Annotated in this window: 215 protein-coding genes, 3 tRNA genes and 1 pseudogene (1 of these 219 running past the window's edge); 93 read left to right on the top strand and 126 right to left on the bottom strand. The window is 71.2% G+C overall.

Annotated elements, in window-relative coordinates:
- The 3 genes in view from AB0I79_RS25560 to AB0I79_RS25550 are tightly spaced (at most 48 nt apart) and all read right to left on the bottom strand, a layout consistent with a single transcriptional unit that may run on beyond the window.
- Positions 1–1,745, bottom strand: the 5' portion of a protein-coding gene (locus tag AB0I79_RS25560) for an ABC transporter ATP-binding protein (RefSeq protein WP_357877105.1). Its footprint begins 28 nt before the window's first position; 1,745 of the gene's 1,773 nt are visible here — the first part of the coding sequence; the start codon lies at positions 1,743–1,745; its stop codon lies off the left edge, out of view.
- A 37-nt stretch (positions 1,746–1,782) separates the two neighbouring features.
- Positions 1,783–3,471 (bottom strand): ABC transporter ATP-binding protein, encoded by a 1,689-nt coding sequence (locus AB0I79_RS25555; protein ID WP_357877102.1) that lies wholly within the window; start codon positions 3,469–3,471, stop codon positions 1,783–1,785.
- A gap of 48 nt (positions 3,472–3,519) precedes the next feature.
- Entirely contained in the window at positions 3,520–4,701 is a 1,182-nt protein-coding gene (locus tag AB0I79_RS25550) for an MFS transporter (protein ID WP_357877098.1), read from the bottom strand.
- Between the two features lie 45 nt (positions 4,702–4,746).
- Here AB0I79_RS25550 and AB0I79_RS25545 point away from each other — a divergent pair, with 45 nt between their 5' ends.
- The 5 genes from AB0I79_RS25545 to AB0I79_RS25525 are packed head-to-tail and all read left to right on the top strand — an operon-like array spanning position 4,747 to position 11,740.
- Positions 4,747–8,214: a nitrate reductase subunit alpha gene (locus tag AB0I79_RS25545; protein WP_357877095.1), complete on the top strand. Its 3,468-nt coding sequence runs from the start codon at positions 4,747–4,749 to the stop codon at positions 8,212–8,214.
- Positions 8,214–9,797 carry a nitrate reductase subunit beta gene (gene narH, locus AB0I79_RS25540; protein WP_357877092.1) on the top strand — a complete coding sequence of 528 codons (1,584 nt, stop codon included), beginning with the start codon at positions 8,214–8,216 and terminating at the stop codon, positions 9,795–9,797. The genes AB0I79_RS25545 and narH overlap by 1 nt, the downstream gene beginning before the upstream one ends.
- A gap of 43 nt (positions 9,798–9,840) precedes the next feature.
- Positions 9,841–10,395, top strand: a complete 555-nt coding sequence (narJ, locus tag AB0I79_RS25535; protein ID WP_357877089.1) for a nitrate reductase molybdenum cofactor assembly chaperone — start codon at positions 9,841–9,843, stop codon at positions 10,393–10,395.
- Positions 10,392–11,123 (top strand): respiratory nitrate reductase subunit gamma, encoded by a 732-nt coding sequence (narI, locus tag AB0I79_RS25530; RefSeq protein WP_357877086.1) that lies wholly within the window; start codon positions 10,392–10,394, stop codon positions 11,121–11,123. The genes narJ and narI overlap by 4 nt, the downstream gene beginning before the upstream one ends.
- Entirely contained in the window at positions 11,120–11,740 is a 621-nt protein-coding gene (locus AB0I79_RS25525; RefSeq protein WP_357877083.1) for a phosphotransferase, read from the top strand. Before narI ends, AB0I79_RS25525 begins: the two co-directional genes overlap by 4 nt.
- A gap of 66 nt (positions 11,741–11,806) precedes the next feature.
- Here AB0I79_RS25525 and AB0I79_RS25520 read toward each other — a convergent pair whose 3' ends face one another.
- Positions 11,807–12,751: a YafY family protein gene (locus AB0I79_RS25520; protein WP_357877080.1), complete on the bottom strand. Its 945-nt coding sequence runs from the start codon at positions 12,749–12,751 to the stop codon at positions 11,807–11,809.
- Positions 12,752–12,843: 92 nt separating this feature from the next.
- On the opposite strand from AB0I79_RS25520, the gene AB0I79_RS25515 reads away from it, so the two are divergent.
- Together AB0I79_RS25515 and AB0I79_RS25510 are read left to right on the top strand one after the other, a co-directional pair.
- The gene (locus tag AB0I79_RS25515) at positions 12,844–13,308 is read left to right on the top strand and encodes a VOC family protein (protein ID WP_357877077.1); all 465 of its coding nucleotides are present in this window, start codon (positions 12,844–12,846) and stop codon (positions 13,306–13,308) included.
- Between the two features lie 53 nt (positions 13,309–13,361).
- Positions 13,362–14,168, top strand: coding sequence for an NAD(P)H-binding protein (locus tag AB0I79_RS25510; protein ID WP_357877074.1), 807 nt, complete (start codon positions 13,362–13,364; stop codon positions 14,166–14,168).
- A 61-nt stretch (positions 14,169–14,229) separates the two neighbouring features.
- Here the strand turns inward: AB0I79_RS25510 and AB0I79_RS25505 are convergent, their stop codons facing one another.
- The 4 genes from AB0I79_RS25505 to AB0I79_RS25490 all read right to left on the bottom strand — a co-directional run bounded on the left by AB0I79_RS25505 (position 14,230) and on the right by AB0I79_RS25490 (position 18,195).
- Positions 14,230–14,913, bottom strand: a complete 684-nt coding sequence (locus AB0I79_RS25505; RefSeq protein ID WP_357877071.1) for a phosphotransferase — start codon at positions 14,911–14,913, stop codon at positions 14,230–14,232.
- Positions 14,914–14,922: 9 nt separating this feature from the next.
- Positions 14,923–15,354, bottom strand: a complete 432-nt coding sequence (locus AB0I79_RS25500; RefSeq protein ID WP_357877068.1) for a DUF305 domain-containing protein — start codon at positions 15,352–15,354, stop codon at positions 14,923–14,925.
- Positions 15,355–15,634: 280 nt separating this feature from the next.
- Positions 15,635–16,471 (bottom strand): DUF1996 domain-containing protein, encoded by an 837-nt coding sequence (locus AB0I79_RS25495; RefSeq protein WP_357877065.1) that lies wholly within the window; start codon positions 16,469–16,471, stop codon positions 15,635–15,637.
- Between the two features lie 20 nt (positions 16,472–16,491).
- Entirely contained in the window at positions 16,492–18,195 is a 1,704-nt protein-coding gene (locus AB0I79_RS25490) for a discoidin domain-containing protein (protein WP_357877062.1), read from the bottom strand.
- A gap of 473 nt (positions 18,196–18,668) precedes the next feature.
- Between AB0I79_RS25490 and AB0I79_RS25485 the strand changes: the two genes are divergently transcribed.
- The gene (locus AB0I79_RS25485) at positions 18,669–19,157 is read left to right on the top strand and encodes a cupin domain-containing protein (protein ID WP_357877059.1); all 489 of its coding nucleotides are present in this window, start codon (positions 18,669–18,671) and stop codon (positions 19,155–19,157) included.
- Between the two features lie 63 nt (positions 19,158–19,220).
- Here AB0I79_RS25485 and AB0I79_RS25480 read toward each other — a convergent pair whose 3' ends face one another.
- From AB0I79_RS25480 to AB0I79_RS25470, 3 genes are all read right to left on the bottom strand, one after another.
- Positions 19,221–20,408, bottom strand: a complete 1,188-nt coding sequence (locus AB0I79_RS25480; protein ID WP_357877056.1) for an RtcB family protein — start codon at positions 20,406–20,408, stop codon at positions 19,221–19,223.
- A gap of 80 nt (positions 20,409–20,488) precedes the next feature.
- A complete protein-coding gene (locus AB0I79_RS25475; RefSeq protein WP_357877053.1) occupies positions 20,489–21,298 on the bottom strand; it encodes an SDR family NAD(P)-dependent oxidoreductase in 810 nt (269 codons plus the stop codon).
- Positions 21,295–22,686, bottom strand: a complete 1,392-nt coding sequence (locus AB0I79_RS25470) for a DHA2 family efflux MFS transporter permease subunit (protein ID WP_357877050.1) — start codon at positions 22,684–22,686, stop codon at positions 21,295–21,297. The genes AB0I79_RS25475 and AB0I79_RS25470 overlap by 4 nt, the downstream gene beginning before the upstream one ends.
- Positions 22,687–22,765: 79 nt before the next feature.
- On the opposite strand from AB0I79_RS25470, the gene AB0I79_RS25465 reads away from it, so the two are divergent.
- From AB0I79_RS25465 to AB0I79_RS25455, 3 genes are all read left to right on the top strand, one after another.
- Complete coding sequence (locus tag AB0I79_RS25465; RefSeq protein ID WP_357877047.1) at positions 22,766–23,386, top strand: TetR/AcrR family transcriptional regulator; 621 nt, start codon at positions 22,766–22,768, stop codon at positions 23,384–23,386.
- A gap of 72 nt (positions 23,387–23,458) precedes the next feature.
- Positions 23,459–23,704: a hypothetical protein gene (locus AB0I79_RS25460; protein WP_357877044.1), complete on the top strand. Its 246-nt coding sequence runs from the start codon at positions 23,459–23,461 to the stop codon at positions 23,702–23,704.
- Between the two features lie 11 nt (positions 23,705–23,715).
- Positions 23,716–24,123 (top strand): hypothetical protein, encoded by a 408-nt coding sequence (locus tag AB0I79_RS25455; protein ID WP_185100881.1) that lies wholly within the window; start codon positions 23,716–23,718, stop codon positions 24,121–24,123.
- Between the two features lie 34 nt (positions 24,124–24,157).
- On the opposite strand, the gene AB0I79_RS25450 is transcribed toward AB0I79_RS25455, so the two are convergent.
- The 3 genes from AB0I79_RS25450 to AB0I79_RS25440 form a co-directional block, all read right to left on the bottom strand.
- Positions 24,158–25,378, bottom strand: a complete 1,221-nt coding sequence (locus tag AB0I79_RS25450; protein WP_357877041.1) for a CU044_5270 family protein — start codon at positions 25,376–25,378, stop codon at positions 24,158–24,160.
- Positions 25,375–25,914, bottom strand: a complete 540-nt coding sequence (locus AB0I79_RS25445) for an RNA polymerase sigma factor (protein ID WP_357877038.1) — start codon at positions 25,912–25,914, stop codon at positions 25,375–25,377. The genes AB0I79_RS25450 and AB0I79_RS25445 overlap by 4 nt, the downstream gene beginning before the upstream one ends.
- A gap of 254 nt (positions 25,915–26,168) precedes the next feature.
- Complete coding sequence (locus AB0I79_RS25440; protein ID WP_357877035.1) at positions 26,169–26,450, bottom strand: glutaredoxin domain-containing protein; 282 nt, start codon at positions 26,448–26,450, stop codon at positions 26,169–26,171.
- A gap of 120 nt (positions 26,451–26,570) precedes the next feature.
- Here AB0I79_RS25440 and AB0I79_RS25435 point away from each other — a divergent pair.
- The 4 genes from AB0I79_RS25435 to AB0I79_RS25420 all read left to right on the top strand — a co-directional run bounded on the left by AB0I79_RS25435 (position 26,571) and on the right by AB0I79_RS25420 (position 30,083).
- Positions 26,571–26,647, top strand: a tRNA-Pro gene (locus AB0I79_RS25435).
- 294 nt (positions 26,648–26,941) lie between these two features.
- Positions 26,942–27,550, top strand: coding sequence for a PadR family transcriptional regulator (locus AB0I79_RS25430; protein ID WP_357877032.1), 609 nt, complete (start codon positions 26,942–26,944; stop codon positions 27,548–27,550).
- Entirely contained in the window at positions 27,547–28,287 is a 741-nt protein-coding gene (locus AB0I79_RS25425) for an ABC transporter ATP-binding protein (RefSeq protein ID WP_357877029.1), read from the top strand. Before AB0I79_RS25430 ends, AB0I79_RS25425 begins: the two co-directional genes overlap by 4 nt.
- Before the next feature lie 5 nt (positions 28,288–28,292).
- On the top strand, positions 28,293–30,083 hold the full coding sequence (locus AB0I79_RS25420) for an FtsX-like permease family protein (RefSeq protein ID WP_357877026.1): 1,791 nt from the start codon (positions 28,293–28,295) through the stop codon (positions 30,081–30,083).
- Between the two features lie 87 nt (positions 30,084–30,170).
- Here the strand turns inward: AB0I79_RS25420 and AB0I79_RS25415 are convergent, their stop codons facing one another.
- The 5 genes from AB0I79_RS25415 to AB0I79_RS25395 all read right to left on the bottom strand — a co-directional run bounded on the left by AB0I79_RS25415 (position 30,171) and on the right by AB0I79_RS25395 (position 34,770).
- Positions 30,171–30,842 (bottom strand): hypothetical protein, encoded by a 672-nt coding sequence (locus AB0I79_RS25415; protein WP_357877023.1) that lies wholly within the window; start codon positions 30,840–30,842, stop codon positions 30,171–30,173.
- Positions 30,839–31,138, bottom strand: coding sequence for a hypothetical protein (locus AB0I79_RS25410; RefSeq protein ID WP_357877020.1), 300 nt, complete (start codon positions 31,136–31,138; stop codon positions 30,839–30,841). Before AB0I79_RS25410 ends, AB0I79_RS25415 begins: the two co-directional genes overlap by 4 nt.
- 220 nt (positions 31,139–31,358) lie before the next feature.
- Entirely contained in the window at positions 31,359–32,099 is a 741-nt protein-coding gene (locus AB0I79_RS25405) for a succinate dehydrogenase/fumarate reductase iron-sulfur subunit (protein WP_357877017.1), read from the bottom strand.
- Positions 32,096–34,018: a fumarate reductase/succinate dehydrogenase flavoprotein subunit gene (locus AB0I79_RS25400; protein WP_357877014.1), complete on the bottom strand. Its 1,923-nt coding sequence runs from the start codon at positions 34,016–34,018 to the stop codon at positions 32,096–32,098. The genes AB0I79_RS25405 and AB0I79_RS25400 overlap by 4 nt, the downstream gene beginning before the upstream one ends.
- Complete coding sequence (locus tag AB0I79_RS25395) at positions 34,015–34,770, bottom strand: succinate dehydrogenase cytochrome b subunit (RefSeq protein WP_357877011.1); 756 nt, start codon at positions 34,768–34,770, stop codon at positions 34,015–34,017. The genes AB0I79_RS25400 and AB0I79_RS25395 overlap by 4 nt, the downstream gene beginning before the upstream one ends.
- Positions 34,771–34,902: 132 nt before the next feature.
- Here AB0I79_RS25395 and AB0I79_RS25390 point away from each other — a divergent pair, with 132 nt between their 5' ends.
- The 7 genes from AB0I79_RS25390 (at position 34,903) to AB0I79_RS25360 (ending at position 42,223) form a co-directional block, all read left to right on the top strand.
- Positions 34,903–35,832, top strand: a complete 930-nt coding sequence (locus AB0I79_RS25390) for a LysR substrate-binding domain-containing protein (RefSeq protein WP_357877008.1) — start codon at positions 34,903–34,905, stop codon at positions 35,830–35,832.
- 34 nt (positions 35,833–35,866) lie between these two features.
- Positions 35,867–37,003, top strand: coding sequence for a fused response regulator/phosphatase (locus AB0I79_RS25385; protein WP_357877005.1), 1,137 nt, complete (start codon positions 35,867–35,869; stop codon positions 37,001–37,003).
- Positions 37,000–38,139, top strand: coding sequence for an ATP-binding protein (locus tag AB0I79_RS25380; protein WP_357877003.1), 1,140 nt, complete (start codon positions 37,000–37,002; stop codon positions 38,137–38,139). Before AB0I79_RS25385 ends, AB0I79_RS25380 begins: the two co-directional genes overlap by 4 nt.
- Complete coding sequence (locus tag AB0I79_RS25375; protein WP_357877000.1) at positions 38,136–38,576, top strand: response regulator; 441 nt, start codon at positions 38,136–38,138, stop codon at positions 38,574–38,576. The genes AB0I79_RS25380 and AB0I79_RS25375 overlap by 4 nt, the downstream gene beginning before the upstream one ends.
- 202 nt (positions 38,577–38,778) lie before the next feature.
- A complete protein-coding gene (locus AB0I79_RS25370; RefSeq protein ID WP_357876997.1) occupies positions 38,779–39,564 on the top strand; it encodes a hypothetical protein in 786 nt (261 codons plus the stop codon).
- Positions 39,565–39,575: 11 nt separating this feature from the next.
- Positions 39,576–41,477, top strand: a complete 1,902-nt coding sequence (locus AB0I79_RS25365; protein WP_357876994.1) for a fumarate reductase/succinate dehydrogenase flavoprotein subunit — start codon at positions 39,576–39,578, stop codon at positions 41,475–41,477.
- Complete coding sequence (locus AB0I79_RS25360; RefSeq protein WP_357876991.1) at positions 41,474–42,223, top strand: succinate dehydrogenase/fumarate reductase iron-sulfur subunit; 750 nt, start codon at positions 41,474–41,476, stop codon at positions 42,221–42,223. Before AB0I79_RS25365 ends, AB0I79_RS25360 begins: the two co-directional genes overlap by 4 nt.
- A gap of 58 nt (positions 42,224–42,281) precedes the next feature.
- On the opposite strand, the gene AB0I79_RS25355 is transcribed toward AB0I79_RS25360, so the two are convergent.
- From AB0I79_RS25355 to AB0I79_RS25295, 13 genes are all read right to left on the bottom strand, one after another.
- Positions 42,282–43,613: a hypothetical protein gene (locus tag AB0I79_RS25355; RefSeq protein ID WP_357876988.1), complete on the bottom strand. Its 1,332-nt coding sequence runs from the start codon at positions 43,611–43,613 to the stop codon at positions 42,282–42,284.
- 98 nt (positions 43,614–43,711) lie between these two features.
- Entirely contained in the window at positions 43,712–45,160 is a 1,449-nt protein-coding gene (locus AB0I79_RS25350; RefSeq protein ID WP_357876985.1) for a hypothetical protein, read from the bottom strand.
- Positions 45,161–45,225: 65 nt separating this feature from the next.
- Positions 45,226–45,618, bottom strand: coding sequence for a (deoxy)nucleoside triphosphate pyrophosphohydrolase (locus tag AB0I79_RS25345; protein ID WP_357876982.1), 393 nt, complete (start codon positions 45,616–45,618; stop codon positions 45,226–45,228).
- The gene (locus AB0I79_RS25340) at positions 45,615–46,709 is read right to left on the bottom strand and encodes a bifunctional lytic transglycosylase/C40 family peptidase (protein WP_357876979.1); all 1,095 of its coding nucleotides are present in this window, start codon (positions 46,707–46,709) and stop codon (positions 45,615–45,617) included. Before AB0I79_RS25340 ends, AB0I79_RS25345 begins: the two co-directional genes overlap by 4 nt.
- The gene (locus AB0I79_RS25335; protein ID WP_357876976.1) at positions 46,706–47,326 is read right to left on the bottom strand and encodes a hypothetical protein; all 621 of its coding nucleotides are present in this window, start codon (positions 47,324–47,326) and stop codon (positions 46,706–46,708) included. The genes AB0I79_RS25340 and AB0I79_RS25335 overlap by 4 nt, the downstream gene beginning before the upstream one ends.
- A gap of 3 nt (positions 47,327–47,329) precedes the next feature.
- Positions 47,330–49,753 carry a type IV secretion system protein gene (locus tag AB0I79_RS25330; RefSeq protein ID WP_357876973.1) on the bottom strand — a complete coding sequence of 808 codons (2,424 nt, stop codon included), beginning with the start codon at positions 49,751–49,753 and terminating at the stop codon, positions 47,330–47,332.
- On the bottom strand, positions 49,750–52,227 hold the full coding sequence (locus AB0I79_RS25325) for an ATP-binding protein (protein ID WP_357876970.1): 2,478 nt from the start codon (positions 52,225–52,227) through the stop codon (positions 49,750–49,752). The genes AB0I79_RS25330 and AB0I79_RS25325 overlap by 4 nt, the downstream gene beginning before the upstream one ends.
- 47 nt (positions 52,228–52,274) lie before the next feature.
- Positions 52,275–55,430 (bottom strand): TcpE family conjugal transfer membrane protein, encoded by a 3,156-nt coding sequence (locus AB0I79_RS25320; RefSeq protein ID WP_357876967.1) that lies wholly within the window; start codon positions 55,428–55,430, stop codon positions 52,275–52,277.
- A gap of 54 nt (positions 55,431–55,484) precedes the next feature.
- Positions 55,485–55,736: a hypothetical protein gene (locus AB0I79_RS25315; RefSeq protein ID WP_225276234.1), complete on the bottom strand. Its 252-nt coding sequence runs from the start codon at positions 55,734–55,736 to the stop codon at positions 55,485–55,487.
- An 81-nt stretch (positions 55,737–55,817) separates the two neighbouring features.
- Positions 55,818–56,579: a conjugal transfer protein gene (locus AB0I79_RS25310; RefSeq protein ID WP_357876964.1), complete on the bottom strand. Its 762-nt coding sequence runs from the start codon at positions 56,577–56,579 to the stop codon at positions 55,818–55,820.
- A gap of 585 nt (positions 56,580–57,164) precedes the next feature.
- On the bottom strand, positions 57,165–57,464 hold the full coding sequence (locus AB0I79_RS25305) for a hypothetical protein (RefSeq protein WP_357876961.1): 300 nt from the start codon (positions 57,462–57,464) through the stop codon (positions 57,165–57,167).
- Between the two features lie 201 nt (positions 57,465–57,665).
- On the bottom strand, positions 57,666–58,742 hold the full coding sequence (gene ychF, locus AB0I79_RS25300) for a redox-regulated ATPase YchF (RefSeq protein ID WP_357876958.1): 1,077 nt from the start codon (positions 58,740–58,742) through the stop codon (positions 57,666–57,668).
- An 11-nt stretch (positions 58,743–58,753) separates the two neighbouring features.
- Positions 58,754–59,479, bottom strand: coding sequence for a hypothetical protein (locus AB0I79_RS25295; protein ID WP_357876955.1), 726 nt, complete (start codon positions 59,477–59,479; stop codon positions 58,754–58,756).
- Positions 59,480–59,574: 95 nt separating this feature from the next.
- On the opposite strand from AB0I79_RS25295, the gene rmuC reads away from it, so the two are divergent.
- Positions 59,575–60,831, top strand: a complete 1,257-nt coding sequence (gene rmuC, locus AB0I79_RS25290; RefSeq protein ID WP_357876952.1) for a DNA recombination protein RmuC — start codon at positions 59,575–59,577, stop codon at positions 60,829–60,831.
- 14 nt (positions 60,832–60,845) lie between these two features.
- Positions 60,846–61,358, top strand: coding sequence for a DUF6542 domain-containing protein (locus AB0I79_RS25285; RefSeq protein ID WP_357876949.1), 513 nt, complete (start codon positions 60,846–60,848; stop codon positions 61,356–61,358).
- 10 nt (positions 61,359–61,368) lie between these two features.
- On the opposite strand, the gene AB0I79_RS25280 is transcribed toward AB0I79_RS25285, so the two are convergent.
- Entirely contained in the window at positions 61,369–62,334 is a 966-nt protein-coding gene (locus AB0I79_RS25280; RefSeq protein ID WP_357876946.1) for a 4-hydroxy-3-methylbut-2-enyl diphosphate reductase, read from the bottom strand.
- A gap of 101 nt (positions 62,335–62,435) precedes the next feature.
- On the opposite strand from AB0I79_RS25280, the gene AB0I79_RS25275 reads away from it, so the two are divergent.
- Together AB0I79_RS25275 and xseA are read left to right on the top strand one after the other, a co-directional pair.
- Positions 62,436–63,530, top strand: a complete 1,095-nt coding sequence (locus AB0I79_RS25275) for a hypothetical protein (RefSeq protein ID WP_357876943.1) — start codon at positions 62,436–62,438, stop codon at positions 63,528–63,530.
- A gap of 17 nt (positions 63,531–63,547) precedes the next feature.
- Complete coding sequence (xseA, locus tag AB0I79_RS25270) at positions 63,548–64,759, top strand: exodeoxyribonuclease VII large subunit (protein WP_357876940.1); 1,212 nt, start codon at positions 63,548–63,550, stop codon at positions 64,757–64,759.
- 52 nt (positions 64,760–64,811) lie between these two features.
- Here the strand turns inward: xseA and AB0I79_RS25265 are convergent, their stop codons facing one another.
- On the bottom strand, positions 64,812–65,420 hold the full coding sequence (locus tag AB0I79_RS25265) for a TetR/AcrR family transcriptional regulator (RefSeq protein WP_357876938.1): 609 nt from the start codon (positions 65,418–65,420) through the stop codon (positions 64,812–64,814).
- Positions 65,421–65,504: 84 nt separating this feature from the next.
- On the opposite strand from AB0I79_RS25265, the gene AB0I79_RS25260 reads away from it, so the two are divergent.
- On the top strand, positions 65,505–65,918 hold the full coding sequence (locus AB0I79_RS25260) for a nitroreductase family deazaflavin-dependent oxidoreductase (protein ID WP_357876935.1): 414 nt from the start codon (positions 65,505–65,507) through the stop codon (positions 65,916–65,918).
- A 190-nt stretch (positions 65,919–66,108) separates the two neighbouring features.
- On the opposite strand, the gene AB0I79_RS25255 is transcribed toward AB0I79_RS25260, so the two are convergent.
- From AB0I79_RS25255 to AB0I79_RS25240, 4 genes are all read right to left on the bottom strand, one after another.
- Entirely contained in the window at positions 66,109–66,354 is a 246-nt protein-coding gene (locus AB0I79_RS25255) for an exodeoxyribonuclease VII small subunit (RefSeq protein WP_357876932.1), read from the bottom strand.
- Between the two features lie 32 nt (positions 66,355–66,386).
- Positions 66,387–66,917, bottom strand: coding sequence for a DUF4245 domain-containing protein (locus tag AB0I79_RS25250; RefSeq protein ID WP_357876930.1), 531 nt, complete (start codon positions 66,915–66,917; stop codon positions 66,387–66,389).
- 11 nt (positions 66,918–66,928) lie between these two features.
- The gene (locus AB0I79_RS25245; protein WP_357876927.1) at positions 66,929–67,540 is read right to left on the bottom strand and encodes a TetR/AcrR family transcriptional regulator; all 612 of its coding nucleotides are present in this window, start codon (positions 67,538–67,540) and stop codon (positions 66,929–66,931) included.
- 127 nt (positions 67,541–67,667) lie between these two features.
- Positions 67,668–68,708 (bottom strand): zinc ribbon domain-containing protein, encoded by a 1,041-nt coding sequence (locus tag AB0I79_RS25240; protein ID WP_357876924.1) that lies wholly within the window; start codon positions 68,706–68,708, stop codon positions 67,668–67,670.
- A 241-nt stretch (positions 68,709–68,949) separates the two neighbouring features.
- Between AB0I79_RS25240 and glpX the strand changes: the two genes are divergently transcribed.
- The gene (glpX, locus tag AB0I79_RS25235; RefSeq protein WP_357876922.1) at positions 68,950–69,984 is read left to right on the top strand and encodes a class II fructose-bisphosphatase; all 1,035 of its coding nucleotides are present in this window, start codon (positions 68,950–68,952) and stop codon (positions 69,982–69,984) included.
- A gap of 109 nt (positions 69,985–70,093) precedes the next feature.
- Here the strand turns inward: glpX and AB0I79_RS25230 are convergent, their stop codons facing one another.
- A complete protein-coding gene (locus tag AB0I79_RS25230; RefSeq protein ID WP_357876919.1) occupies positions 70,094–70,744 on the bottom strand; it encodes a DUF1707 domain-containing protein in 651 nt (216 codons plus the stop codon).
- A gap of 54 nt (positions 70,745–70,798) precedes the next feature.
- Complete coding sequence (locus tag AB0I79_RS25225) at positions 70,799–71,131, bottom strand: TetR/AcrR family transcriptional regulator C-terminal ligand-binding domain-containing protein (RefSeq protein WP_357876916.1); 333 nt, start codon at positions 71,129–71,131, stop codon at positions 70,799–70,801.
- A 59-nt stretch (positions 71,132–71,190) separates the two neighbouring features.
- On the opposite strand from AB0I79_RS25225, the gene AB0I79_RS25220 reads away from it, so the two are divergent.
- Positions 71,191–71,865, top strand: a complete 675-nt coding sequence (locus tag AB0I79_RS25220; RefSeq protein ID WP_357876913.1) for a DUF998 domain-containing protein — start codon at positions 71,191–71,193, stop codon at positions 71,863–71,865.
- Here AB0I79_RS25220 and AB0I79_RS25215 read toward each other — a convergent pair.
- Complete coding sequence (locus AB0I79_RS25215) at positions 71,829–72,419, bottom strand: TetR/AcrR family transcriptional regulator (protein ID WP_357876910.1); 591 nt, start codon at positions 72,417–72,419, stop codon at positions 71,829–71,831. The genes AB0I79_RS25220 and AB0I79_RS25215 overlap by 37 nt on opposite strands.
- A 94-nt stretch (positions 72,420–72,513) precedes the next feature.
- On the opposite strand from AB0I79_RS25215, the gene AB0I79_RS25210 reads away from it, so the two are divergent.
- The gene (locus AB0I79_RS25210; protein WP_357876907.1) at positions 72,514–73,674 is read left to right on the top strand and encodes an MFS transporter; all 1,161 of its coding nucleotides are present in this window, start codon (positions 72,514–72,516) and stop codon (positions 73,672–73,674) included.
- Between the two features lie 80 nt (positions 73,675–73,754).
- On the opposite strand, the gene AB0I79_RS25205 is transcribed toward AB0I79_RS25210, so the two are convergent.
- On the bottom strand, positions 73,755–74,693 hold the full coding sequence (locus AB0I79_RS25205) for a Gfo/Idh/MocA family oxidoreductase (protein WP_357876904.1): 939 nt from the start codon (positions 74,691–74,693) through the stop codon (positions 73,755–73,757).
- 51 nt (positions 74,694–74,744) lie between these two features.
- Positions 74,745–76,157: a PLP-dependent aminotransferase family protein gene (locus AB0I79_RS25200; RefSeq protein WP_357876901.1), complete on the bottom strand. Its 1,413-nt coding sequence runs from the start codon at positions 76,155–76,157 to the stop codon at positions 74,745–74,747.
- 68 nt (positions 76,158–76,225) lie between these two features.
- Here AB0I79_RS25200 and AB0I79_RS25195 point away from each other — a divergent pair, with 68 nt between their 5' ends.
- Together AB0I79_RS25195 and AB0I79_RS25190 are read left to right on the top strand one after the other, a co-directional pair.
- Positions 76,226–77,125, top strand: a complete 900-nt coding sequence (locus AB0I79_RS25195; protein WP_357876898.1) for a DMT family transporter — start codon at positions 76,226–76,228, stop codon at positions 77,123–77,125.
- 55 nt (positions 77,126–77,180) lie between these two features.
- A complete protein-coding gene (locus AB0I79_RS25190; protein WP_357876895.1) occupies positions 77,181–78,833 on the top strand; it encodes a fumarate hydratase in 1,653 nt (550 codons plus the stop codon).
- 132 nt (positions 78,834–78,965) lie between these two features.
- Here the strand turns inward: AB0I79_RS25190 and AB0I79_RS25185 are convergent, their stop codons facing one another.
- Both AB0I79_RS25185 and AB0I79_RS25180 read right to left on the bottom strand, forming a co-directional pair.
- A complete protein-coding gene (locus AB0I79_RS25185; protein ID WP_357876892.1) occupies positions 78,966–79,154 on the bottom strand; it encodes a DUF5999 family protein in 189 nt (62 codons plus the stop codon).
- Between the two features lie 566 nt (positions 79,155–79,720).
- A complete protein-coding gene (locus tag AB0I79_RS25180; protein WP_357877460.1) occupies positions 79,721–79,843 on the bottom strand; it encodes a hypothetical protein in 123 nt (40 codons plus the stop codon).
- Here AB0I79_RS25180 and AB0I79_RS25175 point away from each other — a divergent pair.
- From AB0I79_RS25175 to AB0I79_RS25160, 4 genes are all read left to right on the top strand, one after another.
- Entirely contained in the window at positions 79,817–79,960 is a 144-nt protein-coding gene (locus AB0I79_RS25175) for a Fe-Mn family superoxide dismutase (protein ID WP_357877436.1), read from the top strand. The genes AB0I79_RS25180 and AB0I79_RS25175 overlap by 27 nt on opposite strands.
- Before the next feature lie 70 nt (positions 79,961–80,030).
- Complete coding sequence (locus AB0I79_RS25170) at positions 80,031–81,146, top strand: serine/threonine-protein kinase (RefSeq protein ID WP_357876889.1); 1,116 nt, start codon at positions 80,031–80,033, stop codon at positions 81,144–81,146.
- A gap of 35 nt (positions 81,147–81,181) precedes the next feature.
- Positions 81,182–83,221 (top strand): protein kinase, encoded by a 2,040-nt coding sequence (locus tag AB0I79_RS25165; protein WP_357876886.1) that lies wholly within the window; start codon positions 81,182–81,184, stop codon positions 83,219–83,221.
- Between the two features lie 56 nt (positions 83,222–83,277).
- Complete coding sequence (locus AB0I79_RS25160) at positions 83,278–84,663, top strand: class II fumarate hydratase (RefSeq protein WP_357876883.1); 1,386 nt, start codon at positions 83,278–83,280, stop codon at positions 84,661–84,663.
- Here the strand turns inward: AB0I79_RS25160 and trpD are convergent.
- Positions 84,653–85,711, bottom strand: a complete 1,059-nt coding sequence (gene trpD / locus AB0I79_RS25155; RefSeq protein WP_357876880.1) for an anthranilate phosphoribosyltransferase — start codon at positions 85,709–85,711, stop codon at positions 84,653–84,655. The two genes, AB0I79_RS25160 and trpD, sit on opposite strands and share 11 nt — an antisense overlap.
- 241 nt (positions 85,712–85,952) lie before the next feature.
- Here trpD and AB0I79_RS25150 point away from each other — a divergent pair, with 241 nt between their 5' ends.
- The 5 genes from AB0I79_RS25150 to AB0I79_RS25130 are packed head-to-tail and all read left to right on the top strand — an operon-like array spanning position 85,953 to position 92,023.
- Positions 85,953–86,705: a 3-hydroxybutyrate dehydrogenase gene (locus AB0I79_RS25150; RefSeq protein WP_357876877.1), complete on the top strand. Its 753-nt coding sequence runs from the start codon at positions 85,953–85,955 to the stop codon at positions 86,703–86,705.
- A complete protein-coding gene (locus AB0I79_RS25145) occupies positions 86,705–88,573 on the top strand; it encodes a GAF domain-containing protein (protein WP_357876874.1) in 1,869 nt (622 codons plus the stop codon). The genes AB0I79_RS25150 and AB0I79_RS25145 overlap by 1 nt, the downstream gene beginning before the upstream one ends.
- A gap of 31 nt (positions 88,574–88,604) precedes the next feature.
- A complete protein-coding gene (locus AB0I79_RS25140) occupies positions 88,605–89,879 on the top strand; it encodes an MFS transporter (protein ID WP_357876871.1) in 1,275 nt (424 codons plus the stop codon).
- Positions 89,876–90,877, top strand: a complete 1,002-nt coding sequence (locus tag AB0I79_RS25135; protein ID WP_357876868.1) for an alpha/beta hydrolase — start codon at positions 89,876–89,878, stop codon at positions 90,875–90,877. Before AB0I79_RS25140 ends, AB0I79_RS25135 begins: the two co-directional genes overlap by 4 nt.
- A complete protein-coding gene (locus tag AB0I79_RS25130) occupies positions 90,878–92,023 on the top strand; it encodes a tannase/feruloyl esterase family alpha/beta hydrolase (protein WP_357876865.1) in 1,146 nt (381 codons plus the stop codon).
- Here the strand turns inward: AB0I79_RS25130 and AB0I79_RS25125 are convergent.
- Together AB0I79_RS25125 and AB0I79_RS25120 are read right to left on the bottom strand one after the other, a co-directional pair.
- The gene (locus AB0I79_RS25125; RefSeq protein WP_357876862.1) at positions 92,013–94,010 is read right to left on the bottom strand and encodes a glycosyltransferase; all 1,998 of its coding nucleotides are present in this window, start codon (positions 94,008–94,010) and stop codon (positions 92,013–92,015) included. The genes AB0I79_RS25130 and AB0I79_RS25125 overlap by 11 nt on opposite strands.
- Before the next feature lie 78 nt (positions 94,011–94,088).
- A complete protein-coding gene (locus AB0I79_RS25120; RefSeq protein WP_357877433.1) occupies positions 94,089–94,694 on the bottom strand; it encodes a lytic transglycosylase domain-containing protein in 606 nt (201 codons plus the stop codon).
- Positions 94,695–95,069: 375 nt separating this feature from the next.
- Here AB0I79_RS25120 and AB0I79_RS25115 point away from each other — a divergent pair, with 375 nt between their 5' ends.
- From AB0I79_RS25115 to AB0I79_RS25105, 3 genes are read left to right on the top strand one after another with little or no spacing between them, the layout of a single operon-like run.
- The gene (locus tag AB0I79_RS25115) at positions 95,070–95,744 is read left to right on the top strand and encodes a response regulator transcription factor (protein ID WP_185100819.1); all 675 of its coding nucleotides are present in this window, start codon (positions 95,070–95,072) and stop codon (positions 95,742–95,744) included.
- Positions 95,745–95,764: 20 nt separating this feature from the next.
- Positions 95,765–97,177 carry a HAMP domain-containing sensor histidine kinase gene (locus AB0I79_RS25110; RefSeq protein ID WP_357876859.1) on the top strand — a complete coding sequence of 471 codons (1,413 nt, stop codon included), beginning with the start codon at positions 95,765–95,767 and terminating at the stop codon, positions 97,175–97,177.
- The gene (locus AB0I79_RS25105; protein ID WP_357876856.1) at positions 97,174–97,677 is read left to right on the top strand and encodes a hypothetical protein; all 504 of its coding nucleotides are present in this window, start codon (positions 97,174–97,176) and stop codon (positions 97,675–97,677) included. Before AB0I79_RS25110 ends, AB0I79_RS25105 begins: the two co-directional genes overlap by 4 nt.
- Positions 97,678–97,680: 3 nt before the next feature.
- Here AB0I79_RS25105 and AB0I79_RS25100 read toward each other — a convergent pair whose 3' ends face one another.
- The 13 genes from AB0I79_RS25100 to AB0I79_RS25040 form a co-directional block, all read right to left on the bottom strand.
- Positions 97,681–98,949 (bottom strand): PhoH family protein, encoded by a 1,269-nt coding sequence (locus tag AB0I79_RS25100; RefSeq protein ID WP_357877430.1) that lies wholly within the window; start codon positions 98,947–98,949, stop codon positions 97,681–97,683.
- 258 nt (positions 98,950–99,207) lie between these two features.
- Positions 99,208–99,969 (bottom strand): isoprenyl transferase, encoded by a 762-nt coding sequence (locus tag AB0I79_RS25095; RefSeq protein ID WP_357876853.1) that lies wholly within the window; start codon positions 99,967–99,969, stop codon positions 99,208–99,210.
- Positions 99,970–100,079: 110 nt separating this feature from the next.
- Positions 100,080–100,535, bottom strand: a complete 456-nt coding sequence (locus tag AB0I79_RS25090; RefSeq protein ID WP_357876850.1) for a hypothetical protein — start codon at positions 100,533–100,535, stop codon at positions 100,080–100,082.
- Positions 100,536–100,584: 49 nt separating this feature from the next.
- Positions 100,585–101,484: a hypothetical protein gene (locus AB0I79_RS25085; RefSeq protein WP_357876847.1), complete on the bottom strand. Its 900-nt coding sequence runs from the start codon at positions 101,482–101,484 to the stop codon at positions 100,585–100,587.
- A gap of 65 nt (positions 101,485–101,549) precedes the next feature.
- Entirely contained in the window at positions 101,550–102,005 is a 456-nt protein-coding gene (locus tag AB0I79_RS25080) for a hypothetical protein (protein WP_357876844.1), read from the bottom strand.
- Positions 102,002–102,817 carry a DUF692 domain-containing protein gene (locus AB0I79_RS25075; protein WP_357876841.1) on the bottom strand — a complete coding sequence of 272 codons (816 nt, stop codon included), beginning with the start codon at positions 102,815–102,817 and terminating at the stop codon, positions 102,002–102,004. Before AB0I79_RS25075 ends, AB0I79_RS25080 begins: the two co-directional genes overlap by 4 nt.
- A 2-nt stretch (positions 102,818–102,819) precedes the next feature.
- Complete coding sequence (locus AB0I79_RS25070) at positions 102,820–103,746, bottom strand: TIGR04222 domain-containing membrane protein (protein ID WP_357876838.1); 927 nt, start codon at positions 103,744–103,746, stop codon at positions 102,820–102,822.
- Positions 103,747–103,844: 98 nt separating this feature from the next.
- Positions 103,845–104,819 carry a TIGR04222 domain-containing membrane protein gene (locus AB0I79_RS25065; RefSeq protein WP_357876835.1) on the bottom strand — a complete coding sequence of 325 codons (975 nt, stop codon included), beginning with the start codon at positions 104,817–104,819 and terminating at the stop codon, positions 103,845–103,847.
- A 214-nt stretch (positions 104,820–105,033) separates the two neighbouring features.
- Positions 105,034–106,827: a phosphoenolpyruvate carboxykinase (GTP) gene (locus AB0I79_RS25060; RefSeq protein WP_357876832.1), complete on the bottom strand. Its 1,794-nt coding sequence runs from the start codon at positions 106,825–106,827 to the stop codon at positions 105,034–105,036.
- Between the two features lie 260 nt (positions 106,828–107,087).
- The gene (locus tag AB0I79_RS25055) at positions 107,088–107,609 is read right to left on the bottom strand and encodes a hypothetical protein (RefSeq protein WP_357876829.1); all 522 of its coding nucleotides are present in this window, start codon (positions 107,607–107,609) and stop codon (positions 107,088–107,090) included.
- A 70-nt stretch (positions 107,610–107,679) separates the two neighbouring features.
- A complete protein-coding gene (locus AB0I79_RS25050; RefSeq protein ID WP_357876826.1) occupies positions 107,680–108,834 on the bottom strand; it encodes a C40 family peptidase in 1,155 nt (384 codons plus the stop codon).
- A 122-nt stretch (positions 108,835–108,956) separates the two neighbouring features.
- Entirely contained in the window at positions 108,957–109,457 is a 501-nt protein-coding gene (gene greA / locus AB0I79_RS25045; RefSeq protein WP_043628806.1) for a transcription elongation factor GreA, read from the bottom strand.
- A gap of 108 nt (positions 109,458–109,565) precedes the next feature.
- Positions 109,566–109,985, bottom strand: coding sequence for a DUF4307 domain-containing protein (locus AB0I79_RS25040; protein WP_357876823.1), 420 nt, complete (start codon positions 109,983–109,985; stop codon positions 109,566–109,568).
- Between the two features lie 134 nt (positions 109,986–110,119).
- Between AB0I79_RS25040 and mca the strand changes: the two genes are divergently transcribed.
- The 3 genes from mca to AB0I79_RS25025 are packed head-to-tail and all read left to right on the top strand — an operon-like array spanning position 110,120 to position 111,500.
- Positions 110,120–111,004, top strand: a complete 885-nt coding sequence (gene mca, locus AB0I79_RS25035; RefSeq protein ID WP_357876820.1) for a mycothiol conjugate amidase Mca — start codon at positions 110,120–110,122, stop codon at positions 111,002–111,004.
- Positions 111,005–111,062: 58 nt separating this feature from the next.
- A complete protein-coding gene (locus AB0I79_RS25030) occupies positions 111,063–111,221 on the top strand; it encodes a hypothetical protein (RefSeq protein WP_357876817.1) in 159 nt (52 codons plus the stop codon).
- On the top strand, positions 111,222–111,500 hold the full coding sequence (locus tag AB0I79_RS25025) for a GNAT family N-acetyltransferase (protein WP_357876814.1): 279 nt from the start codon (positions 111,222–111,224) through the stop codon (positions 111,498–111,500). It begins immediately after the preceding gene.
- Positions 111,501–111,548: 48 nt separating this feature from the next.
- Here AB0I79_RS25025 and AB0I79_RS25020 read toward each other — a convergent pair whose 3' ends face one another.
- On the bottom strand, positions 111,549–112,697 hold the full coding sequence (locus AB0I79_RS25020) for a hypothetical protein (protein ID WP_357877427.1): 1,149 nt from the start codon (positions 112,695–112,697) through the stop codon (positions 111,549–111,551).
- Between the two features lie 98 nt (positions 112,698–112,795).
- Between AB0I79_RS25020 and AB0I79_RS25015 the strand changes: the two genes are divergently transcribed.
- A complete protein-coding gene (locus tag AB0I79_RS25015) occupies positions 112,796–114,805 on the top strand; it encodes a thioredoxin domain-containing protein (protein WP_357876811.1) in 2,010 nt (669 codons plus the stop codon).
- Here the strand turns inward: AB0I79_RS25015 and AB0I79_RS25010 are convergent.
- A complete protein-coding gene (locus AB0I79_RS25010) occupies positions 114,802–116,838 on the bottom strand; it encodes a transglycosylase domain-containing protein (protein WP_357876808.1) in 2,037 nt (678 codons plus the stop codon). The genes AB0I79_RS25015 and AB0I79_RS25010 overlap by 4 nt on opposite strands.
- A gap of 217 nt (positions 116,839–117,055) precedes the next feature.
- The gene (locus AB0I79_RS25005; RefSeq protein WP_357876805.1) at positions 117,056–117,538 is read right to left on the bottom strand and encodes an Lrp/AsnC family transcriptional regulator; all 483 of its coding nucleotides are present in this window, start codon (positions 117,536–117,538) and stop codon (positions 117,056–117,058) included.
- 103 nt (positions 117,539–117,641) lie between these two features.
- Between AB0I79_RS25005 and hppD the strand changes: the two genes are divergently transcribed.
- The 5 genes from hppD to AB0I79_RS24980 all read left to right on the top strand — a co-directional run bounded on the left by hppD (position 117,642) and on the right by AB0I79_RS24980 (position 121,976).
- A complete protein-coding gene (gene hppD, locus AB0I79_RS25000) occupies positions 117,642–118,751 on the top strand; it encodes a 4-hydroxyphenylpyruvate dioxygenase (protein WP_357876802.1) in 1,110 nt (369 codons plus the stop codon).
- Between the two features lie 34 nt (positions 118,752–118,785).
- The gene (locus tag AB0I79_RS24995) at positions 118,786–119,229 is read left to right on the top strand and encodes an RDD family protein (RefSeq protein WP_357876799.1); all 444 of its coding nucleotides are present in this window, start codon (positions 118,786–118,788) and stop codon (positions 119,227–119,229) included.
- 46 nt (positions 119,230–119,275) lie between these two features.
- Positions 119,276–120,688, top strand: a complete 1,413-nt coding sequence (locus tag AB0I79_RS24990) for a M1 family metallopeptidase (protein ID WP_357876796.1) — start codon at positions 119,276–119,278, stop codon at positions 120,686–120,688.
- Between the two features lie 74 nt (positions 120,689–120,762).
- A complete protein-coding gene (locus AB0I79_RS24985) occupies positions 120,763–121,308 on the top strand; it encodes an RNA polymerase sigma factor (RefSeq protein WP_357876793.1) in 546 nt (181 codons plus the stop codon).
- A gap of 68 nt (positions 121,309–121,376) precedes the next feature.
- The gene (locus AB0I79_RS24980; RefSeq protein WP_357876790.1) at positions 121,377–121,976 is read left to right on the top strand and encodes a hypothetical protein; all 600 of its coding nucleotides are present in this window, start codon (positions 121,377–121,379) and stop codon (positions 121,974–121,976) included.
- Between the two features lie 188 nt (positions 121,977–122,164).
- On the opposite strand, the gene AB0I79_RS24975 is transcribed toward AB0I79_RS24980, so the two are convergent.
- Together AB0I79_RS24975 and AB0I79_RS24970 are read right to left on the bottom strand one after the other, a co-directional pair.
- Positions 122,165–123,268, bottom strand: coding sequence for an ROK family protein (locus AB0I79_RS24975; RefSeq protein WP_357876788.1), 1,104 nt, complete (start codon positions 123,266–123,268; stop codon positions 122,165–122,167).
- A 79-nt stretch (positions 123,269–123,347) separates the two neighbouring features.
- A complete protein-coding gene (locus AB0I79_RS24970) occupies positions 123,348–124,523 on the bottom strand; it encodes an FIST N-terminal domain-containing protein (RefSeq protein ID WP_357877424.1) in 1,176 nt (391 codons plus the stop codon).
- A gap of 198 nt (positions 124,524–124,721) precedes the next feature.
- Here AB0I79_RS24970 and AB0I79_RS24965 point away from each other — a divergent pair, with 198 nt between their 5' ends.
- The 4 genes from AB0I79_RS24965 (at position 124,722) to AB0I79_RS24950 (ending at position 129,827) form a co-directional block, all read left to right on the top strand.
- Positions 124,722–126,086: a sigma 54-interacting transcriptional regulator gene (locus tag AB0I79_RS24965; protein WP_357876785.1), complete on the top strand. Its 1,365-nt coding sequence runs from the start codon at positions 124,722–124,724 to the stop codon at positions 126,084–126,086.
- Positions 126,087–126,149: 63 nt separating this feature from the next.
- On the top strand, positions 126,150–126,908 hold the full coding sequence (locus tag AB0I79_RS24960) for a hypothetical protein (protein WP_357876782.1): 759 nt from the start codon (positions 126,150–126,152) through the stop codon (positions 126,906–126,908).
- A 42-nt stretch (positions 126,909–126,950) separates the two neighbouring features.
- Positions 126,951–128,909: a hypothetical protein gene (locus tag AB0I79_RS24955; RefSeq protein ID WP_357876780.1), complete on the top strand. Its 1,959-nt coding sequence runs from the start codon at positions 126,951–126,953 to the stop codon at positions 128,907–128,909.
- 66 nt (positions 128,910–128,975) lie between these two features.
- A complete protein-coding gene (locus AB0I79_RS24950) occupies positions 128,976–129,827 on the top strand; it encodes a GNAT family N-acetyltransferase (RefSeq protein ID WP_357876778.1) in 852 nt (283 codons plus the stop codon).
- Positions 129,828–129,863: 36 nt separating this feature from the next.
- Here AB0I79_RS24950 and AB0I79_RS24945 read toward each other — a convergent pair whose 3' ends face one another.
- Together AB0I79_RS24945 and AB0I79_RS24940 are read right to left on the bottom strand one after the other, a co-directional pair.
- On the bottom strand, positions 129,864–130,823 hold the full coding sequence (locus tag AB0I79_RS24945) for a zinc-binding dehydrogenase (protein WP_357876776.1): 960 nt from the start codon (positions 130,821–130,823) through the stop codon (positions 129,864–129,866).
- A 44-nt stretch (positions 130,824–130,867) separates the two neighbouring features.
- Positions 130,868–131,698 (bottom strand): helix-turn-helix transcriptional regulator, encoded by an 831-nt coding sequence (locus AB0I79_RS24940; protein ID WP_357876774.1) that lies wholly within the window; start codon positions 131,696–131,698, stop codon positions 130,868–130,870.
- 131 nt (positions 131,699–131,829) lie between these two features.
- Between AB0I79_RS24940 and AB0I79_RS24935 the strand changes: the two genes are divergently transcribed.
- A complete protein-coding gene (locus AB0I79_RS24935; RefSeq protein WP_357876772.1) occupies positions 131,830–133,137 on the top strand; it encodes an aspartate aminotransferase family protein in 1,308 nt (435 codons plus the stop codon).
- Positions 133,138–133,178: 41 nt separating this feature from the next.
- Here AB0I79_RS24935 and AB0I79_RS24930 read toward each other — a convergent pair whose 3' ends face one another.
- Positions 133,179–133,592 carry a DUF6292 family protein gene (locus tag AB0I79_RS24930; protein WP_357876770.1) on the bottom strand — a complete coding sequence of 138 codons (414 nt, stop codon included), beginning with the start codon at positions 133,590–133,592 and terminating at the stop codon, positions 133,179–133,181.
- A gap of 139 nt (positions 133,593–133,731) precedes the next feature.
- On the opposite strand from AB0I79_RS24930, the gene AB0I79_RS24925 reads away from it, so the two are divergent.
- Positions 133,732–133,857 carry a hypothetical protein gene (locus tag AB0I79_RS24925; protein WP_357876768.1) on the top strand — a complete coding sequence of 42 codons (126 nt, stop codon included), beginning with the start codon at positions 133,732–133,734 and terminating at the stop codon, positions 133,855–133,857.
- Between the two features lie 10 nt (positions 133,858–133,867).
- Positions 133,868–134,299, top strand: coding sequence for a hypothetical protein (locus tag AB0I79_RS24920; protein WP_357876766.1), 432 nt, complete (start codon positions 133,868–133,870; stop codon positions 134,297–134,299).
- 4 nt (positions 134,300–134,303) lie between these two features.
- On the opposite strand, the gene AB0I79_RS24915 is transcribed toward AB0I79_RS24920, so the two are convergent.
- Positions 134,304–135,443, bottom strand: a complete 1,140-nt coding sequence (locus tag AB0I79_RS24915) for a cystathionine gamma-synthase (RefSeq protein WP_357876764.1) — start codon at positions 135,441–135,443, stop codon at positions 134,304–134,306.
- Between the two features lie 138 nt (positions 135,444–135,581).
- Entirely contained in the window at positions 135,582–135,812 is a 231-nt protein-coding gene (locus AB0I79_RS24910) for a hypothetical protein (RefSeq protein WP_357876762.1), read from the bottom strand.
- A 137-nt stretch (positions 135,813–135,949) separates the two neighbouring features.
- Between AB0I79_RS24910 and AB0I79_RS24905 the strand changes: the two genes are divergently transcribed.
- On the top strand, positions 135,950–137,092 hold the full coding sequence (locus AB0I79_RS24905; RefSeq protein WP_357876760.1) for a histidine kinase: 1,143 nt from the start codon (positions 135,950–135,952) through the stop codon (positions 137,090–137,092).
- Positions 137,093–137,095: 3 nt separating this feature from the next.
- Here AB0I79_RS24905 and AB0I79_RS24900 read toward each other — a convergent pair whose 3' ends face one another.
- Entirely contained in the window at positions 137,096–138,466 is a 1,371-nt protein-coding gene (locus AB0I79_RS24900; RefSeq protein ID WP_357876758.1) for a cystathionine beta-synthase, read from the bottom strand.
- A gap of 127 nt (positions 138,467–138,593) precedes the next feature.
- On the opposite strand from AB0I79_RS24900, the gene AB0I79_RS24895 reads away from it, so the two are divergent.
- The 3 genes from AB0I79_RS24895 (at position 138,594) to AB0I79_RS24885 (ending at position 142,296) form a co-directional block, all read left to right on the top strand.
- A complete protein-coding gene (locus AB0I79_RS24895) occupies positions 138,594–139,577 on the top strand; it encodes an SGNH/GDSL hydrolase family protein (protein ID WP_357876756.1) in 984 nt (327 codons plus the stop codon).
- A 75-nt stretch (positions 139,578–139,652) separates the two neighbouring features.
- Complete coding sequence (locus AB0I79_RS24890) at positions 139,653–140,996, top strand: PQQ-binding-like beta-propeller repeat protein (RefSeq protein ID WP_357876754.1); 1,344 nt, start codon at positions 139,653–139,655, stop codon at positions 140,994–140,996.
- 82 nt (positions 140,997–141,078) lie between these two features.
- Complete coding sequence (locus AB0I79_RS24885; protein WP_357876752.1) at positions 141,079–142,296, top strand: acetyl-CoA C-acetyltransferase; 1,218 nt, start codon at positions 141,079–141,081, stop codon at positions 142,294–142,296.
- A gap of 69 nt (positions 142,297–142,365) precedes the next feature.
- Here the strand turns inward: AB0I79_RS24885 and AB0I79_RS24880 are convergent, their stop codons facing one another.
- From AB0I79_RS24880 to AB0I79_RS24790, 19 genes are all read right to left on the bottom strand, one after another.
- Positions 142,366–142,773, bottom strand: a complete 408-nt coding sequence (locus AB0I79_RS24880; protein ID WP_357876750.1) for a PPOX class F420-dependent oxidoreductase — start codon at positions 142,771–142,773, stop codon at positions 142,366–142,368.
- A 53-nt stretch (positions 142,774–142,826) separates the two neighbouring features.
- Entirely contained in the window at positions 142,827–143,060 is a 234-nt protein-coding gene (locus tag AB0I79_RS24875; RefSeq protein WP_148437132.1) for a DUF4287 domain-containing protein, read from the bottom strand.
- A 168-nt stretch (positions 143,061–143,228) separates the two neighbouring features.
- Positions 143,229–144,023 carry a Bax inhibitor-1/YccA family protein gene (locus tag AB0I79_RS24870; RefSeq protein ID WP_357876748.1) on the bottom strand — a complete coding sequence of 265 codons (795 nt, stop codon included), beginning with the start codon at positions 144,021–144,023 and terminating at the stop codon, positions 143,229–143,231.
- A gap of 544 nt (positions 144,024–144,567) precedes the next feature.
- A tRNA-Leu gene (locus AB0I79_RS24865) sits at positions 144,568–144,640 on the bottom strand.
- 49 nt (positions 144,641–144,689) lie between these two features.
- Positions 144,690–145,184 (bottom strand): peptide deformylase, encoded by a 495-nt coding sequence (locus tag AB0I79_RS24860; protein ID WP_357876746.1) that lies wholly within the window; start codon positions 145,182–145,184, stop codon positions 144,690–144,692.
- A gap of 26 nt (positions 145,185–145,210) precedes the next feature.
- Positions 145,211–145,723, bottom strand: a complete 513-nt coding sequence (locus tag AB0I79_RS24855; RefSeq protein WP_357876744.1) for an ACT domain-containing protein — start codon at positions 145,721–145,723, stop codon at positions 145,211–145,213.
- 80 nt (positions 145,724–145,803) lie between these two features.
- On the bottom strand, positions 145,804–147,120 hold the full coding sequence (locus AB0I79_RS24850; protein WP_357876742.1) for an NAD(P)/FAD-dependent oxidoreductase: 1,317 nt from the start codon (positions 147,118–147,120) through the stop codon (positions 145,804–145,806).
- A gap of 95 nt (positions 147,121–147,215) precedes the next feature.
- A complete protein-coding gene (locus AB0I79_RS24845; RefSeq protein WP_357876740.1) occupies positions 147,216–148,010 on the bottom strand; it encodes a uracil-DNA glycosylase in 795 nt (264 codons plus the stop codon).
- A gap of 18 nt (positions 148,011–148,028) precedes the next feature.
- Entirely contained in the window at positions 148,029–148,928 is a 900-nt protein-coding gene (locus tag AB0I79_RS24840; RefSeq protein ID WP_357876738.1) for a hypothetical protein, read from the bottom strand.
- On the bottom strand, positions 148,925–149,251 hold the full coding sequence (locus AB0I79_RS24835; RefSeq protein WP_357876736.1) for a PadR family transcriptional regulator: 327 nt from the start codon (positions 149,249–149,251) through the stop codon (positions 148,925–148,927). Before AB0I79_RS24835 ends, AB0I79_RS24840 begins: the two co-directional genes overlap by 4 nt.
- Positions 149,252–149,368: 117 nt before the next feature.
- Positions 149,369–150,472 (bottom strand): hypothetical protein, encoded by a 1,104-nt coding sequence (locus AB0I79_RS24830; RefSeq protein ID WP_357876734.1) that lies wholly within the window; start codon positions 150,470–150,472, stop codon positions 149,369–149,371.
- 172 nt (positions 150,473–150,644) lie between these two features.
- Positions 150,645–151,637, bottom strand: a complete 993-nt coding sequence (locus AB0I79_RS24825) for a Ppx/GppA phosphatase family protein (RefSeq protein WP_357876732.1) — start codon at positions 151,635–151,637, stop codon at positions 150,645–150,647.
- Positions 151,628–152,116, bottom strand: coding sequence for a DUF501 domain-containing protein (locus tag AB0I79_RS24820; RefSeq protein ID WP_357877422.1), 489 nt, complete (start codon positions 152,114–152,116; stop codon positions 151,628–151,630). Before AB0I79_RS24820 ends, AB0I79_RS24825 begins: the two co-directional genes overlap by 10 nt.
- Positions 152,106–152,522, bottom strand: a complete 417-nt coding sequence (locus tag AB0I79_RS24815; protein ID WP_357876730.1) for a septum formation initiator family protein — start codon at positions 152,520–152,522, stop codon at positions 152,106–152,108. Before AB0I79_RS24815 ends, AB0I79_RS24820 begins: the two co-directional genes overlap by 11 nt.
- 65 nt (positions 152,523–152,587) lie before the next feature.
- Entirely contained in the window at positions 152,588–153,865 is a 1,278-nt protein-coding gene (gene eno, locus AB0I79_RS24810; protein WP_357876728.1) for a phosphopyruvate hydratase, read from the bottom strand.
- 211 nt (positions 153,866–154,076) lie between these two features.
- Positions 154,077–155,012, bottom strand: a complete 936-nt coding sequence (locus AB0I79_RS24805; protein ID WP_357876726.1) for a MazG family protein — start codon at positions 155,010–155,012, stop codon at positions 154,077–154,079.
- A gap of 2 nt (positions 155,013–155,014) precedes the next feature.
- The gene (locus tag AB0I79_RS24800; RefSeq protein WP_357876724.1) at positions 155,015–155,614 is read right to left on the bottom strand and encodes a SurA N-terminal domain-containing protein; all 600 of its coding nucleotides are present in this window, start codon (positions 155,612–155,614) and stop codon (positions 155,015–155,017) included.
- A 30-nt stretch (positions 155,615–155,644) separates the two neighbouring features.
- Positions 155,645–159,133, bottom strand: coding sequence for a transcription-repair coupling factor (gene mfd, locus AB0I79_RS24795; RefSeq protein WP_357876722.1), 3,489 nt, complete (start codon positions 159,131–159,133; stop codon positions 155,645–155,647).
- A gap of 92 nt (positions 159,134–159,225) precedes the next feature.
- Positions 159,226–159,588 carry a signal peptidase I gene (locus AB0I79_RS24790; protein ID WP_357876720.1) on the bottom strand — a complete coding sequence of 121 codons (363 nt, stop codon included), beginning with the start codon at positions 159,586–159,588 and terminating at the stop codon, positions 159,226–159,228.
- A 62-nt stretch (positions 159,589–159,650) separates the two neighbouring features.
- Between AB0I79_RS24790 and AB0I79_RS24785 the strand changes: the two genes are divergently transcribed.
- The 3 genes from AB0I79_RS24785 (at position 159,651) to AB0I79_RS24775 (ending at position 162,571) form a co-directional block, all read left to right on the top strand.
- Positions 159,651–160,370 carry a class I SAM-dependent methyltransferase gene (locus tag AB0I79_RS24785; RefSeq protein WP_357876719.1) on the top strand — a complete coding sequence of 240 codons (720 nt, stop codon included), beginning with the start codon at positions 159,651–159,653 and terminating at the stop codon, positions 160,368–160,370.
- A gap of 108 nt (positions 160,371–160,478) precedes the next feature.
- Positions 160,479–161,693 (top strand): adenylyl-sulfate kinase, encoded by a 1,215-nt coding sequence (gene cysC, locus AB0I79_RS24780; protein ID WP_357876717.1) that lies wholly within the window; start codon positions 160,479–160,481, stop codon positions 161,691–161,693.
- A complete protein-coding gene (locus AB0I79_RS24775) occupies positions 161,681–162,571 on the top strand; it encodes a sulfite exporter TauE/SafE family protein (RefSeq protein WP_357876715.1) in 891 nt (296 codons plus the stop codon). Before cysC ends, AB0I79_RS24775 begins: the two co-directional genes overlap by 13 nt.
- Here AB0I79_RS24775 and AB0I79_RS24770 read toward each other — a convergent pair.
- The gene (locus AB0I79_RS24770; protein ID WP_357876713.1) at positions 162,516–163,544 is read right to left on the bottom strand and encodes a glycosyl hydrolase; all 1,029 of its coding nucleotides are present in this window, start codon (positions 163,542–163,544) and stop codon (positions 162,516–162,518) included. The genes AB0I79_RS24775 and AB0I79_RS24770 overlap by 56 nt on opposite strands.
- Before the next feature lie 280 nt (positions 163,545–163,824).
- Here AB0I79_RS24770 and AB0I79_RS24765 point away from each other — a divergent pair, with 280 nt between their 5' ends.
- From AB0I79_RS24765 to AB0I79_RS24740, 6 genes are read left to right on the top strand one after another with little or no spacing between them, the layout of a single operon-like run.
- A complete protein-coding gene (locus AB0I79_RS24765) occupies positions 163,825–165,120 on the top strand; it encodes a Wzz/FepE/Etk N-terminal domain-containing protein (protein ID WP_357876711.1) in 1,296 nt (431 codons plus the stop codon).
- 24 nt (positions 165,121–165,144) lie between these two features.
- Positions 165,145–166,410: a hypothetical protein gene (locus AB0I79_RS24760; RefSeq protein ID WP_357876709.1), complete on the top strand. Its 1,266-nt coding sequence runs from the start codon at positions 165,145–165,147 to the stop codon at positions 166,408–166,410.
- A complete protein-coding gene (locus tag AB0I79_RS24755) occupies positions 166,407–167,315 on the top strand; it encodes a hypothetical protein (protein ID WP_357876707.1) in 909 nt (302 codons plus the stop codon). Before AB0I79_RS24760 ends, AB0I79_RS24755 begins: the two co-directional genes overlap by 4 nt.
- Entirely contained in the window at positions 167,312–168,166 is an 855-nt protein-coding gene (locus tag AB0I79_RS24750; RefSeq protein WP_357876705.1) for a sulfotransferase, read from the top strand. The genes AB0I79_RS24755 and AB0I79_RS24750 overlap by 4 nt, the downstream gene beginning before the upstream one ends.
- A complete protein-coding gene (locus AB0I79_RS24745; protein ID WP_357876704.1) occupies positions 168,154–169,401 on the top strand; it encodes a lipopolysaccharide biosynthesis protein in 1,248 nt (415 codons plus the stop codon). The genes AB0I79_RS24750 and AB0I79_RS24745 overlap by 13 nt, the downstream gene beginning before the upstream one ends.
- Positions 169,398–170,399: a sulfotransferase gene (locus AB0I79_RS24740; protein ID WP_357876702.1), complete on the top strand. Its 1,002-nt coding sequence runs from the start codon at positions 169,398–169,400 to the stop codon at positions 170,397–170,399. The genes AB0I79_RS24745 and AB0I79_RS24740 overlap by 4 nt, the downstream gene beginning before the upstream one ends.
- On the opposite strand, the gene AB0I79_RS24735 is transcribed toward AB0I79_RS24740, so the two are convergent.
- The 12 genes from AB0I79_RS24735 to AB0I79_RS24680 all read right to left on the bottom strand — a co-directional run bounded on the left by AB0I79_RS24735 (position 170,353) and on the right by AB0I79_RS24680 (position 181,719).
- Positions 170,353–171,141, bottom strand: a complete 789-nt coding sequence (locus AB0I79_RS24735) for a WecB/TagA/CpsF family glycosyltransferase (protein WP_357876700.1) — start codon at positions 171,139–171,141, stop codon at positions 170,353–170,355. The genes AB0I79_RS24740 and AB0I79_RS24735 overlap by 47 nt on opposite strands.
- 140 nt (positions 171,142–171,281) lie before the next feature.
- Positions 171,282–172,166, bottom strand: a complete 885-nt coding sequence (locus AB0I79_RS24730; RefSeq protein WP_357876698.1) for a glycosyltransferase family A protein — start codon at positions 172,164–172,166, stop codon at positions 171,282–171,284.
- Complete coding sequence (locus AB0I79_RS24725) at positions 172,163–173,059, bottom strand: sulfotransferase (protein ID WP_357876696.1); 897 nt, start codon at positions 173,057–173,059, stop codon at positions 172,163–172,165. Before AB0I79_RS24725 ends, AB0I79_RS24730 begins: the two co-directional genes overlap by 4 nt.
- A gap of 86 nt (positions 173,060–173,145) precedes the next feature.
- Positions 173,146–174,408: a sulfate adenylyltransferase subunit CysN gene (gene cysN, locus AB0I79_RS24720; protein WP_357876694.1), complete on the bottom strand. Its 1,263-nt coding sequence runs from the start codon at positions 174,406–174,408 to the stop codon at positions 173,146–173,148.
- A gap of 2 nt (positions 174,409–174,410) precedes the next feature.
- Positions 174,411–175,325, bottom strand: a complete 915-nt coding sequence (cysD, locus tag AB0I79_RS24715; protein WP_357876692.1) for a sulfate adenylyltransferase subunit CysD — start codon at positions 175,323–175,325, stop codon at positions 174,411–174,413.
- Between the two features lie 20 nt (positions 175,326–175,345).
- Positions 175,346–176,110: a 3'(2'),5'-bisphosphate nucleotidase CysQ gene (locus AB0I79_RS24710; protein ID WP_357876690.1), complete on the bottom strand. Its 765-nt coding sequence runs from the start codon at positions 176,108–176,110 to the stop codon at positions 175,346–175,348.
- Complete coding sequence (locus tag AB0I79_RS24705; RefSeq protein WP_357876688.1) at positions 176,110–177,567, bottom strand: sugar transferase; 1,458 nt, start codon at positions 177,565–177,567, stop codon at positions 176,110–176,112. Before AB0I79_RS24705 ends, AB0I79_RS24710 begins: the two co-directional genes overlap by 1 nt.
- A 107-nt stretch (positions 177,568–177,674) precedes the next feature.
- Positions 177,675–178,259, bottom strand: coding sequence for an aminoacyl-tRNA hydrolase (gene pth, locus AB0I79_RS24700; protein WP_357876686.1), 585 nt, complete (start codon positions 178,257–178,259; stop codon positions 177,675–177,677).
- 86 nt (positions 178,260–178,345) lie between these two features.
- Positions 178,346–178,978, bottom strand: coding sequence for a 50S ribosomal protein L25/general stress protein Ctc (locus AB0I79_RS24695; RefSeq protein ID WP_357876684.1), 633 nt, complete (start codon positions 178,976–178,978; stop codon positions 178,346–178,348).
- Positions 178,979–179,077: 99 nt separating this feature from the next.
- Positions 179,078–180,055, bottom strand: coding sequence for a ribose-phosphate diphosphokinase (locus tag AB0I79_RS24690; protein WP_357876682.1), 978 nt, complete (start codon positions 180,053–180,055; stop codon positions 179,078–179,080).
- The gene (gene glmU / locus AB0I79_RS24685; RefSeq protein ID WP_357876680.1) at positions 180,052–181,500 is read right to left on the bottom strand and encodes a bifunctional UDP-N-acetylglucosamine diphosphorylase/glucosamine-1-phosphate N-acetyltransferase GlmU; all 1,449 of its coding nucleotides are present in this window, start codon (positions 181,498–181,500) and stop codon (positions 180,052–180,054) included. The genes AB0I79_RS24690 and glmU overlap by 4 nt, the downstream gene beginning before the upstream one ends.
- A 147-nt stretch (positions 181,501–181,647) precedes the next feature.
- A tRNA-Gln gene (locus AB0I79_RS24680) sits at positions 181,648–181,719 on the bottom strand.
- Positions 181,720–181,984: 265 nt separating this feature from the next.
- Between AB0I79_RS24680 and AB0I79_RS24675 the strand changes: the two genes are divergently transcribed.
- From AB0I79_RS24675 to AB0I79_RS24660, 4 genes are all read left to right on the top strand, one after another.
- A complete protein-coding gene (locus tag AB0I79_RS24675) occupies positions 181,985–182,923 on the top strand; it encodes an acyl-CoA desaturase (RefSeq protein ID WP_357876678.1) in 939 nt (312 codons plus the stop codon).
- Positions 182,924–183,029: 106 nt separating this feature from the next.
- Positions 183,030–183,935, top strand: a complete 906-nt coding sequence (locus tag AB0I79_RS24670) for a TetR family transcriptional regulator (protein WP_357876676.1) — start codon at positions 183,030–183,032, stop codon at positions 183,933–183,935.
- Between the two features lie 118 nt (positions 183,936–184,053).
- Entirely contained in the window at positions 184,054–186,114 is a 2,061-nt protein-coding gene (locus AB0I79_RS24665; protein ID WP_357876674.1) for an RNA degradosome polyphosphate kinase, read from the top strand.
- Positions 186,107–186,949, top strand: coding sequence for an NUDIX hydrolase (locus AB0I79_RS24660; protein WP_357876672.1), 843 nt, complete (start codon positions 186,107–186,109; stop codon positions 186,947–186,949). Before AB0I79_RS24665 ends, AB0I79_RS24660 begins: the two co-directional genes overlap by 8 nt.
- A gap of 3 nt (positions 186,950–186,952) precedes the next feature.
- Here the strand turns inward: AB0I79_RS24660 and AB0I79_RS24655 are convergent, their stop codons facing one another.
- Genes AB0I79_RS24655 through AB0I79_RS24640 form a run of 4 tightly spaced genes read right to left on the bottom strand, consistent with a single transcriptional unit; the run spans position 186,953 to position 190,770 of the window.
- Complete coding sequence (locus AB0I79_RS24655) at positions 186,953–188,125, bottom strand: cytochrome P450 (RefSeq protein WP_357876670.1); 1,173 nt, start codon at positions 188,123–188,125, stop codon at positions 186,953–186,955.
- Positions 188,122–189,600 (bottom strand): CYTH and CHAD domain-containing protein, encoded by a 1,479-nt coding sequence (locus tag AB0I79_RS24650; RefSeq protein ID WP_357876668.1) that lies wholly within the window; start codon positions 189,598–189,600, stop codon positions 188,122–188,124. Before AB0I79_RS24650 ends, AB0I79_RS24655 begins: the two co-directional genes overlap by 4 nt.
- A 52-nt stretch (positions 189,601–189,652) precedes the next feature.
- Positions 189,653–190,003: a glyoxalase gene (locus tag AB0I79_RS24645; RefSeq protein ID WP_357876666.1), complete on the bottom strand. Its 351-nt coding sequence runs from the start codon at positions 190,001–190,003 to the stop codon at positions 189,653–189,655.
- On the bottom strand, positions 190,000–190,770 hold the full coding sequence (locus tag AB0I79_RS24640) for a trans-aconitate 2-methyltransferase (protein ID WP_357876664.1): 771 nt from the start codon (positions 190,768–190,770) through the stop codon (positions 190,000–190,002). Before AB0I79_RS24640 ends, AB0I79_RS24645 begins: the two co-directional genes overlap by 4 nt.
- Before the next feature lie 57 nt (positions 190,771–190,827).
- On the opposite strand from AB0I79_RS24640, the gene AB0I79_RS24635 reads away from it, so the two are divergent.
- On the top strand, positions 190,828–191,334 hold the full coding sequence (locus tag AB0I79_RS24635; RefSeq protein ID WP_357876662.1) for a MarR family transcriptional regulator: 507 nt from the start codon (positions 190,828–190,830) through the stop codon (positions 191,332–191,334).
- A 59-nt stretch (positions 191,335–191,393) separates the two neighbouring features.
- Here AB0I79_RS24635 and AB0I79_RS24630 read toward each other — a convergent pair whose 3' ends face one another.
- The 3 genes from AB0I79_RS24630 to AB0I79_RS24620 form a co-directional block, all read right to left on the bottom strand.
- On the bottom strand, positions 191,394–193,214 hold the full coding sequence (locus AB0I79_RS24630; protein ID WP_357876660.1) for an ABC-F family ATP-binding cassette domain-containing protein: 1,821 nt from the start codon (positions 193,212–193,214) through the stop codon (positions 191,394–191,396).
- Between the two features lie 78 nt (positions 193,215–193,292).
- Complete coding sequence (locus AB0I79_RS24625) at positions 193,293–194,195, bottom strand: 4-(cytidine 5'-diphospho)-2-C-methyl-D-erythritol kinase (protein WP_357876658.1); 903 nt, start codon at positions 194,193–194,195, stop codon at positions 193,293–193,295.
- Between the two features lie 156 nt (positions 194,196–194,351).
- Positions 194,352–194,957: a helix-turn-helix domain-containing protein gene (locus AB0I79_RS24620; RefSeq protein ID WP_357876656.1), complete on the bottom strand. Its 606-nt coding sequence runs from the start codon at positions 194,955–194,957 to the stop codon at positions 194,352–194,354.
- A 100-nt stretch (positions 194,958–195,057) separates the two neighbouring features.
- Here AB0I79_RS24620 and AB0I79_RS24615 point away from each other — a divergent pair, with 100 nt between their 5' ends.
- On the top strand, positions 195,058–195,789 hold the full coding sequence (locus AB0I79_RS24615; protein ID WP_357876655.1) for an SDR family NAD(P)-dependent oxidoreductase: 732 nt from the start codon (positions 195,058–195,060) through the stop codon (positions 195,787–195,789).
- A 223-nt stretch (positions 195,790–196,012) separates the two neighbouring features.
- Here the strand turns inward: AB0I79_RS24615 and rsmA are convergent, their stop codons facing one another.
- The gene (gene rsmA / locus AB0I79_RS24610; protein ID WP_357876653.1) at positions 196,013–196,873 is read right to left on the bottom strand and encodes a 16S rRNA (adenine(1518)-N(6)/adenine(1519)-N(6))-dimethyltransferase RsmA; all 861 of its coding nucleotides are present in this window, start codon (positions 196,871–196,873) and stop codon (positions 196,013–196,015) included.
- Positions 196,874–196,943: 70 nt separating this feature from the next.
- On the opposite strand from rsmA, the gene AB0I79_RS24605 reads away from it, so the two are divergent.
- A complete protein-coding gene (locus AB0I79_RS24605) occupies positions 196,944–199,058 on the top strand; it encodes a protein kinase (protein ID WP_357877419.1) in 2,115 nt (704 codons plus the stop codon).
- A complete protein-coding gene (locus AB0I79_RS24600) occupies positions 199,055–200,305 on the top strand; it encodes an FG-GAP-like repeat-containing protein (protein WP_357876651.1) in 1,251 nt (416 codons plus the stop codon). The genes AB0I79_RS24605 and AB0I79_RS24600 overlap by 4 nt, the downstream gene beginning before the upstream one ends.
- A gap of 206 nt (positions 200,306–200,511) precedes the next feature.
- Here AB0I79_RS24600 and AB0I79_RS24595 read toward each other — a convergent pair whose 3' ends face one another.
- The 4 genes from AB0I79_RS24595 to AB0I79_RS24580 form a co-directional block, all read right to left on the bottom strand.
- Positions 200,512–201,381, bottom strand: a complete 870-nt coding sequence (locus AB0I79_RS24595; RefSeq protein WP_357876649.1) for a ubiquitin-like domain-containing protein — start codon at positions 201,379–201,381, stop codon at positions 200,512–200,514.
- A 144-nt stretch (positions 201,382–201,525) separates the two neighbouring features.
- Positions 201,526–202,380, bottom strand: coding sequence for a TatD family hydrolase (locus AB0I79_RS24590; protein WP_357876647.1), 855 nt, complete (start codon positions 202,378–202,380; stop codon positions 201,526–201,528).
- 99 nt (positions 202,381–202,479) lie between these two features.
- Positions 202,480–204,264, bottom strand: coding sequence for a methionine--tRNA ligase (gene metG, locus AB0I79_RS24585; RefSeq protein WP_357876645.1), 1,785 nt, complete (start codon positions 204,262–204,264; stop codon positions 202,480–202,482).
- 290 nt (positions 204,265–204,554) lie between these two features.
- Positions 204,555–205,796 (bottom strand): glycosyltransferase family 2 protein, encoded by a 1,242-nt coding sequence (locus AB0I79_RS24580; protein WP_357876643.1) that lies wholly within the window; start codon positions 205,794–205,796, stop codon positions 204,555–204,557.
- A gap of 99 nt (positions 205,797–205,895) precedes the next feature.
- Here AB0I79_RS24580 and AB0I79_RS24575 point away from each other — a divergent pair, with 99 nt between their 5' ends.
- The gene (locus AB0I79_RS24575; protein WP_357876641.1) at positions 205,896–207,443 is read left to right on the top strand and encodes a hypothetical protein; all 1,548 of its coding nucleotides are present in this window, start codon (positions 205,896–205,898) and stop codon (positions 207,441–207,443) included.
- On the opposite strand, the gene AB0I79_RS24570 is transcribed toward AB0I79_RS24575, so the two are convergent.
- Together AB0I79_RS24570 and rsmI are read right to left on the bottom strand one after the other, a co-directional pair.
- Complete coding sequence (locus AB0I79_RS24570) at positions 207,379–208,965, bottom strand: phospholipid carrier-dependent glycosyltransferase (RefSeq protein ID WP_357876639.1); 1,587 nt, start codon at positions 208,963–208,965, stop codon at positions 207,379–207,381. The genes AB0I79_RS24575 and AB0I79_RS24570 overlap by 65 nt on opposite strands.
- 10 nt (positions 208,966–208,975) lie before the next feature.
- Positions 208,976–209,824 carry a 16S rRNA (cytidine(1402)-2'-O)-methyltransferase gene (gene rsmI / locus AB0I79_RS24565; RefSeq protein ID WP_357876637.1) on the bottom strand — a complete coding sequence of 283 codons (849 nt, stop codon included), beginning with the start codon at positions 209,822–209,824 and terminating at the stop codon, positions 208,976–208,978.
- 78 nt (positions 209,825–209,902) lie between these two features.
- Here rsmI and AB0I79_RS24560 point away from each other — a divergent pair, with 78 nt between their 5' ends.
- Positions 209,903–211,537: a phospholipid carrier-dependent glycosyltransferase gene (locus tag AB0I79_RS24560; protein WP_357876635.1), complete on the top strand. Its 1,635-nt coding sequence runs from the start codon at positions 209,903–209,905 to the stop codon at positions 211,535–211,537.
- A 112-nt stretch (positions 211,538–211,649) separates the two neighbouring features.
- Positions 211,650–212,864: a hypothetical protein gene (locus AB0I79_RS24555; protein ID WP_357876633.1), complete on the top strand. Its 1,215-nt coding sequence runs from the start codon at positions 211,650–211,652 to the stop codon at positions 212,862–212,864.
- A 60-nt stretch (positions 212,865–212,924) separates the two neighbouring features.
- Here AB0I79_RS24555 and AB0I79_RS24550 read toward each other — a convergent pair whose 3' ends face one another.
- Positions 212,925–213,323, bottom strand: a complete 399-nt coding sequence (locus tag AB0I79_RS24550) for a MerR family transcriptional regulator (RefSeq protein ID WP_312903332.1) — start codon at positions 213,321–213,323, stop codon at positions 212,925–212,927.
- A gap of 48 nt (positions 213,324–213,371) precedes the next feature.
- Here AB0I79_RS24550 and AB0I79_RS24545 point away from each other — a divergent pair, with 48 nt between their 5' ends.
- Positions 213,372–214,166, top strand: coding sequence for an MBL fold metallo-hydrolase (locus AB0I79_RS24545; RefSeq protein WP_357876631.1), 795 nt, complete (start codon positions 213,372–213,374; stop codon positions 214,164–214,166).
- A gap of 41 nt (positions 214,167–214,207) precedes the next feature.
- Positions 214,208–215,143, top strand: a complete 936-nt coding sequence (locus AB0I79_RS24540; RefSeq protein WP_357876629.1) for a DUF5996 family protein — start codon at positions 214,208–214,210, stop codon at positions 215,141–215,143.
- Positions 215,144–215,339: 196 nt separating this feature from the next.
- Here AB0I79_RS24540 and AB0I79_RS24535 read toward each other — a convergent pair whose 3' ends face one another.
- Complete coding sequence (locus AB0I79_RS24535; protein ID WP_357876627.1) at positions 215,340–215,840, bottom strand: MerR family transcriptional regulator; 501 nt, start codon at positions 215,838–215,840, stop codon at positions 215,340–215,342.
- 70 nt (positions 215,841–215,910) lie between these two features.
- Here AB0I79_RS24535 and AB0I79_RS24530 point away from each other — a divergent pair, with 70 nt between their 5' ends.
- On the top strand, positions 215,911–216,510 hold the full coding sequence (locus AB0I79_RS24530) for an AAA family ATPase (RefSeq protein WP_357876625.1): 600 nt from the start codon (positions 215,911–215,913) through the stop codon (positions 216,508–216,510).
- Here the strand turns inward: AB0I79_RS24530 and AB0I79_RS24525 are convergent.
- On the bottom strand, positions 216,457–217,725 hold the full coding sequence (locus AB0I79_RS24525; protein ID WP_357877416.1) for a DUF6596 domain-containing protein: 1,269 nt from the start codon (positions 217,723–217,725) through the stop codon (positions 216,457–216,459). The genes AB0I79_RS24530 and AB0I79_RS24525 overlap by 54 nt on opposite strands.
- The gene (locus tag AB0I79_RS24520) at positions 217,725–218,141 is read right to left on the bottom strand and encodes a YciI family protein (protein WP_357876623.1); all 417 of its coding nucleotides are present in this window, start codon (positions 218,139–218,141) and stop codon (positions 217,725–217,727) included. The genes AB0I79_RS24525 and AB0I79_RS24520 overlap by 1 nt, the downstream gene beginning before the upstream one ends.
- 81 nt (positions 218,142–218,222) lie before the next feature.
- On the opposite strand from AB0I79_RS24520, the gene AB0I79_RS24515 reads away from it, so the two are divergent.
- Complete coding sequence (locus AB0I79_RS24515; RefSeq protein WP_357876621.1) at positions 218,223–218,999, top strand: alpha/beta fold hydrolase; 777 nt, start codon at positions 218,223–218,225, stop codon at positions 218,997–218,999.
- Between the two features lie 4 nt (positions 219,000–219,003).
- On the opposite strand, the gene AB0I79_RS24510 is transcribed toward AB0I79_RS24515, so the two are convergent.
- Positions 219,004–219,654, bottom strand: coding sequence for a haloacid dehalogenase type II (locus AB0I79_RS24510; RefSeq protein ID WP_357876619.1), 651 nt, complete (start codon positions 219,652–219,654; stop codon positions 219,004–219,006).
- A gap of 283 nt (positions 219,655–219,937) precedes the next feature.
- Between AB0I79_RS24510 and AB0I79_RS24505 the strand changes: the two genes are divergently transcribed.
- From AB0I79_RS24505 to AB0I79_RS24490, 4 genes are read left to right on the top strand one after another with little or no spacing between them, the layout of a single operon-like run.
- On the top strand, positions 219,938–221,191 hold the full coding sequence (locus AB0I79_RS24505; protein ID WP_357876617.1) for a Cmx/CmrA family chloramphenicol efflux MFS transporter: 1,254 nt from the start codon (positions 219,938–219,940) through the stop codon (positions 221,189–221,191).
- A gap of 4 nt (positions 221,192–221,195) precedes the next feature.
- Positions 221,196–221,987, top strand: a complete 792-nt coding sequence (locus AB0I79_RS24500; RefSeq protein ID WP_357876615.1) for a maleylpyruvate isomerase family mycothiol-dependent enzyme — start codon at positions 221,196–221,198, stop codon at positions 221,985–221,987.
- A gap of 15 nt (positions 221,988–222,002) precedes the next feature.
- Positions 222,003–222,983, top strand: a complete 981-nt coding sequence (locus AB0I79_RS24495; protein ID WP_357876613.1) for an AraC family transcriptional regulator — start codon at positions 222,003–222,005, stop codon at positions 222,981–222,983.
- A 38-nt stretch (positions 222,984–223,021) separates the two neighbouring features.
- On the top strand, positions 223,022–223,696 hold the full coding sequence (locus tag AB0I79_RS24490; RefSeq protein ID WP_357876611.1) for a LysE family transporter: 675 nt from the start codon (positions 223,022–223,024) through the stop codon (positions 223,694–223,696).
- A gap of 97 nt (positions 223,697–223,793) precedes the next feature.
- Here AB0I79_RS24490 and AB0I79_RS24485 read toward each other — a convergent pair whose 3' ends face one another.
- Positions 223,794–224,246, bottom strand: a complete 453-nt coding sequence (locus AB0I79_RS24485) for a DUF2000 domain-containing protein (RefSeq protein WP_357876609.1) — start codon at positions 224,244–224,246, stop codon at positions 223,794–223,796.
- A 114-nt stretch (positions 224,247–224,360) separates the two neighbouring features.
- Between AB0I79_RS24485 and AB0I79_RS24480 the strand changes: the two genes are divergently transcribed.
- Positions 224,361–224,855: an Lrp/AsnC family transcriptional regulator gene (locus AB0I79_RS24480; RefSeq protein WP_253756801.1), complete on the top strand. Its 495-nt coding sequence runs from the start codon at positions 224,361–224,363 to the stop codon at positions 224,853–224,855.
- A gap of 205 nt (positions 224,856–225,060) precedes the next feature.
- On the opposite strand, the gene AB0I79_RS24475 is transcribed toward AB0I79_RS24480, so the two are convergent.
- Both AB0I79_RS24475 and AB0I79_RS24470 read right to left on the bottom strand, forming a co-directional pair.
- Positions 225,061–225,240, bottom strand: a complete 180-nt coding sequence (locus tag AB0I79_RS24475; RefSeq protein WP_357876607.1) for a hypothetical protein — start codon at positions 225,238–225,240, stop codon at positions 225,061–225,063.
- A pseudogene (locus tag AB0I79_RS24470) lies at positions 225,237–225,707 on the bottom strand (prolyl aminopeptidase); the annotation flags it as partial. The pseudogene AB0I79_RS24470 and the gene AB0I79_RS24475, both read right to left, overlap by 4 nt.

The following is a 225,707-nucleotide window of genomic DNA, read 5'->3' as shown; positions in this document are numbered from 1 at the left end:
GGGGCCGGGCTGCCGTGCCAGCTGCTCCAGAGCGCCGCGTACGAGCCCCCCGCCGCCACCAGCTCCTCGTGCGACCCCAGCTCGCTGATCCGCCCCTCCTCCACCACGGCCACCCGATCGGCGTCGTGCGCCGTGTAGAGCCGGTGCGCGATGGCGATCACGGTCCGCCCCTCCAGCACCGCGGCCAGCGACCGTTCCAGGTGCCTGGCGGCACGCGGGTCGATCAGAGAGGTGGCCTCGTCGAGCACCAGCGTGTGGGGGTCGGCGAGGACCAGCCGGGCGAGGGCGAGCTGCTGCGCCTGCGCCGGCGGCACCGCGAGCCCGCCCGACCCCACCTCGGTGTCGAGCCCGGACGGCAGCCCCCGCACCCAGTCCAGCGCGTCCACCGCCTCCAGGGCCTTCAGCACGGCGGTGTCGGAGGCGTCGGGGCGGGCGATGAGCAGGTTGTCGCGCAGCGTGCCCTTGAACACGTGGTGCTCCTGGGTGACGAGCGCGACGTGCCCGCGCAGCTCGTCCAGCGGCAGTTCCACCAGCGGCACGCCGCCCACGGTGACGGACCCCGTGCGCGGCCCGTGGATGCCGGCCAGCAGCCGCCCCAGGGTTGACTTGCCCGCCCCCGACGGCCCCACCATGGCCAGCCGCTCGCCGGGCCGGACGGTGAGCGACACGTCGTGCAGCACGTCGCGCCCCTCCCGGTAGGCGTACCGGACGCCGGACGCCTCCAGCAGCTCCCCGGAGGGCCGCACCGCGGCGGGCGCCCGGTCGTCGGACACGTTGGCCACCCCCAGCAGCCGTGCCATCGACGCCCCGCCCACCTGCAGCTCGTCCACCCACATCAGGAACCGGTCGAGCGGGTCGATGAGCTGCTGCGCGTACAGGATGGCGGCGACGACCTGGTTCAGCGTCACCCACGAGCTGCTGTAGAACAGGCCGCCGACCAGCAGGGCGCCCACCACGGGGATGACGTAACCCAGCTCGACGGCGGGATACCAGGTGGTGCGCAGGCCCAGCGTGTACCGCTCGGCCGCGTACGAGCGGGCGATGTCGCCGTCGGTACGCGCCCGCCGCCGCTCCCGCAGCCCCAGCGCCTCCACGGCCCTGGCGCCCTCGACGGTCTCGGCCAGCCCCTCGGTGACGTCGGCGTAGGCGGCGTTCTCGCGCAGGTAGCCGTCGCGGGCGCGCCGCAGGTACCACCGGGTGGCGATCCACAGCACCGGCCCGGCCGTCAGCATCGGCAGCATGAGCAGCGGGCTGACCAGCACCAGCGCGCCGACGGTGATCACGAACGTGACCATCGCGATCAGCGTCTCGGGCACGGCGTGCCGCACGGTGCGCGACAGGGCGTCCACGTCGCGGGAGGTACGGGTGATGAGGTCGCCGGACCCGGCCCGCTCCACGGTGGACAGCGGCAGGCCGAGCACCCGGTCCACGAACTCCTCGCGCAGCTCGGCCAGCACCTTCTCGCCGAGCCTGGCGGAGGCCAGCACCGCGTACCGGACGAGGACGCCCTGCAGCAGCAGGAAGGCGCCGATGGCGGCGGCCACGACGGCGACGTCGACCTCGACGCCGTACTGGATCTTCTCCACCAGGGCGCCGAGCTGCCACGGGACGACCAGCCCGGCGACGGCGGCCAGGCCGTGCAGGACGAGGGCCAGCGCGAGCCGGCGCGGGTACTTCAGCGTCAGCCGCCTGGCGTAGGCGCGCACGTGTTTGCGATCGGCGATCGGCAGGATCTCGCGAGCCATCAGTCCTCCGCCGGCCGTTCCGACAGCGCCATATGCGTCAGTCCTCCCCGCGGGTCACGGTCGCGGCGTATGCGGGGGTGCCGTCCAGGAGCTGGCGGTGCGTCCCCTCGGCCAGCACGCGGCCGTTCTCGACGTAGATCACGTGCTCGGCCCGGTCGAGCACGAGCGGGCTGGTGGTGCAGATCATGGTGGTACGCCCGGAGCGGGCCTTGGCCAGGCGTTCGGCGATGCGGGCCTCGCTGTGGGCGTCCACGGCGCTGGTGGGCTCGACCAGGATCAGCACCTCGGGGTCGGTCAGCAACGCCCTGGCCAGCCGCAGCCGCTGCTGCTGCCCGCCGGAGAACTCCCGCCCGGCCTCGGCCACCCGCGCGTCGAGCCCGTCGGGCAGGGCCTCGACGATGTCGGTGGCGCAGGCGGCGCCCAGAGCCTCGCGGATCTGCGCGTCGGTGGCGGTGCCGCGTACGTCGAGCTCGTCGCGGAGCCGGCCGTTGAACAGCCTGGCGCCGTTGTCGGCGACCAGGATCCGGGAGCGGACCTGCTCCAGCGGCAGCGTGCGCAGCTCCGCCGCGCCGAACGTGACGTCGCCCTCGACGTAGCGGCCGAGCCGGTCGGCGATGGCGATGGCGTCGTCGGGATCGGCGGCTGCGACGGCGGTGAGCGTGCCGGGTTGGAGCGTGACACCGCTGTACGAGTCGCGCAGCACGCCGCCCTCGCTCGCGCCGCTGCCCCCGCTGACCTCGGGCTCGATGGACAGGATCCTGATCACCCGCCCGGCGGCGACGTGCCCCTTGGTGAGCTTGTCGGCGGCCTCGGTGAGCGTGCGCGTGGGCCCGATGAGGAACACGGCGTACAGGTAGAACGCGACGAGCTGCCCGGTGGGGATGTCCCCGGCGACGGCGAACGAGGCGCCGACGCCGGTGACGATCGCGATGAGCAGCCCCGGCAGCACGGTCTGGGCGCCTTCGAGCACCGACTCGACCCCGGCGACGCGTACCCCGGCGTGCCGCACGCGCTGGGACTCGGCGCGGTAGCGGGCGGCGAACACCTGCTCCCCGCCGATGCCGCGCAGCACGCGCAGCCCGGCCACGATGTCGGCGGCGCGGGTGGACAGCTCGCCCGACAGCTCCCGCTGCGCCTGCTGCCGCCTGTGCAGCGGCCGCAGCAGCGGCCCGACGGCGAAGGCCATGAGGGGCACGCCGAACAGCACGAGCAGCCCGAGCGGCAGCGAGGTGGAGATGAGGATCACGGTGACGGTGACGATGGCCAGGATGGAACCGACGCCGCGCAGCAGGATGTCCATGGAGCTGCCGATGTGGGCGATGTCGGAGTTGCCGACGCTGACGACCTCGCCGGTCGACAGCCGCTTCGGCAGCGTGGCGCCGAGCCTGGCGGCCTGCCTGGAGGTGAGCTGCACGGTGCGGTACGCGGCGGCCAGCCAGTTGTAGACGGCCATCCGGTGCCGCATGATCCCGGTGAACGCCTGCAGCAGCCCGAGCCCGAGCAGGATCGCCGACCACGCCAGCAGCGAGCCGGTGTCCTTGGCGGTGACGGACTCGATGCCCTTCCCGAGCACGAACGGCATGAGCGCCTGCACCAGCCACCACAGGCTGGCGTAGCCGATGCCCCCCAGCAACGGGACCGTCTGCCGCCGCGCGTTCCACCACAGGAAACGCAGCGGGCTGCGGATGTCGGGCACGCCGGGATCGGCCTCAGGAAGGGAGCGCATAGCCTGACAACCCTGACAGCCGCCCCCGCACGCGGCAAACCATTTTCGTCATCGCGAGAACGCCCGCAAGGTGTACACCAGCGCCGCCACCGCCGTGACGGCCAGCAGGACGTAACCCACGGTGTACGCGCCGGTGGCGGCGTAGACGACCCCCATGACGAGCGGCGGGAAGTACCCGCCCAGCCCTCCGGCCGCGCCGACCAGCCCGGTCACGGTCCCCACCCTGGACGCCTCCACCACCTGGGCCACCAGCGCGAACACCCCGCCGGTCCCCAGCCCGAGGAAGAACGCCATGAGCACGAAGCTGAGCCCGGCAGGCACCTCGACGGGCGGCTCCAGCGTCAGCACGAGCGCCATCAGCGCGGTTCCCGCGAACGAGATCGCCAGCACCTTGACGGGCCCGATCCGGTCGGCGGCCGTCCCGCCGAGCGGCCTGGACAGCACGGCGGCGATCGAGAACCCGGCGGTACGCAGCCCGGCGTCGGTCTGCGCGAAGTCGTAGACGTTCTGCAGCAACGTCGGCAGGTAGGTGGAGAACGCCACGAACCCGCCGAAGGCCACCGCGTACAGGAACGCGCACTGCCAGGTCGCCTTGATCTTCAGCGCCTCCCGCATGCGTGGCAGCGCGGAGCCGGTGGCGGGCGACCAGCGGGGTGAGTCGCGGCTGCCGCCCAGCATGACGATGCCCATCAGCACCAGCACCACCGCCATGAGCAGGTGCGCCTGGGCCCGGCCGAACTCCTCGACCAGGCGCGGGGTGAAGAACGCCGACAGCGCCGTGCCGCCCATGCCCGCCCCGAACACGCCGGTCGCGTATCCGCGCCGCTCCGGCTCGTACCAGGCGTTCACGAACGGGATCCCGATCGCGAACGACGTGCCGGGAACGCCGAGCAGGAACCCCCAGAACAGCAGCCATCCGTACGAGTCGGACCAGCCCACGAACAGCACGGGCACGATCGACACGAAGCAGATGATCGCGAACATGCGCCGCCCGCCGAGCCGGTCGGCCAGCATCCCGATCGGGATCCGCCCCAGCGAGCCGACCAGCACGGGGATCGCCACGAGCAGCGAGGTCTGCGTCGGCGACAGGTGCAACATCCTGCTGTAGCTCCCGGACAGCGGCCCGATGAGGTTCCACGCCCAGAACGTCACCGCGAACGCCACCGTGGCCAGAGCCAGGTTCCGCACCTGACCTTTACCCAGCTCAGAACCTTTACGAAGCTCAGACATACACCCTGTGTAACAGAGGGTCACCTTCTGTGATGAAGTGGGGGTATGACCGCCGAGGACCTCCTGCTGAAGACCGGCCGCTTCCTACGCCGGTCGACCACCAGCGGCGACCTGCACACCCTCTTCCTGAAAGGCGGCACGGAGGGCGACGCCTTCTACCGCGACCGCTGGAGCCACGACAAGGTGGTCAGGTCCACCCACGGCGTGAACTGCACGGGCTCGTGCTCGTGGAAGGTGTACGTCAAGGACGGCATCATCACGTGGGAGACGCAGGAGACCGACTACCCGAGCGTCGGCCCCGACCGGCCCGAGTACGAGCCGCGCGGCTGCCCGCGCGGCGCCGCCTTCTCCTGGTACACCTACTCGCCGACCCGGGTCCGCTTCCCGTACGCCAGGGGTGTCCTGGTCGAGATGTACGCCGAGGCGAGGCAGCGGCTGGGCGACCCGGTGGCCGCCTGGGCCGAAATCACGACAAATCCGGAAAAGCGGGAAAAATACCAAAGCGCCCGGGGTTGTGGCGGCCTCGTGCGCGTCTCGTGGGAGCTCGCCACGGAGCTGATCGCCGCCGCCCACGTCCACACCATCAAGGCGTACGGCCCCGACCGGATTGCCGGGTTCTCCCCCATCCCGGCCATGTCCATGGTCTCCCACGCCACCGGCGCCCGCTTCGTGTCGCTGATCGGCGGCGCCATGCTCTCCTTCTACGACTGGTACGCCGACCTCCCGGTGGCCTCTCCGCAGGTGTTCGGCGACCAGACCGACGTCCCGGAGTCGGCGGACTGGTGGGACGCCGCGTACCTGGTGATGTGGGGCTCCAACGTGCCCGTCACCCGCACCCCTGACGCCCACTGGATGGCCGAGGCCCGCTACCGGGGCCAGAAGGTCGTGGTGGTCTCCCCCGACTACAGCGACGCGGCCAAGTTCGCCGACGAGTTCCTCCCGGTGCGGCCCGGCACGGACGGGGCCCTGGCCATGGCGATGGGGCACGTGCTGCTGAAGGAGTTCTTCGTCGACCGCGAGACGCCGTACTTCACGGACTACGTCAAGCGCTTCACCGACCTGCCGTTCCTCGTCACGCTGGAGGAGCGCGGCGACGCGCACGTGCCCGGCAGGTTCCTCACGGCGCAGGACCTCGGCTCCCAGGAGGAGGCGGCCGGGTGGAAGACCGTGCTGCTGTCGGAGGAGACCGGCGAGCCGGTGGTCCCGAACGGCTCGGCCGGCTTCCGCTGGACCGACTCCGGCATGGGCCACTGGAACCTGAACCTGGACACGTCCCCGAAGCTCACCCTGCGCGGTGGCGAGGAGGCGGAGGTCCTGCTCCCCCGCTTCGACGGCGGCCACTCCCTGCTCAGGCGCGTGCCCACCGCCCAGGTGGCCGGCAGGACGGTCACCACGGTCTTCGACCTCCTCCTGGCCCAGTACGGCGTGGGCAGCGACTACGACGACCCCGCCCAGCCCTGCACCCCGGCCTGGCAGGAGCCCATCACCGGCGTCCCGGCCGCCCGCGCGATCAAGATCGCCAGGGAGTTCGCCAGGACGGCGGAGACCACCCGGGGCCGCTGCATGATCATCCTGGGCGCGGGCACCACCCAGTGGTTCCACGGCGACACGATCTACCGCGCGTTCCTGTCGCTCCTGCTCCTGACCGGCTGCCAGGGCCGCAACGGCGGCGGCTGGGCGCACTACGTCGGCCAGGAGAAGTGCCGCCCCCTGGCCGGCTGGCAGCTCATGGCCGGCGCCCTCGACTGGGCCAGACCGCCCAGGCAGGTCCCCGGCACCCCGTTCTGGTACCTGCACACCGACCAGTGGCGCTACGACCGCTTCGACGCCGGCGCGCTGGCCAGCCCGCTGGCCAGGGGCAACTTCACCGGCAAGCACACCGCCGACCTCGTGACGGAGTCGGTGCGCAACGGCTGGATGCCGATGGCCCCCGCCTTCGACCGCAACCCGCTCGACCTGGGCGACGCCGACGACCCCGTCGCGTACACCAGGGCCGAGCTCGAAGCGGGCAGGCTCAAGCTCGCCGCCGAGAACCCGGACGACCCGCGCAACTGGCCCCGCGTGCTCACCCTCTGGCGCTCCAACCTCCTCGGCTCCTCCGCCAAGGGCAACGAGTACTTCCTGCACCACCTCCTCGGCGCCCGCTCCAACCTGGAGAGCCCCGACCCGGACGCCCCGAAGGGCAAGCTGGACCTCCTCGTCACCCTGGACTTCAGGATGACCAGCTCCACGGTCTTCTCCGACGTCGTGCTCCCCGCCGCCACCTGGTACGAGAAGTACGACCTGTCCTCCACGGACATGCACCCGTTCGTGCACGCCTTCAACCCGGCCATCAACCCGCCCTGGGAGACCAGGACCGACTTCGCCACCTTCCACGCCATCGCCCGCGCCTTCAGCGACCTGGCCAGGGACCACCTGGGCGTGCGCAGGGACGTCGTCGCGGTGGCGCACCAGCACGACACCCCCACCGAGCTCGCCGGCCGCACGGGCTTCGGCCTGAAGGTGGTGGAGCGCGACTACGGCGCCACGGCCGAGAAGCTGGCCGCCCTGGGGCCGCTCACGGAGAAGCTCGGCATCCCGGTCAAGGGCGTGACGTTCCTGCCCGACGAGGAGGTGGTCTGGCTGGGCCAGCGGTGCGGCCTGGTGCCGCGCGGCGCGGCCAAGGGCAGGCCGGAACTGGACACCGCGGCCAAGGCGTGCGAGACGATCCTCGCCCTGTCAGGCGTGAGCAACGGCAGGCTGGCCGCCCAGGGCTTCCGCCAGCTCGCCCAGCGTACGGGGGCGAGCTTCGACGGCCTGACCCACGAGGGCCACCGCATCGTCTTCGGCGACACCCAGGCCAGGCCGGTGCACGTCGCCGCCAGCCCCGAGTGGTCGGGCAAGGAGGCGCACGACCGCCGCTACTCCCCCTTCACGATCAACGTCGAGCACGGCAAGCCCTGGCACACGCTGACCGGCCGCATGCACTTCTTCCTCGACCACGACTGGATGCACGAGTACGGCGAGGCCCTGCCGATCTACCGGCCCCCGCTGGACCTGGCCGCGCTGTACGGCGAGAGCGGCGCCCTGCGCTACCTCACCCCGCACAGCAAGTGGTCCATCCACTCCGAGTACCAGGACAACCTGCTGATGCTCTCGCTCTCCCGGGGCGGCCCCACGATCTGGATCTCCGTCGAGGACGCCGCCGACCTCGGCATCGCCGACAACGACTGGGTCGAGGCGGTCAACCGCAACGGCGTCGTCGTGGCCCGCGCCATCGTCTCCCACCGCATGCCGAAGGGCACCGTGTACATGTACCACGCCCAGGACCGCCTGATCGACGTGCCGAAGTCGGAGGCCACGGGCCGGCGCGGCGGCATCCACAACGCGCTGACCAGGGTCCTCATCAAACCCACGCACCTGATCGGCGGCCACGCCCAGCTCTCGTACGCCTTCAACTACCTGGGCCCCACCGGCAACCAGCGCGACGAGATCACCGCCATCCGGCGCAGGTCACAACAAGTGAGGTACTGATGAGGCCGATGGCTCAGATCGCCATGGTGATGAACCTGGACAAGTGCATCGGCTGTCACACCTGTTCGGTCACCTGCAAGCAGACCTGGACGAACAGGCCGGGGGTCGAGTACGTCTGGTTCAACAACGTCGAGACCCGCCCCGGCCAGGGCTACCCCAGACGCTACGAGGACCAGGAGCGCTGGCAGGGCGGCTGGGAGCTGACCCGCGGGGGCAGGCTCAAGCCGCGCGCCGGAGGCCGCCTGCGCAAGCTGCTGACCATCTTCGCCAACCCCCTCATGCCCTCCATCCAGGACTACTACGAGCCCTGGACCTACGACTACGAGAACCTCACCAACGCCCCGCTCTCCGATGACGTCCCCGTCGCGCCGCCCAGGTCCCTGATCAGCGGCGAGCCGGTGAAGATCGGCTGGAGCGCGAACTGGGACGACAACCTCGGCGGCGACCCCGGCCCCGACCCCGTGCTGGCGAAGGTGTCGGAGCAGGTCAAGCTGTCGTTCGAGCAGGCGTACATGTTCTACCTGCCGCGCATCTGCGAGCACTGCCTGAACCCGTCGTGCGTGGCCTCCTGCCCGTCCGGCGCCCTGTACAAGCGGGCCGAGGACGGCATCGTGCTGGTGGACCAGGACCGGTGCAGGGGCTGGCGCATGTGCGTGACCGGCTGCCCGTACAAGAAGGTGTACTTCAACCACAAGACCGGCAAGGCCGAGAAGTGCACGTTCTGCTACCCGCGGGTGGAGGTGGGGCTGCCGACGGTCTGCTCGGAGACGTGCGTGGGCCGCCTGCGCTACCTCGGCGTGCTGCTGTACGACGCCGACCGCGTCACGGAGGCGGCCTCGGTGACGGACGAGCGCGACCTGTACGAGGCGCAGCTCGACCTGTTCATCGACCCGGACAGCCCGGACGCCGAGGCCGCCGGGCTGCCGTCGGACTGGCTGGAGGCGGCCCGCAGGTCGCCCGTCTACGACCTGATCAAGAGGTATCGCATCGCGCTGCCCCTGCATCCGGAGTACCGCACCCTGCCCATGGTCTGGTACGTCCCGCCGCTCTCCCCCGTCGTGGACGCCCTGTCCACCACCGGCCACGACGGCGAGGACGCGGACAACCTGTTCGCGGCCATCGAGGCGCTGCGCATCCCCATCGGCTACCTGGCCGAGCTGTTCACCGCGGGGGACCCGGCGCCGGTGACGTTCGCGCTGCGCCGGCTGGCGGAGATGCGGTCGTACATGCGGGCGGTCAACCTGGGCGAACGGCCGCCGGAGGACCCGGAACTGGAGGCCATGTACCGGCTGCTCGCGCTGGCCAAGTACGAGGACCGGTACGTGATCCCGACCGCGTACGGCAACGTGCCCGGCGTCGTGGAGGAGGGCGGCTGCAGCCTCGACTACGACGGCGGGCCCGGCATGCAGCAGCCGTTCGGCGAGGCGTCGGGCCGTCCCGTGCCGGTCGCGATCGAGAACTTCCACGGCCTCAAGGAGCGCCAGACGAGCAGCGAGATCACCCACGACCGGGTGAACCTGCTCAACTGGGACGGCCGCGGCACCCCCGCGGGCCTCTTCCCACCGAAGCGGAGGAGCCCATGAAGCGCACCGCGAGCCGGCAGGCGCCCCCGAAGCGGGAGGTCCCATGACCCGGCCGGTGATCTGGCAGGCCGCAGCCCACCTGCTCGCCTACCCCGACGAACGGTTCTGGCGCCGCCTCCCGCTGATCAAGGAGGCCGCCGAGCCGCACTTCACGACCTTCCTCTCCCTGGTCGCGGAGCTCGGCCCCGGCGAGCTGGCCGCGCACTACGTGGAGACGTTCGACCTGCAGCGGCGCTGCTGCCTCTACCTGACGTACTACACCGACGGCGACACCCGCCGCCGCGGCGAGTCGCTGGCGGCGCTGAAGCAGCGCTACCGCGCGGCGGGCTGGGAGCTGATGGACGACGAGCTGCCCGACTTCCTGCCCGTCATGCTGGAGTTCGCCGCGTGCGACCCCTCCGGCGCCGCGCTGCTGCAAGAGCACCGGGCCGGGCTGGAGCTCCTGCTCTCCGCCCTGACCGAGCGCGACTCGCCGTACCGGCACGTGATCGGCACGGTCTGCGCCGCGCTGCCCCCGATCACCCCCGCCGACCGGGCCAGGGCGGCCCGCCTGGCCGCGGGCGGGCCGCCGGCCGAGAGCGTGGGGGGTTACCGGTGAACTGGGCGGAGAGCATGCTCTGGGTCGTCGCGCCGTACGTCACCCTGGTGATCTTCATCGGCGGGCTGATCTGGCGCTACAGGTACGACAAGTTCGGCTGGACCACCCGCTCCTCCCAGCTCTACGAGAGCCCGCTGCTGCGCGTGGCCAGCCCGCTGTTCCACTACGGGCTGCTGGTCGTGATCGTCGGCCACGTGACCGGCCTGCTGATCCCGCTGTCGTGGACCAACGCCATCGGCCTGTCCAACGAGGCGTACCACGCCAACGCGCTCGTCTGGGGCGGCCTGGCGGGCGTGGCCACACTGGTGGCGCTGGCCCTGCTGATCTACCGCCGCCGCACCAACGGCCCGGTGTTCCTGGCGACCACGGTCAACGACAAGGTGATGTACGCGGTGCTCGCGGCCTCGATCGTCGCGGGCGTGGTGACGACGGTGGCGGGGTTCGTGCCGAGCGAGGTGAGCTACCGGACCACGGTCGCGCCCTGGTTCCGCGGCATCTTCGTGCTGCGGCCCGACGCGGAGGCGATGGGGCACGCGAGCGGTCTTTACAAGGTGCACACGCTGATCGGGATGGTGCTGTTCGTACTTTTCCCGTTCAGCCGCTTGGTGCACGCACTTTCCGCCCCGTTGGGGTATTTGTTCCGCCCTTACATCGTGTATCGGAGCCGCGCGGATGGCGTGCCGAGGCACGCGGCAGGGGTGCGGATGCGTCAGAATCGTCCCTTGTGAAGCACGGGTACACCAACAGCACGTTCGGCGACGGCGCCCTGGTCGTGAAGTGCTACGAGGGGCCCGAGGCGGCGTTCAGGCTGAGCACGGAGAGCAGATACCTGCGGCGCCTGCGTGGCCGCCTCCCGGTCCCCCGGGTCCATCAGGTCACCGCCACGAGCCTGACCACCCGCTTCGTCGACGGCTCCCACGGCCAGGACCTCCTCGACGACGGCCGGGCGGTGGAGGTGTTCACCGAGTGCGGGCGGATGCTGGCGCGCATCCACCGGCTCGGCATCGTGCACGGCGACTACGGGCCGCAGAACATGCTGTTCCACCCCGACACGTTCGAGACCGCCGCGATCCTCGACTGGGAGTGGGCCCACCCGGGGCGGCCGGTGGAGGACCTGGCCTGGGTGGAGTGGATCGTGCGCAGCCACCATCCCGAGCACGTACCGCTGCTGTCGCACTTCTTCACCGCGTACGGCGACCCCGTCCCGTCCTGGGCCGAACGGCACGCGTTCATGATCGAGCGCTGCCGCGGCCTGCTCGACTTCTGCACCCGGTGGGAGCCGGGCGGGGGCGGGGAGAAGCTGTGGCGCGAACGCATCGACGCCACGGCGGCCTGGACGGAGTAACCGCCCCGGCCCGCCATCAGGGCATGGACGCACGCTCCCGATCGGCGGGCTGCGGGACGCCTTCGGCTAGCGGCCTCCAGCGGCACGGGTGAGCCGGGCGGCCAGCCGGCGCAGGTGCGCGGTGAGCTCGGCCGGTTCGTGCACCTCGAACTCGCAGTCCAGCGTCGTCAGCCGGAAGGCCAGCCAGTCGAGGGTGTCGGCGTGCATGCGCAGGCGGCAGAGCCCCGCCCCGATCGGGGTGACCTCGCCCAGGCTCCTGAGCGGCTCCGTCGCGGGTGCGTGCACCGTGACGACGGCCTCGTAGGTGGGCGCCGACGAGTACAGCTTGTCCGCCACGTAGGCGGCGGCGTCGCCGGCCGGCGGCTCGCGCGGAGTGATCCTGCCTCCCGTGGGGTGCAGCTCGTCGATGCGATCGATGCGGAAGATTCGCCAGTCGTCGCGGTCGAGGTCGTGGCCCAGGAGGTACCAGCGCCGCCCGGCCGCCACCAGCCGATGCGGATCCACCAGCCGCCTGCTCGTGGCGCCGTCGTTCGTCCGATAGGTGAACCGCACCCGCTCCTTGCCCGTCACGGCCACCGCCAGGGCGGTCAGCCTGCCGGGATCCACCTGCGGCCCGTCGAGCGCGGGCATGGGCACGGTGGCGCCGCCCAGGGACCTGACCCGATGACGCAGCCGCGCGGGCAGGACCTGTTCCAGCTTCGCCAGGGCCCGCACCGACGCCTCCTCGATGCCCTGTACCGGATGCCGGGCGGCCGTGGACAGGCCCACGGTGATGGCCACCGCCTCCTCGTCGTCCAGCAGCAGCGGAGGCATGGCAGCGCCCGCGACCAGCCGGTACCCGCCCGCGGCCCCCATGGTGGCCTCGACCGGGTAGCCGAGGTCGCGCAGCCGCTCCACGTCACGCCTGACGGTGCGGCGGCTGACGCCCAGCCGCTCCGACAGCTCGCTGCCCGGCCACTCGCGCGGGGTCTGGAGCAGCGACAACAGGGCCAGGAGGCGGGACTCGCTCATGAATTCCACAATGCCCGACAAGTGGGACAAGTCCTGACCTATTCGCGTCCTACCGTCGGTGGCACGCATCCGCACTTCTTCTTGGAGGAACCGTGTCGATTCCCGAGGGCTACACCACCGTCACGCCGTGGATCATCAACGCCGACACGGCCGGCGTCATCCGCTACCTCGAGACCGCGTTCGACGCCGTCGAGCTGGGCCGCGTGACGGACGAGAAGGGCCGCATCGGACACGCCGAGGTGCGGATCGGGGACGCGATCGTGATGCTCTTCGACTCCGCGCCCGGCTGGCCGGCCACCCCCGCCTTCCTGCGCCTGTACGTCCCCGACGCCGACGCCACCCACCGCCGCGCCGTCGAGGCGGGCGGCACGTCGATCACGGACGTCACCCACCTGTACTGGGGCGACCGGGTGGGCCGCGTGCGCGACCCGTTCGGCAACCTGTGGTGGATCCAGACCCGGGTCGAGGACGTCTCGGAGGAGGAGATGGCCCGCCGCATGAGCGACCCGGCGTTCGTCAAGGCCATGGAGTACGTCCAGAGCGCCCGCTTCTTCTGAGCCCCGGGGCGCCATTGACGCGTTCTGTCGGTGCCCTTTGCTTGCCTGGGGGCATGACAGGCGATGTGATGATCCTCGTCCTCGGTGCCACTGGCTCCACGGGCCGTCGTGTCGCGGAGCAGCTGCGCGCCGCCGGCCACACCGTACGGGGCGCTTCCAGGAGCGGCCAGGCCACGTTCGACTGGTCCGAGCCCGGCACGTGGGAGCCGGCCCTGTCGGGCGCGTCGGCCCTCTACCTGATGGCGCCCGACGGCGTCCCGGTCGATCCCGCGTTCGTGTCACTGGCGGTGGAGCGGGGCGTCGAGCGCATCGTGCTGCTGTCGAGCGGCGCCATCGAGGCCATGGGCGACGAGCGCCTGCTGGCGGCCGAGCGCACGGTGCGCGGCAGCGGCGCCGAGTGGACGATCCTTCGGCCGAGCTGGTTCAACCAGAACTTCGACGAGGGCTTCTTCCGGCCCGCGATCATGGCGGGAGAGGTCCTGATCCCGCTCGGCGACGTGCGCCAGGCCTTCGTCGACGCCGACGACATCGCCGCCGTCGCCGCCGCGGCCCTCACGCGGAACGGTCACGCGGGGCGCGCCTACGACCTCACGGGGCCCGGCTCGCTGGCGTTCGGGGAGGCCGTGGAGATCATCGGCCGGGCCATCGGCCGCGAGGTGCGCTACCTGGGCGGCGACGAGGACTACATCGCGGCCAACGGCTTCTCCGGCGAGTCGATCCACGCGGCCAAGGCGTTCGGCTCCCTACGCGCCCTCGGCGACCAGCCTGTCGCCGACACGGTGAGCGAGGTGACGGGCCGCCCTCCGAAGTCCTTCGAGACCTTCGCCGGGGAAGCGGCCGCCAAGGGCGCCTGGCGCTGACACCTGAGGGCACCGGTGCCGCCACCACCCGTGGGTTCATGGGCGCCGCCGGCGCGACGGCTCACCTGACCCCAGGGGCAGCCAGCCGTCTGATCAGCGCCACCGCCTCGTCCAGCAGGCTCACCTCGTGCGTGGTGAGCCCCCGGTCGGCGGCGCGCCGGGCCTTGGCGTCGTCGAGCGGGCCGCCCGCGTCCAGGTCCTCGCCCAGCTCCCCGACCAGGACGGCGACCGCCGCCCGCGCCGCCGGCGCCAGCTCGCTCTCACCGTCCACGGCCGCCTGGGCGAGGATCACTGCCGACAGGGCACAGTCCAGCGCGGGCCGCCCGTCCCCGGCGTTGCACCAGTCGATCACCACGGGCCCGTCCGGCGTCAGCATCACGTTGTCGGGATGCAGGTCCAGGTGCAGGATCCGGTCGCGGGGATCGCGGGACACCCGGGCCGGGATCCGGTGCAGCCGTCGCAGCAGCCAGGCGAGGGTCCGGCCCGCCTCCTCGATCCCGATCTTCCCGTCCAGCAGGGCCTGCAGCATCGTCGGCCCGGACACCCGTCCCATCACCAGGTCGGTGGCGCTGCTCTCGCCGGGAAAGACCTCAGGAACGGGAAACCCGTGCGCGGCCACATGCGCCATGATCTCCAGCTCACGGCCGGCGTCGGCGTCGACCCGGTAACGGCGCAGCACCCGCCCGTCACCGAGGGCGTACACGTCGGCGCTCCGCCCCGCACCCACCAGCTCCCCGATCTCCATGCCCTCAACCTACGCGGCGACGGCCCGATCCAGCTCGGCGAGATCATCCTTGTGCTCGCGCGCCATCCTCTCCGCCAGCTCCCGCGCCGCCGCCGCACCGCCCGAGTCCCGCTCGCCGTTCGCGACCAGCACGAGCTGCCTCAGATGCGCTCGCAGCAACGCGGCGAAACGCCGGTCGAAGGCCTTACCACGCAGCCCCGCCAGGGTCTTCAGCTCCTCCGCCGTGGGCATGCCGGGCATGTCGTGCCGGGTGTGCGGGTTCTCACCGGTGACCCCGGCCTCGGCGAGCAGGGCCCGCAACCGGCCGCGTCCCGCCTCGTGCGCCTTGCCGAGCCGTACGGCCAGGCCGGCCAGCGATCGGCTGGCCGCACGCTGCGGTGCCAGCTCCAGCAGGGGCAGGGCCCGCGCGTGCAGGGCATCGGTGAGCTGCAACCACGCCACGTCGGTGGTGGTGAATTCCGGAGCAGGGACCCCGCCGGACGCCGTGACGTCTCCGGGAGCGGGGACGCCGGGCCGCGTCGTGGCGCCTGCAGGAACGGGGACAACGTCCCGTTCAGCAGGTGAGCACCCCACCGACACAGCCACCAGCAACACCGAGCACACCAACCGCCGCGACACCGCCACGACCGCCCTCCTGAGCGAACGACTCCGAGCGGGACACCCGCCCGGGAACGAGACAGGCCCGGGGCGGGCACGCACCCGCCCCGGACGTGCTCGGCACCTACGAAGGACGCCCGTCGGCGCCGCACTTGATGATCGGCCGGATGCAGTCACGCACCCGCCGCTCCATCTCGGCCACCGGCCACGCGTTGAAGAAGTCGCCGTGCATCGTGAACCCGCCGCCCGACGACAGCCGGAATCGGGACGGATCCCCGCTCACCGGGTACCGGATCACCTGCCGCAGCTTCGGCACCGGCACCGGATGCGTGCTCGGGCACGCCCCCGCCACCGGGTAGGCCATGTGGCTCTTGTGGTCGGCGGAGTCCAGGTCCCGCCCGTTCCAGCACTGCGGGAAGTCCAGGTACGACTCCAGCATGGTGCCCGACGGGCAGTTCACGAAGTCCTTGGAGGCCCCCACGTGCCCGGCGTGCAGGCACGACCACCGGGAGATGGTCGTGCTGTCGGGCCCGGTCGCCTTGGCGTTGCCCGCCACGATCCGCAACCCCAGCGGCAGCGGCTGGATCCTGGCGATGATGTCGTCCCGAACTCCTTCCCCGAGGTAGTAGAACGTGACGATGGCCGGCTCCACCGGGACGCCGTCCCGGTAGAGGGTCGGCACCCAGTACGACGACGTGTCCACGGCCGGGTTGCAGTTGGTGGCGCCGTTCTGCAGGTCGGAGAGCTGGGTGTGGGCGTTGGTGACACGGCTGCCGAAGAAGCTGTGCATGTGCGAGGCGCCCGGCAGGCCGGGGAAGACGATCGGGTCGTCGGGCAGCCGGTGGCTGAACGGGCAGTCGGCGAGGAACTCCGCCACCCGTACGGGCTCTGCCACGGCAGGCGGCGGGGCGGCCACCACGAACGTGCCGAGCAGCAGTGACAACAGGGCTAAGATCCGCATGGCGGCTCCCTTGACGCGGGTCACCGGTAGACCCGCACGTAGTCGACGAACATCCGTGACGGGAAGGGCGTGGCGGCGTTCGGCGGCCCCGGCCAGTCGCCGCCCACGGCGAGGTTGAGGATGATGTAGAAGGGGTGGTCGAAGATCCAGGGGCCGCGCGTCTGCTCCACCTGGTCCTTGCTGATCGTGAACACCGTCCGTCCGTCGAGCGTGTAGACGATGCCCTTGCTGTCCCAGTGGGCGGCCCAGACGTGGAAGTCGCCGGAGTAGTCGGCGCCGTCCGGCAGCGTGTACGGCGACCCGACCCCGCCACCCCCGTTGTACGCGGGCGCGTGCACGGTCGAGTAGGACGTCTTCACGTCCTTGCCGAGCACCTCCATGATGTCGATCTCGCCGTTGTACGGCCACGGCCGCCCGGTCAGGAAGTCGGCCCCCATCATCCAGAACGCCGGCCAGAGGCCGTTGCCCTTGGGCACCTTGATCCGGGCCTCGACGCGGCCGTAGGTGAAGTGGAACTTCGTCCCGGTGTTCATCCGGGCGGAGGTGTACTGGCAGGTGGTGCTGCCGGTGAGCGGGTCGGCCGGGCAGGTGGAGCCCGGCGTGGCCTGCTTGCGGGCCTCCAGGACCAGGTGCCCCTGGCCGTCCATGGAGGCGTTGTCGTGGTCGGTGTAGTACTCCAGTTCGTTGTTCGGGCCGGTGCCGGGATCGGCCCGCCACTTGGCGGCGTCGGGCTTGGTGCCGGCGGCGCCGTTGAACTCGTCGCTCCACACCAGGGCGGGCGGGTCGGCGGGGTCCTGGGGCGGGGCGGGCGGGTCGGTGGGGGCGCCACCGGTGCCGTACACCTGGAACTCCCACAGGCTGTAGCCGTAGGCGCCGGCCCGCTGGGTGCCGTACATGCGGACGTAGCGGCCGGTGCCGCTGACGTTCAGCGTCTGCTTGAAGCCGGTGCCGGTGGTCGTGCTGTAGATCGTGGTCCAGGTGCTCGCGTCAGGGGAGGTCTGGATCTGGAACGACCTGGCGTAGGCGGGGTCCCACTGCAGCACGACCTTGCTGATCCGGGCGGTCGCGCCCAGGTCCACGTGGATCCAGCCCGGGTCCGACCAGGCCGCCGTGGCCCACCGGCTGGCGGGGTCGAGGTCGAACGCCCTGGCCGGGGTGCACTCCCAGCAGTTCCCGTCGTGCTGCGAGCTGGAGGCGACGCCGGGCTTGTTGTACGACAGCAGCCGCTCGCCGCCGGAGCCGCCGCCCCCGGTCCCGTACACCTTGAACTCCCAGAGGCTGTAGCCCCACTGGGTGGCGCGCTGGGTGCCGTGGACGCGGACGTACCGGCCGCTGCCGGACACGGACAGGGTCTGGTTCCCGCCGGTGCCGGCGGCGGTGGAGTAGAGGTTGCTCCAGGTGGCGCCGTCGGTGGACACCTGCACCTGGAAGGCGGTGGCGTGCGCGGCCTCCCAGCTCAGCTCGACCTGGCTGACGGTGGCGGTCGCGCCGAGGTCCACCTGAATCCACTGCGGGTCGGAGAACGCGCTGGACCAGCGGGTGGCGGGGTTGCCGTCCACGGCGGCGGAGGCGGGGAAGGCGGCGGCGCTCTCGGTGGAGGAGGCGGTGACGGGCTTGCCCTGGGACAGCAGCGGGTCGGCGGCGTGGGCGGGCGGCACCGACAGCAGCGACACGGTGACGACGAGGGCGACGGACGCCGCGAGACGGCGTAAGAGTGGGGTCACAACGTCTCCGTCAAACTGGGGGTTCGATTCGAGGGAGCGCTCCCTGAGAAGGAGAGTGCTCGCGCAGCCGACTTCTGTCAAGGTGTGAGTTAACTTTCCAGAAACCTCCGTGACCCGCTGCAGAGCACGCCCCCACCCCGCGTCGGAAGCCTTTTCTGCCCTGCTACCAGCAAGTATCAGAGTTCCGCACTCCGGCCATCCGAGTGCCCGCCTGGCACCCCGAGCAACCTCGACCCACTCTCACCTTGACTGTCCGCCCGCCCCGCACCCTCCCTTCTCGGGGAGCGCTCTCTCAGCGATCCGCGCCATCGGGATGTCACCTGGCGATGGCAGGCGACGACTCGTGCAGGGAAAAGGTGCCGCTGGAGCGGACCTGCCGGTTCGCGCCGCCCGCCGCCTCCGGGCGGCTGGGTCGCAGCGGCGTCCCACGCGTGTGCGAGGCTGGGCCGGCACCGCACCGACGAGGAGGACGAATGTCATATCCGGCCGCGCTCTACCTGGGCGACAAGGGCGAGACCACCGGCAGGTTCCACCTTGCGGACGCCGCACCTGACCTGCTGATCGGCGAGCGTACGAGAGTGCACTATCTGGCCACCGGCGCGAACACCGGCGGCCACTACGGGCTCTACCGCTGGGAGATGGGCGCCGCGCCGTCAGGCGGAGGAGCGCACTTCCACAGGACCTTCTCCGAGTCCTTCTTCATCCTGAACGGAACGGTGAGCCTGTACGACGGCGAAGCCTGGACCGACCACTCCCCCGGCGACTTCTTCCACGTCCCCCCGGGCGGGATCCACGCCTTCCGCAACTCGCACGGACCGGCCACGATGCTGGTGCTGTTCGCCCCCGGTGCTCCTCGCGAGGGCTACTTCGAGGAGCTGGCCGACATCGTGGGCAGCGGGCGGCAACTCAGTGAGGAGGAGTGGACCGACCTCTACCGCCGCCACGACCAGTACATGGTCTGATCGCGGCCCCCGCACGACCTCGGACGGGGCCGGCGAGCGTCGATCCGCTCGGCCGGCCGCCGCTCAGCCCTTGATGCAGATGAGCTGCCGCAGGTGCGCGACCACCTGCACCAGATCCGTCTGCGCCGCCATCACGGACTCCAGATCCTTGTACGCACCCGGAATCTCGTCGAGCACCCCGGAGTCCTTACGGCACTCCACCCCCGCCGTCTGCTCCTCCAGGTCCCTGACGGTGAACGTCTTCTTCGCCTTGGTACGGCTCATCTTCCGCCCCGCCCCGTGCGAGGCCGAGTTGAACGCCGCCGCGTTGCCCAGGCCCTTGACGATGTACGTCCCGGTGGCCATCGAGCCCGGGATGATCCCCAGCTCCCCGGAACCGGCCCGGATCGCGCCCTTCCTGGTGACGAGCACGTCCACCCCGTCGTACCGTTCCTCCGCCACGTAGTTGTGGTGGCAGGAGATCGGCTGGTCGAACGCGATGTCCGGCAGGTGCCGCCGCAGCACGTCGCACACCAGCCCCATCATCAGCGCCCGGTTGCGCCGCGCGTAGTCCTGCGCCCAGAACAGGTCGCGCCGGTAGGCGTCCATCTCCGGCGTGCGGCCGAGGAAGACCGCCAGGTCCCGGTCGACCAGCCCCTGGTTGTGCGACAGCCCGCGAGCCACCCCGATGTGGTGCTCCGCCAGCTCCTTGCCGATGTTGCGCGACCCGGAGTGCAGCACGACCCAGACCCAGCCCTCGTCGTCCGCGCACACCTCGAGGAAGTGGTTGCCGCCGCCGAGCGTGCCCATCTGCACCTCGGCCCGCTCGCGCCGCGCCTTCACGGCCGGCGCCAGGTCGTCGAAGCCCTTCCAGAACTCCGCCCACCCGGCCGGCTTCATCCCGTGCACCTGGCCCGGGTCGACCGGCCGCTTGTGGTGCCCGAACCCGACCGGGACCGCCTGCTCGAGCTTCCCGCGCAGGTAGGCCAGGTTGTCGGGCAGCCGAGCAGCCTGGTACGACGTCTTCACGGCCGTCATACCGCACCCGATGTCCACGCCGACGGCCGCAGGCGAGACAGCGTCCCGCATCGCGATGACCGAGCCCACCGTCGCGCCCTTGCCGTGGTGCACGTCCGGCATGACGGCGACACCGTGAACCCACTCGAGGTTCGCCACGTTGCGAAGCTGCTGCATCGCCTGCGGCTCGACCGTCTCCGGCTCCGCCCACATCCGCAGCGGACGCCGCGTTCCCGTCACCTCGTTGTACGCCATCCCGTATCGCCTCCTCCCGGTCACACTCCGAACGCGATCTATCTGGCCAGACTTCTCATACCCCCGCAACCGATTTAGCGTCAGTTGCCGTACTGCTCGGTCTCCGGCTTCTCCCGACCGCCTTCCGGATCGATCAGCTCCAGGGTCCGCGCGTGCAGCCGCTCCGCCGCCCCCGGATCGAAGGACGGCAGGTCCAGGCCGATCGGGCGGTGGCGCATGAAGGCGGTCAGCGGCGCGGCCGGCGGGTCGTCGATGCGGGCCACGATGGGCTTGATGCCCTCCTCGACCGGGAGGCCGTGCCGTTTGAGCGCCTCCACGTGCGCGGCGGTCGCGGCGTCGTACTCGCCGGCGACGCTCGTCGAGACCCCGCCCGGATGGATCAAGACATACCGGGTACGCGCCCCGTGCCGCGCGGCGAACGCGACACCCAGCAGGTCGTTCGCCTTCCCCGCCTGGAACTGCGCCGTCACGCCGTCGTACGAGCGCTCCAGCATCAGGTCGTCCCAGTGGATGCGCCCGTCCGGCTGCCCGGGCCCCGAGACGTTCACGATCATCCGGGGGGCGGTGAGGCCGTGGCTGAGCAGGAAGCGGCTCAGGTAGTCCAGCGCGAACGTGCCCTCCAGCCCCTCCCGCGTCACGAACCGGTGCGTACGGAAGTACCGCGCGCACAGCACCAGCGCGTCCACGGCCGGGAACCTGGCGTTGACCTCCTCGATCACCCGCCGGTTCTCGCTGACCAGGCTCAGGTCCGCCTGGATGAACACCGCTCCGGGCACTGCCTTGGCCGCGTCCCTGCCCACGACGGCGACCGTGTCGCCGCGCTCCAGGTACGTGCGGGCGAGCGCCCTGCCCATCCCGTCGGTCCCGCCGGTGATCACCAGGGTCTTCACGCGTGCGCTCCTTCTCGTACGGGCTCCGGCGCGCGGACCTTGCCGGGCAGGAACGGGATGAGGGCCAGGACGACCAGGTTGGAGCCCACGGCCAGCCAGAAGACGCCGCGCAACCCCGCGATCGTGCTGTCGGCGGTCTGGACGACGAGCGTCACCAGGGCGACGCCGAGCGCGGCGCCGAGCTGGTTGAGCATGTAGAGCACCGAGCTGCCCTGCGCCACCATGGGGCCGGGCAGCGTCCGGTAGAGCGAGCCCATCGTCGGGGCGCTGAAGCACCCGCTGCCCAGCCCGAACGTGAACGCCGCCAGCGCCGGCCACACCTCCGGCGTGTCGGGGCCGATACGGGTGAGCGCGAGCACGCTCGCCACGGCCACCACCCCGCCGCCGGCGGCCAGCCCGCGCGCGCCGAGCCGGTCCGACAGCCGCCCGGCCAGCGGCATCGCGATGGAGCCGCCGAGCCCGAGCGGGGCCATGAGCAGCCCGGCCGCCAGCACGTCGTGCCCGTGGGCCTGCTGGTAGTACAGGGGCAGCGCGAACAGCCCGGCGAACAGGCCCATGCCGCCGAGCCCCATGATCGTGACGCTGGCGCTGAAGCTCCGGCTGCGGAACAGGCGCAGGTCGATCAGCGGGCCGGGGTGGCGGGCGTGCGCTCCGTACCCGATCAGCAGCACCACCCCAAGGCCCAGCGGCGCCAGCACCTGCCACACCCCGAAGGCCCCCTGCTCGGCCGTCTGCGACAGCGCGAGCACCACGGCGGCGAACCCGGGACCGAGCAGCGCCAGCCCCACCACGTCCAGCCGCGACGGGCCCGCCTCCCGGGACGGCGCCGGCTCGTCGGCGGGGATCACGCGCAGCGCCAGCACCAGCGCCACGACCCCGACGGCCACGCTGATCAGGAACATCGCCCGCCACGTCAGCGCGCCGAGTATCGCCCCGCCCGCGATCGGCCCGAGCACCGGCCCGAGCGACAGCACCACGCCCATCAGCCCCATCACCCGCCCGGCCTGCCGCGGCCCCGCGGCCCTGGCCAGCAGGATCAGGACGAGCGGATCGAGCAGCCCCGCCCCGACGCCCTGCACCACCCGGAACGCGATCAGGCTGCCCACGTTCCAGGCCAGGCCGGCGGCCAGCGAGCCCGCCAGGAACAGCACCAGCCCCGCCACCCACAGCCGCTTGCCTCCGTACCGGTCGACCGCCCAGGTCGTGAACGGGATCGTGGCCGTCACCGCCAGCAGGAACCCGGTGGACGCCCAGCCGATCGTGCTCAGCGAGGTGTCGAAGGCGGCGGCCAGGGTGCCGGTGGCGACCGCGGCCATCGTGCTGTTGAGGATGCCCAGCAGCCCGCCGAGCAGGATCACGGCGATCGTCCACCGCAGTTTTGAACTCATGGGTTCAACATAATTACCTCAATCGTCCGCATGCAACCGTTACGTCCATGAAGCTGAACCCATGAGTACAATCGAGGACATGACCACCACGCGGGGCCGCATCGACAAGCGGCAGGCGATCCTGGAGGGCGCGTTCACGGTGTTCGCCCGGGAGGGTTACGCGCAGGCCTGCGTGCAGTCGATCGCCCGCGAGGCCGGCGTCGCCAAGCCGACGGTCTACAACCACATGACCGACAAGGCGACGCTGTTCAGACATGCCTTGGAGGCCGCCGCCCGCGGCATCCTGGAGCAGCGGATCGCCGCCCTGGAGCCGCTCGCGGCCACCGGCGACGACCTGCGCGGCACGCTGGAGGAGGTCGCCCACACCCTGCTCCGCCTGCACACCGACGGCCGCTCATGCGCGCTGCGCCGGTTGCTCTACTCGGAGGTCACCCACTTCCCCGACATCCTGGACATCGTCCGGGAAAGCGGCCCCGACCGGCTCAACCAGGCGCTCGCCGACCGCCTGGCCCGCCTCGCCCTGGCCGGCCGCCTGCGGGCCGCGGATCCGGACCTGGCGGCCGAGCAGTTCCTGGCCCTGCTCCTCGGCCCGCTGGAGGCCCGCACCCAGCTCGGCACCCGCCAGCTGGAGGACGTGGAGCTGCGGACGATGGCCGTCGCCGCCGTGGACGCGTTCGTCCGAGCCTGGGGCGGCCAGTAACCAACACGCATGGCGAAATCATGCCGACAAGACCCATTGTCGCTGGTAGCCAAGGGATATAGTCTGCCGCGTGTGGTAGAACGAGACGACTACGCGGCCATCCGCGATCGGATCATCGGGCTCTCCCGCCACCACGGCCTGCGCTGCGACTGGGCCGAGACGACCAGGCGGCAGCGGTTCCTGCTGCTGTGGGACGCCGAGGGCCGGGTCGCCGCCCGCGCGATCGTCCCGCTCTACCCCGGGGAGACACCGCACCTGGTGGACTCCCTCGAACGAGGGCTGGCACACCTGTTCGGCGAGGGCTGGCTGAAGGACTGACTGGAGCACCCATGACCGCAGACCGCGTCGACGTCCACGTCACCATGGCCGGCAACCTCTGGCTGGCCCAGGTGGACGGCGTGGCCGGCGGCATGTCCGCGCGCACGCTCAGGGAGCTGCACGCGGACGTGGCCGAGGGGCTCCCGTTCCTGTTCGGCGACCGGGACCGGCCTCCGTCGCCGGTCTTCCACTACACGCTGCCCGGCCTGTCCGAGCAGGATCTCGACGACTTCGCCGCCCTCCAGCGCCAGGCGGCCGCGATCGCCGAGGACTACACGCGGACGCTGAAGAAGCGGGTCAAGCACATGCACGAGCTGGGGCTGTCCGACGGCGACATCGGCGAGCTGCTCGGGCTGACCAAGCAGCGCATCCAGCAGATCCGTACGAACGCCAACGACGAGGCCCGCCAGAGCGGCTGACAGGCCTCGTAGGGAGCCGGCGGTCCGGGAGGCGTCAGGAGGCGGGCTTGTCGTCCGTCCAGCCTGCCTCGATCAGCGCGTTGGAGCTCCAGACAGTGCCCGGCCCGAAGCCGGCTTGCAGCCCGCCCGGCTTCACCACCACGTACTCGCTGGCCAGGGCCCGCCCGGTCGCCTCGTCGAAGACCAGCCGGTTCTCCGAGATCCCGCCCGCCTCGTAGCGCTCCTCCACCGACACGGCCGTGCCCTGCCGCCCCTCGGCGTCGGTCACGTTCTCGGTGACCTTCACGTCGTCGAGCTCGGCCAGCATGCGGAACGCCGCCCCGCGCACCTCCGGCGTCACGGGCATGTCCATGATCAGCCCCACGCTGACCCTGAACAGCCACGCGTCCCCCGACATCTTCTCGCTGGTGGACTCGGTCCCGTGCCCCGCGTAGGAGGCCATCAGCCACTTCTTCAGCTCGCCCGGGTCGCTCGGCAGCCCGCGCAGCTCCTTCATGGTCACGTTCCTGCCGAGCCAGAACACCTTGTCGCCGTCCACCAGCGGGGTGTGGCTGGTCGTGGCCTTCCCCGCGGACGTGGACAGGGTCATCGGCCCGTACTTGCCCTTCCCTCTGCCCTTCCCCGGGACGACGACCTCGATCTCGGACGGCGACCCGGCCTGCTCCCAAGCCTGCCGATCCGCCTCGGTGGCGGGTTCGGCCCCGAGCTGCCGGCTGCGGGCCCACTGGTCGCCCCCGGTGGCCTCGGGTGTCCACCCCTCGCTGTGTGACCGGTCCATGACCAGGTAGCCGCCGTTCTTGGCCGCGTACAGGTGCCTGTTCACCGTCACGCTCCGCCACCAGTCGCCGCTGCCCTCGGCCTGCCGGTCGGCCTTCTCGGCCGCGGCCAGCAGCACGTCCCGCGCCGACAGCGTCACCCGCGGCGCGCTCGTCCCGCCCGTTCCCGCGCTCGTCCCCGCGCTCGTCCCCGCGCTCGCCGCCGCCTGCCCGCTGCCGGGCGTGCGCGGCGTCGTGGGCGCCGCGCCGCTCCCCGACATCACCACCGCCACCGCCGTCACCGCGGCGGCCGCCGCCCCCGCCAGCCCCAACCCCCACGCGGGCCGTACGACGGCCCTGCGCCGCCGCTTCTCCCCCGGCCCCGACCTGGGCCGCGACATGGCACGGGCCAGCTCCACGGCCCTCGTCCGCTCATCCACCACCGGCCGGTCGCCGAGGTGCGCGGGCCTGGCGGCCCGAAGCTCGTCGATGGGGTTCATGACCACTCCTCGCTGAGGTTCCGTACGTGAGACCTGGGCCGCTCGGGGACGCGCCCTTCCGGCTCGGCTTCCATCGCCTGCTTGAGCCGCTTGCGCGCCCGGTGCAGCCGTACGCGGTACGCCGCCGACGAGCAGCCGATGACCTTGGCGGCCTCCTTGGGCGTCAGCCCGTGCCAGGCGACGAGGACGAGGATCTCCCGATCGTCCTCCTGCAACGCGGCCAGCGCGCGCAGCACCCCCATCCGCTCGGTCACCTGGTCGGCCACGTCCCCCTCGGTCCAGGCCCGCAGCTCGGCGGCCATCGCCTCCCGCCGCAGCTCCGCACGCACGTTGTCACGCAGCACGTTCCTGGCGACCCCGAGCAGCCACGGCAGCGCCGGCTCGGGCACGTCGTCCAGCCGCCGCCAGGCGATGGCGAACGTCTCGCTCACCACCTCGTCCGCCACCTGCCGGCCCGCGCGGCTGACCACGTAGGCCCACACGCGTTGCCGGCATTCGTCGTACATGCCGGTGAACCGGTGCGCATCATCCGTCACCGCCCAGCCCCTTCGTTCGGGATGCGTCGTTCTTCTGACACCAGGAAGTGGTCCGAGCCCTCCCGTTGTTACGCCTCACCCGAGATTTCTTCACCAGGGCGCCCGCACGTCCGCCGCATCCTGCACTAGCATTTGTAGCGGCAATGTCACGCCGGGTGACGGCGGCCAGGGCCCCGTTCGATCTGTCAGGGCATCCTTCCACGGGCAACGACTCTGGCGTCTGGGTCACCTGAACGGAGCAGGCCCTGGCCGCCTTACTCGCCGGCGCCCTTCAAGAGGTGCGGCGCGTACGTCTTGACGGCGTCCAGGAGCTCGCGCCGAGAGGGATTCACCATCGGCCTGCCCGCCACCGTCACGGTCGGCACGGTCTCGAACCCGTTCGCCACCGAGCGCACGAACGCGGCCGCGTCAGGGTCCTTCCAGATGTTGACCTTGCGGTGGCGGAGGCGGGTGAAGAGCAGGCTGAAGCGTAGCTTCATGCAGTACGTGCACATCGGCCGCCAGTAGAGGACGACTTCTTCACCGTGGTCTTGCATCGTTCCCATCCCCTTCGTCGGGCGCCTGCGCCGCAGGGAGCGTACGCGACGAGTCCGGCTCCTCCTGTAAGGTGGTGGCCGGTCGGAACGTCCTTCTACACCGTAGGCGGCCGACATGACCGGGACGTAGCGCAGCTTGGTAGCGCACTTGACTGGGGGTCAAGGGGTCGCAGGTTCAAATCCTGTCGTCCCGACCAGATCGACGCTGGTCGAACAGGGTGTCACTCCGAGGGTGGCACCCCCGGCCCGGCCCCGCCGGGCGCGGCCATCGAAACCGGTGCTTCGTGGCACCCTGCCGGGCCGCCTCCTCGATGCGTTGCCTTCCAGCTCCCAGCCCTCATCGGTGGGATGGGCCGTGCGCGCAGCACGCCCTCACCTCTCCGCGCACCTGGCCCACCTCATCCTCCACGGGCTACGACCTCCGGCAGTACATCAAGTTGACAGCCCGCATGGCTAACCGCTAGCTCTTAGCTAACCGTTAGGGGGATGCCGTGCAAGACGCAGTGCTGGCGATGCTCGCCAAGGAGCCGTCGCATGGGTACGTCCTGCGCGCCCGGCTGCGCCAGAGCCTGGGCCCGCTGGGCGAGTCGATGAACCCCGGCCAGATCTACGTGACCCTGTCCCGGCTGGAGAAGGCCGGGCTGGTCGTCTGCGAGCGCGCTGACGGCCTGCCCGAGCGGCCGGACCGCAAGGTCTACGCGCTGACGCCGGCCGGGCAGCAGCGCGTTACGGCGTGGCTGACCGAGGTGGGCTGGCCCAAGCCGGACCAGGCGGAGTTCCATCTCAAGCTCGTCGCGGCGGCCGCGGCCCGGCTCGCCGACCCGGTCGAGCTCGTCGCGGCACAGCGCCGTGAGCTGCTGCGCCGCCTGCGCGAGGTGCAGCAGGCGATCCTGGCCGAGCCGGCGGGCTCGAAGGCCCTGCTCCTGCTGGAGGGGGTCGTGCTGCGGCTGCAGGCGGACCTGCGCTGGCTCGAAGCCTGCGAGCGAGCCTGGTCCGGGGCCGACGACCCGCGGGTTGACGACTCGCGGGTTGACGACTCGCGGGCAGACGACCTGCGGGCCAACGACCTGCGGGCCGACGACAGAGTTGAGGGTGCGTGAACGAGTCGAGTGCCGTGGTCCGGGTCCGTGGCCTGGTGAAGGAGCACGGTCAAGGGGAGAGCCGGGTCCGGGCGGTCGACGAGGTCGACCTGGAGGTCCCCGAGGGGCAGATGCTGGCGGTGATGGGGCCGAGCGGCTGCGGGAAGTCGACCCTGCTGCACCTGCTCGGCGGCCTGGAGCGGCCCACCCGCGGGGAGGTGTGGCTGGCCGGGCAGCGCATCGACACCTTGGGCGAGCGTGCTCTGGCGCGCATGCGGCGCCGGTCCGTGGGGTTCGTCTTCCAGGCCTTCCATCTGGTGGAGGAGCTGTCGGCGGCGGAGAACGTGGAGCTGCCCGCGCTGCTGGCCGGCCGTTCGCTGCGGGAGGCCAGGCGGCGCGCGGGCGTCCTGCTGGAACGGGTCGGGCTCGCCGGCCGCGCCCGGCACCTGCCTTCCGAGCTGTCCGGCGGGCAGCGCCAGCGAGTCGCCATCGCCCGCGCGCTGGCCAACCAGCCGCTGGTGGTCCTGGCCGACGAGCCGACCGGCAACCTCGACAGCGCGGCGACCCTCGACGTGCTGAGGATCTTCGAGGAGCTGCGTTCCGCAGGGCAGACCCTGGTCATCGTCACGCACGACGAGCGGGTCGCGGCCACGTCGGATCGGCTGGTCTCGATGCGTGACGGGATGTTCGTCGACGACACCAGGCTGGCCGGCTCCCACCCGCGCGGGCTCGGCGGGCTGATCGGGCTGGAGGGCTGAACGGCATGGGCTCCCTCGTGCTCGTCGTGCGCCTGGTGCTCGCCGACGTACGCCGGCACCGGGCACAGGCCGCGATGCTCCTGCTGGCGGTGACCATCGCCACGGCCACCCTGGCCCTGGGCCTGTCCCTGAGCGGGGCGAGCCGGACGCTGTACGAGCAGACCCGCGCGGCCACCGCCGGTCCGGACGTGGTGGCGCTCTCCGGCGACACGAGCCCCGCCGTGACCTCGGCCCTGTCCGAGCTGGCGGAGGCTCCCGAAGTGGCCGGCCACCACGGCCCCTACCGCATCGTCTACGCCGACCTCACCACGCGCGGCTCCGTGACGTCCCCCGTGGTGGTGCACGGCTTCGCCGAGAAGCCCGGCGCGCTCAACCGGCCGCTGGTGACCTCGGGCCAGTGGGTACGCTCCGGCGGCGCCGTTCTCGAACGCGGCTTCGCCACCGCGCTGGGCGTCGGCGTCGGCGACCAGGTCACCATCGCCGGCCGACCGTACCCTGTCGTCGGGATCGCCGTCACCGCGGCCACCTCCATCTACCCCTGGGCGGCCCAGATCGGCCCGGGCGGCGGCCCCAGCGACTACACCGGCCTGGCCTGGATGACCCGGCAGGACGCCCGCACGCTGGCGTCGTCCCAGGATCGCCCCGTGACGACGGCCGTGGACCTCAAGCTGCGCGACCCGGCCGCCACCGAGGCCTTCCGCGAGGCCCACCGCGACTCCGACGTCAGAATCAACTTCCATTCCTGGCAGCTCAACGCCGAGCAGGACACCGTCATCCTCAGGGGCACCCAGCCCATCCTGGTGCTCGGCAGCTGGCTGCTCAGCTTCCTTGCCGTCACCGGGGTGGCGGCACTGGCCGCGGGCCGCGCCGTCCAGCAGACCCGGCGGGCCGGGCTGCTCAAGGCCGTCGGCGCCACCCCCGGTCTGATCGGCGCCGTCCTGCTCACGGAGTACCTGGCCGTGGCGCTGCTGGCCGACGTGCTGGGGCTGGTGATCGCGCGCCTGACCGTACCCGTCGTCGCCAGCCCCACTGCCAGCAGGATCGGCGACATCGGCGGCCCGTCCGGCCCCGTCATCGCCGCGACGACGCTCCTGGCCGTGGCGGTGGCGGTGCTGTCGGCGCTTCGCCCCACGCTGCGAGCCCTGCGCACCGCGACCGTCACCGCGCTGGCCGACACCGCCCACCGGCCCCGGCGCCGCCCCTGGCTCGCCGCGCTGTCCGCGCTGCTGCCCACGCCGTTCCTGCTCGGGCTGCGGCTGACCGCCCGCCGTCCGGGCCGGGCCGCGTTGCAGGCGTGCTCCACCGCCACCACGCTGATCGCGCTCACCGGCCTGCTGTCCCTCTCCGCGCAGCCGTCGAGAGGCTACGGCCTGAACGGCTCCTCCGCCCTGCCGAACCTGCGGGACGAGAACGCCGGCCACCTGCTGATCGCGGTCTCCGCCCTGCTGATCGCGCTGGCCGTGGTGAACACCATCACGTTCACCTGGACCACGGCCATGGAAGCCCGGACGAGCATGGCCATCGCGCGTGCGCTCGGCGCCACCCCCGGACAGGTCTCCGCGGGGTTATCCATCGCCCAGCTCCTGCCCTGCCTGCCCGGCACCGTCATCGGCGTCCCCCTGGGCATCGGCGTGTTCTCCGCCTTCAGCGCCAGGAACGCGGTCCTCGCGCCGTTCTCCACGATGTTCATCGCCGCACTCGCGACCCTCCTGGTGACGGTGGCGCTCACCGCCCTGCCCGCCCGCCTGGCGGCCCGCCGGTCCGTGGCTCAGGCCCTCAGCGCCGAGGCCGCCTGAGCCCGGGCGCGCTCGCCGGCTCAGAGGGCGTGGCCGTGCAGGACCTTGATGACCTGGCCCCGGGGCTGGCGCTGAGACGTACGGGTCTCACACCCGTAGAACGGTGACCTGGCGTCCGGATGGCGTGGTCGCCTGCTCGAAGGCGCCGCGTTCCTTCCAAGGCGGGGCCTCGGGGCGCCGGTCGAAGATCACCAGAACGCCGGTGGGCAGAGTGAGCCGGTCCAGGTAGCGGTCGAGCTGGGCCATGCCTTCGGATGTCGGGTCGTCTGCGTTGGCTCGCCAGACCTTCAACTCCATGGCCTCGCGTTGCATCAGCCGCTTGCCGTCCGGGCCGGGGTAGGGCCAGCGGACCAGGACGTCCAGGCGTTTGGTGCCGGCGGCGTACTCGCGGTCGAGCTGGCCGCCGCCGTTGACCAGGCGGTGCAGGAAGGCCATGAGGATGATCTGGCAGGCGGCCTCGTGGTAGCCCTCCTGCTGGATGAGCACCTCGCCGTGCTCGCGCCAGAACACGACGAACTCCTGCAGCAGGCGCGGCAGGTCGAAGCGGCCGTCCGGCAGCACGAAGCTGTGCGGATGGGCCGTCACGAGCCGCTCCGTGCGAGCGCCGAGGACCCGCAGCAGGACCTCACGATAGATCGGGTTGGCGATCTCCAGCCTCCTGGTGTCCGGGATGAGGCCCAGATCGTGGACGTAGGAGACGTCGTCGTCGATGGTGGCGTCCATGCTCGGCGCCGTGCCGGCCACGATCGGTTCGATCACCCGTTTGACCCGGGGCTCGTGCAGCCGGATTCCAGCAGAATCTCCTCCGCGGCGGCGTAGTCGTCGCCGGCCGACTTGGCGCGCTCGCAGGAGAACATCAGGGCGGCGATGTCGCCCTCAGCGGTCAGCTCGGAGGCCAGGGCGTCCAGTGTGGTCGTCTTGCCGGTCTGCCGGGGCGCGTGCAGCACGAAGTAGCGATCCATCTCGATGAGCACCCGCGCCTCGGGAAGCCGTGGCGCGGGAGGCAACATGTAGTGGCGTCGCGGATCGCACGGACCGGTGGTATTGAACGACATCGCTGGGGGTTGTCGCACAATCACATTCTGTCACACTGTGAGCCGTGGCCCAGGACATGGATGGGCGAGGGCTGATCCGCTCCTCCGCATGGGGGGTCACCGAACGCGCCATCGAGCAGGGCCGCCCAGAGGGTCCAGGCGTCTCGTGTACCTGATGTCGCTGCGAGCTGCACCCGTACGCCGGAGGAGGCCTCTGCTGCCGCTTGCACACAGCTCCCTGCTACTTGGCGTTGGCCTTCAAGTAGTCGCTGTTCATCTGGGCGATCGTGTCCAGCGGGATGCCCTTCGGGCACACCGCCGTGCACTCGCCCGTGTTCGTGCAGCCGCCGAACCCCTCGGCGTCCATCTGGTCCACCATGGCCTTGGCGCGCGACAGCCGCTCCGGCTGGCCCTGCGGGAGCAGGCTGAGGTGGGTGATCTTGGCGGCGGTGAAGAGGGAGGCGGAGCCGTTCGGGCAGGCCGCGACGCAGGCGCCGCAGCCGATGCAGGTCGCCGCGTCGAAGGCGGAGTCCGCGTCCTCCTTGCGCACCGGGACGCTGTGGGCGTCCGGGGCGGAGCCGGCCGGGACGGAGACGAAGCCGCCCGCCTGGATGATGCGGTCGAACGCGCTGCGGTCCACCACCAGGTCCTTGACGACCGGGAAGGGGGCCGCGCGCCACGGCTCGATGGTGATCTCCGCGCCGTCCTCGAAGTGGCGCATGTGGAGCTGGCAGGTCGTCGTGGCGCGCTGCTCGCCGTGGGCGACGCCGTTGATGACCATGCCGCACATGCCGCAGATGCCCTCGCGGCAGTCGTGGTCGAAGGCGATCGGGTCGTCGCCCTCCAGGATGAGGCGCTCGTTGAGGACGTCCAGCATCTCCAGGAAGGACATGTCCGGGGAGACGTCCTCCACCTTGTACGTCACCATGCGGCCGGCGTCGTCCCGGCCGCTCTGACGCCAGACCTTCAGGGTCAGGTTCACTTGTAGCTCCGCTGGGTCATCTTGACGTACTCGTACTCGAGCGCTTCCTTGTGCAGCACCGGCCCCTCCGGGGAGTGCTCCCAGGCCGAGACGTGCGCGAAGTTCTCGTCGTCGCGCAGCGCCTCGCCGTCGGCGTCCTGGGACTCGGCGCGGAAGTGGCCGCCGCAGGACTCCGTACGGACCAGCGCGTCCAGGCACATGAGCTCGGCCAGGTCGAAGAAGTCGGCCACCCGGCCGGCCTTCTCCAGCACCTGGTTCAGCTCCTCGGCGGTGCCGGACACCTTGACGTTCTGCCAGAACTCCTCGCGCAGCTCGGGGATGCGCTCCAGCGCCTTGCGCAGCGACTCCTCGGTGCGCTCCATGCCGCAGTAGTCCCACATGAGCTTGCCGAGCTCGCGGTGGAAGGAGTCGGGCGTGCGGGTGCCGTTGACGGCGAGCAGCCGGTCGATCTTGTTGCGGACCTTGATCTCGGCCTCGGCCACGGCCTCCTCGTCCACGTCCCCGTACGGGCCGTTGGCGAGGTAGTCGCCGATGGTGGTGGGAAGCACGAAATATCCGTCGGCCAGGCCCTGCATCAGCGCGGACGCGCCGAGGCGGTTGGCGCCGTGGTCGGAGAAGTTGGCCTCGCCGATGACGAACAGGCCGGGGATCGTGGACTGGAGGTCGTAGTCCACCCACAGCCCGCCCATCGTGTAGTGGACGGCGGGGTAGATGCGCATCGGCACGTCGTACGGGTTCTCGCCGGTGATGCGCTCGTACATCTCGAAGAGGTTGCCGTACTTCTTCTCGACCGCGTCGCGGCCGAGGCGGTTGATCGCGTCGCGGAAGTCCAGGTACACGCCCAGGCCGCCGGGGCCGACGCCGCGGCCCTCGTCGCAGACGTTCTTGGCGGCGCGGGAGGCGATGTCGCGCGGCACCAGGTTGCCGAAGCTCGGGTAGATGCGCTCCAGGTAGTAGTCGCGCTCGTCCTCGGGGATGTCGCCGGGGGCGCGCTCGTCGTTCTTGCGCAGCGGCACCCAGACGCGGCCGTCGTTGCGCAGCGACTCCGACATGAGCGTCAGCTTGGACTGGTACTCGCCCGACACCGGGATGCAGGTCGGGTGGATCTGCGTGTAGCAGGGGTTGGCGAAGTACGCGCCGCGCTCGTGCGCCCGCCAGATGGCGGTGGTGTTGCAGCCCTTGGCGTTCGTGGACAGGAAGAACACGTTCCCGTAGCCGCCGGTGGCGAGCACCACGGCGTCGGCCAGGTGGCGCTCGATCTCGCCGGTGACCATGTCGCGCACGATGACGCCGCGCGCCCGCCCGTCGGAGACGATCAGGTCGAGCATCTCGTGCCGGGTGTGCATCTCCACGGTCCCGGCCGCGACCTGCCGCTCCAGCGCCTGGTACGCGCCGAGCAGGAGCTGCTGCCCCGTCTGGCCGCGGGCGTAGAAGGTGCGGGAGACCTGGGCGCCGCCGAACGAGCGGGTGTCGAGCAGGCCGCCGTACTCGCGGGCGAACGGCACGCCCTGGGCCACGGCCTGGTCGATGATGTTCACGGAGACCTGGGCGAGGCGGTAGACGTTCGACTCGCGGGCGCGGAAGTCGCCGCCCTTCACGGTGTCGTAGAACAGGCGGTAGATGGAGTCGCCGTCGCCACGGTAGTTCTTGGCGGCGTTGATGCCGCCCTGGGCGGCGATGGAGTGGGCGCGGCGCGGGGAGTCCTGGTAGCAGAAGGACTTGACGTTGTAGCCCAGCTCGCCCAGGGTCGCCGCGGCCGAGCCACCCGCCAGGCCGGTGCCGACGACGATCACGTTGAGCTTGCGCTTGTTGGCCGGGTTGACCAGCTTGGCGCTGAACTTGCGCTTCTCCCACCGCTCCTCGATGGGACCGGCGGGCGCCTTGGTGTCCCTGATCTCGGGGCCTTCGGTGTACTTCACTTGACAACTCCGAACGTGATCGCGAGGGGCGGGACCAGGAAGCCGATCACCAGGACGATGGAGAGCAGGCCGGCGGTGGCGCGCAGCGCCTTGTTGCGGTCCTTGTTGGCCCAGCCGAGCGTCTGGAAGGCGCTCCAGATGCCGTGGCGCAGGTGCATGCCGACCATGACGACGGCCACGAAGTAGATCAGCGTGACCCACCACCGGGACGGGTCGAAGCCGGAGATCATCCGGTCGGCGGGGGCGGAGTCGAAGCCCTTGGGGTTGACGACGCCGAAGGTCAGGTCGAGCAGGTGCCAGATCACGAAGAGCACGATGGTCACGCCGCCCCATCGCATGATGTGCGTGGCGTAGCCGTTCGCCTGCGACTTCTTGGCCACGTACTTGACGGGCCTGGCCTTGCCCGCGCGGCGGGACAGCGAGATCGCGGCCCACATGTGCAGCACGACCGCGACCACGAGGCCGATCTCCAGGATCGTCAGGACCGTGCGGTACGGCGCGAACGGCTCCAGCAGCGTGCGCAGCCAGTGGGCGTAGTCGTTGAAGGACTCGCGGCCGAAGAAGATCTTCAGGTTGCCCAGCATGTGGAGCACGAGGAAGCTCACCATCACGGCGCCCGTGACGGCCATGACGACTTTCTTGCCGTTGGACGAGCTCAGGAACCCGCCCGGCTTCTTCGGCGTTGGAGTCTTCTTGGAAGCAGGGGTGTTAACAGGCGCGGTGGCGGAGCCGCGCTCTATCGTGGCAGTCACGGTTGAACGCTAGGTATCCAGCGATGATCCGTCCAAGTCATGATGGGCTTGGTTTCGATAGCCCGAGGCTATGATGTGGGTAGGCGCGGCTTTTACAGGCCGCTTACGCCGCGCCGGTGCGAGGAAAATCACATGCAGTTCCAGCAGCTCGCGTACTTCGTGGCGGTGGCCGAGACCCGGCACTTCACCCAGGCGGCCGAGCGCATGCGGGTCGCCCAGCCGTCGCTCAGCAAGCAGATCAAGGCGCTGGAGGACGATCTCGGCGCGCGGCTGTTCTCGCGGGCGCGCGGCAACGTCACGCTGACCGCCGCCGGCGAGGCGCTGCTGCCGCTGGCCCGCCGCATCCTGGCCGACGCCGACACCGCCCGGCAGGAGGTGGCCCAGCTCGCCGGGCTGCGCCGGGGCCGGGTGCGGCTGGGCGCCACGCCGTCGCTCTGCGCGGGGCTGCTGGCCGACGCGCTGGCCCGCTTCCACCGCGCGTACCCGGGCATCGAGCTGCTGGTGGAGGAGGGCGGCTCTCGCGACCTCGTCCGGGCGCTGGCCAGGGGGCAGCTCGACCTGTCGTTGATCATCATGCCGCTGCAGAGCGACGACCCCGCGCTGGTGACCGAGGAGATCCTGCGCGAGAACCTCGTGGTCGTCTCGCCCTCCCACGAGCAGATCAAGGGCCCCTACCTGCACATCGAGGACCTGCGCGGCCGGCCGATGGTGATGTTCAGGCGCGGCTACGACCTGCGGGAGGCCACGCTGGCGGCGTGCCGGCAGGCGGGGTTCGAGCCCAGGTTCGCGGTGCAGGGCGGGGAGATGGACGCGGTGCTGCGGTTCGTGGAGGCCGGGCTGGGGGTGGCCGTGGTGCCGTCGATGGTGCTCGACGGGCGGCCGGGGCTGCTGGGCACGCCGCTGGCGCCGCCGGGGCTGAGCCGGACGATCGCGCTGGCCCACCGCAAGGACGTCGAGCCGACCAGGGCCGCGCAGGCGTTCAAGGAGACCCTGCTGGCGTTCGTGGTCGAGGCCGGTCACGAGGGCACGCTTCCACAAGGGGTGGCGCTCATCGCAGAATGAGCAACAAGAGGCCCCACTCCCAGAAGAAGGCGTTTTGACGGCAAATCTCTCGGAAACGCTGACGCTGCTCCTCATCGAGGACGACGACGGAGACGCCTTCCTCGTCGAGGAGCTGCTCAAGCAGGCCGTGGCGCCGCCCAGGATCTTCCGGGCGCGGAGCCTGCGGGAGGCCAAGGCGAAGCTGACCCCTCAGATCCAGTGCGTGCTCGTGGACCTGTCGCTCCCCGACGCCAGCCGCCTGGAGGCGCTCGACGAGGTCCTGGCGGTGGCATCGCCGCACACGGCCGTGCTCGTGCTCACCGGGCTGCGGGACGTGCACGTCGGCGTCTCGGCCGTGCAGTCGGGCGCGCAGGACTACCTGGTCAAGGGCGACGTGGACGCGCGGCTGCTGGCCCGCTCCATCAGGTACGCGATGGAGCGCAAGCGCGCCGACCTGGCCCAGCTCAAGCTCGTCCAGGCGGAGCTGACGGCCAAGGAGAACGCCCGGCTGGAGGGCGCCCTGCTGCCGGACCCGCTGCTGCGTACCGCGGCGATCGAGCACGTGACCCGCTACCTGCCGGGCAGCGGCGGCACGCTGGCCGGCGACTTCTTCGACACCGTGCAGACACCCGACGGCTCCGTGCACGTCGTGGTCGGCGACGTGTGCGGGCACGGCCCGGACGAGGCCGCGCTGGGGGTGGCGCTGCGCATCGCCTGGCGCACGCTGGTGCTGGCCGGGCAGACGGGCGACACGCTGCTGCGTACGCTCGACACGCTGCTGCGGGCCGAGCGCAAGGCCCCGGAGATCTTCACCACCCTGTGCATGGCCACGATCGGCCCCGACCTGTGCTCGGCCCGCATGCGGGTGGTCGGCCACCCGCCGCCCGTGCTGGTGCGCGACGGCGCCGTCGAGGTGGTGCAGGGCACGCCGTCGGGCCCGCCGCTGGGGATCTTCCCCGACGCGACGTGGTCGGTGCTGGACGTGCCACTCGGCGGGGAGTGGTCGATGATGCTCTACACCGACGGCCTGATCGAGGCCGCGGTCGGCGAGCCCAGCCACCTGCTGGGCGTGGACGGCCTGGTCGAGCTCGTACGCGAGCACGGCGCCATCGACCTCGACCGCCTCATCACCCATGTGGGCACGCTGAGCGACGACCTTGCGGTGGTCATGCTGCGGAGGAGAGAAGAATGAGCATTCACCCGCTGCCGCCGCCCAAGGCCCCGACGGGGCTCGGCAGGCTGCCGGTGGCCCGCTGGTTCGTGCTGATCGGGGTGCTGGCGGGCGTCACGTTCGCCGCCGGGGTCGTGATCGTCATGTCGATGAGCACCCAGGCCGAGGCGCTGCACCCGCCCCCCGAGCTGGCCGCCCAGCTCGACCGGCTCAACATGGCCCTCATCGTGGTGTTCGGCCTGTTGCTGGGGCTGGGCGTCGGGCTGGCGGCCGTGGTGCGGTACGCGGTGCTCAAGCCCATCGACCAGCTCACCGCGCAGGTCCGTACGGTCGCCGGCGGCGACTTCGACCACGACCTGCACGTCGACCGGCCGGCGGAGCTGGCCGAGCTGTCCAGCCACATCGACTCCATGCGCGCCCGCATCGTCTCGGCCTGGCGGGTGGCCAGCGACCAGGCCGAGGAGCTGCGCAGGTCGAACGGGGAGCTGGAGCAGTTCGCGTACGTGGCCAGTCACGACCTTCAGGAGCCGCTGCGCAAGGTGGCCAGCTTCACCCAGATGCTGGAGCAGCGTTACGGCCCGCAGCTCGACGAGCGGGCCAGGCAGTACATCCACTACGCGGTGGACGGCGCCAAGCGCATGCAACTGCTGATCAACGACCTGCTCGACTTCTCCAGGGTCGGCCGGGTCACCGGCGAGAAGAAGGAGATCGACTCCGGCGCGGCGCTGGACCGGGCGCTGGACAACCTCTCGGCCACCCTGGATGACGCCGGCGCCACCGTCACCCGCGACGAGCTGCCCCGCCTCAACGGCAACGAGCTGCAGCTCACCCAGCTCTTCCAGAACCTCATCGAGAACGCCGTCAAGTTCCGCTCCGAGGAGCCGCCGCGCGTGCACATCGGGGCCAGGAGGGACGGCGAGATGTGGGAGTTCAGCTGCTCCGACAACGGGATCGGGGTCGAGGCGAAGTACGCCGACCGTATCTTCCTCATCTTCCAGCGCCTCCACCCGCGCGACGTGTATCCAGGGACTGGCATCGGGCTGGCCCTGTGTCGGAAGATCGTCGAGTATCACGGCGGGCAGTTGTGGCTGGACGGGAACTCCGACGGGCACGGCGCCACGTTCCGCTGGACGATGCCCGCGGGAGGCGAACGATGAACGAATGGCGCCCGATCGAGGTGCTCCTGGTCGAGGACGACCAGGGGGACATCCTGCTCACCAGGGAGGCCTTCGACCTCAACAAGGTGCGCAACCGGCTCCACGTGGTCAACGACGGCGAGCAGGCGATGGCGTTCCTGCGCCAGGACGACGGCTTCGCCAAGGCGCCGCGGCCCGACCTGATCCTGCTCGACCTCAACCTGCCGAGGATGAGCGGGATGGAGGTGCTGCGGGAGGTGAAGGCGGACGTCCTGCTCCGTACGATCCCGGTGGTGATCCTGACGACGTCGGAGGCCGAGGAGGACATCCTGCACAGTTACCGGCTGCACGCCAACGCATATGTCTCGAAGCCGGTGGATTTTGAGCAATTTATCCGGGTTGTCCGGCAAATCGATGATTTTTTCGTCACTGTGGTGAAGTTGCCGGCGCAGGGGTAGCGGTCTGACGCGCGTACGTGACAGGAATCACAGTCAGTCATCGAAAAAGTGAGTGACCCCGCTCACAAATTTCGATCCTGTCGTCGTAACGTATCCCCCACCAATGCGCGCCCGAGCGGGAGACCGCCGTGTGAGCGCGCCCAGCGAAACGAACCACGGACCCCCTGCGCAGATGGGTCCGCGGGAGGTGGAGAGGTCCGCGATGACCCAGACGACGCCCGACGCTCCGGTCCGACGGCAGCGTGCGCAAGTCAAGGTGCGCACCTTGCGCACAGACAGATGGTGGCTGGTCCCGCTCCTGACATTCCTGGGGCTCAGCTCATTCCTGGTCTACGGTGTATGGGCGATCATCGATACGAGCTACTTCGTCGATCCGTACATCGCCCCCTTCTCATCACCCTGCCTGGCCACGTCGTGCCCGGAAGGGGCGCGGCTGTTCGGGTGGGCGCCGTTCGGCGACTGGTACGCCCTTCCGCCCGGGCTGCTGATCCTCGGCCTGCCCGGCGGCTTCCGGCTGACCTGCTACTACTACCGCAAGTCCTACTACCGCTCGTTCTGGTTGTCCCCGCCGGCGTGCGCGGTGCAGGAGCCGCACGGCAAGTACACCGGTGAGCGGCGCTTCCCGCTCATCCTCCAGAACGTCCACCGGTACTTCTTCTACGCGGCCATCGTGATCGGCCTCGTCCTGGCCTACGACGCCGTCCTGGCGCTCGTGCACAAGCCGCTGGGGCTGGGCACCTGGATCCTGGTCCTCAACGCCGTCCTGATCAACGCCTACACGCTGTCGTGCCACTCCTGCCGGCACATCACGGCGGGCAGGCTCAACCACTTCTCCCGCCACCCGCTGCGGTACCGGGCCTGGACGTTCGTCTCCAAGCTCAACGCCAAGCACCAACCCCTCGCGTGGGCCTCGATGTTCTCCGTCATGGGCGCCGACCTGTACGTCCGCCTGGTGGCCAAGGGCATCATCGCCTTCCCGTACGCGTAAGGACAGCTTCAGTGGAAAACACCTACAACACAGAGCGCCACGAGTACGACGTCGTCGTCATCGGCGCGGGCGGCGCCGGGCTGCGAGCCGCCATCGAGGCCCGCCAGCAGGGCAAGCGGACGGCGATCGTCTGCAAGTCGCTGTTCGGCAAGGCGCACACGGTCATGGCCGAGGGCGGCGCCGCCGCCGCGATGGGCAACGTCAACCCCGACGACAACTGGATGGTGCACTTCCGTGACACCATGCGGGGCGGCAAGTTCCTCAACAACTGGCGGATGGCCGAGCTGCACGCCAAGGAGGCCCCCGACCGGGTGTGGGAGCTGGAGGCCTGGGGCGCGCTGTTCGACCGCACCAAGGACGGCAAGATCAGCCAGCGGAACTTCGGCGGGCACGAGTACCCACGGCTCGCACACGTGGGCGACCGTACCGGGCTGGAGCTCATCCGCACCCTGCAGCAGCGCGTCGTCGCGCTCCAGCAGGAGGACTACGAGACGCACGGCGACTACGAGGCCTACATCAAGGTCTTCGCCGAGTGCACCGTAACCCGGCTGCTCAAGGACGGCGACGCGATCTCCGGCGCGTTCGGCTACTGGCGCGAGACCGGCAACTTCGTGCTCTTCGACGCCCCCGCCGTGGTGCTGGCCACCGGCGGCATCGGCAAGTCGTACGTGGTGACCTCCAACTCCTGGGAGTACACCGGCGACGGCCACGCCCTGGCCCTGCTCGCCGGCGCGAACCTGATCAACATGGAGTTCATCCAGTTCCACCCCACCGGGATGGTCTGGCCGCCCTCCGTGCGCGGCATCCTCGTCACCGAGTCCGTCCGCGGTGACGGCGGCGTGCTGCGCAACTCCGAGGGCAAGCGCTTCATGTTCGACTACATCCCCGAGGTGTTCAAGGACAAGTACGCCACCACCGAGGAGGAGGGCGACCGCTGGTACACCGACCAGGCCAACAACCGGCGCCCACCGGAGCTGCTGCCGCGTGACGAGGTGGCCCGCGCGATCAACGCCGAGGTGAAGGCCGGGCGCGGCTCGCCCCAGGGCGGCGTGTTCCTCGACGTCTCCACCCGGCTGCCCGCCGAGGAGATCAAGAAGCGGCTGCCGTCGATGCACCACCAGTTCAAGGAGCTGGCCGACGTCGACATCACCGCCGAGCCCATGCAGGTGGGCCCGACCTGCCACTACATCATGGGCGGCGTCGAGGTGGACGCCGACAGCGGCGCGGCGGCCGTGCCCGGGCTGTTCGCGGCGGGCGAGGTCTCCGGCGGCATGCACGGCTCCAACCGGCTGGGCGGCAACTCGCTGTCGGACCTGCTGGTGTTCGGGCGCCGGGCGGGCGCGGGCGCGGCCTCGTACGTGGACTCGCTCAAGGCCCGGCCCAAGGTGCTCCCCGAGCAGGTGGAGAGCGCCAGGGAGGAGGCGCTGGCGCCGCTGGGCCGCAGCGGCGAGAACCCGTACGAGGTGCACCACGAGCTCCAGCGCACCATGAACGACCTGGTCGGCATCATCCGCAAGGCCGAGGAGATCACCGAGGCCCTCGGCGTCGTGGAGAAGCTCAAGGAGCGCGTGCGCATGGTCGGCGCGGCCGGCTCGCGCATCTACAACCCCGGCTGGCACCTGGCGATCGACCTGCGCAACATGGTGCTGGTGTCGGAGTGCGTGGCCCGCGCCGCGCTCATGCGCGAGGAGAGCCGCGGCGGGCACACCCGCGACGACTTCCCCGGCATGAACCCCGACTGGCGCCGCAAGCTGCTCGTCTGCTCCACGCAGGACGGCAACGCCGTGAAGGTCGAGGAGAAGGTGCAGCCCTCGATGCGCGAGGACCTGATCAGCCTGTTCGACCGGGACGAGCTGAAGAAGTACCTCACCGACGAAGAGATGGCCGAGTTCGACGGGATAGCGAAGTCATGAGCTACAAGGCAAAGTTCAAGGTCTGGCGCGGTGAGGGCGGCGAGGGCAGGCTCGAGGACTTCACGGTGGAGGTGAACGAGGGCGAGGTCGTCCTCGACATCATCCACCGCCTCCAGGCCACGCAGGCCCCCGACCTCGCCGTGCGGTGGAACTGCAAGGCCGGCAAGTGCGGCTCGTGCAGCATGGAGATCAACGGCAAGCCCCGGCTCGGCTGCATGACCCGGATGTCCACCTTCGAGGAGGACGAGACCATCACGGTCACGCCGATGCGGACGTTCCCCGTCATCAAGGACCTCGTCACCGACGTCTCGTACAACTACCAGAAGGCCCGTGAGGTGCCCTCCTTCACGCCGCCGGAGGGGGTCCAGCCGGGCGAGTACCGGATGAAGCAGATCGACGTCGAGCGCTCGCAGGAGTTCCGCAAGTGCATCGAGTGCTTCATGTGCAACAACGTCTGCCACGTGATCCGCGACCACGAGGAGAACAAGGCCAACTTCTCCGGTCCCCGCTTCCTCATGCGGATCGCCGAGCTGGACATGCACCCGTACGACGTGGCGGACCGGCAGGAAGCGGCCCAGGAGGAGCACGGGCTCGGCTACTGCAACATCACCAAGTGCTGCACCGAGGTCTGCCCCGAGCACATCAAGATCACTGACAACGCGCTGATCCCGATGAAGGAGCGCGTGGTGGATCGCAAGTACGACCCGCTGGTGTGGCTGGGCAACAAGATCTTCAGGCGCAGGTAACAGCAGCCGCACGCGGAAGGCGGGGGCCGGTTCTCCGGCCCCCGCCTTCCGCGTGTCGCTACTTCTTCTTCCTGCCGAACCGCTTGCGCGTGGCGTCCGGCAGCTCCTTGGTCGGCTCCTGCCGCTGCTCGGACCCGGCCGCCGCCGGAGGCTGCGGCAACGGCTGCACGGCCGTCACGTCCTCGTCGGGGGGCAGGTAGGGCGGCGGCTCGTAGTCGCGTGCGGGCTGGAACAGCGAGCCCGGCTGCTCCTGCTCCCACGGCACCGAGTCGCCCGCCTCGGCGGCCGACGCCGGGCCGAGCGGCTGCTCGACGCCGCCTTCGTACGGATCGGCGCCGCCCGGCGGGATGTCCGCCGGCACGGGCGCGGGCGGGACCAGCGGCTCGAACATGTCGCGCTCGCGGGACCTGGGCGGCTCGCTGTAGGAGTCGAACTCGTCGGGGTGCAGCACCACGGGCTCGGGCTCCGTGGCAGGCGGCTCCTGCATGTAGCCCTGCGGCGGGTACGGGTGGTTCGGGTCCTGGTAGCCGTACTGGGGCGGGCCGCTCGGATAGGTCTGCACCGGCACGAAGCTGATGATCGGCGCGTACGCCGTGCCGCCCGGATAGGCCGGAGCAGGGGCGGGGAAGCCGCCCGTGGCGGCGGCGTAGCCGGGCCCCGCCGGGTAACCACCGGTGGGGTGCATCTCCGGCCCCATGGCCGGGCCGGGCATCGGCGAGGTCATCGGCGGGGGCCCCGCCTTCCGGACGGCCGCCGCGTGGGCCATCCTGCGCAGCCTGCCCTCGAAGATCAGGACCGCGAACAGCGCGAGCAGGACCAGCACCAGCGCCGGGATGCTCAGCTTGCGCGTCAGGTCGGTCTGGTCGAACTCCGGCGCGGCCCTGCGCAGCTCCAGCGGCACCTCCTCGGTGGAGGCGGCCTGCGTCTGGCTCGGCAGCGTGTTGGAGGGCGTGTCGGTCGGCGCGATGGCCGGCATCTCCACCGACTGCTCGGGCGTGGGCGTGGTCGGGATGACCGGCGGCACCTCGGCGCTCTGGGTGGGCAGGGGCTGCGGGTTCTGCGCCGGCGTGGTCGGCGTCTGCGTCGGCGTGGGGGCGGGCGCGGACGTGGTCTTGGTCGGGGTGGGCGACTTGGACGTCTTGGTGGGGGTCGCGGTGACGGTCTTGGTGACCGTCGTCTCCGGCGCCTCCTCCGGCCCCGTCGGGCTCGGCGAGCCTAACGTGGTGGTGACCGTGATGGTGGTCTCGGGCGTGATGTCGCCGCACAGCGTCACGTCGGGATCGCAGGGCTCCACGATCGGGTCGAACGCCACCGAGGCGCTCGCGCTCTGCACGATGAACGGCGTCGCACCGGCGCCCGTCAGTCCGAGCGCCAGGACGATTGCGGACACGGCTGTCGCTCGTGTGCGTGCCACCGGTGCCCTCCGCGTGGTCCCGGAACCATGGTCAAGGGAATACTAGCCGGGTAAAAGTAACAGTAAAGACGGAATTACAACACCTTTCTCCGTTTACGGCCTCGTTGCACCGTGACAACGGCCCACAGGCCCGCCATCAGTAGTCCGATACCCCCGACAACCATGGGCAACGCCTTCGGGCCGTCGATCGGACTGACCCATCGGACAGGCTCAACAGGCTTCGCGGACATGGCCATTCCCCACGGCAACGGCGCCTCCCCTCCAGCGGCCTCCGGCTGGAACGAGACAATCGCCCCTGACGGGCTGGGAATGGCTCCGGGCGCCGTGGCCAAGGGCTGCGGGAACGCACCGGCCGACGCCTGCGGGGCGCCGCCCGCGGGCGCCGGCCAGGCGCCGCTGGAGGGCGTTGGCAGGGCGGACGCCTGCGGAACGCCACTGGCGGGCGGCTGCGGAGCACCGCCGGCGCCGCCGGCGGAAGGCGCCGGCGCCACGCTCGCCACCGCGCCCGAGGTGACGCCCTGCGGCGCCACGCTCGGCACCGCACTCGGCACCACGCTGGGGATCGCGCTCGGGATGACGAGCGACCCGCCCGCCGGCGGCACCGTCGCAGCCCGCGCGCGCCGCGACGCGGCCCGCGCGCGTGCAGGCGTGGCCCGGGTGCGCGCGGGCGTGGCTTGCGCACGTGCAGGCGTGGCTCGGGTGCGCGCGGGCGTGGCCTGCGCACGTGCAGGCGTGGCTGATGGGGTGCCCGACCGGGCCCCCGTACCATCCGGCCGCACCGCGCCGGGCCGCTGCGGGTGGAGGCGGTGGGCGGGCCCCGCGAACGTCGCCGCGTCGCCCGTGATCACCTCGCCCGCGCGGACGGCGGCGGTCCTGCTCATGGTCGTCAGCCCGCCGCTCTCGGCGTCCCGCACCCTGGCCACGGCGGCCAGCACCACTTCCTCCGTATCCGCCGGCGCCTTGAGCGTGATGTCCACGGCCCGCTCGCCGGAGACCTTCCCCAGCGCGCACACCCGGGTCCCGGGCAGCGCCGTCCCCTTCACGCCCGCGCCGCCCACCACGGACAGCGCCCGCATGGTCAGCGTCGCCGCCACACCGGCGTGCGACGTCCCGGTGACCTTCGGAACCGCGCCGATGACGGAGGCCGTACCGACGCGAGAAGCCGTACCGGCACGTGACGCCGGCTGCGTGCCAGAGGCCGCGGCCGGCGGACCCGTTACGGCCGCTGTCCCAGGTGCGCCGCCCGCCTCGGGGCCGGACCGCGAGGCCCGCCCCGGCGCCGGCTCGCAGGCCACCTCCGTCAGCGCCTCCACAGGGCTGGCCGCCACCGCGACCCGGGCCCCCCGCCCCATCCCGTTGAGCCGCACCCGGAACCGCTGCGTGTCCCCGGTCCTGACCCACTTGCCGACCCCGTCGGCCCCGCCTACCCGCTCCAGCACCAGCGACACCCCAGCCGCCGCCACGGGCACGGAGGGCACCGCCACCAGGATCAGCACACCGGCGACGACCCAGCTCCTCCGCATCGCTCCCCACTCCCCCGCCGCGACAAATTACGCACAGTAATCATTGTGTCACAGAGAGGGATGTCCTAATCACGCAGGAGCAGATTCTCCACGGTCTTCATGATGGGCAGATCCGCTCCCAGCCACTCGACGTCGTAATACTCCCCCGGCCCGAGCCAGCGCAGCGCCAGATGCTCCTTCGCCTCGGGGCGGCCCGACAGCAGGGAGCAGAGCCAGACACGCATGACGTACCCATCGGCCAGCGGCCAGTCCCCGCCGACGCGCTCGCCCACGGCGACCTCCACGCCGAGCTCCTCCTGGCACTCCCGCACCAGCGCCGCGGTCTCGCTCTCCCCCGGATCCACCTTCCCCCCGGGGAACTCCCAGCCACCGGCCAGCGCGGCAGGCTCAGCACGCTGGGCGGCCAGCACCCGCCCACCCGGGCGGACGATCACCGCGGCAACGACCACAATGTTCATAGAGAAGGATTCTGCAGCTTCTTGATCTGCTCGACCACGTCGGGGTTCTGCAACGGACGGGTGAAGCCCACGCGGTTGTTCCGCGCCTGGTAGCTCGTCACCTTGATGGGCCCGCACAACCGGCACCGGGCCTCCAGCATCTTGCCCTTCGACACGACCAGCCCGACGTGGCCGGGGTTGTCGGGAGAGGTGCCCGGCCCCGCGTTGAAGAACACCAGGTCCCCCGGCTGCTCCTCACCCTCTAACACCTTCACGCCGAACGGCCACTGCGTGAACGTCGTACGCGGGATCGTCAGCCCCGCCGCCTTGTAGGCCGCGTAGATGACGCCCGAGCAGTCGAAGGAGTCGGGCCCCGTGCCGCCCCACAGGTACGGCTTGCCGCGCTGCGCCAGCGCGTACTGCAGGATCTTGGCCACGAGGTCGCTCGGCGCGGCCTCCACCAGCGGGTCGTCGCAGTCCTCCGACGCCTGCGGCGGCACCTTGACCACGCCGGACTTGGCGTACTGCCTGGCGATCTCCTCGACCTGGTCGACGTACCACCAGGCCCGGTTGTAGACGAACAGCGCCTGCCGGACGTTCTCGGGCGCGCCGTTGCGCTTGAGCATCTTGGCGGCCCCCAGGATGGCGTCCGCCGGGTTGTAGACGTCGGCCACGCCGTCGTCGTCACCGTCGGAGGCGTACCCGTTGAACTCGGACGACGTCGGGATCCTGGCCTTGCCGCCCCACGTGGAGATGAGGAACTGCATCGGCCCGGCCGCGCCCGCGGCGTTGGTGCCGCTGCTGACGCCCGGCAGGGTGGAGCGGCCGTGGTCGGTCTCGCGCTTGCCGACGGCCGCCAGGATGTTCCACTGGACGCCGATCTTCTTGCCGTGCTCCTTGTAGAGCTCCAGGTACTCGGCCGGGATGTCGGACGCGGCCGAGTCGGAGACCTCCTCCACCTGGGCGGTGTCCTCGCAGTCGACGGTGATGCCGCCGTCGGCCAGGAACGACGGCATCGACATCAGCAGCAGCGGCGAGATGAGGACCGCGACCAGGAGCAGCAGCCCCGCCGCGCCGATGATCAGGGCGAGCCGTGCTCTGGAGAGCTTCACTGGTCACCCTCCTGGCCTTCGGTGGACGGCAGGATGTCGTAGATGCGCCAGTCGGCGCCGAGCTGGCTGACCGTGACCGCGTACTCCTCCTGCGCCAGCCTGTTGCCGCTCTTGGCGGTGACCTGCCGGCTCGCGGTGATGACGAACACGACGGAGGACTTCTCGACCTGCCGGATCTCCTTCAGCCGGGCCGTGGCGGTGGAGACGGTCTGGTCGACGCGGTTCTGCTCGACGAAGCCGGCCGAGGTGACCGTCCTGGTCAGGGTGCCGGCGAGCTCCGGCGTCGTGTACACCTTCAGCCGCTCCGCGTACGCCGCCGGGTCCTCGTCGTAGCGGAAGGTGCCGTACGCGGCGGTGAACCGCTCGGCCAGGTCCGCCGCCGCGGCGAGCTGCTCCTTCTGCATCGGCAGGTACGCGTAGATGTCGAACGGCGCGGCGCTCGCGGTCGCCAGCGGCGTGCTCGACGCCACGGCGGAGCTGGTGGCGATGCTCGCCTCCGGCTCCGGCGTGGCCTGGTCGGACGAGTCCGGCCACATCGTCAGGTAGATGCCGACCGCGGCGATGACCACGACGACGGCGGCGAAGGCCACCCCTCGCCTGTCACCCGGCTGTGCCATGTTTCAGTCCTTGTCGGGGTTGCTCGGCTTGAGCCAGAAGGGCACGTCGGGGCTGTCACCGCCGGAGCCGCCGCCGTTGCGGCTGCTGCGCAGCCAGAGCGGGGGCGCCTCGGAGGCGCGGGACGACGGCTCGTCCGAGCCGAAGATCCGGGGGCCGGGCGAGGTGCCGCCGCCTGACCTGGACCCTCCGTTGCCCGACCCGCCACCGCCGAACAGGCCGCCACGCGAGCCGTTCGACCCGTTCGAGCCGCCGGACCTGCGCGAGCCTCCTCCGCCGAACAGACCGCCACCCGAAACACCCGAACCACCCGAGCCGCCCGAACCGCCGCCGCCGAACAGACCGCCGCCGCCCGAGCCGCCGCGCGAGCGTGTCCCGCCCGCGCGCGAGCCGCCGGAGCTCGCGGAGCCACCGGAGCCGCCGAAGCGCGAGGTGCGCGCGCCCGTGCTACGCGAGCCGCCCGCCGAACCGCCCCCGGATCCGCCCCCGGATCCGCCCGCGGAGCCGCCGCGCCGGGCCCAGCCGCCGCCGGACGCCCCGCCGAACCAGCCGCCGCCGGAGCCCGAGCCGCCGCCCGAGCCGCCGCCCGAGCCAGAACCGCCCGAGCCGCCGGAGCCGCCCGTCGTCGGCGAGGCCGCGCCCATCCTGGGGCCGCCCGCCGCCCCGCCGCGGGTGCGGGCCGGCGCGCCGTTCAGGTTGAGCGGGGGCGCGGTGCCCCTGCGCGGTTCGAGCGTGGCCCGGCCGGCCGCCTTGCCACCCTGCTGGTCGGTGTCGAGTGGCGCCGCCGTGGCCGGGATCCGGGTGCCGGAAGCGGCGCCCTCCCCTTCCTCGCCGCGCACGCGCATCTGCCCGGCCGCCGCCGAGGCCGCCGCGCCCGCCGGGTTGACCGCGCCCGCCGCCCTGATGAGCGGCTCGGCCTTGCGCAGCCCCCAGCGGCCGATCCTGGCCGAGGCGACCGGCGGCAGCGCGCCCGCCGACCGTTCGAGCACGGACGAACTCGCGGCCTCGCCGAGCATGCGGGTGGTGACCGTGTGGCCGCTCATCGAGGCGAACAGGTGCTGGAACGGCCGCCGGTAGAAGAACACCGCGATCGTCAGCAACGCCATGAACAGCACCTGCATGCCCCATGGCATGGCCGTCGAGATGATCAGCGCGTACCCGTACACGAGCACGCTGAGCACGACCGTCAGCACGGCCTGCCGCAGCAGCGTGCCGATGAGCATCTCCACCCAGCGCATGGCGACGATCCTCCCGCTGCCCGGATGCACGCCGATCAGCAGGAAGATCGGCCCGAGGATGAGCAACAGCAGGAAGCCCACCTTCAGCACCAGCAGCGAGACCGCCACGAGGAAGATGAGCAGCCCCGCGACGATGGCCGCGATGAACGCTCCGACGGCCACTCCGAGCCGGTTCGACCAGTCACGGCCGGAGAAGGTGGCGTAGCGAGGGTCGTTCCTGAGCTTGTCGGCCAGCGAGGCGTACTCCGACTGCCTGGCCCCCACGTCCGGGGCGGGCTGGCCGGCCTGTGGCGCCGGGACCGACTGCATCTCCAGCACCTTGCGGCCCCAGTCGCGGACGATCGGCTGCTGCGGGTCGGAGGTGCCGAACAGGCCCACCAGCCACGGCTTGCAGACCAGGGTGGACCACAGCGCGTCGGCGTTCTGGTCCACGCCGGGCGTGCCGCTCTGGGCGTACCCACCGGTCGTGACCTGCGGGTTGGCGTTGCCGGGCGGCGGCAGGCAGGACGCGCCGCCCGCGCCGGGCAGGCCGGAGAAGGCGGAGTTGACCACCTCGCCCGTCTTGTCCGTGACGACCTTGCCCAGGCCGGTGAAGTCGCCGGGACGGCTGAAGAACCAGACCGCCACGGTGACCGCCAGCACCATCCAGATGACGCCTTCCGCGGTCGTGGTGGCACGCTTGCGGATCAGCCCGTACCAGGCCAGCCAGATGGCGCCGAGGATGACGATCGGGCGGAGGTAGGGCCAGTACATGGCGTTGGACAGGCTCGTGACGATGTCGTCGACCACGTCCTTGATGGACTGGAGCGGCCCTTCGGTCGCCGCCGCCTGGTACGTGGTGATCGTCAGCCGGTCGACCGCCTTGGCCGCGGTGAAGATGCCGTTGGCCCACATGTTGCCGAGCACGGCCACGTAGTCGGAGCAGGTCAGATCGTGGGTGTGCCAGAACTGGCCGCTCATGCCGAACTGCGTGTAGTTGGTGGTCGCCGCCTGCGGGGGGCCCGCGGTGGCCGGCGGCTGGATCAGGCCGTCGACGCCGCTGCCGACCATCTCGGGCGAGAGCGGGCCCGACAGGTCGCAGGGAGCCGCGGCGGCCGGGGTGGTGGTGGCGCCCAGCACGAGCGGCACCACCAGAACGGCGCTGACGAGCGCGAGCACGAGCGCCAGTCGTCGGGATAGCCGGATCTTCATGACCGTACCTCCTGCGCCCTGCCCACGCCCCCTTGATGATCATCATGCCCGGCGGCGCCGGGTTTGTCGTGCGTCGGGTTCGTGTCGAGCCAGCGGAGAAGTTCCTCGGAGATCAGGTCTACTCCGATCCGGCCCGCCCTGCCATCCAGATCGCGGAATACGCATTCGCCGTTGCCCAGCGAGCGCAGCACGGCCTTGTGCTCCTCCGACGGCTCCACCCCGAGCAGGGACATGACGTGGTCCACTTCCACCCGTTCCGTGGACCTGAACGCGAAGACGGACGACAAGCAGTTGGTCACCTGCTCGTTGAGCAGGTCTCCCGCGTTCTGCGAGACCAGCACGAGAGCGGTGTTGCGGGAGCGGCCCATCCGGCTGACCTCGGGCACCAGCTTGGCGCCCTCGGGCGTGGAGGTGATCGCCCACGCCTCGTCCAGGAAGATCGCCTTGGGGGCGCGCCGGTCGAGGCCGTTCATCAGCCTGCGCGCGAACTGCGACACCAGGTAGAGCAGGGCCACCGACAGCCGCTGCTCGTAGGAGTAGTCCTCCCTGCCCGTGGCCACGTCGGGCAGCGTCAGGCCGCCCAGCGTGAACACGGTCGTCCACCCCTCGGAGTCGATCTGGTCGCCGCCCGACGGGTCGAAGCAGAGCCTGGCCAGGTGCATCTCGGACATCGAGCGCAGCACCGCGCCCAGGTTCTTCGAGGCGGGGTCGTCGGCGTGCTCCAGGAAGTCGACGACCTTGCCCAGCGAGGGGTCCTCGCCGTTGGAGACCGCCGCCACCGCCTGGATCATCGCCGACTCGCGCTCCTCCGACATGCGGGGCAGCAGCAGCCGCAGCGTCTCGGTCGCCATCGTCTTCTTCGCCGCGATGTCGTCGCCGAACGAGAACGGGTCCAGCAGCCCCGGCGCGGCCGAGCCCAGCGGGATCACCCGGGCCTTGCGGCCCCGCTTCTCCAGGAGCTGCACCAGCGACTCCGCGTCACCCTTCGGGTCGATCACCGCGACCGTCACGCCGCGCAGCGCCATCTGGTAGATCATCAGCAGCGCGAGCGTGGTCTTGCCGCCGCCCGGCTCGCCGGTGATCGCGATGGCGGTCGGCCGGTTGCGGGTGGCCGCCACCAGCGGGTCGAAGTGCACGATGCTGCGCGCCCTGCCGACGGTCTCGCCGATGTACGGGCCCAGCCAGCCCTCGCTGCCCTCATCCAGCCGGTCGCCCAGATCGACCGTGGCCGTGGCCATGCCGCCCGCGATCGTCCGCAGGGGCTGGCGCTGGGCGTAGGCGTTCAGGCGCACCTTCTCGCCCGGCAGCGACTCGCAGAACAGCGAGAACTGGTCGCCGGTCGAGTTCACCACGTCGATGCCCATGTCGCGGTAGTGCTCGACCACCGCCTCCACCCGCTGCACGCAGATGTCCTCGGTGGGGGCCGAGACGATCAGGCGGTGCCAGCCGTACACGAAGGGCAGCCGCTCCTTGGTGATGCCGTGCTCCAGCATGCGGGCCGCGTCGATCTGCTCGGCCAGCGCCAGCGGCGCCTCCGCGCCCGCCTCGCGGATGTGGTGGTCCATGTCGCGGGCGTGCGCGAGCTTGCGCGCCACGTCCTTGGACGCCTTGACCGGCGGGATCAGCCGCATCCGCGAGGAGACCTCCACCGGGAACGGCAACTGGTCGGCGAAGTGCAGCCACGGCTCGCCGTCGGGGAACGGCATCAGGTCGGGGAACCGCGCGAACGACAGGTAGGCCACGTACGAGTCGCCCTGGGGCTGCACGATCCGCAGCAGCGACCTGCCGTTGTGGATCTCGCCCTCCACCAGCGACTCGATCTCGCCCCTGCCCCAGCGCCTGCGCGGGCTCGCCGACGGCGCCGGATCGCCGACCGAGCCGGCGGCCGCGTGCTGGAACAACCACGCCACCTCGACCGAGGTGGCGTGACGGGCGTACAGCGCGCTCGACGCGAGCGCCCTGCCGAGCCGTTCGGCCTGCTCGGTCCACCGCCCGATCTCGCTGTCGGGCACCTGGTCGTCCTCCATGCCCAGCGTCTTCTCCGTCTTCTGGTAGAAGCCGAGGAGCTGGGACAGCACGCCGCTGCCGAGCTGCTTGCCGCGCGGGCCGAGCCGCACGCCCAGGTAGACCTCCTTGGTCCAGAAGTCCTTGGCCCAGACGTGCCGGTACATCTCCTCCAGGTAGTCGCGCCAGCCAGGCCCCTCGTCGGACGTGGCGTTCAGCGCCATGGCCCACTCCGCGGCGGGGTACGTGCGGTGCGCCACCCTCAGGTGGACCTCGGCGTCGGGCATCCTGATCGCCGCCAGCGCGATCGTGATGTTGGTGGCCAGCGCCTCGCGCTCTTCCGGCGTGACGAACTCGTAGCTGACCGTCGGGAGCCGGAAGTACGCCCATGCGCAGGTGTCCGTGAGCAGGATGCGGTCGTCGAAGTAGCGGACCGCGAGGCGCTGGTGCGCTCGGGACGCCCTGCTCATGCCGCCCCCTCGGCGCATGAACGGGCCAGACCTGCTCGCTTGTTCACTTATCGCTCACCGATTCTCGTGCCCGGGGGGTCACTCGCCAACTCCTCTTCGCTCGTCCGTACGGTCTGTGCCGCGAAGCCCGCGACCACCACACCGGCGAGGGCCAGATAGGCCCGCCGCCCGGCCGCGCGCAACTGCCCGGGATCGACGGTCTCGGCGCCGCCCGGCGCCAGATCGTCCTCCCAGGGGACCCTGACGATGGCCCTGCACCTGCCTCTGGCCACCGACTCCGCCTGCTCGACGTCGGTCATCGAGCGCCTGCTGACGCCGTTGACCACCATCACCGCCCGCCTGCGCAGCTCCGCGCAGCCGTGCCCGTCGAGCCACTCGTACGTCATCGCCACCGCCTCCGGCGCCTCCTCGCTCGCCGGAACCACCAGGACGAGCTGGTCCGCGTACGGCAGCAACCTGGCCGCCAGGGCGGCGGCCGGGTCGATGACGGCCAGCTTGTAGTGGCGGTCGAGCAGGCGCATGGATTCGCCGAGCCGGTGGTCGGAGAAGAAGGACCGGTCCGCGAGGCGCTGCTCGGCGCCCGCGTCGGTGTCCGCGCTGATCACCTCGAGCCCGGAGGCGGTCCGCGTGGTGTAACCCCGCATGGTGAGATAGCCGCTGACCCGGTCGAGCCCCGACAGCAGCGACGTCAGGGTCTCGGGGGTCTCCGGCTGGATCTTGCTGGTCAGCGTGCCGCCGCCGGTGTTGGCGTCGACGGCCACGACCCTGTCGTCGCGTACCTGGGCGAAGGTGTGGCCGAGCATGAGCGCCGTCGTGGTCTGCCCGGCTCCGCCGGTGCAGCCCAGCACGACGATCCGCCGGCCGCCCGGGAAGACGCCCCTGGCCCGCGCCTCGTCGATCTCCGAGCCGTCGGTACGGACCCCGCCGCCGCCCACGACGACCTGCGCGATGCGGCGCCAGCCGCCGGAGTCCCTGCCCACCACGGACTCGACCCTGCGCACCCGGCCCTCGCCCGGCCTGGGGACCGGCACGGGGGCCACGATCTCACCGGACCGCCCGCCCCGCACCCCGCCAGCACCACTCCGCTCCCCGGCCGCCTCCCGCGGCTCCTGAGCCGCGCCATTACCCGGCCGCTGCGCCGCGCCACTGCTCGGGTGCTGGACCGCGCCACTGCTCGGGTGCTGGGCCACGCCATTGCTCGGGTGCTGGGCCACGCCATTGCTCGGGTGCTGAGCCTCGCCCGTCGCGGAGGCCCTGCGATCGTCGGGCACCGCTGCCGGTTCCTCGGTCGCCGGCGTGCGGTCACCCGCCGCCTTGTCGACGGGCTCGCCCCCCACCGGCGCGACGCCGGCATCCGCCGTCGTGGCACCGCGGTCGCCTGTCTCCGCAGTGCTGCCGCCGCCACCTGCCGTCTCGTCACCGTCGCCCGCTGCCGACTCGCTACCGTCGCACGCTGCCGTCTCGTCACCGTCGCCTGTTGCCGTCTCGCTGCCGTCGCCGGTCACCGCGGCGCTCTCGCCGGCCGTCACCGGTTCCGGCCGCTCAGGCCCCTCAGCGACGCCACCGTCCTCGGCAACCGCCTGGACCTCGGCGGGCGCCTGTGGCGCGGCGTCCTGCGGCGCGGCGTCCTGCGGCCGGGCTTGCTGCTTGCCGTGTGCCCCGTCGCGCGCGCCCACCGCATCGGCCGCGATCGCATCACCCGAGCCCGTCACATCGCCAGTGCCTGGCACATCGCCGACGGCGGGCACATCGTCAGTGCCAGGCACAACGCTCGCGCCCGGCACGTCGCCCCCGGCCGGCTCCGCCGGAACGGGTCCCGGCGTGCGGTGGTCGCCGTGGTCCTGGCGGAGGTCCGCGGGAGTGTCCTCCCGGCCCTCCTGCGCCCCGCGGACAGCCGGGCGGGGAAGGGGCTTGGCGTTCGGGTTGATCGGGGGCCAGACCCGCTGGGTGCCGGGCAACTCCAGCCCGGTCCGGGCGAGCCGCGGCGGCTGGCCCTTCCTGTGCTGGTCCCTGGCGACCTCGTCCTCGCCCCGCTCCGACGACCCCCTGCGCGCCACCGTCTCGGCGCGTCCCGGAGCGTCGGCGGGGGCGTCGGCGCTGGCCGCGAGCCGCCGCAACCGCCGCAGCGCCTCGGTGTCGATGGGCTTGCCCGCCGCGGGCTTGCGGCTCTCCGCCGTCTTGATCGGCACGCTCGCCTCGCGCGCGGCCACCGCCTCGGCGCTCGTCTCCCCATGCGCGCCCAGAGGCTCCGCGTCGCGAGCCACCGCGGTTTCCCGTCCGGTGGCGGGGCCCTGCTCCGGCGCGCGGCGCGCGGCGCGCGCGTCGTCCGTGGCCTCGTCGTCATGTTCGCCGGCGGCTCCGCCGACAGCGACGGCCTCCTGACCGGCGGCGAGCTCACGGCGCGGGCCGCCCTCCGCCTGCCCGCCGGTGGTCTCGATCGCGGGAAGCTCGTCCTGTGCGGGTGGCATGTCCACGTGGTCGGGCCCGGCCGGCGCGTGCGCCGCGCCGACGGCCTCCTCCAGGAGCGACACCGGCCGCTCCGGACGCCGCCCAGAGCCGCCTGAGACCCCCTTCTCGCGCCACACCGGCCCGGCCGTGGCCCCGGGTGCCGGAGACGCGGCTCCCTGGCGTACCCGGCCCTTGAGGGCGGGCGCGGTGCCCCGGCGGCTGCCCCAGCCCGTACGGGAGGGCGGCTCGGCGACGGGAGCCTGGGAGGCGGCGGCAGCGGCGGCGGCGACCGCGGGGCGGACCTGGCGGGGCCCGGTGAGCCGCTGGCCCTCGCGCCTGCGCTGCGGCTGGCGGGCCTTGCGCGGCGCCTTCGACTTGGCGCGGGCGGGGCCGGTGCGCCAGACGCGGCCGGAGAACGTGACGGTCTCGGGCTCCGAGCTGGGCGCCATGCGGTACCACGCCTTCGGCTGGCCCAGGTAGCGGAGCTGGGACTCGAGCAGCTCGGTGAGCCGCTTGCCCTCGATGACCGGACGGGTGGACAACCACGTCACGATGCCCGGCGGCACCAGGAACAGCACGTGCCAAGGCATCTCCACCGGCACGCCCACCAGGACCAGCAGGAGCGACCACGGGACGAACACGCCGACGAACACGCCGATCCAGACGATGGGCAGCGGCATCGGCAGCCGCAGGTCGTACAGCTTGTACAGCCGCTTCTCTATCCGCCAGATGTTCGTATACGTGGGCAGGTCCACACGGTCCTCCTCTCCACCCGCTCGTTCATGACCGCCGCGAAGCGGTCTCAACCCTCATCTGATGCCCAGTGCGCCCGCGATGGCCCGCGCTGTCACCTCGATGATGTTGGGCACGTAGAAGATCACTCCGATGGCCACGGCCAGTATCAGGAACTGCACGAAACGCGTGATCTCACGGGTGAAGAGGAAGAAGAGCGCGACCACTGAGACGACGACCAGGAACAACGGGGCGAAGAACGCGCGCAGGAAGTTGGCGAGCCCTCCGGTGTCGATGCCGGTGGACACCGGGGTCGGTGTCGGCGACATCTCGATCAAGGTGAGCACTACGGTCTTCAAGGTCACTTCTTGTCCTCCCGGGGGGTACCGATCAGCGGCGCGGCCGTGCCTCTATCCAACGACGCGGCCGCCACCGCGGATGTCGGCGACGAACCACTTGTCGCCCTGCTTTTCCACGGTCAGGCGGTAGACCTGCTCCAGCGTGCCGCCGACCGCCGCCGGGTCGGTGGCGTTGGGAGTGGGCGGGGCGTCGCCGCTGGGCACCGCCCACACCACGACCGCCTGAATCTCTCGGGTGGCACCCCCCACAGGCACCACGACTTCCTTGAGCTGCGAGAAGGTGAACGCGCCGCCGAAGCTGGGCAGGCTCTTGCCGGCGGCGACGTAGCGCTGCAGCCCGGCCGCGTCGCCGGACGCGTACTCCTTGAAGAAGCCCTCCAGCTGGGGCTTGAGCTCGGCGGCCGCCGCGTCGTCGGTCTCCGGAGCGGCCACCTGGGGGAGGTCGGCCGGGGCCGGGGCGGGCAGGACCGCCGGGCGGCCCGCCACGACGAAGCGCCGTCCGGCGTCGTCGCCGGAGTAGTAGATCGGCACCGACAGCAGCATCCGGCGCGGGCCGCTCTGGAACGCCACGCTGACCACGGCGTTGTGGGCGTCGGTCGCCTCGATGTCGTACGGCTGGACGGCGACGGCCGCCAGCTTGCCGTAGCCGTCCCAGCCCATCTGCGGGTCCATGCCCTCGGCCAGGAACGCCGCGAGCTTGCTGGACCTGCTGGCCGCGTCTTCCGGGCTGAAATTCAGATAAACCCCAGCGAACTGGGCGGCGAACGCCATGCCGCCGTCGGTGGGGAATCCCTTGTCGACCTGCGCGGCCACATTGGACGAAGCAGGCTCTTGCTGGGTAAACCGCTCAAATGGGGCACGAATCCCATTCACCACGATAACCACGATAAGTGCCCAGAGAATGATGCGGCCGGTCCACACCAGCCATCGTCCGCCGCCACCCGACCAGCCGCCGCGCCGCGGCCTGCGGGGCGGCGGCGCCTCGAAGTCAGCCGTGTCCAGGGTTGCGGAAAGCCCGGGCCCGTCAGCGATCCGAGGATCGTGCTGGACGGTAGACCTACGAGCCATCACGCCTCCGCTCGCGCCGATCCCCCCGGCTGGCGCGGTGTCGTCCGTTGCCGATCCCCATCATCCGCGGTGAAGTAGTCACCCTATCCGGTCTCCGCCATTGTTCCGAGAAAGCCACGCCCATGCTGCGGCATGACCCTCCCCACCGGCAAACCGGGCCCGCAGGACAGGCCACAGTGCCGATTCCTGTCAGTTCCCGTTGCAATCGCCTTTTGACCAGGCCAGACGCCTAAAATCGCATAGCGCGGCAGCCACGGATTCCTGTCCAAAATAGGCATGGACCTGTCTCGACCTGCGGAATCGGCATGGGTCGGAATCAGCGACCGTCGGTCAGGCGGGCTCGGGATCCTGGCTCGTCCGCGCCTGACGCCGGCTGTGCAGGTCCACCACCGTCGGCCGCACCGAGCGCTCCAGCGACCCCCGGAGATCGGCCAGCATCTCGGCCGGCTCGCGCTCGCGCATGCGCGTGGCCATCTCGACGCGCTCGTCCACCTTCCTGCGGAGGTACGCCTCGCGGTTGACGCGCAGGCCGTACATGAGCTCGACCCTGATGAGGGCCAGCTCCTCCTCGAGGCTGATGCCCGCGAGCGTGGGCGCCGAGCGCCTCTTCCTGATGATGCGACGGAACATGAGGGCCTCCCGATTCAGCGTGAACGCCGTGACGATTCGACGCGCGGGGGCCCAAAGTGGTTGACGCATCAGTTATCCCTGGAACAAACGTCTGGTCGTTCCAGGGACACCAGACGCCTATGGGGGCTTCGCCGTCGGCCGCCGTCGGTAACCTACCGTAGCGAACGCTCGCCGTCCGTGAGCGCCGTGCCGTCGAAGACGTCAGACGTTGAAGCGGAACTCCACGACGTCGCCGTCGCGCATCACGTAGTCCTTGCCCTCGATGCGCGCCTTGCCCGCCGAACGGGCGTTGGCGATCGAGCCGGCCTCCACCAGGTCGTCGAAGGAGACGACCTCGGCCTTGATGAAGCCGCGCTGGAAGTCGGTGTGGATGACGCCCGCCGCCTCGGGCGCCGTGGCACCCTTGCGGATCGTCCAGGCCCTGGTCTCCTTCGGCCCGGCCGTCAGGTACGTCTGCAGGCCCAGCGTCTCGAAGCCGACCCTGGCGAGCTGGCGCAGGCCCGACTCCTCCTGGCCCACCGACTGCAGCAGCTCCAGCGCCTCCTCCTCGTCGAGCTCCACCAGCTCCGACTCGATCTTGGCGTCGAGGAACACGGCCTCGGCCGGGGCCACCAGCGTCGAGAGCTGCTCCCTGAGCGCGGTGTCGGTCAGCTCGTCGGCGTCGAGGTTGAACACGTACAGGAACGGCTTGGCGGTGAGCAGGTGCAGCTCGCGCAGCTCCTCACGGTCGAGGCCGCTCTCGAAGACGGTCTTGCCGGTCTCCAGGACGGCCAGGGCGGCCTCGGCGGCCTCCAGCGCGGCCTTCTTGTCCTTGTTGTTGCGCGCCTCCTTCTGCAGGCGCGGCACGGCCTTCTCGACCGTCTGCAGGTCGGCCATGATCAATTCGGTGTTGATCGTCTCGATGTCGCGCTTCGGCGAGATCTCGCCGTCGACGTGTGTCACGTCGGGGTCGCTGAAGACGCGGATGACCTGGCAGATCGCGTCGGTGTCGCGGATGTTGGCGAGGAACTGGTTGCCCCTGCCCTGACCCTCCGAGGCCCCCTTGACCAGGCCCGCGATGTCCACGAACTCGACCTTGGCGGGCAGGATGCGGGCCGAGGAGAAGATCTCGGCCAGCACGGGCAGCCGGTCGTCGGGCACGCCGACGATGCCCACGTTGGGCTCGATGGTGGCGAACGGGTAGTTCGCCGCGAGCGCGTTGCCGGTCTTGGTCAGCGCGTTGAAGAGCGTGGACTTACCGACGTTGGGCAGGCCGACGATGCCGATGGAGAGACTCACGAACGCAGAGTTTACTGGCTGAGCACGTACAGACAGGTCACCGGACGGTTGCCCTCGTCGGCGCGCAGGTAGCGCCGCGAGCTGGGCGGGCAGCGCGCGGGCGTGACCTCGAACGACAGCACCCTGGCCCAGGCGTGCGGGGAGTCGCAGGGCACCCGGGTGACGGCCGACCGGGCGATCACGTCGGTGGCGGGCTCGGCCACGCAGGCGCCGCGGTCGAGCACCTGGCCGCCCCGACCCAGGCAGATGACCTGGGAGTCCCCGTCGAGGGTGTCGAGGGTGTCGAGGGTGCCGTCGGGGCAGGCGGCGGGCTCGCCGGCGAGGGCGAGCGCCCTGCCGTACCAGCCGGGCCGCGCGCAGGCCCGCTCGCGGCCGTCCAGCGTGACGCAGTCGCCCGGCCTGAGCAGGCCGCCGCCTCCGCCGGGGGCGCCGGGATGCGGCTCCAGGAAGTTGCGTACGCACGCCGTACGGCCCGCGCCGACCCGCAGGACCTCGTCGGTGTCCACCGGGCACTCGCCGGGCGCCGGCGGGTCGGAGGCCATGGCCACCACCTCGGAGTCGCCACCGTTGCACGCCGTCAGCGCCAGCTCGCCGGTGACGCACGCGCCGGGCGTCCAGCGCAGCACCGGGCGGGGCTGCTTGGCCTCCCCCGAGCCCGCGATGACCGCGCCGCCCAGCGCGACCATGACCGCAGCCACGGCGACGCCCGCGGCGGCGAGCTTCGGTACCGTATCCATCCCCGTACTGTGCGTGACGGGTGATGAGGCGCACAAGCGGAACGCCCAAGCGTGTCGGGAAGATTCGCGCCCCGCATCCTGGGATCATCGCTGGGATGGACGTCGTGTCGCTTCTCATCGGTCTCGCCGTCGGTCTGCTCGTGGGGTTCCTGGTGGCCAGGACACGGGCGGCGGTGCGGGTGGCCGAGGCCGACGCGCGCGCCAAGTCGGCGGCCGAGAAGCTGGTCTACGTCGAGGAGCAGCTCGCCGAGCGGTTCCAGGCGCTGTCCACGCGCGCCCTCGACGTCAACAACATCCGCTTCCTGGAGCTGGCCGAGACCAGGCTCGCGGCCAGCCGCGCGGAGGCCACCGGCGACCTGGAGCAGCGCAAGCAGGCCGTCGAGCACCTGGTCGAGCCGCTGAAGGACGCGCTGGCCCGGGTCGAGTCGCAGCTGCGCGACACCGAGTCGGGGCAGCGGGCGGCACGGGCCGAGCTGGCCAAGCAGATGGAGTTCGTCCGCCAGAGCAACGAACAGCTGCGCTCCCAGACCACCGCCCTGGTCAGGGCGCTGCAGCGGCCCGAGGCCCGCGGCCGGTGGGGCGAGCTGCAACTGCGCAGGGTCGCGGAGATCGCCGGCATGCAGCGCCACTGCGACTTCGACGAGCAGGTCACCGAGGGCTCCATGCGGCCCGACATGGTCGTCAGGCTCGCCGGGGGCAAGAACATCGTGGTCGACTCCAAGGTCTCGCTGGCCGCCTACCTGGAGGCCGCCGAGGCCTCGGACGAATCGCTCGCCTCCGTCCGCCTGGACGCGCACGCCAGGCACGTGCGCGAGCACATCGACCGGCTGGCGGCCAAGGCGTACTGGCAGGGGTTCAACCCGTCGCCGGAGTTCGTGGTGCTGTTCATCCCCGGGGAGGCGTTCCTGGCGCCGGCGCTCGAACGCGACCCCGGGCTGCTGGAGTACGCGATGACGCGGCGCGTGCACATCGCCACCCCCACGACGCTGATCACGATGCTGCGCACCGCGCACTACGCCTGGCAGCAGGCCGCGCTGGGCGAGAACGCGCGGGCGGTGTTCGAGCTGGGCAAGGAGCTGTACGAGCGGCTGTCGTCCCTGGGCAGGAACGTGGAGTCGCTGGGCAAGGCGCTGACGCGGGCCGTGGAGGCGTACAACAAGTCGGTCGGATCGCTCGAAAGCCGCGTGCTGGTCACGGCGCGCAAGCTGCACGATCTCGGCGTCGTGGACGGCGAGCTCGACGCGCCCGAGATGCTCGAAGGGCTGCCCAGGCCGCTGGCCTCCCCAGAACTGCTCGAAACCTCATCTCTGATAACCCACGCGAACGGTAAGTTGGCAGGCGGGTCGCAGTAAATGGGGGTGGGCCAGTGGTGGGTGAGAAGGGCAGGCGCTCTGCGGTCAGGTTGACGGCTCGCGGCGCCATCGCGCTCGCCCTGGTGGCCACCCTGGCGGGCTACGTCCTGACGGCCGTGCTCGGCGTCGAGCAGATCGTGGGCGCGGCGTTCGTGCTGGCCAGCGTGCTCGGCGTGGTGCTGGTCAACCGGCGCGAGCTGCTGTCGCTGGTGGTGACGCCGCCGCTGGTGTTCTTCTGCGCCACGCTCTTCGTGGAGCTGGGGCGGGCGTTCGGCTCGGTGTCGATCGTGCAGTCGCTGGCGCTGGGCCTCTACACGTCGATGACGCAGGGGGCGCCGTGGCTGTTCGCGGGCTCGGCCCTGGTGCTGGGGATCGCGTGGCGGCGCGGGCTCCGCGACAACGTACGGGAGCTGCGGGAAGAGCTGAAGGCGGGCGCGGAGATGACGCGCCCGCGCCAGCCGTTCGTGCCGGAGCCCGAAGGGTACTTCGAGCCCAAGGTGTACGGGACCCCGCGCGGCGAGGACTGAGGCTGCGAGGCTAGGAGGCGCGCAGGTCCTTGCGCAGCTCGTGGGGCAGGGCGAAGCGCATGCTCTCCTGCACCGGCTCCACCTCCGTCACGTCGCCGAACCCGTGCCCGGCCAGCTTCGCCAGCACCTCCTCGACCAGCTCTTCCGGCACCGAGGCGCCGCTGGTGACGCCGACCGTGGTGACGCCGTCGAGCCACTCGTCGCGGATGAAGTCGGCGTTGTCGACCAGGTACGACTCCTGCGCGCCGTAGTCCTTGGCCACCTCGACCAGCCGCTTGGAGTTGGAGGAGTTCTCCGAGCCGACCACGATGACGAGCTGCGACTCGGCGGCGATCTCCTTGACCGCGATCTGGCGGTTCTGCGTGGCGTAGCAGATGTCGTCGCTGGGCGGGTCGATCAGCGTGGGGAAACGCTCCTTGAGCCGGGCCACGGTCTCGGTGGTCTCGTCGACCGAGAGCGTGGTCTGCGACAGCCACACCAGCCTGCTCGGGTCCTTGACCTGCACCTTGTCGACCGAGTCGAGCCCGTCGACGAGCTGGATGTGGTCGGGGGCCTCCCCGGAGGTGCCCTCGACCTCCTCGTGACCCTCGTGCCCGATCAGCAGGATGTCGTAGTCCTTGGCCGCGAACCGCTTGGCCTCGTTGTGCACCTTGGTCACCAGCGGGCAGGTGGCGTCGATGGTGCGCAGGTTGCGCTGCTTGGCCTCCTCGTGCACGGCCGGCGAGACGCCGTGGGCGGAGAAGACCACGATCTCCCCCTCGGGCACCTCCTCGGTCTCGTCGACGAAGATGGCGCCCCTGGCCTCGAGCGTCTTCACGACATGAGTGTTGTGGACGATCTGCTTGCGGACGTAGACGGGGGCGCCGTACTGCTCCAGAGCCTTCTCGACCGCTACCACGGCTCGATCGACTCCGGCGCAGTAACCCCGTGGCTTGGCTACGAGGACTCGGCGGGAAGAGGGGGTCTGGGGCTCCATACTTCTTATGCTACGTGGAGCGGCCATCTGGCCCGCGCGTGCGTGGTTGCCCACGGTTTGCCAGACTAGCCGTCCCATACTGACCTCCCAGGGAGACGTACATGTCCCTCAGCGACGTGATACGCAACATCGCAAGAACCGTCACCAACAAGGACGAGCTCAAGGAGAAGGCGAAGGACCTGCCGCTCATGGTCGTCCAGACCACGCTCAGCGCCGCCGGGCAGGCGCTGCTGCTCGTGGACCGGATGAAGAACTCCATCAAGGGGCTCGGTGGCAAGGAGGAGCGCGAGGAGGAGTACGACTCCCGCCCGTCCGCCGCCGAGCAGGTGGCCGCCGCCCCCGCCGAGTCCTCCGAGTCCTCCGAGGACAAGCCGGCGCGCAAGGAGCCTGTCATCTTCGCTCCCCGCTCCGGGGCGGCCGAGTCCAACGGCGTCGCCAAGGCCAAGCCGGACCCGGTCATCTTCACGCCCGCGGCCAAGACGGAGCCGACCGGCAAGGCGGAGCCCGCGACGGTCACCGAACCGGCGGACCAGGTGAAGCCCGCCACGGTCACCGAACCGGCGGACCAGGCGAAGCCCGCCACGGTCACCGAGCCGCAGGCCGACGCCGCCACCGCCGCGCCCGCCGCCGCCCCCACCGCGCCTCCCGCCGCGTCCGAGGCCGACTCCAAGGCCGCCGAGCCGCAGGCCGAAGCCGCACCCAAGGTCACCGAACCGCAGGCCGAGGCTGCATCCAAGCCCGCTGAGCCGCAGGCCGCGCCCAAGCCCGCTGAGGCTGCGGAGCAGGTCGCGCCCGCCGCCCCCAAGGCCGTGGCCGAGCCTGCCGTGGAGACCCCCGCTCCCAAGCCGAAGGCCGCCAGGAAGCCCAAGGCCGAGCCCAAGACCACCAAGGCCGCCGAGCCCGCCCCCGCGCCGGAGCCCGCCGCCGCCACCGCCGAGCCCGCCGCGGCCCCCGAGCCGGCCGCCGCCCCCGAGCCTGTCGCCGCCCCCGAGCCGGTCGCCGCCGCCGCCGTGAACCTGACCGAGCCCCTGCCCGGCTGGTCCGAGCTGACCGTGGCCTCCCTGCGCGCCAGGATGCGCGGCAAGACGGCCGAGCAGATCGGCGACTTCCTCGCCTACGAGCGGGGGACGACGGCGCGGCCCGAGGTCATCAAGATGTTCGAGAACCGCCTCGCCAAGCTCCAGGCCGGCGAATAGGTCACTAGTCTTCCCCCATGACCTCGAAGACCACGCCTGAGTCCCCCCTGCCGATCCGCACGGTCCTGCAGATGGTGGGCGGCTGGATCGGCAGGCTCGGCACGGTCTGGGTCGAAGGAGAGATCACCGACCTGAGCGCGCGTGGCGGCACGGTGTTCCTCACCCTGCGCGACCCGGTCGCCAACGTGTCGGCCAGGGTCACCGCCCCGCGCGGCGTCTATGAGGCGACGGTGCCCAGGCCGTCCAACGGCGCCAGGGTGGTGCTGCACGTCAAGCCCGACTTCTGGGTCAACAAGGGCTCGTTCGCGTTCACCGCGCTGGAGATGCGCCCGGTGGGCGTGGGCGAGATGCTGGTCAGGCTGGAGCGGCTCAGGCAGTTGCTGGCCGCCGAAGGGCTGTTCAACGCCGACAGGAAGCGGCGGCTGCCGTTCCTGCCGGGCACGATCGGGCTCATCTGCGGCCGCGAGTCGGCGGCCGAGCGCGACGTGCTGGAGAATTCGCGGCGCCGCTGGCCGGCCGTGCGGTTCAAGGTCGAGGAGGTGGCCGTCCAGGGGCCGTACGCGGTGACCGAGGTGACGGAGGCGCTGCGCAAGCTCGACGCCGACTCCTCGGTCGACGTGATCGTCGTCGCCCGCGGCGGCGGCTCCCTGGAGGACCTGCTGCCCTTCTCCGACGAGACACTCGTCCGCGCGGTGGCCGCCTGCCGGACGCCTGTGGTGAGCGCGATCGGCCACGAGCAGGACAGCCCGCTGCTCGACATGGTGGCCGACGTACGCGCCTCCACCCCCACCGACGCCGCCAAGAAGGTGGTGCCGGACGTCGGCGAGCAGCTCACGCTGGTGCGCCAGCTCCGCGACCGCGGCCGCAGGGTGGTGAGCGGCTGGCTCGACCGGGAGATGTCCTGGCTGACGTCCGTACGCTCGCGGCCCTCGCTGGCCGACCCCGTACGCGAGCTGGAGCGCCGGGCCGAGCAGGCCGAGGCGCTGCGCGACCGGGCCAGGCGCTCGCTGTCGGGCTCGCTCGACCGCGCCGCCGACGACCTCGCCCACCTGCGTGCCCGCCTCGTCTCCCTGTCCCCGGCGGCGACTCTGGAGCGCGGCTACGCCATCGTGCAGCACCCGTCGGGCGAGGTCGTACGCCTGGCCAAGGACGTCGCACCCGGCACGCTGCTGACCATCCGCCTGACCGACGACCGCGTCACCGTACGCGCGGAGGACCCGGACGCCTGACCGGTTCCGGGCATGGCCGCCTTCCGCGGCTCGGAGGGCAACCTGCTCAGCTTCATGACGTAGCGCGCGTGACCGCCTCGGCCAGCGCCTCCAGGCCGGACTTGATCTGCTCGACCGTCATGCCGCGCTCCTCCCGCTGGCGGGCGATCAGGTGCGCGTTGACCGGCGCGAGCAGCGCGTCGGCCAGGTACGCGGCGTCCGCGCCCGGGCACGCCCGCGCGAGCAGCGTGGCGAGGTGGATGTGGTGCACCCGGTACGGCCCGGTGAAGCGCTTGGCCGTGCCGCCCTTCTCCAGCAGCAGGAACAGCGCCTCGTCCGCCAGGATGCGATCGACCAGCGCGTGCAGGAACGCCACGATCCGCTCCCGGGCGGGCGCGCCGGGGCCGAGCGGCGGCGGCCCGGACAGGAACGCCGCCTGGAACCGCCGCTCCCGCTCGTCGATCAGCGCCAGCAGCAGCCCGGTACGGTCGCCGAACCGCCGGTAGACGGTGCCCACGCCGACGCACGCCTCGCGGGCGACCTCGTCGAGCGAGAGGTTGTCGGCGCCGCACTCGGTGACCATGCGCGCCGCCACCTCGATGATCTTCTGCCGGTTGCGGGCGGCGTCGGCACGCTCAGGCTGGGGCTGCCCGACGACAGGCAACGATCGACGTTCGCGCACGGGCGCAGCATACCGGTTGTAAACGGAGAGTCCTCCGATTAATCTGTCAACCGGAGAATTCTCCGATTATTTGAGGAGCCGAGGATGCCCAGCGATTTCAACCAGCAGATCATCGACGAGTTCCGGGCCAACGAGGGCCGGGTCGGCGGCATGTTCGAAGGCTCCCCCCTGGTGCTGCTCACCACCACGGGAGCGAAGAGCGGCAGGTCCGTCACCACTCCGGTCATGTACCTGGCGGACGGTGACCGCTACGTCATCATCGCCTCCAACGCCGGCGCCGATCACCACCCGGCCTGGTACCACAACCTGCGCGCCACGCCCGAGGCGACGGTGGAGGTCGGGACGGAGGAGTTCAAGGTGAAGGCGGAGTTCGTCGAGGGTGCGGAGCGCGACGAGCTCTACGCCCGGATGGTGGCCCTCGCTCCGGGCTTCGCCGAGTACGAGGCCAAGACCACCCGCCGCATCCCGGTAGTGGCCCTCCTCCGCACGGCCTCCTGACCGCAGGGACCGTCGGCCGGCGGGGACTCCGTCCTGGGGGATCATCGGCCGGCAAGGACCGCTGCTCGCGCCACGGTAAGGCGCCGAGCGGTCCGGCGAGCGCAGCGCGACGGTGCGGGGGCCCGGCGCGCTGGGCGCGAGCGAGCCCGCGAAGGCGCGGCCGAGCCGAACCCGAGAAAAGGCCCGCCCGCTAGAAGGGGGCGTCGTTCGAGTGGCCGGAGGCAGGGTCGGAGCGGCGGGCCATGGCGGCGGCGAGCTTGACGCGAGCCCCCTGGAGCCACTCCTCGCAGACGGCAGCCAGCTTCTCCCCCCGCTCCCACAGCTCGATCGACTGCTCCAGGGTGAGCCCTCCGGTCTCCAGCCGGCGCACCACCTCGGTCAGCTCCTCGCGGGCCTGCTCGTAGGACGGGGTCTTCTCGCCTGATTCCTCTGCCACGGCCACCACCCTAGACGCGCCGGCCGACAACCTCAGCCTTTGGGCCGCTGCTGGAGCTGCGCCGCCAGCTCACCCAGCTCCGCCCAGTCGGCCGTGCCGGTGATGACGAGCGTCACGTCGGGCAGCACGCGCACCAGCGAGCGCTGGTTCTTGTCCTCGCGGAAGCGCTGCTCCCACGCCACACCGCCGATCTGCTGCGTGCCCTCCGTCTTGTCGGTGTTGGACATGCGGTTGGCGAAGCCGGCCGCCGGCTGCTCGTTGCTCTGCGCGAACATCGCGTGCTCGCGCTTGGCGGTGGCGTAGCCGAGGTAGAGGACCTGCGCGCCGTTCTCGCCCTTGGCGATCCTGTTGCTGTTGGGCACCCAGCCGGCCGGGTCCTGCCGCGGGGCCCACACGCCGAAGGGCACCGAGTGGCCGAAGTTGGCGACGGTGATGGAGTACTCGAGCCGCGGGATGTGCTCCTCCCGGCTCTGCGGGGTGACCAGCAGGAACAGCCCGGCCCCCGCGAGGCACACGAAAAGGGCTACCGCGTAGCCGTACAGACCTTGGGTGAACCGTCGCACAGTTGGCGAGGTTACCCGCTGGAGGGCGTGGTCGCCGAAGCGGCCGGGCGGATCCGGCCGATGATGGCCAGCACCTCCTCCGCCAGCCCGCGATCGCCGGAGCGCACCACCTCGGACACGGCCGCCGCCAGCGCCCCGGTGACCACCACGACGAGGGCGGGCTCGTCCTCGAACAAGGCCGCGTTGCGCTGGGCCCACACCCGCAGCCGGTCGCGCATCACCACGTCGAAACCGGGCGGCCCGTCTCCGCGCAGGAACAGCGCGGCCAGCTCGCGCTCCTCCAGGCAGCCCTCCAGGTACGCGCGGGCGGCGCCGACGAACACGCGCATGGGATCGCTCTCGCCGTCGGCGCGGGCCGAACGGACCGCCCGCTTGGTCCGCTGCGTCTGCCTGGCCTGGAACTCCTCCCACAGCGTGAGGTACAGGTCGGCCTTGCCGGAGAAGTGGTGGTAGAGGCTGCCCACGCTGGCGTCGGCCCTGGCCACCACGTCCGTCACGCCCGCCTCGGCGAAGCCCTTCGAGACGAAGATCTCTCTGGCGGCGGCGAGCAGCGAGCTGCGCGTGGCGGCACCACGCTCGGACGTACGCGGCTGGGCGACCGCATTCTCCACATCAGGGCTCATACGGGATCTCCTCCACGGCGGGGGCGCCACGCTCCATGTTGGAGGCAAGATCCTTGGCGCGCACATGGTATGACGCAAAAACCGTTCTCGGTAAGCAGATTAACCGTTCACCGGCTTTCATGGATTGTCAGTGATTCGCCCATTGCTGGGCGAAGGTCCCCGTCTTGCCTGATTGTCCGGTGCGGGGTTGACGCTTCGGGGCCACCTGCCCCGCGCGGCGGGGTCTTACGATCGGCTCCACGTCCGTTTCCGTCTCCGGGCCACTCCCGGCGACGTCATGCACAAGGGATGCGAGGTTCAGTGCGGCGTTGCGGTCCCGATCGATGACCAGCCCGCACGCCTCGCAGCTGAAGGTGCGTGCCGACAGGGGCAGCTTGGCTTTCGCCACCCCGCACGCCGAGCACCTCTTCGAGGACGGGTACCAGCGATCGGCCACCACCAGCCGACCACCGTCCCAGACCGTCTTGTACGCCAGCTGGCGGCGGATTTCCGTGAACCCGGCGTCGGAAATGGCTCGGGCCAGGCGGCGATTCTTCACCATCCCGGCCACGGGGCGCGTCGGCGCCTTGCGGGGCCGGTCGATGCGGACGGAGAAGGAAACGAACCATCGGCCCGCCTCCCGGCGCACGGTGGCCGAGGCGATAGTGGCGACCCCGGCCGCGATGTGGCGGGCGAGTTTGCGGGTGGACTCGTGGGTCTTGATCCGGCCCAGCCGGGGCAGCACATGCATGCGCCCGTCCAGCCGGATCGCGCCGGTGGTGAACCGCACCGACAGGGCGGGGTTGCGCTTGGACCGGAACGACGGAAATCCCATCCTGCGGCCCTTGCGCTTACCCGCACGGGAGTCACTCCAGCTCTTCAGCGCGGCGGCCAGGCGCTCCAGCCCGCACGCGAACGCCTCCTTCGAACAATCCCGCCACCACGGCGCCACGGTGTCCTTGACCGCGTTCCACGCTTTGCGCAGGGCGTACATCGACCACGACACCGGCGGGGTGAGCCGACCGTCGGGGATGCCATAGGAACGTTCGGCGGCGCGCTGCCTGAGATTGGCCTTGATGACCGCCAGCCTCCAGTTGAACGCGAACCGCGCCGCCCCGCAATGCGCCGTCAGCGCACGAGCCTGAGTCGGGGTGGGATCAATGGCGAACCGGTATGCCTGAACACCCACATCACCACTTGAGGTGCTGCGTACTGTAGCAGGTGCAAGGCGAACACCAGTGTGAATCACGAGCCCCTCAGTGGCGCCCGACACCGCAGTTCAGCTTGCCGGCGCGCATCCGGTCGAGCCGAGGAACCCCAATGAGCGTTGACGAACGCCGATGCCAGCGAGCGGTTCAAGGCCCTCTCTTATCGGGAAGAGACCGGCAACTACGATCGAGGCAGTTGTCCCACGAGGAGGGCCAGTCATCATGTCCGACCAGACTTCCGTGCCACCGGCGCTCGCCACCAGCGAGCACGCCCCCGATCGCAACCTGGCGCTGGAGCTCGTCCGCGTCACGGAGGCCGCCGCGATGGCGGCCGCCCGCTGGGTCGGCAGGGGTGACAAGAACGGCGCGGACGGCGCGGCCGTGAACGCCATGCGCCAGCTCATCAACACCGTGTCGATGAACGGCGTGGTCGTGATCGGCGAGGGCGAGAAGGATCACGCCCCGATGTTGTTCAACGGCGAGCAGGTCGGCGACGGCAGCGGCCCCGACTGCGACGTGGCGGTGGACCCCATTGACGGCACGCGGCTGACGGCGCTGGGCATGCCCGACGCGGTGTCGGTGATCGCGGTCAGCGAGCGTGGCTCGATGTACGACCCGTCGGCCGTGTTCTACATGGAGAAGCTGGTCACCGGCCCCGAAGCGGCCGACGTGGTGGACATCGAGGCCCCCGTGGCCGACAACATCAACGCCGTGGCCAGGGCCAAGCACTGCTCGGCGTCCGACGTGACCGTGGTCGTGCTCGACCGGCCCAGGCACGAGCGGCTGGTCAAGGAGATCAGGGAGACGGGCGCGCGGATCAAGTTCATCACCGACGGCGACGTGGCCGGCGCGATCATGGCGGCCCGGACGGGCACCGGCATCGACCTGATGCTGGGCATCGGCGGCACGCCCGAGGGCATCGTGGCCGCGTGCGCGCTCAAGTGCCTGGGCGGGGTGATCCAGGGCAGGCTGTGGCCGCGCGACGACGCGGAGCGGGCCAGGGCCGTCGAGGCCGGGCACGACCTCGGTCAGGTGCTCACGACGAACGACCTGGTCAGGTCCGACGACGTGTTCTTCGCCGCGACCGGGATCACGCACGGCGAGCTCATGCAGGGCGTACGGTTCCGCGCCGGCTCCGCAGTGACGGAATCGCTGGTGATGCGCGGCCGGTCGGGCACCATCCGCAAGATCGAGAGCGAGCACCAGCTCTGGAAGCTGCGCGCGTACAGCGCGATCAACTTCGACACCGCGGGCTGAGGCACAGCACGCGGAGGCGGCACCGCGGGCTGGGGCGGCACCGCGGGCTGAGGCACCGCGGGCTGAGGCACCGCCGAATGAGGCAGCGCCGGAATGGCCCGGCTGGGCGTCAGCGGCGGCGCTTGCGGCGGGGTGGCTCCTTGACCTTGATCTCGCCCGCGAAGTTCGTCGTGCGCACCTCGACGACCGGTGCCCCCGGCTCGGTGGGCTGTTTGGTCAGGCGGACCGTCTTGTCCTTGGTGACCCTGATCACCTCGAGCCCCTCGGGGACGTGGATCTCCAGCCCGCCGAAGACGAGGGTGGCGTTGATGATGATCCGCCGGTTCTGCAGGATCGCGTCGCGGAAGTCGAGCTTCGTGGTGCCGAACATGGCCGTCACGCCCAGCTCGGCCGGCACCACCCAGCGCCCGCCCCGCTGCTCCCGCTTGAAGATGGCCGAGACCGGCCGGCCGTCGAGGTTGAGCGGCTGCTGGTCGGCGGGCAGCAGGTCGGTCGTGAGCGCGGCCAGCTCGCCGAGCGTACGCGCGGAGTAGAGCACGCCGAGCCGCTCCTCCAGCTCGTCCAGCGTGAGCCGGCCGTCGGCGTGGGCGTCCTGGAGCACCTGGGCGATGCGTTCGCGGTCGGCGTCGGACGCGCGCAGCTCGTGCGGCTGCGGCACGTCGTCGGGCGCCGGGGGACGGCGAGCGGACACCCATTCCTCGGCCAGCCGCTCGCCGACTTCCTGCAGCTTGGGCAACCACGATCCCGCGCGTTCGTTCACACTTCTGACGATATCCGGCTCTCGCCCAGTTCGCTCGTGCCGATTGACCCGGTGTCAGCGGATTCTGGCCAGGAGAGCGGCCATCTCCTCCGCCAGGTTCTCGTTCACTTCGGCGTGGCGGTTGAGCAGCCGGTACCGCATCGCGCCGAGCAGGAGATCGACGGCGAGCTCCAGGTAAACGTCGGCGGGCAGCGCACCGCCCGCCAGGACGGCGTGGAGCGCGGCGCGGGCCGATGACCCTGGTCCGCAACTCGGCGGAAGGTCGGGGTCGGACTGCGCGCGAGCGGGCCGGCGGCAGGACCCGAGGCATCGTGGCGGACCTGGCCGAGCTGCGTCAGGTGGAGCGGATGGCGGCGGGGGTGCTGGAGTCCGGCTCGGCTTTCTCATGAATTTCTTAGGAATCTACGCCCGCGCATCGCCGTTGTCCCGGCAAAAGGGAGGTGTGCGTGCATCAACCGGCGCGATGGGGTCTCGGCGCGGCAGGCGCGGGCAGCATGGTGATCCTGGGCCTCGATCTGACGAACCTCGACGAGACGAACCCGTTCAGAAGGACCATCAGCGAGCACGGCCTGGGCCCCGACGGTTGGATCTTCGGGCTCGGGGTGGGGCTGCTGGCGGCGGGCTCGCTGGCCATCGGCGTGTCGCTGGCGCGCAAGCGGCTGGCCGGGATCTTCGGCATCGTCGCCCTGCTGGGCTGGAGTGTCGGGCTGTTCCTGACGGCCTGGTTCGAGAAGCACGACTGGTCGGTCGGGCCGAGCCTGAGCGGCAGCATCCACCGGGTGGGCAGCTTCGTGGCCTTCCTCAGCCTGCCGCTGGCGGCCGTGATCATCGCCCGGCCGTGGCGGCACCGGGAGCGGTCGAGGGCCACGCTGGTGGCGTTCGGGCTCGGGATCTGCTCGGTGCTGTGGGTGGCCGGCATCGGCGCCGCGATGCTCATCGGGGCGGGCAACGGGCTGCCGTGGTATCGCGTCATGCCGCTGGGGCTGGTGGAGCGGGGGCTGGCCGTCACCGAGGTGGCGGCGCTGCTGGCGCTCGGCGTGTGGGCCGCCGCCAGGCGGCTGGACGACGCGCCTGAGCCCGCCGGTCAGGGGCGCAGGGTGGCGATGAGGTCGTCCACGTAGCCCTGGAAGACGGCCGCCATGTCCACCCGGTCCGGGTCGATCAGCCACTGCGTCTGCAGGCCGTCCATCATCGCGATCAGCCGGTCGGCGTGCGCCTCGGCGTCGAGGCCGGCTTTGAACTCGCCCCGCTCGACGCCCCTGCGCAGCGCCGTCGCCACCATCGCGCGCAGCCGGCGGTAGCGCCGCCTGGCCCAGTCGTGCCCGGGGTGGCCGGGCGTCACGGCCTCGCCGCTGATCACGGAGAAGAGCTGGACCAGGCCCGGCACCCGGGAGTTGTGCTCGACCACTCCGGCCAGGGCGCGCAGCGCGTCGATCCCACCGGACGGCTCGAGGTCGAAGGTGCGCACGTCCAGCTCGTCGCGGTAGTCCAGGACCGCCACGAGCAGCAGCTCCTTGTTCCTGAAGTGGTGCAGCAGCCCGGCCTGGGACAGCTCGGCGCGCTCGGCGATGCGGGCCAGCGACGCGCCGCGATAGCCGTGCTCGGCGAACTCCAGCAGCGCGGTGGCCAGGATGCGCTCCCTGCGCGCCGCACCGGTCGCGTAGCCCCGTCTCACTCGCGGCAGCCTATCTCGCCCTGGCGGAGGGCCTTGGGCAGCCGTTAACCTGACCGCGCCTCACGTTTGATTCCCCCCCGATCAGGAGGCCGCTGTGCCGTCCGCACGTGATCGCCAGGCCCGCGTCGCCACGTACGTCGTCTACGCCGTGCAGGGCCTGTCCTTCGCCTCGTTGCTCATCCAGGTCGCGAACCTCCAGGCCAAGCACCAGCTCGACGAGGGCTCGCTGACGATGTTGCTGCTGGTCGTGCCCGTGTTCGCGGGCGTCGGCAGCGTGGCGGCGGGCGCGTTCGCCGCCCGGTTCGGCAGCAAGCTGCTGCTGCGGATCGCCCAGCCGGTGGTGGCCGGCGCGGTGGTGCTGGCCGGGCTCGCGCCGAACGTGCCGCTGCTGCTGCCGGCGCTGCTGCTGTTCGGGGTGGCGGTGGGCGCGGTGGACGCGGGCATGAACATGCAGGGAGTGGCCGTCGAGCGCAGGTACGGCGTGGAGGTGCTGAACGGGTTCCACTGCGTGTGGAGCGTGTTCAGCCTGGCCGCGGCGCTGTGGGCGTCGGGAGCCGCCGGGCTGCCACTGCCGGTGATCATGGCCCTGCCCATGGTCCTCGCGGTGGCCGGCTCGCTCCACGCCGGGCGGGACCTGTGCACGCGCGAGGAGGAGAAGGTCGAGGCCGCGGGCGCGCCCGCCGGCGGCCGCTTCCCGTGGCGGCCGATCATCCCGCTCTGCCTGGCCATGGGCTTCCTGTACGTCGGCGACGCCGCCGTGTCCAACTTCAACACCGTCTTCATGAAGGACGTGCTCGGCGCGAGCCCCGCCGTGGTCCCGCTGGCGTACGCCGCCTACCAGGCGACCACCCTGGCCGTCAGGCTCGGCGGCGACTTCGCCGTCAGACGGTACGGCCCCGCCGCCATCGTCAGGATCGGCGGGGTGATCGCCACGGTCGGGTTCGTCGGCGTGGTGCTGGCCCCGACGCAGCCGCTGGGCATCGTCGCGTTCGGGCTCACGGGCGTGGGGCTGGCGGTGGTGGCGCCCCAGTCGTTCTCGGCGGCGGGCAAGCTGGACCCGGCGGGCACCGGCGTGGCCATCGCCCGCGTGAACCTCTTCAACTACGTCGGCTTCATCGTGGGCGCCGCCCTGGTGGGCGGTATCGCCGACGCCGCCGACATGCGGGTGGCGTTCGCCGCGCCGCTGGTGCTGGCCGCCGCGATCATCGCCCTGGCCCCGGGCTTCGAGCCGAAGCGCGCCCCCGCGACCAAGTAACCCCCCAGCCCGAGCCGCGCCCCCGCGACCAAGTGACCCCGAGCCGAAGCGCGCCCCCCGCGGCCAAGTGGCGCAGCCCGCTATCGCCGCACCTCGGTGACCTCGACGGGGCGGCCCTCGCGCAGCGACAGGTCGGCGGCCTCGGCCACGTAGAGCGCCTCCAGCGCGTCCTCGATCGGGCACGGGCTCCGGTCGCTGCGCAGGAAGGCGTCGAGCTCCGCGCGGTAGGCGGTCTCGAAGCGGGCCACGAAGTCCGGCCAGGGCTCCTCCGGGCCGGGCAGGCCCTCGGTGGTGTGCAGCGGGGCTCGCGGGCCGAGGCCGACGGCCTGCGTGCGCCTGGTGCCCGCCAGCTCCATGCGCACGTCGTACCCGCCGCCGTTGTACCGCGAGCCCTGCAGGGTGGCCAGCGTGCCGTCATCCAGCGTCAGCAGCGCGGCGCTGTTGTCCACGTCGCCTGCCTCGGCGAAGAACGCGGCGCCGCGGTTGGCCCCCTTGGCGTAGACCGACACCACCTCGCGGCCGGTCACCCAGCGCAGGATGTCGAAGTCGTGGATGTGGCAGTCGCGGAAGAGCCCGCCGGACAGCGGGATGTACGCGGCGGGCGGCGGCGCGGGATCGGCCGTGACCAGGTGCACGCGGTGCAGCTCCCCCAGCTCACCGGCCCTCAGCGCGCGCGCCGCCGCCACGTAACCGGGGTCGAACCTGCGCTGGAACCCGATCTGCACCCGGTTGCCCGCGGCGGCCTCCAGCACCTTGACGGTGTCGGCCACCGTGCCCGCCACCGGTTTCTCGCAGAAGGCCGGGATGCCCAGCCGGCACGCCTTCATGATCAGCTCCGCGTGGGTGCTGGTCGGGGTGGCGATGACGACGGCGTCCGCCTCGAACGGGTCGCCCGCCCTGCCGTGCGGTGACGTGCGTACGGGATCGCTCACGATCAGCTCGTCCACCAAAGGGTGCGCGGCCAGGGTCGCGGCGTGGAAGGCCCCGATCCGGCCCAGACCCAGCAGTCCCACACGCATGGCGCCTCCCGTTCGCACGTCAGGCTCTCTTTCTAGGCGAGCACTTCTCCCTCAGTCAACGGTTTGTCCTGACATGCGGACCTTCAACCCACGTACGACCTCGGCCGCCTTGTGCGCGGGCAGCCGCGCGAACCCCGCCACCACGGCCGCCGGCCCCGGCAGCTCCCGCATCGGCCCCACCGGCTCGGCGGACAGGCCGAGCTGCCGGGCGGCGAGCACGGTACGCGACTCGTCCCACCCCCGGGGCAGCTCCAGGTACACGTGCAGCCCGGCCTCGATGCCCCTGACCCGGATCTCCGGCAGCTCCTCGGCCAGCGCCTCGACCAGGGCGTCCCGGCGGCGCCGGTACTCCCTGCGCATCCGCCGCAGGTGCTTGTCGTAGCCCCCGGTACGCAGGAAGTGGGCCAGCGCGTACTGCTCGATCACCGGGGACCCCAGGTCGAGCTCGCCCCGCGCCCGCCGGATGGCCTCGGCCAGGTCGGGCGGCGCGGCCACCCAGCCGAGCCGCAGCCCGGGCGCGAGCGCCTTGCTCACACTGCCGGACAGGATCACCCGGTCGGGCGCCAGGCCCTGCAGGCAGCCGACGGGGTCGCGGTCGAAGCGGAACTCGGCGTCGTAGTCGTCCTCCAGGACGACCCGGTTCCCCGCGTACGCCCACTCCATCAGCGCCGCCCGGCGCGCCGGCGAGAGCACCACCCCGGTCGGGAACTGGTGGGCGGGCGTCACCAGCACGGCGTCCCCGCTCAGCCTGCGCACGTCGAGCCCCTGCTCGTCCACCGGCACCGGCACCAGGTGCGCGCCCGCCCGGCGCAGCAGCGGCACCTGCCGGTGGCTGGTCGGGTCCTCCACGGCGAGCCGCAGCGGGCGGTGCTGGGTCAGCACGTGCAGGGCCAGGCTGAGCCCCTGCGCCACGCCGCCGACGATGATCAGGTGCTCGGGGCGCACGTCGGCCGCCCTGACCCGCCTGAGGTAGGCGGACAGCTCTTCGCGCAGCTCGGGCACGCCGCCAGGGTCCCCGTAATCGAAGGCGTCCGAGGGTACGGTGGTCAGGACGTGCCTTACGGCCGCGAGCCAGCGTTCACGGGGGAAGTGGCCGAGGTCGGGGGAGGTGGGGCGATGACCGTAGTACGAGGGGAACGCCTGGGCGCTCGGTGCCCGGCGGCCCGGATCGGACCGGGCGGGGGCCGAGCCGCGCGGCTCGGGGGCGGCGCGGGTGGCGTTCTGGGGGGTGACCTGCGTGCCGACACCCACCCTGGAGACCAGGAAGCCCTCGGCGACCAGTTGCTCGTACGCCTCCACGACCACTCCCCTGGAGACCTGGAGGTCGGTGGCGAGGTCGCGGGTGGCGGGCAGGCGGGTGCCCGGCGTGAGCCGCCCGCCCCGGATGGATTCGCGCAGCTCAGCGGCGATCTGTCCGGCAATGCCTCCCTTCCCGCGATTTATCTGGATATGGAGGTCGGCCATATTGGTCCTGTCTCCCGGCGGGACATTGGACTGTTTCTGCGAACCATTGTCTCCCTAGCATCCTTCGCATGACAAACGGCATGAAAAACGGCACGAGAAACGGCATCGTGGGCGCCGCCGCGGCGATGTTCCTGGTCGGAACGCTGGCGGGGGTCTCCGGACTCGTGGGCGCATACCCCATATACGGCGGCCAGGCGGTTCGGTATCTCGTGGCTTCGGTCATCCTGCTTGTCATCACGAGAGTGCTCGGCCTGCGGTTCGTCCGCATGACGTGGCGCGAGACGCTCTGCCTGCTCGGGCTGACGCTGCTGGGCCTGGTGTTCTTCAACGTGGCCGTGGTGGAGTCCACCCGCGCCTCGGGGCCCGCGCTGGTGGGCACCGTGCTGGGCACCGTGCCGCTGGCCCTGGCGCTGGCCGGCGGGCGGCCCGCGCCCCGGCTGCTGCTCGGGGCCGGCGTGGTGGTGGCCGGCGCGACGCTGGCCACGGGGCTCGGCAGCGGCACCCAGGAGAGCCTGCTGTGGGCGTTGGGCGCGCTGGTGGGCGAGGTGAGCTTCTCCCTGCTGGCCATCCCCCTGCTGCCGAAGCTGGGGCCGATCCGGGTGTCGGCGTACTCGACGACGCTGGCCGTGCCCATGCTGGCCACGGTCGGGCTGCTCGACGCGGGGACGGACATGCTCAGGGTGCCGACGCTCGCCGAGGCGCTCGGGTTCGCCTACCTGGCGGTCGTGGTGACCGTGGTGGCGTTCTTCCTCTGGTACACCTCGCTGCCCAAGCTGGGGCCGGGACGGGCCGGGCTGTTCGCGGGGCTCATCCCGGTGGCGGCCATCGTCACGGGGGCCGTGCTCGGGGTGGCCATGCCCACCACGTACGACCTGCTGGGGGCGGGGCTCGTGGTCGCCGGCATCCTCATCGGCCTCAGCGCGGAACGCGCGGGCGCGAAGGCGGCCGTGCGGCCGTCCGAGGCCTGACGGCCGTCCCCTCCTTTCGGTGCGCGTAATCTCTTGAGCGACCGAAAGGATGGACATGGCCGAGTTCGACTACACCGACCTGCTGCCGCTTGGAGCCGACGAGACGGAATACCGGCTGATCACCTCGGAGGGGGTGCGGAAGGTCGAGGCGGCCGGGCGTACGTTCCTCGAAGTCGACCCCGAGGCGCTGCGCCTGCTCACCGAGACGGCCGTCCACGACATCTCCCACTTCCTGCGCACCTCGCACCTCGCCCAGCTCAGGAAGATCGTCGATGACCCCGAGTCCAGTGGCAACGACCGCTTCGTCGCTCTCGACCTGCTGAAGAACGCCTCCATCTCGGCCGGCGGCGTGCTGCCCATGTGCCAGGACACCGGCACCGCCATCGTCATGGGCAAGCGCGGCCGCCACGTGCTGACCGACGGCCGCGACGCCGAGCACGTCTCGCGCGGCGTGTACGACGCCTACACCAAGCTCAACCTGCGCTACTCGCAGATGGCCCCGCTGACCATGTGGGAGGAGAAGAACACGGGCAACAACCTCCCCGCCCAGGTCGAGCTGTACGCCGAGGACCCCCACGGGCACCCCGACGAGTACAAGCTGCTGTTCATGGCCAAGGGCGGCGGCTCGGCCAACAAGTCGTTCCTGTACCAGGAGACCAAGGCCGTGCTCAACGAGAAGCGCATGATGGCCTTCCTGGAGGAGAAGATCCGCTCGCTCGGCACGGCGGCCTGCCCGCCGTACCATCTGGCCGTCGTCGTGGGCGGCACCTCCGCCGAGTACGCGCTCAAGACCGCCAAGTACGCCAGCGCCCGCTACCTCGACTCGATCCCCACCGAGGGCTCGCCCTCCGGGCACGGGTTCAGGGACCTGGAGATGGAGGCCAAGGTCTTCGAGCTGACGCAGAAGCTGGGCATCGGGGCTCAGTTCGGCGGCAAGTACTTCTGCCACGACGTGCGCGTCATCCGCCTGCCCAGGCATGGCGCCTCCTGCCCGGTCGCCATCGCGGTGTCCTGCTCCGCCGACCGCCAGGCCCTCGCCAAGATCACGCCAGAGGGCGTGTTCCTGGAGAAGCTGGAGACCGACCCGGCCCGCTTCCTGCCCGAGACCACCGACGAGCACCTCTCGGACGACGTCGTCTCGATCGACCTCAACCGCCCGATGCCCGAGATCCTGGCCGAGCTCACCAAGTACCCCGTCAAGACCCGCCTGTCCCTCACGGGCCCGCTGGTGGTCGCCCGCGACATCGCGCACGCCAAGATCGCCGAGCTGCTGGACAACGGCGGCGAGATGCCCCAGTACCTCAAGGACCACGCCGTCTACTACGCCGGTCCGGCCAAGACCCCCGAGGGTTACGCCTCGGGCTCGTTCGGGCCGACGACGGCCGGGCGCATGGACTCGTACGTGGAGCGCTTCCAGGCGGCGGGCGGCTCGATGGTGATGCTGGCCAAGGGCAACCGGTCCAAGCAGGTCACCGAGGCCTGCCAGAAGTACGGCGGCTTCTACCTGGGCTCCATCGGCGGCCCCGCGGCGCGGCTGGCGCAGGACTGCATCAAGAAGGTGGAGGTGCTGGAGTACCCCGAGCTGGGGATGGAGGCGGTGTGGAAGATCGAGGTCGTCGACTTCCCCGCGTTCATCGTCGTGGACGACAAGGGCGACGACTTCTTCACCGACAGGACCGGCCCCGTCCTGTCCATCGGCCGCCGCTGACGCCGGCGCCGGGGAGTCAGGCGCCGGCGGGCGTCACGCAGGCGATCGTGCCGCCGCGCGCGTGTGCGGGAAGGGCGGCACGATCGGCCGCGGGGGTGAGCGAGGCGGCGGGCCCGGTGACCCGAGAGATGCTCAAGCGGCCACCGGGGCCCGGTGCGGCGCCACGACGGAGCCGTCGGGCAGCAGCAGACCCGTGTCGTCGAACAGCACGACGCCGTTGCAGAGAAGGCTCCAGCCCTGGTCGGGGTGGGCCGAGATGACGTGCGACCGCTCGCGGTCGAGGGAGTCGGCATTAGGGCAAACGGGGTTGTGACAGCACATGGCGCACCTCTCAGATTGCGCTCCGGGTTGCGGGTCTTCAAAAGGGCAACGTGCGCCCTGACGGCGTGCGGAGGTCCAGTGCGGCTCTGGTCGGCTTCTTCGGCCGGCGGCGAACCTGGGTCTGGCGCATCCTCATCACGTCCTTAGTGGTCTGGCTTCATCGGTGGGACCTCGGGCGTTCTGCTCTCAGTCTGACCTTCGACACCGACAGTTTCCTGGATGACGGTCAGCGAGAGAGCTCGCCTTCCTTCCTGGTCCTAACCATGCCCCCGTCTCCTTACGGCACCCTTACAAGTCGCTGACGGCGCCCCGTGGATCCCTGTCAGTCAGCCTGCCGTACGCCTGAATGTCCCCTACCAGGCATCATGCACAAATATTCGGCAAGTCGTTGTGCCGATGGGCACAAGCGCCCGGTGAGCTGCGCAAACGCGCTGAGAGTGGTCGCGGGTAAAACGCTCCCGCGGGCGGCGCGAACCCGCCCGCGCGGCGGGGCCGATCCGCCGTCACCGGCGAGATCCCGGAGCCACGCCACGCACCTGCCGCGCCCTGCCTTCCGGGAGAACCCGTCACCGGACGGCGGCGGCCGCCCCGCCGGGCCGCTCAGGGACGCGATCGACGAGCATTTCGGCCATCGCGGCGGCACCGGGACGAACACCACGCCACTGCTCGCGCTCGACGCGTGGGAGCACGCGTACTACCTTCGGTATCGCAACGTCCGTCCGGACCACGTCGAGAAACTGTGTGGCCCCATCAACTGGGAGGATGTGGCCAGGAGGTTTGCTGACGTGACGAGTCAGGCGGCATGACTTAAGTTCGCAACAAATTATCGGCCCCGCCTCTACTGGTCGGTTTACACAAATAGGTAAGCTGCCTGGCATGCGTGCGCCCTCCGGTTACCTACTCGCCGCGCGCTATCGGCTCGTGGAGCCGGTTGGTCGCGGCGGCATGGGCACCGTTTGGCGGGCACATGACGAGCTGCTCGACCGGGACGTGGCGGTCAAGGAAGTACGGCTGCCCACAATCCTCGACGAGGAGCTGCGTGCCGAGCTGTGCGCGCGCACCGAGCGCGAGGGCCGGGCGACCGCGATGGTCGCGCACCCCTCGGTGATCACCGTCTTCGACGTGGTCACCGAGGACGACCGGCCGTGGATCGTGATGGAGCTGCTGCGGGCCAAGTCCCTGGAGCAGCTCATCCAGGAGAACGGACCGCTCCACCCCCGCAAGGCCGCCGAGATCGGCCGGCAGATCCTGGGGGCGCTGCGCGCCGTGCACGCCAAGGGCATCCTGCACCGCGACGTGAAGCCGAGCAACGTGCTGGTGACGGAGGACCGCGCGGTGCTCACCGACTTCGGCCTGGCCGCGCTGGAAGGTGACGTTTCCATCACCCAGGCGGGCATCGTTCTCGGGTCCGCCGGATACATCGCTCCAGAGCGGGTGCTCGGCTCGAAGGCCAGCCCCGCCGCCGACCTGTGGTCGCTCGGCGCGACCCTCTACACCGCCGTCGAGGGCAGGGGCCTGCACGGCAGGCGTACGGCCGCCGCCGCGCTCGCGGCCCTGACCAGCGGCGAGCCGATCCCGATGACCAAGGCGGGCCCGCTGGCGCCCGTGCTCGACGCGCTGCTCAGGATCGACCCCGCGACCAGGCTCGACTCCGTACGGGCCTCGCTCATGCTGACCAGGGTCGCCGCGGGCGGCTCCGCGGAGGAGCCGCTGACGCCGCGCAAGCCCAGCCGTCCCACCTCGGCGATTCCCATCCCGCAGACCCCTTTCGTACGCAGGCCCGCGCACCGCGGGCTGCACCGGGCCGACCCGCCGGCGGGCACCGTGAACGTGCCCTCGCCACGGCAGGAACGCAAACCGGGTGAGGGCGTGCACAGGAAGCGCGTCGAACCACGTCCAGCGCCGTCGGCTTATGCCCGTTTCAAAGCGACGGTGATAAAGTTGTGCCTTCCTCGGCGGTTCTGGCCAAGAGAACTTCGCAAGCGAGGGTAAAGCACTTCCCAAGCGAGAATCGATATCTTCTTCTCATGCCGGAACAGCAGACACGCCTGCTCGCGGAGCGCTACGAGCTCGTCACCCCGCTCGGGCGGGGCACGATGGGCACAGTGTGGCGGGCCCGCGACCGCGCGCTCGGGCGCGAGGTGGCGGTCAAGGAAATCCGCCAGGACCCGGGTCTCACCGAGGAACAGCGGACCGAGCTGCGCGAACGTATGGTGCGCGAGGGCCGCATCGCCGCCCGGATCAGCCACCCGTCGGTGGCCTCCATCCACGACGTGCTGATCCAGGACAACAGCCCCTGGATCATCATGGAGCTCATCGAGGCCCGCTCGCTGGAGCAGGTCATCGAGCAGGAGGGGCCGCTGCCGCCGCGGCTGGTGGCCGAGATCGGCGTGGACCTGCTGGGGGCGCTGCGCGCGGCGCACGCCCAGGGCATCACCCACCGCGACGTCAAGCCCGGCAACGTGCTCATCACCGAGAGCGGGCGCGTGGTGCTGACCGACTTCGGCATCGCCAAGGCCGAGGGCGACTCCCGGCTGACGAAGACCGGCATGGTGATCGGCTCGCCCGGCTACACCGCCCCGGAACGTGCCAGGGGCGAGTACACCGGCCCCGAGTCCGACATCTGGTCGCTCGGCGCCACGCTCTACTTCGCCGTCGAGGGGCGGCCCGCGTACGAGCGCTCCACGATCGCGGAGACGCTGGCGGCGCTGCTCACCGAGAGCGCCGACCCGCCCACGCAGGCGGGGCAGCTCCGGCCCGTGCTGAACGGACTGCTGAACAAGGATTACCGGCAGCGGCTGAGCGCTGCCAAGGCGGAGACCCTGCTGCGCATGGTCGCCGACACCCCCACGAGCGAGATGCCGGTGCTGACGGCCGAGGCTCTTATGGCGCAGGAGGCCGCTTTGCCCGATCCGTTCGCCACCCCCGAGAACCCCGCCGGCGCCGCCCCTGGCGGTCGAGGGCCGGCCGGCCAGCCGCCTTACGGGCCTCCTGGCCAGGGGCCTGGCGCGCCTGGTCACACGCCGGGCGGCCCGCAGGTCCGTGGCCCGGTGCCCGCCGGTGCCGGGGGGCCTGGGGCGCAGGGCCCCGGCGGGCCGGGTGGCTCCGGTGTGGGTCACGCGATGCAGGGCATGAGCGGGCCTCAGGCGCCCACCGGGCCGAACGCCTTCAGCGGGCCTCCCGGCGCTCACACCCCGCCCGGGCAGCGGCCTGCGGGAGCACCGGGAGCCCAGGGCCCCGTGTCAGGGCCCGGCGCGCCGTCAGGGACACAGCCCACGCCAGGACCACGCGGCGCGGCAGGATCGGGGCAGGGCGGCCAGTCAGGGCCTGGCGGCGCGACAGGGCCTCGTGGCGCAGCAGGTCCGCAGCCCGCGTCAGGGCCGCAGCCCGCGCCAGGACGTGGCGTCCCGTCAGGGCCGCAGCCCGCGCCAGGGCGTGGCGGTCCCTCAGGGCCGCAGCCTGCCTCGGGACCCGGCGGCCCGTCCGGACCGCGTCCCGCCTCGGGGCCCGGTGCCCCGTCAGGACCGCACGCGGCGGGGCCGCAGGGCCCGGCGCAGGGCCCAGCGCAGGGCCCGAACACGCCCACCGTGCCACAGGGGCAGCAGCCCTTCGCCTCGCACGCCCCGAACGCGGGCCAGGCCACCGGGCCGGAAGGCGACTACGACCCCGAGCGGACGGTCAGCATCTCGCGCCCCAAGGGCCCGTTCCCCGCGGCGCAGGAGCAGGGCGGCCGGCCGCAGCGCCCCGCCGACGAGGGCTCCTTCGCCACGACCCGCATCCCGAAGGGCTCGCCGGGCCAGCAGGTCTACCCGGTGCCCGCTCCCCCGCCCGGCCAGCCCCAGCAGCAGTCCGGGCCCCCGCAGATGATGCCCCAGCAGCCCCAGCAGGGCCCCCAGGGGCAGCAGTTCGGCGGGCACGGCCTGGGCACGGACCTGTTCGCGATCGCGGGCCCGCCGGAGGAGAAGCGCCCCGCGGGCAACCGCAACGGCATGCTGGTGCTCATGGCGGTGGCCGCCGCGGCCGCCGTGGTGATCGCCGTGCTGATCGTGGCCCTGTTCTCGAGCTGAGCCCCGCGAGGGGTGGCTTCGGCCCGTTCGGAGCGCCGTGGGTCAGACTGGAAGTCATGAGTGAGTTCCGGATCGAACATGACTCGATGGGCGAGGTACGCGTGCCGGCAGGCGCCAAGTGGCGCGCGCAGACCCAGCGGGCAGTGGAGAATTTCCCGATCTCAGGCCGGCCCCTGGAGCCGTCGCACATCGCCGCGCTGGGCCTGATCAAGGCGGTGGCGGCCGAGGTCAACGGCGAGCTCGGCGTGATCGACAAGGACCTGGCCGAGGCGATCGCGCAGGCCGCCGCCGACGTGGCGGAGAACGAGCACGACGCCGACTTCCCGATCGACGTCTTCCAGACCGGCTCGGGCACCTCGTCCAACATGAACGCCAACGAGGTGATCGCGACGCTGGCCGAGGAGCGGCTGGGCCGTCCCGTGCACCCCAACGACCACGTGAACGCCTCGCAGTCGTCCAACGACGTGTTCCCCACCTCGATCCACGTGGCGGCGGCCACCGAGGTGACCTTCCACCTGCTGCCCTCGCTCAGGCACCTGGCGCAGGCGCTGAGGGAGAAGGCGATCGAGTTCGACGGGGTGGTGAAGTCGGGGCGTACGCACCTGATGGACGCGACGCCGGTGACCCTGGGGCAGGAGTTCGGCGGCTACGCCACGCAGGTCGAGCACGGCGTCGTACGCGTCTCCGCGGCCCTGGAGCACGTGCTGGAGCTGCCGCTGGGCGGCACGGCCGTCGGCACGGGCATCAACACGCCGCAGGGCTTCGCCCAGGAGGCCATCGCCAAGCTGCGCGAGGCGACCGGCATCCCGTTCCAGGAGGCCGCCGACCACTTCGAGGCCCAGGGCGCGCAGGACTCGATCGTGGAGCTGTCCGGGCAGCTCAAGGTGGTCGCGGTGTCGCTCACCAAGATCGCCAATGATCTGCGCTGGATGGGCTCGGGGCCGCGCGCGGGGCTCGGCGAGATCAACCTGCCGGACCTGCAGCCGGGCTCGTCGATCATGCCCGGCAAGGTCAACCCGGTGATCCCCGAGGCCACGGCCATGGTCGCGGCCCAGGTGATCGGGAACGACGCGGCGATCACGTTCGCCGGCGCGTCGGGCAACTTCGAGCTGAACGTGCAGCTCCCCCTCATCGCGCGCAACATCCTGGAGTCGATCAGGCTGCTGGCGAACGTCTCGCGCCTGCTCGCCGACCGCTGTGTCTCCGGCATCACGGCCAACGTCGAGCGCCTGCGCGAGTACGCCGAGTCGTCCCCGTCGATCGTCACCCCGCTGAACAAGTACGTCGGCTACGAGGAGGCGGCGAAGATCGCCAAGCAGGCCCTGGCGGAGCGCAGGACGATCAGGGAGGTCGTCATCGAGCGCGGCCACGTGGCCGCTGGGAAGCTCACGGAGGAGCAGCTCGACGCCGCGCTCGACGTGCTCTCCATGACTAGGCCCTGACCGTCCGGGCGGCGGCCTGCTGCGTGGCGTGGGCCCAGCGGGTGAGCAGGGAGAGCGCGGCGCCGGAGTCGACGGCGTCGGCGGCCCGCTTGTAACCGGCCGCCAGCGCGGGCGTGAGCTCGGCCGCCGGCGGGGTGCCGTCGGCGGCCACCAGGGCGGCGGCCGCGTTCAGCAGGACGATCTCGCGCACGGGCCCCTGCTCGCCGGAGAGCACGGCGCGCGCCACGCCGGCGTTGTGCCGCGCGTCGCCGCCGCGCAGGTCCTCGGCGCGGGCGCGCGGGATCGACAGGTCGAGCGGATCGAAGCCGATCTGGGTGACCCTGCCCCTGCGTACCAGCCAGATCGTCGAGGGGCCGCAGGTCGTCAGCTCGTCGAGCCCGTCGTCGCCCCTGAAGACGAGCGCGGAGCAGCCGCGCTCGGCCAGCACGCCCGCGATGGTCGGCGCCATGGTCGGGTGGAAGACCCCGACGGCCTGCGCGGAGGGCAGGGCGGGGTTGGTGAGCGGCCCCAGGAAGTTGAAGACCGTGGGCACGCCCAGCTCGCGGCGCGGCTGGGAGGTGCGTCTCAGCGCCGGGTTGAAGGCGGGCGCGAAGCAGAACGTGATGCCCACCTCGTCCGCCACCCGCACCACGGCGGCGGGCGGCAGCTCGATGGCCACGCCGAGCGCTTCGAGCACGTCGGCCGCGCCCGCCGTGGAGGAGGCGGCCCGGCCGCCGTGCTTGACCACCTTGGCCCCCGCGGCGGCGGTCACGATGGCGGCCATGGTGGAGATGTTCACGGTGTTGGCCCGGTCGCCGCCGGTGCCGACCAGGTCGACGGGGTCGCCGGGCACCCGGATCGCCGAGGCCTTGGCCAGCATGCCGTCGGCCAGCCCCGCCACTTCCGCCACGCTCTCGCCCTTGGCGCGCAGCGCGACCGCGAACGCGGCGATCTGGGCGTCGGTGGCCATGCCGGACATGATCTGGTCCATCGCCCAGGTGGCCTGGCGGGCGGTGAGCGAGGTGCCGTCGAGCAGCGTGGTGAGGATCCGTGGCCAGGTGGTGGTCATGAGTGCCCCTTCATGTCTGTGCTCGACGGGGGGGCACCCACTGCAACGGTGACGGCCGCCTCGTCGAGGCGGCCGTGTGCGTATCGCGCCGGTGGTCCGCCTAGGAGGCGGGCCACCACTGGGACGAGTACGCGATCATGCCCTCACCTTAGCAGACGCCCTTGATCCACATATGCGGTCATCCATCTATGTCGTCAGCACCCATGCGGTGCGGCGGGGCGAGAGCTTAGGGTGGCGAGGTATGGCGAAGGAGCTGACGGGGCGCACCGCGCTGGTGACGGGGGCCGGGGGCGGCATCGGGGCGGCGTGCGCGCGGCGGTTGGCCGCGGCGGGGGCCAGGGTACTGGTCGTGGACCTGCGGGCCGAGTCCGCCGAGAAGGTGGCCGCCGAGGTGGGCGGCGCCGCGGTGGTGGCCGATCTGAGCGAGCCCGGTTTCGTGGCGGCGCTGCCCGACGAGCCGGTGGACATCGTGGTGAACAACGCCGGGTTCCAGCACGTGGCGCCGATCGAGGAGTTCCCGCCCGAGGTGTTCGCCACGATGCTCAAGGTGATGGTCGAGGCGCCGTTCCTGATCGCGCGCCGGGTGCTGCCCGGCATGTACGCCAGGGGCTGGGGGCGGTTCGTGAACATCTCGTCGGTGCACGGGCTGCGGGCCTCGCCGTACAAGTCGGCGTACACGACGGCCAAGCACGCGCTGGAGGGGTTCTCCAAGGTCGTGGCGCTGGAAGGGGCCCCGCACGGGGTGACCTCGACCTGCGTCTGCCCGGCCTACGTGCGCACCGGGCTGGTGGAGGCGCAGATCGCCGGCCAGGCCAAGGTGCACGGCATCCCCGAGGACGAGGTCGTGCGCGACATCATGCTGGCCCCCGCGGCCATCAAGCGCCTGATCGAGCCCGAGGAGGTGGCCGAGCTGGTCGCCTACCTGTGCGGCCCGGCCGGGGCGTTCATCACCGGCGTGTCGCTGCCGGTGGACGGTGGCTGGACGGCCCACTAGTGAGCATCCGGTTCCTGGAGTTGCTGGCCAGGGAGGCGTCCGCGGTCGAGTTCGAGGGGCCGATCATCCAGGCCAGGGCCGCGGGCGCGGACGCGGCGACGATCGAGGAGCTGGAGCGGGCCAAGGTCGAGGCGCTCAAGGTGCGCGACCTGCTGAAGCGGCGGGCCAGGCGCGAGGCGGAGCTGTCGGCGCTGTACGACACGGCCGGCGACCTGGCGGCGCTGCGCGACCTCGACGCCGTGCTGGAGGCCATCGTGCACCGGGCCAGGCAGTTGCTGGCCACCGACGTCGCGTACATGACGCTGCACGACCCCGAGCGGGGCGACACCTACATGCGCGTCACGGACGGGTCGATCTCGGCCAAGTTCCGGGCGTTGCGGCTGGCCATGGGGGCGGGGCTGGGCGGGCTCGTGGCGCAGACGGCGGTGCCGTACGCGACGGCCGACTACTTCGCCGACGCCAGGTTCCGGCACAAGGAGCACATCGACGAGGCCGTCAAGGAGGAGGGCCTGGTCGCCATCCTCGGCGTGCCGCTGCGGCTGGGGCAGCGGGTGATCGGCGTGCTGATGGCGGCCAACCGCAGCGCCAGGCCGTTCCACCAGGAGGAGGTGTCGCTGCTGGCCAGCCTGGCCGCGCACGCCGCCGTCGCGATCGACAACGCCAGGCTGCTGCAGGAGACCAGGAACGCGCTGGAGGAGCTCTCCCACGCCCACCGGACCGCCAGGGAGCACGGCGAGGCCGTGGAGCGGGCCGCCATGGCGCACGACCGGATGACCTCGCTGGTGCTGCGCGGCGGCGGGATCGAGGACGTGGCGGCCGTGGTGACCGACGTGCTGGGCGGCTCGCTGGCCGTGCTGAACGACCTGGGGCGGCCCATCAGCGGTGACGTGGGCGAGCTGGACTCGGGCGTGTTCGAGGCGGCGCAGGCGTCCAGGGCGCTGGGGCGCACCGTACGCAGGGGCGATCTGCTGATCGCGTCCGTGGACGTGGGCGGGGAGCCGCTGTGCACGCTGATCCTGCGCAGCGACGACGCCGACGAGCGCATCCTGGAGCGGGCGGCGCTGGTGTGCGCGTTGCTGCTGCTGTTCCGCAGGAGCGTGGCCGAGGCCGAGGGGCGGGTCAGGGGCGAACTGCTCGACGACCTGATCTCCAGGCCGGGCTCGCCCGGCCTGGCCGACCGGGCGCGGCGGCTCGGCATGGACCTGGGCGCCCCGCACGTGGTGGTGGTCGCCAGGCACTCGGGACAGCGCGAGCGGGCGGCGTTCTGGGCCTCCTCGCAGGCGACGCTGCGGCACGGGCTGGCGGCGGGGCGGGGTGACGAGGTCGTGCTGCTGCTGCCCGGCGACGATGCCGGGGGGCTGGCGCAGCGCGTGGCCCGCGAGCTGACGTCGTCGCTGCAGAGCCCGGCGACGGCGGGCGCCTCACGCGCGGGCGAACCGGAGGACGTGGCCGCCGCCTACCAGGAGGCGCGCAGGTGCGCGGAGGCGCTGATCGCGCTCGGCCGGGCCGGTGACGGGGCGAGCGCGGCCGAGCTGGGCTTCGTGGGGCTGCTCGTCGGCGACGGCCGTGACGTGCCCGGCTTCGTCGGCAGGACGCTCGGCGCGGTCATCGACTACGACGCCCGCAGGGGCACCGCCCTGACCGGCACGCTGGCGGCCTACTTCGGTACCGGCGGCTCCCCCTCGCGCACGGCCGAGGCCATGCACATCCACGTCAACACCGTCACGCAGCGGCTCGACCGGATCGGCAAGCTGCTCGGCGAGGGCTGGCTGGAGCCGGAGCGGGCGCTGGAGATCCAGCTCGCCCTCCGCTTGCACCGGCTCGGCCACACAGACATGCCCGACACTATGGGTCCGAACGCTATATGAGTGACTCCGGTCACAACCTACGGTGACCGGCATGGCCACTTCCATCAAGAAGATCGTCGCCGCGAGCCTGATCGGCACCACCATCGAGTGGTACGACTTCTTCCTGTACGGCTCGGCAGCCGCCCTCGTGTTCAACAAGCTCTTCTTCCCCGAGTCCGACCCGCTGACCGGCACGCTGCTGTCGTTCCTCACCTACGCCGTCGGATTCGTCGCCCGCCCGCTCGGCGGCCTGGTCTTCGGCCACTTCGGCGACCGGATCGGCCGCAAGACGCTGCTGGTCGTCAGCCTGCTGATGATGGGCACGGCGACCTTCCTGATCGGCTGCCTGCCGACGTACGAGACGCTGGGCCCGGCGGCGGCGCTGGTGCTGACGGCGCTGCGGCTCGTCCAGGGCTTCGCGCTCGGCGGCGAGTGGGGCGGCGCGGTGCTGATCGTCTCCGAGCACGGCGACACGGCGCGGCGCGGCTTCTGGGCCTCCTGGCCGCAGGCCGGCGCCCCCGGCGGCAACCTGCTGGCCACCGGCGTGCTGGCGGCACTGGCCGCCTGGCAGTCGGACGAGGCGTTCCTGTCGTGGGGGTGGCGGGTGCCGTTCCTGCTGTCGGGCGTGCTGGTGCTGATCGGGCTCTGGATCCGGCTGTCGATCAGCGAGTCGCCGGTCTTCAAGGAGGCCCCGCCGGAGCCCAGGGCCCCGATCGTCGGGGTGCTGCGTCACCACTCCAAGGACGTGCTGGTCGCGATCGGCGCCCGCCTGGCGGAGAACATCTCGTTCTACCTGCTGACCGTCTTCGTCATCACCTACGCCAAGCAGACCGGCATCGACAACTCGACCGTGCTGAACGCGGTGCTGATCTCCTCGGGCATCCACTTCGTGACGATCCCGGTGTGGGGCGCGCTGTCCGACCGGGTCGGCCGCCGCCCGATCTACCTGGCGGGCGCCGCCGGCATCGGCGTGTGGATCTTCGCGTTCTTCCCGCTCGTGGACACCGGCAACTTCCTGGCCATCACCCTGGCCGTCACGGTCGGCCTGCTCTTCCACGGCATGATGTACGGCCCGCAGGCGGCCTTCTTCTCCGAGCTGTTCGGCACCAGGACCCGCTACACCGGCGTCTCCATCGGCGCGCAGCTCTCGGCGATCGTGGCGGGCGCGCTGGCCCCGATCATCGCGGTGGCCCTGCTCCAGCAGTTCGGCAGCAGCGTGCCCATCTCGGCCTACCTCGGGGTTGCGGCGCTGCTCACCCTGGTCTCGGTCTACGCCGCCCGGGAGACTCGGGGCACCGACCTGGCCGAGAGGATCTACGCGAAATGAAGGTCACCACGCCGAGGCTCACCCAGCACGTCCTGACCGTCGAGGGCAGGAACACCGGCGAGCCCGTGCTGTTCGTGCACGGGAACGTCTCCTCCGCCGCCTTCTGGCGCGACGCCATGGCCGCGCTGCCCGAGGGGTACCGTCCGCTGGCGGTGGACCTGCGCGGGTTCGGCGGCACCGACCCGGCGCCCGTGGACGCCACGAGGGGCCTGCGCGACTACTCGGACGATCTGATCGAGCTGGTCGACGCGCTGGGCCTGGAGCGGGTCCACCTGGTGGGCTGGAGCCTGGGCGGCGGCATCGTGCTGCAGTTGCTGCGCGACCGCCCGAGCGCCGTCAGGAGCGTCACGCTGGTCAACCCGATCTCCCCCTACGGCTTCGGCGGCACGGAGGGCCCGGAGGGGCGGCTCACGCACCCCGGCGGCGCGGGATCGGGCGCGGGCGCCGCGAACCCTGATTTCGTGACTCGGCTCCAGGCGGGCGACATGTCGGACGAATCTCCCACCTCTCCGCGCAACGTCTTCCGCTCCGCCTACGTCAACAACCGCCCCGTCCCCGACGAGGACTTCTACGTCCGCGCGATGCTCACCACCCGCGTCGGCGAGGCCCACTACCCCGGCGACGCCGCCACCTCCGACGCCTGGCCGGGCGTGGCACCGGGCAAGACCGGCGTGCTCAACGCCGCCGCGCCCACCCACTTCCGCCTCGACGACCTCCACAGGATCGACCCCAAGCCGCCGATCCTGTGGATCAGGGGCGCCGACGACGTGATCGTCTCGGACACCTCGCTGTTCGACCTGGCCCACCTGGGGGCGCTCGGCGTCGTGCCCGGCTCGCCCGGCACCCCCGCCCAGCCCATGGTGAGCCAGACCAGGGCCGTGCTGGAGCGGTACGGGAGATACCGCGAGTCCGTCCTGGACGACTGCGGCCACAGCCCGCACCTGGAGCACCCGGAAGAGTTCCAGCGCCTGCTGGCCGAGCACCTGAGGGAGGCGTAGATGCTGGTCGCGCTCACGCTCGTGGCGAGCTTACTGACGCCGGCGGGCCAGATCACGGTCCCGGGCGCCGAGCACGCGCGGATCGCCGCGCTCGACGACCTGACCACGGCCGGCACGGCGCGGACCGGCCACACCGACCCCGCGGACTGGGCCGGGCTGCACTCGGCCGCCACGGTCAACCCCACCGGCGTGCCCGGCCTCCAGATCGACGGCTACTTCCCCGACACCTCCACCGGCAACGCCACGCACGGCTGGAACCACGACTCCCAGTTCGTGATCAGACTGCCGAAGGAGTGGAACGGCGGCCTGGTCGTCTCCGGCACCCCCGGCAACAGGGAGCAGTACGCCAACGACTACACGATCTCCGACTGGGTCCTGTCGAAGGGGTACGCGTTCGCCTCCACCGACAAGGGCAACGTGGGCGTGAACTTCCACGAGGACGGCCGCCGCCCCGGCGACGCCATCGCCGAGTGGAACCACCGCGTCACCCAGCTCACGATGGCCGCCAAGGCCGTGGTCAGGCAGCGGTACGGCAGGCCGCCCGAGCGCACGTTCGCCGCGGGCATCTCCAACGGCGGCTACCTGGTGCGCTGGCAGCTGGAGAACCGCGGCTGGCTCTACGACGGCGGCGTGGACTGGGAGGGCACGCTCTGGCGGGTCAAGGGCGACAACCTGCTGAACTTCCTGCCGCCGGCGCTGAAGGCGTACCCGGACGAGGCCGGGGTGCGGGCGGCCGGGTTCGCGGCGGGCTCGGAGTTCCTGTGGCCGTTCCACCGGCAGTACTACTGGGAGCTCACCCAGCAGCTCTACCAGAAGGAGCTGGACCCGTCCTACCAGGGCGCCGCGGCGGACTACGACTACGACGAGCGCAAGCCGTACGCCGCGGTGGCCAGGATCGCGCTGACGGGCAGGATCACCAAGCCGCTGATCACCCTGCACGGTACGCTGGACACGCTGCTGCCGATCTCGCGCGACTCCGACGTGTACGCGAAGATGGTCGGCCCGCACCGCCCGTTCCGCTACCACCGGATCGAGGGCGGCAACCACCTCGACAGCCTGGTGGACCTCTACCCCGACCGGCTCAAGCCGATGCTCCCGGCCTTCAGAGGCGCCTTCGAGGAGCTGGAGGGCTGGGTCAGTCCATGAGGTAGCGGTGCCTGCCCGCGCGCGCCAGACGCACGATGTGCCGCGCGCCGGGCAGCCTGCGGCCGAGCCGGTGCAGCGCGGTGTCGCGGCCCATGGGCGAGCGGCGCTCGGGATCGGCGGCGGCGGCAGGGCGGGCCTCGATCCTGCCCCTGCGCATCTCCAGCGCGAACCGCAGCCCGACCTCCTCGTCGGGGGAGCGCAGCGTGCACAGCCAGCGTCCCGGCCCGAAGTGCTCGGCGCTGGGCAGCAGGCGCTTGACCGGCACCTTGGCCACGAGCTGGCCGGCGAGCCTGCCCGGCACCCCGGCCTCGACCAGGGCGGGCGCGCTCACCTCGCGGGCGCGCCTGCCGGTGCTGCGCATGACGAGCTCCAGCGGCGGGCCGCCGCTCGGCGGCACGTACGGCACCGGCAGCACGACGTACAGATGCCGCCCGAGGTGCTTGACCGTCACGCCCGGCGACACCAGCTTGATCGACTCGGAGAACGTGCGCGGCTCGATGGCCAGCCCCAGCTCGCCCGAGTCGCTCCAGCACGGCACGACCAGCCGCATCCTGGGCCGCTGGGCCAGCACGCCGAGGCAGTTGAGCGGGCCCTCGGGGTGGCTGACGCGGCTCCTGGCCTGGTTGGCCCCGCTGAACATGCGTACGTGCACCTCCCACACCCCCGGCCGCAGCGGCTCGCCCAGGGCCGCGGTGGTGATGTCCAGCCGGGTCTCGCCCTTGATGCGGACGCGGACCCTGCGGCGGCCCGCCGGGACGCGCTCGACGTGCTGGGTGAGCGGCAGGAAGTGCACGACGCCCGTCTCGGCGTGGCGCACGTAGAGCTCGATGCGGGCCCGCTCGACGTCGCTGGTGATGTCGGTGACGTCCGCGGGCAGCTTCCTGGTCTCCAGCGAGCGTGGCGGGATCCAGTGCAGGCTGTCGCCGTCCACCTGGTACTTGTCGGGCGTGCCGTCGCCGGCCAGCACCTCGGCGGTCAGCCCGAGCACGAGGACGTCGGCGTCCCAGCGCACCTCGGTGAGGTCGGCGCGCAGGCCCGCGCGCTTGGAGGAGTTCGACATGAGCACGATCTGGTCGAGGCGCCCCATGCGGACGTACGCGGCCACGACGCGGAGCTGGACCGGCAGGTGGCGGTCGAGGCGCTCGGGGAAGCGCTGCTCCATGAGCTCCTGCACGACGCGGAAGTGCATGCCCCGATCGACGGACGAGTCGGCGAACTTGCTGGTCAGCAGCGGGCGCAGGACGGCGTACCGCAGCCAGTACGCGTACATGCGGTCGCGCTGGCGCCCCTCGCCCACGTAGGTGTCGATGTCGTCGAGCAGCTTGTGCAACTCCTTGACGATGGCCCGCGGCTCCTCCTCGACGCCGGGGCGCTCCCCGAGGTGGCAGCAGACGTGATCGGCCAGCACCGCGATGACCTTGGCCTGCAGGTAGGCGCGCAGCACGAACGCCTGCTCCCCCATCCGGCTGCCCGGCACGGAGAAGCCCAGCTCGTGCTCCTCCAGGAACGCGCGCCGGTAGAGCTGCTGCGGGTGAAGCAGGGTGAGCAGCCGGTCGCGCAGGATGTCGGCCCGGCCGGTGCTGCGCGCGAAGGCGGTCATCGGCGGGCCGAAGTCGCGGACCAGGCGGCCGACCAGCACGTCCGCGTCGGCCTCCACGGCCCGGTCATGCATGCGCTCGACGGCGTCCCGCTCCAGGCGGTCGCCCGGCTCCAGGAAGTACACGTAGTCGCCGGCGGCGGCCGCCAGGCCGACGTTGCGGGCGCGCGAGGGTGAGCCCGTGTACGGCAGGTGCAGCGCCCGGACGTTCTCGCGAACGGTCGCGATGATGTCCAGGCGCTCGGCGGTCCCGTCCGTGGACCCGTCGTCCACGACGATCACTTCGTACTCGTCCGGGGGCATCGTCTGCTCCAGCGCGGAGCGGACGCACGCGTCGGCGGTGTCACCCGGATTGTGGACATTGATGATCACACTGACCTTCACACCCATGCGGCCAGCGTGCGCCCGTATACAGGATCGGGCGCGACGGCTTGCCGATTGGGGAAGGAAAGTTGACCCGCTCCCGACTTAATACCAACCGACGCGCTGCGAGTGGCCCCAGGCGGCGCAGGGCGTGCCGTAGCGGCCCTTGATGTAGCCCAGGCCCCACTTGATCTGGGTGGCGGCGTTGGTCTGCCAGTCGGCGCCGGCGCTGGCCATCTTGCTGCCGGGCAGCGACTGCGGGATGCCGTACGCACCGGAGTAGCGGTTCATGGCCCGCTCGTTCCAGCCGCTCTCCTTGTGCCAGAGCCGCTCCAGGCAGCCCCACTGGTCGGCGCCGAACCCGAACGAGGCCAGCATCGACTTCGCGGTGGCCTTGTTGGAGCCCGGCGAGGGGTCGCTGCCCGGCGGGAAGTTCTGGGCGGGGAAGCCGTCGCCGCCGGGGGCCTGCTCGGGCACCACCCAGTCGAGGCCCTTGCCGGCCGCGCCCGTGCGTCCCTTCTTGAGCTGGTCGGCCTTGTACGCCTGCTCGGCCTCGGCCTTGAGCAGGTCGGCCTCGGGGTCGGGCGCGTACAGGTCGCCGCTGGCGATCTTGCCGAGGTCGGTGAGCGACATCGGCGGCTTCGGCGGCTCGTTGGCGTTCTGCACGGCGCGGTAGGCGGTGTAGCCGCCGCCACCGAGGACGATCACCAGCGAGAGCACGGTGATGATGATGCGCTTGGGAGTGAAGCGCGAAGGCCGGCGCGCCGAGGGGAGGTCTTCCTTCGGGGGGCGCTCACTCAACTGCGGACCGGGGCTCACGAAGCATGAGCTTGCCCTGTCCTGGGGGGTGGTCCGCAACCGAAACGCGGGAATCGCTTGACGTAAATTTCACCAAGCAGCAGGTTAGCCCTGCGTTTCCGAAAAATTGTGACATTCGTCACATCATGGACGGCTCCCCTTCGGGCGCCCGTTCTCCGAAGGGAAGCCGCTTTCAGGGTCGCGGCCCTTCTTCCGGATCACATCTGGGCCGTGTCACAGTTTGGTGACACATACCGGGTATTCGAGACATGGAATAATAATGTGCGCGTGGCTGGCATCCTCCTCGTAGAAGACGACCCCTCGGTCCGTACGGCTCTAGAGCTGGCGCTGACCAGGCAGGGGCACTCCGTCACGTCGTACGCGACGGGTGAGGAGGCTCTCGACCACATCAGAGCCCGCCGCCCGGAGATCGCGATCCTCGACGTCATGCTCCCGGGTATCGACGGCGTCGAGGTGTGCCGCCGCGTCCGCAAGCTCGACCAGCTCCCCGTCATCCTGCTCACGGCCCGCGGCGACGACCTGGACGTGGTCGTCGGGCTGGAGGCCGGCGCCGACGACTACGTGGTCAAGCCGGTCGAGCCGCGCGTCCTGGACGCCCGCATCCGCGCCGTGCTGCGCCGCGCCGAGTCCGCCGCCTCCGACCGCATCACGTTCGGCGACCTCGTGATCGACCGGGGCGCGCTCAAGGTCACGCTGGCCGGCAAGGAGATCCACCTGACCCCGACGGAGCTGCGGCTGCTGCTGGAGCTCGTCCGGCACCCCGGCCAGGTGCTCAACCGCCGCTACCTGCTGCGCGCCGTCTGGGACCACACCCACATCGCGGACTCCCGCCTGGTGGACGCCTGCGTGCAGCGCATCCGCGCCAAGATCGAGCCCAAGCCGGCCGAGCCCGTCTTCATCCACACCGTGCGCGGCTTCGGCTACCGGTTCAGCCCTCCGTGATCCGCCCCGCGATCCTCCGGGTGATCCCCCGTCCCACAGGGCTGCGCGCCCGCCTGGTCATCACCTTCACCCTCGTCGCCGTCACCGCCTCCCTGCTGGTCGCCACCATCGGCTACGAGCTGGCCAAGACCGCGCTGCTCACCAGGACCGAGGCCGCCTCGCTGGACCTGGTGACCAAGGAGCTCGCCACCATCGACTTCCCGATCGGCAAGCTCAGGCCCGGCGAGGCCGCCCCCACCTCCAGGGAGCTCGACCGCGTGGCCCACGCGCTGGCAGGGCCCGGCCGCAGCGCGCTGGTCGAGTACGGCACCCTCGTCGCCACCGAGGGCCCCATGTCGCTCAGCGACGTGCCCAACGAGCTGCACGGCAGGGCCAAGCAGAGCGTCGTCACCCAACGCAAGATCATCGACAACGAGCTCTACCTCATCGTCGGCGCCGAGGTCTACCGCGACAACGCGGGCCGGCCCGAGTCCACCGGCCTACAGGCGTTCGTCTTCTTCCCCCTGCGCGACGACGAGCGCCAGCTCGACACGCTCAGGACGGCCCTGGCCCAGACCGGCCTCGTCATCGTGCTGAGCGCCCTGGGCGTGGCGCTGCTGTCGGCCCGTCAGGTGCTGCTGCCGGTGCGCCGGCTGAGCGCCGCGGCCCAGGCGCTCGGCCAGGGCAGGCTGGACACCCGGCTGCCCGTGCACGGCCACGACGAGCTGGCCGGGCTCACCGCCCGGTTCAACGACGCGGCGGCCGCGCTGGAGCTCAGCGTGTCGGAGCTGCGCTCGCTGGAGGCCATGTCGCGCAGGTTCGTGGCCGACGTCTCGCACGAGCTGCGCACGCCGCTGACCGCGATGACGGCCGTGGCCGACATGCTCTCCGACGAGGCCGACCACCTGCCGGAGGCGCCCGCGCAGGCCGTGCGGCTGGTGCTCAGGGAGATCGAGCGCCTGCGCGAGCTGGTCGAGCACCTCATCGAGATCAGCCGCTTCGACGCGGGCACGGCCACCCTCAACCTGGAGCCGGTGAACGTCGCCGACTCCATCCAGGACTGCCTGGAGGTACGCGGCTGGAGCGACCAGGTGACGGTCACCGCATCGCAGGGCCTGACCGCCAACCTCGACCCCAGCCGGTTCGACGTCATCGTGGCCAACCTGGTCGGCAACGCGCTCAAGCACGGCCTGCCCCCGGTCGTGGTCACGGCCAGGACCACGGAGAACGGACTGGAGGTGAAGGTGCGCGACCACGGCAAGGGCATCCCGCACGAGGCGCTGCCGCACGTCTTCGACCGCTTCTTCAAGGCCGGCGCGGGCCGGGCGCGCAGCCAGGGCAGCGGCCTGGGCCTGGCCATCGCCCGCGCCAACGTCCAGCTCCACGGGGGCACGATCTCCGTACGCCCCCAGCACCCGGGCACCCTCTTCACGGTCTGGCTCCCGCACATATGAAGGCCCTCACGAGCATCGCCGCCCTGCTGCTGCTGGCCACGACGGCCTGCGGCATCTCGCCCACCGACGTGCAGGACAGGGGCAGTGCTCCCACCGTCAAGATCCCGCCGCCGACCAAGACGATCTACCTGGTCAGGAACGGCAAGCTGGCGCGGGAGCCGGCCGACGTCGAGGACGACACCGTGGAGAGCGTGCTCGGCGCGCTCTTCGAGGCCTCCTCCCGCCCGCTCGGCGACCGGGACACCGCGTTGCGCGGGTTCACGTACCTGCGGACCAGGAACTCGATCAATCCGCCACAGCGCGACGAGATCCAGCTCCCCCGCACCTCGACGCTGACCGTCTACATCAGCGGCGACGGCACGCTGACCAAGCTCGGCATGGCGCAGATCGTCTGCACCGCGCAGCAGGACGCGGCGTACGAGGTGGTGCGGATCGTGCGGGAGCGGGCGGGCCGCCCCCCGAAGGACGAGGGGCGGCACACGTGCGGTGAGCTCAAGTGAGCGTCACATGGTGATGTCCTCGAGCATCTCCGTCACCAGCGCGGCGATCGGAGAGCGCTCGGACCTGGTGAGCGTGACGTGGGCGAACAGCGGATGACCCTTCAGCTTCTCCACCACCGCGACCACGCCGTCGTGCCGGCCGACGCGCAGGTTGTCACGCTGGGCCACGTCGTGGGTGAGCACCACCCGCGAGTTGGCGCCGATCCGGCTCAGCACGGTCAGCAGCACCCCGCGCTCCAGCGACTGGGCCTCGTCCACGATCACGAACGCGTCGTGCAGGGACCGGCCGCGGATGTGCGTCAGCGGGAGCACCTCCAGCATGCCCCGGTCGAGCACCTCCTCGATCACCTCGGGTGAGGTGATCGCGCCGAGCGTGTCATAGACCGCCTGGCCCCACGGGCCCATCTTCTCGCCCTCGGTGCCGGGCAGGTAGCCGAGCTCCTGCCCGCCGACGGCGTAGATGGGCCGGAAGACGATCACCTTGCGGTGCTGGCGGCGCTCCAGGACCGCCTCCAGGCCCGCGCACAGCGCCAGCGCCGACTTGCCGGTGCCGGCCCGGCCGCCGAGCGAGACGATGCCGATCTCCGGGTCCATCAGCAGGTCGAGCGCGATGCGCTGCTCGGCGGAGCGGCCGTGCAGGCCGAAGACCTCGCGGTCGCCGCGGACCAGGCGCACCGACTTGTCGGGCTGCACCCGGCCGAGCGCCGAGCCCTTGGCCGACAGCAGGCGCAGGCCCGTGTGCGCGGGCAGGTCCCTGGCCTCCTCCAGGTCGGCGGTGCCGGACTCGAAGAGCGTCTCGACGTCGTCCGTGGTGACCTGGATCTCGGCCATGCCTGTCCAGCCCGACTCGTGCACCAGCTCGGCGCGGTACTCCTCGGCCGCCAGGCCGATCGAGGCGGCCTTGACCCGCATCGGCAGGTCCTTGGAGACCAGGACGACGTCGCAGCCCTCGCTGGCCAGCGAACGGGCCACGGTCAGGATGCGCGTGTCGTTGTCGCCGAGGCGGAAGCCCACGGGCAGAATGGACGGATCGCTATGGTTGAGCTCTACCCTGATCGTGCCGTCCCCCGTCGGCATCGCCTCGTCCAGCCTGCCGTACTGGACCCGTAGGTCGTCCAGGTAGCGCAGGGCCTTGCGGGCGAAGTAACCGAGCTCCGGGTGGTGACGCTTGCCTTCCAGCTCCGTGATGACCACGATCGGAAGGACCACGTCGTGCTCGGCGAACCGGGTCATCGCCGCCGGGTCGGCGAGCAGGACCGAGGTGTCCAGCACGTACGTGCGCTTGGCCGACTGGTGAGTAGGGTTGCTCGAGGACACTGCCACACGTTCTCCCCCGGGTGCCCCTTGGTGCGGGCACCCTGCAGACGAGGTGGGAATCGGACCGGACCCGCGTCCCCGACCGCGAGCTGCCGTCGGCGCCGGAGTCCGGCCCCCCTCGGCAGTTGTTGGTGCAAAGGCGGGCCCTCTCCGAAATGTCCGACCTGTGACCGGACACTTCCAACGTTACGTCCTGGATACCCGATTGTCGTGTCAGGAACCGTAACGCCGGTGTCTCGCAGCGTAATCGCGCAGCGCCCGAAGGAAGTCCACCCTGCGGAAGTCCGGCCAGTAGGCCTCGTGGAAGTAGAACTCGGAGTGAGCACTCTGCCAGAGCATGAAGCCGGACAGACGCTGCTCGCCCGAGGTCCGGATGAGGAGGTCCGGGTCGGGCTGGCCGCGAGTGTAAAGATGCTCCGCGATGTGCTCGACATCGAGTACCTCGACCAGGTCCTCGATGCTCGCTCCCCTGCTCGCGTGCTCCTGGAGCAGTGAGCGCACCGCATCGGCAATCTCACGTCTTCCTCCATACCCAACTGCAACGTTCACAATCAGGCCTGGACGGTGTGATGACGCTTCTTTTGCATTTTTTAGGACATTAGCCGTCCGGTCGGGTAGCAGATCGAGCGCGCCGACCGGACTGATCCGCCACCCCTCCGCCACGAGCTCCTGCGTCACGTCCTCGATGATGCGCAGCAGCGGCTCCAGCTCTTCCCTCGGCCGGTTGAGGTTGTCGTTGGACAACATCCAGACCGTGACGACCTCGACGCCCAGCTCGCGACACCAGCCGAGCAGCTCGGAGATCTTGTCCGCCCCCTTGCGGTGCCCCGTGGACACGTCACGCATGCCCATGGCACGCGCCCAGCGGCGGTTGCCGTCGATGATGACCCCGACATGCCGGGGAATGCTGTCCTTCGACAGCTTGGCCTCCAGCCGGTGTTCGTACAGCCGGTAGACCAGATCGCGCAGGCCCACGGAGTGCCTCCCCAGCGGTGCTGATGCCCCATTGGTCGTTTGCTCCAACAGGCAATTATCACCGCGAATCGCCCGTGCCCGCTCCGTCTACGCCATTCCTCCGCAGACTCTCAACCTTTCAGACACCCTTCCGCCTCATCCACGAGCTGCCGGACGAACACCGACAGCTCCGCGGAGGTGAGCACCGCGCGCATGCCCACGCCGGTGGCACCCCAGGCCTCCACGTAAGCCCTCCTGGTCAGCCGCCACTCGCCGGGGCCCGGCTGCCACACGGGGATGGTGCGCAACTGGCAGCGCAGCTCGCCTCCGCCCAGCCCGGCCCTGGTGAGGTAACGGAAGGAGAACAGCTCGCTGTCGGGCTCGTCGCAGGGGAAGCGGTCGTCGGGATCCGTCCAGCGCCTGGCCGCGCCCCTGCCCTGGCGAGCCTCGTCGACGCCGCGCGCCAGGCGCGCCAGCAGGTGTCCGCAGCGCTCGCCCACGGTGCCGTACGGGGTGCCGTCGCGGTGCAGCTCCAGGGTGATCTCGTACGGCGCGCCGACACTGTCGGTGCACGCGACCGGCGTCACGGTCAGATAGGACCCGTCGACGCAGCGTAGACCCCCCACTCCCTCCCCGTTACCCCCCGCGTCCCCCCTGAACCCTCGGCCCCCAGGTGTGCTCCCGCCAGCCCGGCGGCTGGTGCCACTCCGTCCAGCCGTGCCCCGTGCGCCCGTCCTCGGTCTCGTACGCGCACAGCGCCCTCCGGAACTCCGCCACCACGCCCTCGGGCGAGGTGAGCGTCACCGGGGCGAACGCGATCGGGCGCACCGTCGTGGCGCAGCCGGGGAAGTCCAGCACGGTCCGCGCCGGCCGGTCACCGTCGAAGGCGGTGGCCGCCGAGAAGCCCTCGACGTGGGCCAGGCTCCCCTTGCTCGCCACGAACGCCGGCCAGGGCAGCTCCATGCCCAGGTTGGCGCGCATGCCGTGCAGGTACGTGCCGTCGTCCAGGCGGGCGCTGCTCCACAACCACGAGATCGACCACCAGTCACGCACGCCCCAGCTGTGGTCGCGCTCGCCGTGGCCGTGGAAGGGCACGCCGCCGATCGTGCCGGTGACCTCGCAGGGGATCTCGTAGCGCGGGGTGATCGCGTAGCCGTAGACGCCGGCCGCCGTGCGGAACTCCAGGTCCAGGGTGAGCTCGGCGGAGCTCAGACGGATCTCGGCTCGCTCGAAGGGGTCGGCGGTGCGGTGGGAGGCCGTGTAGCCGGGGCCCGACACCGCCAGGTCCGGGCCGGGCAGGGCCGCCTCGTGGTCGATCACCGCGACCCGGTCGCCGCCGGCAGTGACCAGGCAGGCCCAGTACCAGGCGCGGTCCCAGCCGGGGTAGAGGCCGAGGCGGACGTAGCCGCCCGTCCGGCCGTCCTCGGAGACGAAGTCGTAGTACCAGGACTCGTTCCACAGCGGCTCGCCGCCGGGGTCGTGCCGCCGCTCGTCCTCCTGGCCCAGGGGCCACTCGCCCATGTTGACGATCCGCATGCCGCCTCCCAAGCGCTTGCTGCGATCAGCGTATGCCAGGAAGGGTCGAGGTGATCGATGGCCGATCAGCGCATGCCGGGCAGGCGGGACCACCAGCGGCGCCTGGGGGCCGGGGCGTCGGGCATCCGGCCGCGCTCGCGCAGCCAGGCGGCGAAGTCGTCGGCGTCGGTGCGGTAGTCGGGCGGCGGCGTGGCGCGGGCCCTGGCGTACGCGGCGAACTCGGCGGCCAGATCGGGGCCGGCCGCCTGGGCGGTGTCCGGGCGGATCCTGGCCACGATGGCGCGGCGCTTGGAGATCAGGCTGATGCTCTGGGCCCGCATGCGCTCCGGGTCGAAGCCCTCGGGCACCTCCGCCCCGGCCACCAGGGCCGCCACGACGCGCCCCTGAGCCTCGGCCAGCCGCCTGCGCCGCTCCTCATCGAGCCCTCGCTCCTCGCCGAGCTGTTGTGGGGCGGCAGGCCGCGGCGGCTGCGCCGACGGCCCCTGTGCGTCGGCGAGCCGCCGCGCCTCCTCCGGGCTCATCCGGCCTCTCCGGCCACCGCCATCGCGGCCCTGATCCTGGACAGCTCGTTCGCCAGCACGGCGTCGCTCGGGTACTCGTCGTTCCACTCCAGCAGCACCCCGGGCGGGGTGACCCGGGAGCACAGCTCGGTGAGCAGGTCGAGCACGGGCTGGGGCGCCGCCATGGTGTGGGTGTCGTGCCAGATGCCGTGGTGCTCGTAGCCGCCGGCGACGTGCACGTACGCCAGGTGCTCCAGCGGCAGCGTGTCCAGCGCCGCCACCGCCGGCAGGCCCAGGTTGAACTGGTTGGTGTAGAGGTTGGCCACGTCGACTAGCAATCCCACGCCGGTGGCTTCCACCAGCTCGGCCAGGAACTGCGCCTCGGTCAGCTCGTCCTCGGGCCAGCCGAAGATCGCCGCGACGTTCTCCAGGGCCAGCGGGACGGGCAGCGCGTCCTGGGCCCGGCGCACGTTCTCGATGACGACCTTCAGCGACTCGCGCGTGCGTGGCACGGGCAGCAGGTGCCCGGCCTCGATACCGCCACCGCGTACGAACGCCAGGTGCTCGCTGACCAGCGGCGCCTCCAGCGCCTGCGCGCACGCGGCCAGGTGGGCCAGCCGGGCCGGGGAGGGCGGCTCCGCGCCGCCGACCCCGAGGGACACCCCGTGGGGGATCACCGGCAGGCCCCTGGCCCGCAGCACTCGCAGCGACTCCGGCAGGTGGGCGGGCTTGATGTTCTCGGCGACCACTTCGACGAAGTCGACGCCCGCCATGCGCTCGATGGTCAGGTCCAGCTCGGACCGCCAGCCGATGCCCACTCCCAGCCCCGCCATGGTCAGCTTCCTCCTCCGCAACCACCGCCGCCGCAGCCGCCGCCCCCGCCGCAGCCCGACGATCCGCTTCCGCAGCCGGCGGTGCCGTGGGAGCTGCCGTGCGAGACCCCGCCGCCGCAGCCCGCCGAGCCGTTCCCAGCGTAGGAGCCCCCGCGCCGCCGCTCCCGCCGGGGCTCCTGCTTGCCGAGCTCGGCCCGCAGATTCGGGTCGCGCAGCGACTCGACGCCGTAGAGCGCGAGCGGGACGGGCCCCTCGGCGACGCCCCGGGCGTACGCCTGCCTGGCCGAGTCCAGCGCCTCCCGGCCGGACCTCGTGAGCGTGGCCCGGACTCCGGACCGGTGGCCGCGGAGCACGACCTCCGCGCCGATCACCGTGCCGAGGAAGACCAGGGTGGCGACCAGGGCGTGCAGGTTCGGGGCCAGGGCGAGGGTCAGGCCCTCGATCACGAAGCCCGCGTACGCCGGCAGCGACAGCAGCCGCAGCCGCAGGCTCAGCCTCCGGACCTGGGTGAAGGCGCCGTCGGGCAGGAGCAGCCCCTGTGCCGTGAGGTGCTCCTTCATCCGCTGCATCGTCAGGCTCCTGACGACCTCGATCCTGAGCGACCTCAGCGGCAGGCCCGAGTCCTCGGCCACCCGGCCCAGGACCGTCTCCTCGACGGGCTCCGCCGCGAGGGTGCTCGTGATGACTCGGTGCACCCGTCCGCCGCGTGACACCCGGATGTCGCCGCGTTCGGCGAGGATGGCGATGGCCGTGTCGGCCACCCGGTCCGGGCCACCTTCCAGATAGGCCAGGTCGTAGTGGCCGAGATCCCCGAGACTGGTTCCCGCGGCGGCCGACCTGATCGCGGCGTGCGCGCGGGTGATGGCGGAGGTGGTGGCGGCGGCGTAAGCCGCGATGGCCACCGATACGATGAGCAGGAACAGGTCCATGTGCGGCCTCCCCTCGTGCGGCCGATCAGCCTGCGTGCCGGAAAGACACTTGTTCGCAAGGTAGAGGCCCGGCCCGCGCGGGCCCGGGTTTTGCTCGTTTAGCTCCCGCCGGATCCGCCCCCGCAGCTCGATCCGCCGCCACAACTGGATCCACCGCCACTGCTCGACCCTCCGCCACAGCTCGACGAGCCGCCGCCGGAGTCGAACCCGCCGTGGGAGTCGCTGCCGAAGGTCGCGCCGTCGCCGCCGTACGAGCCGCAGGAGCCGGCGCAGTCACCGCGCGGGTCCCCGGCCGACAGCCCGTCGCACAGGGTCTGGTCGCCGAGATCGTGCAGCCCGTACAGGGCGACGGGGATGCCGACGGCCAGGACCAGCGAGCTGTCGTCGCGCACGCCCCTGCGGTGGTAGGCGCGGGCCGAGACCAGGACGTCGCGGCCCTCGCGGGTGACGACGTTGCGCAGCCGCCGCTTCTGCCGGTGCAGCGCTGCGGCGCCGCTGATCACCGCGAACCCGGAGATCAGGAACGTCCCGACGACGTAGCTCTCCTGGCCCGCCACGCCGATCGCGGCCAGCACGGCCACCAGCACCAGGTATCCCACGGCCACGGCCACGGCGAGCTGGGCCCGGTCCCTGAGCCGCCACGCCGTCGCGAACGCCCCCTCCCGCACGATCAGCCCGCGGGCTTCCAGCCCGCCGGCCAGGGCGCGCAGCGCGGGATGCGACTCCAGCTCCCGCCGCAGATCGCTCGCCCGGCAGCCGCCCGGCCTGGCCGCCAGCGCGTCGAGCACGGCCTGCTCGATCGGCACCGCCGACGGCCGCGCCCCGTGCACCGGGGTGACCTGGGAGGACCGGGACACGCGAACGGCGCCGGCCGTCGCGAGGACGGCCAGCGCCGTGTTGATGGCCCGCCGCGGGCCACCGGAGAGATAGGCCAGCTCGTAGTGGTTGAGCTGGTGCCCCGTGCCGCTCGGCGTGGCCTCGCCGACGCGCCTGCGCTCCCGCTCGACGCGCTGCTCGGCGCTGCCGACCAGAAAGAACACCGCGAAGGCGGCGATGAGCAGGACGAGATCCACGGCGGCACTCCCGAGCAGCGGTACGGCGTCCGGCCAAGTTAGACGGCCGGGCCGCACCGCACAAGGGAGCGACGCTCAGACTCTCCGCGCCCCGCCGCACCGCGCAAGGAAGCGACGCTCAGACTCTCCGAGCCCCGCCGCACCGCGCAAGGGAGCGACGGCTCCTCGAGCCCCGCCGCCCCGCACCGCGCACGGGAGCTTCCTCGGCGCAGGCTCAGCCGAGGCGGTCGAGCAGCGCGTTGTACTCGTCCCACAGCTCCTTCGGCAGGTGGTCGCCGAACGTCTCGAAGTGGCCCGGGATCAGCGCCGCCTCCTCCCGCCAGACCTCCCGGTCGACGGTCAGCAGCATGCGCAGGTCGTCCTCCGACAGGTTGAGACCCTGGGTGTCGAGGTCGGCCGGCAGCAGGCCGATCGGCGTGGGCACGGCCTTGGCCTCGCCGTTGAGCCGCTCCACGATCCACTTGAGCACGCGGCTGTTCTCGCCGAAGCCGGGCCAGACGAACTTGCCCTCGTCGTTCTTCCTGAACCAGTTGACGTAGTAGATCCTCGGCAGCCGGGCGCCCTCGCGGCGGCCGATCTCCAGCCAGTGGCCGAAGTAGTCGCCCATGTTGTAGCCGCAGAACGGCAGCATGGCGAACGGGTCGTGGCGCAGCTCGCCGACCTTGCCCTCGGCGGCGGCGGTCTTCTCGGAGGCGACGTTGGCTCCGAGGAAGACGCCGTGCTGCCAGCTCAGCGACTCCGTGACCAGAGGCACGGCGGTGGCGCGGCGGCCGCCGAACAGGATCGCCGAGATGGGCACGCCCTTGGGGTCCTGCCATTCGGGCGCGATGGTCGGGCACTGCGCGGCAGGCGTGGTGAAGCGCGCGTTGGGGTGGGCGGCCGGCTCGTCGCTGTCGGGCGTCCAGGAGCGGCCCTTCCAGTCGGTGAGGTGCGCGGGCGGCTCCTCGGTGAGGCCCTCCCACCACACGTCGCCGTCGTCGGTGAGCGCGACGTTGGTGAAGATGCTGTTGCCCCAGAGCGTCTGGATGGCGTTGGCGTTGGTCACCTGGCCGGTGCCGGGGGCCACGCCGAAGAAGCCGGCCTCCGGGTTGATGGCGTAGAGGCGGCCGTCGTCGCCGAAGCGCATCCAGGCGATGTCGTCGCCGATCGTCTCGACCTTCCAGCCCGGGATCGTGGGCTTGAGCATGGCGAGGTTGGTCTTGCCGCAGGCGCTGGGGAAGGCGGCGGCGATGTAGCGGGTCTCGCCCGACGGCGGCGTGAGCTTGAGGATGAGCATGTGCTCGGCCAGCCAGCCCTCGTCGCGGGCCATCACGCTGGCGATGCGCAGCGCGTAGCACTTCTTGCCGAGCAGCGCGTTGCCGCCGTAGCCGGAGCCGTAGGACCAGATCTCGCGGGTCTCGGGGAAGTGGCTGATGTACTTCGTGGAGCTGCACGGCCAGGGCACGTCCACCTGGCCCGGCTCCAGCGGCGCCCCGACGGAGTGGACCGCCTTGACGAACTCGCCCCGCTCCTCGATCAGCCGCAGCGCCCGCTCCCCCATCCGGGTCATGACGCGCATGGAGACGGCGACGTACGCGGAGTCGGTGATCTCCACCCCGAGCTGGGAGATCTCGCCGCCCAGCGGCCCCATGCAGAACGGCACCACGTACATGGTGCGGCCGCGCATGCAGCCCTTGAACAGCTCGCCGAACGTCTGCCGCATCTCGCCGGGCGCGATCCAGTTGTTGGTGGGACCGGCGTCCTCGCGGCGCTCGGAGCAGATGTAGGTACGGTCCTCGACCCGCGCCACGTCGGTGGGGTCGGACTTGGCGTAGAAGCTGTTGGGCCTGGCGGCCAGGCGGGTGAGCGTGCCCTGCTCCACGAGGAGGTTGGTCAGCCGAGTCCACTCCTCCTCCGACCCGTCGCACCACTCGACCCGGTCCGGCTGGGTGAGGGCGGCGATCTCGTTCACCCACGCGACCAATTCGCGATTGCTGGTGGGCGCTTCTACTTCCACGGAAACGGACACGACTTGACTCCTCCACTCTCTCAGGGCCCAGTCATCATTAACGACGAGGCGCCCCGAAAGCCAATTGGCATAGACCTATTGACGGGTGCGTCGCCGCAGGCAGCGGCCCTGACGATTGGGGGAGCCTACCCAGGCGGAGAGGATTTAAAAGAGGAATTTTTCACACGCCCGGAGGCCAGTGGTCCAGTCCAATTACGCTGGTCTAAACCAATTCCGCAAGTGGTTTAGTCCTTTCCCGGAGCCGTTTCCGCTGGCCGCTCTCAGGAATTGACGTCGGGCCCCGCGGAGCGAACGCGGTCGACGTGCTGCAGGGCGTCGCGCAGCTCGGCGAGCCACTCGTCGGTGTTCTTGCCGACCAGGCGCACGCACCAGGCGAGCGCGTCGCTACGGCTCCTGGCCACACCGGCGGCCACGAGCGTGTCGAGGACCTGGCGCTCGGCCTGGCGCAGGCGGGTCATCACGGGCACGGAGAGTGTGGTGAACATCACAGTCTGACCACCGCAGACCACGCCCCAGGACACCTTCTGCCGGAACCTGTGCTCGGCCTCCCTGGCGATCTCGATCCGCCGCTCGCGCGTCTCCTCCCTGAACCTCCTGGCGAGCCCTTCGATCAGGGCCTGCCGCTCGGCTTCCGGCGTGTCGGCCGGCGGATCGGGCAGCGTGCCGAGCACCGCGATCTCCTCGCGGTCCCTGACGATCTCGGGCGCCCCGGTGAACCACTCCTCGGGCAGCCGCCCGGTGAACCAGCCGCGTACCTGCGCGGTCGCGTCGTCTGTAGACATGTAATCAACATTACATTCTTGCGCCCAGAATGCACGCGCAGGTAGGAGGTCCTGTCCATGAAGGGAAGGGTCAGCGGACCTTGGCCGCCGCGATGGGGCTCACCCGGACGACCCCGGCCAGGTTCCTGGTGCTCACAGGGACGATCTTGACCACGTCGCCGGTACGCGGCGCGTGCAACATCTTCCCGTCACCCCAGTAGATCGCCACATGCGAGATGTAGTCGGGGTTCGTCGGGTCGTTGCGCCAGAAGAGCAGGTCGCCGGGGTGCGCCTGCGAGTACGGCACCTGCGGCCCCGTCACCCACTGCTGGTGCGTCACCCGAGGCATCCGCACCCCCGCCTGCGCGAAGGCCCACTGGACCAGGCCGGAGCAGTCGAACGTGCTGGGCCCTTCCGCGCCCCACACGTACGGGCGGCCCAGCTTGGAGACGGCCGCCTTCAGCGCCACCGTGAGCTGCTCGCCGGTCATGAACGAGCCCGCCGGCCAGTTCTGCTGGGTCACCTTCTGCTGCGGCTGGGGCAGCACCGGGTTGACCATGGCCACCTGCGTGCCCTTGCCCAGCGCCCTGATGATCCTCTTGCGCAGCGTGTCGGAGTTCGCCTTGGGCGCGCTGACGATGAGCGCGTTGTCGCGGGGCAGCCCCAGCGAGCGGCCGACCTCCTTGGACACGACGGCGTCCACGGCGCCGAAGCCCGTCGTGGCGTACGCGCCGATGCGCAGTTGCCCGGCCGAGCCCGCCGACACGCGGCTGTGCAGCGACAACCCGCCGTCATTGCCGAGCACGAACGAGACCGCCACGTCTCCGGCCGCGACGTTCTGCCACAGCGCGTCGGACGAGGCGGTCACCTTGGGGGTGTACGACCGGAACGTCGAGGGGTTGACGGCCAGCGTCTGCACGCGCTTGCCGTCGAGCGTGACCGAGGCCGCGTCGGCCAGCTCCAGCGCCCGCACGCCGGACAGCCTGGCGACCTTCTGCAGCATCTCGTTCGTGAACGGCTTGCTCGTGAGCACGAACAGGTTGGGCTTGTGCAGCTTGCTCAGCGGCGCCACCGGCTGCGTCGTCACGGCGGGCTGCTGCTGCACCGGCCGCTTCTGCGCCAGCGGCGTCTGCCGGGGCGTGGCCCGTACGACCTCGTCGACGGGCGCCATGGCGGCGTCCGGCTGGGTCAGTAACAGCACGTCGGCCGTCAGCACCGCGACCAGGGTCACCACGATGAACGGCACCAGCTTGTAGGTGTTACGCCGTTTACGGGTCTTGACTAAGAAACTGAGGTCTTGCCGGATTCCGGACCCATGCGAAAATTCCGCCGGGCCAGCGTGGGCCCGGCGGTCGTGGTCCAGGGGGGTCAGTTGCCGATGTACGGCACAGCCTCGAGGATCTCGACGGTGTTCTGCCGTCCGTTGGGCAGGGAGTAGGTGGCCTTCTCTCCGATCTTCTTCCCGTTGATCGCCGCCCCGAGCGGGGACTTGGGCGAGTAGACGTCGATCGGTGCTCCGCTCTCCTCGCGGGAGGCGAGCAGGAAGGTGACCTCGTCGTCGTCACCGACGAACCGGATGGTCACGGTCATGCCGGGGCCCACCACACCCTCGGCCTTGGGGGCCTCTCCCACCTGGGCGTTGTCGAGAATCTGCCGGAGGTGGAAGATCCGGGCCTCCATCTTGCCCTGCTCGTCCTTGGCGGCGTGGTATCCGCCGTTCTCGCGCAGGTCGCCCTCTTCACGGGCGGCCTCGATCTTCTTGGCGATGTCGACGCGCCCGGGGCCAGAGAGATACTCGTACTCCGCCTTCAGGCGGTCGTACGCCTCCTGCGTCAGCCATGTGACGTTCTCATCGCGAGAGTCGGCCACGGGTTCTCCTTGCTTGCCTAGGGGGCCCTGAGATCACTTGAGGTTGCGTACGGTTGAATTGCGAAAGGCTAACAAGTTAACCGCTCGAACGCTTCCCCAAATGTCTCACTATACGAGATTGCAGTACTGGATGTGGACGGAAGTCGCCTGACCGCTCGTGTCGAGGCTTTCCTTGAGCTGCTTACTACCCTCACCAGCCGCGATTCTTACTTCCTTGCTGCCCACTTCCGCATGATTGACGTCCAGAGCCCTGATCCGGCAGACGGCCACCCTATCGTCTGGCTTGTAGACCTCAAAGGTGATCTCCGCCCTGCTGGGCCCGTTCACCTTGAACGTCACGACCTGGGCCGGCGCCTCCGACCCGCCGGCCGTCATCGACCACATCACGTAGCCCCAGCCACCTGCGATGATGGCCACCAGCACGCCGATCACCACGTGGACGACCAGCCGGCCACCTCGCTTGGGTCGGTCCGGAAAGTCGTCGGGCGTGCCGAGAACTGGCCCGTTCCCGGCATCTTTGGTGACCATGGCGGAATCTCCCTGCACTCCCTCAGCGTTATCCGAGACAATTGTCGCCCGCGGGGGGTGTGCCCTCGCGACCGCCCAGCAGAAACTAACCTCTCTGGGCGACTGACCGGTCCCAACTGAGGAGCATCGAGCCCGTGAGTGCACCGCTGAGGCTGATGGCCGTCCACGCCCACCCCGACGACGAGTCGAGCAAGGGTGCCGCCACCATGGCGCGTTACGTGCGTGAAGGCGTGGAAGTACTGGTCTGTACCCTCACGGGCGGCGAGCGCGGATCCGTGCTCAACCCGAAGATGGACCGGCCTGAGATCGTCGCCAACATCGCTGAGGTGCGCAAGGCCGAGATGGCCAGGGCGCGCGAGATCCTCGGCGTCGAGCAGCGTTTCATGGGCTTCGTGGACTCCGGGCTGCCGGAGAATGAGGACGAGGCGCTGCCTGAGGGCTGCTTCGCCCTGCAGAAGCTGGAGGACGCCGCGGCACCGCTGGTGGCCGCCGTCCGCGAGTTCAGACCGCACGTGATCATCACCTACGACGACGACGGCGGCTACCCGCACCCCGACCACATCATGACCAACAAGGTCTCCGTGGAGGCGTTCGAGGCGGCCGGCGACCCCGACCGTTACCTCGGCACCGGCGACCCCTGGCAGCCGCTCAAGCTCTACTACCAGATGGGCTTCACCAAGGAGCGCTTCGAGGCGCTGCACGAGGCGATGACCGAGCGCGGCCTCGGCTCCCCGTACGCCGACTGGATCTCCCGCTGGGAGGACCGCCCCGCCAAGTGGCCGGTGACCACGCGGGTGCCGTGCGGCGACTACTTCGAGATCCGCGACGAGGCGCTGAAGGCGCACGCCACCCAGGTCGACCCCGACAGCTGGTGGTTCGTCTGCCCGCGCGAGCTGCAGCAGGAGATCTGGCCGACCGAGGACTACCACCTGGCGCGCTCGCTGGTCGACACCGAGCTTCCGGAGGACGACCTGTTCGCGGGCATCCACGCCGACGAGGTCGAGCCCGCCTGCCACTGAACGGACCACGGCACCTCGGTGGCAGACTGGAGGGGTGATGGTTCTAGCAGCAGGTGAAGTGAGCCCGGGTCTGCTCGGGTTCGTCGTCGTGGCCCTCCTCGGGCTCGCCCTGTACATCCTGATCAAGTCGATGAACAAGCAGATGTCGAAGATCCAGGTGCCGCACGAGAGCGAGATCGAGGGCGCGGCCCGCGACGACGAGAAGGCCAAGAAGTAGATGCCGATCGAAATAGTCGACAACTCGACGGAGAGCCGGTTCGAGATCCTCGTGGACGGCAAGGTCGCCGGGTTCGCCGACTATCTGCTGCTGCCCACGAAGGTCATCTTCACGCACACCGAGGTGCTGCCCGCGTACGAGGGGCAGGGGCTGGCGGGCAAGCTGGTCGGGCACGCCCTGCAGGCGAGCGCCGACACCGGCCTGCGCGTCGAGCCACGCTGCCCCTACGTCGCCAAGTACATCGAGCGCCACCCCGAGTTCCAGGAGCTCGTGGCCTGAGCCGCCGGTCGGCGGCCGGTCACGTGGGGGAGCCCGTGGGCCGGCCGGTCACTCGGTGGCGGGCGACCAGGCGCGTTCCAGCGCCTTGGGCAGCCCCCACCAGCCCAGCGGCGTGAGCACGTCGTCCTTGTCCACGACGCCGAGCAGCCGCCACAGGCTCACCACCGACTCGAACAATCCCTCCGTCGCGCCGAGGTCGTCGTCGTCATGCTCGTCGATGTCGATGTCCTCCGACTCGGCGATGAGCCGCGCCATGCGCTCGGGCGAGGCCAGCACCCCGGGGCCCATGCGCACCAGCGCCGCCACCCCGGCCAGCCAGTCGGCGTGCTGGATCGCGCAGAGGTTGGCCAGCGCGGTGTCCTCCTCGCTCAGGTCCCTGTCGAGGTCGGCGAACTCCTCCAGCACGTCCGCGCCGTCCGACAGGTCCGAGATCGGCCCCGCCACCCCGGCAGCCACCGCCAGCCACAGCTCCGCGTCGCCGTCCGGCACCGGCCGGTCGTCGAACCCGGCGCAGGCCCGCAGCACGTTGGCGGGATAGCCGGGCAGGGCGAGCAGCGCGCGCAGCCGCGCCGCGGCGGCCTCCAGCTCCGCGACGGGCAGCTCGGGCTGCTTGGGCAGCTGCGCCATGATCCGGCGCAGCTCCTCCAGCGCGAAGGCCTCCTCCTCGTCCCAGGCCGCGAACAGCTCCTCGTCCTGCTCGTCGCTGACCGCGAACCCGGGCACCCGGCCGTCGGGCAGCGGCGTGCCCAGCCAGCGCTCCTGCAGCTCCTCGTAGGCCGTGCGGGCGTCCTGGTCGCCGCTGACCAGCGCGTCCGGGTCGATCTCCCCTGACGCCACCCGCTCCTCCAGGTACGCCACCAGCCGGGCGAACATCTCGCTCGCCACGGGCCCGCGCTCGTCCTCCTCCGGCCAGACGAAGTAGCTGGGCGTCATGAGGATCGGCTCCGTGCCCGTGGACTCCACCCACCGCTGCACGTCACCCACCGTGGCCACCCCCGCCTCGATCAAGCTGAGCGTCGCCTTGGCGGAGTCCCAGAAGGCGAGCGAGAGCGGGTTGCCCGCCGACATCATGGCCCGCCGCAGGTCGGGCAGCGCCACGAGCGCCACGCCCGACGGCACGGCGAGCAGCGCGCGCGCCACGTCCCTGCGCGTGAGGGCCGACGCCGGACGACCGGCCTGGGCGCAGACGAAGTCCATATCCACGCCCGTAACCTACGCCGCGTCCTGTTCCGACCGCACCCCCTGATCCCCTGCCGGGCGGCCGCCGCCGTCTAGGCTGGGCTGGGGAGGTCCTGATGAACCGCTTGAAAGACGCGACGAGCCCCTATCTGCTCCAGCACGCCGACAACCCGGTCGACTGGCATCCGTGGGGCGAGGAGGCGTTCGCGGAGGCCCGCCGCCGTGACGTGCCGCTGCTGATCAGCGTGGGCTACTCGGCGTGCCACTGGTGCCACGTCATGGCCCACGAGAGCTTCGAGGACGCCGAGACCGCGCGGCTGATGAACGAGCACTTCGTCAACATCAAGGTCGACCGCGAGGAGCGGCCCGACGTGGACGCCGTCTACATGGGCGCCACGCAGGCCATGACGCACCAGGGCGGCTGGCCGATGACGGTGTTCGCCACGCCCGAGGGTCACCCGTTCTACTGCGGCACGTACTTCCCGCGCCCCAACTTCCAGCGCCTGCTCACCGAGGTGCACAACGTGTGGCGGGGCGACAGGGAGTCGGTGCTGAAGCAGGGCGCGAAGGTGGTGGAGGCGCTCAACACGCACACCACGCTGCCGAGCGGGCCGCGGCCGGGCGAGGAGACGCTGCGGCAGGCCGAGGACAATCTGCGGGAGTCGTTCGACGCGGCGAACGGCGGGTTCGGCGGGGCGCCCAAGTTCCCGCCGTCGATGGTGCTGGAGTTCCTGCTGCGCTCCGGCGAGCGCGAGATGAGCGGCAGGACGCTCGACGCCATGGCCCGTGGCGGCATGTACGACCAGCTCGGCGGCGGCTTCGCGCGCTACAGCGTGGACGCGCGGTGGGTCGTGCCGCACTTCGAGAAGATGCTCTACGACAACGCCCTGCTGCTGCGCGTCTACACGCACTGGTGGAAGGCGGGCGGCGGCGACCTGGCCCGGCGGGTGGCGCTGGAGACGGCCGGCTGGCTGCTGCGCGAGATGCGTACGCCGGAGGGCGGCTTCGCCTCGGCGCTCGACGCCGACAGCGAGGGCGTGGAGGGCAAGTTCTACGTCTGGACGCCCGAAGAGCTGCGCGAGGTGCTCGGCGAGGACGACGGCCGGTGGGCCGCCGGGCTGTTCGAGGTGACGCCCGCCGGCACGTTCGAGCACGGCGCGTCCGTGCTGCAGCTCCTGCGCGACCCCGAGGACCCCGCGCGGTACGCGGACGTGCGGGCGCGGCTGCTGGCCGCCAGGGAGCGCCGGGTGCGTCCCGGGCGCGACGACAAGGTGGTGGCCTCCTGGAACGGCCTGGCCATCGCCGCCCTGGCCGAGACCGGCGTGGTGTTCGAGCGCCCCGACCTGGTGGCGGCGGCCACGCAGGCGGCCGAGCTGCTGGCCGGCACGCACCTGGACGGCGGCAGGCTGCTGCGCACGTCCAGGGACGGCAGGGCGGGCACGAACGCCGGCGTGCTGGAGGACTACGCCGACCTGGCCGACGGCCTGATCGCCCTGTACGGCGTGACCGGCGAGGCCCGCTGGCTGCGGCAGGCGGGCTCGCTGCTGGACACCGTGCTCGACCGCTTCTCCGACGGGGAAGGCGGCTTCTACGACACCGCAGACGACGCCGAGCGGCTCTTCCAGCGCCCGCAGGACCCCACGGACAACGCCACCCCCTCCGGCCAGTACGCGGCCGCCGGCGCGCTGCTCTCCTACGGCGCGCTGACCGGCTCCATGCGCCACCGTGACGCCGCCCTCGCCGCGCTCGGCACCGTGTCGGTGCTGGCGGCGGGGCACGCCAGGTTCGCGGGCTGGGGGCTGGCCGTGGCGCGGGCGGCGCTGTCGGGACCGGTGGAGGTGGCGGTCGTCGGGCCCGCCGACGACCCGCGCACGGCGGCGCTGCACCGGGAGGCGCTGCTCGCGGACACTCCGGGGCTCGTGGTCGCGCTCGGCCGGGGCGACACCGCCGACCGGGGCAGCGGCGACCCGCTCGTGCCGCGGGAGAGCGCCTTCCCCGCCCTGCTGGAGGGGCGCGGCCTGGTCGGCGAGGCGCCTGCCGCCTACGTGTGCAGGGGATTCACCTGCCGCATGCCCGTGACAACGGTCGAGGCCCTGCGCGCGGAACTCGCCTCGGACGGGGGCTAACGGCCCGGCTGCTCGTCGCGGCCGCCCCTGCCGCCGTCCACGCCGCTCTCCTGCACCGACGGCTGGTCGGGGACGTTCGTCTCCGGCGGGGACGTCTGCTCCGGCTGCTCGTCCGGCCCGTCGTTCTCCGGGGCCTGCGTCTGCGGCGGGCCGTCGGAGAACGGCGGCGGGCTGAAGTCGGGCTCCGGCCGGTCCCAGTCGTCCTGGCTCGGCGGCGGGGTGTACTCCTGGTCGGGCACGTCGCTGTCGCGGTCGGGCTCGGAGTAGCCGGACGACCAGCCGAACTCCGACGGCTCGGGGAACTCCTCGACCGGCTTGCCCGCCATCGCCTCGGTCATGAACGCCCGCCAGATCTGCGCGGGGAGCTGCCCGCCGAACTGCGTGCCGTACCCGGGGATGCTGACCGTGGCGTTGTCGTCGCGGAACATGTCCACCGCCACCGCGAGCTGCGGCGTGAAGCCGTTGAACCAGACCGACCTGGAGTCGTCGGTGGTGCCCGTCTTGCCGGCCACCGGGCGGTCGTAGAGGCGGGCGGCGGTGCCGGTGCCGTACTTGACGACCTGCTCCATCGCGTAGATCGTGTCGGCCGCGGCCTGCTCGCTGACCACCTTGGTCTCGACGGGCTTGACCACCTCCTTGCGGCCTTCCGCGTCGGTGACCGACCTGACCACGTGCGCCTCCACGTGCACGCCCTTGTTGGCGAAGGTGGAGAAGCCGGAGGCGTTCTGGACGGCGCTGACGGAGGAGACGCCGAGCGGGAAGGAGGCGGCCTCCTTCTGCTTCTCGAGCTGGGCGGCGGGGATGCCGGCCGCCTCGGCGGTCGCCGCCACCTTGTCCAGGCCGACCTTCTGGCCGAGGTCCACGAAGGCGGTGTTGACGGAGTTCTGGGTGGCGCTGACCAGGTTGATCTGGCCGTAGGAGCGGTCGCCGTCGTTGGGGATCGCCTGGGACGCCGAGGCCACGCGCAGCGGCGAGTTGCCGTCGACCCTGGTGGACAGGTCGAAGCCGTTGTTCAGCGCCGCGGCCAGCGTGTACGGCTTGAAGGTGGACCCGGCCATCACCTTGGCCGAGAACGCGCTGTCGTAGTACTTCGACTGCGACGGCTTGCCGCCGTAGAAGGCGACGACCTCGCCCGTGGCGGGATCGACGGCCGCCAGCCCCGTACGCACCTTCTTGGGCGTGCTGTCCGGCAGCGTCTCCTCCACCGCCCGCTGGGCGGCCTGCATGAGCTTCCTGTCGAACGTCGTGACGATCTTGAGGCCGCCGCTGTTGATGTCCTCGTCGGTGTAGCCGCGGCGGTTCAGCTCGGCGGTGACCTGCTCCAGCATGTACTGGGCCTGGCCCTTGAGCTCGAACGGCTTCTTCGGCACCTTCAGCTCGGGGAACCGCTGCGCGGCCACCTGCTCTGCCGCCAGCGTGCCGGTCTGCCCCATGGCGTCGATCACGGACTGCCAGCGTTCCCTGGCCGCGACCAGGTCGGAGCCCTTGGGATCGGCGAAGCGGCTGGGCTGCTGGATCACCGCCGCCAGGTACGCGCCCTCGGACACGGTCAGGTCCTCGACGTCCTTGCCGAAGTAGGCGCGGGCGGCCGACTGGACGCCGTTGGCGCCGCGGCCGAAGTAGATCGTGTTGAGGTACTGCTCCAGCACCCAGTCCTTGGACTTGGACTGGTCGACCTTCATCGCGATGAGGATCTCCTTGAACTTCCGGGTGACGGAACGTTCCTGGCTCAGCCCGCTGTAGTAGTTGCGCACGAGTTGCTGGGTGATGGTGGAGCCGCCCTGGAGCTGCTGCCCGGTGAGGGTGGACCAGACGGCCCGGCCGGTGCCCTTGAGCGAGACGCCGGCGTCCTCGTAGAACGAGCGGTTCTCGGCGGCGATGACCGCGTCGCGCACGTGCTTCGGCACCCGGGCGAGCTCGACCTTCCTGCGGTCGATGCCCTGCCTGGCGAGCACGCTCTTGCCATCGCGGTAATAGATCACCGAGCCCTGCGCGGTCGCCTGTTTCTGGGTCGTGTCGGGAATGGGAGTCAAAGCCCAGGCAATGGCGAAAAGCCCGGCCAGTACGACGATTCCCGTGCCGATTGAAACCAGGAGAACCCGGAGAATCCGCCGCCTCTTCCGCATTCCGTTACCACCGCCACTCCGCACCCTCGACCCCCTCGTCAAGCCTCGTCCAACCCCCGCAAGCTGGGCGAATGGTAAGGGTAAACGATCGACAATGGTGCCTAGTCCCTCAGCGATAGTACGTCTACCGGACCTCGCGACGCGGAACATCGGCGACCAAAGGCAGCACGCGGTAGGGAACCGGAGTGTCCAGTGCGATGATCGAATTAGTCCGGAGTACGCCCTGTACGTCGACGATGCGATCGATAACCCGCTGTAAATCGGCGTTCGTTCTGGCGACCACGCGGCACAGCAGATCGCTGTCGCCGGTGATCGTGTGCACCTCCAGCACCTCCGGGATGCGGGCCAGCCGGTCGGCCACCGGGTCGTGCCCGGCCACCTGCCTGATCTCCATGCTGACGAACGCCGTGACGTCGTAGCCGAGCGCGGCGGGCGACACGTCGGGGCCGAAGCCGGTGATCACTCCCCTGTCCATGAGCCGGTCGAGCCGGGCCTGGACCGTGCCACGGGCCACGCCGAGCCGCCGCGAGCACTCCAGCACGCCCAGCCGGGGCTCGGCGGTCAGCAGGGCGATCAGCCGGGAGTCGAGCTCGTCGATCGTCGTCATGCTGTACAGAAATACCCCACCGAGCGCCTGATGGCTAGGCAGATTGTCCACTCATTGAGGTAACTGTTGCGCAACTCGTCCAGGAAAATAAACAGTTAACGGTATGAGTGATGTCTTTCCGGTCAACGGCATGGACGCCGTAGTGTTCGCCGTGGGGAACGCCAGGCAGGCGGCCCACTACTACTCGACCGCGTTCGGCATGCGGCTCGTGGCCTACAGGGGGCCGGAGAACGGCAGCCCCGACGTGGCCGCGTACGTGCTGACCTCGGGCAGCGCCACCTTCGAGCTGCGGGCCTCGGTCCGGCCGGGCACGGACCTGGCGCGGCACGTGGCGGAGCACGGTGACGGGGTCATCGACCTGGCCATCGAGGTGCCCGACGTGGAGGCCGGCTACGCCTACGCCGTCGCCCACGGGGCGAAGGGGCTGGTGGAGCCGCACACGATGGAGGACGAGCACGGCAAGGTGGTGCTCGCGGCCATCGCCACGTACGGCGAGACCCGGCACACCCTGGTCGACAGGTCCAACTACGGCGGCCCCTACCTGCCCGGCTACGCGCCCGCCGAGCCGCTGGTCGCGCCGCCCGCGACGAAGAACGGGCGGCTGTTCCAGGCGGTCGACCACTGCGTCGGCAACGTCGAGCTGGGCAAGATGGACGAGTGGGTGGAGTTCTACCGCAAGGTGATGGGCTTCACGAACATGGCCGAGTTCATCGGCGACGACATCGCCACCGAGTACTCGGCGCTCATGTCGAAGGTGGTGGCCGACGGCACGCGCAAGGTCAAGTTCCCGCTCAACGAGCCGGCCGTCAGCCGCAAGAAGTCGCAGATCGACGAGTACCTCGAGTTCTACGGCGGCCCCGGCGTGCAGCACATCGCGCTGGCCACCAACGACATCCTGACCACGGTCGACCACATGCGGGCCGCCGGGGTGAGCTTCCTGCGGACGCCCGACTCGTACTACGAGGACCCCGAGCTGCGCGCGCGCATCGGGCAGGTGCGGGCCCCGATCGAGGAGCTGAAGAAGCGGGGCATCCTCGTGGACCGCGACGAGGACGGCTACCTGCTGCAGATCTTCACCCAGCCCGTGCAGGACCGGCCCACGGTCTTCTTCGAGCTCATCGAGCGGCACGGCTCGCTCGGGTTCGGCAAGGGCAACTTCAAGGCGCTGTTCGAGGCGATCGAGCGGGAGCAGGAACGCAGGGGCAACCTTTAGTTTGTCCCGACTTAGTGGTGGTCATCCAGACAACATGGGATTGCCGCCACCGGGGTTGGCGGGGCGCTGGCGGCGGCTGTTCGCCGGCGTCCTCGACTGGCTCGTGATCAACATCGCCGCCGCGCCGTTCAACTGGACGAGCTGGGACTACGTCTGGAACGAGAACCGGGGCGACTGGGAACGCTACCCCGTCGAGCACACCTTCGTGGCCGGCCTGGTGGCGTTCCTGTACTTCTGGCTGCTGCACGCCTTCTGGAATGGTCAGACCCTGGGCAAGAAGCTGTTCGGTCTCCGTGTCGTGTCCGAGTACGGCGGGAGGATAGGGGTGGGCCAGGCAGCGGTCAGGCAGGCCGTGTTCACCGTGCTCGGGTGGTTGTGCTGCGTCGGCATCCTGGTGGATCTCGGCTGGATCCTCTTCGACCCCCGGAAACAGGCCGTACATGACAAGGCAGCGAGGACGGTCGTCGTGAATGCCTGACTCAGCGTAATATTCAGGTCACGAAGTGAAGGGGGCTCGTACGCTCATGCGTTCCGACAGGCGCGGGGTGGCCATGCTGGCGACGCTCATCAGCGTGCTGGCCTGCTCGCCCGCCGACGAGCCCACCCCGCCCGCCGCCGGGCAGAGCTCCGTCGACCGGCGCGCGGGCGCGCCCGGCATCGGCGACCCCGACTTCCCCGGCGACGGCAACGGCGGCTACGACGTCTCCCACTACGACCTGGTCGTCGACTACACGCCCGCCACCAGGCGGCTCGACGGCGTCACCACGATCCGCGCCTCCGCCACCCAGGAGCTGTCCAGCTTCAACCTCGACCTGACCGGGCTCGACGTACGCGACGTCGCCGTCGACAACGCACCAGCGACGTTCACCAGGAAGGGCGACGAGCTGACCGTGCGGCCCGCCAGGGCGATCGCCGACGACACGCCCTTCACCGTCAAGGTCGCCTACGCCGGGCTGCCCAAGCCGGCCAAGGACAACGCCAACCTCGGCACCTACGGCTTCATCCCCACGCCCGACGGCGCGTTCGTGGCCTCCGAGCCCAACGGCTCCAAGACCTGGTTCCCCAACAACGACCATCCCGCCGACAAGGCCACGTTCGACTTCACGATCACCGTGCCCGCCGGGGTGACCGCGCTGGCCAACGGCGAGCTGGCCGGGCAGCCCACCACCTCGGGCGGAAAGACCACCTACCGCTGGCGCGAGCGCCACCCGATGGCGACCTACCTGGCCACGGCCACGGTGGGCAAGTTCGACCTGCGCCAGGGCAGCACCGCCGCCGGCATCCCCAACCTGGCCGCCGCCGACCCCAGGTTCAAGGGCTCGCTCGATCCGCTCTACACGCTCTCCGGGCAGATCACCGACTACTGGGCGACGGTGTTCGGCCCCTACCCGTTCTCCTCGACCGGCGGCGTCGTCGACGACTACTCCGCCGGCTACGCGCTGGAGAACCAGACCAAGCCGCTGTACGGCGGCTTCCAGCCCGACGAGACGATCATCGCGCACGAGCTGGCGCACCAGTGGTTCGGCAACAGCCTGACCATCAAGCGCTGGAAGGACCTCTGGCTCAACGAGGGCTTCGCCACGTACGCGGAGTGGCTGTGGGCCGAGCACAAGGGCACGAAAACGGCGGAGGCCACGTTCAAGGAGCTGCTCAACCGGCCCGCCACCGACCCGATGTGGACCTATCCCCCCGGCCGCGCCAAGCCCGACGACCTGTTCAACCAGTCCGTCTACACCCGCGGCGGCATGACCCTGCACGCCCTGCGCAGGGCCATCGGCGACCCCACGTTCTTCACCCTGCTCAAGGCCTGGGCCGCCGAGCACCGCTACGGTCATGTGACGACGGAGGAGTTCGTCGCGCTCGCCGAGCGGCTGTCCGGCAAGAACCTCGACGCCCTCTTCGACGCCTGGCTTTTCCAGCCACGCAAACCCGCCTGACCTGCGGGGAAACGCTTCGCGTCGCCCGGCCCAAGTACAGGGTGCAAGGGCGAACGACGAAGGGAGCGAGGCCTGTGCGCCTCAACGAGGACCCTGTGGCCTTCGAGGCCTTCTATCGCCGCCACGTCGATGCCGTGCTGAAGTTCGTGGTCCGGCGGGTGAGTGATCCTCACCTCGCCGCCGACCTGACGGCGGACATCTTCCTGGCGGTTCTGGACTCCGCGGACACGTACGTGCCGGGGCGCGGCAGCGAGATCGCCTGGCTGTACGGCATCGCGCGCAACGTCGTGTCGGCCCAGTACCGCAAGGCGACCCGGGAGGCGCGGGCGACCGGCCGCCTCGCAGGCCGTCGCCTGATGGACGACGACGACCTCACGCGGATGGAGGAGCGGATCGACGCCGAGCGCCAGATGCGCAGCGCTCTGGAGGCCATGGAGGGCCTGCCGGAGGGCGAGCGCGCGGTGCTGGAGCTCGTGGCGATCGACCAGCTCACCGTCACCGAGGCCGCCAAGGCGCTGGGCATCAGGCAGGTGACCGCGCGGGTCCGGCTGCACAGGGCCAGGCGTGCCCTCGAACACTTCACCTCGCCCTCGGCTGTGTATTCGGAAGGACGGGCATGAGCGACTTCGAAGATCGTCTTCTCGGTGCACTCAAGGAAGAGATCACGACGAGGAAGGCGGAGAACAGGATGACGACTGTTGCACCGGCCGGCAGGCGCCGCTGGGTAGGGCTGTCTGCCGCGGTGGCGGGGGTCGCGGCGGCCGCCACAGCGGCGGTGGTGGTGGCGACCGGCGTCACCGGCGGCCCGGCGTACGCGGTGACCAGGGGCGCCGACGGCGGGGTCGGCGTGGAGATCAACGCGTTCACCGATCCCGAGGGGCTGGAGGCCGACCTGGCCGGGGCCGGGATCAAGGCGGTGGTGGACTACCTGCCGCAGGGGCAGATCTGCAAGCAGCCACGGGGCACGCACGGGGGCGGCTCCGGGCAGTTCTCCGTGAGCATCGGCCGGCAGGGCGACGGGATCAGCTTCAAGATCGAGAAGGGGCAGGTGCCGGCGGGGTCCACGCTGGTGCTGACCGTCTCGAAGAGCAAGGACGGCGACGACCAGCCGCCGTTCGCGACCACGCTGGAGATCGTCCAGGGCGCGGTGTCGGAGTGCGAGCCCACCTCGATGCCGGTGCCCGCTGACGGTGGCGGCACCACGGAGAAGCAGGACCAGGGGCCCGGCTTCGACACGGGCACGGAGCAGCGGGACGAGGGGCCGAGCCTGGACAGCAAGACCGGGTGACACCCCCTGCACCCCGGCCCGGCGGCCCTCCCGAGCAGCCTCGGGGCCGCCGGGCCTGGGTCGTGCATGGACGACCGCCGGGCCCGCGCCACGCGTGAGCGACCGCCAGGCTCGGCACCATGCATGAGCGGCCGCCCAGGCCCACGACACCCATGAGTGACCGCCGGGCCCGCGCCACGCGTGGGCGATCAGGCGTCCTGGGCGGGCCAGTAGGTGTCGCCCGACAGGAGCAGCGCCGCGGCGCCGATGAGGCCGGCCTCCTGTCCGAGGGCGGCGGGCAGCACCTTCACCCGGCGGGCGAACCCCATCCTGGCGTGCTCCCGCAGCGCCTCCTCCAGCGGGCCGAACAGCGGCTCGCCCGCCTGGGACAGGCCGCCGCCGATCGTGATGACGTCGAGGTCGCACAGGTGGGTGGCGGAGGCGATGGCCACGCCGAGCGCCCGCCCGGCGCGGCGCAGGGCCCGTGACGCGATCGGATCCCCTGCCCGCGCGTCGGCCGCCAACTGCCGCGCCGTCACGACCCGATCCTCCGGATACGCCCCGCTTCCATCCTCCGGGTACGCCCCACTGCCGGCCGCACCGCCCCCAGCAACAACGCCATCCCCCACCACATGCGGCACCGCCACGCCGGCCACGGCCACATCACCAGCGCCAGACATCGCGCCGGCCACCGCCACATCACGGGCCACATCACGCGCCACCGCGCCAGGCACCCACCCCTGCTCCAGAGCCCAGGCGACCAGCGCCGGCCCCCGGGCGACGGCCTCCAGGCAGCCGTGGCCGCCGCAGCCGCAGCGCGGACCGCCCGCAGGCTCGACCACCACGTGCCCGATGTGCCCGGCGTTCCCGGTGCGCCCGTGGAGGAGCCGCCCGTTCAGGATCAGCCCGCCGCCCACCCCCGTGGACACCACCATGCCGAGCATGTCGTCGCTCCCCCGCCCGGCCCCCAGCCAGTGCTCGGCCACGGCCAGGCAGACCGCGTCGTTGTGGAGGCGTACCGGCACGGAGGGGAACAGCGCGGCCAGCCGGGCACGCAGCGGGAAGCCGCGCCAGCCGGGGATGTTCAGCGGCGAGACCTCCCCGTCGGGCCAGGTCAGCGGCCCGCCACAACCCACCCCCACCCCCTCGGCGGAGGACGCCAGCGGTGAGATGAGACCGGCGAGCGTCCGCCACAGGGTCTCGGCGTCCGCGCCCTGCGGCGTCGCGGCACTGCGGGCCGCGGCCACCGTGCCGTCGCGGGCCACCAGGCCGGCAGCCATCTTGGTGCCCCCGACGTCGATGGCCAGGATCACGGGCGGCGGCCGTCCGGGATCGAGATCCGGCCGCGGCCCCCGTCCAGGACCGAGGCCAGCCCGCAGCGGCCGTCCGGGATCACGAGCCGCCCGGGGCGCTGGAGAACACCAGGACGGACGCCGTGAACCCGTGCACGTGGTTGTGCCCCGCCACCGGCCCCACCTCCCCGGCCGCGAAGAAGCCGGCCACGCCGATGGGCCCCAGCGTGTCGCGCAGCGCGACCGGGTCGTGGTCGGCCGTGCCGAACATCGCCGACCCCCGCCCGTTGCAGGAGAACAGCAGCGCCCCGTCCACCTTGCCGAGCTCCTCGCGATGGGCGTCGAGCAGGTCGTACAGGTCCTCGTCGGCGGTGGCCGCGTCACGCACCTGGAAGCGCACGGTCCTGCCGACCTCCACGATGTCGCCGATCGCCACGGCCTCGCGGTCCGGGTCGATGCCGATGACCCCCCTGATGAGGAAGTCGCCGCGTTCGTGGCGTTCTGCGTACTCGTCCATGGCCAGCCCGATCTGCAGCCCGGACGCGACCAGCTCGCGATCGTCCTCGTCCAGCTCGCTGACGATGTCCTCCAGCCGGGCCAGCGCGGGCTGCCCTGCCAGCTCCAGCAGCAGGTTGTCCTCGGACGCGGTGACCACCATGCTCGGTCCGATCGGCCGGCAGCCCTGGCTGACCACGGTGCTCACCTTTATCGGCCCGCTGAGCAGCACGCCGATGGCGCCCTCGGTGTAGATCTCACCGTCGGCGAACAACCGTACGGAGCCCCGTCCCTGCAGCCCGTTGGCCAGCCCGCCGATCAGCGGCAGGTCGCCCAGCACGTCGACCGAGCGCTCGACGAAGGCGTCGGTCGGGAAGCTGTACGGGTCGGCCAGCAGGATCGCCACATGATCGTCGCCGCCGCGCTCCGGCAGCCCGACCACCACGAACCGGTCCTCGGCCGCCAGCGTCTCCAGCGCGAACGTGGTCAGCCGCGCCCCGTCCAGGGTCGCCGCCCACGCGCTCACGGCAGGCGTCAGCTCCACCCCTTGCCCGTCACCGATCACCCCTGTTGCGCTGCATCCGATCACGTGCGCCTCGGGCGCGAGCTTCATCGCGGCCTGGCCGGCCCGCGCGACGTCGTCGGGATCGTCGCCACAGATGAAGAAGCAGACCAGATCTGCTTGGCCGCTGAGCCTCGACAGTGCCTGACCGACGGCATGCTCCGCGGCCTCCACCAGGTCGGAACCCACGGCGAGGCCGTCGGCGAAGCGGCTTGTCATCAAGGCCACGGATCTCGCCTCCCTCGACATGTCCAAGTTCCCTAGGCCCGATTCTCCCCACTAAAGGGACAAGCACGCACACGAACCGTCACGCAATAGTCAAGATCCGAAATCTCCGCCAGATGCGAAAGTCTCTGCCACATTCCTCGCGGGGGACGTAGTCTCGATCCCGTGCATCAGCCACGTATTCTCCGCGAGTTGCGAGAGAGCGGCCACGTTCATCGCACCGTCAAGGCCGAGATCCGGGAAAACCTGCTGGCCAGGCTGCGCGCGGGAGAGCCGCGCTTCCCCGGCATCGTGGGCTTCGACGACACCGTCCTGCCACATCTGGAGCGGGCCCTGCTCGCCGGGCACGATCTGGTCCTCCTCGGCGAGCGCGGGCAGGGCAAGACCCGGCTCATCCGCACCGTCACCGGCCTGCTCGACGAGTGGACGCCGGTGGTCGAGGGCTGCGAGATCAACGACCACCCGTACGCGCCGGCCTGCACGCGCTGCCAGAAGCTGGCGCGCGAGCTGGGCGACGAGCTGCCTGTGGCGTGGAAGCACCGGGACGAGCGCTACGGCGAGAAGCTCGCCACGCCCGACACCTCCGTGGGCGACCTGATCGGTGACGTCGACCCCATCAAGATCGCCGAGGGGCGCACGCTGGGCGACCCCGAGACGGTCCACTACGGCCTGGTGCCGCGCACCAACCGGGGCGTCTTCTCCGTCAACGAGCTGCCCGACCTGGCCGAGCGCATCCAGGTGTCGCTGCTCAACGTCCTGGAGGAGCGCGACATCCAGGTACGCGGCTACAACCTGCGGCTGCCTCTCGACATCCTGCTCATCGCCAGCGCCAACCCCGAGGACTACACCAACCGCGGCCGGATCATCACGCCGCTGAAGGACCGGTTCGGCGCCGAGATCCGCACCCACTACCCCTTGACCGTCGAGCACGAGCTCGCGCTCATCCGCCAGGAGTCCATGCCGGACATCGGGGCCGACGTCCCCGAGCACCTGGTCGAGGTGATCGCCCGCTTCACCCGGCTGGTCCGCGAGTCGACCGCCGTGGACGCGCGTTCCGGCGTGTCGGCCCGCTTCGCCATCGCCGCGGCCGAGACCGCGGCCGCCTCCGCCGTGCGCCGGGCGGCGATCGCCGGCGAGGAGCAGGCGGTCACACGCGTGGTGGACCTGGCCTGCGTGGTGCACAGCCTGCGGGGCAAGGTGGAGTTCGAGGTCAGCGAGGAGGGCAGGGAGACCGAGATCCTGGCCCACCTGCTGCGCCGGGCGACGGCCGAGACGTTCAGGAGCCGGTTGGGCGGCATGGACCTGTCGGCGCTGACCGACAAGTTCGCCGAGGGCAACCAGGTGGAGTCCGGCGAGCTGGTGCCGGCCGGCGAGCTGCTGCACCGCGTCGGCCCCGTGGCCGGGCTGGCCAAGGTCATGTCGCGGCTGGGCATGGGCGCGGGCGAGGAGTCGCCGGGGCACGCCGCGGCGGCCCTGGAGTTCACCCTTGAGGGGCTTTACCTCATGCGGCGGCTGTCCAAGGAAGACCTTGACGGCATAACTGTTTACCGGACGTGAACAGATCGGCGGTCTCCCGCGTCATAGTGGTTAGCTGATCACGTTGTTCGGGGGAGACCGTCCATGCGCCTGCTCGTCGCCTGTGCCACCGCCGCCGCCACCGTTTCCCTGAGCACGCCCGCCGAGGCCGCCGTTCCCCTGAGCACGCCCGCCGAGGCCGCCACCGCCGTGTACGGCTTCGCCTGGGCCGACGGCAAGGGGCACCTGCGGCTCGTGCCGAAGTCCGCCACCCGGGCCTCGAAGAGGTTCTACACGTTCAAGACCCTCCACCGGGCCTTGGAGCTGCGGCTCGACTACACCAAGGCCGCGTACGGGCGGGTCACGGTCGCGTGCGACCTGGTGGAGACCGAGGGCAGGATCGCCGTGGACGGCAAGGGCCTGGGGCGCACGAAGTGCGGGCCGGGCGACCTGACCGAGACGCTGGCGCGCGGCCCGGTGCCCGTACGGGTCGAGTACCGGGGCGGGAAGGCCACGCGCGTCAACGAGATCCTGATCACCGACTGGGGCACCCCGCGCACGGCCCGCGGCACCATCAAGCGGGTCAACGACACGGCCGTGCTGTTCACGACGGGCGGCAGGACGATCAAGCTCGGCTACACGTACACGACGGCCTTCCACCGCACCACCGCCAGGTGCGGTGACGGCTGGCTGACCGGCAGGCCGGTGAACGCGGACAGGAACGGCCTGGGCAAGAAGCCGTGCACGTGGACGGAGCTCACGAAGGCGCTCAAGGGCACCCGGCACCCGGTGCTGGTGAAGGTCGACTACACGCCGGGCGTGGACGCGCTGAACGAGGTGTGGGAGGTCTTCGGCGACGCCTGAAACGACCCGCCAGGGGATTTCTCGGGTTAGCGTGGGTTTGTGATGGCCTTTCGCTATGGCGAGTACCACGACGGCCCCGACCCCCTGGCCCCTCCCTATGACGTACGGGCGGCGCTCGACGAGATGGGCGACGCCATCCTGTCGGGCTCGACGCCGGTCCACGCCCTGCGCGACCTGCTCAAGCGCGGCCTGCCCGGCGCGCAGGAGCGCCGCGGGCTCGACGACATGCTCAGGGAGGTCCGCAAGCGCCGCCGTGACCTGCGCGAGCGCGGGCGGCTCGACGGCACGCTGGAGCGGGCCAGGGCCCTGCTGGACAAGGCGATCGGGCAGGAGCGGGCCGAGCTGTTCCCCGACCCGTCCGACGACGCGCGGCTGCGGGAGGCCGGGCTCGACGCGCTGCCCGAGGACACGGCCAGCGCGATCCAGGAGCTGAGCACCTACGACTGGCGCTCGCCGGCGGCCCGCCAGACCTTCGAGGAGCTGCGGGACCTGCTGCGCAGGGAGGTGCTGGACAGCCAGTTCAAGGGCCTGCGCGACGCGCTGGCCAACCCCGACCCGCAGGCGATGGAGCGCATCCGGCAGATGATGTCGGACCTCAACGACATGCTCGACAAGGACGCCAGGGGCGAGCACACCCAGGCCGACTTCGATGACTTCATGGCGAAACATGGGGACCTGTTCCCCGAGAAGCCCCGCAACCTGGACGAGCTCGTCGACATCCTGGCCCGCCGCGCCGCCGCCACGCAGCGCATGCTGGCCTCGATGACCCCGCGCCAGCGCGAGGAGCTGAGCAACCTCATCAACCAGACCCTCGACCAGGCGGGCCTGTCCGACCAGATGCGCCGCCTCGGCGAGGCCCTCTACGCCCGCCGCCCCGACCTGGCCTGGAACGCCCCCGAACGCCTCACCGGCGAGGAGCCCCTGGCCATGGGCGACGCCGTGACGGCGCTGGAGGAGCTGGCCGACCTCACCCAGCTCGAGACCGCCCTGCGCCAGGACTACCCGGGCGCGCGGCTCGACGACATCGACGAGGACGCCGTACGCCGCGCGCTCGGCCGCTCCGCGGTGGACGACCTGGAGGCGCTCAAGCGCATCGAGCGCGAGCTGGAGGAGCAGGGCTACCTGCTGCGCCGCCGCGGCAAGCTGGAGCTCACCCCGAAGGCCGTGCGCCGCCTGGGCGAGACCGCGCTGCGCCGGGTCTTCTCCTCGCTCGACGGGGGCCGCCGGGGCGACCACGACCAGCACGACGCGGGCTCGGCCGGCGAGCTGACCGGCTCGTCGCGTCCGTGGCGGTTCGGCGACGAGCAGCCGATCGACGTCGTGCGCACGCTGGTGAACGGGGTGCGCAGCGGCGGCGTCACCCTCGGCGATCGGGTCGGGGTGCGGCTGTCGGTGGACGACTTCGAGGTGGCCGAGACCGAGCGCCGCAGCGCCGCGGCCGTCTGCCTGCTGGTGGACCTGTCGTACTCGATGGCCCTGCGCGGCACCTGGGCCGCCGCCAAGCAGACGGCGCTGGCCCTGCAGGCGCTGGTGGCCTCCAAGTTCCCGCAGGACGCCGTGCAGATCATCGGCTTCTCCAACTACGCCAGGGTCCTGCAGCCGGACGAGCTGGCGGGCCTCGACTGGGACATGGTCCAGGGCACGAACCTACACCACGCCCTGCTCATCGCCGGCCGCCACCTCGACCGCCACCCCGACTTCGAGCCGGTGGTGCTGGTGGTCACCGACGGCGAGCCCACGGCGCACCTCATGCGCAACGGCCAGTCGGCGTTCGAGTGGCCGCCGTCGCACGAGACGCTGGAGCTGACGCTGGCCGAGGTGGACAAGATGACCCGGCGGCGGGCGACGATCAACGTCTTCATGCTGGCGGCGGACGACCGGCTCAAGGAGTTCGTGGACGAGGTGGCCCGCAGGAACGGCGGCCGGGTCTTCTCACCGAGTGCGGAACGGCTCGGCGAGTACGTCGTCAGCGACTTCCTGCGCCTGCGCCGCTCCCGGTGAGACCGGCGACCCCGGCGGCCGGCTGATCCCGGAAACTGTCGGTGCCGGATGGCAGACTCGCCGGTCATGGATGACATCGTGCTGCTCAGGGACGTGACCGAGGCCGACCTGGAGGTGCTCTTCGAGCAGGAGCACGACCCGGAGGCCGTGCGGCGGTCGCGGTTCGCTCCCCGGGAGCGGGAGGCGTTCATGCACCACTGGAAGACGCGCATCCTCGGCGACCCGACCGTGTTCGTGCAGGCCGTCATGGTGGGAGGCGAGCTGGCGGGCAACCTGGTGGCCTGGTGGGAGGGGGATCGGCGCTTCATCGGCTACTGGTTCGGCCGGGCGTTCTGGGGGCGCGGCATCGGCACCCGCGCGCTCGGGCTCTTCCTGGACGAGGAGCGGACCCGGCCCCTGTACGCCGATCCGTTCCACGGCAACACCGCGTCGGTGCGGCTGCTGGAGAGACACGGGTTCGAGCGGGCGGGGACGGTGCGGCACGGCGACGACGAGCACGTCCTGCTGGTGCTCCACCCGTCGCAGGCCCGCCGCACGGACGAGATCTCCGGCAACCGCCGGACCGCGCACGCCTACGTCGACAGCGCGGAGCGACGCGACTGGGAGGCGTTCGCCGCCCTGCTCGCCGAGGACGTGGTCTACGAGATGCCGCAGACCCGGGAGCGCATCCGCGGCAAGCGGCCCTTCCTCCGGTTCAACATGGAGTATCCAGGCGACTGGCACCTGAAGGTCAGGCGGATCGTCGCGGACGGCCGCCACGCCGCGGCCTGGCTCGACACCCGGGTCGGCGACGAGCAGCAGGACGCCTGCGTGTGGTTCGAGTTCTCGGACGAGGGCCTGATCAGCCGGGTCACCGACTTCTGGCCCGAGCCGTACGAGCCGCCCGCCGGCCGCGAGCACCTCGTGGAGCGCTGGTAGGCCGGTCGCCGCTCGGCGCGCACCCGGAAACCCCGCTCAGTGTCCCACTTCGAGCACCAGCTTGCCGGTGGTGCGGCCGGACTCGATGCGGCGGTGCGCCTGCGCGGCCTGCTCCAGCGGCAGCGACTCGACCCGCACCCGCAGTTCCCCGCTCGCGGCCCCGGCCACGACCCGGCGCAGCGCCTGCCCCGCGGTCTCCGGGAAGGCGGCGGAGAACGCGGCCAGGTTGAACCCGGAGACCGTCTTGTTGGTCAGCCACAGCTCGTTGGCCGGGATGCCGACGTCCTCCGCGCCGGAGGCGTTGCCCATCACGACCAGCCGCCCCATCGGCGCGAGCAGGTCCAGGCTGCCGCGGCGGGCCGCACCGCCCACCATGTCCACCACGACGTCGAACCGCCCCGCCCCGGCCGCCTCCTCCCGCAGCACGACCTCGTCGTACCCGAACGCCCTGGCGGCCTCGATCTTGGCCGGGCTGCCCACGGTGCCCACCACGCGGCCCGCCCCCAGCAGCCGGGCGGCCTGCCCGAGCTGGCTGCCCACGCCGCCGGCCGCCGCGTGCACCAGCACGCTCTCCCCCGGCTCGATGCGAGCCACCCGGTCGAGCACCAGGAACGCCGTCGTGCTGTTGGACGGCAGCGCCGCCGCGACGCCCAGCTCCAGCTCGTAACCGTCCAGCGGGGCCACCAGCTCGGCGGAGGTGACCACCACCTCGGCGTACCCGCCGCTGTCCACGATCGTCAGCGCGGCGACCGGCTGCCCCGCGCGCAGCCCCTCGACACCAGGGCCCAGCGCCCGGACGCGGCCGGACACCTCGATCCCGGGCACGAACGGCAGCGGCACGTCCGCCAGCCCCTGCCGGTAGAGGATCTCGGCGAAGTTGGCGCCCGCGTACGCCACGTCGATGGAGACCTGCCCCGGCCCTGGCTCGGGGATCTCGACCTCGTCGAGCCGGAGGACGTCGGCGCCGCCGAATTCGGGAATCGTGATTGCCTTCATGCCGTCCATCGTGCTGGGACGGCTGCGGGGGAGGCAGTGTCAGCTCATCCTGGGTGTACGGCCACCAGGCTCTCCGCCTTCTCCTTCGTGTCGGTGTCGGGGTCGGGCGTGTGCAGCACCACGTTCAGATCCGCCCGGTCCGGCAGCCGGAACAGCGAGTACTCGAAGACGAGGTTCCCGGCCTCGGGGTGGGTGATCGCCTTGATCCCCTGCGAGCGGGAGCGCACGTCGGGCCGGGCCCACAACTCGGCGAACTCCGAGCTGGCCGCGCGCAGCCCTTCGGCGATCTCCCCGAAGACCGGGTCGTCCGGATACCGGGCGGCTCCGGCGCGGAAGTCGGCCACCATGTCCGGCGCGAACTCGTGCCACGCGGTGAACCGGCCCCGGTAGATGGGATGGGTGAAGAACGCCACCATGCAGTTGCGTACGTCGTCGTCGTAGCCGAACACCCACCGGGAGGCGTCGTTCATGGCCACCAGGTTGTAGTGCCGGTCCAGCACGTGCGCCGGGTTGGGCATCCACGCCTCCAGCACGGCCCTGAGCTGGTCGTTCACCGGCGCGCCCGGCTGCCCGGCCGGGTCCGGCGGGTTCAGCCCGGCCAGCACGTACAGGTGCGTGCGCTCCGCCTCGTCCAGCAGCAGCGCGCGGGCGACCGCGTCGAGCACGGCGTCGGAGACCTTGATGTCGCGCCCCTGCTCCAGCCAGGTGTACCAGGACACCCCGACCCCGGCGAGCACGGCCACCTCTTCCCGCCGCAGCCCGGGTGTACGGCGGCGGCCTCCGGCGGGCATGCCGACGTCGGCGGGCGTGAGCGCTTCGCGCTTGGCCCGCAGGAACTCCTTGAGCTGGTCGCGGCGGCGTTGACTGGCAGTCACGAAACACACCATAAGCGACAATCAACCTCAAGCATCCGCTTGCGCTGCGTCCCTTGTAACGGCTGTCGCCATCGATCGAAGATGACATTCAGCCCGACGTCTCGGGCGGGGCCAGAGAGGATCGGTTGGCGATGGACAGGACGTTCTGGGACGAGGCGGACCGGCTCCTCATCCGCTACGGAGCCGGATTCACTCCGCGAGTCATCGAGCGCGCCTCCGGTGCGTACGTCTTCGACCACCACGGCACGCCGATCCTCGACTTCACCTCCGGCCAGATGAGCGCCATCCTCGGCCACGCGCACCCGGACATCGTGACCACGGTCTCGTCCGCGACGGCGTCGCTGGCCCACCTCTACAGCGGCATGCTGAGCACCCCGGTGCTGGAGCTCGCCGGCAGGCTCACCGCCACCCTGCCTCCCGAGCTGGCCAAGATGCTGCTGCTCACCACGGGCGCCGAGGCGAACGAGGCCGCGATCAAGATGGCCAAGCTCGCCACCGGCCGCTGGGAGATCGTCTCCTTCGACCGCTCCTGGCACGGCATGACCCAGGGGGCGGCCTCCGCCACCTTCTCGGCCGGCCGCCGCGGCTACGGCCCGCCGACCCCGGGCAACCTCGCGCTGCCCGCCCCCAACGCCTACCGCTCGCCGTTCCGCTCCCCCGACGGATCGCACGACTGGGAAACCGAGCTCGCCTACGGCTTCGCCCTGGTCGACCAGCAGTCAGCGGGCAGCCTCGCCGCCTGCCTCGTCGAGCCGATCCTGTCGTCGGGCGGCATCATCGACCTGCCGCCCGGCTACCTGCGCCGCCTCAAGGAGCTGTGCGACGAGCGCGGCATGCTGCTCATCCTCGACGAGGCCCAGACCGGCCTCGGCCGCACCGGCACCATGTACGCCTTCGAACGCGACGGGGTCACCCCCGACATCCTGACCCTCTCGAAGACCCTCGGCGCCGGCCTCCCCGTGGCGGCCGTCGTCACCACCGCCGAGGTCGAGCAGACCTGCCACGACCGCGGCTTCCTCTTCTACACCACGCACGTCTCCGACCCGCTGGCCGCCGCCGTCGCGCTGACGGTCCTCGACGTCATCCACCGCGACGGCCTCGTCGCCCGCGCCTCCTACCTGGGCGACCAGCTCACCACCCGCCTGGCGGCACTGCGCGACGGCTACGAGGTCGTGGGGGACGTCCGCGGCCGGGGCCTGCTGCAGGGCCTGGAACTGGTGAAGGACAAGCAGAGCAGGGCGCCCGCGGACGCATTGGGCCAGGCGGTCACCTCGGCCTGCCTCGAACGGGGGCTGCACATGAACATCGTGCAGTTGCCCGGGATGGGGGGAATCTTCCGCATCGCCCCGCCTCTCACGATCAGCGAGGACGAGCTGCACACCGGCCTGGACATCCTGGAGGCGTCCATCAAGGCCGTGCTCGACGGCGCCGCGAGTTGACCGTGCCGGGGCGGGCCGCAGCCCGGGGCTTTGGTCCGGGTTCAGGCGAGGGCGTAGAAGTCGAGGGCGACGTCGAAGCCGTCACGGCAGTTGCGGTGCGAGCGGTAGCAGGGTCGCCAGGCCGAGCTGGCGCCGACGCCGGCCCGCGCGTCCCGCAGGGCCGAAGGGACGCGCTCGGGGCGGGGGAGCAGGCCGTGGCCCAGGTAGCGGATGCCCGTCAGCTCCGTGTGCCGGCCGCGGTCGCCGGAGACGAAGGCGCCCAGGCGCCAGCCGCTCTCCTCGTCCCACACCAGCGCGGTGTCGTCGGTGAGCCTCACCGTGGCATCTCTGGGATCGCACGGGCCTTCCCACCAGTCCGCAACTTCAGCCCCGAGCAGGTCGACGACCTGCTGGACGTAGCTGATCGGCTGCTGCAGCCACTCGTCGGTGTACGGCTCGACGTGCCTGATGGCCACGGACGGCACCTCCCTGTGCCCAGACGGTAAGGAAAGAACGGCGACACGCAACAATACCCGCGACGAACTTATTCCGTTGCACGTCCGTCTAGTCATTACGGACGATATTTACGTCCGACACGGGGAAGGAGGGGTGACCATGATTGCCACGGTTCTCCTCTTGGTGCTGATGGTCGTCGCGGTGGCGACCTCGGAGCTGTGCATGCGTTGTTCTGCGGACGGCAAAGAGAGTGTCGAGTCCCCCAGCGAGATCACCGGGGACTAGTCTCTCTGCCATGCCGTCCCTGCTTCTCTGGCTGCACATCGGTTTCGCGATCTTCACGATCGGGCCGGTGACCGCCGCGACGATGTCCGCGCCGCGCGCCATCCGCACCAAGAACGTGCCCGCGCTGCAGTTCATCCAGCGCATCACGAGGATCTACAGCCTCGGGAGCCTGGGTGTGTTCGTGTTCGGGCTGGTGCTCGGCATCGTGCTCGGCGACGGGCTGCTCGGGCGGTGGTACATGACGGCGTCGATGACGCTGTTCATCGTGGCCGCCGTCATGCTGGTGATCATCGACCGGGACCTGCGCACCGCCGTGCAGGCGCTCTCGAGCGAGAGCGCCGACGACGACGCCAAGATGCAGAAGGGGCGGATCGCCGCGATCAGCGGGCTGCTGTCCGTGATCTGGCTGGTGATCCTGTTCCTGATGGTCGTGCCTGAATAAGCGATCAGCCCAGTGCCTGGGTGAGGTCGGCGAGCAGGTCGTCGATGGTCTCGATGCCGACCGAGAGCCGCACCAGGTCGGCGGGCACCTCCAGCGGCGAGCCCGCCGCGGAGGCGTGCGTCATCCTGCCCGGGTGCTCGATGAGCGACTCGACCCCGCCGAGCGACTCGCCGAGCGTGAACAGCTTCGCCTTGTCGCACACCGCGACCGCCTCCGCCTCGCCCCCGGCGACGCGGAACGACACCATGCCGCCGAACCTGCGCATCTGCTTGGCCGCCACCTCGTGCCCGGCGTGCTCGGGCAGCCCGGGGTAGAGCACCTCGGTCACGCGCGGGTGGGCGAGCAGCAGGTCGACGACGCGTTCGGCGTTGTCGCAGTGGCGGTCCATGCGCACGCCGAGCGTCTTGAGACCCCGCAGCGTCAGCCACGCGTCGAACGGCCCGGCCACCGCCCCCATCGCGTTCTGGTGGTAGGCCAGCTCCTCCCCGAGCCCGGCGTCGGCGGCCACCAGCGCGCCGCCCACCACGTCGGAGTGCCCGCCGACGTACTTGGTGGTCGAGTGCACGACCACGTCGGCGCCCAGCGCGAGGGGCTGCTGCAGGTACGGTGAGGCGAAGGTGTTGTCCACGACCAGCAGCGACCCGTTGTCGTGGGCGAGCTGCGCCAGCGCGGCGATGTCGGCGATGCCGAGCAGCGGGTTGGTGGGCGTCTCGACCCAGACCACCCTCGTCTTCTGCGTCATGGCCGCGGCCACGGCGTCGAGGTCGTGCAGCGGCACGGGGTCGTAGTGCAGGTCCCAGCGCTCGTGCACCTTGGCGAAGAGCCGGTAGGTGCCGCCGTACGCGTCATTCGGGATGATCACGTGGTCCTGCGGCTTGCACACCGTACGCAGCAGCGTGTCCTCGGCGGCCAGCCCCGACGCGAACGCCAGCCCCCGCGCCCCGCCCTCCACGGCGGCCAGCGCGGCTTCGAGCGCGGTCCTGGTGGGGTTGGCCGAGCGGCTGTACTCATATCCGGAACGCAGGCCGCCCACGCCGTCCTGCTTGTAGGTGGACGTGGCGTAGATCGGCGGCACGACCGCGCCGGTCAGCGGGTCGGGCTCCTGACCTGCGTGGATGGCCAGAGTTTCAAAACCGTTGCTCATACAGGTCACGTTACAGGCCGCTGTCACGCGGACGGCCCGCGATCCGGTCCCCTCCGGATCGCGGGCCGCTCACGGGAGCCCGTCCCCACGAAGCTCCCGTGCGGGCTCGCGCACCATGCCCGCGCGAGCCGGGCCTGTTCAGGCCGCCTTGGGCTCGTGACGGTCCCCGCCTGACCGGGGCGGGAGCCGTACCACGTCCGCCTTGACGAACGGGTCGCTGCCGCCTTCCGCGTCCACCTTGATGAACCGGCCGCTGCCGCCCTCCGCCCGCTCCCCGTTGATGCGGGAGAGCAGCACGGGGTCGGCCAACGCGAGCAGCACGCCCACGACCAGCCCGACACCCAGCAACGCGAACCCGATGGCAACCATGTCCTCTCCCCTTCCGACACATCCAGCATCGGTGACACGCCCCGCCCGCCGCCTCCGCTGAAGGGCTGGTCTCCGCCAGGCCCTCTCGGCCGAACGGTTGATACGACATGTCCGACTTCCGGCTTAGGCTCGACGCCGTGGGGGATTCGAAGCGCATCGTGTACTGGCTACGCCGGCTGAGCGAGATCGCGATGTACGGCTGGCTGGGCATGCTCCTGCTGCTCGACCTCGTGCTGGCCGGCGTCGTCAGCGGCGTGCAGTGGCTGGTGCTGGCCTGCGGCGTGTGCGGCATCGCGGCCGTGGTGCTGCGCCGCAGGTACCGGGTGGAGGGGTTCGCCATCATGCTGACCCTGTCGTTCGGCACCTCGCTGCTGGCCGGCTGGACCGGCGCCGACGCCGCGCCGGGCATGGCGGAGACGGGCTCGCTGCTCATCCTGATCATCGGGGTGCTGCGGCACGTCGAGCCGGTGCGCCGGGCGGCCGTGCTGGCGTGCGCGGGGTTGATCGTGCTGATGAGCGAGGCGAGCGGGCGCGACTACCAGAGCTCGGGCCTGGCGTTCGCGTTCCTGCTGTTCGCGGGCTGGTCGACGGCCGCCGGGGCCGGCGGTTACCTGCGTTTCCAGCAGGAGCGCCGCACGGAGGCCGTGCATTCGGTACGGCGGGCCGAGCGCCTGGAGCTGGCCAGGGAGCTGCACGACCTGGTCGCCCACCACATCACCGGCATCGTCGTGCAGGCCCAGGCCGCCCGCACGGTCGCCGAGACCAGGCCGGAGGCGGTGGCTCCCGCCCTGGACGCGATCGCCACGGCCGGCTCGGACGCGCTGACCTCGATGCGCCGCATGGTCGCGGTGCTGCGCACGGAGGACGGCGCCGACCGCAAGCCGGGCACCTCGCTGGCCGACCTGCGGATGCTGGCCGACAGGTTCTCGGCGGACGGGCCCAAGGTGGCGTTCGAGATCGGCGCCGGCCTCGACGATCGCACGCTGCCGCCCGAGGTCATGACCACCCTGCACCGGGTGCTGCAGGAGGCGCTGACGAACATCCGCAAGCACGCCGCCCGCACGGCCTGGGTGGAGGCCGACCTGCGGCGCCACGAGCGGGTCGTGGTGTTGCGGGTGCGCAACTTCGGGGCCGGCTCTGATCCGCGGGTGTCACGGCTGGGCGGCGGGTTCGGGCTGGTCGGGATGGCCGAGCGGGTGGAGGCGCTGGGCGGCCGGCTCTACGCCGGCCCGTCCCAGCAGGGCGCCTGGGAAGTGGTGGCCGAGTTCCCACTCCCCTGACGCTCAGTGGTTGGCCAGGAACGCGAGCAGGTCCTGGCGGGTGATCAGCCCGGCCGGCTTGCCGTCCTCGAGCACAACCGCCGCATCCGCCTTCTCCAGCGCTTCAACCGCACGCGCCACAGGTTCACCATTGCCGATCGTGGGTAGCGGCGCGGACATGTGATCGGAGATCGGATCGTCGGAGGAGAGCCTGCCGTGGTAGAGGGCTTCGAGGAGGTCGCGCTCGACGATGGAGCCGATCACCTCCGCCGCCATGACCGGCGGCTCCTCCTTCATCACCGGAAGCTGGGACACCGAGTACTCGCGCATGATCGAGATGGCGGTGCCGACCGACTCGTGCGGGTGGGCGTGCACGAACTCCGGCAGCCCCGGCCCCTTGCGCGCCAGCACGTCACCGACCAGCCCCTCGTCGGAGGAGGTGGTCAGGAAGCCGTAGTCGGCCATCCAGTCGTCGTTGAAGATCTTCGACAGGTAGCCGCGGCCGCCGTCGGGCAGCAGCACGACCACCAGGTCGTCGGGCGCCGCCGCGGACGCGACGCGCAGCGCCGCCACGACCGCCATGCCGCACGAGCCGCCGACCAGCAGCCCCTCCTCGCGGGCCAGGCGGCGGGTCATGTTGAAGGACTCCTTGTCGGACACCGCGATGATCTCGTCGCAGATCTCGGTGTCGTACGTGGCCGGCCAGATGTCCTCGCCGACGCCCTCCACGAGGTACGGACGGCCGGACCCGCCGGAGTAGACCGAGCCCTCCGGGTCAGCACCGATGATCTTGACCCGCCCGCCGGAGACCTCCTTGAGGTAACGGCCGGTGCCGCTGATCGTGCCGCCGGTGCCGATGCCCGCCACGAAGTGCGTGATCCTGCCGTCGGTCTGCTCCCACAGCTCGGGGCCCGTCGAGTGGTAGTGGGAGTCGGGGTTGTTGACGTTGGAGTACTGGTCGGGCTTCCAGGCGTTCGGCACCTCGCGGGCCAGCCGGTCGGAGACCGAGTAGTAGGAGTCGGGGTGGTCGGGCGAGACGGCGGTCGGGCAGACCACGACCTCCGCGCCGTACGCGCGCAGCACCGCGATCTTGTCCTGGGCCACCTTGTCCGGCACCACGAACAGGCACCGGTAGCCCTTCTGCTGGGCCACGATGGCCAGCCCCACCCCGGTGTTGCCCGAGGTGGGCTCCACGATCACGCCTCCCGGGCGCAGCTCGCCGGACTTCTCCGCGGCCTCGATCATCCGGACTGCGATGCGGTCCTTGACCGATCCGCCCGGGTTGAAGTACTCGACCTTGGCCAGCACCTGAGCGGGCACTCCCGCGTTGACTTTGTGCAGCCGGACGAGCGGAGTGTTCCCCATGAGGTCGACGAGGGAATCGTAAACGCGCACCGAGGTGTTCACCTTCTTCACCGAAGCTTGGTCAGCTTGCCAACGGCCGAGATCCAGTGGGGGTGGCAGGCCCTCGGCTAGTTATCAAGCAAACGCTACCGCCGAGTTGGACCGAGGAGGCACGTACGTGGTCTGGGCAGCTGGCATGGCGCGCGCGGCGCGGAGGATCGCTACAGCGGCGGCGCTCGGAGGTGGCGGGCTGACGGCTCTGGGAGCCACGGCGTACGGCCTGCTGATCGCCGAGGGCCTGCTCGCCCGCAAGGTCATCGGCCAACCGCACGGCCTGGACGGGCCGCCCTCCGACGGCGTGTACGGCGAGTTCCCCGGCGAGCCGATCAAGATGGCCATGCTCGGCGACTCCACCTCCGTGGGCCTGGGCGTGACCGACCCCGCCAAGACCCCCGCCGTGCTGCTGGCCAACGGCCTGGCCGCCGTCGCCGAGCGGCCGGTGCGCCTGGTGGTGGCGGGCAAGTCCGGCGCCCCCTCGGCGGAGCTGGCGGAGCAGGTGGACGTGGCGCTCGCCATGGAGGCCGACGTGGCGGTGATCTTCGTGGGTGCCAACGACATCATCACGCAGACGCCGCCGGCCATCGCCGTACGGCACCTGACCAAGGCCGTGCGGCGACTGCGGGACGCGGGCGCCGAGGTGATCGTGGGCACCTGCCCCGACCTCGGCACCGTGCGGCCCATCGCGCAGCCCCTGCGCTGGGTGACGCGGCGGTGGAGCCGGCAGCTCGCGGCGGCGCAGACGGTCGCGGTGGTGGACGCGGGCGGCCGTACGGTGGCGTTCGCCGACGTCCTGGGCCCCGAGTTCGCTACAAATCCGACAGAAATGTTCGGACCCGATCGTTTCCATCCATCTGACCGAGGTTACGCGCAGGCCGCTTACGCGGTGCTACCGTCGGTGTGCGCTGCGTTGGGGCTGTGGCCTGAGCCGCGGCCCGCACGGGGCGAAGCTCTGCAACCGATCTACCTCGCGGCGGCTACGGCCGCGGAGGAGCCCGGCACCGAGGTCACCGCGACCCGGGTCGACGGGCGGGCGACGGGCCTGCACGGGAAGTGGGCGACGTTGTTCCGCCGGCGACTCGGCGAGGCAGTCAACGACACCTGACGGCCGCACGCCTCCAGCCGGTCACTCTTCGCGCCGGAGCCGTCACTCCCCCATTCTCTTTGGAGTGAATTGCCCGTGCTCCGGCCCCTCTGGAAAACGTCCATCGCTCTCGCCGGAACTCTTGCCGCCACTGCCTGCTCCGGCAGCGACGCGGCCACCTCGAAGTTCCCGACCTGGCACAACACCCAGGTCAACGCCGTCAGCCGGATGGCGGTGGCGGGCGGGGTCGTCGCCGTCACCTCCATGAGGCCCGACGGCGCCCTGGAGACGGTCGCCGTCAACCTGCGCGACGGCAAGCGTCTGTGGGCCTACCCCGCCACGATGGCCGGCCGCCTGCCCGGCATGGGCGTCTCGGCTCCCGCGATCGTGGAGACGCCCGGCGGCCAGGGCGTGGTGGTCGCCCTCGACCCGGGCAAGAAGGGCAGGTGGAACGCCACGCTCGTGGCCCGCGACGCCCACTCGGGGGCGCAGCGGTGGACGCGGCCGATCCACTCGACGTTCGGGCCGCAGCGCTGCGGGCCGTACGTCTGCCTGTCCGAGCACACCGCCCTGGCCAAGGCCCGCATGGTGGTGCTCGACCCAACGACCGGCAAGCAGTTGTGGAGGCTGCCCGGCATCTCCGAGGTGGAGTGGTCGGATCCGAGCCGGGTCGTCCTGCTCAGGCTGGCCGCCAACCCCATGGTGGAGTCGTACGAGGTCAAGACCGGCAAGCTGCAGTGGCAGCAGCCGATCGAGCAGGCGCTCGGGCCCGGGATCGACCTGTCGGGCGGGTGGGCGTTCGGCGCGGCGGGGGACGACCTGGTCGGGTACGTCGCCCCGTACACGAACCCGCAGAGCAAGAAGGTCTCCACCTTCGGCCTGTTCTCCGTCAGCATCGCCGATGGGACGATCAACTGGATGCGGCCCTCGGTCGTACGGGTCTACCCGAGCGGTTCCCCCGGCTTCGCGCCGGTCGTCCGGCCGGTCGACCCGCAGGGCGCCTACGGCGGGTTCGCCCGGCTCGATCCGGCCAGCGGGCGGGTGGTCGGCCAGATCAGCGCCACCGACGTGCCCGGCTCCGGCTGGTGGCTGGCCTTCCCCGACCGCATGGACAAGCTGGGCTTCCTCAAGCACAACTCCAAGGGCACGGCCTTCGACGTGGCCGGGGGCAAGCCGGTGCCGGTCGAGGAGGAGCGCGGCTGGTCCTTCTGCGTCACCGACCCCAAGCCGCTGCCGCTGAAGGGGCAGCCTCCCGGCTTCTACTCGACGGCGGCACTGTGCGAGTACGACCTCGGCACCGGCAAGCGCGTCTCCCCCGTGGCGGTCCCGCCGCCCTGGTTCACCGGCAGCCAGGACGGCTGGCGCCTGTGGCGCGACGAGAAGGGCGCCCTGCACGCCGTCAACGACCACGCGGCGACGGCGCCCGGCATGTACGGCTGACTCTCCCGAGGACCGGGGGCGGCGGGCCTTGCGCGGAGAACTGGAATATAGTTCTACTATTAGCGCCGACAAAGGAGGGGCCATGCCCGAGGCAGTCATCGTCGCAACCGCGCGTTCCCCGATCGGACGAGCCTTCAAGGGGTCGCTCAAGGACATCCGCCCCGACGACCTGACCGTGCAGATGATCAAGGCGGCGCTGGCCAAGGTGCCCCAGCTCGACCCCGCCTCGATCGAGGACATCATGCTGGGCTGCGGCCTGCCCGGCGGCGAGCAGGGCTTCAACATGGCCCGGGTGGTGGCGGTGATGCTCGGGCTCGACAACGTGCCCGGCACCACGGTGACCCGCTACTGCTCGTCCTCGCTGCAGACCACCAGGATGGCCTTCCACGCCATCAAGGCCGGCGAGGGCGACGTGTTCGTCTCCGCGGGCGTCGAGACCGTCTCGCGCTTCGCCAAGGGCAACTCCGACTCGCTGCCCGACACGCACAACCCGCTCTTCCTGGAGGCCCGCGACCGCACCAAGGCGTACGCCGAGGGCGGGAAGACCTGGCACGACCCCCGCGAGGACGGCGCGGTCCCCGACGTCTACATCGCCATGGGGCAGACGGCCGAGAACCTGGCCCAGATCAAGGGCGTCTCGCGCCAGGAGCAGGACGAGTTCGGCGTGCGCTCCCAGAACCTGGCGGAGAAGGCGCTGGCCGACGGGTTCTGGCAGAAGGACATCACGCCCGTGACGCTGCCCGACGGCACCGTGGTCGCCAAGGACGACGGGCCGCGGGCGGGCACGACGTACGAGAAGGTCTCCAGCCTGCAGCCCGTCTTCCGCCCGGACGGCACCGTCACGGCCGGCAACTGCTGCCCGCTGAACGACGGCGCGGCGGCGGTCGTCGTGATGAGCGACGTCAAGGCCGCCGAGCTCGGCATCACGCCGCTGGCCAGGATCGTCTCCACCGGCGTCTCCGGCCTGTCGCCCGAGATCATGGGCCTCGGCCCCGTGGAGGCCTCGACGCAGGCGCTGGCCAGGGCCGGGATGGCGATCGACGACATCGACCTGGTGGAGATCAACGAGGCGTTCGCGGCCCAGGTGATCCCCTCCTACCGGGAGCTGGGCATCGACCTCGACCGGCTCAACGTCAACGGCGGCGCGATCGCGGTCGGGCACCCGTTCGGCATGACCGGCGCGCGGATCACCTCGACGCTGATCAACAGCCTGCAGCACCACGACAAGAACATCGGCCTGGAGACGATGTGCGTGGGCGGCGGCCAGGGCATGGCCATGGTCATCGAGCGCCTGAGCTGACCGCTCGACCAAGCCTGAACGCACGGCGAGCCGCGGCCGGGGTCCTCACCGCGGCTCGCCGAACCCCCGCTACCCGTGCCGGGTCGGTCCCACACGGGTCGGGGTGATGCGCATGATGACGCGGCGGTCACGGACCATGGCGGCGCGGTAGTCGTCCCAGTCGGGGTGCTCACCGGAGATGTCGCGGTAGTAGGTGACGAGCGGCTCCATGGCCTCGGGCAGGTGGATGATCTCCGCCGTGCCGTCGACCTGGATCCACTCCCCGAAGAACCCGTCCGTGAACGCGCACAGCGACACCTGGGGATCGCGCAGCGCGTTGCGGACCTTGGCCGCCGTCTCCCTGGAGCTGATGACCACGCGGCCGTCCTGAACCCCGACCGTGATCGGGGACATCTGCGGGCGCCCATCGCGATGCCTGGTCAGCAGGACCGCGCGGTGATGGCTGCGGAGAAAGTCGAGTGCCTTGTCGAGATCCATGACCTCATGATGACGCGCCCGCGCTTGGGGCGCGGGCGCGGGGATGGCTGGGCTTAGATGTAGCCCATCCGGTTACGGCGATGCCGCTCGTGCTCGTGGACGATGGCGGCGGCGTAGCCGTGGGTCAGCCCGTGCTCGTCGGCAAGCCAGTTGGCCCGCTCGTCACACCGTAGGAAAGCCGGGCCGTTGTCGATGGCTTGGAACCACTCGGGGAGTTCGCGTCCCGTGATCGTTGGGACCCTTGCGATGAGCTTCGTCTGCGTCTCCGGTGAGTGGTTCAAGGACATGGGCACCTCCGCGGATTAAGGTCCTTTGCTCGACACTGCAACACGGACACGCGAATGGCAAGCCCCAAGTCCGGCATCATTCTGTGACGGCAGGTAGATTTTCGGTCGCACAGCGAGAGGGCCCCGCCTGAACGGCGAGGCCCTCCTGCATGTCGCGGCGTTGAACGGCTAGTCGCTACTGGTGAAATAGCTGACGAACCGGAGGATCTCCAGGTAGATCCACACCAGGCTCAGCGTCAGACCGAACGCGCACTGCCAGGCGAACTTCTCCGGAGCGCCCTGCTTGACGCCCTGCTCGATCGAGTCGAAGTCCAGCAGGAGGAAGAAGCAGCCGAGCAGGATCATCGCGACGCTGAAGATCCAGCCGAGCGGGCTGTCGGTGCGCAGGCCCAGGCCGACGTCGTTGAAGAGGCCGACGAGCAGGTTGACGAGCATGAGCCCGACGGCCGCGATCGCGGCGGCGACCACGAACTTCACCAGCTTGGGTGTCACCCTGACGATGCGCAGGGCGTAGACGGCCAGCACCGCTCCGAACGCGAAGGCCGTGCCCAGCACCGCTTGCAACACGATGCCGCTGGCCATGCCGTTGAAGACGAAGCTGATCTTGCCCAGGAAGACGCCCTCGGCGACCGCGTAGCCCAGGATGAGCGCCGGGTTGGTGCTCATCGTGAACGAGACGATCAGGCCCAGCACCAGCGCGACGACGGCGGCGCCGATCGCGACCATGGGCGGAACGTTGAAATACCAGGCCGCAGCGGCGGCCAGGACGAGTGTCCCGAGGGTCAGGAACCCTCGGACCACGACGTCGTCGAGCGTCATGGTCCGATACGCCGGCCGGGACGGTGGTGCGTACGACGGCGCGTCGTACATGTTCTGCAGCTGGTCGGGGGACGGGGTGGGACCGGCCCAGCCCGCTGCGGCCTGCTGCCGCGACCTGCTGAATACGGGGTTCTTGCTCTCCATCGCTGCCTCCTGTGACGCCGAGCCTACGGGGCGCGGCGGCACCTTGGTCAACTGACGCTCAGATCGATGTTCATTCGGGACTTCGGCAGCGTTCACAACGAACGTGCCCGCCGCGGAGTTCCCCAGGTCATCAGGCGACAGGGAAATCTTCCCACGGGCGGCGCCCGAGGGCCACGGCACGCGCCGCCCGGACCCGGTCTCGCACTATGGACGTTTCCCCGGCGCGGAAAACTTCGGTTGTAAGGCGTAGCCGACCATTCACGGAAAGAAACTCCCGCAAAGGTGAAGGCAGAGAACCAGCGGCTTGTCAATATCCGTCAGAGCACGAAAACTTTTCGAGCAGGCGAACGGGAGGCCACCCGCGGCGAAGTTCGCTCTCCCGTCACGAGCGGCGCCGGGACCGCCCATCCACCAGCAGTGATCGCCCGGTCACAGGACAACTCCATAACAACTCGATATCGGCTGCGGGAGTCCGGCGGGAGCCCATCCGGCAGTTGCGGTAAACCCCCAGGTCAGAGACCTAAATTGGGTATAAGTTGGCAAGTGCCCCCGGCGGGATTCGAACCCGCACGTCAACCCTTTTAAGGGGTTTGCCTCTGCCATTGGGCTACGGGGGCGCCGCAATCATACGAAACGGACCATGCTTCCGAGGAGCACAACTTCGCATCAGGCGTCACAAGTGTGAAGTCTGCGGTGAAGTGATAGCACTCCGGGGACTCTGTCCAAGAAGAGTAGACCGTCCAGATGGTCGAGTTGGTGCTGAATGCACCGAGCCTCGATGGCATCCGCTTCGATGGTGACGGCCTCGCCCGTGCCTGGCAAATGCCCATGTACGGTGATACGCGTCGCACGGCGTACGTCGGCCGTGAGCCCGGGGATCGACGCGCACCCCTCGCGGCCCTCGTCCCAGTGGGCCGCGCTGGCGAGCCGTGGATTGGCCACCACGAGCTCCCCGGCCCACGACCTACTCCGAGGGTGGCGCCGGGCGTCAAAGGCGATCAGCCGCAAGCTCAGGCCGATCTGGGGGGCCGCCAGACCCGTCGTGGCGGGCGCGCGGCGCAGGGTCGCCAGCAGATCCGCCGCGGCGGCGACGACCTCGGGGGCGGTGGGGTCCACCGGCTCGGCCACGGCGGACAGGAGGGGGTGCGGGGCGCCGAGCACCTCGCGAGCCGTACCCCCTGGCCTGGTCACAACAAGTCCGGTTCGACAGGCCGGAAGGTGATGTCCGAGTCGAGGCTGGCGCCGACGGCCGCCAGCCTGCGCATGAGAGCCGCCACGTCCACCTGCTTCGGCAGCTCGACGTCGGCGATCAGGACGTAGAGCCGGCCGGTGAGCCTGGTGCTCATCCCGGTGATGTTGCCGCCGTCCGCGGCGAGCACGGCGCTGACGGCGGAGATGATGCCGGGCCGGTCGGGACCGTGGACGGTGAGCACGTAGCCGAGCCCGTCGCCCTCCTCGCAGAAGTGCCGCTGGGCCTCGATGGCCGAGGCGGTGACCACCAGGTCGGGCGCACCCACCCGCTTCATCAGCTCCGCCGGGTCCAGCTCGCCGGAGACGAGCAGCATCATCGCGACATGGCCGCCGAGCAACGTCATGGTCGAGTCCTGGATGTTCGCCCCGCAGTCGGCGAGCGAACCGGTTACTGCGGCGATCACGCCGGGCCGGTCGACGCCGAGCACGGTCACCGCTGATAGACCCACCCGTGGTACCCCTTCCGCTTGCGACCAGGGGCGCCGAGAACGCCCCGGCAGTGGTTCGCCGGGGCGTTGCCGTACCTGGGCTAGCGGCGGGTCGTCGCCACCGCGGCCCTGAAGCCCTCACGCGGGTGCTCCATCTCACCCAGAGAGATCGTCTCGCGCTTGAAGAACAGGGCCAGGGTCCAATCGACGACGACACGGACCTTGCGGTTCAGCGTCGGCACCCGCGACAGATGGTAGGTCCGGTGCATGAACCACGCAGGGAATCCGCGAAGCTTGACGCCATAGACATTGGCGACGCCCTGATGCAGGCCCAGGCCGGCCACCGATCCGACATACTTGTGGCGGTATTCGACCAGTTCCTGCCCGCGCAGGTGGCGGACGATGTTGTCGGCCAGCACCTTGGCCTGGCGGACCGCGTGCTGGGCGTTGGGCGCGCAGTACTGCCCGGGGTTCGTGACGTCGGGCACCCCTGCGGCGTCGCCGGCGGTGAAGGCGCCCGGCGTGCCCGCCACGGTGAGCATGGCGGTGGCCTTGATCCGGCCGCGCTCGTCGAGCGGCAGGTCGCTGTCGTTCACCACGGGGCTGGGCTTGACGCCGGCGGTCCACACGAGCGTCTCGGCGTCGAACTCCGCGCCGTCCGACAGCACCACGTGCCCGCCCTCGCAGGACTCCAGCCGGGTGTCGAGCCTGACGTCGATGCCGCGCTCGCGCAGCTGCTCCAGCGTCCACTTGCCCATCTCGGGGCCGACCTCGGGCAGCACCCGGTTCGTGGCCTCCACCAGCACCCAGCGGATGTCCGACGGCTTGATGTTGCGGTAGTAGCGCGTCGAGTCCTTGGCCATGTCCTCCAGCTCGGCCAGCGCCTCGACGCCCGCGAAACCGGCCCCGACCACCACGAACGTCAGCGCCCTGCGCCGCACCTCCGGGTCGTCGGTGGACTCGGCCACGTCGAGCAGGTGCAGCACGCGGTTGCGCAGCGCGATGGCCTCGCCGACGGTCTTGAACCCGATGCCGATGTCGGTCAGCCCGGGGATGGGCAGGGTGCGCGAGATCGAGCCGGCGGCCATGACGATCACGTCGTAGGCCACCTCCCGCGGCTCGCCCTCGGCGGGCTGAAAGGTGACGGTGCGGCCGGCGTGGTCGACCTTGGTCACCGTGCCGTTCAGGATGTGCGCCTTCGGCAGGATCCGGCGCAGCGGGGCCACCATGTGGCGCGGCGAGAGGTTGCCCGCCGCCGCCTCAGGCAAGAACGGCTGGTAGGTCATGTAGGACTGGGGGTCGATGATCGTGATGCGGGCTTCGCCGCTGCGCAGCTCGCGGTGGAGCTTGCGCTGCAGCCGGAGCGCTGTGTACAGGCCGACGTATCCGCCGCCGACGATCAAGATGTGCTTGTTCATCCTGAGGCCCCATCCCTCGTGGAATGCTTGTGAAAGCATTCACAAGCTTACGTCAAGCGCTCTCGGCGAAGCCAATCCTGGGGTGGTGGGACGCGTCACACAGCCAGTGACCTGGCCCTGATGAAGATGTCGTCCAGCATCCGGGCGGTGACGCGGCCGGTGAACGTGTTCTGCTGGCTGGGGTGGTAGCAGCCGATGAGCGTGACGGGCGCCTCGCCGTACGACACCTCGGCCTCGGCCCCGTGTCCGAACGGCGGGCGGCTGCGCGGCAGCGCGTAACCCGCGTCCTTGAGCGCGGGCCACATGGCCTGCCAGGCGTACCCGCCGAGCGCCACGATCACCCGCACGTAGGGCGCCACGAGCGCCATCTCCCGCGCCATCCACGGGAAGCACGCGGCCTTCTCCGACGGCAGCGGCTTGTTCGCGGGCGGGGCGCAGCGCACCGACGCCAGCACGCGCGTGCCGAGCAGCTCCTGCCCGTCGCCCGCGCGCGTGCTCGTCTCCTGCGCGGCCAGGCCGCAGCGGTGCAGCGAGGCGAACAGCCAGTCGCCGCTGCGGTCGCCGGTGAAGATGCGCCCGGTCCTGTTGCCCCCGTGGGCGGCGGGGGCCAGCCCGACCAGCAGGATCCGCGGCTGCTCCGCGCCCCAGCCGGGGACGGGACGGCCCCAGTACGTCTCGTCCGCGAACGCGCGCCGCTTCACCCTGGCGACGTCCTCGCGCCACTCCACCAGGCGGGGGCAGGCACGGCAGACCGACTGCCCTGCCGTGAGCTCCGCGAGGGTGCTGCTGGCGGCGGCGAGGCGGCGCACGTCCGCGGGGTCCAGCGCGACCGGGGTGTCAGGGGTCGCGGGGTCGTCGGGCCAGCCGGTGCCAGGAGGTACGAAGCTCATGACACCGATGGTGCCCGATCAGTCACGGGGCTTCGTGTCCGGGCGCTCGGGCGTCGCCGTGGCCATCGGCCCCGGCTCCGGCGTCGAGGTGGGGCAGGCGGACGCCGCGGCCGTGGGCAGGCCGTCGTCGCCCGTCATGGGCTCCTCCTCGACCAGGGGCAGCGGGTAGCGGTTGAGCACCGGCTCGCCGCACGACCTGTCGACCTTGTAGCCGTAGAACTCGGGGTTCGTCACGAACGGCTTGCCGTCCTGGTCGTAGAGGTAGACGTCGCTCAGCGGCTTGCCGTCCTTGGCGTAGGGCCGCAGGTTGTAGACGCCGTCGGACGAGGCCGGCTGCATCCACACCGCCTGCTCCTGCTCGGGGTTCGGCGTCATCGCGTCGCCGGCCTCCACCATGCCCACGAACAAGGTCAGCGCGGCCACCCCGTTCGCCGCCGCGGCCGCCAGCACCACCACCCGCCGCCTGCTCCGCCGGCCGAACCAGACCGAGGCCCAGATCCCCGCCGCGACGGCGACCCAGGCGGGCGGCGTCATGGGGACGAGCGCGGGCTCGGCCGTGACCGACACCAGCACCATGGCCAGCACGTAGCCGCGCAGCACCCACCATCCGGGCCGCAGCTCCGGCAGGAAGGCCAGGAAGCTCCTGGAGGGCGCCTGACGCATCAGAGCGGCCCTCACCTTCGCCGCCCACGCCCGCGCGTCCACCCGCCGCTTCCCGGCGCTCTGCGGGCGCTCCCCGTAGGCGGAGGCCAGTTCCTCCGCGTACGCCTCGGGCGGGCCTAGCCGCTCCTCCAGCGCGAGGTCCGACTCGGCGGCGATCTCGGCGAGGTGGTCGTCGAGGTCCTCCAGCAGCTCCTCGCGCTCGGGATGGTCGGCCAGGGCATCCCGTACGGCCTGCGCGTACTGTTCGGGGGTCATGCTTGTCCCTCCTTGAGCAGGGCCGCCATGGTGGCCGAGAAGGCGGCCCAGGTCTTGGCCGAGGCGGCGTACATCTCCCTGCCGACGTCGTTGAGCCCGTAGTACTTGCGGTGCGGCCCCTCGTCGGAGGCCACCACGTACGAGGTCAGGGCGCCGGCCCTGAACAGGCGGCGCAGCGTGCCGTAGACCGAGGCGTCGCCGACCTCCTGCAGCCCGGCCTCCCTGAGCCGGCGCACGACGTCGTAGCCGTAGCCGTCACGGTCGTTGAGCACGGCCAGGACGGCCAGGTCGAGGACGCCCTTGAGAAGCTGGCTGCTGTCCACGCGAAGCACACTACTGCGCAAAGCGCAGTAGTGGCAACAGAAAAACCGGGTGGCACCCGAAGGAGCCACCCGGTTCAGCCGGTCGATGTCGTACCGCTCAGACGCGCCTCACGCGGCCTAGCTGCAGACGTAGGACCTGGTCTCGGTGTCGCTGCCACCGGCACCCGAGACCGAGAGGGTCACGGTGCCACTCTTGATCTCCGACGTGGTCGAGAAGCCGTTGATGGGCTTCGAGCCGCCGTCAGCGCCGAACTCGACCGAGCCGGTGCTCAGCACGGCGCCGTTCAGCGCCCAGTTGTAGGTGACCGTGCCGGCCTTGGCCGAGGTGACCGAGCCCGTGGCGGTGACCGAGCAGCCGGCGCCGGTCGTCACCGAAGCGGTGGCGGAAAGCGCGCCGGCGTGCGAGTCAGGGCCCTTGTGGTCGCCCTTGTGGTCGTCGTGGTGGTCGTCCCTGCGGTCGTCCTTGCACCAGACCTTGTAGTAGGCCCGGTTGGAGGAGGTCGCGTCGGGGCTCAGCACCTGCAGCTGCGCCCAGCCACGCTGGCTGTGACGGGGGTTGATGCCGAAGCCGACCTTGCGGGCGTCACGGACCTTGATCTTGCCGTAGTCGACCACTTCACCGTTGAGGACCCAGCGGTAACGCACCCACGAGGGGCGGTTGGTCTTGATCACGCCGGTGAAGTCGATCTTGTCACCGTAGGTGTCGCACCGGCCGGCGTACGAGCTCGGGCTGGCCCACGCGCGGGCCGAGACCGACACGTCGAGGTGCGTGCGCACGTCCTCCTGCGGCTTCTGGCAGGAGACGGAGAAGTAGCCCTTCTTCGAGGTGACCTTCTTCGGGCCGAGGACCTGAATGGCCTCCCAGCCCTTGACGTCGTCCTTGAAGGTGATGGACTGCTTGACCGTCATCGTCTTGGTGCCCTTGCCCGAGAGCTTGATCACGTTGACCTTGCTCTTGGAGCCGTCGCCGTGGAGCCAGCGGTAGGCCAGCTCCGTCTTGCCCTTGAGCGGCACCTTGATCTGGGCCGAGAAGTTGATCTTGGTCGGGCAGGAACCGTCATAGTCGCCCGGCGTGGCCTTCGGCGCGGAGACCGACACCTTGGGGGCCGGCTTGGAGGCCGCCTGGGCGGGGCTGGACATCAGACCCGCGGACAGGCCGGCCAGCACCGCGGCCGACGCGCCGAACGCAGCGGCCTTACGTGCTAACCCAACAGACATCATGTGAGAGTGCTCCATTCCGTGAGGGAAGAGACGCGCTCGGGAACGGTCGCCACGCCGGCGCCTTTCGCGCACAGCGATATGGCAAAGCCCCCGTAATGCCCCTTTACCTAATCACAATACTGAATGCACGCTCAACACGACCCGCAGATCGGAAATGTCCGGATTTCTTCAGCTAACCGGCGAGGGACCAGGCGATTCCATCGAGGATGTCGTGCTCGCTCACCACGACCTGGGAAAACGCGAAACGGCGAACGATCCGGTCAAGAATTAGCGCACCGGCGCCAATCACGTCAACCCTCCCCGGATGCATCACCGGCAGCTCGGCCCGCTCACCATGGGTCATCGCGAGCAGCCGCCGCGTCACGTCGTGAACCTGCTCGGCCGAGATCCGCGAGTGGTGGATGCGCCGCGAGTCGTACTCCGGCAGGCCGAGCGCGATGCCCGCGACCGTCGTCACCGAGCCCGCCAGGCCCACGAGCGTGTGCGCCTCGTGGACGGGGACCTCGGCCTCCACCCGGTCGAGCGCGGCCTCGATGTCGGCCACCACGGCCTCCAGGGCCGCCGCCGGCGACGGGTCGCCGGCATCGCGCAGGTGCCGCTCGGTCAGGCGCACGCAGCCGATGTCCACCGACAGCGCCGCCTGGGCGTGCTCGGCGCCGACCACGAACTCCGTGGACCCCCCGCCGATGTCCACCACCAGGTACGGCGGCAGCGGGCCCTGCGGCACCTCCGTCTCCGGCGACAGGCGCACCAGCCCCCTGGTCGCGCCCGTGAACGACAGCTCCGCCTCCTCGGCCCCCGACACCACCTCCGGCTCCACGCCGAAGATCTCGCGGACGCCCTCGACGAACTCGTGCCGGTTGGCCGCGTCCCTCGTCGCGCTCGTGGCCACCACGCGCGTGGCGGTGGCGCCGTGGCGCTCGATCAGCTCCTGGTAGGAGCGCATGGCCTTGAACGTGCGCGCCAGGGCGTCGGGCGCGAGCCTGCCCGTCCTGTCGACGCCCTCGCCCAGGCGGACGATCTCCATCAGCCGCTCGACGTCCGCCAGCTCGCCCGTGCCGAAGCCCGGGCCGCCCGCGCCGGCGCCTGGATCGGCGCCCGGGCCGACGTCGGCGATGAGCAGTCGTACGGAATTGGTGCCGCAGTCGATGGCGGCTACACGCATGGTCCGTCACTCCACCAGTCGGGGAGGGCGTCGAGCGCCTCCCTGCCGAACGGGTTCACCCCGGGGGCCGCCAGCTCGTGCGCCACCAGCGCGTGCAGGCACTTGACCCGCTCCGGCATGCCACCCGTGCTCTGCATGTCACGCGGGAGCGGCGTCAGCCCCTCCTGCTTGGCGGCCTCGTCGCGCCTGGCGACGTAGTCGTCGTGCGCCGCCTGGTAGGCCGCCGCCAGCTCGGGCTCGGTGGCCAGCCTGGCCTGCATCTCCCGCATCAGGCCCGAGCCCTCCAGCGTGCCGATGGCCGAGGCCGCCTTCGGGCAGGTCAGGTAGTACAGGGTCGGGAAGGGCGAGCCGTCGGGCAGCCGGGGCGCGGTCTCCACCACGTCGGGGTTGCCGCACGGGCAACGGTGCGCCACCTCGCGCAGGCCCCTGGGCGGCCGCCCGAGCTGCTTCTCGACGACCTCGACGTCCTTACTGTCCAACACTTTCCTTCCCTGTCACCGCCCGGCGCCCGGTGCCCTTGTCGGCGGCCTCCACCGACTCCCAGAGCGTCTCGTACCACGGCGGCACCGCCACCGGCTGCTTGACGACCGTCTTCTCAGTGCCCTGATCCGGCTCCATCACCACATAGCACTTCTCGCCGGGCCCGCAGTAATGCAGCCGTTCCTTGGCCGTCTTCTTGATCCAGTTGGGGTCGTCGGCCTGCTTGTCACGTGCCAGCAGGGCCTGCCTCTCCGCCTCCACCCTGGCCTTCTCCGCCTCCAGTTCGGCGATGCTGCGACGCCCGCTGATGTACTCGCGGACAGGGTAGGCCAGGCTCATCGCGATCGCGCAGACCACGACGGCCAGGATGGCGGCCCGCCCGGTCAGCTGCGGCCTCTTCGCCAATTGCTGCACACCCCCTCAAGTACGGCTCGCGGGAGATCTCGGGGACCCGCGAGCCGTACTCGAAACTAGCGCCGGAAACGCGGGAACGCCGCGCGACCCGCGTAGCGGGCGGCGTCGTCGAGGAGCTCCTCGATGCGCAGCAGCTGGTTGTACTTGGCCACCCGGTCGGAGCGGGCGGGCGCGCCGGTCTTGATCTGACCGCAGTTGACCGCCACCGCGAGGTCGGCGATCGTCGTGTCCTCGGTCTCGCCGGAGCGGTGGCTCATCATGCAGCGGTAGCCGCTGCGGTGGGCCAGGTCCACGGCGTCGAGCGTCTCCGACAGCGTGCCGATCTGGTTGACCTTGACCAGCAGGGCGTTGGCCGCGCCCTCCTTGATGCCGCGCTCCAGCCGCTCGGGGTTGGTCACGAACAGGTCGTCGCCGACGAGCTGCACCTTGTCACCGAGCGAGGCGGTGATGGCCTTCCAGCCCTCCCAGTCCTCCTCGTCGAGCGGGTCCTCGATGGAGACGAGCGGGTAGTTGGCGACCAGGTCCTCGTAGAACGCGATGAGCTCCTGCGCCGACAGGCCCTTGCCGTCGATCGTGTAGACGCCGTCCTTGTGGAACTCGGAGGCGGCCACGTCGAGCGCCAGCGCGACGTCCTCGCCCGGCACGTAGCCGGCCTTCTCGATGGCGACCAGGATCAGGTCGAGCGCGTCGCGGTTGGAGGGCAGGTTGGGCGCGAAGCCGCCCTCGTCGCCCAGGCCCGTGGCGTAGCCCTTCTCCTTCAGCACGCCCTTCAGCGCGTGGTAGACCTCCGTGCCCATGCGCACGGCCTCGCGGAACGTCTCCGCCCCGATCGGCGCGATCATGAACTCCTGGATGTCCACGTTGGTGTCGGCGTGAGCGCCGCCGTTGAGGATGTTCATCATCGGCACGGGCAGCACGTGCGCGTTGGGGCCGCCGAGGTAGCGGAAGAGCGGCAGGTCGGCGCTGTCGGCGGCGGCCTTGGCCACGGCCAGGGAGACGCCCAGGATGGCGTTGGCGCCGAGCTTGGCCTTGTTGGGCGTGCGGTCCAGATCGATCATGATCTGGTCGATGATGCGCTGGTCCTCGGCCTCGATCCCGCTGATCTCCTCCTGGATCTCATCGGTCACGGCGAGAACGGCCTTCTCCACGCCCTTGCCGCCGTAACGCTTGCCGCCGTCACGCAGCTCGACCGCCTCGAACTGGCCGGTGGACGCCCCGCTCGGCACGGCCGCGCGGCCGGTGCTGCCGTCGTCGAGCACGACCTCGACCTCAACCGTGGGGTTCCCCCGGGAGTCGAGGATCTCGCGGGCGTATACGACCTCGATGGTAGCCACGGGATGCGCTCCTAAATCGAAAGTGATATGCCATCAGAGCCTATCGGTACGGCCCCGCACCGAGTGGGCACGGTCCGCCGTCGCCGAGCCCGCCGAGCAGGCGGTGACCCGCCACGTGCCGCGGCTCCCCCGTGTGCGGCGGTCTCAGCTCCACCGGACAAGTCACCCTGGTCTCACCGGTCGTGACATCTCGCGACCTGTCGCGCCGGACTCAGTCGGTGGCGGACTCCCACGCATGGACCCGGTCCCGATACGACCGCGCCGCGGCCCGCAGCTCGGCCTCGGCGTCCAGCCCGGCCTCGGCGGCCCGCCGTACCAGGTCGAACAGCTCCCGCGCCACGCCCTGCCCGACCGCAGCCGACAGCGACTCCGGCGCCCCGGCCCGCTCGGCCCTGCGCACGAGCTGCGCGGCCAGCGACAGCGCAGGCTGCCCCATCGGGACCCCGTCGAGCACCGACTCGCGGCCCTTGGCCGCCCGCTCGGCCGCCTTGATCGCTTCCCAGTTGTCGTTGACCTCGTCGGCGCTCTCGGCCCGCACCGAGCCGAACACGTGCGGATGCCGCCGGACGAGCTTGTCCACGATCCCGGCCGCCACGTCGTCCATGTCGAAGCCCTCGGCCACCCGCGCGTGGAAGACCACCTGCAGCAGCAGGTCGCCCAGCTCCTCGCGGAGCGCGGGGTAGTCGCCCTGCTCGATCGTCTCCAGCACCTCGTAGGCCTCTTCCAGCAGGTACGGCACCAGCGTCGTGTGCGTCTGCTTGCGGTCCCACGGGCACTCGGTACGCAGCCGGTCCATCACCGCCACCAGGTCGAGCACCCGAGCCCCCGGCAGGTCGTACGACCCGGGCACGACCTCGATCAGCGGCGGCTCGTCGAGCGCGACGGCGGCGTGCCCGACGGCGCGCATGAAGTCCTCGCCGTCCTGGTCCGACAGCCACACCACGCTCTCGCCCACCGCGCGCACGGCCAGCGCCCGCGGGTCGGGCTCGACGACCTCGACCTCGATCCCGGCCTCGGCCAGGTAGGGAAGCTGCGGGTGCGAGCCGGAGCCGGTGAGCACGGGGCCCGAGCGCAGCGCCTGCCAGGCCTGGTGGCTCAGCAGGCCCGGCGCGACCCTGGGCGAGGTGGTGACGACGATCAGCGGCACGATCAGCCCTGGGCCGGCTGCTGCGCCTGCTGGGTGAGCTTGCCGAACCTGCCGGTGTCGACGAACAGCGACGGGTTCTGCTCCGAGCGCTGGGCGTTCAGCGTGCCGAAGCGCGGGTTGAAGACGGGCTTGATGGAGGTGAACTCCTGGATCAGCCGCTCCTGCCCGGCCTGGCCGCCGAACTGCTGCTGGAGCTTGGTCAGGCCCACCATGGCGCGCGCGTAGTCGCGGGCGTCGGCCGGCGCGACGCCGTTGGCCAGCAGGTTGATCTCGGGCGACTGGAACTGGCCCGGGTCCTTGAGCGCGGCGTCGATCTCGGTCTCGCTCACCTGCACCTTGTGGCGGTCCATGAGCTGCCTGGACACGCTCACGTTGACCAGGCGCTGCAGCACGGCCTGGTTGGCCGGCACGCCCAGCGCCGACTCGTCGAGCTGAGCCTTCTTCAGCGCGGCCAGGTAGGCCTGCGTGTCGTTGTTGAGCTTGCTCATCGAGATGCGCTCGCTCCCGACCACGGCCGCGGCCCCGGCCTGCATGGGCGAGGAGCAGGCGGTCACCGCCGCGACCACCGCAGCGGCGGCCACGGCCACTCGTATCGATTTCACGTACGTCCCTTTCCGACCAGAAAACCGCCGCTAGCTTACCCGTGCGGGCTCGAGGAACATCGCCTCGACCAGGTCGCCGCACCATTTGAGCAGGTCGAGGTCGCGCAGCGGCTGCCCGCCCAGCGGCTTGGTCTTGGGGATCGGCACCAGCAGGGTCTCGGCCGCCTGCTTGTAGACGGCCTTCTTGTAGAGGCGGTCGAGGCGTACCTGCTGCGACTCCCTGAGCCTGGCCGGGCCGAACTTGATGTTCTGGCCCTGCAGCGTGACGTCCGTGAGCCCGGCCGTGCGCGCCCTGATCCTGAACCTGGCGACCTCCAGGAGGTTCTCCACCTCCACCGGCGGCTTGCCGTAGCGGTCGGTCAGCTCGTCGCGGACCTCCTCGATGTCGATCTCGGCGTTGATGGCCGCGATCCGCTTGTACGCCTCCAGCCGCAGCCGCTCGGAGGTCACGTAGTCGTGCGGGATGTGGGCGTTGATCGGCAGCTCGACCTTGACGTCCGGCTGCTCCTCCTCGACCTCGGCGCCCGACAGCTTGGCCTTCTGCTCCTTGACCGCGTCGGCCATCAGCCGGACGTACAGGTCGAAGCCGACGCCCGCGATGAAGCCGGACTGCTCGGCGCCCAGCACGTTGCCCGCGCCGCGGATCTCCAGGTCCTTCATCGCGACGTACATGCCCGCGCCCATCTCGGTGTGCTGCGAGATCGTGGCGAGCCGCTCGTGCGCGGTCTCCGTCAGCGGCTTCTCCGGCGGGTAGAGGAAGTACGCGTAACCGCGCTCCCTGCCTCGCCCGACGCGCCCGCGGATCTGGTGGAGCTGCGACAGGCCGTAGTTGTCGGCCCGGTCCACGATCAGCGTGTTGGCGTTGGGCACGTCGAGCCCGGACTCGACGATCGTGGTGGAGACGAGCAGGTCGTACTCCCGCTCCCAGAACCCCACCATGATCTTCTCCAGCTGGTGCTCGTTCATCTGCCCGTGCGCCACCGCGATGCGCGCCTCCGGCACCAGCTCGCGCAGCCGCGCGGCGACCTTGTTGATCGAGGCCACCCGGTTGTGCACGAAGAAGATCTGCCCGTCGCGCATCAGCTCGCGCCGGATCGCCGCCGCGATCTGCTTCTCCTCGTACGGCCCCACGAACGTGAGGATCGGATGCCGCTCCTCCGGCGGCGTGAGGATCGTGGACATCTCGCGGATGCCGGTCAGCCCCATCTCCAGCGTGCGCGGGATCGGCGTGGCCGACATGGCCAGCACGTCCACCTGCGTGCGCAGGTGCTTCATGGCCTCCTTGTGCTCGACTCCGAACCGCTGCTCCTCGTCGATGATGATCAGGCCCAGGTCCTTGAACCGGACCTCGGGGCTGAGCAGCCGGTGCGTGCCGATCACCACGTCCACCGCGCCGGAGCGCAGCCCTTCGAGCGTGCCCTTGACCTCGCCGTCGGTCTGGAAGCGGGAGACGGGCTTGACCGAGACGGGGAAGCTGGAGAAGCGCTCGGCGAAGGTGGACATGTGCTGCTGCACCAGCAGCGTCGTGGGCACCAGCACCGCGACCTGCTTGCCGTCCTGCACCGCCTTGAACGCCGCCCGCACCGCGATCTCGGTCTTGCCGTAGCCGACGTCGCCACAGATCAGCCGGTCCATCGGGACGCCGCGCTCCATGTCGCGCTTGACCTCGTCGATGGCTTCGAGCTGGTCGCCCGTCTCGGCGTACGGGAAGGCGTCCTCCATCTCCCGCTGCCACGGCGTGTCGGCCCCGAAGGCGTGTCCCGGCGAGGCCATCCGGGCGGAGTAGAGCCTGATCAGCTCGCCGGCGATCTCCTTGACCGCCTTCTTCGCCCGGGACTTGGCCTTGGCCCAGTCGGCGCCGCCCATGCGGTTGAGCGTGGGGGCCTCGCCGCCGACGTAGCGGGTGACCTCGTCGAGCTGGTCGGTCGGCACGTAGAGGCGGTCGCCCTTGGCGTACTCGATGACGAGGTACTCGCGGGTGGCGCCCTGCACCGTGCGCTGCACCATCTCGATGTAGCGGCCCACGCCGTGCTGCTCGTGCACCACGTGGTCGCCGACCTTGAGCTGCAGCGGGTCGACCATGTTGCGGCGGCGGGAGGGCAGGCGCCGCATGTCCTTGGTGGAGGCCTTCTGGCCGACCAGGTCGAGGTGGGTGAGCACGGCCAGGGTGGGGGTGATGAAGCCGTGCTCGATCAGGCCGGTCGAGACGTGCACGACCTTGGGCTCGGGCGCCTTGTCCAGGAACTGCTGGAGCCGCGCCGGCACGTCCACGCCCTTGAGCAGCTCGACCATGCGCTCGGCCGGGCCGTGGCCCTCGCTGAGCAGCACGACGGCCTTCTCGTCGGCCAGCCAGCCCTTGATGTCGGCCAGCGCCTTGGCGGTGTCGCCGCGGTAGGCCTCGGAGTCCTGGGCGTCGAGCTCGATGCCGCCGCCGAACGGCGCCATCGTCCACCAGGGCTGGCCCAGTACGTCGGCGTGCTCGCGGATCTCCTCCAGCGACCGGAACGCGGCCGCGCCGAGGTCGATCGGCGCCTCGCCGCCTGCCGCGGCGTTGATCCAGGAGGCTTCGAGGAACTCCTGCGAGGTGCGGACGAGCTCCTCCGCCCTGCCCCTGATCCGCTCGGGGTCGCACACGAACACCGCCGACCTGACCGGCAGGTGGTCGAGCAGCAGGTCCATCTCCCCCGCCAGCACGGGCGCGAACGCCTCCATGCCCTCGACCGGCGTGCCCTCGGCGAGCTGGTCGAGCACCTCGGCCAGCGCCGGGTGCTCCTCGGCCAGCTGCCGCGCCCGCGTCCGTACCTCGCCGGTCAGCAGCAGCTCCCGGCACGGCGGCGCGAACAGCCCGTCCTCGGCCGCCTCCAGCGATCGCTGGTCGGCGACCTTGAACCAGCGGATCTCCTCGACCGTGTCGCCCCAGAACTCCAGCCGCAGCGGGTGCTCCTCGGTCGGCGGGAACACGTCGAGCAGCCCGCCCCGCACGGCCACCTCGCCGCGCTTCTCCACCATGTCGACCCGGTGGTAGCCGTTGTTGACCAGGTTGTCCACGACGTCGTCGAGGTCGGCGTCGTCGCCGGCCCGCAGCCGGATGGGCTCCAGGTCGCCCAGGCCCTTCACGATCGGCTGGAGCAGGGCGCGGACGGGCGCCACGATCACGCTGAGCGGCCCGGCGGCGGCATCGCCCTTGACCGGGTGCGCCAGCCGGCGCAGCACCGCCAGCCGCTGGCCCACGGTGTCGCTGCGCGGCGAGAGCCGCTCGTGCGGCAGCGTCTCCCATGCCGGGAACACCGCCACGGAGTTGGGCTCGATCAGGCTCGTCAGCGCGGCGGCGAGGTCTTCCGCCTCACGCCCCGTCGCGGTGACGGCGAGCACGGTGCGCTGATCGTGCCCGGCCAGCGCGGCCACCCCGAACGGGCGCAGCGCGGAAGGCGCGATCAGCGCGACGTCGCCGCCCTCTTCGAGAGCGGCGGTCAGCTTCGGGTCGGCGCGAACAAGGTCAAGTAGCCCGGAAAGACTCATCAGATACGCCCACAGCCCCACGACGGCAACACGACTACCCCCGGCCGTATCAGGTCGCGGGGGTCCCTCACCAGCCTACTCGCCGCGGCGGCTCAGCCAACTCGATAACCAGGCACGGAGGGCCAGCGCACGGTCAGCACCGTCGAGGCCGCCTCCGCCCGCCAGGAATGGTCGACGCCCTTGCCCCACACCACGTAGTCGCCCGGCTCGCACAGCAGCACGCTGCGCCCCGGCAGCTCCACCCGGAACCGGCCGCTGATCAGTACCAGCAGCGCGGTGCGCGCCTCCCCCTTGACCCACTCGGCCCGCTCGTCGCCGGCGGGGTGCACGCCCCACTTGATCTCGACGTCGTCGCTGTGTCTTGGATCGCCGGGGGGTTTGAAGTGACCGAGCAACCATCCCCGGTCGCCCGCGGCGTCCAGACCCGCGTTGCCGACGTAGACCTGATCGCTCACAGGCCAGGACGCTAGCAGGGAAATGCATTACGAGGGGGGAGCGGTTGATTACTGTAGGTCACATGTCTGAGGTGCGATCGGTCGCCCAGCGAGGCGACCTCTTCGGTCAACGGGTCCGCGAGCACGTTGCCGGGCAACCGATGAGGCGGCTGGACGTGCTGGTCGCCGGGTGCGCCCACGACGAGCCGCTGGTGCTCGAGCACATCGAGACCAGGGCCACCGGGGCCGACGAAGACCATCCCGCGATCAGGCGGGTCCTGGCGGAGCGGGCCGACCTGGTCGCCTGGCAGCTCGGTGACCTGCGCTCGGTGCCGCTGCCGCCGCGCGGCTTCGACATCATCCAGCTGTCGTTCCTGCTGGAGCGGGTGCGGCACGCGGAGCTGGTCTTCGACCGGCTGCTGCAGTCGCTGCGTCCCGGCGGGCTGGTGCTGCTGCGCATGCGCGACCGGCGGTCGGCGTACGGGCTGCTCGACCGCCTCACGCCGGGCCCGCTGCGCCGCCTGCTCTGGCGCGGCCTGGTCCGGCCCGGCACGCCGGGCCCGCTGCCCGCCGTGTACGAGCCCCTGGCCTCCAGCGACGGGCTGCACGCGTTCTGTCTCAGCCGCGGCCTGATGATCACCGATGACGAGCGCAACCTGAGCGGGCCGGCCCGCTCGCGCCGGATCGGCGCCGTCGCCGTCGTGCTGGCGTCCAAGCTGACCAGCGGGCGCTTTCCCGCCTCCCACGACGAGATCACCATGGTGATCCGCAAGCCTCAGCACCACTTCGCGCGGCTGCTGTGAGTCGTACTGGGACCCCACGACCCCAGGAGGGGGTCTAGCGACACACTGGTATCAGCCGGTAGACTCCTTCCCTACCAATTCAATCGGAATAGTTGGGATGCAGACAACGTGGAGTGGACCCCCGACCCGCGCGAGCTGGCCGATCTCGAACTGCTGCTCTCCGGCGCGTTCGAGCCGCTGACGGGGTTCCTGGGCCACGACGACCTGCACACCGTGCACGAGCGCGGCACGCTCGCCGACGGCACCCCGTGGCCCGCACCCGTCACCCTCCATCTCGACGCCGCCGTCGAGCCGGGCGACGAGGTCACCCTGCTCGACCCCGAGGGCCTGCCGCTGGCCGTCATGACCGTGACGGCGCACGAGCCCGACGGCCTCACCTCGGGGCCGCTGAAGGCGCTGAGCTCCCCCGAGCACGGGCCGTTCGGGCGGCTGCGGCGTACCCCAGCCCAGGTCAAGGAGGCGCTCGGCGGGAGCCCCGCGCTGGGCGTCACCATGCGCGGCCCGCTCGACGAGCTCGACGAGATCGTCGCCACCGCCAAGGAGCTGGACGGGACGATCCTGCTGCTCCCCCTCGCGTACGGCGAGGCGGGCCCGGCGGTCGTCCGGGCCGCGCTGCGCGCCAAGGAGCAGCTCCCGGCGGGCACGCTCGTCGTCCCCGTGCCCCTGGCCCCGCGCGAGGAGCCCGAGCTCGACCTGGAGCTGCGCGAGCTCGTCGCCACCGCCTACGGCGCCACCGAGCACCTGGCGGGCCCCGATCCCGTGCACATCCCCGGCCCGCCGCACCGCCGCGGCCTGGTGGTGTTCTTCACGGGCCTGTCGGGCTCGGGCAAGTCCACGATCGCCCGCGGGCTGCGTGACGCGCTGCTGGAGCTGGGCAGCCGCACGGTGACCTACCTCGACGGCGACGTGGTGCGCCACCTGCTCTCCAAGGGCCTGACCTTCTCCAAGCAGGACCGCGACCTGAACATCCGGCGCATCGGCTTCGTCGCCGCCGAGGCCGCCCGCCACGGCGGCCTGGCCATCTGCGCCCCGATCGCGCCGTACGCGGCCACCCGCGAGGAGGTGCGCGAGATGGTCGAGTCCGTCGGGGCCGACTTCCTGCTCGTGCACGTCGCCACGCCGCTGGAGGAGTGCGAGCGGCGCGACCGCAAGGGCCTGTACGCCAAGGCGCGCGCCGGCCTGATCCCCGAGTTCACCGGCGTCTCCGACCCCTACGAGGAGCCGGACGACGCCGACCTGGTCATCGACACCACGCACATCTCGATCGAGGCGGCCGTGTCCAGGGTGCTGGACACGCTCAGGAGCGGAAGGTGGATCCGTTGATCGACTGGGCGCTGATCGCCGGGTCATTCGTCGTCGCCATCGTGGTCGGGCTGACCGGGATGGGCGGCGGCGCGCTCATGACCCCGATGATGATGTTGTTCTTCAACGTCCCGCCGCTGGCCGCGGTCTCCAGCGACCTGGTCGCCTCGGCCGTGATGAAGCCGGTCGGCAGCGTCGTGCACCTGCGCCGCGGCACGGTCAACCTGCGCCTGGTCGGCTGGTTGTGCGTGGGCTCGGTGCCGGCGGCGTTCTGCGGGGTGTTCCTGGCCAGGGCGTTCGCGGTGAGCGACGCGGTCAAGTACGCGCTCGGCGTCGCGCTGCTGCTGGCCGTGGCGGGCATGGCGCTGAAGAGCTGGCTCGGCGGGCGGGGAGGCACGTCGAGCGCGCACGACATCGTCGTGCGCCCAATTCCTACCCTACTGGTCGGTACGGTCGGCGGCCTGGTGGTGGGCATCTCCTCCGTCGGCTCCGGGTCCCTGATCATCGTGGCCCTGCTCGTCCTCTACCCGGCACTCAAGGCCAACCAGCTCGTCGGCACCGACCTGGTACAGGCCGTGCCCCTGGTCGCCGCCGCCGCGCTCGGTCACATCCTGTTCGGCGACTTCCAGCTGGACCTCACGCTGTCGCTGCTCATCGGCTCCATCCCGGGCGTCTACCTCGGCGCCAGGATCTCCTCGCGCGCTCCCGGCGGCCTGATCAGGGCCATGCTGGCGATCGTCCTGCTCGCCTCCGCGCTGAAGCTGCTCGACGTGAGCAACACGCTCACCGTCTGGGCGCTGCTCGCCGCCACCGCGGTCACCGTGATCGGCTGGCGGGTGCGGGTCAGGGCCGCGGCACGGGTGTCGAGCGAAAGTACGGATCTCGAGCCAGCTCGGTGAACGCCCGGTCCGCCCCCGGGTCGGAGTCGAAGCTCGTGTCGCCGCGCGGCGCCTGCGGCGAGTCGAAGTAGAGCAAGGCCTTGATCTGCGGGTAACGCTTGATCTGCTTGAGCGCGGACTCGAAGAAGCGCCGCTTGAACGAGCGGTCCTTCGGCCGCTCGAACACCCCCCACTCGGCCACCATGACCGGCTTGCCGGGGAAGCGCGCCTGCATCCACCGGTAGAAGCCCGGCCAGTCGGGGTACTCCTTGCGCGTCTTGTTCACCAGCCCGTCGAAGTCGTGCACCCGGTCGTCGGCGTACGGGTCCATCGCCACCCAGTCGACCACGTCGTCACCGGGGTACAGCTCCTCGAACCAGGACTTGGCCGCCCAGTTGGGCGCGCCCATGTACGTCATGACGACGACCGCGTTCTTGACGCCCTTCTCCCGCAGCCTGAGCACGACGTGCCGGAACATGGCCGCGTAGTCGGCCGCCGACATACCGGAGCCCGAGGAGGCGTCGACGTCGTTCTCCGGCTCGTGGTGCAGGGTGAGGAAGAACCGTTCGGGGAAGGTGCGTCTCAGATGGCCGGCCAGCCGGTCGATCCTGGCGTCGAGCGCCCCCTCGGCGATCTCCGCCCACGTGTGGTCGAACGACGGCTTCCAGTTGATCATGAGCAGCCGCGGCCTGGCCGGGTCGCGGGCCAGCCTGATCTCCGCCGCGGTCGGGAACAGCTCGCTGCCCCGGTGGTAGACGTGCAACACGTCGGCCGGTGCGCCCATGCGCGACTCCGCCCCGTGCAGAGCCTGCTCCACCGGGGCGCCGGTGAAGACCTCGGGCGCCATGCCCCACCACGCGCCGCAGGACGGGATGAGCCGGGTGGTGGCCGTACAGGCGGGCGCGCCCGCCGGCTTGGCCACGGGAGCCTGGACCGGCACCGGCAGGACGTCGGAGCCTTCGGCGCTGGAGCAGGCGGCCAGCAGCACGACCATGGCCAGAATTGCGGTGGTGAATGGTTTTTCCTGGGAAATGCCCCGTTGCTGCAAAGCCTTCCAACCCCCTCGTCGAACGACCCCGCATCTCACACCTGAACCTTGCCATGTCATTCCTGGAACTTCAGCCAGTGTGGAAGTCTCCCCAGTTCGTAGCGGTGAGGTGACGTTCCAAATTTCCTGATATTTCGCTTTATCCGATTGCTTGTTTATGGCCTTACCGGAGAAAATCTTGAGTATTCAACCTGGGTGCTGACCGTCCCTCTTATAGTGGGCGCACATGAGCTCCGGCACCGACCTGGACGAGCACCTCTCGCTGTTGCGCAGGCGGTGGCTGCTCCTCGTGGGCTGCGTCGTGATCGGCGGCACCGCGGGGCTGGCGCTGATGCGCCTGACCCCGCCCGCCTACACCGCCACGACGCAGGTGCTCGTCATGCCGGTCGGCCCGCAGGAGCAGGCCAACCAGGTGACCAGCCGCCAGCGAGAGTCGCTGAACCTCGACACCGAGGCCCAGGTCGCCCAGTCGGCCGTGGTCGCGGCGCGCGCCGCCAAAGCACTCGGGCTCGACAGGACCGAACCGGTCGAGGTCACCGTGCCACCGAACTCCGCGGTGTTGTGGATCTCGGTGACGGCCGCCCACCCCGCCACCGCGGCCGCGCAGGCCGGCGCGTACGCCGAGGCGTACCTCGCCAACCGCCGCGAGAGCGCGCTGACCTCCATGGCCGAGCAGCAGGAGGCCGTGCTCAGCAAGCTCAGGCAGGTCAACGCCGCGATCGACCAGGTGATCAAGCAGCTCGGCACCCTGCCCAAGGGCAGCCCGCAGCACGCCATCGCCGCCCAGCGGCAGGGCGTGCTCAACCGTCAGGCGGCCAGCCTGGCACTGAAGTACGACGCGCTCAGAACGGTCGCGATCACCCCCGGCACGGTCATCAGCCAGGCCGCGCCACCAGAGGCGCCCAGCTCCCCCAGACTGCCCCTCTACCTGGGCACCGGGCTGATGGCCGGGCTGCTGATCGGCTCGGCCGCCGCCTACCTCCGCGACCGCCTCGACCGGCGCCTGCGCACACCCGCCGACGTCGAGCGGCTCACCGGCCTGCCCCTGCTCAGCGACCTGTCCAGCCCGCGCGAGCACGGCGCGCTGCACGACCTGGCCTGCGCCGCCGTCTCCGCGTGCCCCGGCAAGCGGCTGCTGATCCGGGCGCTGCCCGCCGACCTGTACGCCTCGTCGCTGGCCGAGCCGCTCGCCGTGAGCGCGCCGCTGGTCGTGCTCGACGGCTCCGACGTACGCGACCTGTCCAGGTCGGACGCCGCCGTGCTGCTGATCGGCCTGGGCCTGGTCTCCGCCGACGAGGTCGCGGCCGCCGTCCGCCAGCTCGCCCGGCACGACGTGCCGGTGATCGGCGTGGTGACGACCACCGACGCGGTGCCGTCGTTCGTGCCGCTGCTGGAGCCGCGGCCGCACAGCCCGCTCGGCAAGCTCGTCGCGAGCGGCGAGCTGGAGCCGAGCGTGTCGGCCGAGACCACCCCCATGCAGGCGCTCCACCACCACCCGAGACGCCCCGGCAAGCAACCGTGACAGGGCCGACGTGAAGGGGCCGGCATGACACGGGCCGCGTGGCCCATCGCGGCGCTGCTGGTCGGCTACCCGGTCTGGTGGGCGCTGGGGTTCGGCGGGCTGTCGGTGATCGTGCTGGCCGTGCCCATGGCCGTGGTGCTGTGGCGGCGGCGGCCGATCAGGGTGCCCCGCGGGTTCGGGCTGTGGGTGCTGCTGCTGGCCGGATACCTGGTCAGCGGGCTGATGCTGGGCGAGTCACCGCCCGGCACGTACGGCGGGCTCGGGGCGGGCCGGCTCATCGGTTACGGCATGCGGCTGGCGCTCTACTGCTCCGTCCTGATCACCGTGCTGTACCTGGGCAACCTCACCGAGCGGGAGCTGCCGCAGCTCCGCCTGGTACGCATGCTCGGCGTGTTGTTCGTCAGCACGGTCGCGGGCGGGCTGCTCGGCGTGTTCCTGCCCGGCTTCGCCTACACCTCGCCGGTGGAGATGCTGCTGCCGGAGTGGATCAGCGGGAACTCGTTCGTGCAGAACCTCATCCACCCCACGGCCGCCCAGACGCAGAAGGTGCTCGGCTTCGCCTCCCCCAGGCCCGAGGCGCCGTACGAGTGGGCCAACGCCTGGGGCAGCAACGCGTCGGTGCTGCTGGTCTGGTTCGTGGTGGGCTGGTGGGTGTACGGCAGGGCGCGGCACAGGCTCTTCGTGGCCGTGGTGCTCGCCCTGGCCGCCATCCCGATCGTGTACTCGCTCAACCGGGGCCTGTGGATCGGGCTCGGCCTGGCCGTCCTGTACGTGATCGTCCGGGTGGGCGGGCGCACCAGGGCCGCGCTGTGCGGCGGGCTCGCGGCGGCGGCGCTGGCGTTCGCGCTCAGCCCGCTGGCCTCCCTGTTCGCGCAGCGCCTGGACCGGCCGCACTCCAACGACATCCGCGCCTTCACCGTCAGCGCCACCCTCACCGCCGCCGGGCACTCCCCCGTGATCGGGTACGGCAACACGCGCAACGCCACCGGCAACCACCGCACGATCACCACGGGCAAGACCGACTGGTGCGACACGTGCGGGCATCCGCCGCTGGGCAGCGACGGGCAGCTCTGGCTGCTGATCATCACGCAGGGGTTCACCGGGGCCGCGCTGTACGTGGCGTTCTTCCTGGGCGCGATCCGGCGCCACTGGCGCGACCGCAGCCCCGTCGGGCTGGCCGGGGTGCTCGTGATGGGGCTGGTGCTGCTCTACATGTTCATCTACGACGGCCTGGTCACGCCCCTCACCCTCTACCTCGTCTCGTTCGCCCTGCTGTGGAGGAACTCATGAGGGATGCCGCCGTCCGGCTCGGGTACCTCGCGGAGACCGTGCGGCTGCTGTATCCGGGGCCCGGGGCGCCCAGGGAGTACACCCTGCTGCCGCACGCCGCCGTGCCGCGCAGGCTGGCGCCGCGTCGCTGGTGGCACCTCGGCTCCCCGGTCGTGGTGCCCGTCGAGGGCTCCATCGCGGCGCACCTCAGCGAGGTCTTCCACCGGCCGGTCGAGACCGTCCTGCACGTGCGGCCGGCGCTGCGGGCCAACCGCAAGCCCATCCTGGAGGCGCACTCAGGCGGGCGGCGGCTGGCGTTCGTGAAGATCGGCGACAGCGCGCGGGCCCGCGCGCTGGTCGACGCCGAGGCGGCGACGCTGCGCAGGCTGGCCGGGCTGTCCCTGGACACGGTCGCCGCCCCGAGCGTGCTGCACCACGGCGAATGGCGGGGGTTGTCGGTGCTGGCGCTGTCACCCCTGCCGGTGCCCGGGAGGGCGCGCCGCGGCCGGGTGCCTGGCCCGCTGCTGCTGGACGCGGTCAGGGAGATCGCCGGCACCGGCGACGGCCGCCCCGCCTGGCACGGCGACCTCGCGCCCTGGAACATGTGCCGCTCGCACGACGGGCGGCTGCTGGTGTGGGACTGGGAGCGCTACGAGATCGGCGTGCCGTACGGCTTCGACGCCGTGCACCACTTCTTCCAGCGGGCGCTGCGCAGGATGGCGCCGCCGCTCGCGGCGCGGGCGTGCGTGGCGCGGGCCGCGCGGGTGCTGGCGCCGCTCGGGGTGACGCCGTCGGCGGCCAGGCAGACCGCGCTGCGCTACCTCATCGTGCTGGCCGAGCGGCACGCCGCCGACGGTCACGCGCCGCTCGGCCCGCCGGAGTCCTGGCTCAACCCGGCCGTCGATCACGAGGAGCTGCTGACATGAGGACGATGAAGCGATCGGTGCTGTCGCTGTCGCGGGCCACGGGACGGTTCACGTCGGGGGCGCGCCTGCTGCCCGCGTTCCTGATCATGGGTGCGCAGCGGTGCGGCACCACCTCCCTGTACCGGGCGCTGGCCCAGCACCCGCTGCTGCTCAAACCCGTGCTGCACAAGGGCGTGCACTACTTCGACGTCGCCTACTGGCGCGGGATGGCCTGGTACCAGGCGCACTTCCCGCTGCGGGTGGGCGCGGCGCTGCTCCACCACCGGTACGGCATGCGCGCCCAGGCCTACGAGTCCTCCCCCTACTACCTGTTCCATCCGCTGGCCGGGGAGCGCATCGCCGCCGACCTGCCGGGGGTCAAGGTGATCGTCCTGGTCCGCGACCCGGTGGAGCGGGCCGTGTCCGCGCACGCCCACGAGCTGGCCAGGGGGTTCGAGACGGAGTCGCACTTCGAGTACGCGGTGGAGCTGGAGGCCCAGCGCCTGGCCGGGGCCGAGGAGCTGCTGCGTGGGTCGCCGTTCGCGCTGCACCACTCGCACCGCCACCACGCCTACCTCGCCAGGGGCCGCTACGCCGACCAACTCGAGCGGCTGGAGCCGCTGGTCGGCCGCGAGCGCATCCTCGTGCTGGACAGCCACCGCTTCTTCGCCGAGCCTGAGCCCGTCTACGACCGGGTGCTGGACTTCCTGGGGGTGCCGCACCTGGGGTATCCGGCGTTCGAGCGGCACAACGGGCGGGCGCTGCCGCGCCGGGTGCCCCAGGTGCTGGCGCGGGCGTTGCGGGACCACTTCGAGGCGTACGACGCGCGGCTGGCGCGCTGGCTGGGTGGTGAGCCGTCGTGGCGGCGGTGATCGGGCGCAGGGGGCTGGCCGGGCTCGGCGGGGCGGCACTGGGGGCGCTGGCGCAGTTCGTCCTCGTGGTGGTGGTGACCAGGGCGTATCCGGCGGCCGAGGCGGGCGCGTTCTTCACGGCGACCGCGCTGGCGCTCATGGTGTCCGGCATCGCGAAGCTGGACGCCGGGAACGGGCTGATCTACTTCATCGCGCGCGCCAAAACCTACAGCTACCTCGGCATTTCCGGATATATCCGGGCGGCGCTGGTGCCGTGCGCGCTCGTGGCCGCGGTGGCGGCGGTGGCGCTGTACCCGCGGCTCGGGCCGCTGGCCGCGCTGCTGCCGATCATGGTGGTGGCGGACGTGCTGCTGGCCGCCACCCGCGGGTTCGGGGTCATGCGGCCCACGGTGCTGCTCGACGGGGTGCTCGTGCCGGTCGGCCAGGTCCTGCTGGTGGGCGGGGCGGCGCTGGCGGGGGTCTCCGGGTGGGGGCTGACGGTGGCGTGGGGGGCGCCGTACCTGCCGGTTCTGGTCCTGGCTGCGGCCGGGCTGAGGAGGCGGGTGCCGCGGACGCCGTACCTGCCGGGGACGGGGCGGGACCTGTGGCGCTACACGGCGCCGCGGTCGGTGGCGGGGGCGATCCAGGCGGTGTTCCAGCGGGTGGACATCGTCATCGTGGCGGTGCTCGCCGGGCCCGCGCAGGCGGCCGTCTACACGGCGGCCACCCGGTTCAAGGTCGTCGGGCAGCTCGCCAACCAGGGGCTGGCGCAGACGGTGCAGGCCGGGCTGGTCAGGGCGCTGGCCGACGGTGAGCGGGAGCGGGCCGGCGAGCTGTACCAGGCGGCGACGGCCTGGCTGGTGCTGCTGACCTGGCCGGTGTGGCTGGCGTACGCGGCCGCGGCGCCGTGGGTGCTGCGGCTGTTCGGGCCGGCGTACGAGGTGGCGGTGCCCGTGGCGCTGGTGCTGGCCGGGACGATGATGGTGGCGACGGCCTGCGGGATGGTGGACGTGGTGCTGACGGCCGCCGGGCACACCGGGACGAGCCTGGCCAACCTGCTGGCCGCGATCAGCTGCACCGTGCTGCTCGACCTGGCGCTGATCCCGGCCCACGGGGCGCTCGGGGCCGTCGCCGGGTGGGCGGGCGGCGTCATCGTCAAGAACCTGCTGCCCCTCTGGCAGCTCCACCGCCGCTACGGCCTGCACCCCTTCGGCCGCCACACCCTCGCGGCGCTCCGCAGGACGGCGGTCGCATGATCCCGCACGCCGGCGACGAGACAGCCGGCCACATCACCCCGCCTGCCTGTGACAAGACGCCCGACCTCGTCAACCCGCCTGCCTGCGACGGGACCGCCGGTGGCAGGAGCCCCGTGCTGGTCACCGGGCTGCCGCGGAGCGGGACGAGCTGGGTGGGCAGGATGCTCGCCGCCGGAGGCGAGCTCGTCTACGTCAACGAGCCCCTCAACCCCCAGCACCCGCCCGGCCACTGCCCCGGCGTGCTCGACGCGCGGGTGACGCACCGGTTCCAGTACATCTGCGACGACAACTCCGGCGACTGGCTGCCCGCCTTCCGCGACACCGTGGGCCTGCGCTACCACTGGCTGGCCGAGCTGCGCGCGAACCGCTCCCCGTACGACCTGGCCCGCCTGCTCCGCTACGGCACCGCCTTCACGCTCGGCCGCCTGTCGGGCCGCCGGGCGCTGCTGGACGACCCGTTCGCGGTGCTGAGTGCCGGGTGGTTCGCGCGACGGCTGGGGTGCCGGGTGATCGCGCTGGTGCGGGATCCGGTGTCGTTCGTGGCGAGCTGGCGGCGGCTCGGGTGGACGGTGTACTTCCACGAGCTGCTGGACCAGCCGCTGCTGGTCAGGGACCATCCCGAGGTGCTGGAGCTGCGCGCGCTCGCCGGGTCGCGGGACCGCGTGGCCAGGGCGGCCGCGCTGTGGCGCCTGACCCGGTCGGTGCTGGAACGCACGCCGGGGATCCTCGTCACCTCGTACGAGTCGCTGGCCGCCGACCCGGTGCCCGGCTTCCGGCGCCTGTACGCGTACGCGGGGCTGCGGTGGACCCCCGCGGCCGAGCGGCGGATCGTCCGGGCCTGCTGCCGTCCCTCGGGCGGCCCGGGGACGGGCTTCGCGTGGTCGGGCCTGTCACGCACGGCGTACCGGCGGATGGACTCGCGCCAGGCGCTCGCGCAGGGGCCACGCGGGCTCAGCGAGCAGGAGGCAGCCCGCGTCCGTGCCCTGACGGGAACCTGAGCCGGGTGGCCAGGCACCCGGCGAGCAGCCGTACCGCGAACGGCAGGTCGTCGACCAGGTAGCGGCCTGCCAGCCGCCCGGGCTCCCGCACCAGCCGGAACGCCCACTCCAGCCCGGCACGCCCGGCCCACGCGGGCGCCCTGGCGACCGTGCCGGCGGCGAACGCGATGGCCGCCCCGCAGCCCACGAACCACGCCCCCGGCAGCTCCTCCCGCAGCCTGGCGATGAGCCGGTCCTGCCGGGGGAAGCCGAGCCCGACGAACACCAGCCGCGGCCGGGCCGCCACCACCATCCCGCGGACCCGGGCCGCGCCCTCGGGGGTGGCGTCGAACGCGTACGGCGGCGCGTGCGCCCCGCAGACCTTGAGGTCGGGATGGCGGCTCCTGAGCTCGACGGCGGCCCTGCCGGCCACCTCGGGCGGGCCGCCGCCGAGCAGGTAGACCGGCCAGCCGCGGCGGGCGGCGAGCTCGCTGAGCGACCAGATCAGGTCGGCGCCCGTCACCCGCTCGGGCACGGGGGTGCCGAGCAGCCGCGCCGCCCAGACCAGCGGCATGCCGTCGGGGACGACGAGGTCGGCGGAGCACACCAGCTCGCGGAGCGCGGGATCGGCGGCGGCGGCGCGGCAGATGTCCACGTTGGGGGTGACGATCCGCCCCCCGTGCCCTGCCTCCAGAGCCTCGGCGACCCGGCGCACGACCTCGCTCTCGGTCAGCGCGTCCACCCCGACCCCGGCCACCTGCACCCGCGCCGCCCTCGGTCGCTCGCCGCCCACCGGCGCGGCCGCCGCTCTGGCGGACGGCGGGCGGGGTGCGGGCGTGGTCCGGGGCTGGGTCGGGGGCGGGGCAGCGTCCGTGAGGGGCCCGGTATCGCCTGGTGACAGGGTCAAATGCCGTGTCCCCGGTCATGCAGGGCGGACAGCACGGTGGGCGCGGTGACCAGACCCGACGCCACCGCCAGCGCGAGCGGCACGCGTGGCTCCCAGAGCCGGGCGGCGAGGGCGCGCAGCGCCCAGCGGACGGCTGCGCGCCGCTGCCCCAGCGCGGCGTGGCAGAAGGCGAGCTGACCGCGGACCCGCGCCGCACCACGCGGGTCCACGGCCAGCTCGGGATGCCGGGCGAGCATCCACTCAAGCCCGGCTATCCGGTCCGTCCACCGGACCGCGTAATGGGAACCGGCCCAGCGCACCAGCACAAGCGGCCGGTCCACGTGAACGAGCGGCCGCCGCTTGGCGGCGCGCAGGGCCAGATCCCAGTCCTCGTTCTGCCCGCCGGGCGCGCTCTCGTCGGGCCAGAGCAGCCCGCGCGCGAACAGGAACGTCGAGGAGTGCACCATCATCATCCGCGAGCGCACCAGGTCGCCGGCGCTGACGGAGGAGGTGCCCGCGAGGCGGGTCACGCGGCGCCCGCCGTGCTCCACCTCGATCGCGCAGCTGGCGAACTCGCCGCCTGCCTCGTCGAGGGCGCGCACCTGCGCGGCGAGCTTGCCGGGCAGCCACACGTCGTCGTCGTCGCAGAAGGCGATCAGGTCGGTGCCGCAGGCGGCGATTCCGGTGTTGCGCGCGCCGGGCAGCCCCGGCGTGAGCGTGTTGGGCAGGATCCGCACGGGACGCGGAACGCCGGCCACGTCGTGGGGAGAGCGGCCGTCGGCCACCACGACCACCTGCAGCTCGCCCGGGTAGTCCTGCAGCAGCACCGCGTCCACGGCCTGGCGGAGCAGCGAGGGCCGGTCGCCGCGCGTCGGGATGACGACGCCCACCGACGGGCTCACCTCACCACCCCCCAGTAGCCGTAGCGGGCCCTGAGCGGCCAGGTGAGGGCGTTGACGACCCGCCGGTGCGCGTCGGGCAGGCCGGCGCGCCAGGAGTCGTCGCGCCGCAGCTCGACCCGCCCCACGTGGAAGCGCATGGGGTTGCCGGAAGCGGTGTGGGAGGGCCCCAGCCAGGCCGTACGGCCCTGGAGGAACGGCAGCTCGGGCTCGGGCAGCCCGAGCCGCAGCGCCAGCGCCGTCAGGGTCTCGCCAGGCGCGGCGAGCAGGTCCTCGTAACGGACCCGGGTCACGCGGGCGCCGCGCCCCGGGAGCAGCTCCAGCGCGGTGTTCTGGGCCGACCAGTGGAGGGCGGTGCGGGCCGGGCCCCACCGGGTCATCGGCCGCCCGTCCTCGGGCCTGCGCACGGTCCTGCCCCAGGAGTGCGCGACCGCGCGCGGGTCTCTGACCACGTGCACGACGCGCACGTCCACGCCGCTCGCCAGCAGGCAGCAGGCCAGCGACGCGTGCTTGCTGGAGTCGATCACGACCTGTGCCCCGGTCGCGTCGTACAGCAGCCGGTACGCCCGCGCGTACTCGGCCAGATCCGGATGCGCGATCCGCGCGATCCTGCGGGTGCGGTCGATCCTGCCACGCAACAGGACCATCCGCTCGGCCAGCTCGGATCGCCAGCCGCCGAACGCACGCTCCCCCACCTGCCGCCAGAACGGACAGGCGGGGAACGCCGAGCCGCACCCGCAGAGCTCCTCCGCGAGAACCCCCCGGTCCCACAGATGCACCACCTCGCCCAGCGGCACCACCCCGGGAAGCTCGCCAAGGAGCCTCTCGAGCAGCGTGGTGCCGCTACGGCCGAGGCCGCCCAGGTAGATCACCTGGGCGGACGTGCGATCGGTCAACGGAGGAGGGCCTTCCCGTCGTGACAACGGAACGCGACGACCCTACTGCGGAGAGTAAAGGGACGGTAACCCGAACCCCAAAAGATCTACCTGGCGTCGATGACCATGCCGGCGCCGACCGTGGCGTTCGTGGTCTCGTCCACGAGGATGAAGCCGCCGGTGGCGCGGTTACGCGCGTAGTCGTCCACGAACAGCGGCTGCGTGACGCGCAGCGAGACCCTGCCGATCTCGTTCAGGCCGAGCGAGGTGGCCTCCTCGTCGCGGTGCAGGGTGTTGACGTCGAGCCGGTAGTGCAGGTCGCGGACGAGGGCGCGGGCCGTACGGGTGGTGTGCTTGATCGTCAGCTTGGAGCGCGGGCCGAGCTTGACGCCGTCGGCCATCCAGCAGACCATCGCCTCCAGCTCCTGCGCCGCCTGCGGCTGGTTGTTGGGCCGGGCGATCATGTCACCACGCGAGACGTCCAGGTCGTCCTCGAACCGCAGCGTCACCGACATGGGCGGGAACGCCTCCTCGACCGGTCCGTCGAAGGTGTCGATCGAGGCGATCCGTGTGGTCAGGCCCGACGGCAGGTGCACCACCTCGTCACCGGGCTTGAGCACGCCGCCGGCCACCTGACCCGCGTAGCCGCGGTAGTCGTGGAAGGCCGGGTCGGTGGCCCGCTGCGGGCGGATGACGTACTGCACGGGGAAGCGCACGTCGGTCAGGTTGCGGTCGGAGGCGATGTGCACGTTCTCCAGGTGGTGCAGGAGGGACGTGCCGAGGTACCACGGCATGTTCTCCGAGCGGGAGACCACGTTGTCGCCGTTGAGCGCGGAGATCGGGATGAAGGTGAGGTCGGCGATGTTCAGCTTGGACGCGAACGCCGTGAACTCGTCCTTGATCTCCTCGAAGCGCTCCTGGGAGTAGTCGACCAGGTCCATCTTGTTGACGGCCAGCACCAGGTGCGGGACGCGCAGCAGCGAGGTCAGGAACGCGTGCCGCCGCGACTGCTCCAGCACTCCCTTGCGGGCGTCGATGAGCACGATCGCCAGGTCGGCCGTGGAGGCGCCGGTGACCATGTTGCGCGTGTACTGGATGTGCCCGGGCGTGTCGGCGATGATGAACTTGCGGCGCGGGGTCGCGAAGTAGCGGTAGGCCACGTCGATCGTGATGCCCTGCTCCCGCTCGGCCCGCAGCCCGTCGGTCAGCAGCGACAGGTCGGTGTACTCGGTGCCGCGGTCGCGCGAGGTGCGCTCGACGGCCTCGAGTTGGTCCTCGAAGATCGCCTTGGAGTCGAAGAGCAACCGTCCGATGAGGGTGGACTTGCCGTCGTCGACGCTTCCCGCCGTGGCAAAGCGCAGAATGTCCATCGTTAGAAGTAGCCCTCTCGCTTGCGATCTTCCATCGCGGCCTCGGAGGAGCGGTCGTCGGCCCTGGTGGCCCCGCGCTCGGTGATCCGGGTGGCCGCGATCTCCTCGATGATCTCCTCGACCGTGGCGGCCGTGGACTGCACGGCGCCGGTGCAGGTCATGTCGCCCACGGTGCGGTAGCGCACCACGGCCTCGAACAGCGGCTCGTCGTCGCCGCGCTGGACGACGTCGGAGTCGGGCAGCAGCATGCCGTCGCGCTCGAAGACCTTGCGGGTGTGGGCGAAGTAGATGGAGGGGATCTCGATGCCCTCGCGCCTGATGTAGTCCCAGACGTCGAGCTCGGTCCAGTTGGACAGCGGGAAGACGCGGATGTGCTCACCCTTGCGGATGCGCGAGTTGTACAGGCTCCACAGCTCGGGGCGCTGGTTCTTCGGGTCCCACTGCCCGAAGTCGTCACGGAAGGAGAACACCCGCTCCTTGGCGCGGGCCTTCTCCTCGTCGCGCCTGGCACCGCCGAAGACGGCGTCGAACTCGTGCTCCTCGATCGCGTCGAGCAGCGTGGTGGTCTGCAGGCGGTTGCGCGAGGCGCGCCGGCCTGTCTCCTCGACCACGCGGCCCTGGTCGATGGAGTCCTGCACGCTGGCGACGATCAGCCGCGCGCCCAGCTCGGCGGAGCGGCGGTCGCGGAACTCGATGACCTCGTCGAAGTTGTGCCCCGTGTCCACGTGCATGAGCGGGAACGGGATCGCGGCGGGCCAGAACGCCTTCTCCGCGATGCGGAGCATGACGATCGAGTCCTTGCCTCCGGAGAAGAGCAGACAGGGACGCTCGAACTCGGCAGCCACTTCTCGCATGATGTGAATGGCCTCTGCTTCGAGCACGTCGAGCTGCGACGTCGTGTAGTCGCGCTGCAGCATGGAGCTCCCTCCGGCGGGTTCTAGCGGTGCAGGTCCCGGATGCCGGCGAGCAGGGATGCCGCCAGCTCCGGTAGGGAAACCAGAATATCTGGTAGTGAGGGGTCGGCTTGGTTGTAGGTGGCCTCCGAGCCGTCGATGCGGCTCGCGTGGGCCCCGGCGGCCAGCGCGACGGCGACGGGCGCGGCGGAGTCCCACTCGTACTGGCCACCGGCGTGCACGTACGCCTCCACCTCGCCGGTGAGCACCGCCGAGATCTTGGCCCCGGCCGAGCCGATCGGCACGAGGTCGGCCCCGACGAGGTAGGCCAGCTTCTGCACGAACTCGGGCGGCCGGGTGCGGCTCACCGCGATGCGGAAGCGGCCCTTGTCGAAGGAGGGCAGCTCGGGCGGCTCGGCGGTCGTCAGCGTGCGCCCCTGCGCGGGCAGCGCCACGGCCCCGGCGGCCAGACTGCCGCGCTCCCACAGCGCCACGTGCACGGCCCAGTCGGCCCTGCCCTCCTCGGAGAACTCCCGGGTGCCGTCAAGGGGATCGACGATCCACACCCGCTCGGCCTTCAACCTCCGGGGGTCGAGGCGCTCCTCGCGGGTGGCCTCCTCCGACAGCACGCTGTCGCTGGGCCGCAACCTGGCCAGCGACTCCATGAGGTAGACGTGAGAGGACCTGTCGCCTTCGGCCCGCAGCGCGGCGGAGTCGGAGAACCCCACGCGCTCGCGGACCCGCAACAGCCTCTCGCCCGCCTCGGTCGCCAGGTCGGCGGCCAGGGCGTGGTCGTCGCGAATCGTCATCAATATGCTCCTTGCCCGCGGGCGACGGCCGACCAAGTCTTCCACAGGATCTGGAGGTCCAGGGTGAGGGACCAGTTCTCCACGTAACGCAGGTCGAGACGCACGGATTCCTCCCACGATAGGTCAGATCTACCGCTGACCTGCCACAGCCCGGTCAGCCCAGGGCGTACGAGGAGTCGTCTGCGCACGTCGTCACCGTAGCGTGCCACCTCGTCCGGCAGCGGCGGCCGGGGGCCGACGAGCGACATGTGGCCGCGCACGACGTTGAGGAGTTGCGGCAGCTCGTCCAGCGAGTGCCTGCGCATCAGCGCGCCGAGCGGCGTGACCCGCGGATCGTTGCGGATCTTGAACAGCACGCCCTCCCGGTCGCTCACCAGGGTGATCTTCTGCTCCTCCGAGCCGCGCCGCATCGTGCGGAACTTCAGGATCGTGAACAGCCGCCCGTCCCTGCCCACCCTGGTCTGGCGGAACAGCGCGGGCCCCGGGCTGGTCGAGCGCACCGCCACCGCCAGCCCCGCCAGCAGCGGCGAAAGCAGCACCAGCAGGACGGCGGCCACCAGCCGGTCGAAGACGTTCTTGACGAGCTGCCTGGCCCCGGCCAGCTCGGGGTGCTCGACGTGCAGCAGCGGCATGCCCGCCACCGGCCTGATCGTGGTGCGCGGGCCCGCCACGTCCATCAGCGCGGGGGCCACGACGAGCTCGGTGTGGCTGCGCTCCAGCCGCCAGGCCAGCCGGCGCAGCGCCTGGCCGTCCATCTCGGGGCAGGCGAGCACGGCCACCGTGTCGGCGTCGAAGTGCTCGACGGCGAGGGGCACGTCGCTGAGGTCGCCCGCGACGGGCACCTCCTCCAGCCGCCCGCCGGCGTGCCCGCCGGGCAGGCAGGCGGCCACGACGTCCATGCCGTGGTGGCGTTCCCTGCGGAACAGGCGGACCAGCTCGGCGATCGAGGCCGCGTGGCCCACGGCGACGACCTTGCGCATGCACGCCCCCGCGGCCCTGCGGCGGTACAGCGAGCGGCGCAGGGCGTGCCTGAAGATCAGCGTGAGCAGCGTGACCAGCGGCAGGGCCAGCACGACGTAGCCGCGGGCGACGTCGGTCTTGGTCACGTAGGAGCCGATGGCCGTGCCTGCCGTCAGCGCCATGCCGGCCTGGACGACCCGGCGGAACTCCTCGGAGCCGACGCCGAGCATGCGCGGCTCGTAGGCGCGGCTGAGCGCCACCGCGCAGCACCACACCAGCGGCAGCGCCAGGCTGACCAGCAGGTACGGCAGCACGTACGGGGTCAGCCCGCCGAACCTGACCGTGAACGCGGCCCCGGCCCCGAGCCAGGCCCCGCACAGGTCGCCCAGCACGGCTCTGAGCCGGTAGGAGTGGACCCAGGAGGGCGTGCGCGGCCTGCTTCCCCATGTGACCCCTTGACCAGACCAGACGACGGTCAAGAGCTCGTGGCCGCGCACGCCTTGCCTCCAGGAGGTGTTGTGTGACGAACGATCTCCCTGAACGGACAGTCACAGATAGTAGCCGCGCGAGAACCGGCAGACTGGCGAACGACCCTATGCGGTGATCAGCGAGGAGGGCCGGAAATGTGCAGATCAGACCGGTGGAAATCGTTCTGAGTGACTTCCAGGCCGCGGGTCATCAGCGACTCCACCACGTCGGCCGCCCGGTCCACGAGGAAGGGCAGGTCCTTGCGCTCCATGGTGGCGAAGTCGCGCAGCACGAAGGAGGCCGGGTCCATGCGGCCGGGCGGGCGCCCGATGCCGAAGCGGACGCGCAGGTAGTCGCGGGTGCCGAGGACCTTGGTGATCGACTTGAGGCCGTTGTGGCCGTTGTCGCCGCCGCCGAGCTTGGCGCGCAGCGCGCCGTACGGCACGTCCAGCTCGTCGTGGACGACGATCAGCCGCTCGGGGCCGATCTTGTAGAAGTCGGAGAGCGCCTTGACGGGCCCGCCGGAGAGGTTCATGTAGGTCAGGGGCTTGGCCAGGATGGCGGCGCTCGTCTCGCACACCTCGGCCCTGCTCTTGTGCGCCTTGAACCGCCCGCTCGCCCTGGCGGCCAGCTCGTCGAGCACCATGAAGCCCGCGTTGTGCCGGTTGCCCGCGTATTCGGCCCCCGGGTTGCCCAGTCCGGCGATCAGCCAGCGATCCATGCCCTGCCCCTCATGTACGACCCCTCATATGCGGAAACGGGACGGCTCGAGTCCGGCCGCCCCGTTCACGAATGAACCCGTCGCGCTTACTCGGCGGCGGGAGCCTCCGCGCTCTCGCCCTCGGCGGCGGCCTCGGCGCTCGCGCCCTCGGCGACCTCCGCCTCGGTCTCCTCCACAGCCTCGGTCGGCTTGTTGATGACCTGGAGGATGACGGTCTCGGCGTCGGCGACCAGCGTGGCACCCTTCGGGAGCTTGAGGTCGGCGGCGGTGACGACCGTGCCGATCTCCAGGCCCTCGACGTCGACCTCGACGCCCGTCGGGATGTGGGTGGCCTCGGCCTCCACGGCGACGGAGACGAGCTGCTGGTCGAGCAGGCCCTCGGAGTTGACGTCGCCGACCGTGGTCACCGGGATCTCGACCGTGACCTTCTCGCCGCGCTTGACCAGGAGCAGGTCGACGTGCTCGACGAAGCCCTTGATCGGGTCGCGCTGCACGCCCTTGGGCAGGGCGAGCTCGTCGACGCCGTCACCCTTGAGGTGGATCAGCACGTTCGGGGTGCGCAGGGCGAGCAGCACCTCGTGGCCCGGCAGGGTCAGGTGCTTGGGGTCGATGCCGTGCCCGTAGAGGACGGCGGGCACCTTGTCGGCGCGGCGGATCTTGCGAGCGGCGCCCTTGCCGAACGTGGTGCGCGGCTCAGCGGCGATACGTACTTCGGACACGACATCTCCTAGGGATGCGGTAGTCGGATGGTCTTCGGCGCTCACCCTCACCCGCCCTAGCGGAAGGCGTTACGAGCGCAACCTCGACAGTCTATCGGCTCAGGTGTCGCCTTCGAACAAGCTCGTGACGGAGCCGTCCTGGAAGATCTCCGTGATCGCGCGGGCGATGAGCGGCGCGATCGACAGCACGGTGAGCTTGTCGAACCTGGCGGCCTGCGACAGCGGCAGCGTGTTGGTGACGATGACCTCGGAGATCCGGGAGTTCTTGAGGCGGTCGACGGCCGGGTCGGAGAAGACCGCGTGGGTGGCGGCCACGATGACGTTGGTGGCGCCCTGCTCGTACAGGGCGTCGGAGGCCTTGCAGATCGTGCCCGCGGTGTCGATCATGTCGTCGATCAGCACACAGGTGCGGCCCCGCACCTTGCCGACGACCTCGCTGACCTTCACCGAGTTGGCCACGTCGAGGTCGCGGCGCTTGTGGATGAACGCCAGCGGCGTGCCGAGCGTGTCGGCCCAGCGCTCCGACAGCCGCACGCGGCCGGTGTCGGGCGAGACGACGGTGGTGTTCTCCAGGTCGAGCTTGTTCTTGAGGTAGCTCTCCAGGACCGGCATGGCGAACAGGTGGTCCACCGGGCCGTCGAAGAAGCCCTGGATCTGGGAGGTGTGCAGGTCGATCGACATCAGCCGGTCGGCACCCGCGGTCTTGAACATGTCGGCGATGAGCCTGGCCGTGATGGGCTCGCGGCCGCGGCCCTTCTTGTCCTGACGGGCGTAGCCGTAGAACGGCATGACCACGGTGATGCGCTTGGCGGAGGCCCGCTTGAGCGCGTCGACCATGATGAGCTGTTCCATGATCCACTTGTTGATGGGCCCGGTGTGGCTCTGGATGACGAAGGCGTCGCAGCCGCGTACGGACTCCAGGTAGCGGGCGTAGATCTCACCGTTGGCGAAGTCGATGAGCTTGGTGGGGGTGAGGGAGACGCCGACGTGCTCGGCGACCTCCGCGGCCAGCTCCGGGTGGGCTCGCCCGGAGAAGAGCATGAGGTTCTTCTCTCCGGGCTGCTTGATGCTGGTCACTGCTGATTCTCCTGCTCTTGCTCGGCCAGCGCCCGCTCCGCGTGCGCGGCCGACTTCGTGCCCGCGCGCCTGCGCAAGACCCATTTCTCGATGTTGCGCTGTCGCGCTCGTGCCACGCCCATCGCGCCCGGCGGGACGTCGTCGGTGATGGTCGAACCCGCCGCCGTGTAGGCGCCTTCGTTGACCGTCAAGGGAGCGACCAGCATGGTGTCGCACCCGACGAACGCGCCGTCGCGCACGGTGGTGTGGTGCTTGTTGACCCCGTCGTAGTTGACGAAGACGGTGGAGGCGCCGATGTTCACGTCCTGGCCGATCGTGGCGTCACCGGCGTAGGTCAGGTGCGGCACCTTGGAGCGCTCGCCGACCTTGGTGTTCTTCATCTCGACGAACGTGCCCGCCTTGGACTTGCGGCCGAGCACGGTGCCGGGGCGCAGGTAGGCGTACGGCCCGACGCTGGCCTCCGGGCCGATCTCGGCGTGGTCGGCGACGGCGTTGCGGACCACCGCGCCCTCGCCGACGAGGGTGTCGGTCAGCGTGGTGGCGGGGCCGACCTCGGCGCCGGACTCGATGACGGTGGCGCCGTGGAGCTGGGTGCCGGGGTGGATGACGGCGTCGGGGCCGATGCGCACGCCGACGTCGATCCAGGTGCTGGCCGGGTCGATGATCGTGACCCCGGCGCGCATGTGCCGCTCCAGCAGGCGCTGGTTGAGCACCTTGCGGGCGGCGGCGAGCTGCACGCGGTCGTTGACGCCCTCGACCTCGACGAAGTCGCCGGCCACGCAGGCGCCCACCCGGTGACCGTCGCGGCGCAGGATGGCCAGGACGTCGGTGAGGTACTCCTCGCCCTGGGCGTTGTCGGTGGACACGCGCTTGACGGCGTCGGCCAGGAGCAGGCCGTCGAAGGCGTAGATGCCGGAGTTCATCTCCTTGATGGCGCGCTGCTCGGCGCTGGCGTCCTTCTCCTCGACGATCTCCAGCACAGCGCCGGCCTCGTCGCGGATGATCCGGCCGTAACCGGTCGGGTCGGGCACCTCGGCCGTCAGCACGGTGACCGCGTTGCCCTCGGCCTCGTGCCGTTCGAGCAGGTCGGTGAGGGTCTGGGTGCGCAGGAGCGGCACGTCGCCGTACGTGACGAGGACGGTGCCGGAGATCGTGCCGACCTCCTCGATCACGGTGCGCACGGCGTGGCCGGTGCCGCGCTGCTCCCGCTGCACGACCGCGCGGGCGTCGGGGCTGGTGGCGGCCAGGTGGCCGCCGACCTGCTCCAGCGCGTGGCCGATGACGACGATGAGCTGCTCGGGACCGAGGTCGCGAGCGGCGGCGAGCATGTGGTCGACCAGCGCGCGGCCGCACACCTCATGCAGGACTTTCGGGGTCTGGCTCTTCATTCGGGTGCCCTCGCCGGCGGCGAGGACGATCACGGCTGCCGGGCGCGGCACACTCACGGGCTGAGGCTCCCTGTGACTGGACGGATCGGGCTTCGGTACGTCAACTACTCAGGGCGTTCGGTACGTCAACCGCACCGCTACCCTCCCGACACCGTGAGGATACCTGGCCGCCCCCAGAACATTCTCTGGGGGAGGTCTTCAAGGCTCCCGGAAGAGGACTCGAACCCCTACAAAGTGGACCAAAACCACTTGTCCTGCCGATTAGACGATCCGGGACAGATCGGACACGTGATGTCCGACACCCCTCTACGATACCGACCCCGCACCCGCACGCGCGCCCGTATTACCCCTCACGCATGTCCTGCCTGCGCGCGGGTAACAGACAGGCCGAAAAGACGCAAGACACGAATCCCACTCACCTTGCCCCGGCTCGCAGCACCTTCTCACCATTCCGCCCTCAGGACTTCCTTACTTACGCTTGCGTAGGTTACGGTTGCGTAGCCCGGACATTCAATCTCATACATGCCCTTGGAGGTCGCCGATGACCGTTGTCGCCGAGCGCTCTGCACCTGCCCCCAAGCCCGATTTCGAAGCCGATCCGAAGTCGAAGTCCGAACTGATCACCTTCGGCCTGGTCGTCGGACTGCCTCTGGTCGCGATCGCGGCCGCCGTGCCGTTCGCCTGGGGGTGGGGACTCGGCTGGACGGACATCGCCATCGCCTTCGTCTTCTACGTGGTCTCCGGCCTGGGCGTCACCGTCGGCCTGCACCGCTACTTCACGCACGGCTCCTTCAAGGCCAAGCGGCCGCTGAAGATCGCGATGGGTATCGCGGGCAGCCTGTCCCTGGAGATGTCCGTGCTGGACTGGGTGGCCACGCACCGCAAGCACCACAAGTTCTCCGACAAGGAGGGCGACCCGCACTCGCCGTGGCGCTTCGGCCCCGGCTTCAAGAACATGGCCAAGGGCCTGCTCTACGCCCACATGGGCTGGCTGTTCGAGAGCGAGCGCACCAACAGGGAGAAGTACGCCCCCGACCTGTGCAAGGACCAGGACGTGCTGAAGCTGCACAAGTGGTTCGGCCCCATCGCCCTCACCTCGATCCTGCTGCCCGGCGTGCTCGGCATGCTGTTCACCTGGTCCTGGCAGGGCGGCCTGACCGCGCTGTTCTGGGGCTCGCTCGTCCGCATCGGCCTGCTGCACCACGTGACCTGGTCGATCAACTCGATCTGCCACGTCTTCGGCGAGGAGGACTTCCAGGTCCGCGACAAGTCCCGCAACGTGTGGTGGCTGGCCATCCCGTCCTTCGGCGAGTCGTGGCACAACCTGCACCACTCCGACCCCACCTGCGCCAGGCACGGCGCGCTCAAGGGTCAGATCGACCTGAGCGCCGGCCTGATCCGGATCTTCGAGAAGCTGGGATGGGTGTACGACGTACGCTGGCCGACGCCCGAGCGGCTGGCGGCGAAGCGCATTGCCTAGCGCCCCTCAGCTCGCCGACGGCCCCCGGCTTGCCGACGACCCTCGGCTCGCCGGCGGCGTTCAGCCGGTGAGCGGCGGTGCGGGCATGGCCGTCATTATGGAAACCGTGACCGAACCCCGATCTCGCAGGCGCATGTCCGGAAGCGAGCGAAGAGAGCAGCTGATCCGCATCAGCCGCACCCTCTTCGCGGAGAAGGGGTTCGACGGGACCTCTATCGAGGAGATCGCAGCGACCGCACAGGTGTCCAAGCCCGTGGTGTACGAGCATTTCGGCGGCAAGGAAGGCGTCTACGCGGTCGTCGTCGACCGCGAGATGCAGAAGCTGCTCGGCATGATCACCGAGGCCCTCGCCGCCTCCCACTCCCTGGTCAAGCTGGAGCGGGCCGCGCTGGCCCTGCTCCGCTACATCGAGGAGAGCAGCGAGGGCTTCCGCATCCTGGTGCGCGACTCCCACGCCGCCTCGGGCACCGGCACGTTCGCGAGCCTGATCAGCGAGATCGCCAGCCAGGTCGAGGACGTGCTGGCCGACGAGTTCGCGGCCCGCGGCTACGACCCCAAGCTGGCCCCGATGTACGCCCAGATGCTGGTCGGCATGGTCGCCCTGACCGGCCAGTGGTGGCTCGACGTGCGCAAGCCGGGCCGCGAGGAGGTCGCCGCCCACCTGGTCAACCTGGCCTGGAACGGCCTGACGGGGCTCAACCCCAACCCGACGATCACGGCCACGAGCCGGGCTCTGACGAGCGCGGCCAAGCCGCCGCAACCGCGCCCCGCCAGCGAGAAGGAGCTGCGCGAGCTGGAGAAGGCCCGCGAGAAGGAGCTCAGGGAGGCGGAGAAGGTCCGCCAGAAGGAGCTCAAGGAGGCCGAGAAGGCCCGCGTTCGCGAGCTGAAGGAGCGCGAGCGGCTGCTGAAGGAGGCCGAGAAGGCCCGCGAGCGGGAGGAGAAGATCCGCCAGCGGGAAGCCCGCCTGGCCGAGCGCGCCGCCCGTCTCGAACAGGTAGATCATCCCGAGTGACTCTTGAACAGAATGGGCGCGGAGAGTGACGATTGGGTTGAGCAGGGCTGACCTTCACGGGTGAGCCGTTGCGGCTACGTTAACGTTCTGTTCAACCAAACGGGGCAATATACGCCATATGTCCGCGGAACCGTTCGAGCCTGCCAATGACCTGCCCCTGCCACAGGAGCGCTTTCTCAACCGCGAAGAGAGCTGGCTCCAGTTCAACCTACGCGTGCTCGAACTGGCCGAGGACCCCTCGCTGCCGCTGCTCGAACGGGTGCGCTTCCTGGCCATCTTCGCCAGCAACCTGGATGAGTTCTTCCGGGTCCGGGTGGCCGGGCTCAAGCGGCGGATGGCCACGGGCCTGCTGCTGCGCACCAAGAGCGGGCTCAAGCCGCGCGAGGAGCTGGTGCGGATCGCCGGGATCGCGGACGAGCTGGCCCGGCGGCACGCGGCGGTCTTCCACCGGCAGATCTGCCCGCAGCTCGCGACCGAGGGCATCGAGATCGTCCGGTGGGACGATCTGGGCCGCGAGGAGCGTACTGAGCTGCGCAAGCTGTTCAGGGAGCGGATAAGGCCCGTCCTGACGCCGCTGGCCGTCGACCCCGCCCACCCGTTTCCGTATATTTCCGGGCTCAGCCTGAATCTGGCGGTCCTCGTGCGTAACCCGGCGACCGAGCACACCGTGTTCGCCCGGGTCAAGGTCCCTTCGCAGCTGCCCAGGTTCGTCCAGGCGTCGAAGGACCGGTTCGTACCGCTCGAGGACGTCATCGCCGCCCATCTGGGGCAGCTCTTCAAGGGCATGGAGATCCTCCAGCACCACGTCTTCCGCGTGACCAGGAACGAGGATCTCGACGTGGACGAGGACGTCACGGAGAACCTCATGCAGGCCCTGGAGAAGGAGCTGCTCAGGCGGCGCTTCGGGCCGCCCGTGCGGCTGGAGGTCGAGGACACGATCACGCCCGAGGTGCTGGCGCCGCTCGTGGAGGAGCTGGAGCTGGCCCCGCACGAGATCTACCGGCTGCCGGGGCCGCTCGACCTGACCGGCCTGCACGCCATCGCCGACCTCGACAGGGGCGAGCTGAGCTACCGGCCGTTCGTGCCCGCCGAGGTGATCAACGCCGAGGACGACATCTTCTCGACGCTGCGCGAGCGCGACATCCTGCTGCACCACCCGTACGACTCGTTCGCCACCAGCGTGCAGCGCTTCATCGAGGTGGCGGCCGAGGACCCGAGGGTCCTGGCGATCAAGCAGACCCTCTACCGGACCAGCGGCGACTCCCCCATCGTCAACGCGCTCATCGACGCGGCCGAGGCGGGCAAGCAGGTGGTGGTGGTCGTGGAGATCAAGGCCCGCTTCGACGAGCACGCCAACATCTCCTGGGCCCGCAAGCTGGAGCGGGCCGGCTGCCACGTCGTCTACGGCGTGGTCGGGCTGAAGACTCACTGCAAGCTCGCCCTCGTCGTCCGCCAGGAGCCCTCGGGCGAGCTGCGCCGCTACTGCCACATCGGCACCGGCAACTACAACCCCAAGACCGCCCGCCAGTACGAGGACTTCGGCCTGCTCACGGCCGACCCGCTGGTCGGCGAGGACGTGACGGACCTGTTCATCCACCTGACCGGCTACTCCCACCACTCCGCCTACCGGCGGCTGCTGGTCGCGCCGCACTCGATGCGCAGCGGGCTGGTGGCCAGGATCGAGCGGGAGATCGCCCACCAGCAGGCCGGGCGGCCCGCGCGGATCAGGATCAAGACGAACTCCCTGGTGGACGAGCCGATCATCGACGCGCTCTACCGGGCGTCCAGGGCAGGCGTCCCGGTGGACCTGTGGGTACGCGGCATCTGCATCCTGCGTCCGGGCATCCCCGACCTGTCCGAGAACATCCGCGTGCGTTCGGTGCTGGGGCGGTTCCTGGAGCACTCCAGGGTGTACGAGTTCGGCCTGGGCAGGCGGCCCGAGGTGTGGATCGGCAGCGCCGACCTGATGCGCAGGAACCTGGACAGGCGCGTCGAAGCCCTGGTCAAGGTGACCTCCCAGCAGCACAAGGCCTACCTCATCGACCTGATGGACCAGGCCATGGCCGAGACCACGACCACGTGGTGGCTCAACTCCGACGGCACATGGGTCCGCCATCAGGGCGAGGACATGCAGAGCCGCCTCATCGGTACGCGTCGATGGAGGACCGTTGATGACTGACCTGCTCCGCGCCGCCGGAGCCGTGGTCTGGAGGGGCGACGAGAGCAGCCCCGAGGTGGCCGTCATCCACCGCCCCGACTATGACGACTGGACCTTCCCCAAGGGCAAGCTGAAGCCCGGGGAGCACGTGATCGCCGCGGGCCTGCGCGAGGTCCGCGAGGAGACCGGCCTGACCGTGCTGCTCGGCCGCGCGCTGCCGCCCGTCCACTACATGAGCGCCGGCCGGCTCAAGCGGGTCGACTACTGGGTGGCGCGGGCCGTCGCCGACGACGGGTTCGAGCCCGGCGAAGAGGTGGACGAGCTGCGCTGGCTGCCCGTGGCGCAGGCCAGGCGGCTGCTGACGTACGAGTGGGACGCCGGGCTGCTGCGGGCGCTGGGCGCCGCGCCGCTCGGCACGGTGCCCCTCCTCCTCGTCCGGCACGGCTCGGCCGGCTCCAGGAACGAGTGGCAGGGCGACGACGCCGCCCGGCCCCTCGACGCCGACGGGGCCTCCCAGGCGGAGAACCTGGCCACCGCGCTGCCCGCCTACCGGCCCGAGCTGCTGCTGAGCTCGCCCAGCGCCCGCTGCGTGCAGACGCTGGAGCCGTACGCGGCCGAGGCGGGGGCGGAGATCAGGGTCGAGCCGCTGCTCAGCGAGGAGAGCCAGGACCCGGAGAAGACCCCCGCGCTGGTCGGGAACCTCTCCGCGCCCGCGGCCGGGTGCAGCCACGGCAAGGTGCTGCCCGGCCTGATCGAGGCCCTCAGCGGCAAGGACGTGCACCTGCGCAAGGGCTCGTTCGGGGTGCTGCACAGGGCCGGTGGGCGGGTCGTCAGCGTCGAGCGCTACCCGACCTGAGCCTCACCAGGTGACGGGCAGCTCGGCGTACCCGTCGGCGATCCTCCCCTCGGTGCGGGGCAGCTCCCGCTCCGGCACGGCCAGGCGCAGCGTGGGGAAGCGCTGGAACAGCCGGCCGAAGACCGCCTCCAGCTCGACCCTGGCCAGGCCGGCGCCGATGCAGAAGCGGGGGCCGTACCCGAAGCTCAGGTGCGGGTCGGTCAGCGGGCGGCGCAGGTCGAACGCGTCCGGATCCGGATAGGTCCGCTCGTCCCGGTTGGCCGCCCCGGGTGTGATCACGACGGCCTCTCCCTTGCGGATCGTCAGGCCGCCGATCTCGATGTCCGCGTGCGCGTACCTGGCCAGGCCGTGCAGGCTGGGCGAGGCCAGGCGCAGGATCTCCTCGACCGCCCCCGGCGCCAGCCCCGGATCGGCCTTGAGCAGGTCGAGCTGGCCGGGGTTGGCGAGCAGGAGCAGCACGCCGAAGTCGATGCGGTTGACGGTCGTCTCGTGCCCGGCGAACAGCAGCGAGCCGGCCAGCTCGGCGATCGTCCCGTCGTCGTCCAGCTCTCCGGCCAGGTCCGACAGGACGTCCTCGGCCGGCTCGCGCCGCTTGCGCTCGATCAGGCCCGCCGTGTACGCGCTCATCTCGTCCATGGCGGCCTGCGCCCGCTCCCGGTCGCGCATGTCGCCCATGCGGTGCGACAGGCCGCTGAAGTACTCCCTGTCCTCGAACGGGACGCCCAGGAGCTGGCAGATGACCAGCACGGGGAGCGGGAAGGACAGCTCGGCGTGCAGATCCACCGGCGGCGTGAGCTTGGCGAGGTGCTCCAGCCGCTCGTCCACCAGCGAGCCGACGTGCCCGCTGAGCCGCTTCATGCGGCGCGCGGAGAAGGCCGGCATGAACAACCTGCGCATGCGGTCGTGCTCGGCCTTCTCCGTGGCCACGTCGCCGCGGGGGCCGCCGAGCAGCGGCGATCCCGACAGGCGTGGCGCGTTGTCCGGGTCCGGGTGAGAGCGTCCGAGCCGGCCGTCGTTGAACAGGGCGCGGGCGTCTTCGTACCCGCTGACCAGCCAGACCTCGTCGCCCGCCGGAGTGCGTACCTTCGCGATGCCCTTCGCCGCCCGCAGTTCCCGGTACGCCTCGGGCACCTCGAGCAGACTGCTGCGTGCGAAGGGGATGGTGGGAAGGTTCATAGAACCTTACTAACCGCTTTGACGGTCTCCTTCCAGACCCGGGGGAACTCGGCGTGCGCCCGCTCGGCGGCGTTGCGCTCGATCCCGATCAGCAGCCCGTACGTGAAGGTGTCCTCGCCCGCCTGCCGGGCGCTCTCGGCCTCCTTGGCCAGCGTCTCCTGCGCCACCACGCCGTCCTGGTAGGTGCCGAGCACCTCCTGGACGTTCTCGGCCAGCTTGGCGAGCTTGCCCAGGTCGGAGCCGAGGCTCGGCTGGAGCGCCTCGGCGGTGTAGCGGGCGCGCTTGGCCGCCTTGCGCACGTCGTGCATGGCGAGCTCGCGGCGCTCCAGGTCCTCGATGGCCTGGGCCTCGTCGTAGCGCTTGGTGACCCGCTTCCAGGTGGCGGCGGCGACACTGCGCAGCTCCGTCTGCGCCGGCCTGGCCGCCGCCTTGCCCAGCGCCGGAGCGGCGACGAGCCGGTCGAGCGAGTCGAGCAGCACGTAGTAACGGTCGCCGCTGAGCGCCTCCTTGATCCGCTCGTACGCCTCTTCTTCGCGTTTGTGCAGGTCCGAGCCGAGCCGGGCCTGAATCGGGCCCGTGACCAGCTCCGGTGCCAGGCCGGCGAGCGCCTCGGTGAACCTGGCCCTGATCACCTCCAGGTCGCGGGCCTCGCCGAGCACGGTGCCGAGCCAGCGCAGCTCCTCCTGCACCTCGCCGGTGTCCGTCACGACGGTCTTGAACGCCTTGAGCGCGCTGCGCAGCCTCCTGGCGGCCACGCGCATCTGGTGGACGGCGTCCTCCTCCGCCCGGCGCACGCGCGGGTCCTGGGAGAGCAGGGCCTTGACCTGGCCCGCCAGGTAGCCGATGACGATCTCACCGGCGCTGCCCGGTTCCGTGGGGGCCGTGGGCAGGGGGGCGGGTTCGAGGAGTTTCGCGAGCTTGCTGGTGGACTCCGAGGCGCTCGCGCCGGCCTTCCTGAGCCGCTTGCCGACCTTGGCCAGCAGTTGCCGGGTACCGCCTTCGAGCAGCTCCGCCTCGACCTCGCGCCAGCGTACGATCTTGGGCTCGGCGCCGTACACGGTGCCCTTGACGCGGTCGTCGGCGATCTCGACCAGCCCGGTCTCGCCGTCCTTCAGGACGGTGACGCTTCTGCGGGTCTCCAGCTCGGCGACCACCTTCAGCTCGGCGCCGCGGGTGTAGGCGCGCACGAGCTCGGCCAGCTCCTGGGGGACGAGCTTGGTGCTGCGGGTGAGCGGGTGGGTGATCTCCTGGCGCACGCCCTTGGCCTTGGGCAGCTTCAGGTGCCAGCCGGCATCGGCGCCGCCCCGCCTTCGCCTCAGCGTGACACCGCGCGCGGCCAGCCGCAGGTCGGGGGTGTCGAAGTAGAGAGCCACCAGCTGGTAGCTCTTGGGGCCGGCGACGTCCGCGAGACCACCGAGGTCGGGGATCTCAAACTCCGGAGGGACGTCGAACTTGTCCTCGATCTCGATGCCCACTACACCTCACAAGTGTCCGATTTCGGACCATGATGCCACCGCAAGGTGAACATCACACGGGTTGCAGGAGTTCGATTCTGTTGCCCACCGGGTCAGAAACATAGATGCGTCGGTACCCCGGGAACAGGGCGTCTTCCCGCGCATCGGGCATTTTCTCCGCGTACGCGTCGAGATCGTCCACCAGGAGGGCGGGGTGGGCCTTGCGCGCGGGCCTGAAGCCCTCCTCGATGCCGAGGTGGATCTCCACCCCTTCGCCCCTGAACCAGACACCTCCGCGGGCGGCCAGCCCGGCGGGCTTGGGCACCTCGCGCAGGCCCAGCACGCCCGCGTAGAACTCGCGTAAGGCCGGCTCGCTGCCCTCGGGCGCGGCGAGCTGCACGTGATGCAGTCCCTTGATCGTCACTTCTGCGCCACCACGAAGATCCTCCTGAACGGGAACGGCGTGCCGTAGCTCCTGGCCGGGTAGGCCTCGGCGAGCGGCTTGGCGAGGTCCTGCTTGAAGCGCCGCTGCTCGTCGGGGTCGAGGCGGTCGAAGACGGGGCGCAGGGCGGTGCCGGAGACCCACTCGAGCACGGGGTTCTCGCCGTGCAGGACGTGCACGTACGTCGTCTCCCACGCGTCCACCTGGGAGCCGCCCTGGTTGAGCAGGTCGACGTACTCCAGCGGCTCCCCGACGGGCATGCCCCTGGCGAGGTCGCCGAGCCTGTCGGACCAGGCGCGGGAGGAGCACAGCTCGCGGATCGCGACGTGGCTGGGGGCGTCGAAGTTCCCCGGCACCTGGAAGGCCAGCCAGCCGCCGGGGGCCAGCTCCTCGACCCAGTGCTCCAGCACGTCGCGGTGCGCGGGCACCCACTGCAGGACGGCGTTGGAGACGATCACGTCCATGGGCCGGTCGGGGCGCCACATGGCGACGTCGGCCACCGCGAACCTGACCGGCGACCCGAGCTTGCGGGCCTTGGTGATCATCGCCGGCGAGGAGTCGAAGCCCTCCACGGTCGCGTTGGGCCAGCGGCTGATCAGCTCCACGGTGAGCTCGCCGCCGCCGCAGCCGGCGTCCACGACGTAGTCGGGCTCGACGGCTCCGACCCGGGAGATCAGCTCGATGAACGGCCGTGACCGCTCGTCCGCGTAGACCGCGTACGTGACAGGGTCCCAAATATCTCTTGACATAGAGATAATTGATATCGAGAGAGATATCTCGATGTCAAGACAGTACACTTGTGTGTCATGACGGAGGATGCTAGAGACGAGGTCGATCGCCTCGTCGCGGCTTGGCGAGCGGAGCGCCCCGACCTTGACGTCGAGCCGCTCCACGTGCTCTCTAGAGTGTCACGACTCGCCAAGCATCTCGACCGTGCGCGGCGGGCGGCGTTCGCCGAACACGATCTGGAGCCATGGGAGTTCGACGTGCTCACCGCCCTGCGGCGGGCCGGCAAGCCCTACGAGCTCAGCCCCGGAGCCCTGCTGCGGGCCACGCTGGTGACCTCCGGCACGATGACCAACCGCATCGACCGGCTCGCCCAGGCCGGGCTGGTGCGGCGGCGGCCCGATCCCGAGGATCGGCGCGGGGTGCTGGTGTCGCTGACGGACACGGGGCTGGCCCGGGTGGACGCCGCCTTCGACGACCTGCTGCGGCGGGAGCGGGAGTTGTTGTCGGGGCTGGGGGCGGCGGATCAGCGCGCTCTCGCGTCGCTGCTCCGCACCCTCCTCACGCCCTTCGACTCCCCGCTCTGACCCCCGCCCGCCCCCTCCCGGATCCCACCCGCCCTCCGGCGCGCCGCCCGGGCGTGGCGTCAGTCGCCCAGGCGGTCGGCCACCTCCAGCCACTCGGCCTCGACCGTGTCCTTCTGGGCGGTGATCTCGCGTAGCTGGGCGTCCAGCGAGCCGAGCTTGGCGTAGTCGCTGGCCGCGTCGGCCATGGCGGCGTGCAGGCGGGACTCCTGGTCGCTGAGCTTGTCGAGCTGGCGCTCCAGGCGGTTGAGCTCCTTGCGCAGCTCGCGTTCCTCCTTGGCGGACAGCCCGCCCTGCTCGGCCGCCGCACCCGAGGGAGCGGCCGGCACGCCGGCCTCCGTCGCGGGCGCCGGGGCGCCGGCGCCGAGCCGGGCGGTCACCGCCGTGCCCGCGGCGCGGCGTTCGAGGTACTCGTCCACCCCGCCGGGAAGGAACGACAGCTTGCCGTCACCCAGGAGCGCCACGCACCGGTCGGTGACCCGCTCCAGGAAGTAGCGGTCGTGGCTGACCAGGATCAGCGTGCCCGGCCAGCCGTCGAGCAGGTCCTCCAGCTCGTTGAGCGTCTCGATGTCGAGGTCGTTGGTGGGCTCGTCGAGCAGCAGGACGTTGGGGTCGTCCATGAGCAGCCGGAGGAGCTGCAACCGCCGCCGCTCGCCGCCCGACAGGTCACCGATCACCTTCCACTGCGCGTCGCCGCGGAAGCCCAGGCGTTCCAGGAGCTGGGAGGCGGTCCACTCCCGCTTGCCGAGCTGGAGGTACTTGCGTACCTCCTCCACCGACTCCAGCACGCGCCGGGCCGGGTCGAGCTCGGCGAGCTCCTGGGACAGGTGCGCCAGGCGGACGGTCTTGCCCCTGACCACCCGGCCGGAATCGGGCTTGATCGTGTCGGCGAGCAGCCGCAGCACCGACGACTTGCCCGACCCGTTCACCCCGATCAGCCCGATCCGGTCGCCCGGGCCGAACTGCCACGTCAGGTGGTCGAGCACCAGCGGGCCCGTGCCGGGGCCGCCCGCGTGGAGGGTGACGTCCTCGAGGTCGTAGACGGTCTTGCCGAGGCGGGCGGCGGCGAAGCGCATCAGCTCGACGGCCTCGCGCGGCGGCGGCTCGTTCGCGATCAGAGCCTGGGCGGCCTCGATCCGGAACTTCGGCTTGGACGTGCGGGCGGGCGGGCCGCGCCGCAGCCAGGCGATCTCCTTGCGCATGAGGTTCTGGCGGCGCTCCTCGGCGGCCTGCGCGATGCGCGCGCGCTCGGCCTTGGCCAGCACGTACGCCGCGTAGCCGCCCTCGTAGCGCTCGACCCGCCCGTCCACGACCTCCCAGGTGCGGGTGGAGACGGCGTCGAGGAACCACCGGTCGTGGGTCACCACCACCAGCGCGCTCTTGCTGCCCGCCAGGTGCCCGGCCAGCCACGCGATGGCCTCGATGTCGAGGTGGTTGGTGGGCTCGTCGAGCATGATCAGGTCGTGGTCGTCGATCATCAGCTTCGCCAGCGCCGTGCGCCTGCGCTCGCCGCCCGACAGGTCGCCGGCCCTGGAGCCGAGGTCGAGGTCGCCGATCAGGTTCGCGAGGATCTCGCGTACGCGCTGGTCACCCGCCCACTCGTGCTCGGCCAGGCCGCCGAGGACGATCTCGCTCACGGTGGCGCCGGGGTCCAGAGTGTCCTGCTGCGACAGGAAGCCGACGCGCAGGCCGCGGTTGTGCGTGACGCGACCGCTGTCGGGGCGCACGGTGCCCGCCAGCACGGACAGCAACGTCGTCTTGCCGCCCCCGTTGCGCCCGACGACGCCGATGCGCTCGCCGGCCTCCACCCCGAGCGAGACGTCGCTGAGGAGCGGCTTGGGGCCGTAAGCGTGGGAAACAGCTTCAAGATTGACCAGATTCATGGCCTACCCAGGGTATCGGCTTCCCGCGGGCCTCCCCGCCGTCCTTCGGACGGAACGAGCCGGCGCCGGTCGCTCCGGTCAGACCAGGACGGCGCCCTGGACGGGGCCGTGGGCGGCCACCGCGGTGTGGGCCGCGCCCGTCGCGGTCAGGCTCTGCGCCAGGTCGCGGGCGTGGGTGGCGTCGATGGCCAGGAAGGCACAGGTGGGACCGGAGCCGGAGACGATCGCGCCGAGCGCTCCGTGCTGGCGGCCCGCGTCGAGGGTCGGCGCGAGCTCGGGGCGAAGGTTGAGCGCGGCGGCCTGGAGGTCGTTGCTGAGGTTGGAGCCGAGGGCGTACGCGTCGCCGGTGCCGAGCGCCTCCATCAGCGAGTCGTTGAGCTGGGGCCAGGGCACCTGGGCGCCGGAGGCCTCCCTGAGCCGGTCGCATTCCGCGTACACGCTGGCCGTCGAGAGCCCGCCGTTCGCCAGCGCGAACACCCAGTGGAACGTGCCCCCGGTGGGCAGCTCGCTGAGCTGCTCGCCGCGCCCCGTGCCGACGGCCGTGCCGCCGATCAGCGAGAACGGGACGTCGCTGCCCAGGTCTCCGGCGATCTCCATCAGGTCCTCGAACGGCAGCCCCAGGCCCCACAGCTCGTTGCATGCCACCAGCGCGCCCGCGGCGTCGGCGCTGCCGCCCGCCATGCCGCCGGCCACGGGGATGTCCTTCTGGATGACGAGGTCGGCGCCGTAGGTGCGGCCCGCGTGCTTGGCGAGGGCGCGGGCGGCCCGGATGGCGAGGTTGGTGTCGTCGACGGGCACCTGGTCGGACCACTTGCCGTTGACCTGGACGGTGATCGACTCGGACTCCCTGGCCACCACCTCATCGAAGATCGATACCGCGTGGAAGACGTTGACCAGGTCGTGGTAGCCATCTTCCCTGAGCGGGCCGACAGAAAGCTGCACGTTGACCTTCGCGGGCACACGTACGGTCACCGAACTCATCGATCTTCTGCCACTCTCATCGCTTGCCGGGGTCAAGGACACTCGATGTTATCCGTGCCCGCCGGCCTGACATGCGGTTCTTGAAATATGAACCGCATGTCCCGGCCGCTCCCCGGCGCGGAGAGTCAAGTTGGTGGGTATTTGCCGGGGCCGCCGCTAGCGGGCGGCGGCCTCGCCGGGCACGGGGTGCGCGGCCTCGGCGCGCAGGCCGTCGAGGAAGAACGCCAGGCAGCGGCGCCACGCGCCCGGAGCGGTGCCCATGGACTCGCGGATGACCTGGGACATCGCCCAGATCAGGGTGATCAGGTCCTGGGACCCGAAGTCGGCGCGGAGCCGGCCGGCGGCCTTGGCGCGCTCGATGATCCGCTGGGCGTCCACGAAGCCCTGGTGACAGGCCTGGCTCACGTCACTGGCCAGGGAGAAGCCCTGGGTCAGGGCCTCGTTCAGGCCGAGGTCCTCGGACTGCAGCGCGAACAGCCCCTCGAGGAAGCCGACGAACCCGGCCCAGGGGTCGGGGTCGGCCAGCGCGGTCGCGGTGATCTGCTCCAGGACCGCCAGCCGCTGGGGCATGACCGCCCCGAGGAGGGCCTCGCGGGTCGGGAAGTGGTTGTAGAGGGTGCCGATGCTGACGCCGGCGCGGCGGGCGACGTGCTCCAGGGGCACGTCGAGGCCGCGCTCGGCGAAGAGCTGGGTGGCGGCGACCAGCAGTTTGTCGCGATTGCGCGCGGCATCCGACCGCAGCGGCTTGGTTCCGGCTGCCATTCCTCCATCATACGAAATCGAGGGCTGCCTCAAGTTTTGTGGTACGGTCGGCCCATCAAGTTGAGGGAACCCTCGATTTAGTTGAAGGGAAGGCATCGTCATGCCCGCAGCAGCACGCAAGACCGCCGCCGTCATCGGAGCCGGGCCGGGGCTCGGCATGTCCATCGCCCACCGGTTCGGACGCGAGGGATACGCCGTGGCGCTCGTCTCCCGCAGCGACGCCCGCCACGCCGGTTATGTGGCGTCGCTGGCCGCGGCCGGGGTGGAAGCGGCGGCGTTCGTCGCCGACGTGCGCGACCGCGACCGGGCGGCGACCGCGCTGGACGCGATCGGCGAGCGGTTCGGCGCGATCGACGTTCTCTACTACGGGCCCGGGGCCGCCGACCTGGACGTCGCCCCCGCCCCCATCACCTCCATCACCTCGGCCGACGTGCGGGAGGCGATGGAGGTGGTGTATCCGGCGGTCGACCTGGTCGGCAGGGTGCTGCCCGGCATGGTCGAGAGGGGCGAGGGCGGGCTGCTGTTCGCCGGCGGGCTCAGCTCCGTCATGCCGATGCCCGCACTCGGCAGCCTGGCGATCTCCTCGGCGGCGCTGCGCAACTACTCACTGACGCTCAACGCGGCGCTGGCCGGGAAGGGCGTCTACGCCGGGAGCCTGATCATCGGCGGGCTGGTCGAGCGGGGTGACATCCACACGCACGTGCTCTCCCGGCCGGAGCGGTTCGGCGACGTGGGCATCAGGACTCTCGACCCCGACCTGATCGCCGGCACCGCCTGGGACCTCTACACCAAGCGGGACCGGCCCGAGGTGACCATCAGCGCCTTCGAGTGACGCATCCTCGGGGGCGAGGCTCCCGCGCCCCACCGCCCTCGCGTCCCACCGCCCTCGCGCCGCACCGCCCTCGCGCGGCGCCCCCCTTGCCCGACAGGTGCTCGCGCGCACCGCCCTCACGCGGCAGGACCTCGCGCGGCGGGACCTCGCGCGGCAGGACCTCGCGCGGTGGGATTGCCGCGTCACAGGGCGCTGCGGCCGCGGGCACCGCTCCCCCGTATGGTCAGGGTCTGAGCTCGGCGATGCGGGCGAAGGCCGTGACGTCGAGTTGCTCGCCTCGCGCCGACGGGTCCACCCCGGCCGCCCGCAGCGTGCGCTCGGCGTCGGCGGGCGTGCCGGCCCAGGAGGCGAGCGCCGCCCTCAGGGTCTTGCGGCGCTGCGCGAAGGCCGCGTCCACCACCTCGAACACCTCCTCCCGCGAAGCCGTCGTGACCGGCGGGTCGCGGCGGGCCAGGGAGACGAGGCCGGAGTCGACGTTGGGGACGGGCCAGAAGACGGTACGGCCGACGGGGCCCGCCCGGCGCACGTCGGCGTACCAGGCCGCCTTGACCGACGGCACCCCGTACACCTTCGAGCCCGGCCCGGCGGCCAGCCGGTCCGCCACCTCCGACTGGACCATCACCAGGCCCTTGCGCAGCGACGGCAACACCTCGAGGAGGTGCAGCACCACCGGGACGGCCACGTTGTACGGCAGGTTGGCCACCAGTGCCGTAGGGCTGTGACCCGAGAGGTCGTCGAGCGTGACCTTCATGGCGTCGGCGTTGACGACCGTGAGACTGTCGGCGGCCCCGCGCTCGGCCACCGTGATGGGGAGCTGCCCGGCCAGCACCGGGTCGATCTCGACGGCGACCACGTGCGCGGCCGCCGGCAGGAGCGCGAGCGTGAGCGAGCCCAGGCCCGGACCCACCTCGATGATCACGTCATCGGGCGAGAGGTCGGCCACGCGGACGATGCGACGGACGGTCCCTGCGTCGATCACGAAGTTCTGGCCCAGTTTTTTTGTCGGACGTAGATCTAGCTTGTTCGCCAAAATACGTATTTCTGCAGGGCCCAACAGCCTCATCATCCAACCAGTCTCCCGCATCGAAGAACGTGCGATGGCGGATGGGGAGACCAAAGGAGAGGATGGCGTGGAACAGGAAGGGACGTCGCTCATGGAACCAACGGGCGCCGCGCCGCTCCGGCCGACCGACTTGCGCGCGATCGGGCCGTACCGGCTGCTGGGCCGGTTGGGCGAGGGCGGCATGGGGACCGTGTTCCTCGCGCGGGCGCCGACGGGGCGGTTCGTCGCGCTCAAGGTGGTCAAGGCCGAGTTCGCCAACCAGGAGGGCTTCGCGGCGCGGTTTCATGGGGAGGTCGCGAACGCTCGCCGGGTGGCGTCGTTCTGTACGGCCCAGGTGCTGGACAACGGCAACACCGGGGACGGCCGGCCGTACATGGTGACCGAGTACATCGCGGGCACTCCGCTGTCGGACCAGATAACGACGTACGGCGCCCTGGAGCCGGGGCCGCTGCACGGCGTCGCGCTCGGCGTCGCGGCCGCGCTGGCGGCCATCCACGTGGCGGAGCTGGTGCACCGGGACCTCAAGCCGGCGAACGTGATCCTCTCCCTGTCCGGGCCCCGGGTGATCGACTTCGGGATCGCCAGGGCGCTCGACCGGGAGACGGGGTTCACGCTCTCCGGCGAGCTGCTGGGCAGCCCGGGGTGGTGGGCGCCCGAGCAGGTGCGCGGCGAGCCGGTCAGCCCGGCGGTCGACATCTTCGCCTGGGGCTGCCTGGTGGCCTACGCGGGCAACGGGCGGCATCCGTTCGGGCGCGGCGACCCCATCACCATGGCCTCCCGGGTGCTCAACACGCCGCCCGACCTCGGGGCGTTGCCCGCGCCGCTGAACGAGCTCGTACGGCGGGCCACCTCCATGGACCCGGCCCTGCGGCCCACCGCGCAGGATCTGCTGATCGCGCTGGTGGGAGGGAGCGCGCCGATGCGGGCGGCGGCCGATCCGCCGACGCTGGTGGCGAACGAGATGCTCAGCGAGTGGCAGCCGCCGCCGAACGTGGTGGACGAGCCGGACATCACGGCCACCTTCACGACGCCCCCGCCCAGTGACGCGACCGGACGGAGAGGGAGAACCCACGCGGCCCCCGGAGCCGCTGACCCGGCGACCGGTCCTGGCGGTCCGTCCACCGCGCCGGCCTCCGCGAGCGTGCCCGGCTCCGCCGGCGTGCCGGATCCCGCGAGCGCGCGCGGGTCCGGCGCGGCGGCGAGCGCGCCGCCGTCGTCCCTGGAGGAGCGGGCCCGGCGGGAGGAGGAGGCGGCCAGGGAGGAGCTGGCGCGCTGGCAGGTGCCCGGGCAGGCGGAGGCTCCTCGGCGGCGGCTCGGGCTGTTCCGCTCGGGCAAGGCCTCCCGGCAGGAGCCGGAGCAGGAGCCCGGGCAGTCGCGAGACGAGCCCGCGCAGTCCCGGCAGGACTCCCGACCAGGCCCTGAACAGCGCGACTCCCGGCCAGGCCCCGAACTGCAGGGCACCGCCTGGCGGCCCGCGCACGGCCAGGGGGCAGAGGCGCCACGTCAGGATGCCGGCATGGAGCCGGCTCGCCGGCGTACCGCGCCGGAGCCCGCGCGGCAGGACGCAGCCGTGGGGCGCCTGCCGCAGGCGGCCGGCTTAGGGTCGGACACGCACCCAGGCACGCTGGGCTCCCCAGCCGAGCGAGCCGAGCGAGCCGACGAGGACGACACCATCGGCGGCGCGCGCACGCCCGGCACCCGGTGGCTCATCGCCGCCGCGGCCGCCGTGCTGGCCATCGTGGTGACCGTGGCCGTACTGATCGTCACCTCGGCCCGTGACACGACCACCACCGTGACCCCCGGCACCCCGACCCAGGCCGCGGGCAGCCCCAGCCCGAACGACGTGGGCCGCAGGTTCGCGCTGGGCGCGAGCTTCGACGACCCCGTCGCGATCGTGACCGGGGCGCCGGAGTGCGGGGCGAAGGAGTTCGAGGGCATCACGTCCGCCAAGGGCCAGCTCTGCGTGATCCGCTGGACGATGCTCAACCCGGGCGGCGAGCGCAGGGTGCTGGTCCAGCCCGTGGTGACCATGGTCGACGACCGGGGCGGCGAGCACGACCCGGCCCCCGTCACGTTGCCGCCGGCCATCCTGCCCGGTGCGCGGGTGGACAGCGCCTTCGTGTTCGACCTGGCCATGTACCGCAAGCCGATGAAGCTGACGGCGACCCTGCTGGAGAACGGCAAGCTGATCGAGGTGGCGCTGTGACGCTCAGAGCGGCCCTCACCGCGCTCGCCGCGCTCGCCGTCATGGCTGGAACGGCCACGGCGAGCGTGACCCCCGCCTCGGCCGCGGTCCCCCCTGCGTCCGCCGTGACCCCCGCCACGGCGGCGGCCTGCTCCGGAGCCGCCGACTTCGACGGTGACGGCGTGGACGACGTGGCGGTGGGCGATCCGTTCGCGGACGACCAGAAGGGCGCGGTGCACGTGCTGTCCGGCGGCAAGGTGGTGCCGGTCGGCGTTCCCGGGCTGGCCAGGGGCGACGGCTTCGGCTGGTCCGTACGGCTGGCGCAGGTCAACGGCGACGCCTGCGCCGACCTGGTGATCGGCGCCCCGTACGCGGACGTGGACGGCACCGAGGACGCCGGCGCCGCGTACGTGGTCTACGGCGGCGGGTCGGCGGCCCCCGAGCGCCTGACGGCGCCGCAGCCCCAGCGGTTCGCGCACTTCGGCTGGTCGATGGCCGCGCGTGGCGACCTGGTGGCGATCGGCGCGCCGTACGAGGACGAGGCCCGGCTCCTCGACGTGGGCGCCGTCTACGTGCGCAAGGGCGCGGGCGAGCTGCGCAGGGTCAGCCAGGAGACCGTGGACGTGCGGGGCAACAGCGAGGTGGGCGACCAGTTCGGCTGGTCGATGGCGTTCGGGCCGGAGAACGGGCTGGTCGTCGGCGTGCCGTACGAGAACGACGACGGTGCGGGCCGCCAGATCGAGGCCGGGAAGATCGACTCGGGCTCGGTGGTGTTCATCGACGACGTGCTGGCGCCGCGGATCACCTCGTTCAAGCTGGACTCGCCGACGAACGCCTCCGGCGACCGGTTCGGGTACGCGGTCGTGTACGCCGAGGGCTCCGGCTACGCCGTCGGCTCGCCCGGGCCCGGGTACGTCCAGCTCCTCGATCCCGCGCGCAAGCCCACGAGGAGGGTGACGCAGGGGGGCAAGCAGGCGTTCGGGTTCTCGATGGCCGTCTCGGCGGACGGTCGGCTGGCGATCGGCGCCCCGTACGGCGGTGGTGTCCGGGTCGTCTCCTGGAAGGACGCCGCCGAGGTCCGGGAGCTGGCGACCGCCGACGGGCTGTTCGGCTGGTCGGTGGCCTTCAGCGGCAACAAGCTGTACGTGGGGCAGCCGGACGCCGCGCCGTACGGGAAGGTCGCGGTGGCGGCCCGCAACGACGAGGCGGCGCCGCAACCGGTCCAGCCACCGAAGGGAGCCGACTTCGGCGTCTCGCTCGCCGGTTAGCGAGCGCTGAGCGGTGCCGCCGATGGCGACACCGGTTAGCGAGCGCTCAGCGGTGCCGCCGGTGGCGAGCGGGCGGGGCGGTCAGGAGGCGGCGCGGGCGGGGCGGTCAGGAGGCGGCGCGGGCGGGGCGGTCAGGAGGCGGCGCGGGCGGGGCGGTCAGGAGGCGGCGCGGGCGGGGCGGTCAGGAAGCGGGGCGGGCAGGGCGGTCAGGAAGCGGGGCGGCGGGCGTTCATGGTGAACAGGCGGTCGCCGCAGTGCGGCCACTGGCCCTGCCACCTGCCGCCCACCTGCTGGTAGAGGACCTGCGCCCGGTACGTCTGCTCCTCCTCCGGCCAGGTGCTCGGCGTGTCCATGCCGCCCACCGCCTGCCACATGGGCAGGCTGAACTGGTACAGGCCGTAGTAGGGCCCGTCCGGGTTGTACGCCTCCAGGTCGCCGTGCGACTCGCACTCGGCCAGCGCCTCCCAGTCGAGCTCGGCGACCTCGGGCTGGATCTGCACGGTCCTCGGCGGGGTGACCGTGATGACCGTGCCGTCCTTGGGGAAGCTGCTCAGCGGCGGGTTCACCAGGTAGCCGCGGCGCAGCGCGATGCGCTTCTGCTTGAGCACCTCGCGCACCGTCCTGGCCGTCGTACGCGAGGTCACCCGCGTGGTGCCGGCCACCACGTACACCTTCCGCCGCGTGTACACGGTCAGCTCCATGCCCTCCAGCGGCACCTTGTCGCCGGGCGGGGCCGAGAGCTTGCCGGCGGCGGGGGCGATGTCCAGCTCCGCCAGGGCGTCGCCCACGTTCGTGGCGGTGACCAGGTGCGTGCTGGTGCGGCCGTCGAGGGTCAGGGTGAGGGGACGGGCGCGGCGTACCTCGATCGTGGCGCCGTCGTCGACCGCCGCCTGGATGGACGGCCGGACGACGTCGCCGTACCCCACCGACACCTCGGCGTCGGCGAGCACTTCCTGGACCGTTCCACCGAACGCCCGGACATGCCTGCGCTCGCCATCGACCACCACGATGACCTCTTTGACCAGGAACGACACCACGACGAGCGCTCCGACGGCCACCACCCCCGCCACGCACACGACCGGCGTCCACGGGGAACGCCATGGAACGGGCGGTCGGGGCGCACGCCTCTTTCCTCGCACGAGCCACCTCCGATGTGGTGCCGGACGGCCCGAACTTTACGCTTGTCCGGTCCTTGTATCCCGGAGTTCGCGAAAAGTTGGTCACCACTCGCCGAAAACTGTGACTCCGTTGACGCTGATCGCCTCGCACAACTCGTCCGGGTGGACGTTCTTGACCTCGGCCAGGCAACGCAGGGTGAGGGGGATGAGGTAGGGCGCGTTGGGCTTGCCGCGGTGCGGGACCGGGGGGAGGTAGGGGGCGTCGGTCTCGACCAGCATGAGCTCGGCGGGCGCGATCTCGGCCGCCTCGCGGAGGTAGCCGGCGTTCTTGTACGTCACAGGCCCGGAGAACGACATGAAATATCCGGCTTCGACGCACTTCTTCGCCATTTCGGCGTCGCCGGAGAAGCTGTGGAAGACCACCTTGTCCGGCGCGCCCTCGGCGGCCAGCACCTTGAGCACGTCGTCGTGCGCCTCGCGGTCGTGGATGACCAGCGCCTTGCCGGTGCGCTTGGCGATCTCGATGTGCGCGCGGAAGCTGGCGTGCTGGTCGTCCTTGCTCGCCCAGTCGCGGTAGTAGTCGAGCCCCGTCTCCCCCACCGCGCGCACCTCGGGCCGCCCGGCCAGCGCCTCGATCTCGGCCAGCACCTCCGCGGTGGCCTCGTGCGCCTCGTTCGGGTGGATGGCCACCCCGGCGTACACGCCTTCCTGCCCGGCGGCCACCTCGGCGTTCCAGCGGGAGGAGGCCAGGTCGTAGCCGATCGTGACCAGCCTCGTCACGCCCACGGCCCGAGCGTCGTCGAGGATGCTCCGCACGCTCGCCGAGGCGGCCTGCGCGGCCTGCGCCACCGGGTCGCCCGACGACGCCTGCCTGTTGCCGACCATGATGTCGAGGTGGCAGTGGCTGTCGAACACGGGTGAGGAGAGCGGCTCTGGCACGGCGGGAAGCTTGGTCACGCCATCAAAGCCTAGCCGCCGCGCCGAGGCCGCCGTCACTCACCCGGCCACCGCACCGAGACCACCGCCACTCAGCCGGCCGGCGCGCCGAGACCGCCGTCACTCACCCAGCCGGGCCAGCTCCTCGTCGATGACCTTCGGGTCGAGCTTCTTGAACAGCGGCACGGGCGGCGCCAGGGGGGTGCCGGGCCTGATCGGCCGGTGCTCCCAGCGGGCGGCGCCGTCGGCGTAGTCGCCCGTGATCACCGGGTACGGGGTGCCGCCGTCCTCGTCGACCTCGCGGATCTCCGGCATGCCCGACCAGACGCCCTCGCCACCCAGCATGGCGAAGACCTTGTTGGACGAGCTGGGCAGGAACGGCGTGAGCATCGTCTTGGCGTCGTCCACGACCTGCAGCGCGACGTGCAGGATGGACTTCTGCCGCTCCGGGTCGTCCTTGAGCTTCCACGGCTCCTGGTCGGCGAGGTACTTGTTGGCCTCGCGCACCACGTCGAACGCCTCCGTGATGGCGTTCTTGAAGCGCGAACGGCCCAGCTCCGACCCCACGGGCCCGAACGCGTTGCGCGAGCGCTCCAGCAGCGCCCTGTCGGCGTCGGTGAGGTCTCCCGGCTCGGGCACCGCCCCGAAGTTCTTCGCCGCCATCGAGATGGACCGGTTGACCAGGTTGCCCCAGGCCGCGACCAGCTCGCCGTTGTTGCGGTTGACGAACTCCTGCCAGGTGAAGTCGGTGTCCTGGTTCTCGGGGCCGGCCACGGCGATGTAGTAGCGCAGGGCGTCGGCGTCGTAGCGGGCCAGGAAGTCGCGCACGTAGATGACGACCTGCCGGGAGGAGGAGAACTTCCTGCCCTCCATCGTCAGGAACTCGCTGGAGACCACCTCGGACGGCACGTCGAGCGCGCCCAGCGAGCCAGGCGAGCCGTCGCGCGCGCCGATGCCGCTGTAGCCGAACAGCATCGCCGGCCAGATCTCGGCGTGGAAGACGATGTTGTCCTTGCCCATGAAGTAGTAGCCGCGGGCGTCGGGGTTCTGCCACCACTGGCGCCACGCGTCGGGGTCGCCCGAGCGCCTGGCCCACTCGATGGAGGCGGACAGGTAGCCGATGACCGCGTCGAACCACACGTACAGCCGCTTGTTGGGCTGGTCGCGCCAGCCGTCGAGCGGGATCGGCACGCCCCAGTCGAGGTCGCGGCTGATCGCCCGGGGCTGGAGGTCGCCGAGCAGGTTGAGGGCGAACTTCAGCACGTTCGGGCGCCACTCGCCCTGCTTGGACTGCAGGTAGGAGCCGAGCACCTCGGCGAAGGCGGGCAGGTCGAGCATGAAGTGCTCGGTCTCGACGAACACCGGCGTCTCGCCGTTGATGCGGCTCTTGGGGTTGACGAGCTGGATCGGGTCGAGCTGGTTGCCGCAGTTGTCGCACTGGTCGCCGCGCGCGCCGTCGTAGCCGCAGATGGGGCAGGTGCCCTCGATGTAGCGGTCGGGGAGGGTGCGGCCGGTGGAGGGCGAGATGGCGCCCATCGTGGTCTTGGGGAAGATGTAGCCGTTGTCGTAGAGACCCTTGAAGATCTGCTGCGTGACGGCGTAGTGGTTCTTCGTCGTGGTCCTGGTGAACAGGTCGTAGGACAGGCCGAGGCCGGTCAGGTCTTCGGCGATGACGCGGTTGTAGCGGTCGGCCAGTTCCTTCGCGCTCACGCCCTCCTTGTCGGCCTGGACCTGGATGGGGGTGCCGTGCTCATCCGTGCCGGAGACCATCAGCACGTTGTTGCCCGCCATCCGCTGGTAACGGCTGAAGACGTCGGACGGCACGCCGAACCCCGATACGTGCCCGATATGGCGGGGCCCGTTCGCATACGGCCACGCCACGGCGGTAAGAATGTGCTGGGTCATGATGCTCAGCCTACGGGTCTGCGAGATTCATTTGTTACGCGGTGCCGTGGCTCACCACCCGCCGCACTTCGGCTGACGGCCCTCCAGGAAACGGCCTGTGACCCTTCACCGCGCACCCGCCGTCACGCGAGCCCGGGTTGCCCGGTGACGTAGTCGCGCCCGGCCACGGCAACGGCCGACGGCGCGCCCCGTAACGGCGGCGCGCCTCTGACCGGTCAGAGGCCGTTTCCCTGGACGGACGCCCGCCGGCGACGGCGGGTGGCCGGCCACGGCGGCGCGTAAAACTCTCCCTAACTCTTGGCGTTCCCGAGAGAGGGCGCGGAGTCTTCCAGGGAGATCGCGGCGGCGGCCTCCTCGGCCGCGGCGGCGGCGTTGTCGATGGGGGTCTCGCGGGTGCGGCGGATGCCGAGGATGCTGATGAACAGCGACGCGAAGATCGTCTGGAAGCTCATGATGAGCGCCGTGGCCGCGGGCACCACGATGCGCAGCGACTCGCGCGGGTCCAGCTCGCCGAAGTCGCGCACCTGCCAGTGCACCAGCGACATCACCAGGCCGACCAGGCCGGCCAGCGCCAGCAGCCCGCCGACGACGAGCCCCTTCTCCAGGCTCACGATGTCGATCAGCCGCCTGATCCGCGGCGACTCCGGCAGGAAGCCCTCCTCCGCCGCGTACACCTTCGTGAACACCGCGAACAGGGCCGCCTGGAAGCCGATCACGACCAGGGCGGCCGATCCGACCAGGGTGTCGACGTCGAAGGCCAGCTCGCCGATCTCCACGGGCCCGAACACCAGCGCCGTGCCCGCGACGAGCCCGACGATCATCATCAGCACGCCGGGGTAGAAGAACAGCCACTTCGGGCTGTAGAGGAGCAGGAAGCGCAGGTGACGCCAGCCGTCGCGCCAGGAGCGCAGGTGCGGCGGGCGGGAGCGGCCGTCGGGCGAGAGCGTGGTCGGGACCTCGCGCACGTCGAGGCCGGCCAGGGTGGAGCGGACCACCATCTCGGAGGCGAACTCCATGCCGCCCGTCTGGAGCTGCAGCCGCAGGATCGAGTCACGGCGGAAGCCGCGCAGCCCGCAGTGGAAGTCCTTGATCGCCGAGGGGAAGAACAGCCGCCCGATGAACGACAGCACCGGGTTGCCCAGGTAGCGGTGGAGCGGCGGCATGGCTCCCGGGGAGATGCCGCCCCTGAAGCGGTTGCCCATGACCAGGTCGGCGCCGTCGCGAAGCTGCTCGACGAACGGCAGCAGCGCGGTGAAGTCGTAGGAGTCGTCGGCGTCGCCCATGATGACGTACTTGCCGCGCGCCGCCCTGATGCCGCCCATGAGGGCGTTTCCGTATCCCTTCTCGTCCACATGGACCACGCGGGCCCCGGCGTCTCGGGCGAGCTGTTGCGAGCCGTCCGTGCTGCCGTTGTCGGCGATCAGCACTTCGCCCTCGATGCCGTGCTCCTCCATGCACGCCAATGCCTTGCGTACACAGACTTCCACGGTCTCCGCCTCGTTGAGGCAGGGCATGACCACCGTCAGTTCCACGTGTCTACCCTTCAGTTAAGGCTCTTCCAGTGAACCATCATGCCCTGAACGGGCCCGTGCTCGGGCACAGACCTGGAAACGACTGGCATTCTTTACAGCATGGTGAGCGTCGCGGAGATTACCCCTGTGGACCCCTCCGCCCCAGGCAGGATGGCCCGTTTGCTGGCCATGGTGCGCAGGCATCGGGTGTTCGCCGCGGCTTTCGGCGTGGGCGCCGTGCTGCGGCTCATCACCATGCTCGGCTACGGCCCGGCCATGTGGTTCAACGACTCCTACGAGTACGTCTCGGTGGCGCTGCACCCGCGGCCGCACCCGATCAGGCCCGACGGCTACAGCTTCTGGCTGATGCTGCTCCAGCCGTTCCACAGCTTCAGCCTGGTGACGTTCACGCAGCACCTCATGGGCCTGGCCACGGCCTGCCTGATCTACGCATTGCTACGGATCAAGTTCAGGCTGCCGAAGTGGGGGGCCACGCTGGCCGCGGCGCCGGTCCTGTTCGACGCCTACCAGATCCAGCTCGAGCAGATGGTGATGTCCGACACCCTGTTCATGCTGCTCGTGGTGGGCGTGATCACGATGGTGCTGTGGAAGCGGCGGCTGACGTGGAAAGCGGGCGCGGTCCTCGGGCTGCTGCTGGCGCTGACCTGGCTGACCCGCTCGATCGGGCTGCCGATCCTGGCGCTGGTCGTGCTCTACCTGCTGGTCAAGCGCACCGGCTGGCGGCCGATCGCCGCCGTGATCACCGCCTGCGCGATCCCGGTGATGGCGTACATGGGGTGGTTCGCCTCCGCGTACGGCAAGTTCGCGATGACCAACAGCGACGGCCTCATCCTTTACATGCGCACCGCCATCTTCGCCGACTGCAACAAGATGGACATCGACAAGTACAAAGAGGTCCAGCTTCTGCTGCTGTGCATCAACGACCCGGTCAGCCAGCGCAAGGATTACGCCCAGTGGTACCTGTGGGGTCAGGGCAACGGCGACGGCACCGGCACCGGCGAGGTGCTGCACCGGTGGGGCATCAACAAGAAGTGGAGCGAGATCACCAACGACGCGGCCAGCAAGTTCGCCACCCGGGCGATCCTGTCGCAGCCGGGCGACTACCTGCAGGTCGTGGCGCGCGATTTCTTCCGCTCCTTTCACTGGGCACGTCCACGCTTCCCCGACGAGTCGACTTACAACATGTACCAGTTCAAGCCGTACGTGGAGCTGGACGACACCGGCCAGCCCAAGCGGCTGCCGAAGTGGGCGTCGTACGCGGGCGGCCGCACCGACACCGACGCCTTCAGCTACGAGCAGGGCCCGCCGGAGACCCGGATCGTGCAGCCGTGGGCCACGATCATGAGCAGCTACCAGAAGGTCTTCTACCTGCGCGGCATCATGGTCGGCGGCATCCTGCTGATCGGCCTGTACGGCGTGGCGGTGCGCTGGCGGAAGTTCGGCGGGCCGGTGGTGCTGCCGTGGCTGGGCGCGGTCGGGCTGCTGCTGGCGCCGGCGGCCACGGCGGAGTTCGACTACCGGTACGTGCTTCCGGCCGTCCCCCTGGCCTGCATCGCGGCGGCGATCACGCTGCGCCGCGGGGTCACTTGGGGGCGGCGGTCACCCAAGAGCTCATCAGCATCCGAGCCCACCACTGTGACTGCGTGATCGTCTCGGCGGTCAGCACCGGGTAGAGCCACCAGAAGTTGACCAGCACGACGAGCGCGACCGCGCCCACGACCGCGGCCCCCGTCGCCCTCCGGGTGGCGGGGGCGTCCTGCCTGCCGAGGATGAGCCCCGCCATGAGCACCAGCGCCAGCACCATGAACGGCACCACGGGGATCATGTAGAACAGGTACATCGTGCGGTTGTCGGCGATGGCGTAGTAGAACCACGGCAGCCAGCCGGCCGCGAAGGCCAGCAGCGTCGCCCCGGCCCGCCAGTCGCGGGAGGAGACGTACCACGCGACGAGCCCGAGCAGCGCGAGCGCGGCGGCGTACCAGAGCGCGGGGGTGCCGACCCCGAGCACGGCCTGGGAGCACTGGCCGGCGCCGCAGGACGACGGCGGCAGGCCGGTGGGGTAGTGGAAGGAGACCGGCCGTAAGAGCAGCGGCCAGGTCCACGGCTCCGACATGTACGGGTGGTAGTCCTCCAGGCCGCTGTGGAAGCCGAGCACCTGCGTCTGGTACTGCACCCACGACCGCACCGAGTCGAGCACGAAGAACACGGGCCCCGAGGAGGTGGCCCGGTCCCAGTTGCGGCCCCAGCCGTCGGCGGAGGCGAACCAGCCGGCCCACGACGCCGTGAACACCAGCGCGGGCACGAGCGTCATGGCCGCGAACCCGCCCGGCAGGTCGTACGACAGCGCCCCCCGGTACGGCTCGCGCAGCCCCAGCGCCCGCCGGGCCCCCAGGTCCCACATGATCGACAGCACGGCGAAGGCGACGAGGAAGAAGATCCCCGACCACTTGACCGCGCACGCCGCGCCCAGGCAGGCCCCCGCCGCCAGCCGCCACGGCCGCGGCCCCAGCCGCGGGCCCAGCTCGGTGACGGGCGCGCTCTCGTACCAGCCGACCAGCTTGCGCCGCGCCCAGTCGCGGTCGGCCACCAGGCACGCGAACCCGCACAGCACCCAGAACATCAGGAAGATGTCCAGCAGCGCGGTCCGCGACAGCACCAGGTGCAGCCCGTCGAGCGCCAGCAGCAGCCCGGCCAGGCAGCCCAGCAGCGTCGAGCGGGTCATCCTGCGCGCCACCCTGGCCATGACGAGGATGGACAGCGTGCCGGCCAGCGCGGCGGCGAACCGCCAGCCGAACGGGTCCATGCCGAACAGCCACTCCCCCGCGCCGATCATCCACTTGCCCAGCGGCGGGTGGGCGACGAAGGAGGCGCATTCGGACGGCTGCCCGCACTGCTTGAAGATGTCCAGGTTCCCGGCGATGAGGCGCTGGTCGGCGATGGGGTTCTTGACGTCGCCGAGCGTGGCCATCTCGACGCCGTGGACGATCAGCGAGTAGGCGTCCTTGACGTAGAACGTCTCGTCGAAGACGACGGCCCTGGGCTCGCCCAGCCGGACGAACCGCAGGATCCCGCCGAAGATCGCCACCGCGAGCGGCGCCAGCCAGCCCAGGAGGGCGCCGCCCTGCATCGGCGGGATCAGTCGCTGTGCCGGCACCCCCCAGTTCCTCACGATGCGCACCCTATGGCGTGGCGGTTCTCCTGTGAACCAGGTCGTACAGCTCTCGCCTGGGCACGCCCGCGCCCTTGGCCACCTCGGCCACGGCCAGGCTGCGCCGCTCCCCCTCGGCGACCCTGCGGTCCACCTCCGCGGCCAGGGCGTCGAGGTCGGGCTCGGCCTCCCCCGGCGCGAACCCCGCCACGACGATCGTGATCTCGCCCTTGACGCCCGGCGCCGCCCACTCGGCCAGCTCGCCGAGCCCGCCCCTGCGCACCTCCTCGTAGGTCTTGGTCAGCTCCCTGCACACCGCGGCCCGCCGGTCGGGCCCGAACGCCTCGGCCATGGCCCGCAGCGACTCCTCCAGCCGGTGCGGCGACTCGAAGAAGACCATCGTGCGCTCCTCGGCCGCCAGCGCGCCCAGGCGGCGGGCCCGCTCGCCGGTCTTGCGCGGCGGGAAGCCCTCGAAGCAGAACCGGTCGCTGGCCAGCCCCGACACGGCCAGCGCGGTGGTGACGGCGCTCGGCCCCGGCAGTGCGGTGACCGTGATGCCTGCCTCGACCGCGAGCTGCGTCAGCCGGTAGCCGGGGTCGGACACGCCCGGCATGCCCGCGTCCGTGATCACCACGACCGTGCGGCCCTGTTTCAGCGTCTCGACGAGCTCCTGGGCCCGGCCCGCCTCGTTCTGGTCGTAGTAGGACACCACCCTGCCGGTGAGCTCGACGCCGAGGTCGGACGCGAGCCTGCGCAGCCGTCTGGTGTCCTCGGCCGCCACCACGTCGGCGCCCGCCAGCAGCTCACGCAGCCGCGGCGAGACGTCTCCGACCTGGCCAATGGGGGCTCCTGCCAGCACCAACCTGCCGTTCCCAGTCACCCGACCATTGTTGCAGGGCATCCCAAATAGACCGTGTTTCCTTGGTAACCACCGCTCTGGGGCCCGTACGATGTCCGAATGGCGGTGACCGATTCCCCGTACCAGGCCTACGAGAGCTCAGAGGTCGGCGAGAGCCATCCCAGGACGCGGTCCGTACGCGATCGGGTCGTACCCCCCATGCGCGGCAGCGTGTTGTGGGGATGGGTGGGGCCACTGCTCGTCACCCTGTTCGGCGGGATCCTCCGCTTCGTTCAGCTCGGTCACCCCAAGGCCGTGGTGTTCGACGAGACGTACTACATGAAGGACGCCTTCTCGCTCATCACCCACGGGGTCGAGAAGGTCACGATCAAGGACGCCGACAAGGCGATCATCGCGGGGAACACCGACATCTGGCAGGCGTGCACGCCGGACGACCTCGGCAAGTGCGCCTCCTACGTGGTGCACCCGCCCATGGGCAAGTGGATGATCGGCATCGGCGAGTGGCTGTTCGGGCTCAACCCGTTCGGCTGGCGCTTCGCCGCCGCCGTGGTCGGCACGCTGTCCATCTTCATCCTGGCCAGGGTGGCCCGCCGGATGACCCGCTCGACGCTGCTCGGCTGCTTCGCCGGCCTGCTGCTGGCGCTCGACGGCCTGCACTACGTGCTCTCCCGCACGGCGCTGCTGGACATCTTCCTGATGTTCTGGGTGCTGGCGGCGTTCGCCTGCCTGGTGGTCGACCGCGACCGCGCGCGCGAGAAGCTGGTCACGTGGTACGAGGGCTCGCCCGTGTCGCCGCAGGGCCCGTCGCTGGGCATCAGGTGGTGGCGGATCGGGGCCGGGGTGTGCCTGGCCTTCGCGATGTCGGTCAAGTGGTCGGGCCTGGCTTTCGCGGTCGCGTTCGCGATCATGTCGCTGATGTGGGACTTCGGCGCCCGCCGCGCCGTGGGGCTGCGCCGGCCCTACCTGGGGGCGGTCAACAAGGACGTGCCGCAGGGGGTCGTGGCGTTCGGCGTCGTGCCGTTCGTGGCGTACATGGCCACCTGGACGGGCTGGTTCGTCAACGCCTCCGGCTACGGGCGCAACTGGGACCAGGCCACCTCGCCGGGCAACCCGCTCTTCTTCGTCTTCGACTCGATGCGGTCGTGGGTGCAGTACCAGTGGCAGGTCTTCACCTTCCACAGCGGGCTGGAGACCTCGCACCCGTACATGTCGGAGCCGTGGTCCTGGCCGCTGCTGCTGCGCCCCGTGGCCTTCTTCTACGAGGGCAAGCAGAACACGTGCGGCGTCAAGGACTGCTCGCAGGCCGTGCTCGGCGTGGGCACGCCGGTGATCTGGTTCGGCGCGGTGGCCGCGCTGGTGGCGCTGGTGGCGTGGTACTTCTCCTCCCGCGACTGGCGGGCCGGGGCCGTGCTGCTGGCGTACGCGATGGGCTGGCTGCCGTGGTTCTACTTCGCCATCGCCGACAACCGCACGATGTTCCTGTTCTACGCCATCCCGATGGTGCCGTTCATGGTGCTGGCCATCACGTTGTGCGCCGGGCTACTGATCGGGCCGTCCACGCCGGCCGTCAAGGGCGCGGCGCCGATGCGGCGCACCCTCGGCGCCGCCGTCGTCGGCGCGTTCGCCCTGCTCGCGCTCATCAACTTCTGGTGGCTGCACCCCATTCTCTCCGCCGAGCTGATCCCGTACGTGGACTGGAAGGCCCGCATGTTGTTCGAGAAACGGTGGATATGATCACGTTACAGTCGGCTCAATAGGGGTTTCTTAGGTAGTCGCTGTGCAAGACCCAATACGCACCGGATTCGGTCATCGTCAGGCCCGGGGTCGATACGGCAAACTTCGAGGCATGAGTGCACCGGATGTCACCGCCCTTCTCGCCGAGTTGGAGCGATCTCACCCGGATCTGGCCGAGGAGGCCAGGACCGCCGTCGAATGGTTGACGGGTGGGGAGCCGCTGGAGACGGTGACCCAGCTCGACGTCTGCGAGTTCCTCTGGTACACGTTGCCGCTCAAGGTCGCGCCGCCCAACGCCGGGGCGGCCAAGGGCAGCGGCGACATGGAGCGCCTGGCACGTTCCCTGGGGCGGTTGCTCCAGCTCGGCGGCATGGACCGGTATGCCGCCATGTGCGTGTCTTCGACAACCGTACAGATCCTGCGCACCTACGCCCGCGAGGGCGACGACGCCGGCACCGCCGCCTACCAGCAGGCGCTGGAGGCCACGGGTGTGCTCCCGCCCGACGTGCCCGAGCTGCAGTGGAGCATGATCATGGGGCCCGAGGAGCTGGGCGCGCACATCGCCTGCTCCGCCGCGCTGGAGCTGGCCATCGTGGCCGGCGAGAGCGTCGACCGTACCGCCCTGACCCGGCGCTGGCTCACCGAGCCGCGCGCCGACCTGGGCGGCGACAGCTGGCTCAATCGCGTGCACGGCGAGCGGCTCAACCGCTGGGTGCTGGGGCGCGGCCCGGCCAGGCGGGAGCTGGCCCAGCCGTTCGAGGTGCGGCTGCACGCGCCCGTGGCCCCGCAGCCGCTGCCCGCGCTGCACCGGCTGCTGTCCGTGGCCGCCTCCGGGGAGACGCTGCCGCTGCGGCTGGCGCCCTCGCCCGAGGCGGCGCGGCTGCGCGACCTGGCCGAGCGTGAGCTGGGCGCGATCCGCCGCGACGGTGCCAAGCTGGCCATCACCGAGTACGGCCTGCGGCTGCTGAAGTCGAAGTCGGCCATGTGGTCGGCGGTCACCCGGCTGCTGCTGGCCAGGGGTGAGCACGAGTTCGAGGTGTCGGCCAGGGAGGCGGCGCTGTTGCTGCTCGCCGACGGCACGCTCATGTCGCCCGCGAAGCTGCGCGAGCGGGTGGCCGAGGTGGTGGGCGGCGAGGGCTGGCATCCGGCGACGAGCCTGGAGGACGTCACCGGGCCGGTGGCCGATCTGGTGGCCCAGCTCACGGCGCTGGGGCTGGCGTTCAGCGACGAGCTGGCCGTGCGGATGGACCGGCCGGGGCAGCTCGCGGCCCTGGCGGCGCTGCGGGCCCACGCCCTGCGGCCGAGGAAGTACGTCAGCTCGGCCTGATCCAGCGATCGGCGTCGGGCGCCCGCTCAGTTCGGCCTGATGTCTGGCGGCGGGTTCCCCTCAGCCCTGGGGCACCCGCCGTACGGCCTGCTTGAACTCGGGGCATTCCACCAGCGGATCGTGCGTGCAGACCACCGCGTGGCGCAGACTGTCGCGCAGCCGGGTGAGCTGGTCGACCCGCTGCGACACCTCGCGCTCCTTGGCGGCCATGCGGGCGCGCAGCCGCTCGTCGGACGGCCCCGCCCGCAGGAACTCGCCGATCTCGGAGAGCGTGAACCCGGCGTCGCGGGCGCAGGAGATCAGCGCCAGCCGCTCCAGGGTCTCCGGCCGGTACGCGCGGCGCAGCCCGTTGCGCCCCTCGGCCTGGATGAGCCCCTTGCGCTCGTAGAACCGCAACGCGGACGCGGCCAGCCCGCTCTGCCTGGCCACGTCACCGATGTCGATCAACGTGTCGTCCACACCCTGGCTCCTTGACTTGAACCGCACTTCAAGTCGCAGTCTATCCGCATGCGAATTCACCATCTCAACCTCGCCTCGATGCGCGAGATCGACTCCCCCGACGGCCTGTCCCCCGCGCGCGCCGTCTGCCACGCGCTGCTCGTCGAGACCCCGGCCTCCGGGCTGGTCCTCGTGGAGTCGGGCCTCGGCCTGGACGACGTGGCCGACCCCGCCCTGCACCTCGAACGCGAGTGGGCGGAGCTGGTCGAGCCGGTGCTGTCCCCCGCCGAGACGGCCGTGCGGCAGGTGGCGGCGCTCGGGTACGACCCCTCCGACGTGCGCCACATCGTCCTGACCCACCTGGACGTGGACCACAGCGGCGGCCTGCCCGACTTCCCGCACGCCGAGGTGCACGTCATGGAGGCCGAGCTGAAGGCCGCTCTGGAACAGGCCCCCAACCGCCGCTACCGGCCCTCGCACTGGGCGCACACGCCGCGCTGGGTGACGTATCCGGGCACGGGCACCCGGTGGCTGGGCGTGGACGGGGTGCGGCCGCTGACCGGCCTGCCGGACGACGATTTCCTCTACGTGCCGCTCGACGGGCACTCGGACGGGCACGCCGGGGTGGCGGTCAGGGACGGCGACCGGTGGCTGCTGCACGCCGGGGACGCGTACTTCTACCACGGCGAGCTGGCCCGCGAGCCGCGCCCGCACCCGCTGATGGATCTCGTGCAGGTCCAGGCCCAGGTGGACGAGGGGCGGCGGCTGTCGAGCCAGGAGCGCCTGCGCTCGCTCGCGAACGAGCACGGCGTGGCGGTCTTCTCCGCGCACGACCCCTGGGAGCTGACCGAATACTCCCAGTAGTTACGATTGTCGGGAAATGCTCTACGTCGGAGGGGGCCGTCATGGAGCTGTTCCCGGCCATGCCGCTCGCGGAGTGGAAGGAGGCCAAGGAGACCTTTCACAGGTTCGCGCAGATCGTGGGGAAGATCCGGCTGGCGTCGAGCAACCGGCGCAACCACTGGTGGCAGGTGCCGTTCCACCCGACAGGGCGGGGGCTCACCACGCGGCCGATGGGCGGGCTGGGCGAGCAGCCGCTGTTCTGCGTCGACTTCGACCTCGTACGCCACCGGCTGGTGGTGGACGTCTTCGACGGGCGCAGCGCGGAGTTCAGCCTGATCGGCAGGTCGGTGGCCTCGTTCCACGACCGGCTCTTCGAGACGCTGGCCGGGCTGGGGATCCGGCCCGAGATCTGGGCCGTGCCGTTCGACCTGAGCGACGACACGCCGTTCGCCGAGGACACCCTGCACGCGCGCTACGACCCGGTGCTCATCAACCGTTACTGGCGGATCCTGTCGCAGGTGGTGCAGCTCCTGGACCGGTTCGCCGCCGACTTCGCTGGCAAGACGAGCCCGGTGCACCACTTCTGGCACACCTTCGACATCGCGGTCACCCGGTTCACCGGGCGGGTGGTGAAGGTCTCGCCCGACGCCGACCCGGTGACGCGGGAGGCCTACAGCTGGGAGGTGATCAGCTCGGGGTTCTGGTTCGGGGACAAGGAGCGGCCGTGGCCGGCGTTCTACTCCTACACCGCGCCGGAGCCCGAGGGGCTGGAACGGGAGCCGCTGCGGCCCGCCCAGGCCGAGTGGGTCCCCGCCAGGGGCAGCCATCTGGCCGTGCTCCGCTACGACGACGTACGGACCATGGAGGACCCGGTGGGAGCCGTGCTGGAGTTCCTGGACAGCGCCTACCAGGCGGGGGCGCGGCTGACCGGGCTCGACTCCGAGGCGCTGGCCTCTCCCGGCGGCGTCACGGACCCGTATCTGCGGGCACACACGTGAGCGCCCGCCCTCCGGGGAGGGCGGGCGCTCTACGAGTGCGTACCGGTGTGCGTGTCGCCTCTCGGCGAAAGGCACAACACGGCTCCAGCCGAACGGTATTCCGTGAAGGCAATAGGTGAGGCCCGGGGACACTGGGCACACCGGCCACGAGATATGTAACCACACCCCGGCGGGATCCATTCCCCCGCCACGACGACTATTTTTCGACCGCAGGCCCGGTCCACCGCGGATCGTGCTCCGCCGCCGGTCCTGCGGGCCGCCCGGTCCACCGCGGATCGTGCTCCGCCGCCAGTTGCTCGAACGTGCAGCCGTCGATGAGCCGGTCCAGCATCGCGACGGCGACCTCGCACTCCACGGCCGGATGTTCCTCCTGGCAGCGCAGCCCGTGGCGGAGCACCTCCTGCGCCACCCTGGCCCGGACGATCACCGCCTCCAGCTCGCCGATCCGCTCCTGCACCGCCGCCCGCCACTGCTCGCCGGGCGCGTCCAGCATCGCCCCCGCGGTGTCCAGGGGCACGCCGAGCCGCTGCATCGTCCGCAGGAAGACCAGCCGCCGCAGCTCCTGCCTGCCGTAGACGCGCCGCCCCTGGCGGCGGCGCGCCGGGGCGACCAGGGCGCGCTCCTCGTAGTACCGCAGGGCGGAGGCGTTCACTCCGAGCAGGCGCGCGGCCTCGCCGATCGGGATCGTGTCGTCCATGGCTCCATTCGACGCCAAACCCGCTCGAAACGTGGGAAGTCTCACTGTCTTCCGCCCTAAGCTGAGCCGCATGCTCGTGTGGATCAACGGCCCGTTCGGGGTGGGCAAGACGCAGACCGCGTACGAGCTGCACCGCAGGCTGCCGGGAAGCGTGGTGTGCGATCCCGAGTACGTCGGCATGGGCCTGCACAGGATGACGCCGCGCGCGCTGCGCTCGGACTTCCAGCTGCACCCGGCCTGGCGGCAGGGCGTGTTCGAGGTGCTGGACCTGGTGCTGAGCAAGCAGCCGGGCGTGGTCATCGCGCCGATGACGCTGGTCGAACCCGCCTACTACGACGAGATCCTGGGCCGCCTGCGCGAGGCCGGCCACGAGGTGCGCCACTTCGCGCTCGTCGCCGGCCGCGAGACGGTGCTGGCGCGGCTGCGGGAGCGCTCGCTGAGCCGCAGCCTCAAGCGGGAGGCGTTCGCGGTCGCCAGGCTCGACGGGTGCCTGGAGCGGCTGCGCACGCCGCGGTTCGCCGAGCACGTCGAGACGGACCGGCTGACGGTGCCGCAGGTCGCCGACCGGATCGCGGCCTCCGCCGGGCTGAGCCTGGCGGCCGACGCCGACGGCCCGCTACGCCACCGGCTGCGGCGGATCGGGGTCACGATCCGGCACATCAGGCTCTAGCCGGGCGGCCCTGGCGTGCAGGTAGCGCTGCTGGGGCAGGCTCATGGCGCGCCGCGCCGCCTCCCTGTACGCCGCGCGGGCGCCCTGGCCGTCGCCGGACATCTCCAGCAGGTGCGCGCGGACCGCGTGCAGCCGGTGGTCGCCGGACAGCCGGTCGTCGCCGGCGAGGCTTTCGAGCAGGTCGAGCCCGGCCTCGGGGCCGCGGGACATGGCGGCGGCGACGGCGTGGTTGAGCGCGATCATGGGGTTGCCGGAGCCGCGCATCAGCAGCTCGTACAGGGCCGTGATCTGCGGCCAGTCGGTCTCCTCCGCGGTCGGCGCCTCGTCGTGCAGGGCGGCGATGGCGGCCTGGAGCTGGTACGGCCCCGGAACGCCCCGGGAGAGCGCGTTCGTGACGAGCTGGACGCCCTCGGCGATGAACGCGGCGTTCCACAGCGTGCGATCCTGCTCGGCCATGGGGATCAGCGCGCCGTCCTTGCCGGTGCGCGCCGGGCGGCGCGCGTCGGTGAGCAGCATGAGGGCCAGCAGCCCCGCCGCCTCGGCGTCATCGGGCAGCAGCCGGTGCACCATGCGGGCCAGCCTGATCGCCTCGGCCGCGAGCTCGGCCCGGTGCAGGTCGGGGCCCGACGTGCTGGCGTACCCCTCGTTGAAGATCAGGTAGAGCGCGTGCAGCACCGCGCCCGTCCGCTGGGCGCGCTCGGCGGTCCCCGGCAGGCGGAACGGCACGCCGCTGTCCTTGACCCGGGTGATGCGGCGCGTCATCGTCGCCTCGGACACCATGAAGGCGCGGGCGATCTGCGCCGTGGTCAGGCCGCCGACCGCGCGCAGCGTGAGCGCGATCTGCGAGGGCGGCGACAACGACGGGTGGCAGCACATGAACAGCAGCACCAGCGTGTCGTCCGACGCGGGCGGCGGCCGGTCGGCGGGCGGGGAGAGCCAGTCGTCCGGCAGCGCGCGGGCGGCGACGGTGTCCTCGCGGCGGCGGCGCGCCTGCTCGGCGCGGAGCAGGTCCGTCAGGCGGCGCGCGGCCACCGTGACGAGCCAGGCGCGCGGATCGTCCGGCACGCCGTCCCGCGCCCACTGGATGGCCGCCGCGAGCAGCGCCTCCTGGACCGCGTCCTCGGCGAGGTCGAAGTGCCCGTAACGGCGCACGACCGCGCCGAGGACCTGCGGCGCCAGCTCGCGCAGCAGGTCCTCGGGTCCGCTCACGGCGATCAGAACCCCATGTCCTCGGCCGACTCCATGACGGGCCTGATGTCGGCGTGGACGTTGGCGTAGGCGCCCTCGGGGGCCGGGCACCGGCCGAGGCGGCCGGCGATCTCCACGGCCCTGTCGAAGCTCTCGCACTCGACGATCCAGTAGCCGGCCAGCACCTCCTGGGTCTCGGCGTACGGCCCGTCGGTCACGTACGGGACCCCGTCGCGCAGGCCGACCCTGCGGGTGTGCACGGGCGCCGCCAGGCCGCGGGTCTCGACCAGCTCGCCCGACTCCTCCAGCTCCTTGTTGACGGCCGCCATGAACGTCGTCATCGCCGCCAGGTCCTCCCCCGACCAGGCGCCGCGCCCGGCGTCCTTGCCGGACATCTCGTCGTAGTCCTGCTGGGAGGCGTACGAAAGGATCATGTACTTCATCGGTGTGGTCCTCTCTCTCGTGGGCTCTCACCAGGGACGTCGGAGCCGGGGCAACGCACCGGACATGGCACCATCGAGTTCGTGTCCTATGCAACCACCCCTGACGACGTGAAGCTGTCCTACCAGGTCCGCGGCCACGGAGAGCCTCTCGTGCTGCTGCAGGGGCAGGCCAACGACCACCGCTGGTGGGACTCCGTACGCGACGACTTCGGCTCCTACCGGACCATCACCCTCGACTACCGCGGCACCGGCGGCAGCGACAAGCCCGACGAGCCGTACAGCACGCGCGGGTTCGCCGCCGACGTGCTGGCCGTGCTCGACGAGGCGGGCGTGGAGCGGGCGCACGTGTACGGCACGTCGATGGGCGGCCGGGTGGCCCAGTGGCTGGCGGCCGACCATCCCGCGCGGGTCGGGGCGCTGGTGCTCGGCTGCAGCTCGCCGGGCGGCGCCCACGGGGTGGAGCGGAGCAACGAGGTGCGCAGGTCGCTGGCCCAGCCCGACCGGGCCGCCGCCGAGCGGGCGCTGCTGGAGCTCATGTACACGCCCGCCTGGCTGGCCGCCCACCCCGGCCCGTACCGCACCATCGGCGACCCGCGGATGCCCGCCCACGCGCGCCGCCGCCACCTGGCCGCCAGCGCCGGTCACGACGCCTGGGACGCGCTGCCCGGCATCACGGCGCCCACGCTGGTCGTGCACGGCACCGACGACGTCTTCAACCCGGCGGCCAACGCCCCGCTGCTGGCCGGGCGCATCCCGGGGGCCGAGCTGCGGATGATCGAGGGGGCGCGGCACGCGTACTTCGAGGAGTTCAGGCAGGTGGCGAGCCCCATGGTGCTGGACTTCCTGCGGCGGCACTGACCCCTCATCGCCACAGGGCCGCCAGCGCGCGCAGGTCGGGGGCCGTGACGTGCGGGGCGGACATCACGCTCGGGTACGGCACGCCGCGCCGGTCCAGGTACGCACCCGACAGGCCGGCCCGCTGGGCGCCGTGGACGTCCCACGGGTGCACGGCCACCAAGGTCGCCTGGGCGGGCACCACGCCGGCCAGGCCCACGGCGTACTCGTAGGCCGCCCTGGCGGGCTTCCACGCACGCGGGCCGCTCACGTCGAGCGTGGCCTCCACCAGGTCCAGCAGGCCCTCGCGGCGCAGGATGCCCGCGGTCATCGCGGCGGAGCCGTTCGTCATGGTGAACAGCCTGATGCCCGCCTCGCGCAGGCTCCGCATGCCGTCCGGCACGTCGGGGTGCACCCGCAGGCCGGCGAGCCCGCTCAGCACGTGGTCCACCGCCTTGTCCTGCAACCGCAGCCCCTTGAGCACGTCCGCGGCGATCCGGGCGAACTCGGCGAACCCGCCGGTCGCCGTGAGCGCGAAACCGTCGCGCAGCACGCTCGCGAACCACGTCGGCATCTGCTCCCCGGACAGCCCCACGTCCTCGAACCTGGCCCGCAGCGGCTCCATGTCGATGAGCGTCTCGTTCACGTCGAAGATCACAACGTACGGTCTGGCGTTCATCGTTTTCTCCCAGCGCTCCACGGTCGCGTCCATGCTAAATTGACGCCCATGTCCAGCCCTGAGGCGTCAAGACGCTAGCCACCGGTCGTCCGGTGGCTGTTCCGCGCTGCCTCCCCGCCCCTTGAGGCGGGTGTTCTCCATGGGCGCTCTCGCCATCCGGATCACCGTGTCACGGGCCATTCCAGCCTGAGCCGCGCGCTGCCTTCCCGCGCCGCCGCCAGGCTGTTTCATCGCGAGCGGGACCGGTCTTCCGTCCTGCCCGCCTTCCTGTGAGAGCTGTCTGATGCCTTTCGCTGTTTACCTGCTCGGGCTGGCGGTCTTCGCCCAGGGCACGTCCGAGTTCATGCTGTCCGGGCTCGTGCCCGCCATCGCCCGCGACCTGGGCGTGTCCATTCCCGCCGCGGGGCTGCTGACCTCGGCTTTCGCCGCCGGGATGGTGGTGGGGGCGCCGCTGATGGCCGCCCTGAGCCTGCGGCTGTCCAGGCGGGCCGCGCTGCTCGCCTTCCTCGTCGTCTTCCTTCTCGCGCACGTCGTCGGCGCGGTCACCACCAGCTACGAGGTGCTGGTCGTGACCCGCGTCGTGGCGGCGCTGGCCAACGCCGGGTTCCTGGCCGTGGCCATGGCGACCGCCGTCGCCCTGGCGCCGTCGGACGCCAAGGGGCGCGCCACCTCCGTCCTGCTGGGCGGGGTGACCATCGCCTGCGTGGCCGGGGTGCCCGGTGGGGCGCTGCTCGGCGAGGTGTGGGGGTGGCGGTCGGCGTTCTGGGCGGTGGCCCTGGCGCTGGTGCCTGCCATCGTCGCGGTCCTGAAGTCCGTGCCCGGCGGCGCTCCGGACGGGACCACGGATGGGGCTCCGGACGGGACCCCGAACGGGGCTACGGACGGGGCTCCGGAGGGAGGTGCCGGGAGGAGCGTGCGGGGTGAGCTGCGGGCGCTGCGGCGGCCCCGGCTGCTGGTGCTGCTGCTGCTCGGCGCCCTGGTGAACGGGGCCACCTTCTGCACCTTCACCTACCTCGCGCCGGTGCTCACCGGCGTCAGCGGGATCGGCTCCTCCTGGATGCCGGCGATGCTCGCGCTGTTCGGGCTCGGCTCGTTCGCCGGGGTGACGATCAGCGGGCGGATCGCCGACCGCCGTCCCGTGCCGCTGATGGTGACCGGCGGGGTGGCGCTGGCGGCCGGCTGGGCCGTGTTCGCGCTGGCGGCCGGGGCGGCGGGGCCGGCGATCGTGCTGGTCCTCGTCCAGGGGACGCTGTCGTTCGCGGTCGGGTCCACGCTGATCTCGCAGGTCATGTACGCCGCCACCGGCGCGCCCACCCTGGGCGGCGCCTTCGCCACGGCGGCGTTCAACGTGGGCGCCACACTCGGCCCGGGGCTGGGCGGGCTGGCCATCGAGGGCGGGCTCGGGTTCCGGTCGCCGCTGTGGGTGAGCGCCGCGCTGGTGGGGCTCGCGCTGGCCGTCGCCGGGATCGCCGGGATCGCCGGGTCGCGCGCGCGGCGTAAACCGATGGAGGTGGATCTCCGGCGTGCGGCACAGTGAGGCCATGGATGCTGCCGCACATTTCCACCGGGAAGTACGCGCCTTCCACGACGCCGCCCGCAGGGCCGCCGAGGCGGGTGACGCGCCCGTCGTGCCGTCCTGCCCTGACTGGACGATGTCCGATCTGGTGTTCCACCTGGCCGCGGTGCATCGATTCGTGATCGCCATCATCAGGGACCGGCTCGACGGGCCCCCGGACCCCGCCGAGCTGGCCAGGGCGGAGTTCCCCGCCGACACGGCGGGCTGGCCGGTCTCCGGCCGGCACCCGACTCCGGGGCCGATCCCGGCGACCCTGCTGGCCGCCTTCGAAGAGGGGGCCGCCCGGCTCGAAGCGCTGTTCAGGCAACATTCGCCGGACGAGCCCGCGTGGACCTGGTCGCGGGAGCACACGGTCGGGTTCTGGCTGCGGATGCAGACCATCGAGGCCGCCGTGCACCGCTGGGACGCCGAGAACGCCGTCGGCGCGGCCGGCCCGATCCACGAGGAGATCGCGGTGGACGCGATCACGCAGACGTTCGAGGTGATGGCGCCGGCGCGGCGGGCCTGGACGTCGGCGCCGCCGGGTGCGGGCGAGCGGTTCCGGTTCCTGCGGGCCGACGGGCCGGGCGACTGGGTGGTGTGCTTCGACGGCGAGCACGTGCGGGTCGGTGACGGGACGGACTTCGACGTCGAGCTGACGGGCACGGCGTCGGATCTGATGTTGTTCCTGTGGCGGCGGATCCCGGCCGACGCGCTGGCCGTGCGCGGGGACAAGGCCGTACTCGATCGCTACTTCGACCTGGTTCCTCCCGTATGACCTAATCTTGCGAGCATGCAGGTCAGGGAGGTGAACGGTACCCAGCTCGCCGTCGTCACGCCGGCGTCCGGCGGGTTCGCCCGGCACAGCCACGACGAGTACGTCATCAGCGTCAACGTCAGCGGGCGGGAGCGGGTGCGGCTGGACCGGTCCTCGTTCGAGGTCGATCTGGACGAGGTGACCGCGTACAACCCGGGCCAGGTCCAGTCCTGCACCACGCGGACACCCGAGGGGGCGGCGTTCACCTGCGTGAGCTGGTACGTCCCGCCGGGCGTGCTCGGCGCGCTGGTCGGCGGCCCGCCCCCGGACTTCTCCCACCCCGTCGTCCGCGCTCCTCGGCTGCGGCGTGAACTGCTCCGGGCGGCCGGCCGCCTGGCCGTGACGGGAACCGACCGCCCCGGCGTGCGCGGGTCCGGGAACGACCGCCCCAGCCTGACCGAGCCCGCGAGCGACCGCCCCGGCGTGAGCGGGTCCGCGAGCGACCGCCTCGGCGTGAGCGGGTCCGCGAGCGACCGCCTCGGCGTGAGCGGGTCCGCGAGCGACCTTCCCGGCCTTGGCCTGGGTGCGGCGGGGGACGATGTCCTCGCTCTGGTCGAGGAGCGGCTGACGCTCGTGCTCCTCCGGCTGCTCGATCTCGCCGCCCCCGCCCTGGCCCGCCGGTCTCCCGGGCCGGAGCCGGGGGACGCCAGGATCGCCGCCGTGCTGGACCGGCTGCGGGCCGACCTGTCCAGCGCGCCGCGCCTGGCCGACCTGGCCGGTGAGGCCGGGATGTCCCGGGAGCACCTCGTGCGCTCCTTCACCCGGGCCACCGGCTGCCCGCCGTACGCGTGGCACCTACAGGCCAGGCTGGCAGAGGGCCGCCGCCGGCTGCGCGGCGGGCTGGCGGTCGCGGAGGTGGCCCACGAGCTGGGGTTCACCGACCAGGCCCACTTCCACCGGCACTTCACCGCCGCGTACGCCATCACGCCCGGCCGCTACCGGGCCATCAACATCTGACAAGACGCGGCACGACGCCCGCCGACAGAGTGGACGCCATGTCCGAGATCTTCACGCTGGCCCTCTGGATCGGGCTGGTGTTCAACGCGGCGCCCGGCGCGGTGTTCAGCGAGTCGTTGCGCAGGGGTGTGCGGGGCGGGTTCGGGCCGGCGTTCGCGGTGCAGGCCGGGTCGCTGGCGGGTGACGCCGTGTGGGCGGTGCTCGGGCTGGCGGGCGTCGGGGCGCTGTTCGCGGTCCCCGTGCTGCGGGTGCCACTGACGGTCGCCGGGTGCCTGCTGCTCGCCTGGCTCGGGGTGACCGGCCTGCGCGACGCCGCCTTCCCACGGCCCGAACCCGCGTCCAGCCGGGGTGCGGTCACAGGCGAACGGTCCAGGTGGGGGGCGGTCACAGGCGAACGGTCCAGGCGGGGGGCGGTCGCGGTCGGTGCCGCCATGTCGCTGGGCAACCCCTGGAACGTCGTGTACTGGTCGGGCGCGGCCGGGGCGGTCGGCGCCGTGCTGGGTGAGGACGCGGGGGCCGGAAGCCTGGCCGTGTTCTTCGCCGGGTTCATGACCTCCTCCCTCGCCTGGTGCTTCGTCTCGGCGGGGCTCATCGCCGTCCTGCGCAGGGCGCTGCCTCCGGCGGCCGTACGGGTGCTGGAGGCGGCGTGCGGAGCGGCACTGATCGTCTTCGCGGTCCTCCTGGCGGCCAGGCTGCTGCCTGGCGGCTCATGAGAGGCACCCGGGCTGGTGCCTCTCAGGTCGCGAGGGGGGTGGCGGGCATCCGCGCGTTCGGCGCCGGGTCCGGCGCCGGGTCCGGCCGGACGCCCGCTCACCGCAGCAACGGCAGCCGCCCCGTGAGCCGCTCGACGATCGCCCGGGGCCCGAAGAGGCTGACCGCGTAGTACGGCGGCTCCTCCGTACGCGCCAATTCGGCCAGATAGTCGTCGTAGACGTTGGTCCGCTGCGCGATGGCCGCCATGTCGGTCACCACCAGGCCGGGCTCGGCGGCGGCGTCCTTCCTGATCCGGCTCACGAGAGCGGCCGGCGCCCCCAGCACCGTGCAGCCCGTCCACGGCAGCCCGGCGTGCGCGAGCCCGGAGGCGTCCACGCCGCCCGACCCGACGATCGCCGGCACGGCGACCCCGACGGAGGCGGCCAGGCAGGCCGCGGCGTTGGCCTGCAGGCCTCTGGGCAGGTCGCGGTCGATCACGATCACCCACTTGACCGCGAGTTCCTTGGTGGGCAGGTCGGTACGGCGTTCGAGCTCGTCCAGCACGGTCATCGACGGATCCCTCCTCCGAAGTTGTCCCAGAAGAGTCACACCGAAACCGCCGTTCCACCAACCAGGAAGCGGTATTTCCGAAGAAAATTCGGAAAGACGTGCCAAGATGCGTACGTGGACGAACTTGATACGGCGATTCTCGCCGAGCTGCAGCGCGACGGCCGCCAGACCAACCGCGAGCTGGCCGAGCACCTCGGCATCGCCCCCTCGACCTGCCTGGAGCGGGTGCGCTCGCTGCGCTCGTCCGGCGTCATCGAGGGCTTCCACGCCGAGGTCAACCTCGACGCGATCGGCCGGCCGGTGCAGGCGCTGATCAACGTGCGCCTGCACCCCAAGATCCGCGAGGCCGTGGAGGGGTTCCGCGACTACGTGGCCGCGCTGCCGGAGACGCTGGCCGTGTTCGTCGTGTCGGGCGGCGACGACTTCATCATCCAGGTCGGCGTGCGGGACGCCGGGCATCTGCGCGACTTCGTGCTCGACCACGTCTCGCGGCACCGCAACATCGCCGACGTGCGTACCTCGCTGGTCTACGACCACATCCGCAAGACGTCGGTGGAGGTGCTGCCGCCGGAGCGCCCCTCCCGCCCGCGCACCGGCCGCAAACGCTGAACGCCCGCGCACTTCCACGCCCTCACGCCCGCGCATCCTCACACCCGCGCACCTTCACGCCCGCACAGCCTCACACCCGCGCACCTTCACGCCCACGCACCGGCCGCGATCGCGGAACCTCCACGACATGCCCAGGTCACGAACGTGAACACGCGCCGGCCGCAACGCTAAATAGGTGGTGGCCGAATGGGTGGCCCGGATACGGTTACGGCAGGTCAGCGAGCGGACAAGGGGTGGCGATGCTGCTGGCGGCGCCTCGCCGCACCCTGTCCGCCTGCCGGCCGGCGAACCCGCGGCTCACCCGTACGGAGTCGTCCGACGGCGAGGCGATGGTCACCAGGGGCACCGTCCAAACCCCCGAGATGATCGCGAGCCGCGGGTTCACCCCTCCTTGGCCGGGGAGAAGCCCTCGATCGCCTCGTGGAGCACCTTCCTGAACGTCTCGCTGCCCGTGTGTCCGGAGTCCTCCACGACGTGCAGCTCGGCGTCCGGCCAGGCCTTGGTCAGCTCCCACGCCGTGTGGAGCGGGCCGCCCATGTCGAGGCGGCCGTGGATCAGGGCGCCGGGGATGCCGGCCAGCCGTCCCGCGTTCCGCAGCAGCACGTCCTCCTCCAGCCAGGCGGCGTTGGAGAAGTAGTGCGCGCAGATGCGGACCATGGCCATGACGGCGTCGGCGGGCCGGTCGCTGTAGGCGTTGGGCTTGCCGTTGGTCTCCTGGGAGATCACCGCGTCCTCCCAGGTGATCCAGTCCTGGGCGGCCTTCTCGCGTACCCGCTGGTCGGGGTCGGACAGCAGCCGCGAGTAGGCGGCCAGCACCCCGAACACGTCCCCGTCGCGGTCGGCCTCGGGCAC

The organism is Nonomuraea sp. NPDC050202, from assembly GCF_040656115.1.
GTDB lineage: Bacteria > Actinomycetota > Actinomycetes > Streptosporangiales > Streptosporangiaceae > Nonomuraea.
The sequence above is the reverse complement of the archived record's forward strand: the minus strand, read 5'-3'. Positions and strand labels throughout refer to the sequence as shown.

Excerpts from the sequence above, each read along its gene's own strand:
- AB0I79_RS25555 (WP_357877102.1), bottom strand. The coding sequence starts at position 3,471 with ATGCGCTCCCTTCCTGAGGCCGATCCCGGCGTGCCCGACATCCGCAGC.
- AB0I79_RS25550 (WP_357877098.1), bottom strand. The coding sequence starts at position 4,701 with ATGTCTGAGCTTCGTAAAGGTTCTGAGCTGGGTAAAGGTCAGGTGCGG.
- AB0I79_RS25545 (WP_357877095.1), top strand. The coding sequence starts at position 4,747 with ATGACCGCCGAGGACCTCCTGCTGAAGACCGGCCGCTTCCTACGCCGG.
- narH (WP_357877092.1), top strand. The coding sequence starts at position 8,214 with ATGAGGCCGATGGCTCAGATCGCCATGGTGATGAACCTGGACAAGTGC.
- narJ (WP_357877089.1), top strand. The coding sequence starts at position 9,841 with ATGACCCGGCCGGTGATCTGGCAGGCCGCAGCCCACCTGCTCGCCTAC.
- AB0I79_RS25520 (WP_357877080.1), bottom strand. The coding sequence starts at position 12,751 with ATGAGCGAGTCCCGCCTCCTGGCCCTGTTGTCGCTGCTCCAGACCCCG.
- AB0I79_RS25510 (WP_357877074.1), top strand. The coding sequence starts at position 13,362 with ATGACAGGCGATGTGATGATCCTCGTCCTCGGTGCCACTGGCTCCACG.
- AB0I79_RS25505 (WP_357877071.1), bottom strand. The coding sequence starts at position 14,913 with ATGGAGATCGGGGAGCTGGTGGGTGCGGGGCGGAGCGCCGACGTGTAC.
- AB0I79_RS25495 (WP_357877065.1), bottom strand. The coding sequence starts at position 16,471 with ATGCGGATCTTAGCCCTGTTGTCACTGCTGCTCGGCACGTTCGTGGTG.
- AB0I79_RS25485 (WP_357877059.1), top strand. The coding sequence starts at position 18,669 with ATGTCATATCCGGCCGCGCTCTACCTGGGCGACAAGGGCGAGACCACC.
- AB0I79_RS25480 (WP_357877056.1), bottom strand. The coding sequence starts at position 20,408 with ATGGCGTACAACGAGGTGACGGGAACGCGGCGTCCGCTGCGGATGTGG.
- AB0I79_RS25470 (WP_357877050.1), bottom strand. The coding sequence starts at position 22,686 with ATGAGTTCAAAACTGCGGTGGACGATCGCCGTGATCCTGCTCGGCGGG.
- AB0I79_RS25465 (WP_357877047.1), top strand. The coding sequence starts at position 22,766 with ATGACCACCACGCGGGGCCGCATCGACAAGCGGCAGGCGATCCTGGAG.
- AB0I79_RS25455 (WP_185100881.1), top strand. The coding sequence starts at position 23,716 with ATGACCGCAGACCGCGTCGACGTCCACGTCACCATGGCCGGCAACCTC.
- AB0I79_RS25450 (WP_357877041.1), bottom strand. The coding sequence starts at position 25,378 with ATGAACCCCATCGACGAGCTTCGGGCCGCCAGGCCCGCGCACCTCGGC.
- AB0I79_RS25440 (WP_357877035.1), bottom strand. The coding sequence starts at position 26,450 with ATGCAAGACCACGGTGAAGAAGTCGTCCTCTACTGGCGGCCGATGTGC.
- AB0I79_RS25420 (WP_357877026.1), top strand. The coding sequence starts at position 28,293 with ATGGGCTCCCTCGTGCTCGTCGTGCGCCTGGTGCTCGCCGACGTACGC.
- AB0I79_RS25410 (WP_357877020.1), bottom strand. The coding sequence starts at position 31,138 with ATGTCGTTCAATACCACCGGTCCGTGCGATCCGCGACGCCACTACATG.
- AB0I79_RS25390 (WP_357877008.1), top strand. The coding sequence starts at position 34,903 with ATGCAGTTCCAGCAGCTCGCGTACTTCGTGGCGGTGGCCGAGACCCGG.
- AB0I79_RS25380 (WP_357877003.1), top strand. The coding sequence starts at position 37,000 with ATGAGCATTCACCCGCTGCCGCCGCCCAAGGCCCCGACGGGGCTCGGC.
- AB0I79_RS25375 (WP_357877000.1), top strand. The coding sequence starts at position 38,136 with ATGAACGAATGGCGCCCGATCGAGGTGCTCCTGGTCGAGGACGACCAG.
- AB0I79_RS25370 (WP_357876997.1), top strand. The coding sequence starts at position 38,779 with ATGACCCAGACGACGCCCGACGCTCCGGTCCGACGGCAGCGTGCGCAA.
- AB0I79_RS25360 (WP_357876991.1), top strand. The coding sequence starts at position 41,474 with ATGAGCTACAAGGCAAAGTTCAAGGTCTGGCGCGGTGAGGGCGGCGAG.
- AB0I79_RS25350 (WP_357876985.1), bottom strand. The coding sequence starts at position 45,160 with ATGCGGAGGAGCTGGGTCGTCGCCGGTGTGCTGATCCTGGTGGCGGTG.
- AB0I79_RS25345 (WP_357876982.1), bottom strand. The coding sequence starts at position 45,618 with ATGAACATTGTGGTCGTTGCCGCGGTGATCGTCCGCCCGGGTGGGCGG.
- AB0I79_RS25335 (WP_357876976.1), bottom strand. The coding sequence starts at position 47,326 with ATGGCACAGCCGGGTGACAGGCGAGGGGTGGCCTTCGCCGCCGTCGTC.
- AB0I79_RS25330 (WP_357876973.1), bottom strand. The coding sequence starts at position 49,753 with ATGAAGATCCGGCTATCCCGACGACTGGCGCTCGTGCTCGCGCTCGTC.
- AB0I79_RS25325 (WP_357876970.1), bottom strand. The coding sequence starts at position 52,227 with ATGAGCAGGGCGTCCCGAGCGCACCAGCGCCTCGCGGTCCGCTACTTC.
- AB0I79_RS25315 (WP_225276234.1), bottom strand. The coding sequence starts at position 55,736 with ATGTCGCCGACACCGACCCCGGTGTCCACCGGCATCGACACCGGAGGG.
- AB0I79_RS25305 (WP_357876961.1), bottom strand. The coding sequence starts at position 57,464 with ATGTTCCGTCGCATCATCAGGAAGAGGCGCTCGGCGCCCACGCTCGCG.
- AB0I79_RS25295 (WP_357876955.1), bottom strand. The coding sequence starts at position 59,479 with ATGGATACGGTACCGAAGCTCGCCGCCGCGGGCGTCGCCGTGGCTGCG.
- rmuC (WP_357876952.1), top strand. The coding sequence starts at position 59,575 with ATGGACGTCGTGTCGCTTCTCATCGGTCTCGCCGTCGGTCTGCTCGTG.
- AB0I79_RS25280 (WP_357876946.1), bottom strand. The coding sequence starts at position 62,334 with ATGGAGCCCCAGACCCCCTCTTCCCGCCGAGTCCTCGTAGCCAAGCCA.
- AB0I79_RS25275 (WP_357876943.1), top strand. The coding sequence starts at position 62,436 with ATGTCCCTCAGCGACGTGATACGCAACATCGCAAGAACCGTCACCAAC.
- xseA (WP_357876940.1), top strand. The coding sequence starts at position 63,548 with ATGACCTCGAAGACCACGCCTGAGTCCCCCCTGCCGATCCGCACGGTC.
- AB0I79_RS25260 (WP_357876935.1), top strand. The coding sequence starts at position 65,505 with ATGCCCAGCGATTTCAACCAGCAGATCATCGACGAGTTCCGGGCCAAC.
- AB0I79_RS25245 (WP_357876927.1), bottom strand. The coding sequence starts at position 67,540 with ATGAGCCCTGATGTGGAGAATGCGGTCGCCCAGCCGCGTACGTCCGAG.
- glpX (WP_357876922.1), top strand. The coding sequence starts at position 68,950 with ATGTCCGACCAGACTTCCGTGCCACCGGCGCTCGCCACCAGCGAGCAC.
- AB0I79_RS25225 (WP_357876916.1), bottom strand. The coding sequence starts at position 71,131 with ATGAGAAAGCCGAGCCGGACTCCAGCACCCCCGCCGCCATCCGCTCCA.
- AB0I79_RS25205 (WP_357876904.1), bottom strand. The coding sequence starts at position 74,693 with ATGCGTGTGGGACTGCTGGGTCTGGGCCGGATCGGGGCCTTCCACGCC.
- AB0I79_RS25200 (WP_357876901.1), bottom strand. The coding sequence starts at position 76,157 with ATGGCCGACCTCCATATCCAGATAAATCGCGGGAAGGGAGGCATTGCC.
- AB0I79_RS25195 (WP_357876898.1), top strand. The coding sequence starts at position 76,226 with ATGACAAACGGCATGAAAAACGGCACGAGAAACGGCATCGTGGGCGCC.
- AB0I79_RS25190 (WP_357876895.1), top strand. The coding sequence starts at position 77,181 with ATGGCCGAGTTCGACTACACCGACCTGCTGCCGCTTGGAGCCGACGAG.
- AB0I79_RS25185 (WP_357876892.1), bottom strand. The coding sequence starts at position 79,154 with ATGTGCTGTCACAACCCCGTTTGCCCTAATGCCGACTCCCTCGACCGC.
- AB0I79_RS25170 (WP_357876889.1), top strand. The coding sequence starts at position 80,031 with ATGCGTGCGCCCTCCGGTTACCTACTCGCCGCGCGCTATCGGCTCGTG.
- AB0I79_RS25165 (WP_357876886.1), top strand. The coding sequence starts at position 81,182 with ATGCCGGAACAGCAGACACGCCTGCTCGCGGAGCGCTACGAGCTCGTC.
- AB0I79_RS25160 (WP_357876883.1), top strand. The coding sequence starts at position 83,278 with ATGAGTGAGTTCCGGATCGAACATGACTCGATGGGCGAGGTACGCGTG.
- trpD (WP_357876880.1), bottom strand. The coding sequence starts at position 85,711 with ATGACCACCACCTGGCCACGGATCCTCACCACGCTGCTCGACGGCACC.
- AB0I79_RS25150 (WP_357876877.1), top strand. The coding sequence starts at position 85,953 with ATGGCGAAGGAGCTGACGGGGCGCACCGCGCTGGTGACGGGGGCCGGG.
- AB0I79_RS25140 (WP_357876871.1), top strand. The coding sequence starts at position 88,605 with ATGGCCACTTCCATCAAGAAGATCGTCGCCGCGAGCCTGATCGGCACC.
- AB0I79_RS25135 (WP_357876868.1), top strand. The coding sequence starts at position 89,876 with ATGAAGGTCACCACGCCGAGGCTCACCCAGCACGTCCTGACCGTCGAG.
- AB0I79_RS25130 (WP_357876865.1), top strand. The coding sequence starts at position 90,878 with ATGCTGGTCGCGCTCACGCTCGTGGCGAGCTTACTGACGCCGGCGGGC.
- AB0I79_RS25125 (WP_357876862.1), bottom strand. The coding sequence starts at position 94,010 with ATGGGTGTGAAGGTCAGTGTGATCATCAATGTCCACAATCCGGGTGAC.
- AB0I79_RS25105 (WP_357876856.1), top strand. The coding sequence starts at position 97,174 with ATGAAGGCCCTCACGAGCATCGCCGCCCTGCTGCTGCTGGCCACGACG.
- AB0I79_RS25085 (WP_357876847.1), bottom strand. The coding sequence starts at position 101,484 with ATGCGGATCGTCAACATGGGCGAGTGGCCCCTGGGCCAGGAGGACGAG.
- AB0I79_RS25080 (WP_357876844.1), bottom strand. The coding sequence starts at position 102,005 with ATGAGCCCGGAGGAGGCGCGGCGGCTCGCCGACGCACAGGGGCCGTCG.
- AB0I79_RS25075 (WP_357876841.1), bottom strand. The coding sequence starts at position 102,817 with ATGGCGGGGCTGGGAGTGGGCATCGGCTGGCGGTCCGAGCTGGACCTG.
- AB0I79_RS25070 (WP_357876838.1), bottom strand. The coding sequence starts at position 103,746 with ATGGACCTGTTCCTGCTCATCGTATCGGTGGCCATCGCGGCTTACGCC.
- AB0I79_RS25055 (WP_357876829.1), bottom strand. The coding sequence starts at position 107,609 with ATGTCTACAGACGACGCGACCGCGCAGGTACGCGGCTGGTTCACCGGG.
- AB0I79_RS25040 (WP_357876823.1), bottom strand. The coding sequence starts at position 109,985 with ATGGTCACCAAAGATGCCGGGAACGGGCCAGTTCTCGGCACGCCCGAC.
- AB0I79_RS25025 (WP_357876814.1), top strand. The coding sequence starts at position 111,222 with ATGCCGATCGAAATAGTCGACAACTCGACGGAGAGCCGGTTCGAGATC.
- AB0I79_RS25020 (WP_357877427.1), bottom strand. The coding sequence starts at position 112,697 with ATGGACTTCGTCTGCGCCCAGGCCGGTCGTCCGGCGTCGGCCCTCACG.
- AB0I79_RS25015 (WP_357876811.1), top strand. The coding sequence starts at position 112,796 with ATGAACCGCTTGAAAGACGCGACGAGCCCCTATCTGCTCCAGCACGCC.
- AB0I79_RS25005 (WP_357876805.1), bottom strand. The coding sequence starts at position 117,538 with ATGACGACGATCGACGAGCTCGACTCCCGGCTGATCGCCCTGCTGACC.
- hppD (WP_357876802.1), top strand. The coding sequence starts at position 117,642 with ATGAGTGATGTCTTTCCGGTCAACGGCATGGACGCCGTAGTGTTCGCC.
- AB0I79_RS24995 (WP_357876799.1), top strand. The coding sequence starts at position 118,786 with ATGGGATTGCCGCCACCGGGGTTGGCGGGGCGCTGGCGGCGGCTGTTC.
- AB0I79_RS24990 (WP_357876796.1), top strand. The coding sequence starts at position 119,276 with ATGCGTTCCGACAGGCGCGGGGTGGCCATGCTGGCGACGCTCATCAGC.
- AB0I79_RS24980 (WP_357876790.1), top strand. The coding sequence starts at position 121,377 with ATGACGACTGTTGCACCGGCCGGCAGGCGCCGCTGGGTAGGGCTGTCT.
- AB0I79_RS24970 (WP_357877424.1), bottom strand. The coding sequence starts at position 124,523 with ATGACAAGCCGCTTCGCCGACGGCCTCGCCGTGGGTTCCGACCTGGTG.
- AB0I79_RS24960 (WP_357876782.1), top strand. The coding sequence starts at position 126,150 with ATGCGCCTGCTCGTCGCCTGTGCCACCGCCGCCGCCACCGTTTCCCTG.
- AB0I79_RS24955 (WP_357876780.1), top strand. The coding sequence starts at position 126,951 with ATGGCCTTTCGCTATGGCGAGTACCACGACGGCCCCGACCCCCTGGCC.
- AB0I79_RS24950 (WP_357876778.1), top strand. The coding sequence starts at position 128,976 with ATGGATGACATCGTGCTGCTCAGGGACGTGACCGAGGCCGACCTGGAG.
- AB0I79_RS24945 (WP_357876776.1), bottom strand. The coding sequence starts at position 130,823 with ATGAAGGCAATCACGATTCCCGAATTCGGCGGCGCCGACGTCCTCCGG.
- AB0I79_RS24935 (WP_357876772.1), top strand. The coding sequence starts at position 131,830 with ATGGACAGGACGTTCTGGGACGAGGCGGACCGGCTCCTCATCCGCTAC.
- AB0I79_RS24925 (WP_357876768.1), top strand. The coding sequence starts at position 133,732 with ATGATTGCCACGGTTCTCCTCTTGGTGCTGATGGTCGTCGCGGTGGCG.
- AB0I79_RS24920 (WP_357876766.1), top strand. The coding sequence starts at position 133,868 with ATGCCGTCCCTGCTTCTCTGGCTGCACATCGGTTTCGCGATCTTCACG.
- AB0I79_RS24915 (WP_357876764.1), bottom strand. The coding sequence starts at position 135,443 with ATGAGCAACGGTTTTGAAACTCTGGCCATCCACGCAGGTCAGGAGCCC.
- AB0I79_RS24910 (WP_357876762.1), bottom strand. The coding sequence starts at position 135,812 with ATGGTTGCCATCGGGTTCGCGTTGCTGGGTGTCGGGCTGGTCGTGGGC.
- AB0I79_RS24885 (WP_357876752.1), top strand. The coding sequence starts at position 141,079 with ATGCCCGAGGCAGTCATCGTCGCAACCGCGCGTTCCCCGATCGGACGA.
- AB0I79_RS24880 (WP_357876750.1), bottom strand. The coding sequence starts at position 142,773 with ATGGATCTCGACAAGGCACTCGACTTTCTCCGCAGCCATCACCGCGCG.
- AB0I79_RS24875 (WP_148437132.1), bottom strand. The coding sequence starts at position 143,060 with ATGTCCTTGAACCACTCACCGGAGACGCAGACGAAGCTCATCGCAAGG.
- AB0I79_RS24870 (WP_357876748.1), bottom strand. The coding sequence starts at position 144,023 with ATGGAGAGCAAGAACCCCGTATTCAGCAGGTCGCGGCAGCAGGCCGCA.
- AB0I79_RS24850 (WP_357876742.1), bottom strand. The coding sequence starts at position 147,120 with ATGAACAAGCACATCTTGATCGTCGGCGGCGGATACGTCGGCCTGTAC.
- AB0I79_RS24845 (WP_357876740.1), bottom strand. The coding sequence starts at position 148,010 with ATGAGCTTCGTACCTCCTGGCACCGGCTGGCCCGACGACCCCGCGACC.
- AB0I79_RS24840 (WP_357876738.1), bottom strand. The coding sequence starts at position 148,928 with ATGACCCCCGAACAGTACGCGCAGGCCGTACGGGATGCCCTGGCCGAC.
- AB0I79_RS24830 (WP_357876734.1), bottom strand. The coding sequence starts at position 150,472 with ATGATGTCTGTTGGGTTAGCACGTAAGGCCGCTGCGTTCGGCGCGTCG.
- AB0I79_RS24825 (WP_357876732.1), bottom strand. The coding sequence starts at position 151,637 with ATGCGTGTAGCCGCCATCGACTGCGGCACCAATTCCGTACGACTGCTC.
- mfd (WP_357876722.1), bottom strand. The coding sequence starts at position 159,133 with ATGAGTCTTTCCGGGCTACTTGACCTTGTTCGCGCCGACCCGAAGCTG.
- AB0I79_RS24785 (WP_357876719.1), top strand. The coding sequence starts at position 159,651 with ATGTCTGAGGTGCGATCGGTCGCCCAGCGAGGCGACCTCTTCGGTCAA.
- AB0I79_RS24770 (WP_357876713.1), bottom strand. The coding sequence starts at position 163,544 with ATGGTCGTGCTGCTGGCCGCCTGCTCCAGCGCCGAAGGCTCCGACGTC.
- AB0I79_RS24765 (WP_357876711.1), top strand. The coding sequence starts at position 163,825 with ATGAGCTCCGGCACCGACCTGGACGAGCACCTCTCGCTGTTGCGCAGG.
- AB0I79_RS24760 (WP_357876709.1), top strand. The coding sequence starts at position 165,145 with ATGACACGGGCCGCGTGGCCCATCGCGGCGCTGCTGGTCGGCTACCCG.
- AB0I79_RS24755 (WP_357876707.1), top strand. The coding sequence starts at position 166,407 with ATGAGGGATGCCGCCGTCCGGCTCGGGTACCTCGCGGAGACCGTGCGG.
- AB0I79_RS24750 (WP_357876705.1), top strand. The coding sequence starts at position 167,312 with ATGAGGACGATGAAGCGATCGGTGCTGTCGCTGTCGCGGGCCACGGGA.
- AB0I79_RS24740 (WP_357876702.1), top strand. The coding sequence starts at position 169,398 with ATGATCCCGCACGCCGGCGACGAGACAGCCGGCCACATCACCCCGCCT.
- cysN (WP_357876694.1), bottom strand. The coding sequence starts at position 174,408 with ATGGACATTCTGCGCTTTGCCACGGCGGGAAGCGTCGACGACGGCAAG.
- cysD (WP_357876692.1), bottom strand. The coding sequence starts at position 175,325 with ATGCTGCAGCGCGACTACACGACGTCGCAGCTCGACGTGCTCGAAGCA.
- AB0I79_RS24710 (WP_357876690.1), bottom strand. The coding sequence starts at position 176,110 with ATGACGATTCGCGACGACCACGCCCTGGCCGCCGACCTGGCGACCGAG.
- pth (WP_357876686.1), bottom strand. The coding sequence starts at position 178,259 with ATGGATCGCTGGCTGATCGCCGGACTGGGCAACCCGGGGGCCGAATAC.
- AB0I79_RS24675 (WP_357876678.1), top strand. The coding sequence starts at position 181,985 with ATGACCGTTGTCGCCGAGCGCTCTGCACCTGCCCCCAAGCCCGATTTC.
- AB0I79_RS24665 (WP_357876674.1), top strand. The coding sequence starts at position 184,054 with ATGTCCGCGGAACCGTTCGAGCCTGCCAATGACCTGCCCCTGCCACAG.
- AB0I79_RS24660 (WP_357876672.1), top strand. The coding sequence starts at position 186,107 with ATGACTGACCTGCTCCGCGCCGCCGGAGCCGTGGTCTGGAGGGGCGAC.
- AB0I79_RS24655 (WP_357876670.1), bottom strand. The coding sequence starts at position 188,125 with ATGAACCTTCCCACCATCCCCTTCGCACGCAGCAGTCTGCTCGAGGTG.
- AB0I79_RS24640 (WP_357876664.1), bottom strand. The coding sequence starts at position 190,770 with ATGTCAAGAGATATTTGGGACCCTGTCACGTACGCGGTCTACGCGGAC.
- AB0I79_RS24635 (WP_357876662.1), top strand. The coding sequence starts at position 190,828 with ATGACGGAGGATGCTAGAGACGAGGTCGATCGCCTCGTCGCGGCTTGG.
- AB0I79_RS24630 (WP_357876660.1), bottom strand. The coding sequence starts at position 193,214 with ATGAATCTGGTCAATCTTGAAGCTGTTTCCCACGCTTACGGCCCCAAG.
- AB0I79_RS24625 (WP_357876658.1), bottom strand. The coding sequence starts at position 194,195 with ATGAGTTCGGTGACCGTACGTGTGCCCGCGAAGGTCAACGTGCAGCTT.
- AB0I79_RS24620 (WP_357876656.1), bottom strand. The coding sequence starts at position 194,957 with ATGGCAGCCGGAACCAAGCCGCTGCGGTCGGATGCCGCGCGCAATCGC.
- AB0I79_RS24615 (WP_357876655.1), top strand. The coding sequence starts at position 195,058 with ATGCCCGCAGCAGCACGCAAGACCGCCGCCGTCATCGGAGCCGGGCCG.
- rsmA (WP_357876653.1), bottom strand. The coding sequence starts at position 196,873 with ATGCGGGAGACTGGTTGGATGATGAGGCTGTTGGGCCCTGCAGAAATA.
- AB0I79_RS24605 (WP_357877419.1), top strand. The coding sequence starts at position 196,944 with ATGGAACCAACGGGCGCCGCGCCGCTCCGGCCGACCGACTTGCGCGCG.
- metG (WP_357876645.1), bottom strand. The coding sequence starts at position 204,264 with ATGACCCAGCACATTCTTACCGCCGTGGCGTGGCCGTATGCGAACGGG.
- AB0I79_RS24575 (WP_357876641.1), top strand. The coding sequence starts at position 205,896 with ATGGTGAGCGTCGCGGAGATTACCCCTGTGGACCCCTCCGCCCCAGGC.
- AB0I79_RS24560 (WP_357876635.1), top strand. The coding sequence starts at position 209,903 with ATGGCGGTGACCGATTCCCCGTACCAGGCCTACGAGAGCTCAGAGGTC.
- AB0I79_RS24555 (WP_357876633.1), top strand. The coding sequence starts at position 211,650 with ATGAGTGCACCGGATGTCACCGCCCTTCTCGCCGAGTTGGAGCGATCT.
- AB0I79_RS24545 (WP_357876631.1), top strand. The coding sequence starts at position 213,372 with ATGCGAATTCACCATCTCAACCTCGCCTCGATGCGCGAGATCGACTCC.
- AB0I79_RS24540 (WP_357876629.1), top strand. The coding sequence starts at position 214,208 with ATGGAGCTGTTCCCGGCCATGCCGCTCGCGGAGTGGAAGGAGGCCAAG.
- AB0I79_RS24535 (WP_357876627.1), bottom strand. The coding sequence starts at position 215,840 with ATGGACGACACGATCCCGATCGGCGAGGCCGCGCGCCTGCTCGGAGTG.
- AB0I79_RS24530 (WP_357876625.1), top strand. The coding sequence starts at position 215,911 with ATGCTCGTGTGGATCAACGGCCCGTTCGGGGTGGGCAAGACGCAGACC.
- AB0I79_RS24520 (WP_357876623.1), bottom strand. The coding sequence starts at position 218,141 with ATGAAGTACATGATCCTTTCGTACGCCTCCCAGCAGGACTACGACGAG.
- AB0I79_RS24510 (WP_357876619.1), bottom strand. The coding sequence starts at position 219,654 with ATGAACGCCAGACCGTACGTTGTGATCTTCGACGTGAACGAGACGCTC.
- AB0I79_RS24505 (WP_357876617.1), top strand. The coding sequence starts at position 219,938 with ATGCCTTTCGCTGTTTACCTGCTCGGGCTGGCGGTCTTCGCCCAGGGC.
- AB0I79_RS24500 (WP_357876615.1), top strand. The coding sequence starts at position 221,196 with ATGGATGCTGCCGCACATTTCCACCGGGAAGTACGCGCCTTCCACGAC.
- AB0I79_RS24495 (WP_357876613.1), top strand. The coding sequence starts at position 222,003 with ATGCAGGTCAGGGAGGTGAACGGTACCCAGCTCGCCGTCGTCACGCCG.
- AB0I79_RS24490 (WP_357876611.1), top strand. The coding sequence starts at position 223,022 with ATGTCCGAGATCTTCACGCTGGCCCTCTGGATCGGGCTGGTGTTCAAC.
- AB0I79_RS24485 (WP_357876609.1), bottom strand. The coding sequence starts at position 224,246 with ATGACCGTGCTGGACGAGCTCGAACGCCGTACCGACCTGCCCACCAAG.